Source organism: Actinomadura alba, assembly GCF_014323705.1.
Classification (GTDB): domain Bacteria; phylum Actinomycetota; class Actinomycetes; order Streptosporangiales; family Streptosporangiaceae; genus Actinomadura_C; species Actinomadura_C alba.
In genome coordinates this window covers 1-224,532 of the sequence record NZ_JABVEC010000001.1, presented here as the reverse complement: position 1 = coordinate 224,532, position 224,532 = coordinate 1, and the positions used below count along the sequence as shown (strand labels likewise).

Below are 224,532 nucleotides of genomic sequence, written 5' to 3'. Positions count from 1 at the left end.
GCAGCAGGCCGAGGCCTGCCACGAGGGCGATGGCGGCGACAAAGAGCATCGTGGCCCGCCAGCCCAGTTCTCCGCCGATCCATGTGCCGGCCGGCACCCCGGCCACCAGCGAGGTGGTCAGCCCAGCCCCCACGATCGCGAGGAACCGTCCTTGACGGCCTTCGGGGGCGGCCGTGGCCGCGATGGCGAAGGCGGCGGGGGAGGCGGTCGCGGCGGCCAGCCCCGAGATGATCCGGGCCACCAGCAGCGAGCCGTACGTCGGGGCCAGGGCGGCCCCGAGGTTGGCGAGGACGAAGACGGCAGCCGCCCCGATGAGCACCTGCCGCCGGGGCAGCCGGGCGGTCAGGAAGGCGGCGACCGGCGCCCCCAGCGCGAACGTCAGCGCGAACACGGTCACGAGCTGGCCGCCCATCGCGACCGAGACATCCAGGTCCTGGGAGATGTCCGGGAGGATGCCTGCGATGATCAGGTCGTCAGTGCCGAAGGAGAATGCCAGGAGGAAGAGCGCCGGCAGCCACAGCGGCAGGGGCGAGCGCGAACTGTTCGTCGCCCCCGTGCCCGTCGGAGCCGGTCGGGTCCCGTGCGTAGTCATGCCGCGACGCTAGGAGCTTGACGTTAGCGTCAAGGTCAAGCCCATTGAGTGCGAAGGCGTCACCGCGACGGCTGGGGGGCCACCGCAATGAGGGCGCGGTCGCGTGAGACGACCCCGGCCAGGGCCGGTCGCAGGCTGATCCGCGGGCCCGGTCGTACGGCCCGGTCGGCCCGGTCCGAGGCGCGCAGCGCGACGAGCGCGAGCCAGCCGACTGCGACGACGGCCCACAGCGACACCAGGCGGTACACGGTCACGGCCGCGCCGGCGGGTGCCGCGGTCGCCCCGAACCCGACGAGGGTGGCGATGAGACCGGCCTCCATCGCGCCGAACCCGCCCGGCAGCATGGGCATCAGGCTGCCCGCCGCCTGCGCGGCGAAGTAGGCGAACATGATGTGGTGCGGCGCCAGTTCGAGGCCCAGCGCCCGGGTGGCGGCGACGAGCGCGAGGATCTCGAATGCCCAGTTGAGGACGGCGAGGGTACCCACCACGCACCAGTCCCGGCGGCTCAGCCGCATGAGGTCGCGCGCCTGGCGCAGCGAGTGGAAGACCGGCGCGACCCGCCCGTGGGCGAAGACGGTGTGGAGCCGGCGCCGGGCGAGATCGTGAAGCGCGCGCCGGACCCTGGTGCTGCGCCATGGCAGGATCGCGAGGAAGGCCGCGACGGCCAGCGCGATCAAGGTCGGTACGCGTGCTCGGGGCTCGCCGAGCAGGGCGGTGAGGCCGACGAGGGTGTACGCGCTCGTGGTGATCACGCCGCCGAGCAAGATCACTGCGGTCGCGACCGGCGCGGACGCTCCGCCCCGGCGGAACTGCCGGAACGCGTAGAGCACGCTCACCGCGGTGCCCGCGGGCAGTGTCGTCGAGAGGGCGTTCCCCGCGTACGTCACCGCGAACGCCCGTCGCAGCGAGATCCGTACGCCTCCCGTGCGCAGCAACCTGCGCTGGAGCCGGGCGAAGGCGCCCATCGACAGCAGCTCCGCGATGATCACAAGGGTGAGCCAGCGGGGATCGGCCCCCGCCGCCAGGGCCCAGATGGCGCCGGGGTCGGGCAGGGCGTCGCGGAGCAGCACGAGCGTGCCGGCGACGGCGGCCAACAGGGCGAGCAGGACCGGCCAGGTCCGCACGCGCGACCGCCGCGCGCCGCCGACCGGGCCCGGCGCGGATTCCGCCGCCGAGGGAAGCCGTGCGCCGGCGGACCCGAACGCCACCGTCTCGACCACCGCATCTCCTTCCGGTCTCCCGTACGTGCTTGCCGGTTCAACAAGGCTGTCAACCTGACAATTCCGGCAAAAGGTAATAAAAGTATAAGCTTGCGACTGGCCACGAGAAAGTAAAATCTGCGGCGCGCCGACGCGATGAGCTGCGGATTCTCGCTGATGGCCACGCCCACGCGGTGGTGGGCGGCCGTAGGGCGACCGGCGCGGGCGCGGAGGACGCCGGATCGCGTCCCGGGCCGCGGATCAGGTCGGGCGGATCAGGTCGCGGGCGAGACCGCCGACTTGGACAGGCCGGGAAACGCCGTGGCGGGCGCGGACCCGCGCCAGCGCACGGACCGGTTGATCGCTTCCTGCATCCCCTGCGCGGCGAACCGCCGTACCTTCGGATCGGCGACACCGGCGAGCCCCAGATAGGCGGCGAGGACATGGTCCTCGAGCGCCGCGGCGAGCTGTGCGGCGCCGGCGGCGGCGGTCGGCCGGATCGGCAGGCGGTAGGCCGGCGCGGCGGCCACCGGCGCGGCCTTCTGTGCGGTGATGAAGGCGCTCAGCCGGTCGCGTCTGGCCCGGTGGGCGTCCCAGATGTCACGCGCGGTCTGCTGCTGGGCGCCTCGCAGCCGCGCGCCGAGCACCCCGTAGCCGTAGACCGCGGCGTGTTCGGCGGCAAGCGCCGCCTGCAGGGCGGCGACGGTGTCGGCTGCGGTGGCCGTGCCGCCGGTGCCGGGCTCGTTCGCGCCGCTCACTGCGCCCTCGACAGCGCCATGGCGTGGCCCGCCTCGCACGCGCCGATACTGGCCAGCAGCTGGGCGAACCCGGGCTGGACGTGCTCGACGTCACGTACCCGGGCTGCGGCGGCCTGCCGCTCGGCGAACCTCAGCGTGGCGAGCGCCTGCGTCGGCTCGCCCGGCGGGGCCGACCGGGCCGCCGGCGGGGCCACGGACGGCGGGCCGCCCGGGCTCTTCGACGCCGTGCCGCCCCGGTAGTGCCGGCGCAGCGCCGACAGGTGATCGCGATGGTGGGCGAGGGGCGGATCGAGCCGCCGCCCCAGTTGGGCGTGGGTGGCCTTGACCGCCTCATAGAGGGCGATCAGATGCTCCTCGGCGGCGATCGCCGTGGCGAGGACGGCCACGTCGGGATGGGGCTTCAGCTCCCGGAGCCGTTCCTTCGAACAGCCGCCGAGAATGAGCGGCAGGCTGAGGGCGCCGGCTCCGTGCAGCAACGCGCGCCTGTCCATCCCCGTTCGAGACAAGCGTGTCTCCTCACACGTCGTGCGGTGGCTCGATCCCCGCGCGGCTGCGGGCGGGCGTCCCGCGCGCCAGGGACGGCACAAGCATCCCACAAGCGCCCCGGCCTGATCGCCGCCGACGCGCGCCCGCGAGCCTACAGATCGTCAACGCGCCGGTGACCCGACCGAAAGAGCGCTGCTGAGTCCAGCTGTCGATAGTCTTGAGGAGCCGACGGGCGCAGCAAAGCGGCCGGACAGTGAAAAATCTGAACCCATCGCCCCATCCAGGGCTTCACAAGAGGAGGTCCCATGAGCGTCGGATCCCAGCGTGGGCGCGCTCGAAGGGACCGTGATGCCACAGGAGCGTCCTCGCGCGACGAGGCCGGTCAGCGGCTGGCGCGGCTGCTCGCCCCCATCATCGGCACGGTCGGCGTCGACCTGGAGGAACTCAGGGTCGAGCCGGCGGGCCGCCGGCGGCTTGTGCGCCTGGTGATCGACGCGGACAGGGGTGTGAGCCTCGACGATGTGGCGGCGGTCAGCCAAGCGGTGTCGGCGGCATTGGACGAAAGCGACGCGATGGGCTCGGCACCGTACGTGCTCGAGGTCACCTCGCCCGGAGTCGATCGGCCGCTCCTTGAGCCGCGACACTGGCGGCGGGCCGCAGGGCGGTTGGTCCGCGCACCGCTCGTCGCGGGCGGCGAGATCGAGGGCAGGGTGGTGACCGCGGACGACGAGGCGGTCGTCATCGACGTCGCGGGCGACCAGCGCAGGCTGGGCCTCGACGAATTGGGCCGTGGCCGGGTGCAGGTGGAGTTCCGCCGCGACGGCGCGGCTGACGAGGACTAAGGGGGAAAGCCTCGTGGACATCGATATGACTGCGCTGCGCAGCCTCGAGAGTGAAAAGGACATCTCGCTCGAGCTGGTTGTCAAGGCGATCGAAGACGCACTGCTCATCGCCTATCACCGCACCGAGGGTGCGGCGACCAGGGCGCGGGTCGAGCTCGACCGCAAGAGCGGCCATGTGACGGTCTGGGCGGCGGAGACCGACGAAGAGGGCAACCCGCTGCGGGAATACGACGACACCCCGAGCGGTTTCGGGCGAATCGCGGCGACGACCGCCAAGCAGGTGATCCTGCAGCGGTTGCGCGACGCCGAGGACGAACTCACGTTCGGCGAGTACGCCGGCCGTGAGGGTGACATCGTCGCGGGCGTCATTCAGCAGGGCAAGGATCCGCGGAACGTGCTCGTCGACCTCGGCAAGATCGAAGCGATCCTGCCGCCGCAGGAGCAGGTGCCCGGCGAATCCTACGAGCACGGTGAGCGGCTCCGCGCCTATGTGGTGCAGGTGCGCAAGGGACATCGCGGACCGTCCGTGACCCTGTCGCGCACCCATCCGAACCTGGTCCGCAAGCTGTTCGCGCTCGAAGTGCCCGAGATCGCGGACGGCACCGTGGAGATCGCGGCGATCGCCCGCGAGGCGGGTCACCGCACCAAGATCGCCGTACGGTCGCGCAAGCCCGGCGTCAACGCCAAGGGCGCGTGCATCGGTCCGCTCGGCAGTCGAGTGCGCAACGTGATGCACGAGTTGCACGGTGAGAAGATCGACATCGTCGACTGGTCCGAGGAGCCCGCGGACTTCGTCGGGAACGCGCTGTCGCCGGCCCGGGTGAACAGCGTCGCGGTCATCGACGCCGAGGCGCGCGTGGCCCGGGTGATCGTGCCCGACTACCAGCTCTCGCTGGCGATCGGCAAAGAGGGGCAGAACGCCCGCCTCGCGGCGCGGCTGACCGGCTGGCGGATCGACATCCGGCCCGACACCGAGGCCGCCGGAGGCAGGCCCGAGCAGGAGGCCCGGCCAGCGGCGCCGGGGGACCGTCGGGCCGGTGACCAGGAACTCGGGAACCGAGATCAACATCAAGATCAACAAGGCGTGGGTACCGCTGCGCCTGGGGAGCACGCGACCGGACCCGCGGACGCTTCGGCGCGGTAGACTCGTGCACGGTGGTCATGCGGTCCCACTGCGTACTTGCGTGGGCTGCCGGGTCCGCACGGCCAAGTCCGACCTGCTGCGCCTGGTGGCGGTCGGGGGCGACATCGTCCCCGATCCTCAGGGGCGACTCCCGGGGCGGGGTGCTTCGCTGCATCCTGACCTGGGCTGTCTCGATCTCGCAGAGCGTCGTCGGGCGTTCCCGCGGGCGTTTCGCCTGCCGGGGCCGCTCGACGCGAAAGCGCTGCGGGAACACCTCGAGGCGCCGCCCGCCGGGTGCGTGGGCAGGAAGGCTGGAAATGGAAGCGACGTCTAGTCGGAAGCAGGTCGAGATTGCTATGAGCGCTCGATGAGCACGCCGCGATGAGTACGGCAAGGTAGCGACGGTCCGGAGGACGCCCCCCCGGACCGAGTAGGGAGTGCAGTGGCGAAGGTCCGGGTATACGAACTCGCCAAAGAGTTCGGTGTTGAGAGCAAGGTCGTCATGGCCAAGCTCCGAGAAATGGGCGAGTTCGTTCGTTCGGCGTCCTCGACGATAGAGGCGCCGGTCGTTCGTAAGCTCACAGAAGCGTTCTCCAATAATTCTTCCTCCTCCGCCAAGTCGGCGGAGAGGTCCGGCGCGGGCGCCGGTCCGCGCCCGCCGGGCGGCGGCAAGCCTGCCGCTCCGAAGAGGCCCGCGGCTCCGAGGCCTCCCGGGCCCAAGCCCGCGGCGCCCAAGCCTCCGGCTCCGGTGAGCGGTGACGGCGGTGCCCCCGAGTCACAGGCCGCGGCAACCCGTCCGGCGGCGCCGAAGGCGCCGGCGCCGAGGCCGGGTCCCGCGGCTCCGAAGCCGGCGGTTCCTCGCCCCGGCCCGGCCGCACCTGCCGCACCTGCCGCACCTGCCGCACCTGCCGCACCTGCCGGTCCGGCTCAGGGCGCGGGCGGTCCCGCGTCCGGTGCACCCGGTTCCGGTGCGCCGGCCTCCGGTGCGCCGGCACCCGGCTCCGCCAGGCCGAACCAGCGTGGCCCCAAGCCGGGCCCGCGTCCGGGCCCCAAGCAAGGGGGAGGCGGGGACCGGCGGCCGACCGGCCCACGGCCGGGCAACAATCCTTTCAGCTCCACCAACACCGGTATGGGTTCGGCCAAGCCGGCCGCGCCGCGTCCGTCCGGACCGCCGCGGACCGACCGACCGTCCGGTGACCGGCCGCCTCGTGGCGACCGGCCGTCCGGTGCGCGGCCGAGCGGCCCGGGCGCGGGTGGCCCACGGCCGAATCCGGGTGCGATGCCACCCCGGCCAGGTGGGCCGCGTCCCAGCCCGATGAACATGCCCTCCTCGCGCCCCGGCCCGGGCGGCGGTGGTCCCGGCGGTGGCGGTGGCCGTGGCGGCCCCGGTGGCGGTCGTGGCGGCCCCGGTGGCGGTGGCGGTGGCGGTCGTCCCGGTGGCGGCGGTGGCGGTGGCGGTCGTCCCGGTGGCGGTGGTGGCGGTGGCGGTCGTCCCGGTGGCGGCGGCGGCTTCGGCGGTCCGCGCACCGGTGCCGGTGGTGGCGGTGGCGGTCGTCCCGGCGGTGGCGGCGGCTTCGGCGGCCCGCGCCCCGGTGGCGGCGGTCGTGGTCGTGGCGGCACGCAGGGCGCCTTCGGGCGTCCCGGCGGACGTCCGGCACGTGGCCGCAAGTCGAAGAAGCAGCGGCGTCAAGAATTCGACAACATGCAGGCGCCCGCGATCGGCGGCGTCCAGGCTCCGCGCGGGAACGGCAGGGTCGTTCGGTTGCCCCAGGGCGCCTCGCTGACCGACTTCGCCGAGAAGATCGGCGCCAACCCGGCGTCGCTCGTGCAGATCATGCTGCACCTCGGCGAGATGGTCACCGCGACGCAGTCGGTCAACGAGGAGACCCTGCAGCTGCTCGGTGAGGAACTGGACTTCAACGTCCAGGTCGTCAGTCCCGAGGACGAGGACCGCGAGCTGCTCGAGTCCTTCGACATCGAGTACGGCGAGGACGAGGGCGGCGAGGAACGCCTCCAGTCGCGTCCTCCGGTGGTCACCATCATGGGTCACGTCGACCATGGAAAGACCAAGCTGCTCGACGCCATCCGCAACGCCAACGTGGTGGCCGGCGAGGCCGGCGGCATCACCCAGCACATCGGCGCCTACCAGGTCGGGACCCAGGTCGACGGCCAGGAGCGCAAGATCACCTTCATCGACACCCCGGGTCACGAGGCGTTCACCGCCATGCGTGCCCGTGGTGCCGAGACGACCGACCTGGTCGTGCTGGTGGTCGCCGCCGACGATGGGGTGAAGCCGCAGACCACCGAGGCGATCGACCACGCCACGGCGGCGGGAGTGCCGATCGTGGTCGCGGTCAACAAGGTCGACAAGGAGGGCGCGGACCCGCAGCGGGTGCGGGCCCAGCTCACCGAGTACGGCCTGGTCGCCGAGGAGTTCGGCGGGCAGACCCTGTTCGTCGACGTGTCGGCCAAGCAGGGGCTGAACCTCGACGGGCTGCTCGAGGCGGTCGTCCTTACCGCCGACGCCGAGCTCGACCTGCGGGCCAACCCCGACCAGGACGCCCAGGGCGTCGCGATCGAGGCGCACCTCGACCGGGGCCGCGGCTCCGTGGCGACCGTGCTGGTCCAGCGCGGCACGCTGCAGGTCGGCGACTCCATCGTCTGTGGTGGGGCCTTCGGCCGCGTGCGGGCCATGCTCGACGAGAACGGCAACAACGTCGAAGTGGCGCTGCCGTCCCGTCCGGTGCAGGTGCTCGGGCTCACGGCGGTGCCCGGCGCGGGTGACAACTTCCTGGTCGTCGACGACGACCGGGTGGCTCGTCAGATCGCCGACCGGCGCGCGTCGCGCAAGCGCAACGCGGAGCTGCTCAAGAGCCGGCCCAAGCTGACGCTCGAGGAGATGCTGGAGGACCTCAAGAAGGGGGAGCTCCAGGAACTGCTGCTCATCATCAAGGGCGACGTGTCCGGTTCCGTCGAGGCCCTCGAGGACTCGCTGCTCAAGATCGACGTTGGCGACGAGGTCAACCTGAGGGTCATCCGCCGAGGTGTCGGCGCGATCACCCAGGACGACGTCAACCTCGCGCTGACCTCGAAGGGCACGGTCATCATCGGGTTCAACGTGCGGCCTGAGCGCAACGCGTCCGAGCTCGCCGACCGCGAGGGCGTCGACATCCGGTACTACTCGGTCATCTACCAGGCGATCGAAGAGGTCGAGCTGGCCCTCAAGGGCATGCTGAAGCCGGAGTACGAGGAGGCCCAGCTCGGCACCGCCGAGGTCCGCGAGATCTTCAAGGTGCCGCGGATCGGCAACGTCGCCGGTTCGATGGTCCTGTCCGGCACGATCAAGCGCAACAGCAAGGCGCGCCTGGTCCGGGACGGGATCGTCGTGGCCCAGGAGCTCACGGTGTCGTCGCTGCGCCGGTTCAAGGAGGACGCCACCGAGGTCCGCGAGGGCTTCGAGTGCGGTATCGGTGTCGGTTACAACGACATCAAGCTCGGTGACGTCATCGAGACGTACGAGATGCGGGAGAAGCCTCGCGACTGAGGTGTTCCGCGCCGAGTTCGAGCGCACGACCGCAGGGCCCCCCGGCCTTGTGGTCGTGCGCTCATCCGGGGCCATGGCCGCGGGGAAGGGCCGCCAGGAGGCCGTCCTGGCGGGATCGCTAGTACCGAGGTGATCACTTAGGTGTTCGTGGGTGCGTTGACACTCGACCTGTTGCTCGGGGACGTACGGTCGTTGAAACAGAAGCGCTCGGTGATCCGGCCCATCGTGGCCGAGGTTCAGCGCAGATTCCCCGGTGTGGCCGTCGCCGAGACGGGCAACCAAGATCTACACCGCCGGGCCGAGATCGGAGTGGCGGTGGTGTCCGCGGAGGCCGCCAACTGCGACGAGGTGCTGCATGCCTGTGAACGCCTCGTCGCCGGGCGTCCCGAGATAGATCTGCTCTCCGCGCGGCACCGGCTTTTCAACGACGAGGATTGAGCCGCCGCCGCCCCGATGGCCGGGACGGCGGCGCGGACGATACAGAGCACCGCTGACGCGGCGCTCACAGCAAAGGAGCGTGCCATGGACCCCGCTCGGGCCCGCAAACTCGCCGATCGTATTCAGCAGATCGTCGCGGAGATGCTGGAGCGGCGGATCAAGGACCCGCGGCTCGGATTCGTCACCGTGACCGACGCGCGCATCACGGGCGACCTGCGGGACGCGACCGTGTTCTACACGGTCTACGGCTCCACCGGTGAGCGCGCCGACACCGCCGCCGCCCTGGAGAGCGCGAAAGGCGTGATCCGCTCCGAGGTGGGCAGGCAGACCGGGCTGCGGCACACGCCGACGCTCGAGTTCGTCGCCGACGATCTGCTGGAGAACGCCAAGCACATCGACGACCTGCTGGCCAAGGCGCGGGCGAGCGATGAGAGGGTCGCCCGGGCCGCCGAGGGCGCCCGGCCGGCGGGAGAGGCCAATCCCTACCGCGTCGCCGCCGACGAGGACCACGACGACCATCACGATGAGGAGCCGGCCCGGGAACCCGCCCAGGACGATCGCGACAGGTGACGAGTGATCGATAACGAGTGACGAGGGACGACGTGAACTCCGGACTCGTGGTCGTGGACAAGCCGGCCGGCTGGACCTCGCATGATGTGGTCGCCAAGCTCCGGCGGCTGGCCGGCACCCGCCGGGTCGGGCATGCCGGGACGCTCGACCCGATGGCCACCGGTGTCCTGGTCATCGGGGTGGACAAGGCCACCCGGCTGCTGGGCCACCTGGCACTGACCGAGAAGGTCTACGACGCGACGATCAGGCTGGGACAGTCGACCGACACCGACGACGCCGAGGGCGAGATCGTCGCCTCCGGCTCCGCCGGTGCGGTCGGCGACGACGCGCTGCGCGAGGGCATCGCCGCGCTCACCGGGGAGATCCAGCAGGTGCCTCCCCAGGTGAGCGCGATCAAGGTCGACGGCAAGCGGGCGTACAAGATGGCCCGGGCCGGCGAAGAGGTCGCCCTTCGGGCCCGTCCGGTGACGGTGCGAGAGTTCGCGGTGAGCGATGTGCGGCGCCACGGCGACCTCGTCGACGTCGACGCGTCCATCACCTGCTCCAGCGGCACCTACATCCGGTCGCTCGCCCGTGACCTCGGCCGGTCCCTCGGCACGGGTGGTCACCTGACCGCACTGCGCCGCACCCGGGTGGGGCCGTACGGCCTGGGCATGGCCCGCACGGTCGAGCGGCTCACCGAGGAGTTCGAGGTGCTGCCGATGGGCGAGGCGGTCTCGGTCGCGTTCCCCCGGCGGGACGTGTCCCCGGACGACGCCCGGCGGATCGCGCACGGCGGCAGGCTGCCCGCCGCGGGTCTCGGGCCGGGTCCGATCGGCGTCTTCGCACCCGACGGCACGCTGCTGGCGCTGGTCGAGGAGACCGGGTCGGTGGCCAAGCCGCTGGCCGTCTTCGTCTAGCGAGCGCCGCCCTCTCTCGTCGAGGCCGGTGCCGGGGAGCACCGTGCGCGCCGCGAGGTGAGCCGGGTCACGGTCGATTTAAACCTACGGTTGCGTAACCTACGCTATCGTAGGTTGTGTTGATCAAGGAGGTGCCGCGCATGACCACAGGAGCACTGGAGCGCCGGCAAGCGAAGCCGCGACTGCGCGGATGGCTGCACATGGGCGCCTTCCCTGCGGTCGTGGTCGCGGGATTCGCGCTCGTCGCGCTGGGCCCCACCCTGCAGTCACGGCTCTCGGCCGTCGTCTACGCCCTGACCTCGGCACTGCTCTTCGGCGTCTCGGGCATCTACCACCGCGGCCGCTCCTCCGGCCCCGTGGTCGAGGTGCTCCGCCGCCTCGACCACGCCAATATCTATCTGATCATCGCCGGGACCTACACGCCGTTCGCCGTGCTCGCGCTCGACGGAGCCACCCGGGCGGTGGTGCTGTCGGCGGTCTGGTCCGGCGCGCTCGCCGGCGTGGTGTTCCGGGTGATCTGGCTCGGCGCGCCCCGCTGGCTCTACACCTCGTTCTACATCGGCCTCGGCTGGGTGGCGGTCTTCGTGATGCCGCAGTTCGTCTCCGGTGCCGGCGTGGCGGCGACCGTGCTCGTCATCGTGGGCGGCGCCCTCTACAGCGCCGGGGGCGTCGTCTACGCGCTGCGCCGCCCGGACCCCTCACCGCGATGGTTCGGCTTCCACGAGGTCTTCCACGCGTGCACGCTGGCCGCCTACGTGGCGCAGTACGTGGCCGTGTCGCTGGTCGTCCATCAGGCGGGATGACGTTATCGGGCCCGATGTCATGAGCACCCGTTCCACATGGCAGGCTTGGGGCGGCGGCTCATGAGAGGAGCGAGCAGTTGCGGCGCTGGTACGGCCTCCATGAGGTCCCTCCCGGCTGGGGCAGGTCGGTGGTCACGATCGGGGTATTCGATGGTGTGCACCGAGGTCACCAGCACATCGTCGGCGGCGCCGTCGAACTGGCGAAGGGTCGTGGGCTGCCGTCCGTGGTGATCACATTCGATCCCCATCCCGACGAGGTCGTGCGGCCGGGCACGCATCCGCCGCTGCTCTGCTCGCCCAGGCGGCGCGCGGAACTGCTCGCGGGCCTCGGCACCGACGCGGTGATGGTGCTGCCGTTCACGCTCGAGTTGTCGCGGATCGGGCCCGACGAGTTCGTTCAGTCGGTCCTCGTCGACAGGCTCCACGCGGCCCACGTGATCGTGGGGGAGAACTTCCGGTTCGGGCACAAGGCCAAGGGCGACGTGGCCCTGCTCCGGGAACTCGGGGAGAAGTACGAATTCACCGCTCAGGGCGTTCCGCTAGTGACCAACGGAGAGACCATCTCCTCCTCGTACATCAGGGAGCGGCTGTCCGCCGGCGACGTAGCGGGGGCCGCCGAGGCGCTCGGCCGGCCGCACCGTGTCGAGGGCGTGGTGGTCCGGGGCCACCAACGGGGCCGGGCGCTCGGCTTTCCCACCGCCAACCTCGAGACCCTCACGCACACGGCCATCCCGAGCGACGGCGTCTACGCGGGGTGGCTGGTCTGCGACTCGGACCGGTACCCCGGCGCCCGGTGGCCCGCGGCGATCTCGATCGGCACCAACCCCACCTTCGAGGGGCAGGAGCGCACCGTCGAGGCCCACGCGCTGGACAGGGACGACCTCGATCTCTACGGTGAGCGCGTCGCGGTGGACTTCGTCGCCAGGATCCGCGACACCCTGAAGTTCGACTCGATCGAGGCGTTGATCGAGGAGATGCACCGTGACGTCGGGCGGTCTCGTGAAATCACACGTTACTGACCCAGCGTGGTACGGTGGGTAGTCGCCGGGAGCAAGACCCGGCCGGTTTGCTGCACCCTCATGCGGCGACCAATCGACAACGCATCATGCGGACCCGTGCGCTGCACACGAAGCCGGGATCTGCGGGTGACGACCTATGAAGGAGCCCCGTGTCGCTCGACACCGCCGTTAAGAACCAGATCATCGCCGAATACGCGACCAGTGAGGGTGACACCGGATCACCGGAGGTCCAGGTCGCGCTGCTGACCCGTCGGATCAACGACCTGACGGAGCACCTCAAGACCCACAAGCACGACCACCACAGCCGCCGCGGGCTGCTGCTGCTGGTCGGCCGTCGGCGCCGGCTGCTCAAGTATCTGCAGGACAAGGAGATCAGCCGCTACCGGCAGCTGATCGAGCGACTCGGCCTGCGCCGCTAGCGATCGACGGGGGAGTGACTCAGGGAGTCACTCCCTCGCCTCGTATCGCCCGGTGCGCACCCTCTCGCGGTGCGTACCACAACTGAACATGACAGCCCGCGGGCGCCGACCCGGCGCGTCGAGGGCCGGTCCTCGGTAGTGGCTTCCGGGTCATGCCCCGCATGAGCCGAGAGCTTCGATCGAAGACCGGCACTTCTCGAGAAGCAAACGCCGCAGACGGGGAAACGACCGCGGGGACCCACGAAACCAGAGGAGGTTTCCCCGTGGATGCTGTGCGCGTAGATGGAGCGCAGAGCTCAGAAGCCGTGATCGACAACGGCTCGTTCGGGACTCGCACGATCCGCTTCGAGACGGGCCGGCTGGCCCGCCAGGCGGCCGGCTCGGCCGTCGCCTATCTCGATGACGACACCATGGTCCTCTCGGCCACGACCGCGTCGAAGAAGCCCAAGGACAATCTGGACTTCTTCCCGCTGACGGTCGACGTCGAGGAGCGCATGTACGCCGCCGGGCGGATTCCCGGTTCCTTCTTCCGCCGTGAGGGCAGGCCGTCCGAGGACGCGATCCTCACCTGCCGCCTCATCGACCGGCCGCTGCGCCCCTCGTTCGCCAAGGGACTGCGCAACGAGATCCAGGTCGTCGAGACGATCATGGCGCTCAACCCCGACCACCTGTACGACGTGGTCGCGATCAACGCGGCGTCGATGTCGACGCAGCTCGCCGGGCTGCCGTTCTCCGGCCCGATCGGCGGCGTTCGCGTCGCGCTGATCGACGGCCAGTGGGTGGGCTTCCCGACCCACTCCGAGCTCGAGCGCGCCACCTTCGACATGGTGGTCGCCGGCCGGGTGATCGAGGACGGCGACGTCGCGATCATGATGGTCGAGGCCGAGTCCACCAGGGACACCCTCAAGCTCGTCGCCGAAGGCGCCGTCGCGCCGACCGAGGAGACGATCGCCGAGGGCCTCGACGCGGCCAAGCCGTTCATCAAGACCCTGTGCCAGGCGCAGAGCGATCTCGCCGCCCGCGCCGCCAAGGAGACCGCCGAGTACCCCGTCTTCCTGGACTACCAGGACGACATCCTCGAGGCGGTCACGGCGGCGGTGAACGACGAGCTCGCGCAGGCTCTCGCGATCGCCGGAAAGCAGGAGCGCGAAGCGCGGCTGGACGCCATCAAGGCGAGCGCGGTGGACAAGGTCGGGGCCGAGTTCGAGGGCCGCGAGAAGGAGATCTCCGCGGCGTTCCGCGCGTTGACCAAGAAGCTGGTCCGCGAGCGGGTCATTCGAGACGGCGTCCGCATCGACAGCCGCGGCCCGAAGGACATCCGCCAGCTGGCCGCCGAGGCGCACGTGGTGCCCCGGGTGCACGGCTCGGCGCTGTTCGAGCGCGGTGAGACCCAGATCCTGGGCGTGACGACCCTCAACATGCTCCGCATGGAGCAGATGATCGACACGCTCAACCCCGAGCGCACCAAGCGCTACATGCACAACTACAACTTCCCGCCGTACTCCACCGGCGAGACCGGCCGCGTCGGTTCACCGAAGCGGCGCGAGATCGGCCACGGGGCGCTCGCCGAGCGGGCGCTGATCCCGGTGCTGCCGACCCGCGAGGAGTTCCCGTACGCCATCCGGCAGGTGTCGGAGGCGCTCAGCTCCAACGGCTCCACGTCGATGGGCTCGGTCTGCGCGTCGACCATGTCGCTCCTCGACGCGGGCGTCCCGCTCAAGGAGATGGTCGCCGGCATCGCGATGGGCCTGATCCACGAGGGCGGCGAGTACGTCACCCTCACCGACATCCTCGGTGCCGAGGACGCTTTCGGCGACATGGACTTCAAGGTCGCCGGCACCAAGGACGTCATCACCGCCCTGCAGCTCGACACCAAGCTCGACGGCATTCCCGCGTCGGTGCTCAGTGCCGCGCTCAAGCAGGCCAAGGGCGCGCGGCTGGCCATCCTCGACGTGATGCAGGAGGCCATCGAGGCACCGGGCGAGATGAGCCCGAACGCGCCGCGGATCATCACCATCAAGGTCCCGGTCGACAAGATCGGCGAGGTCATCGGCCCCAAGGGCAAGATGATCAACTCGATCCAGGACGACACCGGCGCCGAGATCACCATCGAGGACGACGGCACGATCTACGTCGGTGCCACCGACGGCCCGTCGGCCGAGGCCGCGCGGCAGGCGATCAACTCGATCGCCAACCCGCACATGCCCGAGCCCGGCGAGCGCTTCCTCGGCACGGTGGTCAAGACCACCACGTTCGGCGCCTTCGTGTCGCTGCTGCCCGGCAAGGACGGCCTGCTGCACGTCTCGCAGCTGCGCAAGCTGCACGGCGGGGTGCGGATCGAGAACGTCGACGACTTCATCAAGGTCGGCGAGAAGATCCAGGTCGAGGTCACCGAGATCGACCAGCGCGGCAAGCTGTCGCTCGTGCCGGTTGAGGTGATCGAGCGCGAGGCCGCCGAGGGCGGCGCCCCGGCCGGTGCCGAGAGCGCCTCCGGCGACGGCGGCCCGGCCGAGCGCGACTCGTCCGACCAAGATTCCGCCGACCGCGCCTCCTCCGACCGTGGTGAGCGTGGCGGCGGCGAACGCCGCCGGCGCACTCGGGGTGGTCGCGACGGCTCGCGTGACGGGGGCCAGCGCAACTCGTGAGCCTGCTCACCGCTCGGGCCCAGCGGCCCGACACGACACACACGATCCACCCCGGCGCGGACGGCGCCGGGGTGGTTCGGCGCACGGTGCTGCCCGGCGGGCTGCGCATTGTGACCGAGACCATGCCGACCGTGCGGTCCGCCGCCTTCGGTATCTGGGTGGGCGTGGGCTCCCGCGATGAGGCGCTCGCCGACGCCGGCTCCAGCCACTACCTCGAGCACCTGCTGTTCAAGGGCACACCGCGCCGGTCCGCCCTGCAGATCTCGGCCGAACTCGACGCGGTCGGAGGGGACCTCAACGCCTTCACGGCCAAGGAGTACACCTGCTACTACGCGCGGGTGCTCGACAGCGATCTGCCACTGGCGGTCGACGTCGTCTCCGACATGGTGACGTCCTCCCTGATCAAGGCCGAGGACGTCGAGGCCGAGCGCGGCGTGATCCTCGAAGAGATCGCCATGCGCGACGACGATCCCAGCGACCTCGTCCACGACGAGTTCGCCATCGCGCTGTACGGCGACGCGCCACTCGGCCGGCCGATTCTCGGCACCATCGAGTCGATCAACTCGCTGGGCCGGGACCGCATCGCCCGCTACTACGAGGAGCGCTATCTGGCGCCGAACCTCGTCGTCGCGGCCGCCGGCAATCTCGACCACGACGAGCTGGTCGGGCTCGTCGCCGACGCCTTCTCCCGAGCGGGCAGGCTCGCCGGTGACGGCCTGCCCAGCCTGCCGAGGATCGGCGGCGAGGGTGCCTCCACCAGCCCGGGTGTACGGGTCGTCCCCCGCGACACCGAGCAGGCGCATCTCGTGCTCGGCGGTGCCGGCCTCGCCCGTACCGACGAACGCCGCTTCGCGCTCGGCGTGCTCAACGCCGCGCTCGGCGGTGGGATGTCGTCCCGGCTGTTCCAGGAGGTCCGGGAGAAGCGCGGCCTGGCCTACTCGGTCTACAGCTACACCTCGCAGTACGCCGACACCGGCACGTTCGGCGTCTACGCGGGCTGCCAGCCGGGCAAGGTCGAGGACGTCCTCGCGATCTGCCGCGACCAGGTGGTCGAGGCGGCCGAGCACGGCATCACCGAGGAAGAGCTCGCCCGGGGCAAGGGTCAGGCGCGCGGTTCGATGGTGCTGAGCCTCGAGGACACCGGTTCGCGGATGAGCCGGATCGGCAAGAGCGAGCTGGTCTACGACCAGTTGCTGTCCGTCGACGACGTGCTCGGCAAGATCGACGCGGTCACGCTCGACGACATCCGCGCGGTGGCCGCCGATGTGCTCGCCAAACCGATGACCCTCACCGTCATCGGCCCCTTCGAGGACCGCGAGTTCACTCTCTGACCGCCGCTCTCGTACAACCGCTCGCTGACAGCCGCCGGACGAGCTGATCGAGAACTCGGTCAGCTCGTCCGGCGGCTCGTTCAGCGCTTCAGCCGTTCGGTGCTTCAGCGGTTCAGCGGTTCGGTGCTTCAGTGTTCGGTGTGCGGTGCCACGCGGCCGACCGGCCGGTGCCCTCCGCGGCGACCGCGCCGTCCTCCCGCAGCCTGGCCAGCACCATCCTGATGGTCGGGTCGCTGATGCCCGGCAGAGCCGCACGGATGTCCGAGACCCGGAACACGGCGGGAGCATGCTGCAGCACGTACTCCCGCACCCGGTCCTGCTTGGTGCCATCGCTGCGCCCGGCCGCCGCCCGCCGGGCGAAGGTGGCGTACGCCGCCGCCAGCCTCTCGACAAAGTAGCCCAGCCACGGCCACGGGTCCGACCGGCCGGTATGCCATCCGTGCGTGGAGTCCAACAGCGCCTGGTAGTAGGCGTCGACCGATTCGGCGATCGCCTGCTCGAGGCTGACATAGCGCACCACGTCGTAGCCCGCGTCGCTGAGGAGCGCGTTGGTCACGGCGCGGGCGACCCTCCCGTTGCCGTCCTCGAAGGGGTGGATCACCAGGAGGTCCAGGACGAAGAGCCCGATCAGCAGGACGGGATGATGTTCCCGCCTTTCGATCGCGTCACGGTAGTGCTCGATCAGCTCCTGGACGTGGAAGCCGGTGTCGGCGGCTGAGACGGGCTTGAACCTGATGGTCGAGGTTCCGTCGGGCGCGCGGTCGACCACCAGGTTGTCGTGGGTCTTGAAGCTCCCCCCGCCGGAGGCGGTATGAGCGAACAGGAGCCGGTGAAGGTGCAGCAGGAGACCGGTGTTGAGCGGCCCCCAGTCCTCGCGCAGCAGATAGTCGAGCGCGTCCCGGTATCCGGCGAGCTCCTTCTCGTTCCTGTTCCGCAGGATTTGGACGCGGCCCCCGATGATCCCCTCGGCGCGGGTGGCGTCGGACACGATCACGCCTTCGATGGCCGACGAGGTCATGACGCTCGCGACCCGGGCGTACTGCGCCAGCGACTCGAGCAGCCCCGGCATCTGGTCGCGATACAGGGCTTCGCTGCCACGGCCCACATCGACCGCGCTCAGCATCGTCACGACCCGGGAGGGCACCCGGCCGATCGTGCGGTCGAGATCGATGAAGCTCCGCACGGAATCCTCCAAGGAGCCGCTAAACTAAATAATCTGTAGCCGACTTATGTAGTTTAGCGCTTGGGTTACGGGATTGGCCTCTGCCGCATCGCGATCCGCGGCATGTGACACCGCAGACCGCTCGCCGGAGCCGGCGCGCCCGTCGCGATAGGCTCATCCGCGCCAGAGGGAACGGGAGATAAAAGTGATCAAGGTCGGGGTGCTGGGCGCGAAGGGACGGATGGGTGCGGAGGTGTGCCGGGCCGTGCGCGCCGCCGACGACACCGAGCTCGTCGCGGAGATCGACGAGGGCGACGATCGCGCACCGCTGACCTCGGCCGACGTGGTGGTCGACTTCACCCACCCCGACGTCGTCATGGACAACCTGCGCTGGTGCGTCGAGCATGGGCTGCACGCCGTCGTGGGCACCTCCGGCTTCGGACCGGATCGGCTCGACACCGTACGCGGGTGGCTCGCCGCACACGACGGCGGCAACGTGCTCATCGGTGCCAACTTCGGGATCGGCGCCGTGCTGATGATGCACTTCGCGCAGAAGGCCGCCCCCTTCTTCGACTCGGTTGAGATCGTCGAGCTGCACCACCCGAACAAGGCCGACGCGCCGAGCGGTACCGCCTTCCGTACCGCCGAGCTGGTCGCCGAGGCGCGCGGCAAGGCGGGCGCGGGTCGCTCGCCCGACGCGACGACGTCCGAGCTGGCCGGCGCCCGGGGCGCCGACGTCAATGGTGTGCGGGTGCACGCCGTGCGGCTGGCTGGGCTGATCGCCCATCAGGAGGTCCTGCTCGGCGGGCACGGTGAGACGCTCACGATCCGGCACGACTCGATGACGCGGGAGTCGTTCATGCCCGGTGTGCTGCTCGGCGTGCGCAATGTGGCCGGTCTGCCGGATCGGCTGACCGTCGGCATCGAGCCGCTGCTCGGCCTGGACTAGGCGGGGCGGGCAGGCCGACCGGCCCGCCAGGGTTCCCGGCCGTCGGTCTCGATCGTCACGCCGAACGGCTCCGGCAGGCGAACCGTCTCGCCGAACTCCCACGACTGCACATGTGCGTAAACGCCGGCGGTGCGGTCGGGCTTGGCGAAGAGGATGATCTGGGCGCGGATGGGATCGCGGTCGACCAGCAGGTAGTACGGGATCTCGACCTGCGCGTAACCGTTCCACTTGGTCGCCGTGGTGCGCCTGAGTGATGGCTGCCGGTCGTCCCCCGCGTTCCACCGCGAGGTGACCTCCATGACGAGTCCCACCTGGTGGGGGAGCAAATGAGGAGCCTCTTCCCGGCGGGCGTCCGCCAGGACCTTCACGTCCGCGACGATGAGGTCGGGCACGTAGCCGTCACGGATATCGCTGAGGTTCAGGTCGGTCGTCTGCACGCATCTCCACGGGAAGGTCGGATCATTGATTCGGCATGCGACCACACTGTCGGCCACGTCCTGCACGATGCCGTTGTGACCGACGGTCGGCCCTGGCGACACGACGATCTCCCCTCCGATGACCTCGACCCTGGAGCCGTCGTCGGGGAGGTGGAGATGGCGAGCCAGTTCACCGCGAACCCACAGGTTGTGCGGCGTGTCCGGCAGCGCGTGGTGGTGATGGGCCACTGCGGCGATGCTCACAGGCTGTGACTCCTCCCTCACGATCAGCTCCGGTCATCGTAGGGCTGGTATGCGCCCAGCGTACCGAGAACGGCTCATCCTCCCGTGGACTCGAGCCGTGCGCCGCCGGAAAATCCGGGCGTCGAGGCAGGCCGTGTGCCGGCGGCCTTGCCCGCGCCTCGGGTCGCGTTCTAGCGTTCCCGGATGTCCCCCCGAGACCCCGAGACGCATCCTGATGGCGATTTCTCCGGCCAGGAGTTCACCGACGTCGACTTCCGGGGGACGGTGTTCCCGGACCGTACCGACTTCGGCGGCGCAGTCTTCCACGGCAAGGCCGACTTCTCGGGTGCGGTGTTCACCGGCCGGGTCTTCTTCACCGGCGCGGTGTTCGAGGGCGAGGCCGACTTCTACCAGGCCGTCTTCGAGGGCTTCGCCAACTTCCGCGGCGTGCGGATCGTGGGGGCGGCCACCTTCAACGGCGCGGTCTTCGCCGACGGGCCGCTGATCGAGGACGCCGTCGTCGACGGGCCGCTCGGGTTCCGCCGCGCGGTCTTCGAGAACACCAGCATGCTGGGCCCGCTCTCCGCGCGATCCGTCGACTTCACCCACGCGACCTGCCATCGGCGGGTGCGCATCGACGTGCGGACCGAAGAGGTCGGCTGTGAGCGCGCCCGGTTCCCGTCCGGTGTCCGCCTCCTCGCGCACGGCGCCCGGGTCTTCTTCACCGACACCGAGCTGGGTGGCGCCTCGTTCATCGGGACCCAGGACCCCGACGACCGGGACGACTGGCCACAGGTCATGTCGCTCACCGGCACCGACACCGGTGAGCTCACGCTGTCGTACACGAGGCTCTGGCGGTGCAGGCTGGCGGGCGTGCACAACCTCGACCGGATGCGGATCGAGGGGTACAGCACCTTCGACGTCGCGCCACCGCGTCTCTTCACCGCGCGCCGCTCCATCATCTGGGACGAGCATCTCCTGCGGGGGACCTGGCCGCAGGCCCCGCGGCTCGGCCGACGTCGCTGGGCACCGCCCGCCGATCTTCCGCCGGCGGCGGCGCCCGAGAGCGCGAGCGAGGTCGAGCAGGCCTACCGTGCCCTGCGCAAGGGGTGCGTCGACGCCGGGGACGAGGTCGGAGCCGGCGACTTCTACTACGGCGAGATGGAGATGCGCAGGCTCGGGCAGTTCCTGCTCGCGCGCACCCGGCGCAGGGACCGGTGGTGGCCGGGGTGGGTCGCCGCGCGGGGCGAGCACCTGCTGCTGTGGCTGTACTGGGCGGTCTCCGGCTACGGGTTGCGCGCCTCGCGGGCGTTCGCCGCGCTGGCCGTGGTGATCGCCGTGGCGGCCGCGGCGTTCGGCGCCTGGGGCTACCCGCCGGCCGCGGACATGACCTACTTCGACTCGCTGCGCTTCAGCCTGCGCGCCGCGACGTCACTTCTGCGCGGTCCCGAGCAGGGTCTGACTCCCGCGGGCGAGTGGATCGAACTGGTCCTGCGCTTCACCGGGCCGCTGCTCTTCGGCCTTGCCCTGCTGGCCGTACGCGGCCGCGTCAGGCGCTGACCGCGTACGGCGATCGGAGCGAGGGCCGTACGGCCCGGTCACCGGCGTAGGTGACCGGGCCGTATCCGGTCAGAGGCCGGGGGTGTAGAGCAGCTTGTTGGGGGACCCGCTGCCGGGGCTCTTGACGACGCCGGTGGTGGCGTTGTTCACGAGGGCGTCGCGGACCTGCTGCGGCGTCGCGTTCGGGTGCCCGGCGAGATACAGGGCGGCGGCTCCGGCGACGTGCGGAGTGGACATCGACGTGCCGCTGATCGTGTTGGTCGCGGTGTCATTGGTGTTCCACGCCGAGGTGATGTCGATTCCGGGGGCGAAGATGTCGACGCAGGTGCCGTAGTTGCCCCATGACGCCTTGGTGTCGGTGTTGTCGGTGACCGAGACGGTGATGGCGGCAGGAACGCGCGCGGGGGAGGTGCTGCAGGCGTTCTGGGGGAACAGTCCGAACAGCCCGTTGCCTGCGGCGATGGCGTACGAGACGCCGGAGCCGATGGATCGCACAACGGCATTGTCGAGCGCGGTGTCGGCCCCACCGCCGAGGCTCATGTTCGCAACGGCCGGCTTCTGCGCGTTGGCGGTGACCCAGTCGATGCCGGCGGCGACCTGGGCCGTTGTGCCGGAGCCCTCGCAGTTGAGCACTCGTACCCCGACCAGGCCGACGCCCTTCGCGACGCCGAAGGCGCCGCCGCCGACGGTGCCGGCCACGTGCGTGCCGTGGCCGTTGCAGTCCTGCCCGTTCTGGCCGTCGCCCACGGCGTCGAAGCCGATGGAGGCCCGGCCGCCGAAGTCGGAGTGCGTGGTACGGATGCCCGTGTCGATCACGTAGGCGCGTACGCCCGCGGCGGTGGTCGAGTACTCGTAGGACTGGTTCAGCGGCAGGTTCCGCTGGTCGACGCGGTCCAGGCCCCACGACGGCGGGTTCGGCTGTACGGCATTGGCGCGGTGGATGAGGTTGCGTTGCACGAACGCCACCCGGGAGTCGCCCGCGAGCCGGCGGGCCTGCGCCTCCGTGGACTTGACAGCGAAGCCGCGCAGCGCCGCGCCAAACGTCCGTTCAAGGGCGCCGCCGTGGCGGGCGGTGAGCGACCGCGCGTCCGAGCCGACCACGGCCCGGGAGGCGGAGGCGTCCTTGAGGACGACGATGAAGCTTCCCGGCACGTACTCGGCGTCGCCCGGGGAACGGATGCTTCCGTCCGCGGCTTGGGCGGGTCCCGCCCAGGTGAGAGCCAGTGCCGCGGCGGCGCCGATGGCGACGCCTCGGCGCACCCACGTCGAGAGTCTGGACAGCGGGGGGTGGGTCATGAGTCCTCCGGACCACTTGTGTGACTGCACCTTTGGTGGTGAGTCAGCCATGATCGATCACAGGGCAAATAGGCTTGATTACCAAGGGAGAGGACTTATTGCTTACCGGTCACATCTTTGGCATGGTTCGCCGGTGACGCGCCGCCGTGAAATGAGCCAGGATGTGGCGGTCTCACCGCCGCGGCCGCCTGACCACCGCGCGGCCGAGAGGGTCGTACGCGCGGGCGGTCGCACCGGTTGCACGCCGGGTTCAGGGAGTGGTGAACCCGTGCTCGTTGAGCACGGACTTGGCTGCGGCCGAGCCGAGCCAGGTAACGAAGGCGGCCGAGGCGTCCTCGTGGTCGGTGTCGTCGACGACCGACACCGGGTAGGCGGCCGTGACGTTATGCGCGGCCGGAATGGGTACGCTGCTGGCGGCCCGGCCGGCCGATCTCAGGTCGGTGAGGTAGACGACCCCGGCGTCCGCCTCGCCGGTCCGCACCCGGGTGAGCACGGAGCGCACGTCGATCTCCGCGGACACGGGACGGACGGTGACGCCGGCCTTGGCGAGGGCCTGCCGGGAGTACCGTCCCGCAGGCACGCCCTGCGCGGCCAGCACGACACGTAGACCGGGCCGGGCCAGGTCGGCCAGCTCGCGGATCCGGCGCGGGTTCCCGGGGGCGACGGCGATGGTGAGCGACGTGTAGGCGATGACCCGTCGGCTCGACCGGTCGACGTACTCCGCGAGCTCGTCCATGGTCGTGGTGTCCGCGGTGGCGAGGACGTCGGCCGGCGTGTTCTCCTTCACCTGCTCGGCGAGTTCCTGGGAGCCGCTGAAGGTGAAGTGCAGCTCCACGTTCTCGTGTGAGGACTGGTAGGCCCGGGCGAGCTCCGGAAAGACATCGGTCAGTGACGAGGCGGCCAGCACGGTGAGGGTCGTGGGACCGGACGCGCCGCCACAGCCGGTCGCGACGAGCAGCACGACCGCCAGGCTCGCCGTGAGGCGTCTCACGGCAGCTCCACGGTGACGCTGGTGCTCTTGACGCGCGCGACGGCCTCGACTCCCTCGCTGAGCCCGAGCTCGTCCACCGCCTCGGAGGTGAGCAGGGACACCACCCGGTGCGGTCCCGCCTGGATCTCGACCTGTGCGATGATCCCGTCCTTGACCACCCGGGTGACGATGCCCGGAAAGGTGTTGCGTGCCGAGGTGAGGTGCGTCGTCTCGGGTCCGGCGGTGTCCTGGCCGAGGCGCACGGTGAAGGCGGCGAGGTCACGACCTTCGACGACGCGGTGACCGTGCTCGTCGCGGTGAGTGGGGAGCCGCCCCGCGTCCGCCCATCGCCGCACGGTGTCGGGACTGACGCCGAGCAACTGTGCGACCCTACCGACGGAATATGTAGGCATATGCAAGATCTTATGGCCACTAATCCTGGCATTCGGCAGTGTCATCGCATACCGCCGGGCGTTGACAGGTCCACAGTGGCGATGCGCCGTCCGCGCGCGTGATCTCGCGGTTGTCCGCACGGTCTGTCGGAGCCGGGCACTAAGGTGCGTGCTGTTCAGTGCGTACGCGTACGAACCACCTGAACCAACCCCCCGAACCGAACACCACCGAACCTTGCCGCGGAGGCCGTGAGATGTCCCTCGATCTGCTGGAGTTGCTGCCCGACGACTGGCGAGCACGGCTCGACCCGCTGCTCGACCCACTCGCGACCGCGACGCTCGGCACCTTCGTCGCGGGGGAGTACGACACGCGGACCGTGTTCCCGCCCCGCGAGGACCTGTTCAACGCGTTCCGGCACTGCTCCTACGACGCCGCCCGGGTGCTGATCCTCGGTCAGGACCCCTATCACGGGGCGGGTCAGGCGCACGGGCTCAGCTTCAGTGTCCGCGAGGGCGTGCGCAAGCCGCCGTCGCTGCGCAACATCTTCAAGGAGCTCGAGGCCGACCTTGGCGTGCCGGCGTCCTCCAGCGGCGACCTGACCCCGTGGGCCGACCAGGGCGTGCTGCTGCTCAACGCGGTGCTGACCGTACGCGAGGGAGAGGCGGGCGCGCACGCCGGAAAGGGCTGGGAGGAGTTCACCGACGCCGCGATCGAGGCGCTCAACGCCAAGGACAGCCGGGTGGTGTTCGTGCTGTGGGGCGCCTACGCCCGCAAGAAGGCACGGCTCATCACCGCACCGCACCACCTGGTGATCGAGTCCGCCCACCCGAGCCCGCTGAGCGCCAAGAAGTTCTTCGGCACCCGCCCGTTCAGCGCCGTCAACAAGGCTCTCACCGACGTCGGTCTGGCCGAGATCGACTGGTCGCTGCCGACGTAGCCGGCGTGGTGCCGTGACGGACGGGACCGTCGCGTCCGCGTCACGCCTTCCGGCCGGTGGCGCGGGATCCGGGGGAAGGTGAGGCGTAAGCCCGAAAGGCTGGGGAATGTCCTGGTCAGAGTGATCGGGGGAGCCTCATGGCCGCAACGGGCAACATCGTTTCCAGTGTCACAGCCGAATACGCGTTCGATGGACCGACGGTGGATTTCGGTGCCCTCGTCGTGGACGGCGAACCTGTGGCGGCCGCCCAGGTCCGCGTTCCGCTCGGCATGCTCAACCGGCATGGGCTTGTAGCGGGCGCCACCGGCACCGGGAAGACCAAGACCCTCCAGAGCATGGCCGAGCAGGTGTCGGCGCAGGGAGTGCCGGTTTTCCTGGCCGACGTCAAGGGCGACCTCTCCGGTCTCGCCACGGCGGGGGAGCCGGCAGACAGGATCGCCGGCCGCACGTCGGCGATCGGCCAGACGTGGCGGCCGACCGCCTACCCGGTCGAGTTCTACGCCCTCGGCGGAGAGGGAACGGGAATCCCGGTGCGCGCGACCATCACCTCGTTCGGCCCCACACTGCTCGCCAAGGTGCTCGAGCTGAACGCCACCCAGGAATCCTCGCTCGGCCTGGTCTTCATGTTCGCCGACAGGAACGGTCTGCCGCTGCTCGACCTGAAGGACCTTCGCGCGGTCATCGAGCACCTGACCGGCGACCAGGGCAAGGAGGCGCTCGCCGCGCTGGGCGGGTTGTCGAAGCAGACGGCGGGAGTCCTGCTGCGCGGTCTGCTGACCCTCGAAGGGCAGGGTGCCGACAGGTTCTTCGGTGAGCCCGCGTTCGACCCCGCCGACCTGCTGCGCACGGCTCCGGACGGCCGCGGGGTCATCTCGTGCCTGGAACTGCCCTCGCTGCAGGACCGCCCGCACATGTTCTCGACGTTTCTCATGTGGTTGCTGGCCGAGCTGTTCGAGGACCTGCCCGAGGTCGGTGATCCGGACAAGCCCAGGCTCGTGTTCTTCTTCGACGAGGCCCATCTGCTCTTCACCGGCGCGTCGAAGACGTTCCTGCAGTCGATCACGCAGACCGTGCGGCTCATCCGGTCGAAGGGAGTGGGCGTCTTCTTCGTCACTCAGACGCCGAAGGACGTGCCCGCGGACGTGCTCGCCCAGCTCGGCAGCCGGGTGCAGCACGCACTGCGGGCGTTCACGCCGGACGACGCCAAGGCGTTGAAGGCCACGGTCTCGACGTTCCCGAAGTCGTGTTACCACCTGGAAGAGGTGCTCACCGGGCTCGGCATCGGCGAGGCGGTGGTGACCGTCCTATCCGACAAGGGCGTGCCGACGCCGGTCGCGTGGACACGGTTACAGTGCCCGCAGAGCCTGATGGCCCCCTCTGACCCGGCGTTGGTGCGGCGGACGGTCGAGTCGTCGCCGCTGCACGCGAAATACGCCCAGCCGGTCGACCGGGAGTCGGCGTACGAGATGCTCACCGTCAGGGTGGGCCAGGCCGCCGCCGAGGCCGCTCCCGAGCGGGCCCCCGCCGAGCCGCGCCGGGGTCCGCGCACCGCGCCCCGTCCTGAGCCGGATGTCATCGGGCAGGTGCTCGGCTCGCAGGCGGTCAGGTCGTTCGCCCGCTCGATGGCGAGCACCCTCGGCAGGGAGATCACCCGCGGCGTCTTCGGCACCGCGAGACGCCGTCGCCGATCGTCCCACTGACCCTGGGGCGACGGTGACCGCACGTAGCCGATTCCGCACAGCCGGGTCGGTGACGCGCTGAGGCACTGAGGACGATCGAAATGATCAAGGATCGCGGTGGCGCGAGGTGCCGCGATCCTTGATCATCTCGGCTAGACGTGAGAGAAGCAGTTCGTCGGGATGGCGTTCGCCGGATCGAGGGTGTTGAGCACCTCGTGCAGCGCTATGCGGTCGAACGCGATGAGGGCGTGCTCGGAGAGGTCGAAAGCGCAGAGATCCTGCAGGGTCACGTTGCGCACGTTCGGTCCGCTGAGGAACTGCGAGCGGTACGGCGTGACGATCCCGTCGTACCTGGTGGCGATGACCGTGTAGTCGACGCCCGCCACCGTGTCGCCGCCCGCGTTGAGCCTGGTGAGCAGCGGCGACCCGACGACCTGGTCGGCGCAGGCCGGGCAGGCGCCGGCGACGATGTCCAGCGCGCCGGGCCACGCCGCCGCGAGCGTCGCGAGACCGCTGAGCGTGGTGCCGTGGTTGGACGGGGCGAGGCCGACGAGCGTGTGCACCTTGGCGGCGCCGCCGAGGAACTTCACGTAGTAGCGGGGCATCATGCCGCCCTGTGAATGCCCCACGATGTTCACCTCGGAGGCCCCGGTGGCGGCCAGGACGCCGTTGACGAACGTGGCCAGTTGCGCGGCCGAGTCGGCCACCGGAGCGATGGCACGCAGGACCGGTACGCCGGGAACCGCGCCGTAGGTCAGGGCGAAGACACAGTGGCCACGCGAGGCGAGGGCGGGCGCGGCAACCGGCCAGTTCACCGAGCCGTTGGCGAACGTGCCGTGCACGAGCACCACCGGGCGCGGGTGGGCGGCGCGGGGCCGGCAGGACCAGTCGTTGGCACCCGGTACGCCGGGAGCGGCCAGTGCCTTGGCGTCGGCGATCGCGTCGGCGCGGGCGGGCGGGGCGAGCAGGAGGCTGAAGATCAGGATGGCGGCGAGGGCGAGGGGAAGGGAGCGGAGGCTTCGGACGCGGGGCAAGGTCCCTCCTGGGGGGAGAAGGGTGGGCAGCGCGCGCCTGTGTGCTCTGGGTCACACCGCTGAATTACCTGCGAGTAAGTTACTTTCAGGTAGGGTCGTCGACCAGAGCGCTGAGATCACAGTTGTGCAACGCCTCGTCACCGCCCGGTCCTTAGCGCGGCCCCGAGCCCACTGCCCGATGCGGCCCGGAGCCCACTGCCCGATGCGGCCCGCGCGGGCGCATGCGTCGCGTCGCGATCGCTCGCGTGGTCGTGGTCGTGGTCGCGCGCCGAACGCGCTGCCGCGCAAGCTCCGTCGCGAACCGTCCGAGGCCGCGGAAGACGCGGCTCCTCGAAGCAAGGCAAGGTGTGATTCCTGACGCATAAGTGCATGATCACGCCAGAGGGTCCTCTGTCGTGTGCGGGTGCCGCCGGGCGTGGTGGGTGATCGGGGCGGGGAGCGCTGTCGCCTGGTGTCGCGAAGGGACGTCAGATGGCCAGGCCGATGGCGAGTAGCGCGCCGAAGGCGATCTGCAGGCGACCGGTCTCGCCGAGGACGGCGATCAGCTCGGGTCCCTTGGCGCCGCCCAGCACGCGCTGCGTGGGCGGAACCGACAGCGGCGCCGCCAGCAGCGCGATGAGGGCCCACGGGTGCGGCGCGGCCAGGGCCAGCACGACGGTGAAGGGCAGTGCGGTGCAGGCGGCGTAGAGCAGCCGGGTCCGGTGGTCGCCCAGCACGACGGCGAGGGTGCGCTTACCCGAGACCTCGTCGGTGGGGATGTCCCGCAGGTTGTTGGCCACCAGCAGCCCGCAGGCGAGCAGCCCGACGGGCACGGCGGCCGCCCAGGCCTGCCACGGCACGCCCTCGATCTGTACGTACGCGGTGCCGACGACCGCGACCAGGCCGAAGAACACGAACACCGAGACCTCGCCGAGGGCGCGGTAGCCGTACGGCCGGGAGCCGCCGGTGTAGAACCAGGCCGCCAGGATCGCGGCGGCGCCGACGAGCAGAAGCCACCAGGTGGTGACGGCGGCGAGCGCCAGCCCGGCCACGGCGGCGGCGGCGAAGCAGCCGAGGGCGGCGGCCAGCACGTGCCCCGGCGCGGCGACGCGGGAGCCGACCAGCCGGAGCGGGCCGACCCGGTCCTCGTCGGTGCCGCGCACCCCGTCGCTGTAGTCGTTGGCGTAGTTGACGCCGATCTGCAGAGCGAGCGCGACGAATGCGGCAACCGCCGCGCGCCACCACACGGCATCGCCCTGCCCGAACGCGACGCCGGTGCCGACGACCACCGGCACGAGGGAGGCGGGCAGAGTGCGGGGCCGGGAGCCGGCGATCCACTGTGCGAGGCTGGCCACCGGTTACCTTCCGTTCCGAGACAGGGTCATAGCGAGGATTCTCGCGGATGCCGGACCGGTGCCCGTACACCGGACCGGCCGAGCCGCAGCGTCATCAGCAACCCCACGCCGAGAACCGCCGCCGTGGCGAGGGCGCCGCGCCGGGTGGCGTCGGCCAGGCTGTCCGCCGCCGCGCGTGCGGCGACCTCCTCACCGGGCCGGCGGCGCAGGTCGCGGGCGGAGGTCCCCGCGCTGCTGCGCAACTGCTGGGCGAGCGCCGCGTGTCGTGCCTCGGGTACGGAGGTGTCGTGCAGCCGATCGAGCATCGCGTGGCTCAGGCTGGTGGCGAACACCGTCCCGATGATCGCGATGCCCAGCGCGGAGCCGATCTGCCGGGCGGCGGACTGCGTGCCCGACGCCTGCCCGGAGTGGGCGCGTGGCACGTCGGCCAGCGAGACGTTGGTGAGCTGCGCGGAGGTGAGGCCGAGCCCGACGCCGTACATCAGCATCCAGGGCGCCAGCCGCAGTCCGCTCGTGTCGGCGTGGAGGGTGACGGCGATCGCGAGCACGGCGGCGACCTCCAGCGCCACGCCGAGCCGTACGACCCACGGCGCGCCGTGGCGGTTCGCCAGCCGCCCCGCGAAGGGCCCGGCGAACAGCGCCCCCACGGCGAGCGGGACGATCGCCACGCTGATCTGCAGCGGAGAGTCGTCGTGCACGTTCTGCAGGAACAGGGGCAGTACGAACAGCAGCCCGAGCTCGCCACAGCTGATGAGTGCCGAGACGGCGTTGCCTCGGCGGAAGCCGGCGATGCGGAACAGCTCCAGGTCGAGCATGACCGGGCGCCCGGAACGGGCGCGCATCCGCTCGAGGGTGATCAGTGCCGCGATCAGGACGACGCCCAGGGCCAGGACCACGGGAATCGGGGACAGGCCGGTCAGCGGCCACTCCACCGGTCCCATGGTGAAGGAACGGGTCGGGAGCCACCAGCCGTACGACTGCCCCTCGATCAGCCCGCATACCAGCGCGCCGAGGCCGAGGGCCGCGAGCACCCCGCCGGTCCAGTCGATGCCGCGCCGGGCCGAGGCGACCCGGGTCTCCGGCACGAACCTGAGCGCGCCGATCACGAGCAGCAGGCCGATCGGCAGGTTGACGGCGAAGGCCCAGCGCCAGCCGAACGAACTCGCGAGCCATCCGCCGAGCAACGGGCCGAGCGCGGCCATTCCGCCGATCAGCGAACCCCAGATGCCGAAGGCGACGGCGCGGTCCCGGCCGGTGAACATCGAGTTCACGGTCGACAGCGTGGCCGGCATGATCATGGCGCCGCCGACGCCCTGGAGCGCTCGGGCGCCGACGATCGCCGACCCCGAGCCGGCGGTGGCCACGAGCAGGCTCGCGAGCACGAAGACCACCGTGCCCGCGATGAACATCCGCCGCCGCCCGAACAGATCCCCGGCCCGGCCGAACGGGATGAGGAGCGCGGCGAACGTCAGCGAGTAGATCGAGGTGATCCACTCGGCGTCGGTGGTCTCGAGGCGCAGTTCCGCCACGATTCGCGGCATCAGGACGTTGACGATCGTCGCGTCGATGACGATCAGGGACACACCGAGGCTGATGATCACTGTGCCGAGCCAGCGTCCGCGTCGGTCGCCGGAGTCGGCCGCGCCGAGCGGGAAGGCGGTGGAAGGGGGTGACATGGACATCCTGGCGGCAGCGATCGGGGCTCTCGGTGAGTAGGGCTCAAACATAACGGTGGGTCACGAACACCCCTCACCGGCCCGCCCCGTCACTCCTCGCTGATGTCCGTGTGCATGCGGATCATGGGCACGGGAGCCCCCATGTCGAGGATGCGCATCGCGCCGTCAGGGGCCCAGCCGGCCGAGACGAAGAACCCGCGCAGCGACTCGTTGGCCTCGAAGACCCAGGTCACGAGAGTGGTGAAGCCGTCTTCGCGCAACATGTCGACCGTGGCGGCGAGCAGCCGGCTGCCGTGGCCGGACCGGCCGCGTTCCGGATCGACGAGCAGGGTGAGCACCTCGGCGGTCGTCGCGGGGTCGTGGTCGGGGTCCTCGGCGGGGGCGTGTGCGGCGAAGCCCGTCACCTCGCCCTTCTCGACGGAGACGAGCAGCCGGTGGCGTGGGCTGGGCGGCGCGGTGGCGGCCTCTGCCCAACGTTCCCGCCACATCTCCAGCGCCTCGGGGCCGGTCACCTCCGCCAGCGTTGCCGTCGGCAGGATCTCCTGATAGCCCGCCAGCCACGCCCGTACCTGGACGAGCGCGATATCGGCGGCGTCTTCGCGACGGGCAGGGCGTACGCCCACGTCGGCCATGTCGTGCGGGATCCTCTCGTCGGGGTCAGCCCCAGGTTAGAGGTCGCCGGCCGGGTCGGAGCGCCTGCGGGCCCGGTAGGCGCGGGTTTTGGTGCGGTTGCCGCACACCCGCATCGAGCACCATGCCCGCGACCGGTTCTTCGAGGTGTCCAGGAACGCCCACCGGCACGTGTCCTCCTGGCAGGCCTTCAGCCGTTGCCAGGTGCCCTCTGCCGCGCTGTCGACGATGGCGGCGGCGATCCGGCCCAGACCGGCCGCCACGCCGTCCAAGGCGGGGACCAGGGCGGGCCGGGAGCCGGTCAGCGACACATGGAGGGGCAGGCGGGCCAGTGAACCCGGCAGCTCGGGCGGGAGGGCCGGGGCGTCGCCGCCGTGGTGTGCGAGCATCGCCGCGCGCAGGCCCTTGCGCAGGGCGATCGCGACGGCGAGATCGTCCGCGTCGGCCACGGCCTCGGCGGTGGCGGGCCGCGGGTCGGCGCTGGTGCCCTGCGGGGCGGCGTCGGCCAGCAACCCGCGCTCCGCCAGCCAGCCGGTGAGCCCGGCGGGGGTGGCGAACTCGTCCACCTCGCGCTCGAGATCGACGGTGTTGACGAAGTCCCGCAGCAGCAGAGCGGCGTCGGTCATCATCCCTCCGAAATCAACACCAGCATAGAGTCTTGACCGGTTGCATGACCAACGACACCGGCATAGTCTCTAAGCCGGTGTTGCTGGGTGTGCGTGTGAAGCATGGACGCGGGAAACAGGTGTGATCATGACAGCGAGCCTCATGCGGATCTGGCGCGGCCGGACCCGGCGGTCGGACGCCGACGCCTACGAGACGTACCTGCGCGCGACCGGGCTGGTCGGCTACCTCGCCGTCGAGGGCAACCGCGGAGTGCGCCTGACCCGCCGCGACCTGGGGGACGACACCGAGTTCTGTCTGGTGTCGTTCTGGGACTCCTGGGACGCCGTCCGGGAGTTCGCGGGCGAGGACCCGCAGAGAGCGGTGTTCTATCCCGAGGACGACCGGTTCCTGGTGGACCGCGAGCTCGTGGTGAGCCACTACACGATCTTCGCCAACGCCTGAGCGAGCCTACGTACGCCCTCGGCGAGCTCGTCCTCGCCGGCGGCCGCGCTGTAGGTGATCCGCAGGCGCGGACCCGGCGGCTCGGCGGGATAGAACGGCCGGCCCGCGCTCACCAGCACGCCGGCGCGCAGGGCCGCCTCGGTCAGTGCGACGTCGTCGACTCCGGCCGGCAACCCGGCCCACAGGTGCGCTCCGCCGGCCGGCCGGTTGACCGGTGTGTCCGGCAGTTCGCGGGCGAGCGCGGCGAGCAGCGCGTCGCGCCTGCGGCGCAGCGCGTCGCGTACGAGCTTGAGGTGGCGTGGCCAGCCCGGTGAGGTCAGCAGTTCCAGCGCCGTCTCCTGGAGCGGCCGGGCCGGGAAGAAGGCGTCGACCATCTGCGTGCCGCGGATCCGCTCGGCCACCGGGCCACGTGCGACCACCGCCGCGATCCGCAGGCTCGGCGCGGTGCCCTTGGTGAGCGAGGCGACGTGCACGACTCGGCCGTCCTGGTCCCGCGCGATCAGCGGGGCGGGCGCCGGATCGATCGCCAGGTGGCGGGCGAAGTCGTCCTCGATCACGAAAGCGCCGGCGGCGCGGGCCACGGCGAGCACCTGCTCGCGGCGCTCGGCCGGCAACACCGCGCCGGTCGGGTTGTGGAACGTCGGCTGGCAGTAGAACACCCGCGACCCGGTCATGGCGAAGGTCTCGGCGAGCAGGCCGGGCCGGACGCCGTCGCCGTCCATCGGGACCGGTACCGGATGCAGCCCGGCGGCGCGCGCCGCGGCGAGCGCGCCCAGATAGGTGGGCGACTCGACGAGCAGCGGCGCGCCCGGCGGCAGCAGGGCCCGCAGAACGGTCGTCAGGGCGTCCTGGCCGCCGCCGCTGATCAGCACGTCGGACGGCGAGATGCCGCCGCCGATGCTCCGGGCGAACCACGCCCGCAGTCCGGGCACCCCGCCGAGCGGGGGGCGTCCCCAGGCGTCCGGGCGCCGTGCCGCGCGCGCCGCCGCCGTGGCGAGGGCCCGCAGCGGTTGCAGCGACGGGTGCAGGTAACCGCCGCTCAGCGGCACGGTGCCCTCAGGAGCCGGGGTCAACAGGGCCCGGACGCCGCTCACGTCGACCGCGCGGTCGCCGAGGGCCACCGACTGCCAGTCGAAGTCCGGTGCCGGACCGGCCGCCGCCGGCGCGCGGTCGGCGACGTAGGTGCCACTGCCCGGACGAGTGACGACCAGGCCTTCGGCGGCGAGCAGGCCGAGCGCACGCGACACAGTGACCGGGCTGACCCGGTGCCGCTCCATCAACTCGCGGCTGGACGGCAGCCGCTCGCCCGGCCGCAGGCCCGTGATCTGGCTGCGCAGCCGACCGGCAAGAGAGGCGATACTGCTATCCTCCTGCATGAGGATTGATAGTAGCGCTACTGCCGGTCGATCGATAGCGCTCCCACGCCGGGGCGCGGGGCTTGGCCTCGCCGGGCTCGGCGTGCTCGCCTTCTCGTTCAGCTTTCCCGGTACGGTCCTGGCCCTCGACGGGCTCGACCCGTACCTCATCGGCGTCGGGCGGGCGGCGGTCGCGACGCTGTTCGCCGCCGTCGCGCTCGGGATCGCGCGTGCTGCGCGTCCCCGCCGGGACCAGTGGCCGGCGCTGGCGGCCGTCGGTCTCGGTGTCGTCTTCGGCTTCCCGCTGCTGTCCACGCTGGCCCTCGATCACGGCGCGTCCTCCTCGCACGCCGCAGTGATCATCGGTCTGCTGCCGGCGGCCACCGCGGTGCTCGCGACGATTCGCGCGGGTGAACGCCCGTCACCGGCCTTCTGGGCGGCGACGGCGGCCGGTGCGCTCTGCGTCAGCCTGTTCGGGCTGAGTCACGGCGCCGGCGGCTTCTCCCCGGCCGACCTCCTGTTGTTCGGCGCCCTGCTGGCCGGGGCCATGGGCTATGCCGAGGGGGGCCGCCTGGCCCGGGACATGCCGGGCTGGCGGGTCATCTGCTGGGCGCTCGTGCTCACCGGGCCCGTGACCCTTCCGGCCACCGGATGGCTGCTGCTCGCCGGCTCTCCGCAGTGGACCGGCAGGGCGCTGGTCGGCTTCGGCTACGTCTCGCTCGTCTCGATGTTCCTCGGTTTCTTCGCGTGGTACGCGGGGCTGGCGCGGGCCGGCATCGCCCGGGCCAGCCAGGTCCAGCTTGCGCAGCCGGTGCTCACCCTCGCGTGGTCGGCGATGCTGCTCGGCGAGCACGTCGACGCCGGCACCTGGCTCGCCGCGATCGCGGTGCTCGTCTGCGTGGCCTGGACCCAGCGAGCGAGATCCGCGCCGCCCTTGCGGGATGTGACGCCAGAGCGCACGATAGGTGCTGAGGTGTCACATCGTCGTGCCGGGCCAGGAGCCGTACGCGGAGGAGAACGGACAGGAGCAGCACGTGGACGACAGGCTGACCGTCCCTGAGGGTGGGTTCTGGCCCGCTCCCGAGATCCCGCGGCCGAACATCTATCCGATGGAGTGGCGGGTCGAGACGGAGAAGCTCGCCGCGATCTACGAGAAGTCCAAGCGGATGGTGTGGAACCCCTCCGACCTGCCCTGGGACGGCATAGACCCGGACGACTTCACGGTCGAACAGCGGCTCGGGATCATGTACTGGTTCTCGGTGCTCGCCAACTTCGACGCGTCGGGCCCGGCGGTCTTCGCCCGGGCCACGATCCACGCGTTCGAGCAGCACGAAGAGGATCCGGTCCGCAAGTGCTTCTTCTCGATCACCCGCGACGAGATGAACCACGAGGAGTGCTGCCAGCGCACCATCGCGAAACTGTGGCCCGGCGGTCCGCTCGACTGGGAACCCGTCACGACGCTCGAGAAGGCGGCCCACAACAACATCGGCTGGCTCTATCACAATGGCGGGCGCTACTGGAACGGGTACTCCAACTCGCTCGGGAAGTACTCCCTCGCTGTGCTCTTCACGAGTTTCATGATGGGCGAGATGGCCGCCTCGACGCTGTTCCGCGGCATGGCCTCGGGCGCGCGGCACCCCGTGTTCCAGGAGATGTTCCAGCGGATCGGGCGGGACGAGTCGCGGCACCTGCAGATCTGCATGACCATCCTGGAGAACGAGTGGCCCGGGCTCACCGAGGACGTCAAGTCCCAGATCACCAGGCAGCTCAGGGCGGGCTTCGTCTTCCTGTCGATGATCCTCTGGGAGCCCCCTGAGGGCTTCTGGGATCTGCCGCCCTACTTCATGGCCAACCACCGCGTGCTGATGAGCCACGCCCGCGAGGCCGGCCTCGGCGTGCTGTCGTTCGACGAGCAGGCGGAGAACTGGCAGGTCGCCATGGCGCGAGTCCGGACGATCGTCGAGCGGTGGGGCATCGAGTTCCCGGCCATTCCCGAACTCGACATCGACGGCGTCAAGGTCGACGTCATCGACCCCGAGGACATCATCCCGGTGTTCTGAGGCCCCGGGTCAGGGAGTGGGAGTGCCGGCTGACATGCCGTTGTTCTGGTCCGTCCTGACGCCGTAGGCGCCGACGGCCTGCCCGCGCTCTCACTTCACCCCATCGGCACCACCGACGACCTGCACGTCCTGCTCGCCGGCGGCAGCCTTCGCCCGCGCGACCGCGGACTCGACGCCGTGGGGCGTACGGTATGTGCGCATATGGGAATCGACAGCGGGGGCCACGTGCGGGACGGCGAGGACGACGCCGCTAAGGGGAACGCACGGGGACGGGACACGGCGCGCCGGCGGCGCGGGTGGCCGCTGCGCCTGCTGGGCGTGACGGCCTGGGCGTGCGCGTACGTCGTGGGCCTGGTGGCGATCTTTCTCGCGCACACGTGGGTGTGGTGGCAGCATGAGCCCGTCTCCGGCGGCACCGAGGCGAACGCGCTGTGGGCCCGCCACCAGTGGGTCGGTGAAACGCACACCGAGGCGGAGTACCGTGCCCTCGCCGACATCGTGCGCCGGAACCGGATCACGGATGTGTACTTCCACGCCGGCCCGTTCGAGCCCGACGGCACCGTACCGCCCGCCAAGTACGCCAACGCGCGCGACCTCATCGAGGCGATGCGCAGGCTCGCTCCCGGCGTGCGCTCCCAGGCCTACCTCGGGCAGATCAGGGTGATGGACGATTACGGACTCCTCGACATCGACCGGCCGGAGGTCCGGCGGAACATCCTCGATACCGACCGGGCCATGCTCGACCTCGGCTTCGACGGCATCCACTACGACATCGAGCCGATCTATCCCGACGACGAGGCGTTCGTCCGGCTGCTCGATGACACCCGGGCGCTCACCCGTGAACGCGGGCGGGTGCTGTCGGTCGCGCTGGAGCAGCTCACCCTCGTCGACGCGGTCGAGCCCGTTTACCGGGCGCTGATCCCGCGCAACGGCGCCGTCCACTACCCGCCCCGTCCCACCGAGGCGTTCCTGCGCAGGGTCGCCGACCGGGTCGACCAAGTGGCGATCATGACCTATGACGTGTCGCTGCCCACCAGGTCGCTGGTGGGCCGGCACTTCGCCTGGCACACCGAGCGCACACTGCGGCTGATCGGCGACCGGGTCACCGTCTTCATGGGCGTGCCGACCTACCGTCCGCTCATGGACTGGGCCGAGGACCTCGACGGCGCGCTCAGAGGAGTGCGGCGCGGGGTCGACGCCCTGGACCGCCCGCCGGCCAAACCGTACGGCGTCGGCGTCTACGCGGAGTGGACGACCAGCACCGCCGATTGGGCCCGTTACCAGGCGGATTGGCTGAATGAATAGCCGTGTGTGACCGACCATGCGAGAACAGTTCGCATAGGTAAGGACAATTTGGCTGCTTCGCCACCCCCGTTGTAACGTTCCGATTCCCTTGTTCCCCCAGGTCAGATGCCTTGTTGCATCAGGGTGGCAGACGGGTAAACATCGGGTCGTGACGCGGTAGTCGCAGCCCTTCCAAGGGCCTGTGGGGAGCGAGGTCGATGAGTATGGAGCACACTGCGCAGCAGGTGACTCACCGGCTCACGGAGCTGACGACCGAATTCGCCGGCTGGCGGATCGGGCGTGGCGGTTCCGGGAACTGGTGGGCGGTTCGCGGCAACGAGCTCGTACGGACCGTGAACGTCGAGGAACTGCGCGCCAGGCTCAGGGAACTCGCCGCCGCACAGCACCGCCGGGAGGATCTCGGCTAGCCCAGTAGGGGACCGCGGGGGAGACCCCCGGGAAAAGTCCCCGCAATTATGCCCGTAACGCGGGATTTGCCTGTGACGATAACGGAGTAGACGCCGCCGGTGGTGCGTACCCCCGAGCGTGATCGCCGGCGGCGTCTTTCCCTGTCCGCGAAGATCAGGTGGGGCGGACGAGACCCGGTGCCCGAGGTCCCCGTCAAGCGGCGGGACCGGTACCGTTCGGTTCATGGGACCCAGCACAACGAGCGACGCGCCGTTCGGCCGGATGCTGACCGCGATGGTCACTCCGATGACCGTGGACGGCGCCGTCGACTATGACGGGGCCGAGCGCCTCGCGGCCCATCTGGTCGACGAGCAGCGCCACGACGGCCTCGTCCTCAGCGGCACCACGGGAGAGTCGCCGACGACGAGCGACGCCGAGAAACGACAGCTGATCGAGACCGTCGTCTCGGCGGTGGGCGACCGCGCCACGGTGATCGCCGGGGCGGGCACCAACGACACCGCGCACAGCGTCGAGCTGGCCCGGCAGGCCGAACGCGCCGGCGCACACGGCCTGCTGGTCGTGGCGCCCTACTACAACAAGCCGCCGCAGGAGGGGCTGCTGCGGCACTTCACCGCGGTCGCCGACGCCACCGGGCTGCCGAACGTGCTCTACGACATTCCCGGCCGTACCGGGGTCCCCATCGAGACCGAGACCCTGGTCCGGCTGGCCGAACACCCCCGGATCGTCGCCGTCAAGGACGCCAAGGGCGATCTGTTCGGCGGCTCCCAGGTCATGGCCCGCACCGACCTGGTCTTCTACTCGGGTGACGACGCCCTCAACCTGGCCTGGCTGTCGATGGGCGCCGCAGGGATGATCAGTGTGGTCGGGCATGTCGTCGGTGCCGACCTTCATGAGATGATCGACGCATATCGTGCCGGTGATGTGGGCCGCGCCATCGCCATTCATCGACGGCTGCTGCCCGTCGTCACCGCCATCATGACCCGTACGCAGGGCGCCATCGCTGTCAAGGCGGCGCTGAACCTGCTTGGCCGGCCCGGCGGGCCGCTGCGCCCGCCGCTCGTGGAGGCCACGCCTGAGTTCGCGGCGCGACTGCGTGAAGATCTAGTGATTGGGGGAGTCAAAGTGCCGGAGGACAGTTCGTGAGCGCGCCGAACAAGGAAGCCAGCGACCGTGCGGCCGGCCCGCGCGGAGTCGAGCTGCGGAGTGAGGTGAGCGCGTGAGTCATCCTCACCCAGAGCTCGGCAGCCCACCGCCCCTTTCGCCGAACGGTCTGCGGATCGTAGGGCTCGGCGGTCTCGGGGAGATCGGCCGGAACATGACGGTCTTCGAGTTCGGCGGACGGCTGCTGATCGTCGACTGCGGTGTGCTCTTCCCCGAGGAGGAACAGCCGGGCGTGGACCTGATCCTGCCCGACTTCGAGTACATCAGGGACCGGCTCGACGACATCGAGGCGGTCGTCCTGACCCACGCGCACGAGGACCACATCGGCGCGGTGCCGTACCTCCTGCGTGAGCGGCCCGACATTCCGCTCGTCGGTTCGCGGCTCACCCTCGCCCTGATCGAGGCCAAGCTGACCGAGCACCGGATCAGGCCGGTCCTGCGGCAGGTCGTCGAGGGTGAGCGCCACACCGTCGGGCCCTTCGACTGCGAGTTCCTCGCCGTCAACCACTCGATCCCGGACGCCCTGGCGGTCGCCATCCGCACGCCCGCGGGCCTGGTCCTCGGCACCGGCGACTTCAAGATGGACCAGCTCCCGCTGGACGGCCGGCTCACCGACCTCGGCGGGTTCGCCCGGCTCGGGGCCGAGGGCATCGACCTGCTGATGTCGGACTCGACCAACGCCGAGGTCCCCGGCTTCGTCACGAGCGAGCGCGACATCGGCACGGTGATCGACGACGTGGTGCGGACGGCGGAGAAGAGGGTGATCCTCGCCTGCTTCGCCTCGCACGTCCACCGTGTCCAGCAGGTCCTGGACGCCGCGCACGCCAACGGCCGCAAGGTCTGCATGGTCGGCCGCTCGATGGTGCGCAACATGGGGGTCGCCCGCGACCTCGGCTATCTGCGCGTTCCCGCCGGGCTCATGGTCGAGCAGAAGCAGATCGACGACCTGCCCCCCGAGAAGATCGTGCTGATCTGCACGGGCTCGCAGGGCGAGCCGATGTCGGCGCTGTCGCGGATGGCCAACCGCGACCACCAGATCCGCATCACCGAGGGCGACACCGTCGTCCTGGCGTCGTCGCTGATCCCCGGCAACGAGCACGCCGTCAACCGGGTGATCAACGGACTCACCCGGTGGGGCGCCCGGGTCGTGCACAAGGGCAACGCCCTCGTGCACGTGTCGGGGCACGCGCCCGCCGGAGAGCTCCTCTACGTGCTCAACCTCACCAAGCCGGGCAACTTCATCCCCATCCACGGCGAATGGCGGCATCTGCGGGCTCACGCTCGGCTGGCCGAACTGACCGGGGTGCCCACCGAGAACATCGTGATCGCCGAGGACGGCGTCGTGGTCGACCTCCTCGACGGGCAGGCCAAGATCGTCGGCGCCGTCCCGGCGGGCTACGTCTACGTCGACGGCTCCTCGGTCGGTGAGATCACCGAGACGTCGCTGAAGGACCGCCGGATCCTCGGCGAGGAGGGCTTCGTCTCGATCGTCGTCGCGCTCGACTCGACGACGGGCAAGGTCGTGGCCGGGCCGGAGATCCACGCTCGCGGCTCGGGCATCGATGAGGAGGGCTTCGACGAGGTGATCGCCCGGATCGAGGGCGTCCTGCAGGAGGCCGCCGCCAACGGGGTGAGCGACGTGCACCAGCTCGGCCAGATGGTCCGGCGCGCGGTCGGCAAGTGGGTCAGTGACTCCTACCGCCGCCGCCCCATGATCATCCCGGTCGTCGTCGAGGTCTGACCTGCGCACCGGTCCCGATCTGCCGTCGTACCGGCGCCGGCGACCGCGTGATCATCCTGGTCGAAAGGGTGGTCACGCGGTCGTCAGCGCGACGGGACGGTGATCGCGAACGGTGGTGCTGCGCGGTGGCGCTGAGCGGCGGCTGTGATTCGCGGGGATTGGGTGATCGCGGGGGATAAGCGGCGACACGCCGTGCGGCCACCGCGGAACCCGTGGTGCTCCTGGCTAGTCTCACCATCATGGCCACACGTGCGTCGGGCGGAGCGAAGGACTCTTCCGGCGCGCGCGGAGGCGCGTCCCGCAAGCCGACGGGCAGCAGATCCACGGGCACGCCGGCGCGCAAGCCCGCGACGGCCCGGGCCAAGGCCGGCGGTGGCGCCGCCAAGGCCGCCAAGGCCCGCAAGCCGCAGAAGCCCGACCCGATCGCCCAGGTCATCTTCGGTCTGTTCCGGCTCATCGCCAGGCTCTGGCTGCTCATCGCGCACACCGTCGGCTCGGTCTTCCGGGCGTACGGGCAGGGTGCGCGCGACCTGAAGCCGGAGCACCGGCGCGACGGGGCCGGCCTCACGCTGCTCGGCGCCTCCATCGTGCTCGCGTCGGTCACGTGGTGGCGGCCCGAGGGCACCGTCACCATCGCCCTCGAGCGCGTCGTGCGTGGCGGCTTCGGCGCGTTCGCCATGCTGCTCCCCGTGCTCGTCGCGCTGCTCGCGTGGCGGTTGCTGCGCCACCCCGAGCGCAACGAGGACACCGGCCGCATGGCGATCGGCGGCAGCGCCCTGCTCCTCGGCGTCCTCGGCCTCACCCACCTCGGCGCGGGCACGCCGTACCCCGACCGGGGCATGGGGCCGGTGCGCCGCGCCGGCGGCGTGGTCGGATGGCTGGTCTCGGCACCGCCCGAGAGCCTGCTCGGCGGCTGGGTGGCGGTGCCGCTGCTGGTGCTGGTCGCGGCGTTCGGGCTCCTCGTCGTCACCGCCACGCCCGTGCACCGCATCCCCGAGCGGCTCGGCCGGCTGGTGGACATGATCATGCTCCGGGACCGGCCCGGCGCCGCCGACGAGGCCGGCGAAACCGGCAAGGGCGGCCGGTCCGGGTCCAGGCAGCGCAAGCCCGGCGACGTCGAGATCGGCGAGCACAAGAAGCCCTACGACAGCCCCGTCGTCGCGGACAAGCGCCCCCCCGCGCCGCCCGGCAAGCCCGTCCTCGTCCCCGATCTCGGGCCCGACCAGGGCGCGGACCACGAGCCCGGTCCCGTCCCGGATCTGATGGACGAGCTCATGGACCCCGAGCCGGCGCCCGCGCCGCCCGACCCCTCACCGGCGCCCCGGCGCACCGAGCAGCTGCCGTTGTCGTCCTCGGGCGAGATCTACGAGCTGCCGGCTCCGGGGGTACTGCGTCCCGGCTCGGTGGTCAAGCCGCGCACCAAGGCCAATGACGTCGTGGTCAGCGCGCTCACCGGCGTGCTCGACCAGTTCGACGTCGACGCCCAGGTCACCGGGTTCACCCGTGGCCCGACGATCACGCGTTACGAGATCGAGCTGGGCCCGGCCGTGAAGGTCGAGAAGGTCACCGCGCTCACCAGGAACATCGCCCTCTCGGTGAAGAGCGCCGACGTACGGATCATCTCCCCGATCCCCGGCAAGTCCGCGATCGGCGTGGAGATCCCGAACGTCGACAAGGACATCGTGAGCCTCGGCGACGTCCTGCGCTCGCCCGCCGCCACCAACGAGCACCATCCGATGCTGGTCGGCCTGGGCAAGGACGTCGAGGGCCGCACCGTCGTGGCCAACCTCGCCAAGATGCCGCACATGCTCATCGCGGGCGCCACCGGCGCCGGCAAGTCGACCTGCATCAACGGGCTGATCACCTCGGTCCTCATGCGCTCGACGCCGGACGAGGTGCGCATGGTCCTGGTGGACCCCAAGCGGGTCGAGCTCACGTCCTACGCGGGGATCCCGCATCTCATCACCCCGATCATCACCAACCCCAAGAAGGCCGCCGAGGCCCTGCAGTGGGTGGTCGGCGAGATGGACCGGCGCTACGACGATCTGGCCGCCTCGGGTTTCCGGCACATCGACGACTTCAACAAGGCCGTGCGGGCGGGCCGGCTCACGGCCCCGCCCGGCAGCGAGCGCGTCTACCAGCCCTATCCCTACCTGCTGGTAATCGTCGACGAGCTCGCGGACCTGATGATGGTCGCCCCCCGCGACGTCGAGGACTCGGTCGTCCGGATCACCCAGCTGGCGCGGGCCGCCGGCATCCACCTCGTTCTCGCCACCCAGCGGCCCAGCGTCGACGTCGTGACAGGCCTCATCAAGGCCAACGTGCCGTCCCGCCTGGCGTTCGCCACGTCGTCGCTGGCCGACAGCCGGGTCATCCTTGACCAGCCCGGCGCCGAGAAGCTGGTCGGGCAGGGTGACGCGCTCTTCCTGCCCATGGGGGCCAGCAAGCCGATGCGGCTGCAGAACGCCTTCGTGTCCGAGAAGGAGATCGAGGCCATCGTCGGCCACTGCCGCAAGCAGATGGAGCCGGCCTACCGCGAGGACGTCGCCGAGGTCGCGGCGCAGAAGAAGGACATCGACGAGGACATCGGCGATGACCTCGATCTGCTGACCCAGGCCGTCGAACTCGTCGTGACCACGCAGTTCGGGTCGACGTCGATGCTCCAGCGCAAGCTGCGCGTGGGATTCGCCAAGGCGGGCCGGCTGATGGACCTCATGGAGAGCCGGGGAATCGTGGGGCCGAGCGAAGGCTCCAAGGCCAGAGATGTCATGGCGAAGCCGGACGATCTACCCGAAGTGATCGCCCAGCTCAGGGGCGGAGAGTGAGACCGTGGTTACCGGGCGGTCGAAAACTAGGGAGTTTCGTGCCGCGTTGCGTATCGCTTAACGGGTGCCCGCGTTCCTAGACTGGGCCGCGGGAGTGGGGATCGCAAGGACGCACGGCGCAGGGGGAGTGCCGGCCCAATTTTTCCCGGGAGGCTCAGCGTGAGGATCGGCGAGACCTTGGCGGAGCAGCGCAGGGAGGCCGGTCTCACCGTCACTCAGGTGAGCAGTCAGACCCGGATCCGGGAAACCGTGATCAAGGGCATCGAGCGCAACGACTTCACGATGTGCGGCGGGAACTTCTACGCGCGCGGCCACATCCGCAGCATCTCGCAGGTCATCGGCATCGACCCTGAGCCGCTCGTGCGCGAGTTCGACGCCGCGCACGGCTCACCCGAGGCGCTCTCGGCCGTCACGGCCTTCGAGCCCGAGATCCCGGTGCAGATCCGGGAGCGGCGGGCACCGAACTGGACCGCCGCGATGGCCGTCGCCCTCGTCTTCGTACTGATCTACGGGCTCGTCCGCGTGTTCAGCGGCGACGGTGGCCAGACTCGCACGGCCCGTCCGCCCGCCGGCCCGGCGGCCCGGCCGTCCCCCTCGCCGGGGCCCGGTGGCCGTGCGCTGCCGGCTGCCCCGCGCAAGCAGGTCGAGCTCAAGGTGAAGGCCAGGCGCGCCAGCTGGCTCAACGTCCGCGACGCCGGCGGAAAAGAGATCTACACCGGCATCATGCGGCGCGGCGACGTCATGGAGTGGAGCACCTCGAAGCGGATTCGCATCCTCATCGGCAACGGCGGCGGGGTGAAACTCACCGTCAACGGCAGGGACATCGGGGCGCCGGGGGCCTCCGGAGAGGTGCTCAGGCTGAGTTTCGGCCCGGGAGATCCGCGGCAGGCGTAGGAACCGTTGTCCGGCGAGGGTGGCCGGGCCCGTTACCGTAAGGGGCATGTCCACATCTCCCGCGGTGCCCACGGCCTCGCTCGCATCGTCTCCGGTCGCGTGGCCGGTGCGGAAGGGGTGCCGCGCATGAGTGCCGCCGACCGTTCCGTCTCGCTGGTCACTCTGGGCTGCGCCCGCAACGAGGTGGACTCCGAGGAACTCGCGGCCAGGCTCGAGGGTGCCGGCTGGAGTCTCGTCGACGACGCCGATGACGCCGGCGTGGTCGTCGTGAACACCTGCGGCTTCATCGACGCGGCCAAGAAGGACTCCATCGACACGTTGCTCGCCGCTCGGGACTCGGGCGCCAAGGTCGTCGCCGCGGGCTGCCTCGCCGAGCGGTACGGGGCGGAGCTGGCCCAGGCGCTGCCCGAGGCCGACGCCGTCCTGAGCTTCGACGACTACGGCCGGATCGGGGAGCGGCTCGACGACGTACTCGCGGGCCGGCGCCATGAGGCGCACCAGCCGCGCGACCGCCGTACCCTCCTGCCGCTGACACCCGTGGAGCGCGCGTCCGCGAAGACGCACATTCCCGGCCACGGTACGGCGCCGGATCTGCCGGACCTGCCCGACGGGGTCGCGCCGGCCTCCGGGCCCAGGGTGCTGCGGCGACGGCTCGGCGGCGGCCCGGTCGCACCGCTCAAGCTGGCCTCCGGCTGCGACCGGCGGTGCACGTTCTGTGCGATCCCGGCGTTCCGCGGAGCCTACGTCTCCCGCCCGCCGGCGGAGATCCTCGAAGAGGCCCGCTGGCTGGCCGGTCACGGCGTGTGCGAGCTCGTCCTGGTGAGCGAGAACTCCACGTCGTACGGCAAGGACCTGGGGGATCTGAGGGCCCTCGAGGCCTTGCTGCCGGAGCTCGCCGCCGTGGAGGGGATTTCCCGGGTGCGGCTCAGTTACCTCCAGCCCGCGGAGCTGAGGCCCGGCCTCATCGAGGTGCTGTGCTCAACGCCGGGTGTGGTGCCGTACTTCGATCTGTCCTTCCAGCACGCGAGCGGCCCGGTGCTGCGCCGGATGCGCCGGTTCGGCGATCGGGTGCGGTTCTTGCAGCTGCTCGACCAGATCAGAGGGCTCGCCCCCGAGGCGGGCGTGCGGTCCAACTTCATCGTCGGCTTCCCGGGTGAGACCGAGGATGATCTCGCCGAGCTCACCGAGTTCCTGTCCGCGGCGCGGCTCGACGCGATCGGCGTCTTCGGCTACTCCGACGAGGACGGCACCGAGGCGGCCGGCCACGACGGCAAGCTCGGGGACGACGAGGTCGCCCGGCGGCTGGCCGAAGTGGCCGAACTCGCCGAGCAGCTGACCGCCCAGCGCGCCGAGGACCGGATCGACTCGATCGTGGCGGTCCTCGTGGAGGAACGCCTGGACGAGGGCCCGGAGCAAGGGGACGGCCGGGTCCGGTACGAGGGTCGGGCGGCGCACCAGGCTCCCGAGGTCGACGGCACGGTGATCCTCATGGGCGGCGATCCGGCCGTCGGCGACATCGTCCCCGCGCGCGTAACGGCTGCCGAGGGCGTTGACCTCGCCGCCGACGCCTTGGAGACCGCGAGTCGGAGATGACCGGGCCGGAAGACGTCGCCCTGCCTCCGGAGCAGCAGGGCGAGATCGCGCGGCCGGGTGAGGTCGCCGGGCGGGACGAGGTCCCTCGGCAGGCTCACCGGGTGAGCGTCTACAACGTCGCGAACCTGCTCACGATGGTGCGGCTGGCGCTCGTCCCGGTGTTCACCTGGCTCCTGTTCGCGGGCGGTACCTCCGCCCGGCTCGCGGCGCTGGTGGTGTTCTGCGTCGCCTCGGCCACCGACTGGGTGGACGGGGAACTGGCTCGTAGGCGCAACCTCGTCACCGACTTCGGCAAGATCGCCGATCCGATCGCCGACAAGGCGCTGACCGGCTCGGCCCTGATCGGCCTGTCGGTCCTCGGGGAACTGTGGTGGTGGGTGACGGTGGTCATCCTGGTCCGCGAGGTCGGCATCACGCTGCTGCGGTTCGTCGTGATCAGGTACGGAGTGATCCCCGCGAGCAAGGGCGGAAAGCTCAAGACGATGCTGCAGGTGATCGCGATCACGCTGTTCATCGTGCCGGGGCCGATCGAGCCGCTTCGATGGACCTTGATGGCGGCGGCCCTCCTCGTCACGGTCGTGACCGGTCTGGACTACCTCGTCCGAGCCTGGCGTCTGCGCGGTGAGGCGACCCGGTGAACCTGACTTACGACGAGGTCGAGGCCACCCGGTCCGGCCCGCTCCCGGAGGGCTACCGGCATCTGCGGCACCGCACGCTCGTCGGCACCGGGCCGACGGCGATGGCGGCCGCGTCGGACGCCGTGCTCGAGTGGTGGATGCACCGCGCGGCCGGGGTGAAGATCGTCGCGTCCGCTCCACGGGCGAAACCCGGTGTGCACGTCGACTGCGCGATCGGCCAGGGCCCGCTGCGGTTCGGCGCTCCCGCCCAGGTGGTCTGGGCCGAGGAGGGCGACCGGCGTGCCGGGCTCGGTTACGGCACCTTGCCCGGGCATTTCGCCCACGGCGAGGAGGGCTTCATCGTCGAGCGCGACGACATGGACGACGTGTGGCTCACCGTGCTGTCGTTCAGCCGGCCGGCCCGCCGGCCCATGCGCGTCGGCGGTTCGCTGGTGCCCGTCCTCCAGCGCGTCTACGCCAGGCGGTGCGGCACCGCCCTGCGCCGCCTTGTAGGTTCCTGAGCCATGCGGGTCGAACTGCTCACGGTCGGGGACGAACTGCTGCTCGGTGACACGGTCAACGGCAACGCCGCATGGCTCGGACAGCGGCTCGCCGCGATCGGCGTCGAGGTCACGCGCAGTGTCGTCGTCGGCGATGGCTTCGACCCCGTCATCGAAGCCACGCAGGACGCGCTGAGCCGCGCCGACGCCGTCATCATCACCGGCGGGCTGGGCCCGACCTACGACGATCTGACGCGGGACGCTCTGGCCAAGGCGGCCGGCGTGCGGCTGCTCAGCGATCCCGCACTGGAGCAGCGGCTGCGCGAGCGCGCGGTCGCCTCCGGCCGGCCGCTCAGGCCTATGGCCCTGCGCATGGCCGAGGTTCCCGAGGGGGCGACGCTGCTCGCCAATCCGGTCGGCAGCGCGCCGGGTCTGCGGATGGAACTGCCCGGCGGCGTGGCGTACGCGCTGCCCGGTGTTCCCCACGAGATGCATGCGATCATGACCGACCTGGTCCTGCCGGAACTGCGGGGCCGGGTGACCGGGGACGTGCCCGTGCGGCGGACGCTGCGTACCGCCGGCGTGTGGGAATCGGTGCTCGCGACCAGGCTCGCGCCGGTCGAGGCGCTCGACGGCGTACGGCTCGCCTACCTGCCCGACCCGGCCGAAGTCAAGATCCGGATCACCGCGAGCGGCCCGGACGCGCAGGTGCTGCTCGGCGAGGCCGAGGAGCTCATCCGCGATCTGCTGGGCACCGCGGTCTACGGCGCGGAGGACGACACGCTCGACCGGGTGGTGCACAGGCTACTGGCCGAACGTTCCGCCAACGTGGCCGTCGCGGAGTCGTTGACCGGTGGCCTGCTCGGCGCCGAGCTCACTCTCATGGCAGGGTCGTCCGCGACGTTCGCGGGCGGGATCGTCGCCTACGCCACCGAGCTGAAGGAATCGCTGCTGGGCGTGCCCCGTGAGCTGCTCGACCGTCAGGGCGCCGTGGATCCCGAGGTGGCCCTGGCCATGGCGTCCGGCGTGCGCGAGCGCCTGGGCGCCTCGTACGGCCTCGCGGTGACCGGCGTGGCCGGCCCCACCCCTCAGGACGGGCGGCCCGTGGGAACGATTCACGTGGCCGTGGCCGGACCCGGCGGCACGTCAACGGTGGAGTCACCGGTCCTGCCCGTGCGCGGGAGCGACGGGCGAGAGCGGCCCCTGATCCGCCGAATGACCGTTGTTCATGCCCTTGACCTGCTGCGACGGCAGATCCTCGGAGCCGCTGCGACGCACGAATGGAGCGGCCGCCGGGGAGATCGGGAAGAAACGACCTGATTACAGCGTTACGTTCGGAGCGAACATGAAATCTTCGGTCTGCCATGCCTGCCAAGAAGGCGGGTACGGTGGAACCGTTAGAGGGTCCGGATTATGGGGAGGGAGCGAGACGATGGTCCTGCTTCGCCAGCTGCTTGGTGACGTACTGCGGCAGCTGCGGCTGCGCCAGGGTCGCACCCTCCGAGAGGTTTCGGCGGCCGCCAGGGTCTCCCTTGGCTATCTTTCCGAGGTCGAGCGGGGGCAGAAAGAGGCGTCTTCGGAACTGCTCGCGTCGATCTGCAAGGCACTCGGCGTGCCGCTGTCACACGTGCTCCGAGAGGTGTCGGACCTGCTGTCGCTCGCCGAGCTGCAGCACGAGCCGGTCATGGCGGGCGCGCCTATGACCCACGAGCGGCTGGACGAGGCCGCCATCGATGCCGAGAGGATCTCTGCGGAGAGCATCCCGGCCACACCGGAAGAGATCGCGGGCGACGCTTTCCGCGGCGACATGGTGGCTGCCTGATCGTTGCCGCGGTGGAATTCCGGTTGGGCTCTCTCGGTTGAATGGGATGTACCTTCAACGTGCGGAAGGAGCCTCCGATGTCCACGGTCAAGAGTCCTCTGAGAGAGGAAGCTCGGACGGCGGTCGGCAAGGCCCTCCAGGCGTCCCTCGTCGACCTTCTCGACATGGCGCTGACCGCCAAGCAGGCGCACTGGAACATCACCGGACGGAACTTCAGATCACTGCACCTGCAGTTGGACGAGATCGTGGAGTTCGCCCGCGAGCACGCGGATTCGGTGGCCGAGCGCGCGGTCGCGATCGGCGTGAACCCGGACGGCCGGGCGAGCACGATCGCCCAGTCCACGCGGATCCCTCAGCTCGAAGCCGGCTATCTGCAGGACGACAAGGTGATCGCGGCCTTCACCGACCTCCTCGGCCAGGTGATCCATCGGTTCCGTGAGCGCATCGCCGCCACGGAGGAGGCCGATCTTGTGACCCAGGATCTCTTCATCGAGATCACTGCCGGGCTCGAGAAGCAGTACTGGATGCTCTCCGTGCAGAACTGACACGACGCCGAAGCCCCGGCCGCCCTCGGGTGGCCGGGGCTTCAGTGTCGCCCGCACGTGGTGCTGCCCGCGCGGCCGGTCAGCCGGGCTCGGGCTGGCACGAGGGGCACCAGTACGTGAGCCGCCCGCCCTGATCCACCTTGCGGATCGGGTTGCCGCATCGCCGGCAGGGCGCGCCCCGCCGACCATGGACATGGCTCGTCTCGCCGCGGCTCAGCGATCCGGTGCTGCTCTGGGCCCAGCGGGCCCGGTTGGTCTCGAGCAGCCGCTGGGCCAGTGTGGTGAGGCCTTCCAGATCAGGCACGTCCCGCACGGGAGTCCACGGCCACACACCGCGCAGGAAGAGCACCTCGCACTTGTAGAGGTTGCCGATCCCGGCCAGGCAGCGCTGGTCGAGCAGCGCCTCGCCGATCGCGCGTTCCGGCTCTTCGCGCAGACGTCGTACCGCCTCGGCGGGGTCCCAGTCCGGACCGAGCAGATCGGGGCCGAGATGGCCCACGGCCCGCTCCTCGTCGGCGGTGCGCAGCAGCTCGACGACTCCGAGGGAGTACCCGAGCGCGAGCCACTCGGCGTTGGCGAGCGCCAGCCGGATGCGGTGATCGCGAGGCGGGCGGGTGGAGGGCCGCCGGATCCGCCATGACCCCTCCATCCGCAGATGGGTGTGGACGGTGAGCCCGCCATCGACCCTGATCAGCAGATGCTTGCCCCGCGGGACCGCCTCGTGCACGTTCCGGCCCCGGAGGTCGGTCGTCGCGAGCCCCGGGACCCGGAAGTCGCTGTACGTGAGCGGCCGGCCGGCGAGTGCCAGGTGCAGGCGCCGCGCCGTCAGCCAGACCGTGTCTCCCTCGGGCATCTCTACCTCGGCGGCACTTCGACCTCGCGCTCGCGGGCCCTCAGCTGAAGGCCGGGGATTCCCATGCCTCGGGGTTGGCGGTCAGCGTGCGCACCACGTCCGGAAGGTCGCCGGTGCCGATGTGAGCGAGGCTGACCTGTTCCAGGATGGAGCGCTCGCTGGCGCGCAGGGCGATCCAGACTTCCTGCAGCGAGCGCGCGGCACCGGAGTAGCCGAGATCTTCCGGGCGTTCGCCGCGGACCCCCAGCAAGGGCCCGTCGATGGCTCGGATGATGTCGGCCAGGGAGATCTGCTCGGCCGGCCTGGCCAGCCAGTATCCGCCGTCCGGACCGCGCTGGCTGCGGATCAGGCCGGACCGGCGGAGCTGGCCGAGGATGTTCTCGAGGAATTTGGGCGGGATCTGCTGTGCCTCGGCGAGCTGAACCGCCGTTACCGGGTGCGATCCCGCGACGGTGAGCTCGGCGGCCGCGCGTAGCGCGTAATCGACTCGGGCGGACAGTCTCATGAGGTGATTATCTCTTACCGATAGGAGTAGTCGGGCTTCCCGCCTACTCCCCGGCGAGACCGAGCAACTCGGCCGCCGCCCGCCCGTTGGCGTACGCCGCTCCGTAGGTCGCGATGAACCCCGCGGACTCGGGGCGCCAGACCGGCAGTCCCATCTCCACGACCACCGCGTCGGAGCGGCCGGCCAGCAGGGTGGACACGAGCTCGCGCTGGCCGGCGTCGCGATGGGCGTCCCGGACCACCAGGACCAGCGGCCGCCCGTTGGCGCGTTCCAGCAGATCGGCGGGGTCGACCGGGTCGCCGTCGACCCGTACGAGGTCCGCGGCCGGGAGCCAGGGGCCGAGTCCCCAGGGAACCGGCCCGACCGCGATGTTGCCAGGCGCGTGCAACTCGATCACCAGGGGGGACCCGGCCTCCGGCAGCTCGCCGGACAGCCGGACCGCCCGGCGCGCGGCCTCCATGCCGACGGCCGCGTCGACGGTGCCCGCCCCGCCGGGCGCCAGCCAGGCCTTGAGGCGCTCGGTGCGCTCGGCCGCCTCTGCCAGCCGCTCCTCGGCCAGCCGGCCCGACCGGACTGCCGCCACGATGGCGTCGAGGATGGCCCGCACGCTGTCCTCGTACTCCTGCGAGCCGAGGCAGAGCAGGTCGGCGCCGGCGTTGAGCGCCCGCACCGCCGCCTCGGGAATACCGATCTCTCCGCTCGCGCCGCGCATGTCGAGCGCGTCGGTGACGACCACGCCGTCATGGCCGAGCCGACCGCGCAGCAGGCCCGTGATGGCCGCGTGCGAAAGCGTCGCCGGCTGGCCGTCGGTGATCGCGGGCACGTTGAGATGGGCCGTCATCACCGCCTTGACGCCGGCCTCGATGGCGGCGCGGAACGGGACGAGCTCGCGGCGGTCGAGCAGTTCGAGATCGGCGTCCACGATCGGTACGGACAGGTGAGAATCCTCCCGGGTGGCCCCGTGCCCCGGGAAGTGCTTGGCGCAGGCGGCCACGCCGGCCTCCTGCAGGCCCGCGGTCGCCGCGGCGGCGTGCCGTGCGACGAGTACCGGGTCGGATCCGAACGCCCGGGTGCCGATGACCGGATTGTCGTCGGCGGTGTTGACGTCGACGGAAGGCGCGAAGTTGAGGTTCACCCCGACACCGGCGAGTTCCGCTCCGAGCGACCGGTGGACCCGGCGGGTGAGCTCGGGGTCGTCGACCGCGCCGAGCGCGGCGTTGCCCGGATACGGGCTGCCGGTCGTGTGCGCCAGGCGGGTGACGTCACCGCCCTCCTCGTCGATCGTGATGACCGGGTCGCCCGCCTTGCGGAGCTCGGCGGTCAGTGCGGCGAGGGCGGTGTTGCCGGGCACGTTGCCGTTGATGGCGAACAGCGTGACGCCGCCGAGGCCGCGCTCGAGGTGGTCCAGCACCCAGCGGGGCGCGGTCGGGCCGGGGAACGGCACGAGCAGAGCGGCGCGGGCCAGCCTGCCGAGGTCGGACGCGGTCATGACTCGCTGTCCACACCGTGGTGACGGGCGGCCACGACGGTGGCCGTGCCGGCCGTCATCCTCACCAAAATCACTGAAATCTCCCTGTCCTGCGTCGCCTCGCGCCTTGTGGGGCGGTCCGGACCGGCTGGAAACCCGTAAGGTCCTTGCCATGTCCGGCTTCGTGTTCGCACTGGTCGCGGGGCGCCCTCCTACCGGTCGGCGCTGCGCGCACGCCCCCAGGGCCTGAGTCGGTAGGACGCTACGTAAAATAACAAGAAACTTTCCTAAATAATACCCGCTGTTAGCACATTGAAATAGAAGGAGCGAGCATGGCCCAGGGCCCCGGCACGCCGAGGTTGTTGCGTGCGCTGAACGACCGGGCCGCACTCGAGCTTCTGCTGGCCGAGGGGCCGCTGACGCGCACCCAGATCGGAAGCCGTACCGGGCTGTCCAAGGTGACGGCCTCGCAGTTGCTGTCCAGGCTGGAAGAGCGCGGGCTCGTCCACGTCGTTGGGCAGCAGGCCAGTGGGCGCGGCCCGAACGCCGCCCTGTACGCCGTCGTGCCGTCGAGCGCCTACGTCGCCGGCGTCGAGGTCGGGCCGTCCGGGGTGACCGCCGGGATCGCCGACATCACCGGCCACATCATCAGCCAGGTGACCGTCGACCCGAACGGCGCGGCCGACCCCGTCGCGGTCGTGCACAACGCCGTCGCGAAGGCCTGCCGGTCCGCGAAGGTGGCGGTATCGCGCCTCAACGCCTTTGTGATCGGCTCTCCGGGCGTCGTCGACCCCCGTACGGGCGACGTCCAGTTCGCCTTCGACCTTCCCGCCTGGCACGAGGGCGTGCTGGAGGGGTTGCGGACGGACTTGCGGCGTCCGGTGGTGATCGAGAACGACGTGAATCTCGTCGCCGTGGCCGAGCGGGCGTACGGTGCCGCGGCCGGCGCCGACGACTTCGCCCTCATCTGGGTCGACCGCGGGATCGGGCTGGCGGTCATGCTCGGTGGGCGGCTGCACCGGGGCATGTCCGGTGGAGCCGGTGAGATCGGCTATCTGCCGGTCCCGGGTGTACCGCTGCCCGAGGGGGTCACCGAGTCGATGACGTGGGGAGGCCCCGCCCTGGCGGGCGGGTTCGGCTCGCTCGTCGGAGCGGACGCCGTGCGGGAACTGGCGCGTGAGCACGGATTCACCGAGCCGACCGCGATCGAGTGCGTGCGGACCGCCGCAGCGGACGAGCCGCGCGGCGGCGCGTTCCTCGACGAACTCGCGACCCGCATCTCGTACGGGGTCGCCGCGGTGAACATCGTGCTCGATCCCGGCCTGATGGTGATCGCCGGTGATCTCGGGCGGGCGGGCGGAGTTCCGCTCGCCGGGCGGATCGAGGCGGCGGTCGCGCGCATCTGCCCGACCCGGCCCCAGGTCACCGTGACCGAGGTCGACGGGAATCCGGTGCTCCGCGGTGCCCTGCACGCGGCTCTCGTACGGGCTCGCGAAGAGGTGTTCTCCAGCACCACCGAGAGCTGACGCCCCCGCGCGGGGCCGGCCCCCTCAAGGCCTCCGGACGGCGATCGCGTGGACGGGCTCAGGCCCGGCCGGTCACGACTTCGCGTCGGTGGCGGTGCCGAGCGGGGCCGGGGCCCGCCTCGGATCGTGCTGAATGCGGTCGCGCAGCGTTTGGTTGATCACTAGCCTCCTGCGCCGCTGAGCGATGACCCACCGTGCCGTCGATGTCATAGCCGTTCCCCGTTCTCATCGCGGGCAGCGCCCGCCAAACCCCGTATGTCTCAGAATCCCCGAACACGCGGTTGGTTCACATCAGCCACGCGGACGATTCTCGGTCAGACCCTGGGCTGAGGACCCTGGGCTGGGAACCCTGAGACGGGACAGAGCCGGTCCGGCTGGAGTCTCCCTCCGGACCAGGACGGGCGGTGTCCCCGCGGACTCGAATCCCCGCGGACTCGCACGTCCACGAGTGTCAACATAGGGCCGCCCACCGACAGTCCTGCGTCGATCTGTGACCTGCGCCGCAGCGGAGACGAAGCGGTCGGTGCCCGGCCGGCCTGTTCAGGCGCGAAGGCGCAGGCCGCGTGGTGTCGGGTGGAATCCCGCCGATTCGAGCGCGTCGGCGAGCGGTGAGTTGATGATCGACTCCCCGTCGACACGCTCGACGGTCAGCTTGCCGAGGGCGCCCTCCCGTACGGCCAGGGCCAGGGCGTCGACCGCGGGCCGCAGCTCAGCGGGATCGTCGGCCCACGACAGCAGCGTGCGCCCGCCGCGCTCGACATAGAGCACCGGCCGGCCCCCCACGAGCACGACCAGGGCTCCCGCCTTACGGCCCGGCTTGTGCCCTCCGGCGCCGCTCTCGGCCCGCTCAGGCCAGGGCAGCGCGGCACCGTAGGGGTTCGCGGGGTCGGCCGCGGCGAGCACGACCGCGCGAAGCGCGCCGTGGACGTCGTCGGAACGCATGGCGCGCAGCCGGTCGACCGCTCCCGGCAGAGCGAACTGCGCCGCGCCCAGGCCTTCGACGAAGTAGCCCCGCCGGCATCGGCCGCTCTCTTCGAAGGCGCGCAGGATCGGATAGACGGCCGCGAACCCGCCGGGCGTGCGATCGGCCGTGACGGCTCCGCGGATCACGATGCCGGAGCGGTCGAGCAGCGTTTCGGCCAGGGCGTGCGAGCGCCGCGTCGGGTCGCCCTCGCGGGCGGGCAGCAGCCACCAGCGGCCGGCCACCGTCGGCGGGCCGGTACGGGAGGGCAGCACCGGACGGCCTCGCCGGGTGGCCCGCGGACGGTGCGCCGGGCGCCCGGACCCGAGCGTGGCGCGGAGCGCCGCCAGGGTGTCATTGGTCAGATGTCCGGCCCACACGAGGTCCCACAGCACCGCGATGAGGTCTTGGTCGCCCGGCGGGACGGCGTTCTCGTCACGCCCGCGCAGAATGCCGCCGACGCGGTCGGCGAGGGTGCGGAAGAACATCGCGCCGCCGTCGGCGAGCGCTTCCAAGACCGCCTCGTGCGGGGGCGTCAGCGTGATCTCGGCGGGTTCGGCCATGAGGAGCGGTGCGGTGTCGGCGAGGTAGAGCGACAGCCAGCCGTCGCCGCCGGGCAGTGCGCCCTGACCCGCCCAGATCACCTCGCCGGCCGAGGTGAGCTCGTCGAGGAGCGCCGGTGAGTAACCCGGTACGCGCGCGGGCAGCACCAGCGATTCCAGCGCCGAGGCGGGGATGGCCGCGCCCTGCAGTTGCTCGATCGCCTGAACGAGGGCGTCGATGCCGTGGAGCCGGCCGGTGCCGATGCCGTGCCAGGCGGGCAGAAAGCGCGCGAGCGCCTCGGGCGGCGACGGCTCGACCTCGGCGCGCAGCCGGGCCAGCGATCGCCGGCGCAGCATCCGCAGGACCCCCGCGTCACACCACTCGGTGCCGGCCGGCCCGCGGGTCGTCTCGGCGGTGCGCGAGGTGAGCACCGCCACCGGGAGGAACTCGCCTTCGACGACGCGGCCGGTGGCCGCGAGCCTGCGGAGGGTCTCGGTGACGACCGCGCCGCCGACGCCGAAGCGCGCGGCGGCCTCGGTGGCGGAGAAGGGCCCGTGGGTGCGGGCATAGCGGCTGAGCAGGTCGCCCATCGGATCGTCGACCGGCTCGAGGAACGCCTCGGGGACGCCCACCGGCAGCGGGACGCCCAGCGCGTCGCGCAGCCGGCCGGCGTCCTCGATGGCCGTCCATCGCTCGATCCCGCCGATGCGCACCCGGATCGCCCGGCGGGTCTCCTCCAGTTCGGCCAGCCACCGGCCGGCCCGCAGCAGGGCGGTGTCGGCCGGCGGCCCGTCCTCCGGCGGCCCGTCCTCCGGCCGGCCGGGCTCGAGCCCGGCCGGCCCGGCCTCGGGTTCGCCGCCGGGTGCGGTGCCGGTGGGCCGGGAGCGCTCGGCGACCTCGGCGGTGGTGAGGGGGCCGAGACCGCTCAGCAGATCGGCGACGCCCTCGAGATCGCGGGCCCGCCGGTCTTCGGTCAGCCGCTGAAGTTCCATGGCCGCCTCGACGACGACGTCGGGGTCGAGCAGCTCGCGCAGGTCGGCCTGGCCGAGCAACTCGGCCAGCAGCGTCGAGTCGAGGGCGAGAGCCTGGGCCCGCCGTTCGGCCAGCGGCGAGTCGCCCTCGTACATGAACGCGCTGACGTAGCGGAACAGCAACGACCTGGCGAAGGGCGACGGTACCGGTGTCTCGACCTCGACCAGGCGGGCCTTGCGACCGGCGAGGTCACGCATCAGCGAGACGAGGCCGGGCACGTCGAAGACGTCCTGGAGGCACTCGCGGACCGTCTCGAGCACGATCGGGAACGAGGCGTACCTGCTCGCGACGGCCAGCAGCTGCGCGGCACGCTGCCGCTGCTGCCACAGTGGCATCCGCTTGCCGGGCCGGTGGCGGGGCAGCAGGAGCGAGCGGGCCGCGCACTCGCGGAACCGGGCCGCGAACAGCGCCGAGGCCCCCAGCTCGTCGACGACCATGCGCTCGAGCTCATCGGGGTCGAACAGGGCCAGATCGGCGGGCGGCGGCTCCTCGGTGTCGGGCACGCGCAGCACGATGCCGTCGTCGGCGTGCATGGCCTGTGCGTCCATTCCGTAGCGCTCGCGCAGCCGCGCCGTGATGGCGAGTGCCCAGGGCGCGTGGACGCGGGCGCCGAAGGGCGAGTGCACGACGAGCCGCCAGTCGCCGAGCTCGTCGCGGAACCGCTCGACCACCAGGGTGCGGTCGTCGGGGACGTATCCGGTCGCCTCACGCTGCTCGACCAGGTAGGAGAGCAGGTTGCCGGCCGCCCAGTCGTCGAGGCCGGCGGCGCGCACCCGCGCTCGCGCCTCGTCGGGCGCCATCCCGGCGAGCTCGCGGCTGAACACCCCGAGGGCCCGGCCGAGCTCGGCCGGGCGGCCCGCGGCGTCGCCGTGCCAGAAGGGCAGCTTGCCCGGCTGCCCGGGGGCGGGGGAGACCAGCACGCGGTCGGCGGTGATGTCCTCGATCCGCCATGAGCTGGCGCCGAGCACGAACACGTCGCCGACGCGGGACTCGTACACCATCTCCTCGTCGAGCTCGCCGACGCGCGAGCTCTTCTCGCCCACCAGGAAGACGCCGAACAGTCCGCGGTCGGGGATGGTGCCGCCGCTGGTCACCGCCAGCCGCTGTGCTCCCGGACGGTCCCGCAGCACGCCGGTGACCCGGTCCCACACGAGGCGCGGGCGCAGCTCACCGAACTCGTCGCTCGGGTAGCGCCCGGCGAGCATGTCGAGGGTCGCCTCGAGCACCGATCTCGGCAGGGTGGCGAACGGGGCCGCTCGCCGCACCAGCCCATCGAGCTCGTCGACGGTCCACTCGTCCATCGCCACCATCGCGACGATCTGCTGGGCGAGCACGTCGAGCGGGTTGCGGGGGTAGCGCAGCTCCTCGATGGCGCCCGTCTTCATCCGCTCGGCCACGACCGCCGTCTGCACCAGGTCGCCCCGGTACTTCGGGAAGATCACGCCCTTGGACACGGCCCCGACCTGGTGCCCGGCCCGGCCGACCCGCTGCAGGCCGCCGGCCACCGACGGCGGCGACTCGACCTGCACGACGAGGTCGACGGCACCCATGTCGATGCCCAGTTCGAGGCTCGAGGTGGCCACGACCGCGGGCAGCCGCCCCTGCTTGAGGGCCTCTTCGATGCCGGCGCGCTCCTCTTTGGACACCGAGCCGTGGTGCGCTCTGGCGATCTCGGCCGGCGCCCCACCGGCCCCGCCGGCCTGGGCCATCACCTCGGCCGGGCCACGCCGCGCCGCGGACGGCCCCTCCGTCTCCGACAGGGCGGTGACGTCGGACGGGTCCGTGCCCAGCGCGCGTTCGTAGGCCAGCTCGTTGAGGCGCCCGCACAGGCGCTCGGCCAGCCGCCGCGAGTTGGCGAAGACGATGGTGGACCGATGGGCCTCGATCAGGTCGAGCACCTTGTCCTCGACGTGCGGCCAGATCGACCGGTTGCGCGGATCGGCGACACCGGAGTCGTCGACGAACCGGCCCACCTCGGCCATGTCCTCCAGGGGCACCACGACGTCGAGCTGGAACCGCTTCTCGTACGGGGGCTGGACGACGGTCGCCGGTCTGCCGCCGCCGAGGAAGGCCGCCACCTCGTTCACCGGGCGCACGGTCGCCGACAGGCCGATCCGCTGCGCGGGCCGGTCGAGGAGGGCGTCGAGCCGTTCCAACGACAGCGCCAGGTGCGAGCCTCGCTTGGTGCCGGCCACCGCGTGCACCTCATCGATGATCACGGTCTCGACGCCGCGCAACGCCTCGCGGGCCTGCGAGGTCAGCAGCAGGAACAGCGACTCAGGGGTCGTGATCATGATGTCGGGAGGCTTGGTCGCGAGCCGCCTGCGCTCGTCGGCGGGGGTGTCGCCGGACCGGATGCCGACGCGCACGTCGGGTTCGGGCAGCCCCAGCCGGCGGGCCGCCTGCCGGATGCCGGTCAGCGGCGCGCGCAGGTTGCGCTCCACGTCGACGGCGAGCGCCTTCAGCGGCGACACGTAGAGCACCCGGCAGCGCCGCCGTGGATCCACGTCGCCCGCGCGCCCACCCTGAGCGCCGTTCGTTCCAGGCCCGTCCCGGCGCCCGTCCCCGCGCGCGTCGGCGGGCCCGCCGCCGCCGTCTCCCGGGCCGCCCGGGCCGGGTGCGGCCGGGTGGCCGGACGCCAGCCGGTCGAGTGACCACAGGAAGGCGGCGAGGGTCTTGCCCGAGCCGGTCGGCGCGACGACCAGCGTGTTGTCGCCGCGCGCGATCGACTCCCAGGCCCCGGCCTGAGCCGTCGTGGGCTCGGCGAAGGCCCCGCTGAACCACGCACGAGTGGCCGGGGAGAAGAGTTCGAGCACGTCGACGCTCACGGCTCCCATCCTGCCTCGCCCCACCGACAGATCGAGACGGAGCGGTGGGCATCGCTCCCCCTCCACGGCCCACGCCCCGGCCGGGCGGCCCTCAGCCGGCGCGGCCGCGGCGGATCCTGGCGATCTCGCGCTGGTGCGTCCGGCGGCTCCTGATCAAACGGACGTGGTCGATCCGCTGCCGCCTGGCGCCCGGTCCTCCGCGCAGCAGGATCCACAGCACCACCACGGGGGCGGCCACGGGCACCAGGGCCAGCAGCTGTGCCTTGCCCGGCCGCAGCCACGGCTTGCCCTGGAGCGTCCACGCCTCGCCGGCTCCGGCGTCCGACATCACCGCGGGGACGAGTACGGGCGCGGCGGAGCGGGGGCCGCGCCCGGTCTCCTCGAGCAGCTCCGCCGCTCCGTTGACGCGGATCTCGGATCTCTTCACCCGGCCGTCCGCCGACGTGAAGTCGCCGACGCAGTACGTGCTGATCAGATGTGATCCGCAGTCGGTCACGGTGGCGGTCCCCTGGACGCCCTGGCCGTAGACGGCGCGGTAGCCGGTCATGCGGTGCCGTACATCGATGATCAGGAACAGTGCGCACACCAGGATGACGACGGCGCAGAAGTTGAGCAGGCCGCTCAGTGAGATCGCTCCATTGTCCGGGCGGGTACGTGCCATGGAAACCTCCTGAACGCACAGTCGCACGTCGGAACGGGACGATCAGTGCCGGATGACACAGGTCCCGCCAGGAGCGCGGCCGTCCGCGGGGGAGCGAGTGCCGGTAGCGTTGAAACGTGCGGTTGACGGTTTTCTGGGATCGGATGAAGCAGCAGTTCGGCGACACCTACGCCGCGAGCGTCGCGAAGGACTACGTCCTGGCCGAGCTGGGCGGGCGCACGGTCGATCAGGCGCTGGCCGAAGGCGAGCCGGCCAAGAGGGTCTGGGGCGCCGTCTGCGCCACCTTCGAGGTGCCCGACCGGCTGCGCTGAACCGCGAGGACCGCGAGCCCCTCGGCTCGGGGCCGGCGCGTGACCCCGCCCGGACGTCGCCGGGAACGCCTGCCCGGACGCCGGGTCAGGTCGGATCGGGCAGGTGCACGTACAGGTCGGCGGGGTCGGCGCTCGCCGGAAGATCGCTCACCTGACCGTCGCCGACCTCCACGACCCGCCACCGGCCGTCGGCGGCGCGGGCCAGGTCGGTGGTGATGAACCTGCACCCGAACGTGCGCACGGCCGGCCGCACCACGTCCAGGAGCGGCTCCGGATAGGTCTCCGGCGTGTCAGGGTGCGGGCCGACCAGCGCGGGCTCGCCGTCGACCCACCAGATCCGTGCCTCGTCGCCCTCGTAGTCCTCGTACTCGCGCACCACGACCCCGCCGGCGAGGAAGTCGTCCTGGAGCTCGACCATCCTGGTGACCACCCGGTGGAGGCCGGCGGTGTCGCGGACGTCGGGGACGAAGCAGGCCTCGTGCCACTCGCGCTTGCGCGACTTCACGTAGTCCTTGACGACGGCGGGGCCGTCCGCCAGCGGCCGTACGAGCTCGTCGAGGCGCTCCTCGGAGAGAGACCCGCCGGGGGAGAGCGGCAGCCAGACGCTGTGCGGGGTGAGGCCGGCGAAGGTGTCGTGCCAGCCCGGCAGCTCATGGGCGCGCCGGTAGTCCTCGGGCAGGGTGAGAAGGGTCGTGCCGCGGTCCTTGAGGGCTTTGGCGAGAGCGGTGTACTCCGCGGAGGTCACCATCCAGCCGCGGTACCACGCGGGGCCGAGGTCCTTCGGAACGCGCCGCACGGCCCCGGCGGCGTCGCCCCGCTGGAGCGCGTCGTGGTCGATGAGGGCCACCGTGCCGCCGCCGGCGTTCACGGTCGCCGCCTCGCGGCCGAAGTGCGGATCGGCGCGCCTGGGGGTCAGGGGGTCTGCGCAGAAGAGGATTGTCAGCGTCATGATGTGCCCCGGTCGATCGCCTGAGGCGCCAGAGTACGGCGCGGCGGTGCGGTGGCGCACTGGGATTCTCGGACAAATCGGCGTGGCGACCGCTGATCGAACTTGTGTTCGGTAAGCTGAGGCCCAACGTGCGACGTTTTCCACAGGTGCAGCAGGGGCTCGAAACTGTCGGCGGGTCCCCGTAACGTCGCCTTCGACCAATGACGGGCAACGACCCCGACCGGGGATAAGGGCAGGGACAACTCATGGCAGCAAACGACCGGGAGAAGGCTCTCGAGACCGCGCTCGCCCAGATCGAGCGTCAGTTCGGCAAGGGCTCAGTGATGCGGCTCGGCGACGAGGGGCGGGTCCCGGTCGAGGTGATCCCGACCGGCTCGATCTCCCTTGACGTCGCTCTGGGCATCGGCGGCCTCCCGCGCGGCCGTGTGATCGAGATCTACGGGCCTGAAGGTTCCGGAAAGACCTCGATCGCGTTGCACGCGGTCGCCAACGCGCAGAAGAAGGGCGGCATCGCCGCGTTCGTCGACGCCGAGCACGCGCTCGACCCGGAGTACGCGAAGAGGCTCGGCGTCGACACCGACGCCCTCCTCGTCTCCCAGCCCGACACCGGTGAGCAGGCGCTCGAGATCACCGACATGCTGATCCGCTCGGGCGCGGTCGACATCGTCGTCATCGACTCGGTGGCGGCCCTCGTGCCGCGCGCCGAGATCGAGGGCGAGATGGGCGACTCCCACGTCGGCCTCCAGGCCCGGCTGATGTCCCAGGCGCTGCGCAAGCTCACCGGCGCCATCAGCTCGACCAAGACGACCTGCATCTTCATCAACCAGCTCCGCGAGAAGATCGGCGTGATGTTCGGCTCACCCGAGACGACCACCGGTGGGCGGGCGCTGAAGTTCTACGCGTCGGTGCGACTGGACGTCCGGCGGATCGAGACGCTCAAGGACGGTACGGAGGCGGTGGGCAACCGGGTGCGGGTCAAGGTCGTGAAGAACAAGATGGCACCCCCGTTCCGGGTGGCCGACATGGACCTCATCTACGGCCATGGCTTCAGCAGGGAGGGCGGCCTCATCGACCTGGGCGTCGAGCAGGGCTTCGTCCGCAAGTCGGGTGCCTGGTACACCTACGAGGGCGACCAGCTCGGCCAGGGCAAGGAGAACGCCCGGAACTTCCTGAAGGCCAACCCCGACATGGCCGACGAGATCGAGAAGAAGATCAAGGAAAAGCTGGGAGTCGGGCCGCGAGTGGACAAGCCCGCCGAGGCGCCCGGTGACGCATCGGCGGCGAGCACTCCTCCCGCTCCGGCGGCGACGTCCACCCGGCGCGGTGGGGCCAAGGGCGCGAAGCCGGGTGATTCCTGACGAGAATTCATCCGACCGGGGTGACTATTGACCAAGTGTGAGCGATGATCAGTTCTGATGGGCGGCGGCGGCGCCGTACCTCGCGATGGAGATTCGCCGGCTCGGCCCACGGTGGCGGGCCCGGTGCGACTGTGACGCGAGAGTCCTTCCCCGGCGGTGCCGCCGCCTCTGCCCGGAGCCCGCGATGACAGCGGACCGGCCTCGTACGCGGGGGCGTCGCCTGATCGGTGGCCGGGGTGCCGAGAGCTCTGCGGCGGGCACCGACGAGGCACCGGCGGCGCCTGAATCGGTCGCCCGCGAGGTCTGCCTCCGGCTGCTCACCGTGGCTCCGCGCACCCGGGCGCAGCTCGCCGACGCGCTCCAGCGCCGCGGCGTCCCCGACGAAGTCGCCGAAGACGTTCTCGGCCGGTTCACCGAGGTCGGGCTGATCGACGACAGGGCGTTCGCCGAGGCATGGGTCCAGTCCAGGCACGCCGGCCGCGGCCTCGCCCGGCGTGCCCTCGCCGCCGAGCTCCGGCATCGGGGGGTCGCCGACGAGACCGTCGCCGACGCCGTGTCGGCCCTCGACCCCCGTGCGGAGGAGAACGCGGCCCGGGAGCTCATCGCCAGGCGGCTCGCCGCGACCCGCGGGCACGATCCGGCCAAACGGATGCGCCGCCTGGTCGGGCTGCTGGCCCGCAAGGGCTACCCGCCGGGGCTGTCCTACCGCGTCGTCAAGGAGGCCCTCGAGACGGAGGGCCTCGAGACGGAGGGCCTCGACCTCGAAGACCTCCCACCCGTCATGGACGAGTAGTACCGACACGCCCGGACATCCGAGCGATCTCGGCCTGCTTCCGGTGCCGCTCTGCCGCCGGTCGGCTTCGTAACGTGGCCGGTAGGGCCCTTGACGGGAGCTTTGGCGGCCCTGACGATCACTTGACGTGATCGTGTGGTTAGTCCGTATTGCCAGTGCTTTGCTTGCTCATTACTTGCTCGCCGCTTACCGTTACGGCAGTGAGGAGTTACTCCGCGCACTGCGGATTGCCATACGACCGAGCATGTTCGAGCGGCTGAAAGGCTTACGAGACACGACTTCGGCCCATGCGGCCGATGGGCAGGTTCCTGCGGATTCCGCTGTGCGGCCGGATTCCGGGCGATGGCGCTTGCCCGGCGCTCCTGTGCCGGCGCGGTGGTGAGCTGTCAGGCGCGCGTGTGACCCCTCGCGTTGCAAGGCTCCCCGAGCCCCCCGTGGAGCCGGCGCCGAGGAAAGGGGTCTGCCGCCATGGAGAGCGTCCTGCTGGGTGCGGCGCTACTGATCACCCTCGTCGCTCTTCTGATCGTTCTGTTGCGTCGCCCTCATTCGGACAAGGGGCCGTCGGAAGAGGAACTGACCGCCTTCCAGCGCGAGGCCGACGAGACCCGCGCCAAGGCCCGGGCGGACGCCGAGGAGATCCTGCGCAACGCCGAGACGCAGGCTCAGGAGGTCGCCAGCTCGACCCGCACCAAGCTCGAAGACGAGGGCAAGGTCCTCAAGGACGACCTGAGGTCGCTCCGGGACGACCTGGAGCGCCGGGAGACCCGGCTGGCCGAGCGGGAGCAGCGGCTGGACGACGAGGTTCGCCGGCTGGAGGAACGGGCCCGGCGGCTCTCCGAGATCAAGAGCTCTCTCGAGGTGCGCGGCGCGGAGCTGGACCGGCTCGACGAGGAGCGGCGCCAGGTCCTTGAGCAGGCCGCGGGGCTCACCGCAGAGCAGGCCAAGGCCGAGCTGGTCGCCGCCATCGGCAACCAGGCCAAGCGGGAGGCCGCGCTCATCACCCGCGAGATCGAGAGCGGTGCCCGCGAGGAGGGCGACAAGCGGGCTCGCAAGATCATCACACTGGCGATCCAGCGGGTGGCGAGCGAGCAGACCGCCGAGTCGGTCGTGTCGGTCCTGCATCTGCCGAGCGATGAGATGAAGGGCCGGATCATCGGCCGCGAGGGCCGGAACATCCGCGCGTTCGAAACGACGACCGGTGTCAATCTGATCATCGACGACACGCCTGAGGCGGTGCTGCTCAGCTGCTTCGACCCGGTGCGTCGTGAGGTCGGCCGGCTGACGCTGGAAAAACTGGTGCTCGACGGCCGCATTCACCCGCTGCGGATCGAGGAGATCTACGAGCGCAGCAAGTCGGACGTGGAGCAACTGTGCGTCCGCGCCGGCGAGGACGCCCTCGTCGAGCTGGGCATCACGGACATGCATCCGGAGCTGACCGCCCTGCTGGGCCAGTTGCGCTACCGGACCTCCTACGGCCAGAACGTACTGAAGCATCTGATCGAGTCAGCGCACATCGCCGGGATCATGGCGGCGGAGCTGCGGCTGCCGGCCCAGCTGCTCAAGAGGTGCACGCTGCTGCACGACATCGGCAAGGCGCTCACCCATGAGGTCGAGGGCAGCCACGCCCTGATCGGCGCCGAGATCGCCCGCCGGTACGGCGAGGACGAGGATGTCGTCCACGCCATCGAGGCGCACCACAACGAGGTCGAGGTCCGCACGGTCGAGGCGGTGCTGACGCAGGCGGCCGACGCGATCAGCGGGGGCCGCCCCGGTGCCCGGCGGGAGTCGCTGGAGGCCTACGTCAAGAGGCTCGAGCGGCTGGAGGAGATCGCCAAGAGCAACCACGAAGGAGTCGAGAAGGTCTACGCCATGCAGGCGGGCCGCGAGATCCGTGTCATGGTGAAGCCCGATTCCGTGGACGACATCCAGGCCCAGGTCATTGCCAGGGACATCGCCAAGCAGGTCGAGGACGAGCTGACCTATCCGGGACAGATCCGCGTCACCGTCGTACGCGAGTCACGCGCCACCGAGTTCGCCCGCTGACCGCCCGGTGGCCCGCGCGAGGGCGGCCGCCGGCCCACCGGCGGTTGGGTGGCCGCGTGGGGCCGGGTGGATCAGACGGGCGGCTGGATCGGCCCCGCGTCGCGCCCCGGGCCGCTCTCGTGCCCGGCACCGGGCTGGTGCCCAGGGGCCGTGCCCTGACCGTGGCCGGTGCCGTGCGCGGCGCCCGGGTTCTGCGGGGGGCCGGGGTTCTGAACCTGGTCCGGCGTCTGCAGGGGGCCGGTCGGCTGGGCCGGTCCGGTCCGGCCGAAGGTGGTGGGCGGCGTGCCGACCCGCAGCTCGATCGGGTCGACCTCGCGCGGTTCGAAGCCCAGCGTCTGGCCGTAGAAGGCCAGCTCCGACTCCAGGCAAGTGATCGTCGTCTTGGCCCGGCGGAAGCCGTGCGACTCGCCCTCGAAGGCGAGGTAGGCGTAGGGCACCTTCTTGTCGGCGAGGGCGGCGGCGAACTTCTCCGACTGCGCGGGCAGCACGATGGGGTCGTCGAGGCCCTGGAGCAGCAGCACCGGGCATGCGGTGTGGTCCGCCCGGTTGAGGGGGGAACGCTCCTCATAGGCCCGCTCGAAGCCGGGCATCGGCCCGATCAGGCCGAAGAGGTACCTCGATTCGAAGTCGTGCGTCTCGGTCAGGAACGACGTGAGGTCGCTGATCCCGTAGTACGACGTCGCGGCCTTGAACACGCTGCTCTTGGTCACCGCCGCGAGGGTCGTCCAGCCGCCCGCGCTGCCGCCGCGGATGGCGAGCCGGTCGGGGTCGGCGATGCCGTTCTTGACGAGGGCCTCGGCGGCCGCGATTGCGTCCTCGACGTCGACCACGCCCCACTGCCGGCGCAGCCGTTCACGGTAGGCGCGGCCGTAGCCGGTGGAGCCGCCGTAGTTGACCTCGACGACCCCGATGCCACGGCTGGTGAAGTAGGGCCGCTCGAGGTTGAGCATGCTCGACGCGCGCCCGGTCGGCCCGCCGTGCACGAAGATCACGTACGGCGGAAGCTCGCCGTCGAGGGCCTGGAACCGCGGATTGGCCGGCGGGTAGACGTAGGCGTGCACGGGACGCCCGAAGGGTCCTTCGAGCTGCACCTCGCGCGGTGCCGGCAGATAGGCCGGGTCGGGCGGCTCACGCAGCTCGTGGCTCAGGCTCTCGACGCGGCCGGTGGCGACATCGACCCGGACGACCGAGGTGGGCACCGAGGGGCCGCCCGCGATCCCCACGATGGTGGAGCCGTCCGCGGACAGCGCGACCCGCCAGTCGCTGTAGGGAGTGGCGAGGTCGGTCAGTTCGAGGGTCTCGGGGTCGTACACGGCCAGGCGCTGGTCGCCATGGCCGTGCAGCACCGCGAGCCGCCCGTCGCCGAGCAGCGCGTAGGGCATCCCGCCGAGTTGCCACAGCGGCCCGGTGAACTCCTCCTCGGCCGGATAGAGCGCCTGCGGGGACTCTCCGAACAGGCCGACCTGGTAGATGTTCCACCAACCGGACCAGTCGGAGATCACGTAGAGGCTGTGATCGTCGCGCCACATCGGGGCCAGTGCCGACTCGGTGAGCCCGCCCTTGACCGTACGGGGGGAGACGAGCCCGCCGTCCTCGATGGCGGCGGCGCGCAACTCGGTGCCGTCCCACGGCATGCGCGGGTGGCTCCACTGCACCCAGGCCAGGTGGCCGCCTGACGGCGAAGGGGTGGGGGAGGCGTAGAAATCGGCACCCGCCACCAGCTCGCGCACCGCGGCCGGATCGTCGGCGGCACTGCCGTCGAGCGGCACCGCGACGATCGCCCGGCGCACTCCCTCGGGCGTGTGGCCCTCGCAGACGCACCAGACCTCGGTGCCGTCGGGGGACGACACGAAATCGGCATAGCGCAACCCGGCGGGGACGGCGGGCTCAGGCGTCAGCGGACGCGGCTCGGCGTCGCCCGGGTCGAGCCGGTGCAGCCGCTGGTCCTCATACTCGGCGAAGACGATCACGTGATCGCCGCCCGAGGGGATCGCCAAGTAGGACCGGCCGCCGTACTCATGCACACGGGTGCGCGCGTTCCACGGCGCCGGCAGCACCTCGGCCACCCGCCCACCGCGCAAACGCATGACCGTGGTTCGCCCGCCCTCTTCCGGCCGGGTCTCCTGCCACCACACGTCGTTGCCCTGCACGCTGGGGAAACCGAGGCGGAGCTGCCCTCGGGCGACGTCGGCGGCGGAGATCGGGGAGGGCCAGGAACCAAAGGGAGAGGTAACGCGATCGGTCATAAGGGAATCGTCCCGCAAACGGGTGGTCATTGGGGCAATGACAGGACAGTTGGCGTCGTAAAGATACGAGGTCGTCGCTCTGCGGATGATCCACGGTCAGAGCGCCGCACGGGCCGGCGGGACGGGCTGTCCCACCGGCCCTGGAGCATCGTTCTGGCGTCCGGGTTCGGGTCGGTCACACCTAAGCGACGCCGCCGCCGAGGCCGGACTCCGGCAGCTTGTTCGGATCGGCGCTGAGGGTCGTGGCCGCGGACTTTCGGCTGCGGCGGCTGCGGCCCTCGAGCCACTGCGCGAGATAGCCGAGCGCCATGTTGAGCAGGATGTAGATCAGCGTGATGACGATGGCGGCCGGGATGAGGTTGCCGTAGTTGGCGCCGACCACGCGGAAGCCCGCGTTGAGCAGGTCCTCGTAGGCGACGATCCAGCCCAGCGCCGAGTCCTTGAGGAGCACGACCATCTGGCTGACGATCGCCGGCAGCATCGCCGTCGTGGCCTGCGGCAGCAGGACCAGGCGCATGACGCCGCCCTTGCGCAGGCCGACCGCGTAGGCCGCCTCGGACTGTCCCCTCGGCACCGCGTTGATCCCGGCCCGGACGATCTCGGCGAGCACGGAGCCGTTGTAGAGCGTGAGCCCGATCACCACGGCGGTGAAGGCGGTGACCTCCGGGAACTCGCGGTTCAGCCCGTTGGCGATGGTGGGCGGTCCGGAGAAGATGAAGAAGATCAGCAACAGCAGCGGAATGGCGCGGAAGCCCTCGACGATCGCGGCGGAGGGCCACCTCACCCACCAGTGGTCGGAGAGCCGGCCGAGCCCGAACACGATGCCGAAGAGCATGGCGAGCACGGCCGCGACCACGGTGACCTTCAACGTGCCGACCAGGCCGGGGAGGATGAACTCGGTCCAGACCTTGCCGTCGAGGAACGGCTCCCAGAGCTTGCCCTGGAACTGGTCCGCCTCGTTGAGCCTGGCCACGATCGCGTAGACGATCCCGAGCAGGATCACCGCGGCGACGAGCGTGATCACGTTGTTGCGCAGCCTGGCGCGGGGACCCGGGGCGTCGAAGAGCACCGAGACCTGCTGCTTGCTCTTCCGGGCCGGCCGGGCCTTCGGCGTGGGCGCCTCGGTCGTGACTGTCATCGTGCCACCGCCCATCGCTTGGCCGCCCAGCCGAACAGAAAGCCGGTCGGCAGGGTCAAGATCATGAAGCCGGCCGCGAAGCCGAGGAAGATCGGCAGCGTCGCGCCGTACTCTTCGAACATGTCCTTCATCAGCGCGGCCGCCTCGAGGTAGCTCGCGACCAGCACCACCGTGGTGTTCTTCATCATGGCGATGGTGATGCTGCCGAGCGGGGCGATGACGGCCCGGAACGCCTGCGGCAGGACGACCATGCGCAGCGACTGGGTGAACGTCAGGCCGATCGCGCGGGCGGCCTCGGCCTGCCCGACGGGCACCGTGTTGATGCCGGATCTGAGCGCCTCGCAGACGAACGCCGCGGTGTAGGCCGACAGGCCGAAGACCGCGAGCCAGTAGAAGTTCACGGTCGACACGTTGGACAGCTTGAGTCCGAGGGTGTCGCTGAGCGCCAGGCTGCAGAACAGCAGCACGAGCGTCAGAGGCGTGTTGCGCAGGGTGTTCACGTAGAACGTGCCCGCCGCGCGCAGCACCGGTGTCGGGGAGACCCGCATGCCGGCGAGAATCGTCCCGAGGATCAACGCCAGGACGCCGGTCATCAGTGACAGCCGGATCGTCGACCAGAAGGCCCCGAGGATCTTGTCGAATTCATCGACGAGCGGGCTGAAGTCGAAGAGGACGTTCCAGTTCATGGTGCTCCTAGGACCGGCGCCGGTGAGCCCGGGCAGGGCTCACCGGCGCGTTGGTCGGCGTTCAGCGGATCAGGCGCAGCCCTCGGCCGGCGGCTGCGCGGTCTCGAAGGGAAGGTTGGCCTTTCCGAACCACTTCGTCCAGAGCTGCTGGGCGGTGCCGTCCTTGTACATGTCGGCAATGGCCTTGTTGATCGCTTCGCAGCCCTTGGTGTCGCCCTTCTTCAGGCCGACGCCGTACTTCTCGTCGGTGAACGCGGCGTTGGCCACCTTGAACGAGGAGCCCTCGCGGTTGACGAACCCGGCGAGGATGGTGGCGTCGGTCGAGATCGCGTCGATCGACTTGCCCTTGAGCTTGGTCATGCACTCGTCGTAGCCCTGCGCGGGGACCGTCTCGGTGGCCACCTTGAGGTTCAGCTTGTTGGGACCCTCGGTGATGTTCTTCCAGGAGTTGGAGCCCGACACCGCGCACAGCTTCTTGCCCTTGAGGGACGCGAGGTCCTTGATGGAGGTGTCGTCGGAGCGGATCATGATGTCCTGGTGGGTGATGACCCAGGGGCCGGCGAACGTCACCTTGGGCTTGCGCGCCTCGGTGATCGAGTAGGTCGCGATGATCATGTCGACCGTACCGTTCTGCAGGAACGTCTCGCGGTTCGCCGAGCGCGCCTCCTTGAACTCGATGTCCTTCTCCGCGACACCGAGCTTCTTGGCGATGTACTTCGCGACATCGACGTCGATGCCCTCGACGCCGCTGGTGGTCTTCAGGCCAAGCGACGGCTGGTCGTACTTGACCCCGATGATCAGCTTGTCCTTGTCGGCGACCGATGACGCCTTCTTCTCACTACAGCCCGTCAGCGCCATTCCTACCGCGGCGACTCCGGCCAGTGCCACACCGATTCGACGTACTCGCATGCTCTCTTACCTCTGCTTTTTCTGCGGGAACCGCGTCCCCTGCGGCTCAGTGGGTGAGAATCTTGGAAAGGAAGTCCTTGGCGCGGTCGGTGCGCGGGTTCGTGAAGAACTCGTCCGGGGTGTTCTCCTCGACGATCTGACCGTCCGCCATGAAGATCACCTTGTTGGCGGCCCTCCGGGCGAAGCCCATCTCGTGGGTGACCACGATCATGGTCATGCCTTCGCCGGCCAGACTCGTCATCACGTCCAGCACTTCCTTGACCATCTCGGGGTCGAGTGCCGACGTCGGTTCGTCGAACAGCATCACCTTGGGCCGCATCGCCAAGGCGCGGGCGATCGCCGCCCGCTGCTGCTGCCCGCCTGAGAGCTGAGCGGGATACTTCTCCGCCTGGTTGGCGATCCCGACCCGCTCGAGCAGCTCGAGGGCCTCCTTGTCCGCTGTGGACTTCGCCACCTTCCGGACCTTGATCGGCCCGAGGGTGACGTTCTGGAGGATCGTCTTGTGGGCGAAGAGGTTGAACGACTGGAACACCATGCCGACGTCGGCGCGGTGCCGGGCGAGCTGCTTGCCCTCGGCGGGCAGCGCCTCGCCGTCCACCAGGATCTTTCCGTCGTCGATCGGTTCCAGCCGGTTGATCGACCGGCAGAGGGTGGATTTGCCGCCGCCCGATGGCCCGATGACGACGACGACCTCACCGCGATGAACGGTCAGGTCGATGTCCTGGAGGACATGCAGGTCGCCGAAGTACTTGTTAACCTTCTCGAGCACGACGAGGGGGCCGCCGCCTGAGGGCGTGTCGCTGGCCACTTTGCCGCTGTCCGTCATGAGCTGGAACTTTACGTCATGCTGACCGCCGGGCAATCCTTGGACGGGTACCGATCCGATCACGGATCTGTTGTCCCCGGGGCGGTCCGGGGCGCCGCCGCATGATCGGCCCGCGCGGCCGGGGCGGCTCCAAGAGAGTTCGCGACCCGCTCCGCCCGGCGCGTACCCTAGGACGTTGTCATGACCAACTCAGCGACTCCTCTCGCCGCCACGCGCGCGGCCTCCGCACCCGGCTCGGCACCGGTGGCGGACGGCGTGAACGCGCACTCCCGCACTTACGAGATCCGCACGTACGGCTGCCAGATGAACGTCCACGACTCGGAACGGCTGGCCGGGCTGCTCGAGGCCGCCGGGTACGTGAAGAACGACGCCGGCGACGCCGACGTGGTGGTCTTCAACACCTGTGCCGTCCGTGAGAACGCCGACAACCGGCTCTACGGCAACCTCGGCCACCTGCGACCGGTCAAGGCCGGCCACCCCGGCATGCAGATCGCCGTCGGCGGCTGCCTGGCCCAGAAGGATCGCGACACCATCGTGTCGCGCGCGCCCTGGGTCGACGTGGTCTTCGGCACCCACAACATCGGCTCCCTGCCGGTGCTGCTCGAGCGCGCGCGGATCCGCGAGGAGGCACAGGTCGAGATCGAGGAGTCCCTGTCGGTCTTCCCCTCGACGCTGCCGACCCGCCGGGAGTCGCCGTACGCCGCCTGGGTGTCGGTCTCGGTGGGATGCAACAACACCTGCACCTTCTGCATCGTGCCGGCGCTGCGCGGCAAGGAGAAGGACCGCCGTCCCGGCGAGATCCTGCGGGAGATCGAGGCACTGGTCGCCGAGGGCGTACTGGAGATCACGCTGCTCGGCCAGAACGTCAACGCCTACGGCAGTGAGTTCGGTGACCGCGCGGCCTTCGCCAAGCTGCTGCGCGCCTGCGGGGAGGTCTCCGGTCTGGAGCGGGTGCGCTTCACCTCGCCGCATCCGCGGGACTTCACCGACGACGTGATCGCCGCGATGGCCGAGACCGGCAACGTCATGCCGTCGCTGCACATGCCGCTGCAGTCCGGTTCCGACGCGGTGCTCAAGGCCATGCGGCGCTCCTACCGGCAGGAGCGCTATCTCGGCATCATCTCGCGGGTGCGCGAGGCCATCCCGGACGCCGCCATCACCACCGACATCATCGTCGGCTTCCCCGGCGAGACCGACGCCGACTTCGAGCAGACCCTGCACGTCGTGCGCGAGGCGCGGTTCTCCGGCGCGTTCACCTTCCAGTACTCCAAGCGGCCGGGCACGCCGGCGGCGACGATGGACGGGCAGGTGCCCAAGCAGGTCGTGCAGGAGCGCTACGAGCGCCTCGTGGCCCTGCAGGAGGAGATCTCCTGGGCCGAGAACCGCAGGCAGCTCGGCCGCACGCTCGACGTGCTGGTCGCCGAGGGAGAGGGCCGTAAGGACGAGGCTCGGCAGCGGATGTCCGGCCGCGCCCCCGACAACCGGCTCGTGCATTTCGGGCTGGGCACCGAGGCCGAGGTCCCGCGCCCGGGTGACGTGGTCACCGTGGACGTGACCTACGCGGCGCCGCATCACCTGGTGGCAGACGGCCCGGTACGGGCGCTGCGCCGTACGCGCGCCGGTGACGCCTGGGCGGCCCGCCAGGGCCGGCCGGCGGGCGGGTCGGGGGTCTCGCTCGGGATGCCGACCGTCGGACGGCCGGCGCCCGTTGCGGTGACCTCCGGCTGCTCCACCCGGTCCTGACCTCCCCGCCGCCCGCCGTGCCCTCGACCGCGCGCTCGTGCCCCGTGCCGTCCCTGCCGTCCCTGCCGCGCGGGACGGGCGCGAAATGCTGATCGGGGCGGCGGTGTGCGCCCATCCGCCGGTGCTCGTGCCCGAGGTGGCGAGCGGGGCCGCCGCCGAACTCGGTGAGCTGCGCGCCGCCTGTGACGAGGCCGTGCGCCGGCTCGTCGCCCCCGGGGGGCTCGATCTGCTCGTCGTGGTCGGCGGAGACGCCGAGACGCGGACGTACGGTGCCGACGCCGCCGGGAGCCTGCGGCGTTACGGGCTGGATCTGATGTTCGGCGCGGGGCTTCCGCGGCTGCCGCTGTCGCTGACGATCGGCCGCTGGCTGCTCACCAGGGCGGGGATTCTTCATGCCGATGCCGATGCCGGTGCCGATGCCGACGCCGCGACCCGCCGGGTCGGCGGCCTGGGCGGGGCGGCCGTGGGAACGGTGCGGTTCCAGTCGGTGGACTGGGACGCCGCGCCCGCCGAATGCCTGCGCCTGGGGCGGGAGCTGGCGGAGTCGGCGCAACGGGTGGGCCTGCTGGTGATGGGCGACGGGTCGGCGTGCCGCACCGAGAAGGCGCCCGGTTATCTGGACGAGCGGGCCGAGGACTACGACGACGGCGTGGCGCGCGCTCTCGGCGGTGCCGAGATCACCGCGCTCGCCCGCCTCGATCCGGAGATCTCGCGTGAGCTCCGGGTGGCGGGACGGGCGGCGTGGCAGGTCCTGGCCGGCGCGGCCGGTGATGGCCGCTTCGCCGCCGAGCTGCTGGCCGCGGAGGCGCCGTACGGCGTCGGATACTTCGCGGCGAGCTGGCGCAGGGATCAGGCGGACCGGCCGCCGGGCTGATCGCCCCGATCGTCGGTCATGTTCTTGATCTTCCGCTCGGCCTTGTCGATCTTGTCGGAGTACTTGCCGCCGGTCTTCTCATCGAGCTTGCCGCCGAGTTCGTCGACGCCCCGATGCACCTTGTCGCTGTGCTGGCCGAGCGCCTTCTTCACCCTGTCGACGATCGACATCTCCGCTCCCCCGAAATGGTGCCGCGACGGTGGCGAAGCCGGCCGCCCCATCACTGATGTAGGGATCTATACCCGTTTTCGGTCATCACTCATCAGGAACCGCCCCATGCCCGGCAGTGCGCGCCGAGGGGCCACAATGAGGTTCGTGACGCGTACGAACGTGATCGCGGTGGTCGGGCCGACCGCCGCGGGCAAGTCCGATCTCGCGGTGGAGCTGGCACTGCGCATCCATGGTGAGGCGGTCAACGCCGACTCCATGCAGCTCTATCGCGGCATGGACATCGGCACCGCGAAGCTCACCCGGCGGGAGCGGCGCGAGGTGCCGCACCACCTGCTCGACATCTGGGACGTCACCGAGTCCGCGAGCGTGGCGGAGTACCAGCGGCTCAGCCGGAAGGTGATCGGCGACGTCCACGGTCGTGGTCATGTGCCTGTGCTCGTCGGGGGGTCCGGGCTGTACGTCCGGGCGGCCCTCGACGACCTGGAGTTCCCCGGCACCGATCCGGCCGTGCGCGGACGGCTGGAGGAAGAGCTCGCCGAGCGCGGGCCCGAGATCCTGCACGAGCGGTTGCGCGGGCTCGACCCGCCGGCCGCCGCGGCGATCCTGCCGAGCAACGGGCGCCGCGTCGTCCGGGCCCTCGAGGTGATCGAGATCTCGGGTCGCCCTTTCACCGCCACCCTGCCCGACTATCGCTACCTGTACGACGCCGTGCAGATCGGGCTGACCGTGCCCCGTCCCGAGCTCGACGAGCGCATCGCCGTACGGGTGGAGCACATGTGGTCGGCGGGCTTCGTGGCGGAGGTCGAGACGCTGGAGAGGGCGGGCCTGCGCGACGGGCTGACCGCGGGTCGTGCCCTCGGCTACGCGCAGGTGCTGCGCTTCCTCGCCGGAGAGTGGACCGAGGAGCGGGCCAAGGAGGAGACGATCCGCGCCACGCGGCGGTTCGCCCGCAAGCAGGAGTCATGGTTTCGCCGCGATCCCCGGGTGCACTGGCGGCCCTATGACGCCACTGACCTCGCCGAGCGGGCGCTGGAGCTGGTCACGGCGGCCTCGGACGCCGGCGCGGGGCGGTGACCGTACGATTTGAGCATGCGGTTCGTCAAGGGGCACGGCACCCAGAACGACTTCGTCATCCTGCCCGACCATGAGGGGGACCTCGACCCGTCCCCGTCGCTGGTCGCGGCGTTGTGCGACCGCCGGGCCGGGATCGGTGCCGACGGGGTGCTGCGGGTCGTCCGCACCAAGGCGGCGGGCGAGCCGGCGCTCGGCGACGCCGAGTGGTTCATGGACTACCGCAACGCCGACGGCGGCGTGGCCGAGATGTGCGGCAACGGCGTGCGAGTGTTCGCGCGGTATCTGGTCGACGCGGGTCTGGCCGCACCGGGGGAGTGGGACATCGCGACCCGGGCCGGGCTCAAGCGGGTCACACTGGGCGCCTCGGGCGACGTGAGCGTGGACATGGGCCCGCCGGAAGTGCTGGGGGACGGGTCGGCCGTCGTCGCCGGGCGGGCCTATGACGGCCTGCGGGTGTCGATGGGCAACCCGCACCTGGCCTGCCTGGTGACCGACCGGCCGGTGACCGCCCTCGATCTGACCGGGGCACCGCGGTTCGACCGCGAGGTGTTCCCCGACGGCGTCAACGTGGAGCTCTACCAGGCGCTCGGTGAGCGGCACGTCGGCATGCGGGTCTACGAGCGCGGCTCCGGCGAGACCCGATCCTGTGGCACCGGTGCGGTGGCGACTGCGGTCGCCGCGGCGAGCCTGTCGGCGGCGGAAGATGGGCCGCTGATGGGGGAGTGGACCGTCGACGTGCTCGGCGGCCGGCTCACCGTGACCCTCGACGAGCGGACCAGCCACCTGCGTGGTCCCGCCGTCCTCGTCGCCGAGGGCGAGATCCGGCCCGGCTGGCCGGGCGCCCGCGCGTGAGCGCGGGGGCGCGGCCTGACCGGTCCGCACCCGATGCTCGTCACCGGGGAGGTGCGACCAGGCCCATCTCGTAGGCGATGATGACCAGATGGACCCGGTCCCGGGCGTCGAGTTTGGCGAGCAGCCGCGTCACGTACGCCTTGACGGTGGCCACACTGATCATGAGCCGGCCGGCGATCTCGGTGTTGGTCAGGCCGCCGCCGACCAGCGTCAGCACTTCGCGTTCCCGCTCGGTGATGCCGTCGACCGGCCGGTGCGGTGGGGCGGGGACCGGCTCGGGCCGTCCGGCGAACTCCTCGATCAGGCGACGCGTGACGCTCGGCGCGATCAGGCCGTCCCCGTTGGCGACCACCCGGATCGCAGCGAGGATCTCCACGAGCGCCATGTCCTTGACCAGGAACCCGGAGGCGCCGGCGCGCAGCGCACCGTAGACATGGTCGTCGTCGTCGAAAGTGGTCAAGACGACCACGCGCGCGGTCTCGGGACCGGTCGTGATGATCCGGGTGGCTTCGATGCCGTCCATGCCGGGCATGCGAATGTCCATCACCACCACGTCGGGCTGGAGTTCCCGCACCAGCCGGACCGCCTCGGCACCGTTTCCGGCCTCGCCGACGATGCGCAGGTCGGGAGTATCGGCGATGACCATGTTCAGGCCGGCGCGTACCAATGGCTGGTCGTCGGCGAGCACGACGCGGACCGTCATCGGGCTCCTACGGGAAGCGGCAGGCAGGCGGCCACGCGGTATCCGCCTTCGGGACGCGGCCCGGCGGTGAAGTCGCCGTGCAGCAGCCCGACCCGCTCGCGCATCCCGACGATGCCGTACCCGGCACCGGCAGTGCTGTGGCTGTGTTTGCCACGCCCGGAGTCGACGACCTCGATGGACAGCTCCTCATCCCGATGCTCGATGGACACCCGGCACTGGCGGGTGCCGGCATGGCGCACCACATTGGTCACCGCCTCCTGGATGATGCGGAAAGCCGACAGGTCGATCTCGGCGGGAAGTGGACACCGCTGCCCTCGCCACTGCACGTCGACGCGGACGCCGGCGGCCGTGGTCGTCGCGGCCAGCCGTTCGACGTCCGCCAGACCTGGTGCCGGGGCGGTCGCCACCGGGGCCGATTCCGCTTGGCGGAGCGCGCCGAGCATCCGGCGCAGCCCCGACAGGGTCTCTCGGCTGGCGCTCTCGATGGCGCTCAGTGCGTCGCGCGCGCCTGCCGGCTGGGTGTCGATGACCAGCCTCGCCGCGCCGGCCTGGATGGCGATGATGCCGATGCTGTGCGCGACCATGTCGTGCAGCTCGCGGGCGATCCGGAGCCGTTGGGCGGTGACCGCCTGGGCGTGCAGCGTCTGGGCATGGTCGCGGCTCTGCCGCATCGAATTGCCGACCAGCCAGGCGATGACGGCGGTCAAGGCGACGACCAGCTCTGTCGAGGTGCCGATGAAGAACCCGAGCAGCAGCCGTGTGGTCGCGTAGCCGACCAGCACGCCGAGCGCCATGACTGCGGCGGCGATCGAGCTCCGGTGCGGCCGGGTGGCCGCGATGTAGAAGAGGGCGACGTCGACCGCCAGGAACTCCGGGAATCCGATCTCCGTCGAGTTCAGCGCCATCGCCATGAAGACCGAGCCGGTGAGCAGCAGGGCCAGGGCCGGCAGTGGTCTGCGGCGCAGCAGGACGCTGCCCGCGAGCGCCATGACGGCGGCGATCGCCAGGAACGCCCAGTGCCCGGACTCCAGGTCGAAGACGTGCCTGCCGGGGCGGATGTACTGCGCCTCACCCGGCAACCTGACACCCATGACGGACGAGTAGGCCATGGCGGCACACCAGGCCAGGGCCGTCCATGTCCCGGGCGGCAGGCGCTTGAGCAGCGGGGGAGGCGGCGTGGCGGACATGTCCTGATCGTAGACACCGGATCGCCGCCGGGGCATTGGACCGTGGGTGTACACCCACGGTCGATAGGCGCTCGCGCGAATGTGGACGGCGGTCCGATGCCGAGCAGGGGCCGGCTCCGGCACCGTTGGCCGGGTGATCGAAGCCAATGAACTGACCAAACGCTACGGCCGGGTGACCGCCGTGAACGCCCTGAGCTTCACGGTGCGTCCCGGTCTCGTCACCGGGTTCCTCGGCCCCAACGGCGCCGGTAAGACCACCACGCTGCGGATGATCCTCGGCCTGAACGATCCCACCAGCGGAACCGTCACCGTCGACGGATATCCGTTCCGGGACCGGTCGCGCGGGCTGCGCCACGTCGGCGCGTTGCTCGACGCCCATGACGTCCACGGCGGGCGCAGCGCGGTGGCGCACCTGTCCGCCCTGGCCCGCAGTAACGCCATCCCGCGCCGCCGGGTCGACGAGGTCCTGGAGGAGGTCGGGCTGGCGAACGCGGCGCGGCGCCGCATCGGCGGGTTCTCCCTGGGGATGAAGCAGCGGCTCGGGATCGCCACCGCGCTGCTCGGCGATCCGCCGGTGCTGCTGTTCGACGAGCCGCTCAACGGCCTGGACCCCGAGGGCGTGCTGTGGTTGCGCGGCATGTTCCACCGGCTGGCCGCCGAGGGCCGCACCGTGTTCGTCTCCAGCCACCTGATGACCGAGATGGAGCACACCGCCGACCGGCTCATCGTCATCGGCCGGGGCGAGCTGATCGCCTCTGAGTCCCTGACGGAGTTCGCGGCCCGCGGCACCCGCCAGAGCGTGACCGTCCGCACGCCCGACCCCGCCGCGCTCACGGCCGTCGTGACCGCCGAAGGCGCCTCGGTGGAGCCCGAAGACGACGGATCGTGCACGGTGACCGGGCTCAGCGCGGCCCGCATCAGCGAGCTCGCCTTCGACCACCGCATCATGCTGCACGAAATCACCACCCGGAGCTCCTCCCTGGAAGAGGCGTTCATGGAACTCACCGCAGACAGCGTCGAGTACCCCGCAGGAGAACCCCGATGAGCATCTCGACCGTTTCGGGACGGACGGCATCCGTGTCCCGTACAGAGCCCCGCGCCCGGTTCCGCCACCTGCTCGCCGCCGAGTGGATCAAACTGTGGTCGCTCCGCTCGACCTACGGGGTCCTGGTGACCGGCGCACTGGTCTCCATCGGAATCTGCGTGAACTCCGCCCGTTCCAACGTCCACCTCATCGCGAACAGCTCGCATCCGGAGCAACGCACCGCGATCGATCCGATGCATGCCGCCTTCGTCCCGGAGGCCTTCCAGATCCTCATGCTCGTCGCCGGCAGCGTCGGCGCCATCACGGTCTTCGGCGAGTACGCGAGCGGGCTGATCCGCACGACGTTCGCGGCCGTTCCCGCGCGCCGCCCGGTGATCGCGGCCAAGATGGTCGTGGTGGCGGCGGTCGTGCTCGTCTTCGGCGCGGTCGTCTCGGCGGCCTCGTTCGGTGTGACCCAGGCGATCTACGACGGGCAGCGCATCGGCCTGTCGATCAGCGCCCCCGGCGCACTGCGGGCCGTCACGGCATCCGCGTTGCTCGCCCCGGTGTGCGCCCTGGTCGGCATGGCCCTCGGCGCCCTCATCCGGAACGCCGCCGGCACCATCATCGCGACCGTCGGAGTGCTTCTCCTCCTGCCGAGCCTCTTCCAGGGCGAGACGTACCGGTGGGTCAAGGAAATCGGCAACGCGATGCCGATCTCCGCATGGGATGCCCTGACCGACAATCCCGCCAAACCACCCTTCATTCCGATCAAATACCCCGTATCGATCACCGAGGCGTGGATCGTGTTCGGTGCCTGGTCGCTCGTCGCGGCGGTCATCGCCGTGACCGTCGTACGCCGCCGGGACCTGTGAGCCCGACGAGCCGATGGCCGGTGCCATGACCCGGGGAAGGTGCCGGCCGGCCCCCGCTCGGCCGTCAGCCGCGCAGGAAGGCGAGCACCGCGAGGACCCGGCGGTTGTCGTCCCCGGTGGCGGCACCTAAGATTCCTAGAATCAGATTCTAGTTCTTTGGGGCGGTGTGCATGACTGACACGCGAGCGCTCGCTGCGGCGGTGAAGGACCACCTCGGGGCTCTCGGCGGAGCCTTCATGATCTCCAGGGAGGCGAAGGCGTACGGCGAGGCGGCCGGGTTGACGCTCTGGACCCCGTACATGCGCGGGCGGTGCGGCGTGCTCGGCGAGGTCGACGCCGACGTCGTCGCCTCGGCGGTCGGGTTCTTCCCGCCCGGCGTGGTGCGCGCCTCGTGGGAGGCGGGCGCGAGTCTGCCCGCCGAAGAGGCGGCACGTCGCTACGCCGGAGTCTGCGACGCGTTCGGGCGGCGCAAGTTCGCCGGGTTGCCGGCCGCCGACGCCGACCGGCTCGCCGGGCTGCTCGAGGCGGTGGCGGCCGAGGCCGACGTCATCGGGGCGCCGTTGTTCGCCGGCTGGCGGGCGATGCCGCCCCCCGAGGATCCCCTGGCCAGGGTGTCCCGGTTCGCGCACGTGCTGCGCGAACTGCGCGGCGGCCTGCACCTGGTCGCGGTGCTGTCCTGCGGGCTGACGCCGCTGGAGTCCGTCCTCACCGGTGCCTCCATCCTGATCCCGAGCGGCGACGGCAATGCCCGGTACTTCGGCTGGCCGGAGCCGTACGCCGAGCCGGACGATGACACGCGCAAGCGCCGGGCCGACGCCGAGGAGCTCACGGACACCCTCGTCGCCCCGGCGTTCGGCGGGCTGAGCGAGGCCGACGCCGACGAATTCGTGGCGCTGCTCGGCAAGGCCGCCAAGGTCGCCTTCGGCTGACCGCTGTGAGCGGGCGGGTCACCGGGTGTCGGCGACCGGCAGTGGAGCGTGTTCCATCAGGGCGCGGATGCCCCGGCGCATGGTGTCGGCGTCGGTCTCGCCGAGAATGGCGCGCTGGATGATGAAGCCGGGAAGCAGGCCCACGAGCAGCTTGCCCACGGCGTCGGTGTCGGCGTCGGAGGGCAACCGGCCGGCGTCGCGCAGCCGCTCCGCGTAGACGATCCACAGATCGCGCATGCCGCCCATGGTGTCGCGCACCCGCCCGGCGAACTGCGGGTCGTACGTCGCCAGGGCCCAGGCCTGCGGGGCGAGGCGGGTGACACCGCCCTCGCCCGACCACGAGACGATCACCTCGGCGAACCGGTACACGACGTCGTCGAGCGGGGGCAGGGGGTCTTCGTGGAGGACCTCCTCCATGAAGTCCCGCAGGCGCAGCCCGGTGGCGCCCATGATGGCGACGATGATGTCGTTCTTGCTCTTGAAGTAGCGGTAGACCGCCCCGGCGGACAGCCCGGACTCGGCGAAGACGTCCTGCATGGACGTCTCGTGGACGCCCTTGCGGATGAAGCAGATCCGGGCGGCTTCGAGGATCTGCTGACGTCGGCGTTCGAGATGTTCCGCACTCACCTTCGGCATGCGGTCCAAACTAAAACGAACATCCGTTCTTGACAAGCCATGGATCCGGTGCGACGCTCCTCGCGTAAAACAGAACGGACATCCGATTTCCAGGAGCTCACCATGAAACCGCCCGACTCCACCCGCGCGGTGGCGATCGGCATCGGCGTCGTCGTTCTCCAGGCGCTGATGGTCATCGCCTTCGCCTGGCCGGCCGTCCGCACCGACCCCCGTGACGTACCGCTCGTCGTCGCGGGCCCCGAGGCGGCCGCCGTGGCCGTCTCCGACCGGCTCACCCGGGAGCGGCCCGGCGCCTTCGACATCGAGCGGGTCGCCGACGAGCCCGCCGCACGCGAAGCGCTCACCGACCGGGACGCCTACGGAGCCATCGTCGTCGGCCCCTCGGGACCGCGCGTCCTGGTCGCCTCGGCCGCGAGCCCCGTGCTCGCGCAACAGCTGGGCCAACTGGCCCAGCAACTCTCTGGAGCGCCCGTCGCGGCGGCGCACGACGTGGTGCCCGCCGACTCCGACGATCCGCGCGGCGCGGGATTCGCCGCCATGGTGCTCCCGCTGGTCATGTCCGGTCTCGCGGCGGCGGGGCTGCTGACTCTGCTCGTCTCGTCGGTCGCGTGGCGGGCGGTGGGCGTCCTGGTGTTCGCGGTGCTCGGCGGGTTCGCCGGCGTCGCTCTGGCGCAGGGCTGGCTGTCGCTCCTGCCCGGCTCCTACCTCGCCGTCTCGGCCGCCGTGGCGCTGGGGATCTTCGCCGTCACCGCCACGGTCGCGGGCCTGTCCGTGGTCATCGGGCGTGCGGGTCTCGGGCTCGGCGCGCTCACCATGCTGCTGCTCGGCAACCCGCTGTCGGCCGCCGCGTCGGCGCCCGAGCTGCTGCCCGAGCCGTGGGGAGCCATCGGGCAGGCGCTGCCGCCCGGCGCGACGGTCTCGCTGCTCCGCTCGGTGGCGTTCTTCGACGGAGCGGCCGCGGGAGGGCCGTTGACCGTCCTGCTGGTCTGGTCGGCCGCGGCGATCGCCCTCTTCGCGGCCGGGGCCCTGAAGGGCGGCCGGGCCCGGACGCCCGCACCCACCACCCCCGACCTCGACCTCGTGCCCAGTCACTGAGGCGCCGGGGGAGCGGTACGCCGCCGCACCGGTCCCACCCCAATCCCCGGCAAACGGGTTCTCACGGCAGGGTCCTTTCCCCCTAGGCGCGCTCGTCTCGCGACGGCCGCATGCACGTCGTGTGATACATCGGTCGCGACAGGTGACCCGGCGGGGGCCGGGCGGGGCGGGCCGGCGCGCTCGGCGGAGCTTTCGGGGAAGCTTGGGGGATCGGGTGAGAGCGCTCGTGCGCAGGGCCGGTGCGGTCGCCGTGGCGGTGCTGCTCACCGGCGGCTGCGGCGAGCGCCCGGTGCCGGGGCAGACCGAGTGGGAGCCGGCACCCGGGCTGCCCGCCTTCGACATCAACCCGGTGCCTCGCGAGCAGCTCCGGACGGGCGGCACGCTGAGGTGGGCTCTCGCGGAGTTTCCCCGGCAGTGGAACCTCTCACGCGGGGGCGGCGGGCCGGGCCCGGCCGCCGACGTTCTCTCCGGCCTGCTTCCGTACGTGATGCGGTGCGACGAGAAGGCGGTGCCGCATCCGGACCCCGACTACGTCAAGGACGTGACGGTCAGCGGCCGATCGGACCGCCAGGTCGTCACCTATGCCCTCAACCCCCGCGCCGCGTGGTCCGACGGCAGACCGATCACCTACCGGGACTACGCGGCGCAGGCCAGGGCGCTGTCCGGCAGGGACGAGCGGTTCCGCCCGGCGACCGTGCCGGGCTATGACCGGATCGAGAAGGTCGCCCGGGGCACCACCGACCATGAGGTCGTCGTGACGTTCTCCCGGCCGTTCGCCGGCTGGCCGAGCCTGTTCAGCCCGCTCTATCCGGCGGCGACCAACTCCGACCCGCGGGTGTTCGACCGGGGATGGGCCGGGCGGATCGGTCCCACCGCTGGGCCCTTCCGGGTGGAGCATCTGGACACCGCCGCCGGGACGCTCACCGTCGGGCGCGATCCCCGCTGGTGGGGCCGGCCGCCCAAGCTCGACCGGATCGTCTACCAGGCCATGGATGTCGCCGCGCTTCCCGCGGCGCTCGCGTCCGGGCGGATCGACCTCATGGACATCGGCTCGGACGTCAGCGCGTACACGCGCGCCGCCCGGGCCCAGGGTGCCGTCGTACGGGCGGCCGGCGGCCCCGGCTCGCGCAACCTGGCCTTCAACGTCACCAGGCCGCCGCTCTCCGACCTCAGGGTGCGGCAGGCGCTCATGCTCGCCGTCGACCGCAAGGCCGTCAGCGCGGACCTCGACCGGCTCGCCCAGCCCCTGAACAACCATTTCTTCCTGAACACCCAGGCCGGATATCAGGACAACTCCACCGGGCTGAGCGCCTACGACCCCGGCCGGGCCATGCGGCTGCTCGACGAGGCGGGCTGGACGAGATACGGCGATCGGAGGATGAGGAACGGCAAGGTCCTGAGGCTGCGGTTCGCCGTCGCCGCCGGGGATTCCGTCAGCGGGCGAGAGGCGCTGTTCGTCCAGGAGATGCTGAAGCGGATCGGCGTCACGCTGGACGTCGAGACGGTTCCCGCGCGCCGCCTCGACCCCGGTCACGTGAGGCGCGGCGCGGTCGACATCGCCGCGTTCTCCTGGCCGGGCGGGCCGTTCCCGGTCAGTTCACTGCGCTCGAACTTCGCCACGCCCAAGGGCGATCGTGTCCCCGGCGGCGACCCTCGGGCGGACGCGGCGGCCATCGACGAGGCGATGGACCGCGCCCTGCGCGAGCTCGATCCGGTGAAGGCCCGGACGCTCACCAACGATGCCGACGCCCTGATCTGGCGGGCTGCGAGCGTCCTGCCGCTGTGCCAGCGGCCGCAGTTCGTCGCCGTACGGTCCACGCTCGCCAACATCGGAGCGCGCGGCTTCTACGACCTCGCCTACGAGGACATCGGCTTCCAGGCCGGCGGCGAGCGCTGACCTCTCAGGATGGGCCGCCGCCCGGCGCGGGTGTGGGATTGGTCGTGTCGAAGTAGACGTGGTCCGAGTCGGGGTCGAGATAGAACGCGCCGTCATACGCGTCACGCGTGATCTCGCTGTCGAAAGCCTCGCTCCTGACCCACGTGGCGCCAGGAGGCATGAAGCCGCTCAGCGGATGCGGCACGAGGTTCGGCACTCGCGCACGGAACGCAGGCCGCCGTGCCTTGACGATGGCGGCTACTTTTCCCGCTCGAAGCCGGGCGATCCCCACAACGCGGACATCGGTGGGGCCGGGAACCGAGAAGCGGGAATCGACTCCCAGCGGATAGTCCAGCCAATGGGCGGCCGAGAGGCGGCCGAGCAGGGTGAAACGCCGTTCCAGCGGCGCGGTGTCCCGGCGCACGTCGCCGGCGCCCGGGCTCGCCTTGGGAGTCGGAGCCCTCCCCGTCGACTCGGCGGGCCTGCAGGCTCCCAAGGCCGCCACCACGCCGAGCCCGAGCAATCCCCGGCGCCCCAAGTCCGTCAACTCGGCCCTCCGTAACCCGGCTCGTTCGTGCGCGAAGGGAGTGTATGCCAGACCGGTCGACGACCCTGCCGATGGCGCGTACTCACGTTTTCCGGCCGCCGGTCGTCTTCAGGGTGGGAGAGGGCCGCACCGGCGGTCCCAGGGCCTTGGGAAGGCGAAGCGACATGGCCAGGACTCACACCGTCATCGCGTCACCGCTCGGTGGTCTGACCGCGGTCGCCGAGGACGGCGTGCTGAGCGGGCTGTACTTCGAACGGCATCTGCGCGGCCCCGGGCCGGAGGAACTGGGCGTCTACAGCGAGTCGGGCTTCGATGAGGTACGGCGTCAGCTGGGGGAGTACTTCGCCGGCGAGCGGAGCCGCTTCGATCTTCCGCTGGCGCCTCGCGGGGATGAGTTCCAGCAGCGGGTGTGGCGGCTGCTGATGGAGATCCCCTTCGGCGAGACGCGTTCGTACGGGGACCTCGCGCGGCTGCTGGGGAACGTGTCACTGGCGCAGGCGGTCGGCGCGGCCAACGCCCGTAATCCGGTGTCGGTGATCGTGCCCTGTCACCGGGTGGTGGGTGCGGACGGCGCACTGACCGGCTATGCAGGAGGCCTGGAACGCAAGCGGTTCCTGCTGGATCTGGAGGAGCCGGCCGCGCGGAAGGCGGCGAGGCTGTTCTGAGCGGCGGCCTCACGTTTTCCCTGCCCCGGGCGTCTACAAGGTGTGACCATGCAACCGTTCGAGCAGATCGTCACGGACCACGGTCCCATGGTGCTGCGCGTGTGCCGTGCCGTCCTCGGGCCGCAGGACGCCGAGGACGCCTGGTCCGAGACCTTCGTGTCGGCGATGAAGGCGTACCCGGATCTGCCGTCCGACGCGAACGTCGAGGCGTGGCTGGTGACGATCGCCCACCGCAAGGCCATCGACGTCGCCCGCGCCGCCGCCCGCCGGCCCGCTCCGGTGGAGGAGCTGCCGGAGCGTCCGAGCCGTACCGGCCGGCCGGAGGACTGGGACGGCGACCTGTGGCGGGCGCTCAAGGCGCTGCCCGCCCGGCAGCGCCAGGCGGTCGCCTATCACTATCTGGCCGGCCTGCCGTACAAGGAGATCGCCGCGCTGTACGGCGGGAGTACGGACGCGGCGCGCAGAGCGGCGGCCGACGGGATCAAGACCCTGCGCACCACCTATCCGGGACCCACCGACCATCCAGCGCCCACCGAACAGAGGGGAGTGGCCCGATGACCGCATCCGTCCCACAGACCGGGCGCCTGTTCGCGGCGCTTCCCGACCAGGACGCGCCCGCGATGGCCCGGCTGCACGAGAGGCTCGTCGACCGGGCCCAGCGCGAGGGGATCCTCGATGTCGCCTACCGCACGCTCGATACGCCGGTCGGCAGCCTCCTGCTGGCAGGCACGGGACAGGGCCTGGTGAAGGTCGCCTACGCCGTCCAGGACCACGACGCCGTGCTGCGGCAGCTCGCCGACAGCGTCAGCCCGCGCATCCTGCACGCCCCGGCACGTCTGGACGAGGCGAGCCGGCAGATCGAGGAGTACTTCGCCGGGCGGCGGACCCGTTTCGACCTTCCGCTCGACTGGCGGTTGTCGAAGGGATTCCGGCGCGAGGTGCTGAGGCACCTGCGTGACATCGGCTACGGCCGTACCGAGAGCTACGCCCAGGTCGCCGCCGCCGCGGGCAGCCCACGGGCGGTGCGCGCGGTGGGGACCGCCTGCGCCACCAACCCGCTTCCCGTGGTCGTGCCCTGCCACCGGGTGGTGCGCTCCGACGGCAGCGCCGGCGGCTACGCGGGCGGCGCGGACGCCAAGCACATCCTGTTGACCCTGGAGGGAGCGGCATGAGCGCCGCCAGTACGACCGTGAACACCATCGCCGAGCCCGGCGAGGACCAGTTCGCCCGCCGGGTCGCCTCGGCCGACTGGGCGTCGGTGACCGAGGAGGTCGACGAGTACGGGTGCGCCCTGCTGCCGCGGCTGCTGACGCCGGAGCAGTGCCGGTGGCTGGCCGACCGCTACGACGAGAGCGATCGCTTCCGCTCCACCGTCGACATGCGGCGTCACCGGTTCGGCAGTGGCGAGTATCGGTACTTCGACCGTCCCTTCCCCGAGCCCGTCCAGCGGCTGCGGGAGGAGCTGTATCCGCGGCTCCTGCCCATCGCCCGCGACTGGTACGCCCGGCTCGGCCGCGAGGCGGAGTGGCCCGACACCCTCGAGGAGTGGCTGGCGATCTGTCACGAGGCCGGGCAGAGGCGGCCCGCACCGATCCTGCTGCGTTACGGCACCGGGGACTGGAACGCCCTGCACCGGGACCTCTTCGGCGAGAAGGTGTTCCCCCTGCAGGTGGTGATCAACCTGAACGCTCCGGGCGAGGACCACACGGGCGGTGAGTTCCTGCTGGTCGAACAGCGCCCCAGGGCCCAGTCCCGGGGGACCTCCGTCCTCATCCCGCAGGGGCACGGCCTGATCTTCACCACCCGCGACCGGCCCGTCCGGTCCAAGCGCGGCTGGTCCGCGTCGCCCGTACGGCATGGTGTGTCCGCGATCCGCTCCGGCAGCAGGTACACGCTCGGGCTCGTGTTCCACGACGCCACCTGAGGACGACGAACGGCTGCGGTCGTCGCCGATCCGAGCATCTGAGCACCTGGGATCCCGCTGGGCGGGCGTGCTAGACCGGTGGCCGGGTGCGAGTGGCGATGATCAGTGGCAGGAGCTCCTCCAGGTTGAGCGCCTCGACGAGCCGGGGCCGGCCGTGCCACGACACCATCGCCCACCAGCGGCAGGTGTACGGTCCCCACCAGCAGGGGACCTCGGGGAAGCGCCGCCGGAGTTCCGCCAGGATCTCGGCCCGTACGACCTCCGGCGGCCGCCCGACGGTTCTCACGATTCCGTATGCCACGGCGAGGTCCCGCTGAACCAGGGGTACGCGGGCCATCGGGCATCGATCAGCGCCGGTCCTGGCCGGACGAGAGCGAGTGCTCCCTCCGTATGGGTGCCAGCCGCGCGGGCGGTGTGCCCGAGGGGTCGCTCACCGCCCGCGCGAGTCTCCGTCCTTCCCGTACGCCGTAGCACCAGCAACGTGACGCGGCGGCGCTGGACGCTGCCTCGCCGCGCCGTCACCGGCTCCGCTCCCGCCGGGCCGCTCGCACCCGCTCCGCGTCGAGTTCCGTGCGCAGTTCCCCGGCGGAGTCACTGATCACGGTGGCATCGACACCGGCGGCCGGGTCGTGCAGCGTGGCGACCCAGTCGCCGAGCAGACCGTCATGGCGCACAGAACGCCAGATCCGGTGGCCGGGATAGTCGGACCGGAGCCGGGCGAGCAGCTCATCGTCGGTCGGAGTGGGGGTGTGCATCACGGGCTGCCTAACGTCGTGGTTTCTCTCCGTTACGACACGCAAGCCTGCTGTGACCGGGCTAATGTCGGGAAGCGCCAGAAGCCCACGCGGGCAAACCCCGCACGCGCCGAAAGAAAGTGCGCCGCTTTCCAATGCCGGAGGTGCCCGGATGCCTCGCCGTCCCCGAGAACTCGGAACCCCGCAGTCACCCGCCGACTACTTCGGTGCCGAGCTGCGCGCCTTCCGCGAGGCGGCGGGACTGTCGCGCCCTCAGTTGGCCGACCAGCTCGGTTACACCGCCCAGTGGATCGGCCAGATCGAACAGCGCAAGAGCACGCCGTCCGAGGAGTTCGCGAGAGACTGCGACACCTTCTTCACCACGAACGGCACCTTCCACCGCCTGTGGGAGTGGCTCAAGCATCTCGGCCAACTCCAGCTCCTGCCCCCAGGATTCCCCGACTTCGTGGATCGAGAAGCCGAGGCCATCGTGATGTACATGTTCGAAGCGATGGCGGTGACCGGCCTCTTCCAGACGCGTGAATATGCCTACGAGGTGCTCAAGGCCGGAAGAACACCGGAGGCGATCGAGCAGCTCGTCGTGACGAGGATGTCGCGCCAAGGAATCCTCACGAGCGAGGATCCACCACGCGTCGTCGTCGTTTTCGACGAGGGAGCCATCCGGCGCCCGATAGGCGGCGCGGAGCTCATGCGGCACCAGGTCGGGCATCTGATCGCGCTTGCCGAACGGCCGGCCATCACCATGCAGATCGTCCCGCAGAGTAGAGGTGCGTACGCTGGCCTTCCGGGAGCCTTTACTCTCCTGGGCTTTCGAAGTAGCCCCGATGTCGCGTACATCGAAGGCCACGTGGGTGGTCAGCTCATTGACCACTCGGAAACCGTGCGCGAGTATGCGTTACGGTTCGACCTGATCAGAGGAGCGGCGATGTCCGCCGACGAATCTCTGAAGACGCTCCACGGGATCCTGGAGAGCCTATGAACACGCTGGACTCTGCACAGTGGCGCAAGAGTAGCCGCAGTACTGACACGGGTGGCCAGTGTGTCGAGGTTGCTGGCCTGTGGCGTAAGAGCAGCCGCAGCACTGACACCGGCGGGGATTGTGTTGAGGTCGTCGGCCTTGACCGCGCGGTCGCTGTACGGGACTCGAAGAACCCGGATGGGGCCAAGCTCCTCTTCTCCGCCGCTGAGTGGCGGGCGTTCACTTGCCATGTCAAGGCAGGTGAACACACTCTGCGCTAAGGCGGGGAGAGGGTTCGGTGGCGAAGCCGGGACAGAAGCGACCGCGTCTTATCGATCAAGGATCGAGGTACCTCTGGCTACCCTGATCCTTGATCAATCTGCGCAGCGCCGAGGCGTCCCTTCCGGTGGACCCGCGTGATGCGCGGTCGGAGCCGATCGTGCCTTTCTCCGGTGCCGGACGCCCATGATGACCACTCTCCGTCCCATGAAGAGCACAATCTGGAAGTCTCTTCCCTTTGAGGAAATGGGGCCTCAAGCGGCTGACGCTGCTCGGTAGCGGCAAGAGCGCTGACCTGGAACTCAGCCTCACTGACGACAGCCGCTTCAGAATGGGAGCCGGTGACCTTCGGGTGACCGCATGCCCGGGAACGACCATTCGGACATCGAGCCGGGACGACGTCTCGCTCAAGAAGAGTTCTCCGGCCCGAACCTGGTGATCCGCTGCGTGAGAGTGGCATGGCCCGGCTTCGGACAACAGGAAGAGTTCGAACGGCAAGTCGACGTGTTCCTGGCATCCGAAGGGCGCAAGGAACTCGCCTGGGCGGTCGATATGGAGATCGAGTTGGCGGCGGCTCCGGGCTAACTGACAAGGGCGTCGATCGAGACCTGCCACAGCCGGGCGGCGGCCTCGGGGTCAAGCGCGTACGCGGCGACACCGCGAGGGCGCGGCGGCCGCTCGCCGCGGACCCGAGCGCCGCCGGGTCGGCCGCGTCTCAGCGACCGGCGAGGAAGGCGTCCCGCCCGACGCCGCGGAGGGAGGCGTCGAGCACCTCGGCCGTGTGGGCGATCGCGATGCGTTCGCCGCGTGCGCCCATCGCCGTCGCGATCTGCAGCGTGCAGCCGGGGTTGGCGGCCACCAGCAGTTCCGCCTCGGTGGCGGTGACGTTGGCCGCCTTGCGGTCGCCGAGATCCCGCGCCGCCTCCGGTTGCATGAGGTTGTAGGTGCCCGCCGAGCCGCAGCACACGTCGGCCTCCATGATCTCCTTGACGGTCAGCTCGGGGATGCCCTTCAGCAGGGCGCGCGGCTGGGCGCGGATCCCCTGGGCGTGCGCCAGGTGGCAGGCGTCGTGGTAGGCCACTGTGACGGGCAGCGGATGCCGTACGCTCCGCGGGCCGAGCTCTTCGAGGTACTCGGCGAGATCACGCGTCTTGGCGCTGACGGCGGCGGCGCGATCCGCCCATTCCGGGTCGCCGGCCAGTAGCTTTTCGTACTCCTTCATCGCGGAGCCGCATCCGGCCGCGTTGACCACGATGGCGTCGACGTGCTCGAACTCCTCGATCGCGCGGCGCGCGAACGCCTGCGCCTCCTCCTCGCGCCCCGAGTGCAGGGAGAGGGCGCCGCAGCATCCCTGGCCCTTCGGGATCAGGACCTCGCAGCCCTCCAGCGCCAGGACCCGGGCGGTGGCCGCGTTGACGCCCGGGAAGAACTCACGCTGCACGCAACCGGTGAGCATGCCCACGGTCGCCCTGCGCTCACCGTGCGCCGGGATCAGCTCGGGCAGCCGCTTCGCCCGGCCGAGCGGCGGCGCGAGGCGTTCCATCGCGGCGAGCGTCGGCGAGATGCGCTCGAGCAGCCCGCTGCGCCGGATGAGCCGGTCGAACCCGGTGCGCTGGTAGGCGCGCAGAGGTGCGCGCAGCATCCTGAGCCGCCGCGGGTAAGGGAAGACCGCGAAGATGGCCTCGCGCAACGCCCGGTCGCGCCGGGTCCGGGGATGGTCGCGTTGTACCTCGGCCCGGGTGGCCTCGATCAGCCGGTCGTACTGAACACCGGACGGGCACGAGGTCACGCAGGCCATGCAGCCGAGGCAGCGGTCGAAGTGCTCGACCATCGGCGCGCTGAGCGGCTCGCCCTCGGCGTGCTGCTTCATCAGGTGGATGCGCCCGCGCGGCGAGTCCATCTCCTCGCCCCACAGCACGTACGTCGGGCAGCTCGGCAGGCAGAAGCCGCAGTGCACGCAGTCGTTAATGAGCCCGAGCATGTCCGTGCCCGCGGGCGCGTCGCGGTCCGTACGGCCCTGCCCGGCCTCGAGCGGGTCGTCCGACCGGTTCGGCGTGTTCATCGGATGTGCGGCGTGGAGACCTCGGCCTTCAGGCCGGGGAGGAAACGCCGCTCCCTCCTCGAGGTGTCGGTGGTGGTCGATAGCGTGTTCGCATGCGGTTCCGGCTTCAGCCGACATCCGCCCAGGAGGCGGCGCTGCTGGAACACTGTGCGCAGGCGCGTTTTGTGTGGAATATGGCGGTGGAGCAGCATCGGCATTGGCGGCCGGGGCGGGCGGGCGCGCCGGGTTACCTGGAGCAGTGCCGTCAGCTGACCGAGGCCAGAAGGGAGTTCGGGTGGCTGGCCGCTGGGTCGCAGACGGTGCAGCAACAGGCGTTGCGGGACTTCGCCCAGGCCATGAGCAACTTCTTCGCCGGGACGCATCGCCGGCCGACGTGGCGTAAAGCGGGCAGGCACGAGGGGTTCCGGATCGTGGGGCAGCGCGGCCGGCACTGGGATGTACGGCGGGTGTCCCGCAAGTCTGGTCAGGTGAGGATCCCGAAGGTCGGCTGGGTGGCCTTCCGCTGGTCCCGCGCAGTCCCCGGCGAGGTCAGATCGTTTCGGGTCACTCGTGATCGGGCGGGCCGCTGGCATGTCGCCTTCGCCGCCGTACCCGAACCGGTGCCCGGACCCGGCACGGGTGCGGTGGTCGGTGTGGACCGGGGGGTGGCCGTCTCGGCTGCCCTGTCCACCGGGGAACTGCTGTCGGTACCCGGCCTGCGCCACAGCGAGGCCAAGCGGCTGCTGCGACTGCAACGCAGGCTGGCAAGGGCCAAGCCCGGGTCGAACCGGAGGCGGCGCGTCAAGACCGCGATCGCCCGGATCAAGGCCCGCGAGGTGGATCGCCGCATGGACTGGGTGGAGAAGACCTCCACTGATCTGGCCCGTCGTTTCGACGTGATCTGTGTCGAGGACCTGAGGATCGGCAACATGGTGCGCTCGGCGCGCGGCACCGTTGCCGCGCCCGGGAAGAATGTGCGGGCCAAGGCCGGTCTCAACCGGTCCATCCACGCCAATGGCTGGGGCCGGTTGGTGACCCGGCTGGAGCACAAGGCTCCCGGCCGGGTGGAGAAGATCAATCCCGCGTTCACCTCCCAGACCTGTAACGCCTGCGGGCATCGCGCAGCGGGCAACCGTGAGAGCCAAGCGGTTTTTCGCTGTCGCGCCTGCGGGCACACAGATCACGCGGACGTGAACGCGGCCAAGAACATCGCCGTCGGGCGGACGGTGACTGCGCGGGGAGGCCAGGCGTTGGCCCGGCCGGTGAACCGCGAACCTCACCTCGTTCTCTCCTTTGCATAGGGGACGGGGGGTGGAATCCCCCGCCTTCGGGCGGGGGAGGGCGTCAACAGATGCCTCCGGCGAAACGGCCAGGGGACAGACGGTGTTCGGGATCGAACTGGTCCTTCACCCGGCGCATGAGGCCGAGTGCGGGGACCGGCCCCCACATGTCGAGCCCTTCGCGAAGCTCGGGGGGAGCGGTGAGGACGACGGCGTGCCCAAGGTCGCGGGCGGCTTCGAGGACCTCGGCGACTCGCCGGGCGCCGGCGTCCGCCGGCAGGGCGATCTGCCAGGCGCCGCTGCCCGCCGATCCCCGTGCCTCCGCGCCGGCGGCGATGTCGAGGACGCGGGGCAGATCGGTGGGCTTGACCCGGAGCTCGATGAGGATCTCTCCGGCGAGGCCCCGGCCCCACCACGAGGGGACGGCCTCGCCGACCTCGGCGCCCGGCCCGAGCAGGGCGGCCGCCGCGTCGGCGCGGGCGGTGACGCCCGAGGGGGACCCCTCCACGAGCACCCCGACCGTGACCGGGCCGTCCGCGGGCGCGTCCACCTCGATTGCGCTGGGCACGATCGCCGAGTGCAGCACGCCGCGTACGACCTCGCCGGCGGCGGTCGCACCGGCCGTACGGGCGGTGACGAACGCCCGCCCCCGCGGCAGCGGATGCAGCCGGAAGGCCGCCTCCACGATCAGGCCGAGCGTGCCGTACGAGCCGGTGACGAGCTTGCCCAGGTCGTATCCCGCGACGTTCTTGACGACCTTGCCGCCCGCCCTGGCGACGGCTCCGTCGGCCCGGATGACGGTGACGCCGATCAGCAGGTCGCGCGGGGTGCCGTAGCGCAGGCGCAGCGGCCCGGCGGCCGCGGTGGCGAGCGTGCCGCCGACCGTCGAACCCTCGAGGGGGAGGTCGAGCGCGAGCCGCTGGCCGCTCGCCTCGAGCGTCTCGCTCAGCCGGTGCAGGGGCAGGCCGGCCTCGACCTTGACGACGAGGTCACCGGCGGCGTGCTCGATGACGCGGTCCAGGCCGCGCGTGTCGACGAGCAGGTCGCACCGCCGGGGCGGTGCCCCCCAGTCCATTCGGGTGCCGGCTCCGCGCGCGACCACGGCGAGGCCGTGCTCGGCGGCGACCCGCATGAGCTCGCTCGCCTCCTCCACGGTCGCCGGTGCCGCGACGTGTTCGGGCGCGACGCCCTGTACGGCGTCGTCGGCGTCACCGGGCCGTACGTCGGCGCACACCTCACCGAGCGCCTTCGAGGACGTGGTCATCCCCACCTCTTCCTGCCGGATCTCGCTGCGAGCCGTGAACGGGCCATCAGAACTGCTCCGCCTGGCCGGAGGCGACGAGCGGATGGACGCCCTTACGCACGCCGGGCACCTCCCCGCACAGCCGCGGGGTCGGGAAGATCTTGCCGGGGTTGCAGAGCCCTGCGGGATCGAAGGCGCACCGCACCATCTGCATGGTGTCGAGATCGGTGTCGGTGAACATCCGGGGCATGTAGCGGGACTTGTCGACCCCGACGCCGTGCTCGCCGGTGATGGAACCGCCGTGTTCGATGCACAGGTCGAGGATCTGCCCGGAGACCTCCTCGGCCCGCTCGCCCGCCCCGGGTTCGCCGTCGTCGAAGAGCACCAGGGGGTGCAGGTTCCCGTCGCCGGCGTGGAAGACGTTGGCCACCCGTACGCCGCTGCCACGGGAGAGCTCGTCGATCCGCGCCAGCACCTGCGCGAGCGCGGTGCGGGGGATCACGCCGTCCTGCACGATGTAGGCCGGGCTGATCCGGCCGACCGCGGCGAAGGCCGACTTGCGGCCGGTCCAGATGAGGGCTCGCGCTGTGTCGTCGGCGGCGATCCGGATCTCGAACGACCCGGCCTCGCGGCACAGCCGCTCAACCTCGGCGAACTGCTCCTCGACCTCGGCGGCGGGGCCGTCGAGCTCCACGATGAGCACCGCGCCGGCACCCGGCGGGTAACCGCACTGCACCGCGGCCTCGGCCGCCTCGATGGACAGGGCGTCCATCATCTCGATCGCCGCGGGCACCACCCCGGCGCCGATGATGGCCGACACGGCCGCGCCGCCCGCCTCCATCGACTCGAAGGCGGCGAGGAGCGTCTGCACCGTCTCGGGCAGCCGGGTCAGCCGTACCGTGATCTTGGTGGTGATGCCCAGCGTGCCCTCGGCGCCGATGAAGGTGCCGAGCAGGTCGTATCCCGGCCAGTCGTGGAGGGTCACGATCTCGCCTTCGGGGGTGACGATCTCGCAGGCGAGCACGTGGTGCGCGGTGAAGCCGTACTTCAGGCAGTGGGCCCCACCCGAGTTCTCGGCCACGTTCCCGCCGATGGAGCAGATCTGCTGGCTCGACGGATCGGGCGCGTAGTAGTAGCCGTGCGGGCGCACCGCCCTGCTGACGTCGAGGTTGATCACTCCTGGTTCGACGACGGCCCGCTCGTTGTCGATGTCGATCTCGAGGATCCGGCGCATCCGGGAGGTCACGATGAGCACCCCGTCGGTGCGGGGGAGGGCGCCACCGGACAGCCCGGTGCCCGAGCCTCTCGCGACGTAGGGCACTCCGGCGGCCACGCACTCCCGTACGATCGCGGCGACCTGCTCGGCGTCGTCCGGCAGCACCACGATGCCCGGCGTCGCCCGATGGTAGGTCAGCCCGTCGCAATCGTAGGTACGGAGCCGCACGGGGTCGGTGATGACCCCGTCCGCCCCGAGCAGCTCGGTGAACCGTGCCGCCATCGCCGCAACGTCCATCGCCATCACTCCTTCAGCACACGCCTTGTGCCGCGATCACGCAATGGTCACGTACCTGGAAAGTCGCCGATTCCGTACAAGATGGCATAACTGCGGCAGAGGCGGCAGGACCACGCCGGCCCGGGCGCGGCCGCGTCGGACGACGTGGTCCTGCGATGGCCGCCTCCGCTCGCCGGGTCGGCCTGATCGGGAATCTGCGGCGCTACGGCATGCGCTCGTAGGCCGGGACGGTCAGGAACTCGGCGTAGTCGTCGGCCAGCGCGACCTCCTTGAACAGCGACACGGCCTGGGCGAACCGCTGCTCGTCGAACCGATCGCCCAGGGACTCGCGGATCTTGCCGAGCTCCTCGTCGATGATCTGCTCGACCAGTTTCTCGGTGACGCGCGTGCCGTCGGCCAGGGTGACGTCGTTGTGGATCCACTGCCAGATCTGCGAGCGTGAGATCTCCGCCGTGGCGGCGTCCTCCATGAGGTTGTGGATCCCGACCGCGCCGTTGCCGCCCAGCCACGAGGCGATGTACTGCAGCCCCACGTCGACGTTGTTGCGCAGCCCGGTCTCGGTGATCTCGCCCGGCGTCTGGTCGACGGCGAGCAGGTCGGCGGCCGAGACCTTGACCTCCTCGCGCAGCCGGTCGCGCTGATTCGGCCTGTCGCCGAGCACGCCGTCGAAGATCTCGCGGCAGATCGGCACCAGGTCGGGGTGGGCGACCCACGACCCGTCGAAGCCGTCACCGGACTCGCGGGCCTTGTCGCCGCGCACCTTCTCGAAGGCGACCCGGTTGACCTCCTCGTCGCGGCGCGACGGAATGAACGCGGCCATGCCGCCGATCGCGTGCGCCCCGCGCTTGTGGCACGTGCGGACGAGCAGCTCCGTGTAGGCGCGCATGAACGGGGCGGTCATGGTGATCGCGTTGCGCTCCGGCAGCAGGAAGTCCGCTCCGCGCGAGCGGAACTTCTTGATCACCGAGAAGAGGTAGTCCCAGCGGCCGGCGTTGAGCCCCGCGGAGTGATCGCGCAGTTCGTACAGGATCTCGTCCATCTCGAACGCCGCCGGGATGGTCTCGATGAGCACCGTCGCGCGGATGGTGCCGCGGGGGATCTCCAGCGCGTCCTGGGCCAGGTTGAAGACGTCGTTCCACAGCCGCGCCTCGAGATGGCTCTCGATCTTCGGCAGGTAGTAGTACGGACCCTTGCCCTTGTCCAGCTGGCGGCGGGCGCAGTGGAAGAGGTAGAGGCCGAAGTCGAACAGCGAGCCCGACATGCGCTCGCCGTCGACGAGGACGTGCTTCTCGTCCAGGTGCCAGCCGCGCGGGCGCACCACGATCGTGGCCAGCTCGTCGTCGGGCTTCAGCGCGTAGCCCTTGCCCTCCGGAGAGGTGAAGTCGATCGTGCGGTCGAGGGCGTCGCGCAGGCTGAGCTGCCCCTCGACCATGTTCTCCCAGAGCGGGGTGTTGGCGTCCTCGAAGTCGGCCAGCCACACCTTCGCGCCCGAGTTCAGCGCGTTGATGGTCATCTTGCGGTCGGTCGGCCCGGTGATCTCGACCCGCCGGTCCTCCAGTCCCGGCGCGGGTTCCGCGACCCTCCAGGCGGTGTCATTGCGGACGTCCGCCGTCTCGGAAAGGAAGTCGAGGGTGCCACCGGCGGTGAGCCGGCTCTCCCGCACGCCGCGCTGGGCCAGGAGTTCCTTGCGGCGAGCGCCGAACTCGCGCTGCAGGGAGGCGAGGAAACTCAGCGCCCCGGGAGTGAGGACCTCGTCGTAACGATCGTGGAGGGGGCCGGTTACCTCCACGCCTTCGGCTCCGGCCATCTGCCTTCCCTTTCGTCTGGTGAAAAAAAACTTCTGTTGAGCGGAACATTAGTCCGGCATGCGGAGGAGGGTCAAAGGGGTCACCGCGGTCTCACGCGCCGGCTGCGTTCTGCCCGGTCATACCCACGGTGGGCGTCGTGCGGGGTTGCCCCGGGCACAAAAGCAGGTGAACGCGCAGGCCACGCGTGAGACGATCGAAGGGAAGACCTCGCCGCGCCGCGGCGTTCCACCTCTGAGGACATATGACTGCTGCTTTCTCCGAAGACCACGAAGACCAGCCCATCAACGGTGACCTGGATCTCGCCGAGCGACAGGCGCTTCGCCGGGTCGCCGGGCTGTCTACAGAGCTGCACGACGTCACCGAGGTCGAATACCGGGCGCTGCGGCTTGAGCGCGTCGTGCTCATCGGCGTGTGGACCGAGGGAACCGTCCGCCAGGCCGAGAACTCGCTGCGCGAGCTCGCGCTCCTGGCCGAGACGGCCGGGTCGCAGGTGCTCGAGGGCCTGATGCAGCGCCGTTCGACGCCCGATCCCGCGACGTACGTCGGTTCGGGCAAGGCGGCCGAGCTGAGCGACATCGTGATCGCGACCGGCGCCGACACCGTCATCTGCGACGGAGAGCTCACGCCCGGCCAGCTGCGCCAGCTGGAAGAGATCGTCAAGGTCAAGGTCATCGACCGCACCGCGCTGATCCTCGACATCTTCGCCCAGCATGCCCGCAGCCGAGAGGGCAAGGCGCAGGTCGAGCTCGCCCAGCTCAGCTACCTGCTGCCCCGTCTGCGCGGCTGGGGTGGCAACCTGTCCCGGCAGGTGGGCGGACGCGCCGCGGGCGGTGTGGGCATCGGCGGCCGAGGCCCCGGTGAGACCAAGATCGAGCTGGACCGGCGGCGGATCCGCACCCGGATGGCCAAGCTGCGCAGGCAGCTCGCCGGGATGACCACGGCGCGCGACACCAAGCGGGCCGAGCGGCGCCGGCGCAAGGTGCCCTCGGTGGCGATCGCCGGCTACACCAACGCGGGCAAGTCCTCGTTGCTCAACCGGCTGACCGGCGCGGGAGTACTCGTCGAGGACGCGCTGTTCGCCACCCTCGATCCGACCGTACGGCGGGCGATCACGCCGAGCGGCCGGGGCTTCACGCTGACCGACACGGTCGGCTTCGTACGGCACCTGCCGCACCAGCTCGTCGAGGCGTTCAGATCCACCCTCGAGGAGGTCTCGGACGCCGATCTCATCCTGCACGTCGTCGACGGTTCCGAGGCCGACCCCGAGGCACAGATCGACGCCGTCCGGGAGGTGCTCCGCGAGATCGGCGCCGACACGGTGCCCGAGCTCGTGGTCATCAACAAGGCGGACGCCGCCGACCCGCTCGCCGTCGCCGGCCTGCGGCGCAGGGAACCGCGCAGCGTCGTGGTCTCGGCGCGCACCGGCGCCGGGGTCGAGGAGCTCCTCACGGTCATCGAGCAGGACCTGCCCGGCCTCGAGCACACGGTTCAGGTGCTGGTGCCCTACGATCGCGGCGACGTGGTCGCCCGCGTGCACGAGCAGGGTGAGGTGGTCACCCAGGAGCACACCGCCGAGGGGACGGCCATGCACGCCCGGGTGCCGGTGAGCCTGGTGGCGGAGCTCGAGGAGTACATCACGACGACCGCCTGACGCGGCCATTTCCGGAATGCTGAGTGGCCCGTCACCGAATGTCTGAATCAGTGGGAATAGCAGGTCGCCAAACGGTTACACCTTGCGAATTCTCCTTGACGCGCCCATGTAACTCCGTACGGTCTGATGTCCTAGAGCAGGGTGATGGCGGCGGTGGCCAGGGACTGGGTTTTCTCTATGGGTTTGCCAGCTTTGAGATTTTTGTCCGGTTGCTTTGGAGGAACTTTCCCCGGTGAGGCGGCGTTTGGTGACAAGAGGTTGTACGTCGGGCCTCTCGTGCACTACCGTGACGAAACCGATATCTCCGGGCTCGTTGCTCCCGGTGGTCAGTCGACCACCAACAACCCCCCGACGGTTCGCCGGCACCCAGTCGGCGATTTCGATCGAGAGCAGGTGACCCTCTGCATGACGTCCGGAATCCCGCTCCTTGCGCCGAGTGTCCCGATCGGCCGGTGACGCGACCATGACCGTACGGCTGTTGACGAACATCGGCAGGCTCTGGACGGGCACCGATGTCTGCAGCAACGCCGCGATCCTCATCCACGACGACCGCATCGTCTGGGCCGGGCCGGCATCCGATCTGCCGCAGAGCGTTCCCGGGGTCATCGACGACATCGTCGATGTGGATCATGTGGAGAACCTCGGCGGTGGCCTGGTCACCCCGGGCCTGATCGACGCGCACTCCCATCCCGTCTACGCGGGCAACCGCTGGGCCGAGCTGGCCATGCGCACGAGCGGATCGTCGCACTCGGAGATCACGGCGGCCGGCGGTGGCGTCAACTCCACCGTCACGGTCACCCGCGGGACCGACCCGTGGACACTGTGCAACAACGTCAGGGAACGCCTGCGCCAGTGGATCGTCGGCGGCACGACGACGGTCGAGGCCAAGACCGGCTATCACCTCACCCGCGACGGCGAACTCGCCGACATCCGGCTGCTGCGCTCCCTCGAGAGCGAGCCCGCGATGCCGCGGATCCACGCGACCTTCCTCGCCGCGCATGTGCTGCCGCCCGAGTTCTTCGGCCGCCGCCGCGACTACGTCGAGGCCGTCCGGCTTTGGGCCGGCGACGCCGCGGCCGCCGGCGCCGACAGCATGGACGTCTACTGCGACGAGGGCCATTTCACCGCCGACGAGGCCCGGGCGCTGCTGCTGACCGGCAAGCAGGCCGGGCTCAAGGCGCGCATCCATGCCTGCGCCCAGGACCGGGTGGGCGCCGCGCAGGTGGCCGCCGAGGTCGGCTGCTGCTCCGCCGACCTGCTCACCGAGGCCAGCGAAGAGGACATCAAGGCCCTCGCGCACGCCGGGGTCACTGCGACCGTCTGCCCGGGCAGCGCCCTCCGTACCCGGCGCACCCCGCCCGTCCGCGCCATGCTCGACCGCGGTGTGACCCTCGCCCTCGGCACCGACCACAACCCCGGCCAGTGCGGCATCACCTCGATGCCGCTCGTCGTCGGGCTGTCGGTCGCGATGTTCGGCCTGAGCGTCACCGAGGCCCTCCGCGCCGCCACGCTCGGCGGGGCGGCGGCGCTGCGGGTCGGTGACCGCGGCGCGCTCGCGCCCGGGATGCTCGCTGACATCGTGCTCTGGGACGCCGACCACGAGGGTGCCTTCGCGTGGTCCTTCGGCCTGCGCGCGCTGCGTGTCTGGCGCGGCGGCGTTGCGATCTGACCGGCGGCCCGAGCGCGTGGGGCCGCTCGCGCGGCACCGAAGCGGTCTCATGAGTGCCGGTTGATCGTCATGGGTTCGAGCGAGCGTCATCCGCAGCGGGAGCGATCGCGGGCCACGAGCGCCGGGTCGCGATCGTCATCGGAATCGGCATCGTCACGGACGGACCCGAGCGCGCGGCATCGCCACAGGAGTGATCTCCGGCCATGAGTGCCGCGGTCGCGATCGTCACGGACTCGACCGCCTATCTGCCGGCGGAGGTCGCCGACCGGCACGGCGTGACCGTGGTGCCCTTGCAGATCTCCATCGGGGGGTCGGTCTCCGAGGAGGGCGTGGACATCACGGCCGCAGAGGCCGCCAGGGCGCTGCGGGAATGGCATCCGGTCACGACCTCCCGGCCATCGCCCGTGCGCTTCGCCGACGCCTACGAGGCCGCGGCGCGGGCGGGCGCGACCGGAGTGGTGTCCGTGCACCTGTCGGCGGCCATGTCGGGGACGGTCGAGGCGGCCCGGCTCGCGGCCCGCGACGCCCCCGTGGCGGTCGAGGTCGTCGACACCGGCACGATCGGCATGGGCGTGGGCTTCGCGGCGCTGTCGGCCGCGGTGGCGGCCCGGCTGGGCGCCTCGATCGAGGACGTCGCCGCCGCCGCGAGGCACCGGGCGCAGCGGTCACGCTCGCTGATCTACGTGGACACCCTCGAGCACTTGCGCCGTGGCGGCCGGATCGGCGCCGCCGCCACGCTGCTCGGCTCGGCGCTGATGGTGAAGCCCCTGCTGGGCATCGCCGGCGGCCGGATCGAGCCGCTGGAGAAGGTACGGACACCGTCGCGGGCGTTGGCCCGGCTGGCGGACCTCGCCGCGGAGTTCGCAGGCGACCGCGAAGTCGACCTCGCCGTCCACCACCTGGCCGCGCAGGGCCGCGCGGACGCGCTCGCGGCACGGCTGCGGGAGCGCATCCCGAGGTATGGCGAGCTGCATGTCGGCCAGGTCGGCCCGGTGATCGGAGCGCACGCGGGCCCCGGAATGGTCGGCGTGGTCGTCGCCCCTCGCTGAAGAGTGAAGTGGATCAAGGATCGGGGCACCCCAGGGTGCCCCGATCCTTGATCAAGACGCGGCTGGCCGGTGCTCAGGGTTATCCACATTTCGCTGAGCCTCTTCCTGCGGCTTCACGTGCCTGCCTAGCGTCGGGCGGCATGAGACCTCTCCATGCGCGAGGCGGCTCGCGAACACGTGGTGGCGGGGCCGCGGCGGAACGGCTGCGCTCGCTGCTCGGCCGGGTCCCACCGGACGGGTCGCACCCGCCCGCCTCCTTCGGCGCGCTTCCGCCGGGAACCGACGACGCGGCGACGCCTTCGCCATCTCACCAGGCTCCGCCCGCGGCGTCCTTACGGTCGTCACCGCGGGCGCCCGGCGAGCCCCCGACGGCGGTGCCGGACACGGCCGGGTCCGAGGGCGAGGCGGACCGGCCGCTGATCGGCCGGTTCGATCCGGGGCTGCCGGGGGCGCGGGCGCTCGCGGTGGTCGGGCTGGTCGCCGCCCTCGTGGCGGGAGGCTTCCTGTGGAGTTCGCGCCCGGCCCCGCGTGCGGCTCCCGAGCCCGCCGCCTCCCTGGCCGTCTCGTCCGGATCGCCCGCGGTGCCCGGGCCGCAGGGTTCCCCGGCGGCGGGCGTCTCCGGGGCGGGCGCGACCGTCGTCGTCCATGTGGCCGGAAAGGTACGCCGACCGGGCGTCGTCACGCTTCCCTCCGGGGCGCGCGTCAGCGACGCCATCAGGGCCGCCGGGGGGCTGCGGCCGGGTGCCGGCACCGGGTCGCTCAACCTGGCCCGCCGGCTGGTCGACGGTGAGCAGATCCCGGTCGGGGTCCCGGCCGCGGCCGCACCGGCCGCGGTTCCGTCGCCCGGCGCGGCCGGGGGAGCCCCCGGTGCTCCGCTGGACCTGAACACCGCCACCGCCGAGCAGTTCCAGCAGCTACCCGGCGTGGGACCCGTGCTCGCCGAGCGGATCGTGGCCTACCGCACTCAGCACGGCGGGTTCCGCGGTGTCGACCAGTTGCGCGAGGTGACCGGCATCGGCGAACGGCGGTTCGCCGAGCTCAAGGGTCACGTACGGGTATGAGCGCCGCCCGCCCGGCAGCGGGCCGGGGGACGGCGCACGATCTGAGGCTCGTGCCACCGGCGTTGGCGGTGTGGCTCGTGTCGTTCGCGCTGATCGTCACCGGCCCCACCGTCTCCTACGGTGTCGCCGCCGGCTGCGGTGCACTCGCCGCGGGGGCGTTGTTGTGGCCGGGACACGCGTGGCCGGGGCCGCACCGGCGGGCCGTCGCGGTGGCCGTGCTCGCCTGTGCCGCGGCGGGAGCCGCCGGGGTGGGGCTCCGGCTCACCGCGGTCGGCTCGGGGCCCGTACGGGCGCTGGCGAACGCGGACGCCCGCGCATCGATGGAGGTGGTGATCACCGCGGATCCGCAGTCGCGTCCTGTGCGCGGCCGTGAGTTGCTCACGGTGCGGGCCCGCGCCGAGACCGTCTGGACGGGCCCGCACCGGCCGGTCGACGTGCGGGTTCCCGTCCTGTTGATCGTCCGCGGGCCGGTGGCGGCGGCCTGGCGGGATCTTGTGCCGAGCCAGCGGGTCCGGCTCGAGGCCAGGCTGGCCCGGCCGGATCGGGCCGAGCTGCTCGCCGCCATCGCTCTCGTACGCGGGCCGCCGAGCGTGATCGATCGCCCCTCCACGGCACAGCGGGCGGCGGCCACCGTACGCGCGAAACTGCGCGAGGCGAGCGACGACCTGCCCGCCACGCAGCGGGCGGTCCTTCCCGGAATGGTCGTCGGAGACACATCGCGGCTCGATCCGGACCTCGCCGAGGACTTCGAGGACGCCGGCCTCACCCACATCATGGTCGTCAGCGGCGCCAACCTCGCCTTGATCATCAGTGGTGTGCTCGCCCTCGCCGGTCTGGTGCGGCTCGGCCGCCGGCGCGGGGCGCTGCTCGCCGCCCTGGCGGTGTCGGCCTTCGTCGTCGTCGCCCGGCCCGAGCCCAGCGTGCTGCGCGCCACAGTGATGGGTTTCATCGGGCTGCTGGCCCTGGTGAGCGGGCGGGAGCGGCGCGGCGTGCCGGCCCTGGCCGCCGCCGTCCTCGTCCTCGTGCTGGCCGACCCGGAACTCGCCCGGTCGTACGGCTTCGCGCTGTCGGTCCTGGCCACGGCCGGTCTGCTGGTCCTGGCGCCGCCGTGGCGGGAGCGGCTGAGCGGCCGGATGCCGCGTCCGGTCGCCGAGGTGGTGGCCGTCGCCGCCGCCGCGCAGCTCGCCTGTGCCCCGGTCCTTGTCATGCTGACCGGTGAGCTGAGCCTGGTGGCGATCGGCGCGAACCTGCTCGCCGCCCCGGCCATCGCGCCCGCGACGCTGCTCGGGGCCCTCGCCGCGACCGTCGCGCCGGTCGCGATGCCGGTCGCCAGGCTCTTGGTGCGACCTGCGGGGCTGGCCGTCGGCTGGATCGTGACCGTCGCCCGGCTGGCCGCCGGCGTGCCGTACGGCACCGTGCGGTGGCGGGACGGCGCCCTCGGGGCGGCTTCGTTGATCGCCGTCGCCGCGCTGGCCGCCTTCGTGCTCCGGCATCCTCCGGCGCGGCGGATCGCCGCGGCCGCCTGCGCGGGGCTGCTCGTCGTGGCGGTCGCCGTGCGGATCGTCGCACCAGGCTGGCCGCCCCGCGGCTGGCTGTTCGTGGCGTGCGACGTCGGGCAGGGCGACGCCCTGGTGCTCACCGCAGGCCCGGGCCGCGCGGTGGTCGTCGACGCGGGCCCCGCCTCCGCGGCGGTCGACCGCTGCCTGCGCGATCTTGGTGTACGTGAGGTGCCCCTGCTCGTCCTGACGCATCCCCACGCCGATCACGTCGATGGGGTGCCCGGAGCCATGCGCGGCAGGGCGGGCGGCACCGTGCTGCCGAGCCCGCTCAGCGAGGGGGAGGAGCGAGGTCTGGTCGGCGGTCGCGCCGTCCGCGAGGCGCGGCCCGGGCAGGTGTGGACCATCGGCGCACTGAGCCTGTCGGTGCTCGGTCCGGTCTCGGCCGGGCCGAGGATCTCGACGCACGATCCGGGCACCGAGGTGAACAACGCCAGCGTGGTGCTCGTGGCGAGGGTGGGAGGTCTCGGCGTGCTCCTGACCGGCGACGTCGAGACCGAGGCGCAGCGGACCCTCGCGCCGGGGGTGCCTCCCGTGCACGTGCTCAAAGTGCCTCACCATGGCAGCGCGAGGCAGGCCCGGGAGTTCTTGGCGGCCTCGCGGGCGCGCATCGCGGTGATCTCGGTAGGGGCGGGTAACACGTACGGGCACCCGGCGCCCGCGACGCTGGCGATGCTGCGCGGCCTCGGCATGCACGATTACCGTACGGACCTGCACGGCGACATCGCCGTCCTGAATCACGAGGGCCGCCCCGCCGTAGTCGCCCGCCGGTCCTGAGCCGTAAGCAGACCGCCGGTCCTGAGCCATACGCCAGGCCGCCGGGCAGCCGGCGACCCGGCCCCAGCGGTGCTACCCGATGGACGCCCACCCGATCAGCATCCGGCCCGCCTTCATCATGGCCAGGAACTCCTCCACCGTGAACCGCGCGGGATTCAGGGCGTGCGTGACGACGAAGTACACGCCTTGGAGATCATCCGCTCGTTCCAGCACGTCGAGATGTGCCTCGATCTGGTACTCGTCCACGAAGTCCGCCTGCACCCTGACGGTGATCGAGTCGTGGGAGAGGACCGCCTTCACACCGGGCAACGGTATGTGGCGGCTGAATCGCCCACCGGGTGGCGCCATGCCGGCGGTGAAGAATCGGGTGTCGAATCGTGGATGCCACGTCCGGCGCTCGTCATCACGCTTCAGCGCGATGGCCTCCAGGCTGGGATTGAGCAGGAACATTGGCCACTGCTCGATCTTGTCTCCATATCGAAACGGCATGACGGATGTGAACGCGGTCCACGTGGAGAACGCGTGCCAGTTGAACCAGATCACATCGCGGTTGTTCCACCGGGCCTGTTTGCACGTCGGATGGTGCAACGCCGCGAACGCGAATCGCCCAATGTCGTTGACCAGCAGCGCGGGTGGGACGTCGCCCAGCGGCTTGCCGCAGGTCTGGCAATGATGCGCCCACAGCGACCCCGCCACCTCGGCGAGTTGTTCGCCGAGGTTGTCGCGGGTCGCCTGGTCGATGAGGACCTCTGTGAGCGCCATGGGGTGGTTCGTGCCCGCGCGTGGATCTATGGACGCGAACCTTGCCGCTTGCGGCCGCGGGCTTGACGGCCATGGACGGTCCGTGGCCGGTGCGGCGGGGCCGGGTCGACATCTCTGCCGTCACCGGCCCCGGCCGCCGGCGGCTCAGCAGCTGGCCGATCTCCATTCGGCGTACGTCCACACCAGGTCGGTGATGATCGCGTCCACCCGCCAGGACTTCAGCTTCGGCCAGGCGGCCTGGTCGTTGACGGTCCACGGTGTGATCTTGATGCCCTCGGCCTGGAGCCGATCCGTGGCGGCCCTGGTCATCGCGGTCGCCTTGGGCGCCGCATAGGGATGGGCCGAGGACGTGGGATGGTCATAGGTGAGCAGTGCCAGGCCTCCGGCCAGCCTGGGCTCGACGGCCTTGAGCTGCTTCAGGTCGGCGGCGTTGAAGCTCTGCATCCTGACCCTGTCGAGCATCCCGGCGCTGATGACGCGCCTGGTGATCTCGCGGGCCTGTGCGGCGTTGATGCGCGTCTTGGTCTCGAGCAGCATGTACTTGTTCGCGCTCTTCGCGGCCTGCAGGGCCTCGGCCAGCGTCGGTGGGTTGATGCTCGTCACCGCTCCGGTGCGGCTCTTCATCCGCAGCGCGACGAACTGCGAGGAGTAGAGCGAGGAGACGTTCCCCCTGCCGTTGGTCGTCCGGTTCAGTGTGGCGTCGTGCATCAGGACCGGTACGCCGTTGGGGTTCGACGAGGATGCCCGCGAGAAGCGGATGTCGGTCTCGGCCCACGTCATGTACTTCCAGGCGTCCTTGAAGGCCGGCAGGGAGTTCTCGGGCTGGGTGTCGGTGACCCGTCCGCGGTGTGCGACGCCGATCGGGCAGGTCGCCTCGGCCGTTGTGGTGGTCGTCGTGGCCGTCATCGCGGCCTTCGTGTCGGTCGCGGTGAGAGGATTGAGCGGGAGGGCGAGGACCCCGAGAGCCAGGGCGGGGAGTGTCCTCTTTGTCAGGTCTGCTCGCATACCTCCTGCGATAACGAGACGAGATGTCGCTGACAGGCACGGCAGGCCTCCGCTGAGTGAACGCCGAGCGAGGGAGCCGTGCGTTTGTCGGGGTGTCGCACGGCGCTCATGATCTGTTCTTGCGGTCCGGCCCGAACGTGGGGTATCTGTGGGTTTCGGTCGATGATCGTCAATGTCGGCCGCCCCCCGATGTTCGCGAGAGGGTCCCCGTGGTCGCACCCGATGGTGTCGCCCTGGTCACCGGCGCTTCGCGTGGGCTGGGGGCCTTCATCGCACGGCGGCTGGCCGCCGACGGCTGGGCGGTGGCCGTCAACGATCTGCCCGGCGTCGAGCAGGCTCACCGCGTACGGGATGAGATCCGCGCTCAGGGCGGGGTGGTCGAGGTGTTCGCCGCCGACGTCACAGACGAGGCGTCCGTGACCGACCTCGTCGCCAGGGTCGTCGACCGCCTCGGGCCGGTGGACGTGCTGGTGCCGAACGCCACCGGCCCGCAGCCGTTCGTCGAAGTCGAGGACCTCACCTGGCAGACGCACCTGGACCAGCTGATCTTCTTCGTCAAGAGCCCCACGCTGCTGCTCCAGGCCGTGTTGCCCGGCATGAAGGCGAAGAAGGGCGGCCGGATCATCCAGATCGGCTCCGACATGTTCGAACGGGCCGTGCCCGGGACGTCCGCCTACACCGCAGCCAAGGGGGCCCAGCTCGGCCTGACCAGGACATGGGCCCGCGAGCTCGGCCCGCTCGGCATCACCGTGAACCTGGTCGCCCCCGGGTGGATCCCGGTCGAGCGCCATGCCGGGGTCGCGACCGAGCACCTGCGGGACTACCTCGCGGAGGTCCCCCTGGGCCGCATGGGCGTTCCCGAGGACGTCGCCGCCACGGTGTCGTTCCTCGCCTCCGACGCCGCCGGTTTCCTCAACGGCGAGCGCATCACCGTCAACGGCGGCCACACCATCGACTGAGGCGGTGGCGCCGCGCGCGGTGACGTAGGGCGGTCTCCGGCGCATGCACTCCGTGGGAGTGGCATCCTGCTGGAATGCCGGCAGATGCGATGACCATGATCGTCGGGGACGAGGAACTGCTCGTCGACCGCGCGATCGCCGATATCGTGGCCACCGTCCGGGCCGCCGAGCCCGAAGCCGATGTCGTCGAGCTGACGCCGGCCACACTCGAACCCGGCCGGCTGATCGAGCTGACCTCTCCCTCGCTGTTCGGCGGGGGAAAGGTGCTGGTGCTGCGCTCGGCCCAAGACCTCGGCAAGGACCTGGTCGCCGAGGTGACCGCCTACGCCGCCCATCCGGCCGACGACATCACCCTCGTCGTGGTGCACCACGGCGGCGCGAAGGGCAAGGCGCTCCTCGACAAGCTCGGCAAGCTCGGTGCCCGCAGGGTCTCCTGTCCCAAGATCACCAAGCCCAGTGAGCGGGTCGGCTTCGTACGGGCCGAGATCCGCCATGCCGGGGGAGCCATCACCGAGGACGCCGCCCGGTCGCTGCTCGACGCCGTGGGCAACGACCTCCGCGAGCTCGCCAGCGCGTGCTCCCAGCTGGTCGCCGACACCGACGGAAAGATCGACGAGGCGGCCGTGGCCCGGTATCACCGCGGCCGGGCCGAGGTCAGCGGCTTCACGGTCGCCGACCGGGCCGTCGAGGGCCGTCTCGGCGAGGCCCTCGAGCAACTGCGGTGGGCGCTTGCCACGGGCGTGGCCCCGGTGCTGATCACCAGTGCGCTGGCCCAGGGCGTGCGCTCGCTGGCGAAGGTCGGGGGAGCGCCGCGCGGGTTGCGCGGCCCGGGCCTGGCCAAGGAGCTGGGCATGCCGCCGTGGAAGGTCGACCGGGTACGGGCCCAGCTACGCGGCTGGTCGCCCGAAGGGGTCTCGCGGGCGCTCGGCGTCGTGGCCGAGACCGACGCCCAGGTGAAGGGCGGCGCGGCCGATGCGGCGTACGCGCTGGAGAAGGCGATCGGCCAGATCGTCGCGGCACGCGCCATCCGCTGACCGCGACTGCGACGGCGACGGGTCAGGATTCGCACCGCCGCTTGAGGCCGTGTGCCTCCATGTCGACATAGCGGCGGCTCCGCCGGGACAGCAGCAACCCGATGACCGGGGCCAGCGGCCCGGTCTGGCGCAGGGTGAGCCGTACGCTCGTGGTGCCGTTCGGGCCGGCGAGGATGTGGTGCCCGCCGACCGTCGTGATCCCGGCCGCCTTCGACGTCCAGCTGAAGCTTCTGCCGGGCTCGTGCTCGGTCACCGTCCACACCGAGGCGGGCAGGCCCGGCTGCTCGACCCGTGCCGTGCTGCCGAGGCCCAGTTCGCCGTCTTCGAGCCGACTCACCCTGGTCATCGACTCTGTCCAGGAGGGCCAGCGCTCGACATCCGTGAGCACGGCCCAGACGGCTTCGGGTGCCGCCTCGATGTCGACCTCGATCTCGTACTGCATCGCGCCTCCCGGTGACCGGCGGTGGATCTCCCCGCCCGTCATACCAGGTCGGCCGTCAGCCGGGTGCGGATCGCGGTGAGCAGTCCGGCGACCCGCGGGTCGGCGTCCCGGCCGGGGAGGTGGACGGCCTGGTACGGCACCCGCGGCAGATCCGTGATCTCGCGGCCGACCAGCCCCGGCGGCAGTCGTACGCAGCCGTTGACCACCGCCGTCCCGACGCCGAGCGCCACGAAATGCAGCATCAGCGGCCATCCCTCCGCCTCGACCGCGACCGACCACTCGACCTCCGCCGCGCGAAGGGCCCGCTCCAGGGCCACACGGAGCGGCCGATGCGGCGGCGGCACGATGAGCCGGACGGCGGCGAGGTCGGCCAGCGTGAGGCGAGACGAGGTCGCCAGCGGATGATCGGCCGGCATCACCAGCAACTGCGGGAAGGACGCCAGCGCCACCACGGTGAGATCACCCGGCCGCACGTCCAGGACGGCGACGCCGAGGTCGGCGCGGCCGGTCCGCACCGCGGCCAGCGTCCGGGCGTGGTCACCGTTGATCAGGCGGAGACCCGGGCCGGGGCGGGCGAGGGTGTCGCGCACAACGTCGCCGAGAAGGTAGAGGAAGGCGCCCTCACCAGCCGCCAGCACCAGCGGGCGCGCGGGAGCGGTGCCGCGCACCTCGGCGAGGAAGGCCGACACCCGGGTGTCGAGCTCGCGCGCGAACCGCGCGACGGCCTCGCCCTCGGCGGTGAGCTCGAGCCGCCGTCCCTGCCGCCGGTAGAGGGGGCGGCCGAGGGAGTCGGCCAGCTTGCGGATCTTCACGTGCAGCGCCGGCTGGGAGATCCGCAGCTCCTCGGCCGCCCTGGTGAAGTTCAGATGGTCGGCGAAGACGGCGAACGAGGCCAGGGCATCGGTGGACACCGTGTGGAGATCCATAGGCGGTGACTATAGATGGCAGTACGATCGATAGTTCTCTTCTAGTCACCCGGTCGCCACAGTGCTCCCATGAACACGAACACCGATCATCGGCTCGGCGTCGACTTCGGCCGGGTGATCCACGGCGCCTCGGCGCCCTCCGGCGTCGAGGACACCGTCTTCCTGCAGGGCGGGGACGAGCAGGCCCTGCGCTCGCCGCCCACGGAAGGGGCGTTCGACGTGCTGCCCCGGCTCGTCGAACTCTTCGGCGGGCGAGTGTGGATCATCTCCAAGTGCGGCGAGCGCATCCAGCGGCGCACTCTTCGGTGGCTCGCCCACCAGGACTTCTACGAGCGCACCGGCATGCCGCCCGGGAACGTGCGCTTCTGCCGCAAGCGGGCCGACAAGGCCCTCCACTGCGCCGAACTCGGCATCACGCACATGATCGATGACCGGCTGGACGTGCACCGGGCGCTGCGCGGTCTCGTCCCGTACCGCTACCTGTTCGGCCACCAGTCGCAACCGGCCCCGGCCTGGGTCCGCGCCGTCCTCACCTGGGCGGAGGCGGAGACGGCCGTCACCGCAGATATCGCGGCGGCACTGAGCGGGCCAGCCAGACCCCGTTCGCGCTGAGCCGGAACTCGTGGCCCGCCGCGGCCATCGCGGCGGCGTCGACGGTCAGCACGACCGGAGGCCCCCGGCGCGCGCCGACGCGCCGGGCGGTCTCTTCGTCGGGGGACAGGTGCACGTCGTGGCGGGCCATCGGGCGCAGGCCCTCGCGCCGGATGGCCGGCAGCACCCGCTCGACGGTGCCGTGGTAGAGCAGATCCGGCGGCGGCGTGACGGGCAGATCGAGATCGACGGCGACCGAGTGCCCCTGACTGGCCCGGATCCGCCGCCCGGTCTCGTCAAAGGCGTAGCGTCGCTTGCCGCCCCCCGAGACGACCTGATGGAGCTCGTCGCGGCTGATCGGGCGCCCATGACGCGCGCAGGCCGCCAGCAGTTCCTCGACATCGGTCCAGCCGGCCTCGTCGAGTGTGATCCCGATCAGCTCCGGCCGGTGCCGCAGGTGCTTGGCGAGATACTTGGACAATCGCGTCCGCCGGCGCTCATCCATGGTCCATCCCGTAGAGCATGGTCCATCCAGTAGAGCACTCGGGTGAAACACGAATACGCCGTGCCCCGCGGGGGGCACGGCGTCGTGAGACACCCTCGACCTTGGTTACAGGGCGGCGGCGCGCTTGGCGATCGCCGACTTGCGGTTGGCGGCCTGGTTCTTGTGGATGACGCCCTTGCTGACCGCCTTGTCGAGCTTGCGGCTCGCGTGCCGCATGGCGGTGGTCGCCTCCTCGGCGTTGCCCGCGTCCGCGGCCTCGCGGAACTTGCGGATCGCCGTCTTGAGCTCGGACTTGACGGCCTTGTTGCGCAGACGGGCCTTCTCGTTCTGCCGGTTGCGCTTGATCTGGGACTTGATGTTCGCCACGAAGAAGCCTCGGATTAGGGAAGTCGATCGGATGGGCGCGTGGTCCGCCTGACCGGCGGCCTTCGGGCACGACACACGCGCCACACGCAGTTGGACAGCCTACCAATTCCATGAGCCAACCCTCAAACCCAACGGAAAATACGGGCTCACGGGGATATCGGCATGCCGACGGCACCGCGCAGAGCATGGCATGCGGCATGGGACCATGGGTAGTGCAAGATCTCCACTCTACGCTCCCGTACAAGGATCCGCGTGCCCGCGATTCCCGCACCTGATGAGACCGATCCCGCGGTGATCCGCAACTTCAGCATCATCGCGCACATCGACCACGGCAAGTCCACCCTTGCCGACCGCATGCTGCAGCTCACCGGTGTGGTCGAGGAGCGCCAGATGCGCGCCCAGTACCTCGACCGGATGGACATCGAGCGAGAGCGCGGGATCACGATCAAGAGCCAGGCCGTGCGGCTGCCCTGGGAGGGCCCGGACGGCACGTCCTTCGTGCTCAACCTCATCGACACCCCGGGCCACGTCGACTTCTCCTACGAGGTGTCCCGGTCGCTGGCCGCCTGCGAGGGCGCGGTGCTGCTGGTCGACGCCGCGCAGGGCATCGAGGCGCAGACGCTCGCCAACCTCTACCTGGCGCTCGAGGCGGATCTGCACATCATCCCGGTGCTCAACAAGATCGATCTGCCGGCCGCGCAGCCGGACAAGTACGCCGCGGAGCTGGCCGGCATCATCGGCTGCGAGCCCTCCGAGGTGCTCCGGGTGTCCGGCAAGACCGGTGAGGGCGTCCGCGAACTGCTCGACAAGATCGTCGAGACGGTGCCGGCCCCGACCGGTGACCCGGACGGCCCAGCGCGTGCGCTCATCTTCGACTCGGTGTACGACACCTATCGTGGCGTCGTCACCTATATCCGAGTGATCGACGGGCACCTCTCCAGGCGCGACAAGAGCCTCATGATGTCCACCGGCGCCGCCCACGACACGCTCGAGGTGGGCGTCATCTCCCCGGAGCCCAAGCCCGCGAACGGGCTCGGGGTCGGCGAGGTCGGCTATCTCATCACCGGTGTCAAGGACGTGCGGCAGGCTCGCGTGGGCGACACCGTGACCAGCGCGTCGCGCCCGGCCCCGGAGTCACTCGGGGGCTACGAGCACCCCAAGCCGATGGTGTTCTCGGGCCTCTACCCGCTGGACGGCGACGACTACCCGGAGCTGCGCGACGCCCTCGACAAGCTGCGGCTCAACGACGCCGCGCTGGTGTACGAGCCCGAGACCTCGCTCGCCCTCGGCTTCGGGTTCCGCTGCGGCTTCCTCGGGCTGCTGCACATGGAGATCGTCCGCGAACGGCTGGAGCGCGAGTTCGGTCTCTCGCTGATCTCCACGGCGCCCAACGTGGTCTACCGGGTCGAGATGGAGTCCGGTGACGCGCACGTCGTCACCAATCCCAGTGAGTTCCCCGAGGGCAAGGTCGGCACGATCTACGAGCCGATCGTGAAGGCCACGGTGCTGAGCCCGAGCGACCACATCGGCGCCATCATGGAGCTCTGTCAGGGTCGCCGGGGCGTGCTGCTCGGCATGGACTACCTGTCCGAGGACCGGATCGAGATCCGCTACACCCTCCCGCTGGCCGAGATCATCTTCGACTTCTTCGACCAGCTGAAGTCGCGCACCCGCGGCTACGCCTCGCTGGACTACGAACCGAGCGGCGAGCAGGAGGCCGACCTGGTCAAGGTCGACATCCTGCTGCAGGGCGAGTCGGTCGACGCCTTCAGCCAGATCGTGCACAAGGACAAGTCCCGCGAGTACGGCCTGATGATGACGTCCAAGCTCAAGGAACTGATCCCGCGGCAGCAGTACGAGGTGCCGATCCAGGCGGCGGTCGGTGCGCGGATCATCGCCCGCGAGAACATCCGCGCCATCCGCAAGGACGTGCTCGCCAAGTGCTACGGCGGAGACATCTCCCGTAAGCGCAAGCTGCTGGAGAAGCAGAAGGAGGGCAAGAAGCGGATGAAGACGATCGGCCGGGTCGACGTCCCGCAGGAGGCCTTCGTGGCGGCGCTGTCCACCGGAACCGCCAAGAAGTGACCGCGTGAGGGCCCACGGCGCCGCGATGTCATGCGGGCCGCGGGACGGTGTCCCGCGAACGCCACCAGGCGAGGGTCTCCTCGAGCGCCGCGTCGAGTGGCGTGGGCGCCACGCCGAACGTCGTCTCGAACGCCGATGAGTCGAGGACGTACGGCCGGTCGAACTGGTAACGGGTCTCCCTCAGCTCGCGCATCATCGGGGACACCAGCCCCATCGCGTTGAAGGCCCACCTCGGCACCTGGGCGAAGCGGGGCCCCGGGGCGTCCGCGATGGCGCACAAGCGCTCGGCGAAGGCCCGCGCCGACACCGCCGGTCCCGTCGGGATGTGCCATGCCCGGCCCCAGGCCCGTTCGTCGACGGCGGCGATCGCCAGCGCCCGCGCGACATCGGGCAGGTAGGTCCAGGCGTGCGGGACGTCCGGATCGCTGAGGAACGACACCCGCCGGCCGGCGAGCAGCGCCGGTACGAGGCGGTCACCCAGGTAGGACTGGTCACCTGCGCCTGGCCCGAAATAGTCGGAGCCGCGTAGTTCGGTGGCGCGGACCCGCCCCGCCCGTTGGGCGGCGAGCGCGTCAGCCCACATCGTCGTCCGGACCCTGCCCTTGACCCCGGTCGCCGCGAGCGGCAGGTCCTCGGTCATCGGCCCGTCGACGGGTCCGTAGCCGTACAGGCAGCCCAACGTCACCAGCACGGCGCCGGTGGTCTCGGCGGTGGCCAGCAGCGCGGCGGCGACCGGCGGCCAGTCCAGCGCCCAGCGGTGGTAGCGCGGATTCATGCAGTTGTACAGGGTGTCGGCACCCTTGGTGATCTCGGTCAGCCGGTCCCGGTCGGCGGCGCTCGCGGCCACCTTCGTCACGCCTTCGGGTCCGGAACCGGACCGGGTGACGACGACCACCTCGTGCTCCTGAGCGCTGAGGAGCTCTGCCAGCCGGTGTCCCACCTGGCCGGCGCCCACGATGACGTGCTTTCCCATGTTCCCGTCCTTCTTGTGTGCAGTTCGATGCTCTGTTTCGAGAGCAATGCTCTCTCTATGGCATCACCGTGTCAAGAGCAGTGCTCTCGTTCGTTGTCGGCGCTCTGCTAACGTCGGGGCATGAACGCGAGCCGTACGGCCCGGGAACGGGTGAGGGTGGAGCTGACCCGGGAGATCACCGAGATAGCCCGCAGGCAACTGGCGACCGAGGGGGCGGCGGGGCTGTCGCTGCGTGCCGTGGCGCGGGAGATGGGGATGGTCTCCTCGGCGATCTATCGGTACTTCCCCAGCCGGGACGACCTGCTCACCGCACTGATCGTCGACGGCTACAACGCGATCGGCGAGGCCGTCGAGCGAGCCGACGCCGCGTGCGCCCGCGACGACCACAACGGAAGGTGGCTGGCGGTCTGCCGGGCGGTGCGGGGGTGGGCGCTCGCTCATCCGCACGAGTACGCGCTGCTCTACGGCTCGCCCGTGCCCGGCTACCAGGCACCGCAGGACACGGTCGGGCCCGCCATCCGCGACACGGTCGTGTACGGAAAGATCATCAGTGACGCTCGCGACGCGGGCGTGCTGAACCCACCGGACATCTGCCCGCCGCCACCGCCGTCGTTCACCGCGGACGCCGACCGGCTGCGCGCGGTGATGATGCCGGAGGTGTCCGACGACGTCGTCAGCCGGGCGATCATCGCCTGGACGGGTGTGTTCGGGATCGTCAACTTCGAGTTGTTCGGCCAGTTCAACAATGTCGTGGAGAACCGCGCCGACCTTTTCGACCACAACGTGACCGTCCTCGGCCGGCTCATCGGCCTGCCCGGCTGACGGTCGCAGACGAGGTGGGCTCGCCGGTGCTGACCAGCTTCCAGCCTGCCGCTACTTGATGAGCGCCGAAAGGTGAAGCCGAGGAACGAGCAAGTCCGGATGAATGGCGTTATCTCCCGCAAGATGCCTGTTAAAGGTAATTGTTGGGGAAAAATAACTGAAGTGGAGAAATCTGCCGTGATAGGCGTTCGGCGTCGATAAGATCGGCCGATGCCTGAGCATCTGCGTGAAGCGCCCATGAGCATCGCCGACTTTCCGATGCCGCCGAAGATCGACCCCGCGAGGCTACGCCCAGGCCGCTGGTGGTACGTCGTCGCGGGTGTCATCGCAGGACTCAGCATCCTGGTGCCCGGTACGATCTCGCAGGTGCTCATCCAACCGATGTTGGAGGGCCCGCCTCTGCATTCCCGATTTTCACCGGGACAGACCGTGACCGTCACCCTTGATCCCCGCGACCGGCCCGCGATCTACGCGGCCGAGCCGTCCCATGCCGACGCGATCCCGCAGACGAGATGTTCGGTCACCTCGAACCGAGGAGAGCGGATCAGAGTCACCGGACCGACGGAGGAGTGGAGCGAGGACGTGGATGGCACCACGTGGGCCTGGGTCCGTACGATCGAGGCGCCGGCGGCCGGAGACTACCGGGTGTACTGCCAGGGCACCGGATCCGCGCAGCCTTCTTCCTATGCGATCGGCCCCGCCGACCGGCCACGTGAGGTCATCGGGCGAATCGTGCCCATCGTCATCAGCGTGGCCGGATGTTTCGTGGGGATCGGCATCGCCGCCGCGATCGCCACGGTGACCGCACATCGCCGTCACCGTCACCGTCGGCGTCTCGTCGCGGAGGCCACCGCACCGACGATGCGATGAGCTGACACCTGACAAGGCCGTCCGCATGTTCCGCTGAGGCGGAATCGTCAGGGCCGGCCGTTCATCCTCCCGCCGCCGAAGAAGAGTTCTGCGTGATCACGAAGGAGGGCACCCTCCACCGTGATCACGCAGAGACATCTCTTCGGCCGCGCTCGGTGCGCGGCTGGACCACCGCCTACGGGCGCCAGAGGACGGCGCTCGACTGCGCCGCCGTCAGGGCCACCGAGCCGGCCCAGCTCACGGCGGACTGCTGCGGGAGGTAGGCGCGGTCCAGGAAGAACGCGCGGTTGATGGAGGTCACTGTGACCGGGGCGCCGTTGTCGCCCGCGCCCATGGGCTGCCGGATCGCCTCGATGCTCGCGATGTCCGCGGCGGTCGTGCCCTCGGGCAGTTCCACCGTGGTCGCCGCCGGCAGGTCGCGCTCGATCGCCGAGCCCGGGACCGAGTGGTCGGACCGGTAGAGCGTGGCGGGATCGGACTTCAGCCGGACGCCGACCGCGATGCCGGGCTTCGAGCCCGTGCCGGTCGGGGTGCCGGTCTGCTTCTTCACCTCGATGAACAGGTAACTGCGCTGGTCGCCGACCTCCGGGGTGGCCGGGTCGGACGGGCTCTCGATCTTGCCCTCGCGGATCATCTCCTCGGCCATGACGGGATAGGTCCAGGCGTTGCGGTCCATGAGGATTTCGCGGGCGCGATCCTGCGGCATGGTCTGCGTCGTGTCGAGGAGGAAGCGCAGCGGCGCCGGTTCGGTCACGACGTCGCACATGTTGTTGTTCACCGTGCAGGTCTGCAGCAGCGGGTGGTCGCCCTCGTAGGCGCCCTTGAACTGCAGGGTCTGGTGATTGGCGGCCTGGTAGACGCCGGTGCCGCCGACCCGCTCGCCCTTGGCGTCCACCTCGACGCGGTAGACCCACTCGATGTCGGTCGTACGGCCCCAGCGCGCCATGAGCGCGGGCGAGTTCGTGCCGCCGTCCTCGTTGCTCCAGATCACCGAGTACTCGAAGACGCGGTGACCGGGAGCCGTGGCGGGCCGTTCCTCGTGCCAGCCGATGAGCGGGGTGTCGGTGCGCGCGTTCTGGAAGGCGTCGCCGAGCAGCGGCAGCGTGCGGCCGACCACGATGGGGGCGTGCCGCAGTGCGACCTGGTCGGCCCTGGGCGTCCTGATCTGAGTACCGCCAAGGACGACCTTGCGGGCGGCGGGCGAGCTGCCCTGCGGCGAGAAGGCGAGGGTCAGCTTGTGGCGGCCGCGCTGCACGGAGCCGAGCGCAAGGTCGCGCGTGGTCGGCTGGTCGGACGGCACCACCAGGTCGGTGACGTGCCGCCCGTCGACGCCGACGGAGACCACGGCCGACTCGGCCCCGGTGCGCACCCAGGACACTCCGGGCGCCGAGACGCTGAAGCGGACCAGCGCCTCACCGCCGTCGCGGACCTCGAACGGGACGGTCTTGACCGGCCCGCCCCGCTGGAGGACGACCGTACGGTCGGAATCGTCTGCGGCGAACGCTGGGGAGGCTGTGATGGCGCCGAGCGTGCCGGCCACTGCCAGCACGGCGGCGCTCTTTCTGATGCTCATGATCGCCGACCGTAGAGGCCGAACGTGGCTGCCGTGTGAAGACGACGAGACTTGTCGGTGAGCGCCCCACCGGCACGGAAACGTCGGTCAGCGCCCACGTTCGGAGCGGAGGATCCCGCAGCGGCGGATGTGTGGACGGATGAGTCGGCGGGGGGCGGCAGACTTGAGGGGTGCCCTCGATCCTGCCTGACGGCGACCCCGTGCCCAGCGACGGCGCTCTCCCCGAGAGCGCAATCGACGGGCTGGGGACCCGGCCGTTCGGGTTCTACGTCCACGTGCCGTTCTGCGTGACCCGCTGTGGTTACTGCGACTTCAACACCTACACGGCCGCCGAGCTCGGGCCCGGCGCGTCCCGGGACTCGTACGCCGAGACCGTGATCGCCGAGATCAGGATGGCCAGGCGGGTGCTGGGCGACGTGGACCTGCCCGCCGAGACGGTGTTCTTCGGCGGCGGCACGCCCACCCTGCTGCCACCGGGCGACCTCGGGCGCATTCTCGGGGCGATCGAAGCCGAGTTCGGGCTCGCCGGCGGCGTCGAGGTGACCACCGAGGCCAACCCGGAATCCGTCGACGAGGCCTACCTCGGGCGGCTGCGGGAGGCCGGGTTCAACCGCATGTCCTATGGGATGCAGAGCGCCCGCGAGCACGTGCTCGCGACGCTCGACCGCACGCACACGCCGGGCCGCGTGCCGCAGGTGGCGGAGTGGACCCGCGCGGCCGGATTCGAGCACGTGAACCTCGATCTCATCTACGGAACGCCGGGGGAGCGTGACGAGGACTGGCTGGCCTCTCTCGACGCCGCGCTCGCGGTACGGCCCGACCACGTCTCCGCCTACGCGCTCATCGTCGAGGAGGGCACCCGGCTGGCCGCCCGAGTGCGGCGCGGTGAGCTGGCCGCCCCCGACGACGACGCGATGGCCGACCGTTACGCGATGGCCGACGAGAGGCTGAGCGCTCACGGCCTGAGCTGGTACGAGATCTCGAACTGGGCGGCCGGCCCGGCCGCCCGCTGCCGGCACAACCTGCTCTACTGGACCGGCGCGGACTGGTGGGGCGCGGGACCCGGTGCGCACAGCCACGTCGGCGGCACTCGCTGGTGGAACGTCAAGCATCCCGCCGCGTACGCGGCGCGGCTGGACGAGCGGGTTACCCCGGCGCACGCCCGTGAGGTGCTCGGCGCCGAGGACCGGCGGATCGAGCGGATCATGCTGGAGGTCCGGCTCGCCGACGGCTGCCCCGCGGACCTGCTCGACGACGCCGCGGTCGAGCGCCTGATCGCCGATGGCCTGCTGGATCGGCAGGCCTACGACATCGGCCGCGCGTGCTTGACCCCGCGCGGCCGGCTGCTCGCCGACGCGGTCGTCAGGGATCTCACCTGACGGCCGCGAGAACGTCTCCCGGCCGACTTACTTGATCATGGGCCAGGCCATGAAGGCCGGATACCGGTAGTACTCGCCGCGGTTCGCCGCCACCCCGGCCATGATCATGAAGACGATCGCGGCGATCGCCTGGATGGGCCACGTGATGAGACCGATGATCAAGAAGACGAGAATGAAGTTGATGATCGAGTAGACCGACTGCGTGATGGCGAAGTTGAGACCCTGGACACCGTGGTGCCGGCAGAACGCCGACTGGTCCTTCTTCGCGAGGTAGACGACGAGCGGCGCGACGAAGCCCACGAGGACCTGGCCGATATGGGCCAGCATCCCCCACTGCCGATCGTCGGGCGTCGTGGGACCGCCGTAGCCCTGGGGGCCCTGGGGGTAGCCGCCGGGCTGGCCGTAGGCGGGCTGCTGCTGTCCGTACCCGGGTGGCGTGCCGTAGCCCTGCTGCTGACCGTACTGCCCGTAGTCGGGCTGCTGTCCGTACCCGGGCTGCTGTCCGTACCCGGGTTGCTGTCCGTATCCGGGTTGCTGCCCGTATCCGGGTTGCTGCCCGTATCCGGGTTGCGTGCCGTACCCGGGCTGTTGCCCGTAGCCCGGTTGCCCGCCGTGCCCGGGCTGCTGCTCATGGCCAGGCTGCTCGGGCGTCTTGTCCGTCATGCCGTGCTCCTTTCGGGGGCGCCTCAGTTGTGCGGCTCGGGGGCGGTGACGAAGTCGATGAGTTGCTCGACGCGGCCGAGAAGCGCCGGTTCCAGATCGGTGAAAGTGCGGACTGATCCGAGGATTCGCTTCCATGCTGCGCCCACATCGTCACCCCAGCCAAGAGCGGAGAGCACTCCCTCTTTCCAGGGGATGCCCTTGGGAACCTCCGGCCATGCCTCGATGCGCAGCACGCCGGGCCGTACCGCCTGCCAGATGTCGACGAAGGGGTGGCCGGTGACGAGGACGCTCGGCGAGGTGACCTGGGCGGCGATCCGGCTCTCCTTGGAGCCGGCGACCAGATGGTCGACCAGGACGCCGAGCCGGCGGCCGGGCTCCGGGGCGAACTCGTCCACGATGGCCGGCAGATCGTCGACGCCCTCGAGGTACTCGACCACCACGCCCTCGACCCGCAGGTCGTGTCCCCAGATCTTCTCGACCAGCTCGGCGTCGTGCACGCCCTCGACGTAGATGCGGCTCTCCCTGGCCACCTGGGCGCGCAGGCCCTGCACGGCGATCGACCCCGACGCCGACCGGAGTGCCCGCTTCGGCCCCGGTCCCGGCCGCACGAGCGTGACGGGCTTGCCGTCGAGCAGGAAGCCCGCCTTGGCGAGCGGGAAGATCCGGCGCCGGCCGAAGCGGTCCTCCAGCGTCACCGCCTCTTTGTCGCAGGCCACGACGGCACCGCAGAATCCGCTCGAGGGGTCTTCGACGACGAGGTCGCGCTCGGCGGGAAGTTCGGGGATCTGACCGCGTCGCGGTCGGCGCCAGTCACCCGCGAGGACGTCGGCGTCATAATCCTTGGCACGCATGGGCACGGCTCCCGTCTCCCCGGGGATGGACGACGGACGGCACCGTACCGGGCGAAAACGGCTCGATGATGACCGACACGCGGACGCGCCGGGTGCTACCGGCGTCCGTAGCGCTCGGCGAGCAGCCGTTTGCGGTGGCCGCCGCGCTTGACCCCGGTGACGATGGCGATGATCGTGCCGGTGACCACGCCGATGAGCGGCAACAGGATCAGGGAGGCGACGCCGCCGATGAGCCCGCCGAAGGCCGCGACGTCCGGATGCCGGCCCGTCGCGTACTCCCCGTTCTCGCCCTGGCATGTCAACCGGTGGGCGCCGGCCTCGGTGGCCTCGACAACGTGGATCTCCTCCCAGGTGCGGCCGCCGGTGGTCACCGTGAAGGTCCCGCTGGGCGAGGTGACGGGAACGTCCTGGCCCGACGGGGAGGTGACGGTGCATTGGGCGTTCACCGGGACGCCGACAGCGCTGAGGGCCACGTAGATGCCGACCGGGGACTCCGGGGTCATCTGGACGGTCACGGTCTCGTCCGGCTGGAACGGCCGGTCGATGTCGAGGTTGCTGATCGAGGTGATGAGACCCCACACGAAACCGCCGACGCCCAGAGCGATGAGCACGAAGGCGATGAGTCCGGCCACGACGAACCAACGGCGGCCGGGCCGGAGCTCGCGCGGGTCGATTCGCGGTGGTGGAGGGTACATGTCCACAAGCGTGGCACACGAAGGATCTCCATGGTCAAAGCTGACATGTTCCGGCCAGGGCGGGTCTCGCCGGCACGACCTCCCGGGCGGCCGCGACGGTCGATGCCTCCAGCGCCTCTCAGATCGCCGTACACTTGGCACTCGGAAACAGGGAGTGCCAGGAGGGCCGGGCCCGGATCGGGCACGGTTCCCAGTCGAGCGGGCAGGGAGGTGAGGTCTGGTGCTCGATGATCGCAAGCTGGCGGTGCTGCGCGCCATCGTTGAGGACTACGTGTCCACCAACGAGCCGGTGGGCTCGAAATCCCTCGCCGAGCGCCATAATCTCGGCGTCTCCCCGGCGACGATCCGCAACGACATGGCGGTGCTCGAGGAGGAGGGCTACATCGCCCAGCCGCACACGAGCGCCGGGCGGATCCCGACCGACAAGGGTTACCGGCTCTTCGTCGACCGGCTGTCCACGATCAAGCCGCTCTCACCGGCCGAGCGCCGGGCCATCGAGACCTTCCTGGCGGGCGCGTACGATCTCGACGACGTGGTCGGCCGCACCGTCCGGCTCCTGGCACAGCTCACGCGCCAGGTCGCCGTGGTGCAGTATCCCTCGCTCACCCGCTCGTCGGTGCGGCACGTCGAGCTCGTCCAGGTCGCCTCTCACCGGCTGCTGATGGTGCTGATCACCAACACCGGCCGGGTGGAGCAGCGGGTCGTCGAGACGCACTCCGCCGTCTCGGAGGAGACGATCGCGCATCTGCGCGCGCTGCTCAACACCTGCCTGGACGGGTGCGGGCTCGTCGACGCCCCGAACGCGGTGGTCGATCTTCCCGAGAAGGTGTCCTCCGACGACCGCTGGGTGGCGGCCGCGGTGGTCTCCGTACTGCTCGAGACGCTCGTCGAGAAGCACGATGAAAAGATCGTTTTCGCCGGCGCGGCCAACCTGGCCGCCGTCGACTTCTCCCAGAGCCTGCGGAACGTCCTCGAGGCTCTGGAGGAGCAGGTCGTGTTGATGCGGCTGCTCGGTGAGACCGGCGATTCCTCTACTCTGACCGTGCGGATCGGTACCGAGAATCCGCACGAGGGCCTGCGGTCGACCTCGGTGGTCGCCGTCGGCTATGGCGTCGGTGACCAGGCCCTGGCCAAGCTGGGCGTTCTCGGCCCGACACGGATGGATTACCCCGGCACGATGGGAGCAGTACGGGCAGTGGCACGCTACGTCGGTCAGATCCTCGCGGGGTCGTAAGTGGCAAACGACTACTACGCGACCCTCGGGGTGCGCCGCGACGCGAGCGCGGACGAGATCAAGAAGGCCTACCGCCGACTCGCGCGGGAGCTTCACCCGGACGTCAACCCCGATCCGGAGACACAGGAGCGCTTCAAGGAGATCACCCAGGCCTACGAGGTGCTCTCCGACCCCCGCAAGCGCGAGATGTTCGACCTGGGGGCGGACCCGTTCGCCTCCGCCGGTGCCGGAGGCGGCGCCGGCTTCGGGGCGGGCTTCCCCTTCAGCGACATCATGGACGCCTTCTTCGGCGGCGGGGGCACTCGCGGGCCGCGCAGCCGGGCACGGCGGGGGCGCAACGCCACGCTGCGGGTCGAGCTCGATCTGTCCGAGACCGCCTTCGGGACCACCCGAGAGCTGACGGTCGACACCGCGATCGTCTGCGCCAGCTGCACCGGCACCGGCACCGCGCCCGGTACCTCACCGGACACGTGCGACATGTGCCATGGCCGTGGCGAGGTGCAGCAGGTCACCCGGTCGTTCCTCGGCCAGGTCATGACCTCGCGCCCCTGCCCGCAGTGCGGAGGCTTCGGCAGCGTCATCCGCAACCCGTGCCCCGAGTGCTCCGGAGACGGGCGGGTCCGCACCCGGCGCACGATCAAGGTACGGATCCCCGCGGGCGTCGAGAACGGCACCCACATCCAGCTCGCCGGCGAGGGCGAGGTCGGCGCGGGCGGCGGGCCGCCCGGAGACCTGTTCCTCGAGATCGTCGAGCGGCCGCACGAGATCTTCGAGCGTGAGGGCGACGACCTGCACTGCACCGTGCAGATCCCGATGACCGCGGCCGCGCTGGGCACCAAGGTCGTCATCGAGACCCTCGACGGTCCCGAGGACGTCGACATCAAGCCGGGCACCCAGTCGGGTCAGGTGATCCCGATGTACGGACGGGGTGTCAAGCACCTCAACGAGAACGGCCGCGGCGATCTGATGATCCATGTCAACGTGGAGACGCCGATCCGGCTCGACGAGGAACAGGAGGAGCTGCTGCGCCGCCTGTCCAAGCTGCGCGGCGAGGAGCGGCCGCCGGGCAAGTTCGCCCCCGGGCAGTCCGGCTTCTTCTCCCGGCTCCGTGACGTCTTCAACAGCCATGACCGGTGAGCCCGCCGGTATTTCTCGCCGAGACCGCGCAGCTGGCGGGTGAGCGGGTCGTTCTCGGCGGGGCCGAGGGGCGGCACGCCGCGACCGTCCGCCGGCTTCGCGCGGGTGAGCGGGTCGACCTGACCGACGGTGCGGGCCTGCTCGCCGAATGCGTGGTGGGTGAGGTCGTCCGTGGCGGGCTCGAACTGGAGGTCCTCGCCCGCCGACGCGAGCCCGCGCCCGTACCCCGGCTGGTGGTGGTCCAGGCCCTGCCGAAGGGGGACCGGGGCGAGCTCGCCGTCGAGACGATGACCGAGGTGGGCGTCGACGCGATCGTGCCGTGGGCGGCCAGTCGGTGCATCACGCAGTGGCGCCCCGACCGGCGGGCGAAGTCCGTCGGCCGGTGGCGGGGCACCGCACGCGAGGCGGCCAAGCAGGCCCGGCGGTGCTGGCTGCCCGAAGTGCCGGATCTGGCCACGACCGCCCAGGTCGCCGACCGCGTCGCAGGGGCGGCGCTCGCGCTGGTCCTGCACGAGGGCGCTCAGACGCCGCTCAGTGCCGTGACACCGCCCGCCACCGGTGACATCGTGCTGATCGTCGGCCCCGAGGGCGGCATCACCGACGAGGAACTGCGCCTGTTCACCGACGCGGGAGGCGTGCCCACTGTGCTCGGGCCGACGGTGCTGCGCACCTCTACCGCCGGGGTGGCGGCCGCGGCGGTGCTGCTCAGTGCCTGCGGTCGCTGGTAGGCGCCTCGATCAGGGGTTCTCCATCTGCAGTGGCTGCTCGCCCCCGGTGGGCGGCGTCGTCGTCGGCGGCGTCACCGGCGGGGGCGGGTCGACGGGCGGCGGCTCGCCACCGCCCTCCGGGGGAGGAGTCGGCGACGTCTCCTCGGTCGGCGCCGTGCAGGTCGGCGGCTGCTCTCCGGCCGGCGAGGTGTCGGCGGTGCTCGACACCGCGGGGCCCCCAGGGGTGGCCGGGCGTCCGCACACCGGTGCGCCGGCGACGGGCGTGCGCAGCGGCTGCGTCGGGGGGACGGTCCCTTGGGTCTTCGCATGCCCGGGCATGGGCTCGGCGGGCTCCTCGTCGTCCGAGGTGCTGGTGGCGCCCGTCGTGCTGTTCGATCCATGCTCGCCCTGCTCGGGCGCGCCGTGTCCGCCCACGGTGAAGCTGCTGATCGCGGGTTGGGCGGTGACGACGACGGCGGCCATGACGAGGGAGGCGGCACCGGCCAGCGCCGGGCGCGCCCAGCTCGCCGTGAACCAGGACCAGCTGGACGACCAGCCGAATCTCGGCGCCGGCCGTTCGCCGATGCGCGCACGGATCCGATCCAGCCCGTCTGCCGCTGGCACGACCGTGTCCGCCTCCGCGTGCAGGGTACGGCGCAGGATCTCGCCGTACTCGTCGTGGGGATCGGTCATGACAATTGCTCCAGAACGCCTCGGAGCGCGGTCATCCCGCGCGCTGTATGGCTCTTGACGGCTCCGCGGCTGATGCCCATCGCGTGGGCGATCTCCGCTTCTGACAGATCGGCGTAATACCGCAAAACGAGTGCTTCCCGTTGCCTTCTCGGCAATGCGCTGAGTGCTTTGACCACCGCGGCCCGCTCGAACTCCACGATGGCGCCGTTCTCGGCGCTCGGAGCGTCCGGCAGGCCCTTGGGGGCATATTTTTCCACGACCGCGCGATGGCGCAGCACGGACCGTGACTTGTTGACCACCGACTGCCTGAGATAGGCGAGGGCCTTGTCGGGGTCGCGCAACCGCTGCCACCCGCCGTGCATGGCGATGAACGCGTCCTGCACGACCTCTTCGGCCGTACCGACGTCGCGCACGAGAAGCGCGGCGAGACGCACGAGCGAACGGTAGTTGGCGCTGTAGAGCGCGGTCACCGCCTGATCGGCGTCCCAGACGACGGCGATGGAGGGAGCCGTGCCGCCGGCCACAAGCGTCTCGGTCACGTCAGTGGGACGCCTACCCTCGCCGTCCGGTTTACGAAAGGGCATTCCAGCTCTCGCCTCGGTCAACCTATCCGTCACCTCTGCCGTCCCCCTGGCCACCCAGCTGGGTGGCCGACCCCGTCACGGCGTGAACGGCGAACCCAACGGATCCTGTAGGCGGCAGGACACATCACCGAAAATGCCGGCGAGCCGGGGGGTTCGCACTGACTTGCAACCTTAACTAGTAAACGGCCTGTCTCGGACCCGAGTAGGGATGGGAATCGGCCGATCTCGATAGCATTCGAGGACACCGGCCGAGGAGGACATCCGTGGACTGCCTGTTCTGCAAGATCGTCACAGGTGACGTGCCGGCCATGATCGTACGCGAGAGTGACCGCGTGGTGGCGTTCAGGGACATCAATCCACAGGCTCCGACGCACGTGCTCGTGATCCCCAAGGAACACCACGTCAACGTGGCCGAGCTCGCCGCCGCGGACCCCGAGCTGCTCGCCGAGATGATGCGCGAGGCGCATGAGGTGGCCGTGGACGAGGGAATCGCCGAGACCGGTTATCGGGTGGTGTTCAACACCGGGCCGCAGGCGGGGCAGACTGTCTTCCACACGCACGCGCATCTGCTCGGGGGGCGTGGCCTGAACTGGCCTCCGGGGTGATCGTCACGGTACCCGGCAACAGGCGGGGCGCCGCGGCGACCAGTACCATGGGAGCATCGCGCCAGATCACGCACAGGCAACAGGAAGCAGGGCGAAGAGGCCGCAAGGCCGGCTGATGGTCGAATCAACACGTTCCGCGCGGAAGAGCCAGACACCGCCGCGCTCGCAGATCAAGATCGTCGTGCCGGACGACCACTCGATGGTGGGCTTGCTCGGGTCCAGCGATGAGCTTCTCCACGTCGTCGAGCAAGCTTTCAACAGCGACATCCACGTCCGGGGCAACGAGATCACCGTGACCGGCCCAGAGGAGGAGACCGAGCTCGCGACCAAGCTGTTCGCCGAGCTCGTCGACCTGCTCAAGAGCGGGACCCAGCTGACGCCCGACGCGGTCGAGCGCAGCCTCGCGATGCTCCGCACCGACGGGATCGAGCGGCCGGCCGATGTGCTCACGTTCGACATCCTGTCCTCGCGCGGCCGGACGATCCGGCCGAAGACGCTCAACCAGAAGCGGTACGTCGACGCGATCGACAAGCACACGGTCGTGTTCGGCATCGGCCCGGCGGGCACCGGCAAGACCTACCTCGCGATGGCCAAGGCCGTGAAGGCGCTGCAGGACAAGCAGGTCAACCGGATCATCCTGACCCGGCCCGCGGTCGAGGCGGGCGAGCGGCTCGGATTCCTGCCCGGCACGCTGTACGAGAAGATCGATCCCTACCTGCGGCCGCTCTACGACGCGCTGCACGACATGGTCGACCCGGACTCGATCCCACGCCTGATGGCCGCAGGGACGATCGAGGTGGCGCCGCTGGCGTACATGCGCGGCCGCACGCTGAACGATTCGTTCATCATCCTGGACGAGGCCCAGAACACCTCGCCCGAGCAGATGAAGATGTTCCTGACGCGCCTCGGCTTCGGCTCGAAGGTCGTGGTCACCGGTGACGTCACCCAGGTCGACCTGCCGGGCGGCCAGCAGAGCGGCCTGCGAGTCGTCCAGGGCATCCTCGACGGTATCGGCGGCATCCACTTCTGCCACTTGAACAGCAAGGACGTCGTGCGCCACAAGCTGGTCACCGATATCGTCGACGCCTACAGCCGGCACGATCAAACGCTTCAGGGGCAGGGGGGCGTGGCCGACGGCGCGGACCGGGGGGCCCGTAAGCGGGGGCGGAAATGAGCATCGAGGTTCTCAACGAGTCGGGCGCTCAGGTCGATGAGAAAAGCCTCGTTGCACTCGCCCGTCACGTGCTCGACGCGATGAAGGTCCATCCGCTGGCCGAGCTGTCGCTGCTGCTCGTCGACGAGCCGGCGATGGCCGAGCTGCACGAGAAGTGGATGGGCGAGCCGGGGGCGACCGACGTGCTCGCCTTCCCCATGGACGAGTTGCGCCCCGGGCACCTTTCCGGTGGCCCCGACGACGGAGGCGCCCCCGACCCGGGGCTGCTCGGTGACGTGGTGCTGTGCCCGGCGGTCGCCAAGGCCCAGGCCCGCCAGGCCGGCCACAGCACCGAGGACGAGCTGCAGTTGCTGTGCACACATGGGATCCTGCATCTGCTGGGCTACGACCATGCCGAGCCGGCCGAGCACAAGGAGATGTTCGGCCTGCAGGATCGGCTGATCGCCTCCTGGCGGGAGAAACGCGACGCGTCGTGAGCACTTCTCACGGATGGTTGCTGGCCGGAGCCGCTGCGCTGGTGGCGGTGGCCGGGTTGCTCGCGAGCGTCGAGACCGCCCTGGCCCGGGTGTCGCGGGTGCGCGTCGAGGAACTGGTGCGCGAGGGCCGTCGCGGTGCCCAGCGGCTCGCCGAGGTCGTCGCCGACCCCGCGCGCTACCTGAACCTGGTGCTGCTGCTGCGGGTGAGCGGAGAGCTCGCCGCCACGGTGATCGTGGCGGACCTGTGCGTGGCCTGGCTGGACGAGACCTGGGGCGCGTACGTCACCGCCGCCGTCATCATGATCGTGGTCAGCTACGTCGTGGTGGGCGTGGGGCCGCGTACCCTCGGCCGCCAGCACGCCGACCACATCGCCCTGGCCGGCGCGGGTCTCATGCACCCGATCACCCGCGTGTTCGGCCCGCTGCCGAAACTGCTGATCCTGCTCGGCAACGCCCTCACGCCCGGTAAGGGCTTTCGCGAGGGGCCGTTCGCCTCGGAGGCGGAGCTGCGCGACCTGGTCGATCTAGCCGAACAGCGCAGCCTGATCGAGCCCGACGAGCGCGAGATGATCCACTCGGTGTTCGAGCTCGGCGACACCCTCGTACGCGAGGTCATGGTGCCGCGCACCGACATCGTGTTCATCGAGCGGGACAAGACCCTGCGCCAGGCGCTGTCGCTGGCCCTGCGCAGCGGCTTCTCCCGGATCCCGGTGGTCGGTGAGAACGAGGACGACGTCGTGGGCATCGCCTACCTCAAGGACGTCGTCCGCCGCAGTCACGAGTACCGCGAAGGCGAGTCGGTCGAGCAGGTCGAGTCGGTGATGCGGCCCGCGACGTACGTTCCGGACAGCAAGCCCATCGACGAGCTGCTCCGCGACATGCAGGCGCAGCAGACCCACGTGGCGATCGTGATCGACGAATACGGCGGCACCGCGGGCCTCGTCACCATCGAGGACATCCTCGAAGAGATCGTCGGCGAGATCGCCGACGAGTACGACGTCGAGGCGCCCCGCGTGGAACAGCTCCCGGAAGGGGGTTACCGCGTGACCGCCCGGCTGCCCGTGGACGAGCTGTCGGAGTTGTTCGACGTCGACATCGAGGTCGAGGACGTCGAGACCGTGGGCGGCCTCCTCGCCCACGCCCTGGGCCGGGTGCCGATCGAGGGATCCACCGCGACCGTCGCCGGGCTCAGCCTCAAGGCGGAGAGCATCGCCGGGCGGCGCAACCGGATCGGCACGGTGCTCGTCGAGCGGGCCCGGGCCGAGGAGCACGCCGAGCCCGAGGGCTCCGAGCACATCGAGGCCTAGCGCGCGACACACCGTAAGAGATTCTTGACATGGGATTAGCCGCCCTTCCGCGCGGGAATGATCAACACGTTTGGAGATCATTTGGGGGGATCTCATAGGGGTCGCGGAGCCGCGCCGGCGGCAGGACCGATGTCGTCGTCGCGAACCGCGTGGAGAACCCGGATCGTACGGACACCGCACGGACGCCGGACGGGGCGAGGCCCGCGTCACGTAAGACCGCTGCGGTCCTGTCCCAACAGGACATCTCGCGGGCTCACCGTCCCGCCGGCGTCACCGAGGGCCGTGCGTCCCAGGGGGGCGGAGATCCGGGTTCTCGTGCCGGCTCGCGCTCGTGGATGTGCGCGTCTCCGTGACCCACCTCGCGTGGTACCCGAGCCGGGGGCTCGGCGACCCGCCGCGCGCCCCTACCCTTGGAGGCGTGAGTGAGATCGGTGCGGAGGACGCGAAGATAATCACGCTGGCGCGAGCGGCGCGGGCCCGTACGGGCGCGGCCGAGGGGGCCGCGGTCCGGGACGAGACGGGGCGGACGTATTCCGCGGCGACCGTGGATCTGCCCTCGCTCAAGCTGTCAGCGCTGCGGGTCGCGGTGGCGATGGCCGTCTCCAGCGGGGCCGAGGAGCTCGAGGCCGCGGCCCTCGTCACGCGAGGCGGATCCGCCGAGGAGACCGACCTCCAGGCCGTGCGCGACCTCGGCCGCAAGGCCCCGGTGTTCGTCGCGGGCCTCGACGGCGCGCTCCTGGCCACGCTGACCCCCTGAGGCAGGGGACCATTGCGTTCCCGCCGTACGGGAGAATCAACACCGTGACGTCACCAACCACCGCGAAGTTCCGGTCCGGGTTCGCCTGCTTCGTCGGCCGCCCCAACGTGGGCAAGTCAACGCTGATGAACGCGCTCGTCGGCACGAAGGTGGCGATCACGAGCAGCCGCCCGCAGACCACCCGGCGCGCCATCCGCGGCATCGTGCACCGGCCCGACGCCCAGTTGATCATCGTGGACACTCCGGGGCTGCACAAGCCGCGGACACTGCTGGGGGAGCGCCTGGACAGCCTCGTGCGCTCCACGCTGACCGAGGTCGACGCCATCGGCTTCTGCATGCCCGCCGACCAGGCGCTCGGTCCAGGGGACAGGTTCATCGCCCGTTCGCTCGCCCAGGTGAGCAAGACGCCCGTCGTCGCGATCGTCACCAAGGCCGACCTGGTGTCGAAGAAGGACCTGGCGGACCGGCTGCTCGAGGTGGGCGAGCTCGGTGAGTGGGCCGACATCGTGCCGGTCTCCGCGCGCGACGGTTACCAACTCGACGTGGTCGGCGACCTGCTCGTCGGCCACCTGCCGGAGGGCATGCCGCTCTATCCGGACGGGGACCTGACCGACGAGCCCGAGCAACTGCTCGCCGCCGAGCTCATCCGGGAGGCGGCGCTCGAGGGGGTACGGGACGAGCTGCCGCACTCGATCGCGGTCGTCGTCGACGAGATGGAGCCACGTGAGGGACGGGACGATCTCGTCGACGTCTACGCGCACCTGTTCGTGGAGCGGCCGAGCCAGAAGGCGATCGTCATCGGCACGAAGGGCGCCCGGCTGAGAGAGGTCGGCACCAACGCCCGCAAGCAGATCGAGGCGCTGCTCGGCACGAAGGTCTTCCTCGACCTGCGGGTCAAGGTCGCCAAGGACTGGCAGCGCGATCCCAAACAGCTGCGCAGGCTCGGCTTCTACGACTGATCGACCCGGCCGTGATCATGCAGTGGTTCGCGAGTGCCGGCGTGGAACGCCCTGCATGACCACGCGGCCGGGCGGTCAGTAGGAGGAACCGGTGGACTTCTTTCCGGTGAGCAGGCCGATCACGCTGAGGCCGATCACCGCGATCGACAGCAGCAACGCGAGGTACCAGCCGAAGCCGAGTGAGACGTCCGCGCTGATGCCGCTGCCGAGACTGCCGGTGCTGCCGAGGATCTTGTCCTTGGTGCTCTGCAGGCGCAGCAGGAAGATCATGATGAGGAGCAGTGCGAGGCCGGCCGGTGCCGCCGCCATCGTGGCGAGCTTCGCGTTCTTGCTGACGATGGCCCCCACGAGCACGCCGACCGCGGCGAGAGCGGCCAGGGCCACCAGCTTGCCGCTCCAGTCCTCGAAACCGGCCCCGCTGTCGCTCTGGTTGATGCTGCGGCCGAGGAAGTTGCCGCTCACCGTGGCCTTCGCCCAGGGGAGGAAGGTCGAGATGAGCAGGAGCGCCGCCGCGGCGATGGCGGCGAAGGTGAGCGGGTTCGGCGCGCCGGTGGAAGTGCTCGTGCCGTAGCCGGATTGTGATGGGTATCCCTGGCCCGGGTACTGCTGCTGGGCGGGGTAACCCTGCTGCTGGGCCGGGTAACCCGGCTGCTGCGGCTGCTGCGGGTAACCAGGCTGCTGGCCCGGATAGCCCTGCTGCTGCCCTGGATAGCCCTGCTGCTGGCCGGGGTAGCCTTGCTGCTGCGGCGGGTAACCGGGCTGCTGGCCCGGATAGCCCTGCTGCTGCCCTGGATAGCCCTGCTGCTGGCCGGGGTGACCTTGCTGTTGCTGGCCCGGGTAGGGCGGCTGTTGTCCGGGATGTCCGGACTGCTGGCCGGGGTAGCCTTGCTGCTGGGGCTGGCCGCCCCCGCCGTAGCCCCCTTGACCGTAGTCGTCTGGCTGGCTCATGGGTGCAAGCGTAGAAGGTCGTGCGGGTTTGTGCCTACCGCTCTGGATCCGGGGTTGTGCGCGGGCCGTCCCGATGGGGCTTCCGTGTCGGTACGTTGGGCGTGGGGTCCGTCATGTGAGGAGAGCCCGGTGTTGCTGATTTTCGGGTTGTCGGTGTTCTTCCGTACGGTCGGTGAGGGGACGTTCCACTGCCCGAACTGCGGCGGCGACCGCAGGTACCGGCGGCGTTCCGCCCGGCGCTGGTTCACGTTCTTCTTCCTTCCGGTCATCCCGCTCCGGCGGCTCGGAGAGGTCGTCGAATGCGGTGCCTGCCGCACCAGGTTCGGCGTCTCCGTTCTCAGGCTGCCGACGGTCCGCCAGATGACGGAGGCACTGCCGGCGGGAATGCGCGCCGCCGTGGCGTCGGTGCTCATCGCCGGCGGCTCCGCCGACGACGCGTCGCGCCGCCGCGCGGTCGAGGCGGTGCGCGGCTACGGCGACGAGGAGTACGGCGACGAGGCGCTGGAACTCGCGCTGTTGTCGTCCGGCGCCCGTCTCGAGGACGAGATGGCCCGGGCCGGGGCGCAACTGACGGTCGAGGCCAAGGAGTGGTTCCTCGCCCAGGTCGTACGGGTCGCCTTGGCCGACGGGCCGCTCAGCGACGACGAGCGGCAGGCGCTGCACCGCGTCGCCGACCGGCTGGGCATGACGTCGGCGCACGCCTTCGGTGTGATCGTGATGACCGAGGAGGCGGCCAGCCCATGAGAAGAACCGCGCTGGTACGGCGCCCGGGCCCCGGCTCGCCGAGGGCATGGTGACCTATATCGGATCATCGCGCTGCGGCGTGCGGCGTGCGGCGTGTGGCGGTGTGCGGGGGCCGGTGGGCGGCCGGGCCGCCGGCCGCGGCCTCGATTGCGACGTGGCGCCACGGGTCTGTTACCTTATGAGACGTGCTCTTTGAGCTGCTCCTCCTTAGCGGCCGCGACGGGGACCTGTAAACGGTCGGCCCCCTCGTCGCGGGGCTTTGACGTGATCGTCGGCCGCAGGACCTGAGCGCAAACGGAGTCGAGTACCCAATGTTCCACCAGCGATCCAGTGGCATGCCCTTCCGGCGTTACCAGCCCTTCCGACCGGTCGATCTGCCCGACCGCACCTGGCCCGCCAAGACCATCACCAAGGCACCGCGCTGGCTGTCCACCGACCTGCGTGACGGCAACCAGGCACTGATCGACCCCATGAGCCCGGCGCGCAAGCTGGCGATGTTCGAGCTGCTCGTCGGCATGGGCTACAAGGAGATAGAGGTCGGGTTCCCGGCCGCCAGCCAGACCGACTTCGACTTCGTCCGCAAGCTGATCGAAGAGGACCGCATCCCCGCCGACGTGCGCATCTCGGTGCTGACGCAGTCCCGCGAAGAGCTCATCGAGCGCACCGTCCAGTCGCTGGCCGGAGCCGCGCAGGCCACCGTGCACCTCTACAACGCGACCGCGCCGCTGTTCCGGCGCGTGGTATTCGGCATCGATCGCGAGGAGTGCAAGCAGCTCGCGGTCACCGGCACCCAGCACGTCATGAAGTTCGCCGAGCGCTACCTGGGCGACTGCGACTTCGGTTACGAATACTCGCCCGAGATCTTCATCGACACCGAGCTGGACTTCGCCCTCGAGGTCTGCGAGGCGGTCATGGACGTGTGGGAGCCCGGGCCGGGCCGCGAGATCATCCTCAACCTGCCGTCCACGATCGAGCGGTCGACCCCGAACGTCTACGCCGACCAGATCGAGTGGATGAGCCGCAACCTGTCCCGCCGTGAGCATGTCTGCCTGTCGGTGCACCCGCACAACGACCGGGGGACGGCCGTCGCGTCCGCGGAGCTGGCCGTCATGGCGGGCGCCGACCGCGTCGAGGGCTGCCTGTTCGGGAACGGAGAGCGCACCGGCAACGTCTGCCTGGTCACGCTAGGCATGAACCTGTTCTCCCAGGGAGTCGACCCGCAGATCGACTTCTCCGACATCGACGAGATCCGCCGTACTGTCGAGTACAGCAACCAGATCCCGGTGCACGAGCGGCACCCCTACGCCGGTGACCTGGTCTACACGTCCTTCTCCGGGTCGCACCAGGACGCGATCAAGAAGGGCTTCGCGGCACTGGAGAGCGACGCGGCGGCCGCGGGCGTGCCGGTGGAGGAGTTCCGCTGGGCGCTGCCCTACCTGCCGATCGACCCGAAGGACGTGGGCCGCTCCTATGAGGCGGTCATCCGGGTCAACAGCCAGAGCGGCAAGGGCGGCGTGTCGTACATCATGCAGTCCGAGCACTCGATGGACCTGCCGCGCCGGCTGCAGATCGAGTTCTCCCGCGTCGTCCAGGAGCACACCGACAGCGAGGGCGGTGAGGTCACCGCCGAGCGGATGTGGGAGATCTTCGAGGCGGAATACCTCGCCGTGGGGCCCCGCATCGGCCTGCTCGCGCACCGTACGTCCTCGCGAGTCGACGAAAAGGACCTGCTGAACTGCGACGTGCGGCTCGACGGTGAGATCCGCGAGATCGAAGGGATCGGCAACGGCCCCATCTCGGCCTTCGTGGACGCGCTCACCCCGATCGGCGTCAACGTACGAGTGCTGGACTACCACGAGCACGCGCTGAGCGCCGGTGGCGACGCCAAGGCAGCGGCCTATGTCGAGAGCCAGATCGGCGACACCGTCTACTGGGGGGTCGGCGTCGACGCCAACATCGTCACCGCGTCCCTCAAGGCCGTGCTGTCCACGGTCAACCGCGCCGCCCGAGCCGGCCAGGCCTGACCCGATCGCCCTCCCGGCGACGGAACCCGATCGGCGCCGGGAGCACTCGACGCCCCGGACCTCGATCAGGCCCGGGGCGTCGATGTACCGGCGCCCGAGCGGAGCGTGGCCGGCGGGCCGCGGACAGGCGGAGCGGTCAGGCAGCGGACAGGACGCGGTCGACGAGCTGGCGCAGAGGCCCGCTGAGCTGGGCCTCGTCGACCACCGCCGTGCGCCCGCCGACGTCGATCTCGTACATGAACCGGTCCGCGCCGGGAGCGGGCGGTCGCAAGGCGCCGAGGTCGACCCGGTCGACGAGTTCCCCCAGCACCGGGTCCGTCGCGGTATCGGCCTCGCCGCGTCGTTCGATGCCGGCGAAGCCGCCACTGCGGACCACGGTCACCTTCACGTGCTGACGCCTACCCCGTTCCACGCGGTTCTCACCGCGCCGGTCTCGGCGGCGGTCGCTCCGTAGAGGCGCGAAGCCGTCTCGACCGTGGCCGCCGCGAATGCCGCGAAATCGATGGTCTCGGACAACCCGCCGCCGGTGAGCGTGTCGTACCAGATCTGTCCGGCCCGCTCCCACGCGCGCCCGCCGATCGCGGTCGCGGCCAGGTGGAAGGCACGGTTGGGGATGCCCGAGTTGATGTGCACGCCGCCGTTGTCGCGGTAGGTCTCCACGTAGTCGTTCATGTGGCCCGGTTGGGGGTCCTTGCCGAGGTTCGGGTCGTCGTAGGCGGTGCCGGGCTCCTTCATCGAGCGCAGGGCGACGCCGTTGACGCCGGGTGCGAGCAGCCCGGCCCCGATGAGCCAGTCGGCCTGATCGGCGGTGTGCCCGAGGTGGTACTGCTTGATCAGCGCGCCGAACACGTCCGACATGGACTCGTTGAGCGCGCCCGACTGGCCGTAGTAGTCGAGGTTCGCCGTGTGCTGGGTCAGCCCGTGCGTGAGTTCGTGCCCGGTGACGTCGAGCGGGCCGGTGAAGGCGGTGAACAGCGTGCCGTCGCCGTCGCCGTACACCATCTGCGCGCCGTTCCAGAAGGCGTTGTCGTAGTCGCGGCCGTAGTGCACGGTGGAGATCATCGGTAAGCCGGCGCCGTCGATGGAGTTGCGCCGGTAGGCGGCCTCGAAGAAGTCGAAGGCAACCCCCAGCCAGTCGTAGGCCTGGTCGGCCATGGTGTCACCCGTCTCGGCGCCGCCCTCCTTGCGCACGGTGTCGCCGGGCAGCTGCTCGAGGTTGTGCGCGTCCTTGACCGTGCGGTCGGGGACGAAGTCCTCGAGGGGACCGGCCGGCTCGGCCGGTGTGATGCGACGTTCGGTGCGCTGTGCGGTGCTCAGCACGGCGGTGCGGCGCGCGATGTCCCGGAGCGCCGGGTCGTCGGTGCGCGCCGCCACCTCGTCGAGGATGTGCGGAGGCACGATCGTGCAGATAGTCATGACTGCCACGCTGCCACCGGCCGTGCCGCCCGGCCACCGCCCATGACGTTCTCGCGGGTCCGAATGCGGTCATCCCCGGTAAGTGATCTGTCACCGGACCGCAGCCGGGTCAACCTATGTCGTGAAGTGCGAAACAATGGGCCTGTGACGCTCTACCGCGACGAGGGCATCGTCCTCCGTACCCAGAAGCTGGGCGAGGCCGATCGCATCGTCACCGTCCTCACCCGGCGCACCGGCCGGGTGCGGGCGGCGGCCAAGGGGGTCCGCAAGACCAGATCGCGGTTCGGGGCGCGGCTGGAGCCGTTCACCCACGTCGACGTGCAGTTCTACGAGCGGCGCTCGCTCGACTTGATCACCCAGGCCGAGACGCTCCGCCCGTACGGCGAGCAGCTCGTCGCCGACTATCCGCGTTACACGGCGGGGACGGCCATGCTCGAGACGGCCGAGAGGCTCACCACCGAGGAGAAGGAGCCGGCGCTCCGGCAGTTCCTGCTGCTCGTCGGCGGCCTGCGCACCCTGGTCGAGCGCGGTCACGATCCACGGCTCGTACTGGACGCCTACCTGCTGCGTTCGCTGTCGGTGGCGGGATGGGCGCCCGCGCTGGACGAGTGCGCGCGCTGCGGGGAACGGAGCACGTTGCGCTCCTTCGCCATCGCGGCCGGGGGCGGGGTCTGTGGCCGCTGCCGGATGCCGGGTTCGGCCACACCGGCCCCCCAGACGTTCGTCCTGATGGCGGCGCTGCTGCGCGGGGACTGGGAACACGCCGACGGGAGTGAACCCCGGCACCGGGTGGAGTGCAGCGGTCTGGTCGCGGCCTACCTCCAGTGGCACCTGGAGCATCACATCAGATCGTTGAAGCACGTCGAGCGCGAAGCGCCGAAGCATCCGGGGTCGCCGGATGGCGGCGTCGCGTTCCTGGATCAGGAGCGAGTTTGAGCCACCAGGTACGCCCCCCGGAACCACATGCGAGTGGTGCCCGGCCACCGGAGATCCCGAAGGATCTCGTGCCCCGGCATGTCGCCATCATCATGGACGGGAACGGCCGCTGGGCCAAGGATCGCGGGCTGCCGCGCATCGACGGCCACAAGATGGGCGAGCACTCGCTGTTCGACGTGCTCATGGGCGCCATCGAGCTCGGGATCAAGAACGTCTCGACGTTCGCCTTCTCCACCGAGAACTGGCGGCGTTCCCCGGACGAGGTGCGCTTTCTCATGGGCTTCAACCGCGAGGTCATCCGGCGCCGGCGCGACCAGCTGAACGAGATGGGCGTACGGGTCCGCTGGGCCGGTCGGCGGCCGAAGCTGTGGCGCAGTGTGATCAAGGAGCTCGAGGACGCCGAGCGGATGACCCGCGACAACGACGTGCTGACGCTGCAGTTCTGCGTGAACTACGGGGGACGGGCCGAGATCGCGGACGCCGCGGCGGCGATCGCGCGCGACGTCGCGGCCGGAAAGCTGAACCCCGACAAGATCAGTGAAAAGGTCTTCGCGCGTTACCTGGACGAGCCGGACATCCCCGATGTGGATCTGTTCGTCCGGTCATCGGGGGAGCAGCGGGTGTCCAACTTCCTGCTCTGGCAGTCGGCCTACGCCGAAATGGTGTTCCTGGACACGCTATGGCCGGACTTCGACCGGCGGCACCTGTGGCACGCGTGCGAGATCTTCGCCGGCCGCGACCGCCGTTACGGCGGCGCGCTGCCCAACCCGGTCGAACCGCCGCCGTTCCCGGCACCGGCCGGACGCTCCGCCGGATAGCGCATCCGGGGCGTCCGAACCTGCCTCATCGACTGGACGGTCCCGGAGGACTTCTACGGCCGGCTGGGCCATCGGCCGTGGCGGCGCCACCTCATGTACCGCCACTCGATCGAGCGATGATCCCCAAACGATCGCGAGGGGTCACGCGCTTCCGGCGCAGGCGGGGCAGGTGCCGAAGACCTCCACCGTGTGGGTGACCTCGGTGAAACCGTGCTCCTTGCCGATCGACTCGGCCCAGCGTTCGACCGTGGGGCCCTCGACCTCGACGGTGCGGCCGCAGGACCGGCACACGAGGTGGTGGTGGTGCTGCTCGGTTGCGCACGCGCGGTAGACGGCCTCACCGTCGTTGGTGCGCAGGACGTCGACCTCGCCGGAGTCGCTCAGGGCCTGCAGGGCCCGGTAGACGGTGGTAAGGCCGATCTTGGACCCGTCCGCGCGCAGGTCGGCGAAGATGTCCTGCGCGCTGCGGAACCCCTCGTTGGCGGCGAGTACCCGGCGTACGGCCTCGCGGCGTGTAGTCGTCATCCCGTCACCTCCGCCTTCTGGTCATCGGGCCTGCCACGCCGCCGCATGAGTATTCCGCCGAGTACCGCGGCGACGAACACGGTCATCGCGAACATGACGATCGAGGGGCCCGGTGGCACACTGTATTCGAATGATCCCACGAGCCCGGCCACCGCAGACAGTACACCGATCGCCATCGCGACGAGCATGGTGCTCTTGAAGCCCCGTGTCAGCTGCTGCGCGGCGGCGACCGGCACCACCATGAGGGCGCTCACGAGCAGCAATCCTATGGCCCGCATGGCGATCACGACGGTCACGGCGGCCGTCACGGCGATGAGCAGGCTGAGGAAGCGCACCGGCAGCCCGGACGCGCGGGCCACCTCCTCGTCCTGGCACAGCAGGAACAGCTCGCGCCCGAACACGACCACGATGGCCAGCACCGCGATGGCCAGCCCCATGACCACATAGAGGTCGCCGCGCGACACGCTGGCGATCGACCCGAAGAGATAGGCCTGTAGCCCGGACCCGTTGCCGCTGGACAGGCTGGTGAGGATGACCCCGCCGGACAGCCCGCCGTAGAACAGCAGCGCCAGGGCCACGTCGCCGCCCGTCCGGCTCCGCGCGCGCAGCACCTCGATCGCCACCGCGCCGAGGGCCGAGACCACCACGGCGCCGAGGATCGGGGAGGTGCTGGTCAGCAGACCGAACCCGACACCGGTGAGCGCCACGTGCCCGATGCCGTCCCCGAGCAGGGCCAGCCGGCGCTGCACGATGAACGTGCCGATCGCCGGCGCGGTGAGCCCCATGAGCACCGCCAGGACGAGGGCGACGCGCATGAAGTCGAACTGCAGGATCTCGATCACGGTCGGTCTCTCCTGGTCACGTGGGATCCCAGGACGCGATGGCGGCGGTCTCAGGGTCTCTTGCATGCGGGTGGACGTGCTGATGCCCGGGCAGGGCACAGGCGCCCTCGGGCTGTGGCGGAGCGCCGTCGTGCACGACCCGCCCCGTCTCGAGGACGACGGCACGGGTGATCAGGGGCTCCAGTGGGCCGAGCTCGTGTGCGACCAGCACGACCGTACGGCCCTCGGCGGTGAGCCGGCTCAGCGTGGCGGCGAGGGCGGCCTGGCTCGCGGAGTCGACGCCGGCGGTGGGCTCGTCCATGACGAACGCGTCGGGCTCACCGGCCAGCGCCCGGGCGATGAGCACCCGCTGCTGCTGGCCGCCGGACAGGCGGTGCGCCGGATCGCGCGCGCGGTCGGCGAGGTCGACGGCGGCCAGGGCTCGGTCGACCGCTGCCCGGTCGGCCTTCGAGGACGGGCGGAACCGCGACTGGCGCGCGATCCGGCCCGACGCGACGACCTCGCGCACCGTGGCGGGCACCCCGCCGCCCACGGTCAGGCGCTGCGGGACGTAGCCGACGCGCTTCCAGTCGCGGAAGCGGGCCGGTGTCGAGCCGTAGATCTCGGTCCGGCCGGCCGCCATGGGCACCAGGCCGAGCAGGGCCCGGATCAGCGTGGACTTGCCCGACCCGTTCGGGCCGAGCACCGCGAGCACGTCGCCGGGCGCGACCCGCAGGTCGATGTCCTTGAGCACGTCCTTGCCGTCCAGCCGCACGCGGCCGCCGGTCATCGTGAACACGGCACCGCTCATGTGCAGCTCGACGCGGTGCGGAGCGCCTGCAGATTGCGACGCATGACGGAAAGGTAGTCGTCCTTGGAACCCTCGGCCACTCCCTCGAGCGGGTCGAGCGAGGCGGTCCGGACTCCGGCCTCCTTGGCCAGCGTCTGCGCCACCTTCGGGCTCACCAGCGTCTCCGTGAAGATCGTCGAGACCTTGTTGTCGCGCACGACCCGGGTGAGCTCGGCCAGTCGCTTCGGTGACGGCTCGTTCTGTGGGTCGACGCCGGCGATGGGCACCTGCTTCATGCCGTAGCGGTCGGCGAGGTAACCGAAGGCCGCGTGCGCGGTCACGAAGGTCTTCTGGGAGCACTGCCGCAGGCCGGCGGCGAACTCCTTGTCCAGCGCCCCGAGCTCTCCGGCGACCGACGCGGCGTTGGCGCGGTAGCCGGCCGCGTGCGCGGGATCGGCGGCCGCGAGCCGCTCGCCGAGCGTGGTCGCGATGGTCGCCAGGCGGCTCGGGTCCAGCCAGATGTGCGGGTCGTACGAGGTCTCGTGGCCGTGTCCCTCCTCGCTGTGCTCCTCCCCGGCGTGCTCGGCCTCCGACTCCTCGGCCGTCAGCGGAAGCGTCTTCACCACGCTCGCCGCGTCGAGTGAACGGTCCTTGGCGTGCTGGGCCACCGCTTCGTCGACGGCGGGCTGCACGCCCTTGACGTACACGACGAACTTCGCCTTGCCGACGTCGGCGATCTGGCGCGGGGTGAGCTCGAGATCATGGGGCTCGGCGCCGGGCTTGGTGAGCCCACGGACCGAGACGTCGGCTCCGCCGACCCGCTCGGCGATCCAGACCATCGGGTAGAAGGCGCCGATCACTTCGGTTCTGCCGGCGCTCGCCGTCGCGGAGCCTGGATTGCCGCTGCAGGCGGCCGTCAGGGTCAGCGCGGTGACCGCGAGTGCGGTACTTGAGACCATACGTCGGACATTACGAGAGCTAATCACCGTATTAGTGTGAATGAAGATGAAAACGATTGTCAAAACACGCCGAGCGCGTGATCTACCGCGAAGGCCAGCAGAACGCCCACACCGGCGATCCTGAGCAGCTTCCCGGAGGCGTCCAGCGTCGGCCAGTTCAGGAACGCGAACCAGGCCAGGAACGAGGCGAGCACGAGCAGCGCCGACGCCCCGAGCCAGCCCGTGCCGAGCATGCCGACGGCCAGGACCGCGAAGATCGCGACCAGGAGGGTCCAGCGCGGCAGGCGGTGCAGGAAGACCACGAGGGTCGCGCTGCGCCGTTCGACCTCGGCTCGGAACCCGCCCGCGCCGTCCGCCCGAGGATCACGCCCACCCGCGCCCGACTCTCTGGTACCCATCGCCCACCGTTCGTTTTCGCCGCTCGTCCAATCGAGGGCCCGCCGTGCTCGAAGGCGGCCCCGGGTCAAAGGTACGCGGCCACGCTGCCAGGATGAGGACGTGATCGCCATAACCCGCTGCCACGTGCCCATCGAGGACTCCGCGACCTTCACCGACCAGGCGAGCGCGGTGCTGCAGGCGCTGTCGGCCTGTCCCGGCCACCGGTACGGCCGGCTCGGTCGCACCCTCGACGATCCGACGCTGTGGGCCCTCGTCACCGAGTGGGACGGCGCCGGGTTCTACCGCAGGGCACTCGGGACCGACGACGTGCGGATGGCCTTCATCCCGCTCTCGACGCTCGCCATCGACGAGCCGGGCGCCTACGAGATCGTGGCGGCCGAGCCGCACTGAGCGGGGGCCGGTTCGGCCGGCCGTGGTCCCGTCCCCGGCCAGTCGCGGGTCAACCGGGCGCATCCCGCAGGGAAAGATCTGCGCGAGTCGCCGGCCTGTTCGTTTGAGTTCCCGCCGACCTGGCGATCAAGGCTGAGATCACGGGTCCCGGGGGGTGATGATGCGCCGTGCCGTCGCACTGACCGTGACCCTCTGGATCGCGGCGGCCGCGCTGGTGGCGTCGGACCGCTCACCGCCCGCTTCGCAGCCCGGCCGCGGCCCGGCCACGAAGACGATCCAGTACGGCGGCCTGCGGCTGCCCGTACCGGCCGGATGGCCCGTGTACCGGCTCGACCGGGAGCCGGGCCGCTGCGTGCGGTTCGACCGGCACGCGGTCTATCTCGGTCGGCCCGGCGCGGAGCAGCAGTGCCCCGCCCGCGTCGTCGGCCGCACCGAGGCACTGCACATCGAGCCGATCCCGCCGGCCTTCGGCCCGGGCACCGAGGCGCGCGCAGAGATCGAGAGGGTGCTCGGCCGGACCTCCGGAGGACGGCGCGGGGCGGCCCCGCAGAGCATGTCGGCGGCCGGGTCCGCCCTGCCCGGCGGCATCGAGCGCGAGATCCGGCTGCCGCTCCACGACGCTGGGGTGATGGTCACGGCGACCTACGGCTCGGACCGCGGCACGGTCGAACGGGCGTTACGCGGAAGCGAGCGGGCACCCTGGTGGCCGGGTCCGGCGTTCTTCTCCGGCGGACCCGCCACTACCGCCACTACCGCCGCCACCACCGCCCGCACCTCTACCGCCCCCGCCGCCACCCGTACCGCCGCAACCGCCGGGCGCCCGGTGAGGCGCCGGCCGTGGACGACCGGACGGGGCTTCGACACCTGTACGGCCCCCTCGCTGCGGGCGATGCGGGCCTGGCGCCGCACCTACCGGATCGCCAACATCTACATCGGCGGCGCCGCCCGTGGCTGCTCGCAGAACCACCTCACCAGGAGCTGGGTGCGGTCGGTACGGCGGATGGGCTACCGGCTGATCCCGACCTACGTCGGCCTTCAGGCACCGTGCAACAAGCGCTACCAGGACGGCTACACGATGGAGCGGCCGGCCACCGAGGGACGGCTGTCGGCCTACGACGCCGTACGGCGGGCGAAGGCCCTCGGCATCGGCCGCCGCGCCCCGATCTACTTCGACATGGAGGCATACGACAGCCGCAAGACGAGGTGCCGCGAGGACGTGCTGCGGTTCCTGCACGAGTGGAGCCGCGGGCTCCACCGGCGCCATTACCGCTCGGGCGTCTACAGCAGCGTGGCCTCCGGGATCATGGACCTCGGCCTGGCCAAGGGCGTCACCAAGCCGAAGGCGATCTGGTTCGCCCACTGGAACCGCAAGGCCGACGTGTACGGCGATCCCTACATCCCGGACACGTGGTGGCACCCCCACCGCCGGATCAAGCAGTACCGGGGCGGGCACAAGGAGCGACACGGCGGCGTCACGATCAATATCGACAGCAACATCATCGACGGGCTCGTCCACTGACCCCGCGTTGACAGGTCACCTCCCGCATGAGCGCGAATGTGCCCTAAGCTGGGACCCCATTGGCGCAGGATCCGGCCGGGCGGCCGGGCCGAGCGCCCACCGGGGATCACTGAAGCCGCGCGGTTCAGATGCGTGCGACCAATCCCACCGACCGCCAGCCGGATGGAGAACTGCCATGGCCCGTCGTTCCGACGTGTTGGACACGATCGTCAGCCTCGCCAAGCGGCGAGGTCTGGTGTACCCGTCGAGTGAGATCTACGGCGGGCTGCGTGCGTCCTGGGACTACGGGCCGCTCGGCGTCGAGCTGAAGAACAACGTCAAGCGGCAGTGGTGGAAGTCCATGGTGCAGGGCCGCGACGACGTGGTCGGCCTCGACTCCTGCGTCGTGCTCGCCCGTGAGGTCTGGCAGACCAGCGGTCACGTCGACGCCTTCGTCGACCCTCTCACCGAGTGCCAGTCCTGCCACAAGCGCTACCGGGCCGACCACCTCGAAGAGGCCTACGTCGAACGGCATGGCCGGCCGCCCGCGAACGGCCTCGCCGACCTGGGCTGCCCGAACTGCGGTACCAAGGGCGCCTTCACCGAGCCGAAGATGTTCAACGGGCTGCTCAAGACCTACCTCGGCCCGGTCGAGGACGAGTCCGGCCTCGCCTACCTGCGGCCCGAGACCGCACAGGGCATCTTCGTCAACTACCTCAACGTCCAGCAGTCCGCGCGCCGCAAGATCCCGTTCGGCATCGGGCAGATCGGCAAGTCGTTCCGCAACGAGATCACCCCGGGCAACTTCATCTTCCGCACCCGCGAGTTCGAGCAGATGGAGATGGAATTCTTCGTCGAGCCGGGCGGCGACGAGGAATGGCACCAGTACTGGATCGACCAGCGCATGCAGTGGTATGTCGACCTCGGCATCCGCAAGGAGAACCTGCGGCTGTACGAGCACCCGCAGGAGAAGCTGTCGCACTACTCCAAGCGCACGGTCGACGTGGAGTACCGCTTCGACTTCACCGGCACGCAGTGGGGCGAGCTGGAGGGCATCGCCAACCGCACCGACTACGACCTGACGGTGCACGGCAAGGCCTCGGGCACCGACCTGTCGTTCTTCGACCAGGAGCGCAACCTACGGTTCGTGCCGTACGTCATCGAGCCGGCCGCCGGCGTCGACCGCTGCGTCCTCACCTTCATGATCGACTCTTATGCCGAGGACGAGGCGCCGAACGCGAAAGGCAAACTGGAGAAGCGCACCGTCATGCGGCTCGACCACCGGCTCGCCCCGGTCAAGGCGGCCGTGCTGCCGCTGTCGCGCAACGCGGACCTCTCGCCGAAGGCGCGCGATCTCGCGGCGCAGTTGCGCCGCAACTGGAACGTCGACTTCGACGACGCGGGTGCGATCGGCCGCCGTTACCGCCGCCAGGACGAGATCGGCACCCCCTACTGCATCACCGTTGACTTCGACACCCTGGAAGACGACGCGGTGACGGTCCGGGAGCGCGACTCGATGAACCAGGAACGGATCGCCATCGGCCAGGTCGAGTCCTTCCTCGCCGCCCAGCTGGTGGGTTGCTGAATTCCGCGTTCTCGCTGTCTGAGGCGGTGCCGCGCTCCCGGTCGCTGTGGCGCGGCACCGCCCACAACTGCACGATCACGCCCGCGCAGCGGAGGCGGACGGGAATCGAACCCGCCTGACCGAGCTGCTCGGTCACCTCGGTTTTGAAGACCGGGGGGGCCACCAGGCACCCATTCGCCTCCTTGAGACGGGTGCCTCCCAGGGGAAAGTGGCGCCCGACCGCGCGGGTGATCTTATCCTCCGGTCGGCGGTCGGTGTTCACGTAGCCGCCGGTGGAGGTCATCGATCCGGACCGTACGGCCACGGCGGTCCAGGTACTCCAGCAGTGGCAGTGCCACTCGGCGGGTGGTGTCGAGGGCCTGCCGCGCCTGTGTAACGGTGAACGGCTGGGGAAGCTTGCCGAGGATGCGTACGGCCTGCTCCTCAGCGTCGGGGAGCAGCACGATGCCGTCGGTGATGCGCAGCAGCAGCTGTGCGGCGTGCGCGGTGGCCAGCGCGCGGGTATGCAGGCCGAGGACGGTCAGGCGGTCCGCTTGAGGGGCACGGAATGGCGAGTCGGCCAGTTCGGCCCGGACGGTGTCGACGGCGTGCCTGAGGTCCGGAGGCAGAGTCGGGACCTCCTGCTGCGCGAAGAGCTTGCCGCGGCGTAGCCGCAGCGGGGTGCCTGTGACCAGTGCCTCGACCAGCGAGCGGTCGGGTAGGTCGAGCTGCCGCCGGGCGGCTTCGACGGAAAGGCCCGGGTCGTGTGGTTGCCGGACCGCGTGATCTTGGATGGTTCGGGTGAGGCGTTCGCCAAGGGCGATCCAGTGCTCGGGGTCGGCCACCCAGTCGCTCGTCACCGGTTCCGCAGGCGGCTTCACTCCCATCGCGATCAGGTCGGCTCGCCGGATCAGTCCGTGCAGACGTACCAAGGCCGCTCCATCGGGTGTCCCAGTGACCTGTCCCAGTTGCGCGGTGCGGTGGGCGGCCGCGCCGCGCCGCTGAAGCCGCGGTGGCCGTACGTCCATGACCGTGGCGTCCCAGATCCGGCGGCTACCGGGATCGCGCAGCAGCGTCCGGTCGCCGACCCGCAGCGGCAGCGGCCGACGGAGGGTGATCCGGCAGAAGTCCGCGCCGAGTGGCCGGACGGTGGCGGGGATTGCGGCGGCGCCCGTATGGAAGGTCACCTGCCGGGGCGGAGGCGTCCGGTCGGCCGAGCTGGACCGCACGTCGAAGATCTCGGTGTCGAGCCAGCGGCCGGGGGTGAGTAGCGCATCTCCGCGGCGCAACCCGTCGGCGGCGCGGCCGCGCACATTGATCGCGATCCTGGCCGGGGGATCGACCTGCTCGACCGGATGCTCAAGGGTGTGCAACCCTCGAACGTGCAGCTCCTCATCGCTGCCCGCCATGCGGAGCCGATCACCGACTCGTACCGTGCCCGCACCGAGGGTGCCGGTGACGACGGTGCCTCGCCCGGTGATGGTGAACACCCGATCGATCCACAGCCGAACACCGGAGTCAGGGTCGGAACCCGGTAGCAGGGCGGCCATCCGGGCGAGTTCGTCACGCAGTTCCGGGAGGCCTGCTCCGGTCGTGGCGCTCACCGCGACGGCGGGCACCCCGGCCAGGCCGGTCCCGGACAGCTTCTGGGCGGCCTGCCCGAGGGCCGCGGAGGGATCGGCCAGATCGGCCCGGGTCACCACGAGCACACCATGCCGGATTCCGAGGGCGTCGAGGACCTCGAGGTGTTCCCGCGACTGGGCCTGCCATCCGGCGTCCGCGGCGACCACGAACATCACGGCGGGCACCGGGCCCACGCCGGCGAGCATGTTGGTGAGGAACCGCTCGTGCCCTGGGACGTCCACGAACGCCAGGTCGGGTGCGGTCGTCCAGACGAAACCGAGGTCGATGGTGAGACCGCGGCGGCGCTCTTCCTCCCAGCGGTCGGGCTCCATTCCGGTCAGCGCCCGTAGCAGGGTGGACTTGCCGTGGTCGACGTGGCCGGCCGTGGCGATCACCCGCATGCGGCCGCTCCCCGTACGGCGTCTATCAGCGTTTCGTCGTCTTCGGCGGGCAGCGTCCGTAGGTCGAGCAGGCAGCGGCCGTCCGTCACCCGGCCGAGCACGGGGGGTGTGCCGTGCCGCAGCGCCACAGACAAGCCCGCTTCGAGTGCGACGGCCACGCTGGGCAGGGTGACCTCCGGAGCGCCGCCACCACCGACGACCGCCTCCGATGTGACGACGCCGGCGCCCACCCCGGCCTCTCGCAGCCGCCCGGCGATGTGCTCGGCACGCTGGCGGAGCTGTGCGGCGCCGACGCCAAGCGCGCGGCTGACCGGCGTGTCGGTGTCGTTGAGCGTGGCCTCCAGGGCGGCCATGGTGAGCTTGTCCACACGCAGCGCGCGGGCGAGCGGGTGACGGCGAAGCCGCTCGACCAGATCGGCACGCCCCAGCAGCAACCCGCACTGCGGCCCTCCGAGCAGTTTGTCGCCGCTGGCGGTGACGAGATCGGCGCCCAGACCGAGCCAGCTCGCGGCGTCGGGCTCGTCGGGCAGCATCGGCTCGGGGCGCAGCAGTCCCGACCCGATATCGCCCACGAGAGGGACCTTGCGTTCCATGCACAGCGCGGCGAGGGCGGCGACGCTCGCGCCCGACGTGAACCCCTCGATCCGATAGTTCGACGGATGCACCTTCAGCACGAACCCGGTTTCCGGTCCGATGACGCGCCTGTAGTCGTCGGGTGTCGTCCGGTTGGTCGTGCCGACCTCGCGTAGCCGGGCCCCCGTGGAGACCAGGAGTTCGGGAAGGCGGAAACCGTCGCCGATCTCGATGAGCTCGCCCCGGCTGATCACGATCTCCCGTCCGGCGGCCAGCGCGGTGGCGGCCAGCACCAGTGCGGCGGCATTGTTGTTGACCACATGCACCGACTCCGCCACGGGCACGGCGCCTGCCAGCGCCGCCAGCGCCAACCGACCGCGCCTGCCCCGGGCGCCAGTGGCGAGGTCGAGTTCGACGTCGGTCGCCCCGGCCGCAAGCTGGAGGGCCTCCCGCGCCGCCGCCGACAGGGGAGCGCGCCCCAGGTTGGTGTGCAGGATGACGCCGGTCGCGTTGAGGACCGGTCGCAGTCCCGTCGTGCCTCGTGGCAGCGCGGCCAGCGCCGTCTGCGCAACCTCCTGCGGGGCGATCTCTCCGGCACGGGCACGCCGCTGGGCCGCCGTGACCACCGCTTTGACCCGGTCGTGGCCGAGCCGTTCCCGAGCCACGGCGAACCGCGGATCGGCGAGCAGGGCGTCCGTACGAGGAATCAGCCGACGAGGATCTTCCACTCTTCCTCTCCACAAGGCCCTGCGCGCTGGAGATCTGAATCGTACGCCAAGCCCGTGACGATCAGCTCGAAGCGGCTGACCCGGCTTGCCCACGGTGGTGGCTGAGCTTGCAAGATTCCCCCGGGCGAATTGGAATCCTTGCCGGCCGGGCTCAGGTGAGCCGACACGAAAATAGTGGTGGAGGTAACTCCACCACTATTTTCCGCTGATTCTACTGGTACCGGTTGTAGCCGTACTTGTCCTGGCAGTCCTTCCAGGTTCCGTCCGGTAGCAGCTTGCACACTCGGAAGCGGACGTACGCGCCATAGGCGGGACCGGTGGGCGGAGGTTTGATCTGCGTGGTGTTCGTCTGCCCGCAGCCTCGCTGGCTGACAAGGTTGGTCCGCTGCCAGCTTCCCGAGACCTGCTTGTAGAGCGCCCCGATGATCCCGTTGTCGCCATCGCAATAGGCGTCGTAGGCTGATATATATCCGTTTTCATTGGCCCCGGATGTAGCCGAGACCCACTTGCCGGAACCCAGATAAGCGCCGGAGTCGCCGTATACAAGTGTGGAGATCTCATCCGCCAGCGCAGGCGTCGCGGTCAGCGCGAGCGCCGTTCCGGCGACGGTGCACAGGATCGCTGACCGGCCCAGCCGGGTGCGAACTCGCTTCATAGCCACTCCCTTACGTAGATCATTGTGTGTTTCAACTGGGGACGTCGGATGTCCCACGCCCGACGTCTCATTGGCGTGGAATCTACCGGTTCCCAGGGGGCGCGCCACAGTTGTCGCGTCTCCCCATTTCGGTGCGAGCATCATCAATTCGTGGCACCGGAACAGGGGATCGATTGAGTAAGCCAGAGGCGTGCGTTGAGTAGGGCTCGACCGAGCTAGGTCTCGGGGAGGTCGAGTTTGCCCAGCTCGGCCCGGGATTTGACGCCGAGCTTGGGATAGGCCCGATAGAGATGGTTGCCGACGGTCCGGGGGCTCAGGAAGAGCCGGGCACCGATTGCGCCGTTGCTGGCACCCGTCGCCGCCAGTCGCACGACCTGGCGCTCCTGTGGAGTGAGTTGGCCGAGGAGGCCGGACATCGGCTCCGGGGCGGTGGCGGAGCTCATCACCTTCAGTTCGGCCCGGGCTCGAGCCGCCCAAGGTTTGGCGCCAAGCCGTTCGAAGGTGTCCGCGGCCGCGCTCAGCGGGTTGTGGGCGGCGGACTTTCGACGGATGCGACGCAGCCATTCGCCATAGGCCAGCTGGGTGCGAGCCCGCTCGTAAGGTTGGTCGATCTTTTCGTGCATCTGCATGGCGGCCTCGTAGTACCGCTCGGCCTGCTTCCCGTGACTCGTCAGTGCCTTGCAGCGAAGAGCCACCGCGGCGGCCACGGGATTCCTGCTCCCGTCAACCCGTTTCTCGAGAAGAGCGAGTGGGCGACTCGCCTGGTCCGGCCGCCCACACCGGACCGCCGCCTCGATGTGGTCGGAAGCAAGGCGGACGGGCCCGATGAGCGACTCGCCGGACCAGAGGCTCTCCAACCGGATGAGGGCCTCCTCATCGCGGGTGTATCCCAGGTCGAGCAGCGCCAGCGCCCAGGTCCCCAGCGCGATACCGGGGATCATGCCCTGAGCGGTGGCGTACTCCATGCCGTCCATCGCCAGAGCGGTGCAGCGATCCTCGTCGCCCTCGACGGCGGCGAGCCAGGCGAGAACGTTCTTCAGCTGACTCGCGCGATGGAACTGCCCGCTCTTCGATGCGAGATTCAGGCCCTCGGTGGCGGCAGCGGACGCCTGACCGTGGCGGCCCCGATACATGTGCGCCTGGGCGAGCACTTGGAGCGCATGGGGCAACAAGCGCGTCGTGCCGCCCTCCCGGCACTCCGCCACCAGAGTCTCGGCCACCAAGGCGTCGGCCGTCGCGCACTCGCCATGACCGATGACTGTGAGGTCAAGCGACACCACCATGATTCCCTCGGCCACCTCTGCGGGCACAGAGGCCCTCGCCGCCTTGGCCAGCTCGAGCACGGCATGCGGATCATCGGCTTCGGTGCGGCCCGGGGGGGTCATCACAGCGGACAGTGCAGAAGAGAGCGACACCAGGGGGGAAGACGCGGGCAGCGAGAGGGCGCCAAGCCGAGACCGCGCCACCCGGACAAGGTCGGTGTCAGCCGCGTGGAGGCCGCATCGGATCGCCTCCACCAGCATGAGCATCGCCTTTGCCGGCTCATGGGCGTGGATGAGTTCCGCTCCCTCCAGCAGGGTGCGGCCGGCCGGCAGTGGTGCTCCCTGCTCGAACCCCGCGGCGGCCTGGACGCGGGCGGCGGTGGCTCGCATCGACGGATCGTCGGTCAGCGTGACCACCTGCTCGGCGAGTTCGAGCGCTCCGCGCAACAAGCCCGCCCGACCCGCCGCCGCGGCCGCCGCGGCCAGCATCCGGGTGCCTCTCTCCCGATCCGCCGTGAGCCGTGCAGCGCGTTCATAGGCCGCGTACGCATACTGATCGCCGCTGTGTTCGGCCACGCGTTCCAGTTCGGCCGCCACCTCCTCATCCGGCCCGGCCGTGGCCGCGGCCAACTGCCAGGCGCGCAGGTTCACGTCGTCACCGGCGGCCTCCGCGAGGTCGCGATGGGCGGCTTGCCGTTCAGCGGCCGTCACGTCGTGATACGCGACGGCCCGGATCAGCGGGTGAGAGAAGGCCACGGTGGAACCTGTGACGTGCACGAGGCGGGCCTGTTCGGCGGCGCCCAGGTCCGCGAGGGTTGCACCGGACCGCCGCGCCGCCCGCAGCACGAGGCCGAGTTCGGGGGTGTCGACGGCGGCCGCCAGCAAGAGCAGGGCCCGGGTGGGGACGGGAAGCCGCCCGAGCGCCTTTTTGAAGAACCCCTGAGCCGGCCCGGTGACCGCGACCGCGCCATGGTGAAACGCGTACGGGTTCAGCCGACCGGCTCTCTGTGCCGGTGTCAGCGCGGTGAGGAGTTCCGAGAGCGCCAGCGGATTACCACGGGCCTCCGCAATGATCCGGTCCCTGGCCGGTGGCACCAGTCCTGGGTCCCTCTGCGCGACGACGGCCGCCGCGGACGTATGGTCCAGGGGTCCTAGCCGGAGCTCCGGGAGTCCGGCCCCGGCGAGCACCTGGTCGTCGTCACGAGCCGCGATGACCAGCGCGATTCCTTCGGAACCGAGTCGGCGGGCGGTGAACAGCAGCGCCTCGGCGGAGGCATGGTCCACCCATTGCGCGTCATCGACGAGACAGAGCAGAGGCCGTTCGGCGGCCAGCGCGGACAACACGGAGAGTAATGCCGGTCTGATGACGTGATGATCGGTGTTCCGTTCGGCACCGAACTCCAATGCGGCGTTGAGCGCGGTGGCCTGCGCCCCGCCCAGCGCCTTGATGTGAGAGTGGACGGGACGCAGCAGCATGTGCAGAGCGGCGAACGGCAGCTCGGCCTCCGATTCGAAACCGGCACCGCGCAGTACCCGCACCCCCTCGGCGGTCCGGCCGACGTCGTCGAGCAGCGCCGTCTTGCCGCTGCCGACCTGACCCTTGATCACGACAACCCCGCCCGCTCCGGAACGAGCACGGCTGATCAACCGGTCGATTTCAGACCGTTCCTCGGCTCTTCCCTTGAGCATGAGCGGTCCCTCTGCCAGTCGGTGATCCACGTACCACCCCAAACGAAGTCAAGATCAACTCCAGACCCTGTCCACCAGTGGCCAGGACCAGATGAATACGAAGCGTCCGGAACACGTCGTGCGGGATACGGAACGGTAACGGTGCTCGGGGGGCGTCCCACCGGCGTGGGGGCACCGCTCACGCACCAGTCCTTGAGCGCCCCGTCTCTATCGGGCCTATCCCACGCTCGACGTCAGATTCCGGGCCGAGCTGGGCAAACTCGATCTCTCTGCGACATGGCTCGGTCGAGGCCTACTCAACGCAGGCCTCTGGCGTACTCAATCGATCCCCTGTTCCAGTGCCAGGAATTGATGATGCTCGCGCCGAAATGGGGGAGACGTGACAGCTGTGGCGCGCCCCCGGGAATCGGTAGATTCCACCGCAATGTCGGCGATCGCTGACATAGGACGTCCAACGTCCATGGTGGGAGATGCTGAAGAGAGAAGGGCCCATGGTCACAGCTCTGTCTGAAGTCGTCCGCGTCGCCGCGGACGGCGCTCGCGTCTCGGTATCGCTGCCCGCGGAGGCGGGCACCCTGAAGTGGCACGGGGCCACCAGACTTAGCGGTCCCAAGTTCATCCGGCACTTCGACCTCGCGCAGGCCGGTGAGCACAAGGTGATTCCAGAGAAGATCCTGCCGGGTGCGCGTACGGAGATCTTTCGCAGGCGTGGCTTCGATCTGGTGCTGTACGAGGCGGCGGACCGCTCGGACGGCTGCCTTGTCTTCGTGGGGCCGCACAACGAGGCCAGCACGTGGTTCGGCGGTCCTCCTCCGCGTCCCGCGGTCCTGAACCGCATCGTCTCGATGCTGACGTTCGCCGACTCGCCCGCCGGCGCGCGGCTGACCGCAAAGCCCGCCGCGAACCTCCAGCAGCACGGGACCATGCTGGTCGGATCGGACGCGCGCATGACAGTCATCATCAGGGACGCCCGGAACGTGCGGGACGACCTGCCCACCTGGCGGGGTCAGGCGCAGGGAGACGCCGAGGTCTGGCGGAGCCGACTGGACCTGCGCGAGGAGCAGGCGGCCAAGCTGAAGGGGACGCCCTTCGAGTGGCGCTACACGTTCGCGAACGCGACCTCGGTGTTCGATGTCACCTTCCGGAGCGAACCGCCCCCCGGCGTCAGGCTCAAGAGCGCGGTGGAGGAGAACCACGTGAACACCGTGCTGTCCGGTCTGAAGGTCGCCTGGGCGGCGTGACGAGTCCATGATGAGTCTGCCGACCGCCCTCGCCCTTGTCTCCCTGCTCCTGTCCACCTTCGCCGTGCTGGCCGTCGGCGCCGTCTACTCCAGGCTCCGCCTGCTGGAGCGGACCGCGCTGAACCCGCGGAGCGCCCTGCTCGCGGATGAGGTACTGCTGGCGCCGGAGGCGCTGCGGCCCACGGGAGACGAGAGGAACATCCTGGTGCTGCTGCTCAACGACGGCTGCGCCGCCTGCAAGCTCGTGTGGCACGCCGTCTCCGAGTACGCCCCGGCCCGAGATCTCACTGACGTACGAATCGTGGCGCTGTTCGCCTCAGCGGACGCGGCCGGTTCGTTCGACGACGTCCCTGGAGTGGCGAGCACCGTGGACCCCGATCTGTGGGCCGCCCTGTCCGAGGGCTACACCCCCTGTGTCTTTCTGATCGACGATGCGGGCCGCGTGACCGATCGCCGGTTCGTCTACGGCGACACCGACGTTCCCGCCCTCCTCGCCGACCTTGTCTCAGCACCCGAACCCGCCGGGAGTAGCCGTGCGCTTTGACCTGATCCCATCCATGGACACCGCTCCGGCCGACGCCGCCCCGAGTCGGATCCGTGAGCTCATCCCCAACCCTCCGGCGTCACGGCGGACCATGGTCAAGGGCTTGGGGGCCGCGGCGATCGCAGCCACCTTGGTGCCTTTCGACTGGGCCCTCTCCCGTCGCGCGGCCACGGCGCGGGTCGCTCCCTCATCGGAGTGGACCGACCCGCACTGCGGAGGGGTGGGTGGGTACGACGGGCAGTCGAGCAACTGGTGGGAAGGCCCCGCGGTCTGCTACGGCGGCTGGCGCAGGGGAGGCCGCCCCTGCAACGCGGAGAACCGCCACTGGGACGGTCACTTTATCTACTCCAGCCCGTGGTACGAGGACATCTGGTCCCAGCGCAGCACGAACTACTGCAACACCAGGAACGCCTGGCGGTGGTCCACCCCCAGCGGTAACACCTTCCGATGCTCGGACGCCTGGACTCACATCTACTGGGACGACGGGACCAACAAGGCCGGCCTGACCATCGCCGTGTGCTTCGTGGGCGTCTACGGGTAGCCGGCGGATCGCGTGATGAGGAACTTTCGTGACCACTGATTCAGCCACGGCTGCGGATGCGGCAGACGGCCGGCTCCGCCGGGCCCTGCTGCATCCGCTCAGTGTGGCCCTGCCGATCGTGCTCGGAGCCGCCGTTCCAGCGGCGCTGGCCACGGCCGGCCCGGGTGCTCAGGGATCGGTCGGGACCGTGCTGGCGCTCCTGGCGTTCTCGTGGGCGGGCCTCAACGCGGGATACGCCAACTCGGGCTCCACTTGAAGCAACAACTCGGCGTTTCTGCTGAGCGCGCCGGTCTGGCGCGGTTCTGGTCCGCTGATGAGCTTCGGGCTCGGTCTGCAGTTCGGTGCGTTGCTGGTCGCCCTCGTCGGCGCCGTGTTGGGCGGCCTGGTGCAGGTGCTGCTGCCCTTGCCCGTACGGCTCGGGCTGCTCGGCCTGGTGGCGGTGGCCGTGCTGTTGCGCGAGGGCGGGCTGGTGACACTGCCGGTGCCCGAGAACCAACGCCTCGTTCCCGAACACGTGCAGCATCGTGGCCGCCTCGTGGGGACGATCCAGTTCGGGTTCGAGATGGGCACCGGAATGCGCACGTACTCGCCGTCGGCCCTGCCTCATCTGGTGCTGCTGGCCATCCTGCTGGCGCTGCCGTTCCATGGGGCCCTGGCCGCCGGGGCGGGGTTCGCGGCGGCACGCTGGATCATGCCCGCGGTGAGCATCGGTCATGGCGGCGACGGAGCGTGGGAGGAACTGTGGCGGGCTCACCGCAGGCTGCTCGCCGTGGGGACGGCGCTGGCCACGGCGACGGCGCTCGCCACCGGGATCGCGCTGACCGCGTGGTGACGACGCCCGTGGTGACGACGCTCGTGGTGATCTACGATGCGGCCTGCGGCAGTTGTTCCGCCATCGCGGCGCGGTTGTCCGACGTGCTGGTCCCGGCCGTGCTGACCCGATCGTGCCGGGACCCGCACCTTGCCGCCGAATTCCCGGTCCTCGCCGGTCGTCTCGGTGAGCGGCCCTGCCGGCGCCCACTGCTGATCGTGGTCCGTTCCGACGGCCGTGCCGAGGTCGCGAGCGGCCTGCCGATGATGTGGCGCGGCGCGCGGATGGTCGCGCGGGGCCGCCGGCTCGCCGCGATACAACTGGCGCTGTGGATCATGTGGCGGCGGATTCGGGGGCGGCGAGCCGCGCATGGATGATCGCCAGTCGTCCGACGTCATTGCCGGCCGGTGAGGCGGGCCACGATGACGCACCAGAGGTGGCCGCCGGTCTCCCGGACGATGTCGCGCGATGATCGTGGGTAGGCTGCAGGTTGCGTAGTGCCGGGTGAGGGGTGGGTGTGAACAGGCATGGCATCGGCCGGTCGCCGGCCGCGCCGAGTGCTCTCTCGCGGGCGCTGCTGATCCTGCTGGGCTTCGCGGGTCTCTTCGGCTGTTGAGTCTTTCCTTCCCCTGCTCCGCGCCGCCCGGTGCGTGATCGCGTGATCGCGTGTTCGCGCTGATGATGGTGGGTAAGGTGTGCACTGCGTATCGGAGCCGTCGCCGGGGGAGGGGTGGCCTGTGAATGAGTGCGGCGCCGGCCGTCCCGCCGGCTGTGGCGAGCCGGGTACGGCCTCGCGGGTGCTGCTGCTCCTGCTGGGCCTGCTGGGCTTCGTGCTCTCGCCGGCGGTCGCGGCACCAACCGCCGCCGCGGCGGGCCACGCACCGGGTGTCGCGCAGCAGACCGTGTCGCTGAAGAAGTCGCCCTCCCAGGGCGCCCCGCGCGCCTCCAGGGGCGGGCGCGGTTCCGCGAGCACCGAGCGTTCCGGTCATCACACCCACCACACGGCCGCCACGGCGCTCTTGCAGTCCGCGCAGCCCGCACAGCCCGCTCAGCCGACGCAGTCCCCGTACGAGCACGGTGCGGTGCCGGCCGTGCTCGCCTCGGGCACGGGGCTCTCCGCACCGGCGTCCGGCCTCGTCCGGGCCGGCGCCGGCCGCGCCGACCCGGTCCCGGGCGCGCACGTGGGCACCCCCCGCGGCCGGGCACCGCCGTTCTCCACGGATTTCTGACGTCCCTGTCGGCCGGGCGGCCGTGGCCGCCCCGTCACCCGTGGTGTGCCGTGACAGCGGCGGCCGCCGTTCCCGTGGAGGTTCTTCCTTGTCTCGCGCCACCATGGTGCGGGCGCTGCTCGCGCTCGCCGTAATCGCCGGATCACTTTTCTTCGCGTTCACCACGCCCGCCCGCCTCGGACTCGACCTGCGCGGCGGCACGCAGATCGTGCTCGAGACCAAGGATTCGCCGACCGCCAAGGCGAACCAGGAGTCGACCGACCGGGCACTGGAGGTGCTGCGCCGGCGAGTGGACGCCCTCGGCGTGGCCGAGTCCTCGCTGACCAGGTCGGGGGAGCGGCGCATCATCGTCGAGCTCCCCGACGTACAAGATCCCAGAAAGGCGGCCGACGTGATCGGCCGCACCGCCCAGCTCACCGTCCACCCCGTGCTCGGGGTCGAGCAGAACGCCAACGCCAAGCCGGCGGCGGGCGAACGCATCCTGCCGGACGAACAGGGACAGCCCCTCAAGCTGGCCCAGCCGGTGCTGACCGGCCAGGGCATCAAGGGGGCCCAGGCGGGTCTCGACCAAGAGAACATGAGCGGTTGGTTCGTCACCGTCGACTTCCGCGGTAACGGCGGAAAGGCGTGGAAGGACGCGACGGCCAAGGCCGCCTGCTCGCCGATCGGCGACCCGACCCGGCGCATCGCCATCGTGCTCGACGACAAGGTGATCTCCTCGCCGCAGGTCAACGAGACCGTGGCCTGCAACGTGGGCATCGCCGGCGGCTCCACCCAGATCACCGGAAGCTTCACCCCGACAGAGGCCAAGGACCTGGCGGCGCTGATCCAGGGCGGCGCCCTGCCGGTGCCGGTCAGCATCATCGAGCAGCGGGTGGTCGGACCCACGCTCGGTGACGCGGCGATCGACGCCAGCGCCAAGGCGGCAGTCATCGGCGTCATCCTCACCGCGCTGTTCATCATCGTCGTCTACCGCCTGGTCGGAGCGCTCGCGGCGATCGCGCTGGCCTGCTACTCGCTGATCTCGTACGCCACCCTGGTGGCGCTGGGGGCGACGCTCACGCTCCCCGGATTGGCGGGCTTCGTCCTCGCGATCGGAATGGCGATCGACGCGAACGTGCTGGTGTTCGAACGGGCCAGGGAGGAGTACGCCGCCGCCCCGGCGAAGGGGACGCGCCGGGCGCTGTCCACGGGCTTCGACAAGGCGTTCTCGGCGATCGCCGACTCCAACATCACCACCCTGCTCGCCGCCGGTCTGCTGTTCTTCCTCGCCTCCGGCCCGGTGCGCGGCTTCGGCGTGACGCTGTCGATCGGTGTCCTCGCCTCGCTGGTGTCGGCGCTGCTGGTGACCCGGGTGCTCGCGGACCTCGCGATGAGCCGCGGGTTCGTCGCCAAGCGGCCCAAGCTGACCGGCCTCGGCTCGACCGGCCGGGTGCGGGACTGGCTCGACCGCCACAACCCGGACCTGATGGGCCGGCGCCGGATCTGGCTGGGTATCTCCGCCCTGGCCGTCGTGATCGCGGTGACCGGCATCGCGACCCGCGGACTGAACTTCGGCGTCGAGTTCACCGGCGGGCGCCTCGTGGAGTACTCCACCAGCCGGTCCGTGAACGTCGACACGGCCCGCGAAGCGGTCGCCGACGCCGGATTCCCGCGCGCCGTCGTCCAGACCTCGGGCGAGGACGACATCTCCGTACGCACCGAGCAGCTCAACAACGACGAGGAGCGGCGCATCCACGACGCCCTCGCGGAGAAGGGCGGGCAGGTCACCAAACTGCGCGACGAGTTGATCGGGCCCAGCCTCGGCGACGAGCTCCGGCAGAAGGCACTGATCGCGCTGGGCGTGGCGCTGCTGGCCCAGCTCGCCTATCTGGCGGTCCGGTTCCGCTGGACCTTCGGCGCCGGGGCGGTGATCGCGATGCTCCACGACGTGCTGATCGTGACCGGCGTGTTCGCCTGGTTCGGCAAACCCATCGACGGGGTCTTCCTCGCCGCGCTCCTCACGGTCATCGGATACTCGGTGAACGACTCGGTCGTTGTGTTCGACCGCATCCGGGAACTCTGGGGAGCCGACCGGGACGGGAAGTTCGCCGCGATCGCCAACCGGGCATCGCTGCAGACCGTGCCCCGGACCGTGAACACCGGCATCGGCGCGGTGTTCATCCTCGCCGCCCTGGCATTGCTCGGCGGCGACTCGCTCACCGACTTCGCCATCGCCCTGCTCGTCGGCATCGCGGTCGGCACCTGGTCGAGCGTGTTCACCGCCACGCCGCTGGCGATCATCTTCCAGTCGCGCAGCAAGTCGGCGCCGCCACGGCCCAAGAAGAAGCTGGCCGCCAAGCCCCGCCGCGATCCCGCCGACTCGGGAGCCGTCGTGTGACCCGGCCCGCGCGGGCCGCCCGGGATCAGGCCGGCCGGGCGGCCCGCGCCTCGAGGTAGCGCCGCTCGGGCAGGCTCGTCGCCAGCCGGGCGGCGTTCCGGTAGCAGTCGCGCGCCGACGCCCGGTCGCCCGCCATCTCGAGCAGGTGGGCGCGTACCGCGCTCAGCCGGTGGTGCCCGGCGAGGCGGCCGTCGGCGTCGAGGCCGGTCAGCGCCTCGAGCCCGGCCCTCGGTCCCCGCACCATCGCCAGGGCGACGGCGCGGTTGAGCGCCACCACAGGGCTCGGCGCGACCCGCTCCAGCAGGTCGTACAGCGCGAGGATCTGCGGCCAGTCGGTGTCCTCGGCCCGCGCGGCCTCGGCGTGGACGGCGGCGATGGCCGCCTGCAACTGGTAAGGCCCGATCAGTGAACGGGGCAGCGTACCGGTGATGAGGGCGACGCCCTCCTGAATCTGCCGGGCCCGCCATCGCCCGCGATCCTGCTCGGCCAGCGGCACCAGGGAGCCGTCCGGAGCCGTTCGCGCCGGGCTTCGCGCGTCGGTGAGCAGCATGAGCGCGAGAAGTCCGGCCACCTCTCCGTCGTCGGGGAGCAGGTCGTGCACCTGGCGGGCGAGCCGGATCGCCTCGTCGGTCAGTTCCGCGCGGCGAAGCGACGTACCCGTGGTGGCCGTGTAGCCCTCATTGAAGATCAGGTACAGCACGCGCAGGACCGTGGGGAACCGGTCGCCTCGCTCCCGCTCCGACAACGGCCCGAACGTCGCGCCGGCCGCCGCGATGTGCCGCTTGGCCCGGCTGATCCGCCGGGCCATCGTCGTCTCGGGGACGAGGAAGGCAGCGGCGATCTGTGCGGTGGTCAGGCCGCCCACCGCACGGAGGGTCAGCGCGACCTGCGACTCCGGGGTCAGGGCCGGATGGCAGCACAGGAACAGCAGGGTCAGGGTGTCGTCCCGGGCGTAGGACGGCCGGTCGGCGGGCGGTGCGACCAGCTCGTCCGGCGGCACGGCGGCCATGGCGGTGGTCTCCCTGCGCCGCCGTGCGGCGTCGCGGCGCCTCTGGTCGGTCAGCCGCCGGGACGCGACGGTGACCAGCCAGCCGCGCGGATTGCGGGGCGGTCCCTCGGCCGGCCACTGGACGGCGGCGCTGATCAGGGCCTCCTGGAGCGCGTCCTCGGTGGCGTCGAAGTCGTCCCACCGCCGCACCAGCGCGCCGAGGACCTGCGGCGCCAGCCCACGGAGCAGCTCGTCGATCGGAACGTCGCCATGATCGCCCGGCATCACATCTCCAGACCGCCCGGATCCATGATCGGGCGTACCTCCACGCCGCACACGCTCGCGTCGGGGATGCGCGCCGCGATCTCGAGCGCCCGTTCCATGCTGTCGCACTCCACGAGGTCGTAGCCGGCGAGATGCTCCTTGGCCTCGAGGTAGGGCCCGTCTACGACCATCCTTTCGCCGCCCCGGATCCGGACGGACTTCGTCCGCGACCTGTCGGCCAGGATGTTGCCGCCCACCCACTCTCCGGACTCGACGAGTTCCTCGTACAACGCGGAGTGCTCGCGCACCATCCGGTCCCGGTCCTCCTGCGACAGGGCATCCCACGTCTGCGGCGAGCTGTAGATCAACAGCATGTACTTCATGGTCACTCCTCGGGTCGGGCGGCTCCCTCGAGCGGGTGCCCTCTCACGGATGGGTCGAACCTGCGCGGCCGGATGCGACACCGGCGGGTCACCGGCCCGCGAATGTCCATCGGCGACCTCCGGCTTCGACTTCTCTGCGACGGCACCCACCCGGGAGTGCCGGACGGCCCCAAGGAGGACGAACCCGATGAGCTCTTCCCGCAGCCCCCGTCGCGGGCAGATGCTGGGCCTGCTCGCCACGGCCTTTTTCATGACCATTCTGGACGGGACGATTCTGCTCACCGCCCTGCCGAGTATCAAGGCGGACCTCGGTCTGGACGACGCGGATCTGCAGTGGACCGTCACCGCGTACGCGCTGGCCTTCAGCGGGCTGCTGCTGTTCTGCGGCCGCGCCGCGGACCTGCTCGGCAGGCGGCGCGTGTTCATGGCCGGGCTCGTGCTGCGGGTGGCGTCCTCGCTGCTCTGCGGGCTGGCCTGGAGCGGCGAGGTCCTGATCGCCGCCCGTGCGCTGCAGGGCGTCTCGGCGGCGATCATCGCTCCGGCCGCGCTGTCCATGGTGATGGCGGGCTTTCCCGAGGGGCCCGAGCGGAACAGGGCGCTCGGCGTCTGGGGCGGCGTCGGGGGTGTCGGCGCGACGGCCGGCCTGCTGCTGGGCGGTGTGATCACCGACGGACTCGGCTGGCCATGGGTCTTCCTGCTCAACGTTCCCGTCGGGATCGCGGTGTTCGCCCTGGCCCCGATACTGCTGCGGGAGAGCCGCGACCCCGGGCCCGCCCGGGCGTTCGACACCACGGGCGCCCTCACAGTGACCGCGGCGCTCGCTCTGCTCGCGTACATGATCATCACGGTGCCCGAGGCCGGCTGGGCGAGCGGGCGGACCGCCGGCCTGCTCTTGGCGGTCGCCGTGCTGGTGGGCCTGTTCGTCCTGGTGGAGAGCCGCTCGGCGGCCCCGCTCGTGCCGTTGCGGATCCTGCGCTCGCCCGGCCTGGTCGGGGGCAACCTGGTGATCCTCGCGGCCGGCATGACCGTCGACGGCATGCTCGTCACCCTTACCGCGTACGTCCAGCAGCTGCGCGGCTGGTCGGCTCTGCAGTTCGGCCTGGCGGCCGCTGTGATGACGGTGACGTCGGTCGGCGGTGCCCTGTTCTGCCAGCGACTCGTGACCAGGTCGGGGGTACGGTCGGTCGCCGCGGCCGGGACCGTTTTGCTGAGTGCGGCGTGTGTGCTGATGGCCACGGCGGTGGCCGGCGCCGGCTCGACGGGCGTCCTGCTCGTCGGCCTGTTGATCTTCGGTGCCGGAATGGGCGGGGCCTTCGTGTGCGCGCAGATCGCGGCTCTCACCGGTGTCGCCGAAGAGGAGTCGGGGCTGGCCGCGGGCCTGGTCGACACCTCCTTCGCCATGGGGACCGCGCTCGGCGTCGCCATCTGCTCGAGCGTCGCCCTCGCCCGCACCCAGGCCCTCGGCGGCTCGGCACCGCACGCCCTCATCGATGGGTACCAGGCCGCCTTCGGCGCCGCGGCCGTACTCGCCGTGCTCGGGTCGGCCGCCGTGCTGACGCTGCCCGGCCGGAGCGCCACCCGCCCTCCGGCCCGTACAGAGGACGTCCTCAGGTGAACGGCGTGGGGCGCTCGCGCTGCTCGGCCCGGATCACCTGGATCACGGCGTTGATGAGGGACAGGTGGGTGAACGCCTGGGGGAAGTTGCCGAGATGCCGCCCGGTGTGCGGGTCGATCTCCTCGGCGTAGAGCTGCAGCGGGCTCGCGAACGACAGCAGCTTCTCGCAGAGCGACTTCGCCCGCTCCAGCTCGCCGATCATGACGAACGCGGACACGAGCCAGAACGAGCAGATCGTGAACGCGCCCTCGTCCGAGGCGAAACCGTCGTCGATCTCCGACGGGCGGTAGCGCAGCACGAGATCGTCCTCGCTGAGCTCATCGGCGATGGCCAGCACGGTCTCGCGCACCCGCTTGTCCTCCGGTGGCAGGAAGCCGAGGAGCGGCATGAGCAGGGCCGAGGCGTCGAGCGCCGTGGTGTCGTAGTGGGCGGTGAACACCCCGCGCTCGTCCACCGCGTTGGCCAGCACGTCCGCGTGGATCTCGTCGGCCGCCTCCTGCCAGCGCTCGGCCCGCCCGGCGTCGCCCCGGATGCGGGCGAGTTCGGCGCCCCTGCTGGCCGCGACCCAGCAGAAGACCTTGGAGGAGGTGAAGTGCCGGGGTTCGCCGCGCACCTCCCACATGCCGTGGTCGGGCTTGCGCCAGTTGGCCAGGGCCTCTTCGACCTGCTTGATCACGATCGTCCAGAGCCGGTCGTCGAGCCGGTCCCGCTTGCGGACGAACAGGTAGATCGACCCGATGATGGCGCCCCACACGTCGTGCTGAGCCTGCATGTAGGCCGCGTTGCCGATCCGTACCGGCCGTGCGCCGTCGTAGCCGGACAGATGGTCGAGAGTGATCTCGGGGAGCTCGGCCCGCCCGTCGACGCCGTACATGATCTGCAGACGTCCGTCGGCGGCCTCGGCCACGTCGGTGATGAAGTAGAAGAAGTCGTTGGCCTCCCAGTCGTACCCGAGGGTGTAGAAGGCCCACAGCGCCATCGTCGAGTCGCGGATCCAGGTGTAGCGGTAGTCCCAGTTGCGGTCGCCGCCCGGAGTCTCGGGCAGCGAGGTGGTCGCCGCCGCCACCACCGCGCCGGTGGGCGCGTAGGTGAGGCCCTTCAGGGTGAGCGCGCTGCGCTGGAGGTGGCTGCGCCAGGGGTGGTCGGGGAAGTCGCCCCGGTCCAGCCAGTGCTGCCAATGGTGGATCGTCCAGATCATTCGCTCGAGTGCCTCGTCGTAGGCGCGCGGTGGCGCGTGCTCGCTCCACGACAGCGCCACGAAGCGCGACTCGCCCTGCTTGAGCAGGGTGCGGGCGGTCGCGAGCGGGCCTTCGAAGCCGATGTTCATGTCGCTGGTCAGCCGCAGGTTGACGTCGTTTCCGCGGGCGGTCGCCTCGTGGTAGCCGTCGCCGGTGTGCTCCCAGTCGGCCGGCACGAGGCCGTAGTCGAAGACCGGCATGCAGTCCAGCCGGACCTGGACCTGGCCGTTCACGCAGCGCACCATCCGCAGCAGCACATGGTCGGCGTCGTAGTCGGTGGGGGCCCGGCGGTGGGTGTGCGACCGCTCGTCCTCGTGGTGCCAGGGGCCCATCAGGAGCGCGTCGGTGACGACCAGCCAGCCGCCGTGCGTCCACCACGTGGTCTCCATGACCATCGTGCCGGGGATGTAACGCTGTGCTGCGGGTACCTCGACCCCGGCGGGGCCGACCCGGAAGAAGCCGGCGTCCCGGTCCAGAAGGGAGCCGAACACGCTGGGCGAGTCGATGCGCGGCAGGCACATCCATTCCACGCTCCCGCTCGGAGCGACGAGCGCGGTCGCCTCGCAGTCCGACAGGAATCCGAAATCGGCGATCGGCGCGAACGGTCCCGCCGGCCCGCCGACGGAGATCGTGGGCTTCAACAGGTCGCCCGGCTTGTCCATCATCCCCCCAGTATCCCAGCCACGAGGGTGCGGAACGTCCGCGCGATGCAGGAGGTCTGTCGCGTTTGTCCGGATTGGAGTAGACCAGTACTCATAGGCTGACCTGGGCGGACATGCCGCGGAAAGGCGGGCGCCAAGTGAACGGCGATATGCCGGGTACAGTCCCGCCATGGGGAGGCGCAAACAAACCACCCCTGGCCATCATGTACAGCGACGTGCGCGCGGCCGAGGTCGTTTCGCCTCCCACACTAGTGGAACCGGAGCGTGGAGGAGCGCCTGTGCCGAAGTTCGCCTACGACTTCACTGAGGGAAACAAGGACCTGAGGGACCTGCTGGGCGGAAAGGGCGCGAACCTGGCCGAGATGACCAACCTCGGCCTGCCCGTCCCGCCGGGGTTCACGATCACCTCGGAGGCATGCCGCCACTACCTCGACCACGGAAGCGTGCCGGAGGGCCTCGAGGCGGAGATCGACGAGCATCTCACCGTGCTGGAACGGCAGATGGGCAAGCGGCTGGGGCAGCCCGACGACCCGCTGCTGGTGAGCGTGCGCTCGGGCGCGAAGTTCAGCATGCCCGGGATGATGGAGACCGTTCTCAACATCGGCCTGAACGACGAGTCGGTGCACGGGCTGGCCAGGCAGGCCGGCAACGAACGGTTCGCCTGGGACTCCTACCGCAGACTGATCCAGATGTTCGGCAAGACCGTCCTCGGCATCGAGGGCGAGGTGTTCGAGGACGCCCTCGACGCCGCCAAGGAGGCCAAGGGGACCACCGACGACCTCGACCTCGATGCTGAGGACCTCAAGCGGCTGGTCAAGACCTACAAGGACATCGTGGGCGAGCACGCGGGGCGGGCGTTCCCGACCGATCCGCGAGAGCAGATGGATCTCGCCGTCAAGGCGGTCTTCGAGTCGTGGAACGCGCCCCGGGCGATCCTCTACCGTCGCCAGGAGCGCATCCCGGCCGACCTCGGCACGGCCGTGAACATCGTGGCCATGGTCTTCGGGAACATGGGCATGGACTCCGGAACGGGCGTCGCGTTCACCCGCGACCCGGCCTCGGGGCAGAGCGGCGTCTACGGTGACTACCTGCAGAACGCGCAGGGCGAGGACGTCGTCGCGGGCGTCCGCAACACGGTGCCGCTGGCCGAGCTGGAGCAGATCGACAAGAAGTCCTACGACGAGCTGCTCCAGATCATGGAAACGCTGGAGAACCACTACCGCGACCTGTGCGACATCGAGTTCACCATCGAGCGGGGCAGGCTGTGGATGCTCCAGACCCGGGTGGGCAAGCGCACGGCGGCCGCCGCATTCCGCATCGCCACCCAGCTGGTCGACCAGGGGCTCATCGACCTGGACGAGGCCGTCCACAGGGTCAACGGCGAGCAGCTCGCGCAGCTGATGTTCCCTCGGTTCGACGAGTCCCGCACCGACGGGCTCGAGCGGCTCACCCAGGGCATGAACGCCTCGCCGGGAGCGGCCGTCGGAAAGGCGGTGTTCACCTCCGAGCGCGCCGTCGAGCTGGCTCACGACGGCGAGGACGTCATCCTGGTCCGCCGGGAGACCACGCCCGACGACCTGACCGGCATGATCGCCGCTCAGGGGGTCCTCACCTCGCGCGGGGGCAAGACCTCGCACGCCGCCGTGGTGGCCCGCGGCATGGGCAAGACCTGTGTCTGCGGTGCCGAGGAGCTCGAGATCGACCTCAAGGAGCGCCGCTTCGAGGCGCCCGGTGGCGTGGTCGTCGAAGAGGGCGACGTCATCTCGATAGACGGCGGCTCAGGCGCGGTCTACCTCGGTGCCGTACCGGTCGTGAACTCACCCGTGGTGGAGTACTTCGAGGGTGAGCTCGCGGCCGCCGACGGGGACGAGCTCGTGCAGGCGGTGCACCGCCTCATGGGGCATGCCGACGAGCAGCGGCGCCTGCTGGTGCGGGCCAACGCCGACAACGCCGAGGACGCCGCGCGGGCCCGCCGGTTCGGCGCCCAGGGCATCGGCCTGTGCCGCACCGAGCACATGTTCCTCGGCGACCGGCGGCAGCTCGTCGAGCGGCTCATCCTCGCGGACTCCGCAGAGGAGCGCCAGGGGGCCCTCGACCAGCTCGCCCCGCTGCAGAAGCAGGACTTCGTCGAGATCTTCGAGGCGATGGACGGCCTGCCGGTGACGGTCCGGCTGATCGACCCGCCCCTGCACGAGTTCCTGCCCGACCTCACCGACCTGTCGGTCAAGGTGGCCCTCGCTGGCGACGACGCCGATCCCAAGGACCGCACACTGCTCGACGCCGTCCGCCGCCTGCACGAGCAGAACCCCATGCTCGGCCTGCGGGGAGTGCGGCTCGGCCTGGTCATTCCCGGGCTGTTCGCCATGCAGGTCAAGGCCATCGCCGAGGCTGCGGCCGAGCGGAAGCGGGCCGGCGGCGACCCGCGGCCCGAGATCATGATTCCGCTCGTTGGGGCCGTCCAGGAGCTCGAGGCCATCCGCGAGGAGGCCCTCGAGATCCTCACCGCGGTCAAGGAGGAGACCGGCGTCGACGTCCCGGCGCTGATCGGCACCATGATCGAACTGCCGCGCGCGGCGCTCACCGCCGGTCAGATCGCCGAGGCCGCGGAGTTCTTCTCCTTCGGCACCAACGACCTGACCCAGACCACGTGGGGCTTCTCCCGCGACGACGTCGAGGCGTCGTTCTTCGGCCGCTATCTCAAACTGGGCGTCTTCGGTGTCTCACCGTTCGAGACGCTGGACCAGGAGGGCGTCGGCCGGCTCATGCGGGTCGCGGTGGAGGAGGGCCGCCGTACCCGGCCGGACATCAAGCTGGGCATCTGCGGCGAGCACGGCGGTGATCCTGACTCGGTGCACTTCTGCCACGACATCGGGCTCGACTACGTCTCCTGCTCGCCGTTCCGGATCCCGGTGGCGCGGCTCGAGGCCGGGAGGGCGACGATCGAGTCGGGCGGCAGCGACAGCCGCTGACTCACGCGGAAGGTTCGGCTCTCTCCCCGGTCAAACTTCAGGTATGAACCGCCCGGAGGGAGCTGAACCTTCTACGGTCCGGCCCGCGTCTAACGTAGCGTGGCAAGCACGATGACGTTGGAAGTGGAACTCGCCGAGTCCCCGGAGCCGCAAGAGCGGGCCGAGGACGAATCACCGGAGCACCGCCCCAGGCGGCGGCGTTTCCGGCCACTGGTCTGGATCCTGCGGATCTTCGCGGTGCTCCTCGCCGCCGCGATCCTGACACCGGTCGCCGTCGGATGGCGGGTCTGGTACCAGGCGCGGCAGGACGAGCGGCCCAAGTCCGATGCGATCATCGTGCTGGGCGCCGCCCAGTACAACGGACGGCCGTCGCCGACGCTGGAGTGGCGGCTCAGGCACGCCCTCTCGCTCTACCGCAAGGGAGTCGCGCCAGCCATCGTCACGGTGGGCGGCAAGCGCGAAGGCGACAGGTTCACCGAGGCGGAGGCCGGGCGGAACTGGCTGCTGCAGCGAGGCGTGCCGCAGAGAAGCGTCGTGGCGGTGCCCGAGGGTTCCGACACCCTGCAGAGCATGAAGGCGATCGGGACGGCGTTCCAGCGGCTCAAGTGGGACTCGGCGGTCATCGTCACCGACCCCTGGCACGGCCTGCGCTCCAAGCGAATGGCCGAGGGCCACGGGATCGACGCGGCCGCCTCGCCGACCCGCAGTGGGCCGAGCGTCCAGACCCGCGACACCCAGTTCCATTACATCGTCCGGGAGACCGGCGGCTATCTCTGGTACGTCACCGTGGCGCGTGTCACGGGCCGCCAGTAGCCGGACCGGCGGGGCCACGGTCACCGGCTCCTATGCTGAGGAGCGATGAGCGTTTACACGCGTGCCGACCGGGAGCGCTGGGCGCCGGAGCCGGCCAAGCGGCGGGGGCGCACCGCGTTCGAGCGCGACCGCGCCCGTGTGCTGCACAGCGCGGCACTTCGCCGCCTGGCGGCCAAGACCCAGGTGGCCGATCCCACCGACGACTTCCTGCGCACCCGGCTGACCCACTCACTGGAATGCGCCCAGGTCGGCCGTGAGCTCGGCAGGTCGCTCGGCTGCGCGCCCGACCTCGTCGAGACCGCGTGCCTCGCGCACGACATCGGCCACCCGCCGTTCGGTCACAACGGCGAGCTGGCACTCGACGCCGTCGCACAGGGCTGTGGCGGCTTCGAGGGAAACGCCCAGAGCCTGCGCATCCTCACCCGGCTCGAGCCGAAGTCGTTCGCGCCGGACGGCAGGAGCGTGGGGCTCAACCTGACCAGGGCGACACTCGACGCGTCGATGAAGTACCCGTGGACCAAGTCCGAGAACCCGAAGTACGGCGTCTACCTCGACGACGTCGAGGTCGCCCGCTGGGTACGGCAGGGAGCGCCCGACGGGCGGCTGTGCTTCGAAGCGCAGGTCATGGACTGGTCCGACGACGTGGCCTATTCGGTGCACGACCTCGAGGACGCGCTCGTGGCCGGGCACGTACGGCTCGACCAGCTCGCCGACTCCGCCGAGCGCCGCGCGGTGTGCGTGGCGGCGGCGAAGCTCTACAGCGACGCCGAGATCGCGGAGCTTGAGGAGCGGTTCGCCGCGCTGCTGAGGGAGCCGTACTGGCCGAAGACCTATGACGGCACCTCGGCCACCCTCGCCGGGCTGAAGAACCTCACGAGCACGCTGATCGGGCGTTTCTGCCTCGCCGCCGAGGAGGCGACGCGCGCGGTGTACGGCGACGGCGCCCTGTCCCGCTACAACGCCGATCTCATCGTGCCGCGCGCGCAGCGGCTGGAGTGCGACCTGCTCAAGGGGATCACCGCGCACTACGTGTGGAGCCGCCACGAGGTCAACCGGATCCGGCAGCGTGAGCTGATCACCGAGTTGGCCGCGCTGCTGGCCGAGGACGCGCCGCACAGCCTCGACCGGGTCTTCCACGCCGCCTATCTCGACGCGGTCGACGACGCCGACCGGCTCCGGGTCGTGATCGACCAGGTCGCCTCGCTCACGGACACGTCGGCTCTCGCATGGTACCGGCGCCTCACGGCGTGACGCCGCCCGTCGAGTGACGCGCCGGGCCGTCAGCGCCGGACGCGGTCGATCCGGGCGCCGTTGGCATCGAAGACGAGAACGCGATCGAGGTCGACGGTGAGATGAACGACGCTGCCCGTCGTCAGACCCCGGCTCGAGCCGATCCGGAACACCAGGTCGGACCGCCGGTGATGCCCCGAGCGGCCGGCGCTGCTCTTGGCGGCGTCCTCGGCGACGACCGATTCCGGCGTGCCGAACAGACGGCCGAAGGAGGACTTCAGACGTCCGCCGCTGGTCGGCGTGGGCACCTTGGCCGTCGCTTGCTGGGGCGCGGTCACCTCCTCGGGATCGACCGCCGGGATGCCGGCCTCGGCGTAGGCCATCCATTCGTGCCCGTGGAACTCCAGCGCGCGCAGCCTGCCGGACAACGTCGGCCCGGCGCCCGGTTCGGGTACCAGGGTCAGCGCGTCGGGCCGGATGCCGACCACCACGGGTGATCCGTGGCAGGCCATGAAGGCGGACGACCGGGGGTCGCTCCACGGCACGACGAGCCGCTGGCCGCCGAAGTCCAGGATGACCCCGTCGTCCTGCACGGCCCACGCGTTGGCCTGGAGCAGGTTGATGTACGGGGAGCTGAGGAACGCGGCGACGAAGACCGTGGCCGGATCGTCGTAGAGCTGCTGCGGCGTGCCGACGTCCTGCAGCACGCCCTGACGCATGATCGCGATTCGGTCGGCCAGTGTCAGGGCCTCGACCTGGTCGTGCGTGACGTACAGCGTCGTGACGCCGAGCGAGCGGACCAGCGCGGCGATCTCCATGCGCAGCTCGGTGCGGAGGGTCGCGTCGAGGTTGGAGAGCGGCTCGTCCATCAGGAACACCGAGGGCTCACGGATGATGGCGCGGCCCATCGCGACCCGCTGGCGCTGGCCGCCCGACAGCGTGCTCGGCCGGCGTTCGAGCATCGGGTCGAGCCCGAGCGCCTTGGCGAGTTCGACCACCTTCTCCCGCGTTGCGGTGGCGTCGTCCTGCGCGATCTCGAGGGGGAAGGCGAGGTTTCCGCGAACGCTCAGGTGCGGATACAGCGCGCCGTTCTGAAAGACCATCGCCACGTTGCGTTCTCTCGGGTCGAGGTCGTTGGCCAGCGTGCCGTTCAGCATCAGGTCGCCGGAACTTATCTCCTCTAGGCCCGCGATCATCCGGAGAACCGTGGACTTGCCGCATCCCGAGGGCCCGAGCAGCACGAACAGTTCACCATCGCGAACATGCAAACGCAGGTCGTCCACCGCAAGATGCCCGCCAGGGTAGACCTTGCTCACCGCGTTCAGGACCACTTCGGTCACTAAGAGCCACCCGTGTCTCACAGTTGTCATCCCCGAGGTGGAGCGATTACACCGCACGTCGACACCCATGTCCATACCTGCCGGATTTCGAAATCGCTCATCAAAGCAGTAGGCAAAGCCAGCAATCCCTGGAAATCAGGCATTGGAACGATCTCATCCGCGGCCGTCGCGACGTACGCCGTGTCATTCGGCGAACTCGCCGCGCGATGCGGCCGGCCGGGGTTCGCGCGGACCCGTCCGGGAGAAGACCACCTGGTCGACGCCCTGAACGGCGAGCGGCCCGGGGCGCCGACGGAACACAACCCATGAGGAGGTCTTATGCTCATGCAACGCGCACGGCTGATCGCCGTGACCGCCGGTGCGGTCGGCGTGCTGGTGGCGGTGCCGGCGGCGGCGGTCGACAGCGGCTTGGGCGCACCGGGCATCGGCGACGTCTACTACCCCGACTACGGCAACGGCGGGTACGACGTCTCGCATTACGATCTGCGCCTGAAGTACCAGCCGGTCAGCGACCAGCTGGAGGGCACGGCGACGATCCTCGCCACGGCCAAGCAGGATCTGACCCGGTTCCACCTGGACTTCGCGCTCGACGTCAGCGCCGTGCAGGTGAACGGGCAGGACGCGAAGTACGTCGCGTCTGGGGGCCACGAGCTGGTGGTCACGCCGCCGTCGACCCTGCGTGCGGGACGGCCGATGAACGTGGTCGTGCGATATTCGGGCACGCCGTCGAAGGTGAAGATCGACAATCTCACGCCGTGGCAGCGGACAGTGGACGGCGCGGTGGCCGCCAACGAGCCCGAGATGGCGTGGTGGTGGTTCCCGAGCAACGACCACCCGCTGGACAAGGCCACCTATGACGTCTCGGTCGCGGTGCCCGACGGGACCAAGGCGATCAGCAATGGCGTGTTGACCCGCAGGACGAGCCAGTTCGGCTGGACGCGTTTCGACTGGCGGGTGTCGCAGCCCCAGGCCACCTATCTGGCGACGCTCGCGATCGGCAAGTTCGACATGCGCTTCGCCACCACGAAGAGCGGCCTGCCCATGGTGACGGCGTACAGCGACAATCTCGGCAGCGCCGCGGGCGCGGCCAAGGCCAGCGTCGAGCGCACGGGCGAAGTGATCGAGTGGGAGAGCGGCATCTTCGGTCCCTATCCCTTCGACGCGGCCGGCGGCTACGTACCGCAGACCAACGTCCGGTTCGCGCTGGAGACGCAGACCCGCAGCTTCTACAGCCCGGCTTTCTTCGCGCGCGGTTCGAACCTTTATGTCGTGGTGCATGAGAACGCCCATCAATGGTTCGGTGACAGCGTCTCCGTAGCCTCCTGGCGTGATATCTGGCTTAATGAGGGTTTCGCGACCTACGCCGAGTGGCTGTGGTCGGAGAAGCAGGGCGAGGGAACGGCGCAGCAACTGGCCGACTTCACCTATGCCTTCTATCCGGCGAGCAGCTCGTTCTGGAAGGTGAAGCCGGGCGACCCCGGCAAGGGCAAGGAGTTCCACGAGTCGGTGTACGACCGCGGTGCCCTCGCGCTTCAGGCCCTGCGCAACACCGTCGGCGACGCGGCGTTCTTCCGAACCCTGCGCGAGTGGGTCGCGGCGAAGAAGTACGGCAACGCGACGATCACCGAGTTCGTGGCACTCGCCGAGAAGGTCTCAGGGAAACAGCTCGACGAGCTGTTCAAGACCTGGCTGTTCACCTCCGGCCGGCCGGCCGCGCGACCCGCCGCGCACGCGGCCAGGCTGACCGCGAGCGCACCGGAGCGACCGCGGTCGTGGGAGCGGATCCACCGCACGCACGAGCACCTGCACGGGCGGCCTTAGCCCGGCGGGCATGCGTACGGGCATGGGCGTACGGGTGTGAGCCCGGCGAATGCCGGGACGCCCGCCGGATGAGTGGTGTGTTCGGTGGCCGCGCTGTGGGCCATCGAACACACCGGCTCCTTCCGTCGCGGTCGCCCGTCGCTCAGCCGGCCTCGTCCATGCGCTGCCGGAGCTCGTCGTCGAGCTTCAGTTCCATGGCGCCGAGCAGCTCGTCCAGCTGCTCCACCGAGCTCACCCCGGCGACCGGGATGATCGGCGGCTCGCCGTCCATCAGCCAGGCGAGTACGACCTGGATCGGCGTGGCCCCCAGCTCGTCCGCCACTTCCCGCAGCACCGCGAGCCGCCTCGGTGTGCCGGGATGGTCGTACCTGTCGGACAGGGGCTTGTCCGCGCGCGTGTAGGCGCCGGTGAGCAGAGGGCTGTACGCCCACAGGCTCATGTCCGGTTCGGTGCGCACGTAGTCCAGCACCTCCGCGGTGACGTCGCCGTGCCCGTGGTCGTCGAGGTGGATGTCGAACCGCGGGCGGAGATAGGAGTGGCGGAGCTGCAAACAGGTGTATCCGGCCCGCCCCTGCGCACGGGCCAGGGCGCGGGCGCGCTCGACCTGCCAGATGGCATGGTTGCTCGCCCCGAGGACCCCGACCTTGCCCTCCTCGGTCAGCGCCGCGAACGCGTCGACGGTGTCCTCGAGCGGTACGGAGCGGTCCTCGATGTGCGCCCAGTAGACCTCCAGGCGGTCGGTGCCCAGCCGCCGCAGACTGCCCTCGATCGCCGCTCGGATCGCCTGGGGGGACAGCCCCTCGCCACTCTCCACCCAGGAGGTTCCGGGGATCGTCGGCTGGGCCCCGACCTTGCTGCTGAGCTTGACCTGGTCACGGGTGTTCCGGCTCGCCAGCCACCGGCCGAGCACGGCCTCGCTCTCCCCGCCCGCGCCGCCCTCGATCCAGAAGGCGTAGTTGTCGGCGGTGTCGATCAGTGTGCCGCCCGCCTCCACGAACCGGTCCAGGATGGCGAAGGACGTCGCCTCGTCGGTCCTGGTACCGAAGAACATGGCGCCGAGGCAGAGGGCGCTGACGGCGGTGCCGTCGGCGAGCACGCGTTGCCGCATTGTCATCGTCGGTCCTCTCGTTGCCTGTCATCGGGTCTGCGGAACCGACTCTGCATTCTGGAGCGCACTCCAGGTCAACTCGCTTGACCGCGGGGCGGCCCGACGTGACGCTTGGACCCGTGAGCTTCTACTCCCCGGGACAGACCGCAGAGAAGACCGGTTTCAGCCTCGACACGCTGCGCTACTACGAGAAGATCGGACTGCTTGGCGAGATCGACCGCACCGCGGCCGGGCGGCGCCGCTTCAGCGAGGACGACATCGGCTGGCTCGGCATGCTCCGCTGCCTGCGCGAGACCGGCATGCCGATCGCGGACATGCTCCGGTTCTCCGAACTGGCCCGCGACGGAGACGACGAGACCATCCCCGACCGCATCGCGCTGCTGGAGGCGCACGACCGGTACGTCGAAGAGCGGATGGTCACGCTGCGCGCCCAGCAGCGGCACATCCAGGACAAGATCCGGTACTACCGTGATCTGGTCGCCGGAACATGACACGAGCAGGCCATGCACGGCGTTTTCCCGACGCCGAACCCCCGCTCCATCCCGAGCTTTTCGGTAGAAAAACCCGGCAATCTCTTGATCTAGGTCCGGGGACGCTACAAGATCGGGTCATCGCGCTTTGGACGTGCCACCGAAGGGACGCCAGTAATGAGACGTCGGTCCGCCGCCCTGCTGTTGGCCTTGACCATCACCTTCGTCACACCGGGCACGGTGCCGGCGGCCGCGGCCGCCGCGGAGCCGCCCACCCTCCTGCCCGGGTCATCGCAGGCGGAGATCTTCGCCACCAACAACACCGATGTCATCACCGACCCGAACGACCCGCGGCTCGACACGCGGCTGACGGAGTTCGCGCTCCAGGTCCGGACGATCATCCAGGCGAACGGCGGGGTGTACAGCGGATCCACGCTGGTCGACGGGGTCTTCTGGTCCTCGTCCGGGCAGTACGTCACCTACGAGCGGTCACGTGACTTCGACGTGAACGACGTCGACGAACTTGAACTGCGGCACATCGCGGAACTCGTAGGCAAGGAGTTCGACCAGGAGTCGGTCCTGACCTTCCGGCACCTGCCGAGTTCCTCGCCGGCGGTCGACGCCGTCCGCGTCGAGGTTCCCGGTGTCGACGTGCAACGCCTTTACGAGGGCCTCATGGCGGATCCGGTGGTGCGTGACCGGCTGGGCGGAGGGTCGGTCACCCTCGACGGACGGCTCATCCTCGTCGCCGGGGTCGCCGACCTCTCCCTGGTTCGTTCTTTTGTCACCGCGCTGGGCGGTGACTGGCTGGCCGCGACGGTCGAGTACGGCGACTGGGAGTTCGTCGGCTGACCGGCACGGGCGGCTCCGGCTCGCTCATGCGGGGGCATCACGCGCAGGTGCTCAGGCCAGGCGCGCAGAGCCTGGTCGTCCTGGGCGAGGTGGAGGTCCACGTCTCCGGGCGATGCGCCCGCGCCGCCGAAAATCTTCATCGCGGAAACGCAGCATCGCGGGACCCGGCGACCTGAACCGGCCGGGTGGCGACGTCAGTGGTGCGGCGTGGCGGCACGAGCGTCCTGGAGAGCGGAGGGAAGGTCACCCGCCGGGGTCGCCGCGCTCTCGCCCTGGCACAGCCTGCGGCGGAGCGCGGCCGAGTCGCCGGCCGTCGCCGAGATGAGCACACCGGGGCCGGCGAGCGGCATGACGGCCAGCCCTTCGCCGGTGACCGGCTCGCCGACGAGCCCGGTGCCGACCAGCAGCAGGGTGCCGGCGGCGCGCGCCGTGCCGAGCACGGCCACGCCTCCGTAGACGCCCGGGTCGTCCAGCCGCAGTTCGTGGCGGAGCAGCGGCAGACCGGCCAGGGTCACGTCGATCCTGCTGGTGTGCCGGCCGGGGCGTTCCCGGTACCGCCCGAGGATCAGCTCGTCGCGCCAGCGCAGGGTGGCGCCCTCGGCCAGGGTGATCTCGGTGACGGCGCGGTGGTGGCAGCCGGCCACGGCCACCACCGGTTCGGGCGCGAAGTCCAGGTGCCCGCCCGCGCCGACCCGGGCACGCACGGTGAACCGGGACTCGCCGTCGCCCGGCAGCGTGAGCGTGGTGGCGGCGGACCGGACGGCGAGCCGGGCACCGGGCCCGACCTCCAGATCGAGCCCGAGGTCGTCGCCGCCGAGCGGGCCGGCCGCCGCGCCGACCAGGTAGACCGCGCCCTCCGCCTCCCGTACCGCCAGCGGGCCGTCGGAGCGCAGTCTCGTCAGCCGGGTGCGGCCGTGCCGGTCGCGCTCGGCGGTCACGGCGGCCCGCGCGCGGTAGCGCGCCGCGGTCTTCGCGGTCACGGCTCGTTCACGGATGCCGCCGCGTGCGGGTGCGGCGCGTGGTGGGGGTGCGGGTGTTCGCGCAGGACGCCGCGGACCCACTCGGCCACGGCGGCGGCCGCGGGATCCTCCCGCAGCGAGGTGAAGAGCACGGGACGCTCGCCGCGGACCGCGCCGGCGTCCCGGGCCATCACGGCGAGATCCGCGCCGATCAGCTCGGCCAGGTCGGTCTTGTTGACGACCAGCAGGTCGGAGGCCGTGACCCCGGGCCCGCCCTTGCGCGGCACTTTGTCGCCGCCCGAGACGTCGAGCACGAAGATCTGCCGGTCCACCAGGCCCCGGCTGAAGGTGGCGGTGAGGTTGTCCCCGCCGCTCTCCACGATGACCAGGTCCAGGGGCCGGTGCAGCTCCTCCAGTGACTCGACCGCGTCCAGGTTGGCGGCGATGTCGTCGCGGATCGCGGTGTGCGGGCAGCACCCGGTGCGCACCGCGGTGATCCGGTCGTCCGACAGGACTCCGTTGCGGCGCAGGAAGTCGGCGTCCTCGGTGGTGTAGATGTCGTTGGTCACCACCGCCAGGGCCAGTTCGTCGCGGAGCGACCGGCACAGCGCCGCCGTGAGGGCCGTCTTGCCGCTGCCCACCGGTCCGCCGATGCCGAGCCGCAGAGCCCGGCTCACGGGTGGGGCGGCCGGATGCGGATCGTGGTCATGCATGCCTCCCACGGGGCACCTCCTGTCAGGTTCGGGATCGGGCTGTCGAGCTCAGGCGGTCGAGCTCGGGACCGGGCGACGGAGCGGTCCGCCCCGGTCAGGATCGAAGCGGTCAGGATTCGAAGAGCCGCACCTCCGAACGCAGGTGGAGCTCGGCGAGCAGATCGAGCCCCGGTGCCGAGACCGCCGGCAGGGCGGCCCAGTCGTCCGGCTCGGCGGCCGCACGGGCGGCCACCGCGTCGACGTCGTCGGCGAGGACGGCCAGGGCTTGTTGCACCGCGAGCGGATCCAGCCCGAGCAGCCGGACGGCCGCCGACGCGGCCCCGGTCACCGAGCCGTACGCCGCGATCGCCGCCGCCTGCCGGGGGGTGCCCCCGGCGGCGGCCGCCGCCGCGCCCAGGACGACCGGATGATGCGGCCCGCCCCCCCATCTACCGTGATCATGCAGTTGTTCGCGCGGGCCGCCGCGAACAACTGCATGATCACGGGGGGAGTGGGCGGCGAGGGCGTCGAGGGCGGGGTGTGGCCAGGTCGTACGGGCGACGCGGAGCAGGGCCCGGCCCTGGGCCCGCGATGCCGTGCGCTGGGCCGGTGAGGGCGTCCGTGCGTCGACCTCCGCGTCGAGCACGCGCCACAGGCCCTCCCCGTCCCGGCCCCCCTCTCCGCCGTGATCATGCAGTTGTCCGCCCAGTCCGGCGCGAACGACTGCATGATCACGCGAGGAGTGGGCGAAGGAGCAGGAGGCGGCGGCGAGCGCGGCCGTCACGAGACCGGCCGTCGAGAGCCGGGCGGCGAGGAAGTCCGAGAGACTCGCCAGATCCGTGACGGCGCCGGCCGTCGCGGCGGGCTCGACGCCTCCCGAGTGCGCGTGCCCGCCCGCGGGCAACCGCGAGTCGGCGAGCAGTAGCAGCCGGGTGTCCATTCAGAACAGGAAATATCGCTGGGCCATCGGAAGCTCGGTGGCCGGGGCGGGCGTTATCTCGTCGCCGTCGATCGCCACCGTGAAGGTGTCCGGGTCGACGTCGATCGTCGGCAGCGCGTCGTTGAGCGGCATGGCGTCCTTGCCGAGCCCCCGGGTGTCCCGTACGGGCACGAGCGCGCGCCGCACGGCCAGCCGGTCCGCGAGACCGTCCTCGAGTGCGGCGGGGGAGACGAAGTGCACCGAGGTACCGGCGGCCACGGCGGGGACCGCGCCGAACATCGGCCGGGGCAGCACCGGCTGCGGGGTCGGGATGGAGGCGTTCGCGTCGCCCATCGCGGCCCAGGCGATCATGCCGCCCTTCACGACCACGTGCGGCCGCACCCCGAAGAACGCCGGGTCCCACAGCACGAGGTCGGCGAGCTTGCCGGCCTCGACCGAGCCGATCTCACCGTCCAGGCCGTGCGCGATCGCCGGGCAGATCGTGTACTTGGCGACGTAGCGCCGGGCGCGCAGGTTGTCGGCCGGTCCTTCGAGCGAGCCTCTGCGGCCCTTCATGACGTGCGCCGTCTGCCAGGTACGGATGATCGTCTCGCCGATGCGGCCCATCGCCTGCGAGTCGGAGCCGATGATCGAGATGGCGCCGAGGTCGTGCAGGACGTCCTCGGCCGCCATCGTCGTCGGCCGGATCCGCGACTCGGCGAACGCCAGGTCCTCGGGTACCGACGGGTTCAGGTGATGGCACACCATGAGCATGTCGAGATGCTCGTCGAGCGTGTTCACCGTGTGCGGCCGGGTCGGGTTCGTCGACGATGGCAGCACGTTCGGGTGCGAGACCACCGTGATGATGTCCGGAGCGTGCCCGCCGCCCGCGCCCTCGGTGTGGTAGGCGTGGATGGATCGGCCGCCGATCGCCTCCAGCGTCGACTCGACGTAGCCCGCCTCGTTGAGGGTGTCGGAGTGCAGCGCCACCTGGACGCCCGAGGCATCGGCCACCCGCAGGCAGGCGTCGATGGCGGCGGGCGTCGAGCCCCAGTCCTCGTGCAGCTTGAAGCCCGACGCGCCCGCGCGGAGCTGCTCCCAGAGCGCCTCCTCGCCGACCGTGTTGCCCTTGCCGAGCAGCGCCACGTTGACCGGCCAGGAGTCGAGCGCCTCGAGCATGCGGCCGAGATACCACGTGCCCGTGACCGTCGTGGCCTTGGTGCCCTCGGCCGGCCCGGTGCCGCCGCCGATGAGCGTGGTCACGCCCGCGCCTAGCGCCTCCTCCAGCAACTGCGGGCAGATGAGGTGGACGTGGGAGTCGACCCCGCCGGCGGTGAGGATCTTGCCGTTCCCCGCGAGCACCTCGGTGGACGGTCCGATGATCAGGGCGGGGTGGACGCCGTCCATCGTGTCGGGGTTGCCCGCCTTGCCGAGCGCGACGATGCGGCCGTCCCGTACGCCCACGTCGGCCTTCACGACACCCCAGTGGTCCAGTACGACGACGCCAGTGATCACCAGGTCGGCGGCGCCGTCGGCGCGGGTGGTGCGCGCCTGGCCCATCGACTCGCGGATCACCTTGCCCCCGCCGAAGACCGCCTCGTCGCCGGCGCCCGCGCCGCGGCTCAGGTCGTCGGTGACCTCGATGAACAGGTCGGTGTCGGCCAGCCGTACCCGGTCGCCCGTGGTCGGTCCGTACAGCTCCGCGTAGCGCGCCCGCGAGATCTCAGCCATCCAGCTCTCCCGCGTGTTCGGTGCGCAGGCCGGGTACGACGCGCTTGCCGGCCAGCGGCACCAGGTCGACGTCCCGGGTGATGCCGGGCTCGAAGCGCACCGCCGTGCCCGCGGGCACGTCCAGCCGGTGTCCCCACGCCCTGGCCCGGTCGAACTCCAGCGCGGGATTGGCCGCGGCGAAGTGATAGTGCGAGCCCACCTGAACCGGCCGGTCGCCGGTGTTGACCACCGTGACGGTCGCCCGGGCCCGCCCCGGGTTGAGCTCGACCGGCTCCTCGCCGGGGATCACCTGGCCCGGCACGAGACCGGTGGCGTCCCCGGGCGCGTCGCCGCTCACGGGATCGGCCTGTGCACGGTCACGAGCTTGGTGCCGTCCGGGAAGGTCGCCTCGATCTGCACCGAGTCCAGCATCTCCGGGATCCCCTCCATGACGTCGTCGCGGGTCAGCACGGTGCGCCCGGTCTCCATCAGCTCGGCGACGGTGCGCCCGTCGCGGGCGCCTTCGAGGATGAAGACGGCGATGATCGCGGTGGCCTCGGGGTGGTTGAGCCGCAGACCGCGGGCACGGCGGTCCCGGGCCACCTGCGCGGCCACGTGGATGAGCAGGCGCTCTTGCTCGTGTGGACTGATCAGCACAGTTCACGACGGTAGTCCGCGCGGTGGACCCCCGGGAACGGCCGCTTTGCCGATTTAACTGCGATTTAACTGGCGATCGCGAACATGTTCCAGCGCAGCTCGCTGCCGTACGTCTCCTGCGGCGTCGCTCCCGGCGCGTGGGGCAGGCCGACGCGTTCCAGCCTGACCTTGGTTCCGCCCGGGTGGTCGAACAGCCGGACGCCGTCGCCGAGCAGGACGGGCGCGATGCCCACCAGGATCTCGTCGAGCACGCCCGCGGCGAGGCACTGCCGGGCGACGTCGGCGCCGATGATGTTGACGTACTTGTCGCCCGCCGCGGCCTTGGCCGCGGCGACGCCGCCGTCGAGGTCGCCGACGAAGGTGACTCCCGGCACCGGAGTGTCCGGGGCGTGGTGTGTCAGCACGAACTGTGGTCCGCTCCACCCGCCGCCGAACGCCTCACCCTCACCGGCCCTTCCCTTGTACGGATCGTCGCCGCGGAAACTGCGATTGCCGACGAGAAGAGCCCCGATCCGGCCGATGATCCCGTCCACCAACGGGTCGGGCCCGAGGTGCTCGACCAGCCAGGACATGTCACCGCCTGGACCGGCGATGAAGCCGTCCAGCGACATGGTGACCGAGTACAGCATCTTGCCCATGAACTACCTCCGTGGAGATCGATGTGATCGACCCCCGTTGAGACGGCGTACCGGGCGAGAACTCATCGGTGCTCCGGTGCCAACACCGTGGGCAGGGCGAACGCCGGGAACAGGCTGAGATCGTGGAAGGCGGTGGCCTCCGCGATGCGGTCGTCCTCGATCCTCAGCACAGAGATCGCGAAGGCGCGGTGGTCGCGGTCGCCGTGGCCCCGCACGTAGGCGGCCACCGCTGGCCGCAGGTTGGCCCGGGTGGGCACCATCCGGAACCGGCCCACGTAGCCGGGTGAGTCGGCGTTCCAGCTCGCCGCCAGCGCCGCCACGACCGCGTCGCGCCCCTGAAACCACATCGGCCAGGGCGGCATCGTCGTCCGTACGTCCTCGGCGAGCAGGTCGGCGACCGCGGCGAGGTCGGCGCGTTCCATCGCGTCCATGTACCGCCGTAGCACCGCCCGCTCCCGCTCGGTCGGCTCCGCCGACGGCGCCCAGTCCAGGCGGCGTTCGGGCAGGTGCTCCTTAAGAGTCGTCCGGGCCCGCTGCAACGCGCTGTTCACCGACGCCACGCTGCTCTCCAGCAGCGCCGCGGTCTCCTTGGCCGGCCAGCCGAGCACGTCGCGCAGGATCAGCACCGCCCGCTGCCGGGGCGGCAGATGCTGGATCGCGGCCAGGAACGCCAGCTCGATCGTCTCTTTGGCGACGACCGCGGAATCCGGCTGTGCCTCGCTCGGCTCGACCGGCTCCCACAGCCGATCCGGGAACGGCTGCAGCCACGGGATGTCGGTACGGGGCGGCAGCCCGACACTGGGATCCGACGGCGGCGTGAGGTGGTGCGGGAGCACCCGGCGTGCCCGGCCGTCCAGGACGTCGAGGCACGCGTTCGTCGCGATCCGGTACAGCCAGGCGCGCAACGTCGAGCGCCCCTCGAAGCCACGGAGGTTCTTCCAGGCGCGCAGGAACGTCTCCTGCACCAGATCCTCGGCCTCGTCGAACGAGCCCAGCATCCGGTAGCAGTGCACCCGCAGTTCCCCCCGGTGACGCTCGACGAGTGCCGCGAACGCGGACTCGTCGCCCGTCCGCGCGGCCGCCACGACGACGGCGTCGTCACCCGTGTCCGGCAACCGTCCTCCGTCCTCCGTAGGTCGTCTCGGCCCTGCTGACCTCGGCCACCCTCGGTGAGAACGCTACGCCCCCGTGCTCTCGCCCGGCCCGAGAGCCCGGGCGACGCCCGGGCCCGGACGGCTCGGCCGGTCAGGACCCGGCCCGTCCGGCGCCGGCCGGAGGAAGCGTACGCGGCCTGCCGCCGAGGGCGTCAACGCAGAGCTGGACGAACCACCCGACGCCGGGCAGCAACAGCAGCCAGCCGGCCGGCGCCCAGCCGAGGTGCACGTGGGTGAGCGCGTGCGCGAAGGCCGCCACCCCTTCCGCCCGGACGCCGTCGTCGCGCTCGTACGTCATCCGCCGCAGTGGCTGCGGTTCCAGGAGAACTCGGCCTGCCGCAGATCGAGCCAGCGCGCCAGAGTCGTGTCCCGGACCACGTCGAACACCACGCGGGTGGGTGTCCGCGCCACCACGCGCAGCGTCATCGAGCGCGGCTCGGCGGAGGCCCCGATGCCCAATGACCGGCGAGGAGTGAACGTGATCTCGCGCGTGGCGCCGACCTCCAGCCCCTCGCCCCGTGCCGTCAGCGGCCGGGGAAAGCCCAAGCGCAGGAACGCCGACTCGAACCCCCCGAACACGGGCGGCGCGGCGAGTGCCGCGCCGCCGCGCTTGACCCGCGAGGTGCCGAGAGATCGGTGCTCTACTGGGAGTAAAGCGGGCCTTTGGGATCCGGTAACCGCTGTGTTCGATCGTCTCCGGAGTGTCAAACCTTGGGGGAGAGACCCCACCACCGTCCCCGTTCGTGTCGATTCACGTTCGTGGCACGTACGGTCGAGAACTCGTCGGCGGCACCATCCGCGAGAGGACGGTGCCGTGTTCGACCGGACGTCCCGTTCCCGCCGATGGCGGGCGCGGAGCGGGTAGCGGCGTCCGGGGTCCTGTCCCCGATCAAAGGATTTCTCCGTGGGTGGCTCTGGCAAGCGCAGTCTGAAGAACCCGCTCCGGACGACCCTGGTGGTCTCGGGCCTCGCCGTCGCGGCGGCCACCGCGTGGGCGTTCATCTGCACCGCGTCCGCGAAGGCGCGGCCCACGGCACATTCGGACAGCGTGCCGGCCGACCTGGCCGCCCGCAGGCCGGACAGGGCCTCTCGTGGAGACGCCGGTACGCCGCTCCCCACACCGTCCCCCACGGCTTCGCCCACGCCGGGAGCGCCTGGAGCCGAGGCCACCGAACCCGAGCCGAAGACGGAGCGTAAGAAGGCGCCCGCCCGCAAGGTTCTCGGCACGGGCGCATGTGCGGCGTCGTACTACGGTCATGGGCGGCGGACGGCGAGCGGTGAGGCCTTCGACCCCGATGCGCTGACGGCCGCGCACCGGACCCTGCCGTTCGGCTCCAAGGTCCGGGTGATCAACAAGGTCAACGGCGAGTCCGCGACCGTGCGCATCAACGACCGAGGTCCCTACGTCCGGGGGCGCTGCCTGGATCTGTCCAGGGCGGCGATGGCGGCGATCCGCGCCATCGGCTCGGGAGTCGTCCCGATCAAATACCAGATCCTCGACATGCCGTAAACGGCCGGGCCCCTCGTACTCCGGCACAGCGCGGGGTGTGACGCGATGCGCCGGCGAGCGGAGGCGATGAGCCCGGGTCACGCCTCGACGCGGGTGTCCGCCATCAAGCGGCGCCGGGACGCCCGCCACACCTCGGCGAGGTCGGACCGCTCGGCCGGCCACGTCATCGCGCGGATCGAGCCGCGCCGCCGGTACTTCCGCATGATGTCCACGTGGAGCGGCGATTTCACGAAGCCGCGCAGTGCCTTCTCGTCGGTCCATACCGACACCGAGCCCGTCCGCCGTTCGAGCGGGCTGGTCCACAGCCACATGCCGACCGCGCCCTCCAGCTCCGGCCAGTCCCTGCGCAACCGGTAGCCGGCGCGGGCGATCCCCGGCAGATCGAGAAGTCTCCTCGCGGTGAAGTCGGTGACGCTGACCAGCACTGGTCCGTCGGCCTGCGCCGCCGGCCCGGCCCTCCAAGGGGAACGCAACATGTCCATGGAGCAAGACCGTACGGAGCGTGAGCGGCCCATCGGAAGTGCCAATGACGCCGAACTCCATGGAGCCGATCCGGTCACGCGAAGGCGACGGCGGCGCGGAGACGGTGGAGGGCCTCGTCGATCCGCTGCAGGGGGATGGCGCCGTAGCCGAAGACGAGGCCATCGGGCCCGTCGGCCGTTCGGAACCGCGACAGCGGATACAGGCCCACGCCGGCGGCGCGGGCCGTCCGTACGGTCTCGCGCACGTCGACCCCGGCCGCCGCCCAGGCGCTCAGGTGCAGCCCGGCCTCCGCAGGCACTGACGTGAGGACCCCGGCGAAATCGCGGGTCAGCAGTCCGGCGATGCGCTGGTGCCTGGCCTGGTACTCGCGCCGCATCCTCCTGATGTGCCTGGCCAGCAGCCCCTCGTCGATGAAGGCGGCCAGAGCCGCCTGCGTCGGGGTGCTGGAGTGCCAGTCGCTGACGTACTTGGCCGCCCGCAGGGCCGCGTGCAGTGAGGCGGGTGCCACCACGAAGCCGAGCCGCAGTGCCGGGAACATGACCTTGGAGAAGGTACCGACGTAGAGAACCCGTCCCGTGTCATCGAGGCTCTGCAGTGGCTCGATCGGCCGCCCGCCGTACCGGAACTCGGTGTCGTAGTCGTCCTCGATGACCACGGCGTCGCGGTGGCGCACCCAGTCGAGCAGCGCGAGCCGCCGCTCCAGCGTCATGGGCATGCCCAGCGGGAACTGGTGCGACGGCGTGACGTACAGGACCTTCGCGTCGTCGGGCAGGGCGTCCACCCGCAGCCCGTCCCCGTCGACCGGCACGCCCACGACGTCGGCTCCCATGGACCGGAAGAGTTCGCGGGCCGGGGGATACCCGGGCTCCTCGACCGCCACCCGGTCCCCGGGCTCCACCAGCACCCGGCCGATCAGGTCGAGCGCCTGCTGCACCCCCTGGCAGACGAACACGTCGTCGGCGTCGGTCCGTACGGCTCGGGACAGGCCGACATGCCTGGCGATCGCGGCGCGCAGGCCCGCGTGCCCCGCGGGATCGCCGTGCATCCCCGTGCCCATCGCCGCCGCCCGCAGCTCGCGGGTGGTCAACCTCCGCCATGCCTCGTACGGGAAGAGCCGTACGTCGGGCAGCCCGGCTCGCAGATCGTACTCGGGGGCGTCGTCGAGGAACCGCACGGTGGGCACCGTCGCCCCCGCCCAGAGCGCTCTCGGCCGCACGGCCCCTCCCACGGGCGCGCCTCGCCGACCGCCGCGACCCGGATCGCCCAGCCGCGCGAAGGTGCCCGCGCCGATCCGGCTGTCGGCGAACCCCTCGGCCACCAGGCGGTCGTACGCCCCGGTCACCGTGTTGCGGGAGACCTCGAGACGGCGGGCCAGTTCCCTGGTCGGCGGCAGCGCCTCGCCCGGCCGCAGCCGCCCGTCCAGCACGGCGGCTCTGAGCTGGCGATAGATCTGCCCGCCCAGGTCGCCCCGGCCGCTGAGCGTCACATGAAAGTCCACGCCCCGACCCTAGATCGGACCAGTGCGATTCGCTGATTTCGGTCCTTCTCCGGAGCCTCTGCCCCTCCTAGCGTCGACCACATGGACATCAGAGAACTCGACCGCCGGGCCGTCGACACGCTGGGCGAGGTCATCGCCCAAGTAGAGGCCGACCGGCTCCATCTGCCCACCCCGTGCGCGGACTGGACGCTGTACGGGCTGATCCGGCATCAGGTGAGCGAGAACCTCGGCTTCGCCGCCGCGGCGTCCGGAGTGACCGGCGACCTCGGCGCCTGGAACAGGGGCGAGCCAGGCGATGACCCGTACGCCGCCTACCTGGATTCGGCGGAGCACATGGCCAAGGCCTTCGCCGACGACGCGGTACTCGACCGCGAGCTGGAGATCAGGGAGTTCGGGCGCTTCTCCGGCAAGAGCGCGCTCAGCATGCACATGCTGGACTGCGTTGTGCACGGCTGGGACATCGCCCAATCGATCGGCGTCTCGTACACCCCCGGCGCGGATCTCGTCGAGCATGCGCTGGTGGTGGCCGCCTTCATCCCCGATGGGCGCGACGCCGACCGGCCGAGGCGGGCCTTCGGCCCAGTGGTCGAGATCCCCGGGGACTCTCCTGCTCTCGACCGCCTGCTCGGGCTGGTCGGCCGCCGCCCCGCCGCGATCTGACATTTTCAGTCGGGATTGTCGGGAAATCGCCCAGAAACTCGTTGTGTCCCAATGAAACGCAAACCGTACGGAATAGGAACAAGTCGGAAATGAGGTGATCAAAGACTCTGCCCGAGATCTTGGAGGTGTGCCTTGCCGAGAACGGCAGAGTCTGAGGGCTACAGCCGGCGCGGTTTCCTGACGCGGGTCGGGGCGACCGGTGGCGCCGGGGCCATGTTCGCGACGATGGGGGCGCTCGGGCTCGCGCCCAGCGCCGAGGCGGCGACCCGCGTGCCGTTTCAACCGCTTCAACCGTCCGACTTCCGGCTGAGGGGGCGCGCCGCCGCGAAGGTCGTGATCCTCGGTGCGGGCGTCGCGGGACTGGCCGCGGCCTATGAGCTGGGCAAGGCCGGTTACGACTGCACCGTGCTCGAGGCGCAGGATCGGGTGGGCGGCCGGAACCGCACGCTGCGCGGTGGTGATCGGCTGACCGAGATGAACGGGACCACCCAGTCGGTTCGTTTCAGCGACGACGTGTACTTCAACGCGGGCCCGGCGCGCATCGCGCAGTGGATGACCACCATGGACTACTGCCGTGAGCTCGGTGTTCCGCTGGAGGTCTTCACCAACTCCAACGCCCAGGCCTACATCTACAACGAGTCGGCGGGCATGAAGGCGCCGGTCCGCTGGCGGACGGCGAAGGCGGACGTCCACGGGTACATCTCCGAGCTGCTCGCGAAGGCGACCGACGCGGGCGCTCTCGACCAGCGGCTCACCGCCACGGACAAGGAACGGCTGCTGTCCTTCCTGTCCGGCTTCGGGGCGATCGGCGGCAGGGCCGACGGGTTCGCCTACAAGGGGACGGACCGGCGCGGCTTCACCGTCGACCCGGGCGCCGGCGATGTCGCGGGCACCCAGCTGGGCCCCGTGCCGTCGCTGTCGGAGGTGTTCGCCAGCGGTGTGGGCCGGAGCTTCTCCTTCGAGTTCGGCTACAGCCAGGCGATGCTGATGTTCCAGCCGGTGGGCGGTATGGACGCGATCCCGCGGGCGCTGGCGAAGGCGATCGGCCATGGCACCATCCGCACGGGTGCGATGGTCACCAGGATCACCGCCCTCCAGGACGGCGTGGAGGTCGAGTACACCCGCGACGGCCGTACCACGGTGGTCAAGGCCGACTACTGCATCGCCTCGCTGCCGCCGCACATCCTCGCCAGGATTCCGCACAACCTCGGCGCCGACGTGCAGGCGGCGCTCCGCACGCCCGTGCCCGCCTCCTCCGGGAAGATCGGCCTGGAGTACGGCAACCGGTGGTGGGAGAACGAGGAGCAGATCTACGGCGGCATCACCAACACCGATCTGGACCTGGCCACGATCTGGTATCCGTCACACGGTTACCACGGCCGGCGCGGGCTGGTCGTCGGCTACTACAACTTCGGCGCGAACGCCGACGCCTACGCCGGGCTGTCGCACGCGGACCGGCTGAGGCGCGCGCTCGACCAGGGAGCGAAGATCCACGGCGACCGGTACCGCAGGGACGTCGTCGCGTCCGCCTCCATCGCGTGGACCCGGCAGCGGCACATCGAGGGCGCGTGGATCAGCTGGCCCTCCCGAGGCGCCGCGTACAAGTTGCTCAACGAACCGCAGGGCCGGGTCCACTTCAGCGGCGACTGGCTCAGCTACGAGATCGCCTGGCAGCACGGCGCGTTCGAATCGGCCCGCAAGGTCGTCACCGACCTGCACCAGCGTGTCCTGAAGGGATGACAGATGCGTAAGACCACCATCATCGCGGCGGTGTGCGGCGCAGCGCTCGTGGGCGCCGTCGGGACGGCCGCGGCCGGTCCGGGCTTCCAGCCGCCCCGGCACGACCAGGTCAAGGCGGTCCTGCCGACCGGGCAGAGCAACCCGGCCATCGCCAACGGCGTCGCGGTCGGTTCCAAGGTGACCACCTACACCGCGAGCGGTCTCGGCCCCGCGGCGGTGAACGTCGCCGCTCCCGCCGGGTCGCCGGAACGCTACATCGACTTCCCCGGCGGCACGTTGCCTCCCGGCGTGACGATCACCGAGGCTCAAGCGATCAACGTACTCAAGCAGATCAAGGAGAATCTGTCCGCGGTCGGGCTCGGACCGAGTGACGTCATCTCCATGCGCGCGTACCTGAGCGAACCCCCTGGGGCGGCGACCGCCGACTTCGTCGGCTGGAACCGGGCGTACCGGCAGTTCTTCGCCAACACCGACCTCACCACCGGCCGGCCGGTCGACGTCCCGCTCGGCAGCGCGGCCCCGGCGCGGCCGATGTACGTGAACCCGTCCCGCCCCTCTCGGGTGACCTTGGAGATCGAGAATCTCCCCGTGGCGGGCTGGCTGGTCGAAGTGGAGGTGGTCGCGGCTTGGCCCAGCTGAGAACGCCGAACGACGACCGGGCGTTCCGGCGGGCCATCGAGCCGTTACCGCCTCTTCGGCCGGTTCCGCGCCCGCTGATCCCTCGATTCCCCGGGGTCAGGCCCGGCGGCCGATCTCCGGGTAGTCGAGGATGAAGCCGTCCCGGTCGAAGACGATGTCGGCGGTGAAGTCGCCGTCGGAGAAGTTGACCACCGGGTGCGGATCCCGTCGTACGTGCCGGTAGGTCTGCGGCGACGGTGTCACGACGAGGTCCGGCACGGACACCCAGGCCATCAGGAAGTCGACGCCGCCTGTGTCCGGGCCGGGCCCGTCCAGCAGCCGGTGCCGCAGGACCGGCATCGTGTTGGTGAGGGGGGACAGGCCGAGGTCGCAGTCCAGCGCGCCCTCGAGCACGTCGGCGTCCCCGCCCGGCGGCGGCAGCGCGACATGGCCCTCGGCCTTGGCATGCACGGTCCACACGCCGCGCGGGGCCTGGGTCAGCTCGAGCGTCCGCCGCCACGGACCCGTCGCCGGGTCGACGCCGCCGGCCTGAACGAGCAGCCGGGACGTGACGTAGTCCTCGCCGGTCGTCAACTCGTAGTCCAGCCGGTACGGCAGCGGGTCGGTGCCGATCGCCGTCCCGGCGGCCGACAGCACGGTGCCGGACAGCTCGATCTCGGCGATCTCGGCGCCCTCCGGCTTCATCCACACCAGTGAAGTCTGCATGGTGGTTACGGTAGCGTTCCGGGCCGATCGACACCAGCAAAGCTGAAATGAAGGTTACGGTGGTGCCGGCGGGTCTCCGGGCTCGTACGGGTTCGGCCCGGGATGCGATCCGCCGTGGCGCCCGCCACTAGACTCGGTCGACATGGCAGGCCGGATCCGCGATGAGGACATCGCACTTGTACGGGAGCGGTCGCCGATCGACGCTGTCGTGGGGGAGTACCTCCAGCTTCGCAACGCCGGCGGCGGCAACCTGAAGGGCCTGTGCCCGTTCCACGACGAGAAGTCGCCGTCGTTCAACGTCACCCCCTCGAAGAACCTCTACTACTGCTTCGGCTGCGGCGAGGGCGGTGACGCCGTCTCCTTCCTGCAGAAGATCGAGCACCTGTCGTTCGCCGAGGCGATCGAGCGGCTGGCCGCCAAGGCCGGCGTGCAGTTGCAGTACGAGGAGGGCGGCTACACCCCGCGCAAGGAGCAGGGGCAGCGCGCCCGGCTGGTCGAGGCACACAAGGCGGCGGCGGAGTTCTACGCCGACCAGCTGTACGGCCAGGACGGCGGCATCGGCCGCCGGTTCCTCGCCGAGCGCGGTTTCGAGCGCGCCGACGCCGAGCGCTTCGGCGTCGGCTACGCGCCGAGGGAGTGGGAGGCGCTCGTCCGGCATCTGCGCGGCCGGGGGTTCTCCGACCGGGAGATGATCGCTGGAGGCCTGGCCAAAGAGGGTCGCAGAGGCCCCATGGACCGCTTCCGCGGCCGGCTGACCTGGCCGATCCGCGACCTGAGCGGCGACGTGATCGGATTCGGCGCCCGCAGGCTGCACGAGGACGACGACGGACCGAAGTACCTCAACACCCCAGAGTCGCCGATCTACCACAAGAGCTCGGTGCTGTACGGCGTCGACCTCGCCAAGAAAGAGATCGCGCGCAGCGGGCAGGCCGTGGTGGTCGAGGGCTACACCGACGTGATGGCCTGCCACCTCTCCGGGGTCGGCACGGCGATCGCCACCTGCGGCACCTCCTTCGGTGACGAGCACATCAAGATCCTGCGTCGGCTGCTGATGGACCGCGACACCTTCGAAGGCGGTGTGATCTTCACGTTCGACGGCGACTCGGCCGGCCAGAAGGCCGCGCTCCGGGCCTTCGAGAACGACCAGAAGTTCGCCACCCGCACGTTCGTCGCCGTCCAGCCGGACGGGCTCGACCCCTGCGACCTGCGGGTCAAGCACGGCGACGCGGCGGTTCGCGATCTCATAGCGTCGTGCACTCCGCTGTTCGAGTTCTTCATCCGCACCGAGATCGGGCGGCACAACGTCGAGACCGCCGAGGGACGGCTGGCCGCTCTCGACGCGGCGGCGCCCGTCGTCGCGGGCATCAAGGACCGTGCGCTGCGGCAGATGTACGCGGTCAACCTCGACCGCTGGCTCGGCATCATGAACGAGGAGTTCGTGCTCGGCCGGGTCCGTGAGCTCGCTGCCCGCCGCGCCGGTGCCCCCCGCGACGGCCGCGGCGGGCCCACCGTACGCGGTGGCGCGCCCGAGGCCCCCGCTCCGCAGCGACCCGCCTACGACCCGCGCGACCCCGACGTACAACGCGAGCGCGAGACCCTCAAGCTCGCGGTGCAGCGGCCGGCCATGCTGGGCCCGGCGTTCGACGCGCTGCCGGCCGAGGCGTTCGTGGCACCGGCGCACGCCGCCGTACGGGACGTCATCGCCGCCGCCGGAGGGGTCGGGTCCGCGGCGGGCGGTGCCGAGTGGGCGGCCCGGCTGCGCGAGGCGGCCCCCGATGACGAGGTCAGAGGCCTGATCACCCAGCTCGCCGTCGAGCAGTCACGCTCGTCCGCGGATTCAGATGACCGATATGCGGCTGAATTGCTGGCCCGAATTCAAGAACGCCAGCTCAGCAGGGAGATAGGGCAGCTGAAGTCTAAACTGGGACGGCTGAATCCGGTCGAGAACCAGGAAGACTACAACCGCCTCTTTGGTGATCTTGTTGCACTTGAGCAGCAGAGACGTGGCCTCGGAGAGCGCGCGATCGGTTCCCTGTAAAGCGGAACGGCGAAATTGGGACTGTGATCCAGGCCCACCTTGACGCACACTGTCACTGTGGGCCCTACGGTGCTGCCCAGCGAGGCGCCATCGGTTGAGCAGGTGGCAGATCTCGTCGCACGCGGCAGAGAACGTGGCGGTGTGACCGTCGAAGACGTTGCTGCTGCTATTGATCGCTCGGACTTGCCGGCCGACACGCTTGAGCGCGTCGTCCGGATGCTCGCAGAGCAGGGGGTAGAGGTCCTCGAATCTCAGCAAGAGACCGAGGAACTCACGCGAGTTGACGAGGGTGACCTCGGCAGGCGGGCGTCGACAAGCGACTTGGTCCGTATCTACCTGCGAGAGATCGGTCGCGTTCCGCTACTGACGGCAGAAGACGAAGTCGAACTCGCGAAATCGATTGAGGCGGGATTGTTCGCCGAGGAGAAGATGGCCAGGTCGGCCATCCTTTCCCGGATCGAACAGCTCGACCTCGAACTGCTCGCCCGCGACGGTGTCCGGGCGAAGCAACGCCTGATCGAGGCCAACCTGCGTCTGGTGGTGTCCATCGCCAAGCGTTATGTGGGCCGCGGAATGCTGTTCCTCGACCTGATCCAGGAGGGCAATCTCGGACTCATTCGCGCCGTCGAGAAATTCGATTACACGAAGGGGTACAAGTTCTCCACCTACGCGACCTGGTGGATCCGTCAGGCCATTACCCGGGCGATCGCCGACCAGGCCAGGACCATCCGCATCCCGGTGCACATGGTGGAGACCATCAACAAGCTCGTACGGGTCCAGCGCCAGCTGCACCAGGATCTCGGCCGGGAACCGATCCCGGAGGAGATCGGGCTGGAGATGGGTCTGTCGCCCGAGCGGGTCGTCGAGATCCAGCGGATCGCGCAGGAGCCGGTGTCCTTGCAGTCGCCCATCGGAGAGGAGGATTCCGACCTGGGCGACTTCATCGAGGACGCCGACGCGGTCGTACCGATGGAGGCGGCGGCGTTCATCCTGCTGCAGGATCAGCTCGAGGACATCCTCTGCACCCTCTCCGACCGCGAACAGCGCATCATCCAGTTGCGCTTCGGGCTGGCCGACGGCCATCCGCGCACCCTCGAAGAGGTCGGCAGGGAGTTCGGCGTCACCCGCGAGCGCATCCGCCAGATCGAGTCCAAGACCCTCGCGAAGCTGCGCCACCCGTCGCGCGCGCAGATGCTGCGGGAGTACCTCGAGTAGCCCGTGTTCGCCGTGATCCCGTGGACGCCTGTCGGCGCGCGGGATCACGGCGGGCGCCGCCCTCCGGTTCGTAACCTGGGCGACGGGTGTGCCGCGTCGTCTACCGTATGGCCATGTTGATCGTGACGACTGACGGGCTGCCCGGATGCGAGATCCGGTCGGTCTACGGCGAGGTTTTCGGGGTCTCGGTCCAGGCCGACCAGGGTCGTTCCTCGGGGCAGAGCAGCGGCACGTTCCGGGTGACCGGCGAGCAGCCGGTCGGGCTGGCGATGGCCCGCCGCGAGGCCATGGACCGGCTCGGCGAGGAGGCGCGCCGCCGCGGCGCCAACGCCGTGGTCGGCATGCGGTTCGACAACACCCCTCTCGGCTCCGGCGGCCATGAGGTGTGCGCGTACGGCACGGCCGTGCTGGCCGAGGCCGCCACGGACGCCGCCCGGCGGCAGCACGAGGCGGCGGCGCAGCAGGCGCCCCCACCCGCCTATCCGGCGGAGGCCACCGCCGGCCGGCCGCCGATGGTCGCCCGGAACCTGACGATAGGGCTGCACGACGAGCGTGGCGACCGCCACAGGTAGCCCTACGGCCCCCGCTTGACGCATTGAGGTCGGCTGTGGCTAGGTTAGCCTGGCCTTACTTCATCAAGCTTGGAGTCCTCATGCGCGCTGCGCCCGTCGTCGCCCTGGTGGGCGCCGCAACGGTGTCGATGTCACTGCTCACCGGATGCGGTGACGACGGCGGGAACGATGGCGCCACGGGTGCCAAGGGCTCCGCCGCCGCGATCACGGTCGACGCGACCGACACGACGTGCGACGTGGCGAAGAAGGAGCTCCCGGCCGGCACCACGACGTTCAAGGTGACCAACAAGGGCAGCAAGGTCACCGAGGTCTACATCTACGCACCCGGCGACAAGATCGTCACCGAGCGGGAGAACATCGGCCCGGGCACCGGCGTCGAGCTGACGACCCAGCTCAACGCGGGCAAGTACCAGCTCGCATGCAAGCCGGGAATGGTCGGCGACGGGATCCGGCAGGACCTCACCGTCACCGGCCAGGCCGACCACGCGGCCGATCCCCGGCTCACGGCGGCGCTCACCGCCTACAAGGCCTATGTCAACGCGCAGGTCGACGACACCATCGCCACGACGGGCAAGTTCGTCGCGGCGGTGAAGAAGGGCGACGTCGCCGAGGCCAAGAAGCTCTACGCCCCGTCGCGGGTCGGCTGGGAGCGGATCGAGCCGGTCGCGGAGTCGTTCGGCGACCTCGACCCGCGCGTCGACCTGCGCGAGGCCGACCTCGAGAAGGGGCAGAAGTGGACCGGCTGGCACCGGCTCGAGAAGGCGCTCTGGAAGACCAAGTCGGTCAAGGGCGAAGCGCAGTACGCCGACCAGCTCGTCAAGGACCTCGCCGAGCTCAAGGCCAAGGTGAGCGCCGAGACCCTTGACCCGCCGATCACCCCGGCCTCCATGGCCAACGGTGCCAAGGAGCTCCTCGACGAGGTGGCCACCGGGAAGATCACCGGTGAGGAGGAGATCTTCAGCCACACCGACCTGGTGGACTTCGCCGCGAACCTCGACGGAGCACGCAAGGTCCACGAGCTGCTTCTGCCGGTGGTACGGGAGAAGGACGCGGCGCTGGCCGGCACCCTGGACAAGGAGTTCCAGAACGTCACAGACCTGCTCGCCGAGTACAAGAAGGGCGATGGGTACGTCTCCTACGACACCGTCGGAAAGGCCGACCGCAAGAAGCTGTCCACCGCCGTGGACGCCCTCGCCGAGCCGCTGTCCAGGCTCGCGGGAGTGGTCAGCAGATGACGGAGCGCCGCACGGAGGATCTGCGCGTCAGCCGGCGCAGGCTGCTCGGCGTCTCCGGAGTGGGAGTGCTGGCGGGTGCCGCGGCCGGCGCCGGTCTCGTCTCCGCTGCCCGGGCTGACGAGGACAAGGCGCCCGCGGCCGGCGGTGCGATCCCCTTCCACGGTGCTCACCAGTCCGGCATCGCCACGCCGGTCCAGGACCGCCTGCACTTCGCGGCCTTCGACGTGGTCACCGATGACCGCGCCAAGCTGGCCGGGCTCCTGAAGGATTGGACCGCCGCGGCGGCGGCGATGACCGCCGGCCGCCCACACGGGGCCGGCGCCGTCGGCGGGATCCCCGAGGCGCCCCCCGACGACACGGGCGAGGCGCTCGGGCTCCCCGCCTCGCGGCTGACCCTGACCATCGGGTTCGGCGCCGGCCTGTTCGAGAGCGGCGGCAAGGACCGGTTCGGCCTCAGGGCACGCCGCCCGGCCGCCCTCGTCGACCTGCCGCACTTCGCCGGCGACCGGCTCGATCCCGAGCGCAGCGGCGGCGACCTCGCCGTGCAGGCCTGTGCCGATGACCCGCAGGTCGCCGTGCACGCGATCCGCAACCTGGCCCGCATCGGCTTCGGCGTGGTGTCGGTGCGCTGGTCGCAGCTCGGCTTCGGGAAGACGTCCTCGACCACGCCGGAAGAGCACACGCCGCGCAACATGATGGGCTTCAAGGACGGCACCAGCAACATCCCCGGCACCGACGCCGAACTCCTCGACCGGCACGTGTGGGCCGCCCCGGCGGACGGATCGGACTGGATGGCCGGCGGCTCCTACCTTGTGGCACGCCGGATCCGCATGCACATCGAGACCTGGGACCGCACCTCGCTCAAGGAGCAGGAGCAGCTGATCGGCCGGGACAAGGCCGAGGGCGCGGCCTTCGGCCGCACGAAGGAACGCGACCCGGTCATCCTCGACCGGATGGAACCGAACGCGCACGTTCGCCTAGTGCATCCGGACACCAACGGAGGCATCCGCATCCTGCGGCGCGGCTACTCGTTCACCGACGGCTCGGACGGTCTCGGCCGCCTCGACGCCGGCCTGTTCTTCATCGCCTACCAGCGCGACCCGCGCAAGGGCTTCATCCCACTCCAGCGCAGCCTGGCCGCCGACGGGCTGAACGAATACCTCCAGCACGTCGGCTCCGGCATCTGGGCCTGCCCGCCCGGCGTGCGCCAGGGCGGTTTCTGGGGAGAGGGGCTGTTCTGAGCGGTCCGGGGTGGGGTCAGTGACCGTGGGCGCGGGCGTCGCGGATCTGGGCGATGACGTCCTGAGCGGCGATCTTGATGGCGTCGAGCTCGCGCAGGTACCCCCAGTAGTCCGGGTGCGGCCCGGCCAGCAGGGTGGGCCCGGTCTCGAGCCGGGCGACGAGGGCGTCGAGCGTGCGGACATGCTCGGGGGCCGGGCCGCCGGGACTCGTGACGGCCATCTTCTGGGCGTCCCGCACCGCGAATCGCGCCTTCTCGGCCGCCTTGGCCGGGTCGGCCGCGGTCGCGTCGAGATCGGCGAGGCGCCCGGTCACCGCCCCCGCCCTGCGGTCGGCGGACGTCAGCTCGGTACGGGCCGCCGTGACGGCCTGCCGGGCCGCCTTCCACTCCTGCCGCGCGGCGTGGGCGTCGGCCTCCGCGATGCGTTCGCGCGCCCGCTCCAGCGCGCCCTCGATGACGTTCGACGCCCCTTTCAGGTCCTCCCAGCAGTCGCGGGAGTAGCGGCGTACGAGCTGCCTCATCGCGGACGTCACGGATTCGACCCGGCCGGCCACGACCTGCACCCGGGTACGGACCGCGACGAGCGACTTGCGGACCTCCTCGGCCGTACGCGGCAGTTCCAGGGCGCTCTCCCTGGCCTTCTCGGCGAGCCGGCGCACCTCGTCGGCCTGCGAGAGAGCCCCGGCCAGGCCGAGCCCGCCGAGGCCCTGCGAGGTGAGCACCTCGAGAGCGGACCGGGCCTTCGCCACATCGTCGGCGGCGTCCACCGGCCGCATGCCCATGGCCTCGGCGTCGGCTATGGCGCGGTCGGCGGCGGCGATGAGGTCGCGCGCGGCCATGAGCTTCGCGGGCAGCTCGTCCAGTGCCGCCTCGAGCGAGGCCAACTGCGGCGACAGGCGGCCGGCGAAGGCGTTGAGATCCGCGGTGAGGGCGGTCAGCCGTTCGGTCACGGCGACGAACGCCCGCCGCGCGGCGTCGTACTCGGCGGCCGACCGGTCCGGCTCGTCGAGGTCGTGCGCGTCCACGATGCCGATATAGGCGGCGGCGGCCGCGTCGGCGGACTCCGTGAGCGTGGCGAACTCGGTCTTGGACCGCTCGGCCGCCCGGGCGTCGAGGTCGGCGAAGACGGTCAGCCGCCCGCTCACGTAGCGCTGAGCCTGATCCATCTCGTAGAAGGCGGTCGCCGCGGCGTCCTTCGCCGCCGTGGCACTCCCCGCCGCATCGGCCCCCCGGCCACGTCTGCGCTGATCGCCTGGTCTCTGCACGGCGCCCCTCTCCGTCACTACGGTAGTTTCGCGCAGAACGCGTCTGCGCTCATCCTCCTATCGTCCCGTTCGTGTTCGTAATACCGAAGGGTGCGAATGGAACCGATAGCATCGCTTGCGACGTCCCAGTCTGGCGTGGACCAACGTAAAGCCGATCATCACCTGGAGGCACAGTGGGGGTCAGTCTCACAAAGGGTGGAAACGTCTCACTCACCAAGCAGGCTCCAGGGCTCACAGCAGTAACAGTCGGACTGGGCTGGGACGTGCGGGTCACGACCGGTGTGGACTTCGATCTCGACTCCGCCGCCGTGGTGCTCGACGAATCCGGCAAGGCGCTCTCCGATCGGCACTTTGTGTTCTTCAACAACCTCCGTACACCGGACGGCTCGGTCGAGCATTCCGGCGACAATCTGACGGGCGTGGGCGAGGGCGACGACGAGCAGATCAAGATCGACCTCGCCGGGGTGCCGCTCGAGGCCCACCGCATCGCGTTCGCGGTGTCGATCTACGAGGGCGACGCCCGCCGCCAGAACTTCGGTCAGGTGCGCAACGCCTTCATCCGCGTGTGGAATCAGGCCGACAGCTCCGAGCTCGCCCGCTACGACCTCACTGAGGACGCCGCAACGGAAACTGCGATGGTCTTCGGCGAGTTGTATCGGTATCAGACCGAGTGGAAGTTCCGCGCTGTCGGCCAGGGCTACGCGTCCGGGCTGGCGGGCATCGCGCTGGACTTCGGCGTGAACATCTGACAGACGGCAGACGAGAGAGAAGGAAGTAGACCATGGGTGTTTCGCTCGCTAAGGGCGGCAACGTCTCACTGACGAAGCAGGCGCCGAACCTTACGGCCGTCCTGGTCGGGCTGGGCTGGGACGCCCGCGCCACGACCGGAGCGGATTTCGACCTCGACGCCTCCGCGCTGCTGCTCAACTCCGGCGGCAAGGTCATGTCCGACCAGCACTTCGTGTTCTTCAACAACCTCAAGAGCCCGGACGGCTCGGTCGAGCACACCGGTGACAACCTCACCGGTGAGGGCGAGGGCGACGACGAAGCGATCAAGGTCAATCTCGCGTCGGTCCCGGCAGAGTGCGAGCGGGTCGTCTTCCCGGTGTCGATCTACGACGCGGACAGTCGCGGCCAGAGCTTCGGCCAGGTGCGCAACGCCTACATCCGCATCGTGAACCAGGCCGACAACTCCGAGCTGGCGCGCTACGACCTGACCGAGGACGCGTCGACCGAGACCGCGATGGTCTTCGGAGAGCTCTACCGGCACGGCGGTGAGTGGAAGTTCCGCGCCGTCGGCCAGGGTTACGCCTCGGGGCTCGCCGGCATCGCCATGGACTTCGGCGTCAATGTCGGGTGACGAACGCACAGTGCACATCTCTGAACAAGACCGGAACGTGAACGCATGATTCTCCGTACCTTCGGCTGGTCGTTCGCGATCACCGCCGTCGGGCTCCTCGCAGCCCTCCTCTATGACGGTCCGTCCGGGTTGGCGCTGGTCGCCATTCTCTGCATTCTGGAGATCTCCCTGTCGTTCGACAACGCCGTTGTCAACGCCAAGGTGCTCGAACGCATGAGCCCGTTCTGGCAGAAGATCTTCCTCACCGTCGGCATCGCCATCGCCGTCTTCGGCATGCGCCTGGTCTTCCCGTTGCTCATCGTGGGCATCACCGCCCAGATGGGGCCCATCGAGGCGATCGACCTCGCGCTCAACGACGGCGCCACGTACGCTGACAAGCTGCACGAGGCCTACCCGATGATCGCCGCGTTCGGGTCGATGTTCCTCCTGATGCTCTTCCTGGACTTCGTCTTCGAGTCGCGCGCGGAGAAGTGGCTGCCCTGGCTGGAGCGTCCCCTCGCCAAGATCGGACAGCTCGACGGGCTCGCCGTGGTCGTGGCCGCGGGCACGCTGACCGTGGTGGCGGGCTACTTCGCCGACCACCCGGGCGAGGTGATGATCTCCGGCGTCCTCGGCATGATCACCTACATCCTGGTCAACGGCCTCGGCGAGCTGTTCGCCGACGCCAGCCTCGAGGCGGCCGAAGGGGAGGAAGAGGGCGGCGAGGCCAAGGTCGAACGCACCGGGCCGAACGCTGTGATCAAGGCCACCGGCAAGGCCGCGTTCTTCCTCTTCCTCTACCTCGAGGTGCTCGACGCCTCCTTCTCCTTCGACGGGGTCATCGGGGCGTTCGCGGTCAGCCAGGACCCGATCGTCATCGCCCTCGGCCTCGGCGTCGGCGCCATGTACATCCGGTCGCTCACGGTGTATCTGGTGCGCAAGGGAACCCTGCACGAGTACGTCTATCTCGAGCATGGTGCGCACTGGGCGATCGGCGCACTGGCCGCCTGCATGCTGATCAGCATCGGCACGCACGTCTCCGAGTTGATCACAGGTGGCCTGGGCGCGGGTCTCATCATCGCCGCCTTCGTCAGCTCGATCGTCCGCAACCGCCGTGAGGACACCGGCGAGGGCACATCGGGCGAGGACAAGGAGCTTCAGTCCAGCGGCGTGTGATGGCGAGCGACCGTGTGATGTCAACGGCGACAGAAAGGAACAGCGTGTCGGTATCGCTGCAAAAGGGACAGAAGGTCTCGCTGACCAAACCCGGTGGGGGAACGCTGACCCGCGTGAAGATGGGTTTGGGCTGGGACGCCGCGATGAAGAAGGGGCTCTTCGGCAAGGCCAAGGCGCAGTCGATCGACCTCGACGCCTCGTGCCTGCTGTTCGACGCGAACGGCGGCCTCGTCGACTCGGTGTGGTTCCGTCAGCTGCGCAGCAAGGACGGCTCCGTGCTGCACACCGGCGACAACCGTACGGGTGCGGGCGACGGCGACGACGAGTCCATCAACGTGGACCTGCCGGGTGTGCCGGGTAATGTCACCCAGCTGGTGTTCACGGTCAACTCGTTCACCGGGCAGGACTTCACGCAGATCGAGAACGCCTTCTGCCGGCTGGTGGACGAGACCACCGGCCAGGAGCTGGCGCGCTACGACCTGAGCGGTGGCGGCCCGCACACGGCGCAGATCATGGCGAAGGTGGCGCGGGACGGTCAGGGCTGGTCGATGACCGCCATCGGCGTCCCGGCGACCGGCCGTACGTTCCAGCAGCTGCTGCCCACAGTCGCTGCTCACCTGTAGCGGTTCACAGATTGGCGAGACGCGGACTGGGGGACCCCGGGGAGGGCCCTGCGCGGATGCGGCATTTCGCTCACATCCCGCATGCACGTCGGGCTCAGCTGTTCCACCGGGGTCCGCAGTCCTTTCACCGGGCCGACGAGCCGGCGACCCTGGCCGTCGCTCTTGGTGCGACGCTGTACAGCCCCGCGACGCGGCCATCTCTTGCGGCCGACATCCACAAGAGCGCGGCGCGGGGCGTCACCAGCATGGTCGCCTGCCTCGAGGATTCGATCCCGGACGAGGACGTCGCGGCGGCCGAGAAGAACCTGGTCGATCAGCTGGGCCGGGCGCACGAGGCCGGGACCGGGGCGCCGCTGCTGTTCATCCGGGTCCGCGTCCCGGAGCAGATTCCCGATCTCGCGAGGCGCCTGGGCGAGGCGATCGAGCTGGTCTCCGGCTTCGTACTGCCGAAGTTCACCGCCACGTCCGGAAGTGCCTTCCTCGACGCGCTGAGCGACACCGCGACGGCGAGCGGCCGGCGGCTGCTCGCGATGCCGGTCATCGAGAGCCGCGAGGCGATCTACAAGGAGACGCGCGCGGGGATGCTGCACGACGTCGCCGCGCTGCTGGCCAAGCACCGTGAACGCGTGCTCGCCGTACGGCTGGGCGCGACGGACCTGAGCAGCGCGTACGGGCTGAGGCGTCCGCCGGACCTGACCATCTACGACATCCACCCGGTCGCCAGCGTGATCGCCGATGTGGTCAACGTGCTTGGCCGGGCCGACGGGACCGGTTTCGTCGTCACCGGGCCGGTGTGGGAGTACTTCTCCGCGGGCGACCGGATCTTCAAGCCGCAGTTGCGGCAGTCGCCGTTCGAACGGCGGTCGGCGGCCACGCTCCGGAAGAAGCTGATCACCGCAGATCTCGACGGGCTGATCCGCGAGGTGCACCTCGACAAGGCGAACGGGCTCACCGGCAAGACCGTGATCCATCCCAGCCACGCCGCCGCCGTGCACGCCATGTCGGTGGTGACGCACGAGGAGTTCTGCGACGCCAGCGACATCGTCGGCGAGGCCGGGGTCGGGGGAGCCATGGCCAGCAGCTACGCGAACAAGATGAACGAGGCCAAGCCCCATCGCGCGTGGGCCGAGCGGCTGCTGCTGCGTGCCCGGCTCTTCGGCGTCGCCGCTGAGAAGGTCACGTTCGCGGAACTGCTCGACGCGGCGGTGGCCGCGTGATCGGGCAGTGAGCGTGAACGACGCCTGGGACGACGCGCGGAACGACTGGGCGGGTACGTGGGTCGCGCGGCGGCTCGACGTCGCCCTGAGGGATCTGGACCGTCCCGTGGGGGCCGGGCTCGCCGAGCTTCTCGGTCTGGCGGTGCGCCGCAATCCGCGGCGTGCCCATCTGCTGGTGTCGACGGTGCTCGGCAAGCACGTGCCGACCGATCCGCGGCTGGTGCGGGGTGCCGGGCTGCTGCTCGGTGAGCTCGTACGGGTGGCGCTGTCCGGCGCGGAGCGGGTGCACGGGCGTCCGGAGACCGATCACGCCGAGCTCTTCGGCGGTCCGCTCACCGAGGCGCTGAAAGGCCGCACGGACGCGGCGGCGGCGCTGCGCGATCGGCTGGAGGCCACCGGCCCTCCGCTTCCCGCCGTGGTGATCGGGTACGCCGAGACCGCGACCGCGCTGGGGCACTGCGTCGCTGACGCCCTCGGCGGGGCGTACTACCTGCACTCGACCCGCCGGCCGGTTCCGGGCATGCCGCCCTATGGCGCGTTCGAGGAGGAGCACAGCCACGCGACCAGCCATCTGCTGCTGCCGGCGGACCTCGACCTGATGGACGCCGACCTGCCCGTGGTGCTCGTCGACGACGAGATCTCCACCGGCACGACCGTGCTCAACACCATCCGCGCGCTGCACGCCGTGCGGCCGCGGCGCCACTATGTCGTGGCGTCGCTGGTGGACATGCGCCGTCCGGCCGACCGGGCCGCGACCGATGCCCTCGCGGCCGCTCTCGGCGCCCGCATCGAGACGGTCGCGCTCGCGATCGGCGAGGTCGTGCTGCCGGACGACGTTCTCGGTGCCGCCGCCCGCCTGGTCGCGGCCGCCCATGACGCGGGCGCGGGCGACCCGTCCGCCGCCACGCCGTCCGCGGCCACGCCGTCCGAGCCGTCCGGATCCCCGGGCGGGCGGGTCCGCAGAGTCGAGCTCGGCTGGCCCACCGGGCTGCCCGACGGCGGGCGGCACGGCTTCACGCCGCACGACCGGGCCCGCCTGGACGCGGCGCTCCCCGCGATGGCCGAGCGGCTCTCCGCCGCCCTCACCGGCGGGGCCGCCCCGATGCCCACGCGAGTGCTGGTGCTCGGGTTCGAGGAGCTGATGTACGCGCCGTTGCGGCTGGCCGAGGCGCTGGCCGACCGGCTGGAGGCAACCGAGGTCCGCTACTCGACGACGACCCGGTCTCCCGTGCTGGCCGTCGACGACCCCGGCTACGCGATCCGGACGCGGCTGGCGTTCCCCGCGCACGACGATCCGGCCGACGGGCCGGGCGAGCGCTACGCCTACAACGTCGCGGCCGGCACCGACCCCGGCCGGCGGTTCGACGCGATCCTGCTCGTCGTCGACGACCGGGCCGACACGGCGGAACTGGCGGACGGCCTGCTCGCCCGGCTGACCGGGCTCGGCGCGGCGGTGCTGCTCGCCGTCGTGCCCGCCGGCCGCCCGGTGCCCGCCGGGGCCCGGCGGGTGGGAGATCCCGTACGCGTGGAAGAGGGCGAGGAGCGGTGAGCGGAGAGGCGAGCGCCGTGGTGAGCACGCGGGCCCTGCCGGAGCCCCTGCGCGGGCCCGGCTTCGGCAGCTACCCGGCCCGGGACGTGGCGTGGCTGCTCACCGATCTGTCCGGCGTCCGCTTGGAGGCGCCGACGGAGGAACGGGAAGAGGCCATCCAGGCGGGCCGGGCGCACTATGCCGAGTCGCTCCCGGTGGAGTACCAGCCCGGCGAGGAGTACCAGCGGCTCTTCCAGGACGCCCTGGACGCCTCCGCCGCCCGGCTCGCGTACGACGTCGGCCTGATCACCGAGATGATCCTGGCCGAACGCGGGCGCGACGCGGTGCTGGTGTCGCTGGCCAGGGCGGGCACCCCGGTCGGCATCCTGATGCGCCGCTGGGCCGAGTTCGCCCACGGCCTCGACCTGCCGCACTACGCGGTCAGCATCGTCCGGGCCAGGGGGATCGACACGGTCGCGCTCCGGTACCTGGCCGCCCACCACGACCCGGCCCGGGTGATGTTCGTGGACGGCTGGACCGGCAAGGGCGCGATCACCCGGGAGCTCGCCGACGCGCTCACCGGCCACGCCGCCGCGACAGGGGATCGCTTCCCGGCGGACATGGCCGTGCTCGCCGACCCGGGCCGATGCGTGAGCGTCTTCGGTACCAGGGACGACTACCTCATCCCGTCCGCCTGCCTGAACTCCACCGTCTCGGGCCTGGTCAGCCGTACGGTGCTGAACGACCGGCTGATCGGGCCGGACGATTTCCACGGGGCGAAGTTCTACGCCGAACTCGGCGGCGCGGACGTCTCCATGCGGTTCGTCGACGCGGTGTGCGCGCGTTTCGGCGAGGTCGCGGGGCGGGTCGCCGCGGACTGGCCCGCCCTCGCCGCCGCCGACCGTACACCGGACTGGTCCGGGTGGGCGGCGGTACGGCGGATCGGTGAGGAGCACGGCATCGACAACCTGAACCTCATCAAGCCGGGAGTGGGCGAGACCACCCGCGTCCTGCTGCGCAGGGTCCCGTGGAAGGTGCTCGCCCGCGCCGACGCCGGCGACGAGCTCGCCCACATCCGGTTGCTGGCGAAGGAACGCGGTGTGCCCGTGGTCCCTGTCGACCCCGATTCCCTGCCGTACTCGTGCGCAGGCCTGATCCACCCCGGATACTCGCGCGGAGGACCCTCCTGATGCCCGGCACGCCCCCCGCTGAGAACTCGGTCGTCTGCGTCGACCTCGATCGCACGCTCATCTACTCGTCGGCCGCGCTGGGCCTGTCCGGCGCGGACGCGGATCTGCCGCGGCTGCTGTGCGTGGAGCTCTACGAGGGCCGTCCGCTGTCGTACGTCACGGAGTCCGCGGCGGCCGGCATCGAGCTGCTCGCCGCCGCCGCGACGCTGGTGCCGACGACGACCCGTACCCCCGAGCAGTACGCCCGGGTGCATCTGCTCGGCGAGGCCCCGGCGTACGCCATCTGCGCGAACGGCGGTCATCTGCTCGTCGACGGCCGCAGCGACCCGGAGTGGGCGGCGGGCGTCCGGGTGCGCGTGTCCGCGTGCGCCGAACCGGCCGAGGTGTACGCCCACCTGTCGCGGATCAGCGGCGACTTCGTCAGGAAGCTGCGGATGGCCGCCGACCTGTTCTGCTACGCCGTCGTCGAACGCGGGGAACTGCCCGAGGGCTGGGTGGCCGAGCTGGCCGGGTGGTGTGCCGAGCGCGGCTGGACGACCTCGCTGCAGGGCCGCAAGGTCTACTGCCTGCCGAAGCCGCTCACCAAGGCGGCCGCCGCGGCCGAGGTGGCCCGGCGCACCGGTGCCGACGTCCTGCTCGCGGCCGGCGACTCGCTGCTCGACACCGAGCTGCTGGAGGCGGCCGACGCGGCCATCCGGCCGCCGCACGGGGAGCTGGCCGAGACCGGCTGGATCGGCGAGGGCACCAGCGTGAGCGTGAGCGGCGGAGTGTACGCGGGGGAGGAGATCGTCGGCTGGCTGCTCGAACGGGCCCTCAACCCGGGCGGCGTTCCGCGGCGAGGCGCCTGGCGGGAGAAACCGCTGGCGAGCCGGTAGGTACGGTGGGCCCATGTCGTTGCCGCAGCGGGGACCGTTGAAGGTGTCGCTCAAGGGGGCGCTCCGGCGTGGACGCCTGCCCGAGCCCGTACGTGAGGCGCTCCGGATGGAGCGGGGAGAGCGTGTGCTCGCGCACGCCCCCACCCGGGGCGGATCGCGCGTCGTGGCGACCTCCACGGCCCTGTACCTGCCCGTGGCGCGCACCGAGGGCGACACCGCGCCGAGGTTCCTGCGGCTGCCCTGGGATCGCATCGAGCACGCGTCCTGGAAGGACGGCTGGCTGCACGTTCACGAGCCGAACGGGACGGCGGATCACCACGTACGGCTGACCGAGCCGGGATCGGTGCCCGAGGCCGTGCGAGAGCGGATCACCGCCACCGTCGCGGTGGATCAGCAGAGCCGGCTGCCGACCGGCGAGCGGGTGCGCATCGTCGGGCGGCGACCGGCCGAGGGTGGCGAGCCGCGCTGGTCCTTCGTGTTCGAGGCGGGGCTGAACCCGGATGATCCTGGGCTGCGCGCCCAGGCGGAACAACTGCTCGAAGATCTCCGCCGCCAGACCGGGCTCTGAAGCACGCCGCGTCCGCGCGATCACGTCCGGCACGTGCCGCGGGACGTTCGCGTGCTCCGGCTCAGCGGTAGGGCAGTTTCGTCTCGGTCGGGGGAGCGGCCGGCACGTCACCCTCGTGGGTGTGGCGAGTGCCGGGGAGGCGATCGCCGAGAGTGGACTGGATCCTGGTGCGCACATTCTCTTTCGCGGAGTTGCCGAGTGTGCCCACCTGGGCCCGGAGCACCCCTGCCGTCTCCTGCACGGTCGGATTCTCGGCGATGCGGCGATAGACCCGTTTGATCTGCTCGTAGCGCTCGCGGCCGGCCCGGGTGCCGAGAAGGTAACCGACCGCCCCGCCCGCGATGAAGGTCGCCTTGTACTTCATAGCCCTCCCCTTGTGCTCGCGATCTGGCCTAGCCATACCCAAAGGCGCCCGGGTAAGTCCGCTGGAAGAGGTTCGTCACCCGCCGCCTGCCGGCCCGTCTCGCCTGCCGACCGGGCGAGACCCAAGGCCGGGAGGGCGGTCAGCGCGCCGTCGGCGGTGCGCGAAGACCTCCCCGGATGCGCTAATCTAGAGCGCGCCGGTGGGGACGCATCCGTCACCACGGCCGCGATCCCGCGTAGCTCAATTGGCAGAGCAGCCGGCTGTTAACCGGCAGGTTATTGGTTCGAGTCCAATCGCGGGAGCAAGATCGCACCTCCCATAGCCGCAGATCAGACCCGCTCTCGTGTCCATGAGAGCGGGTCTGATGCTTTGGTGGGTATCAGAGTGAGTACCTGGGCACTCAAGAAGATCCGGTCCATTGCCTTCGCGCCGTCCTGGATCACGGGGCGGATCTGCTGTGGCGCCTGCCGACATCAGCCGAGGAGGTCCGCGATCGTGGCGATGCCGCGGTCGATGGCACTCTCTGTGAGGTGGCCGAAGCCCATCACGAGCTGTGCAGAACCGACAAGTGAGTGACCTCGTGCTGCGATGTAGGTCACTCACGCCAGGGTCACAAACGAGCCGCCTGCCGCGTCATGTGTATAAACCCATCCCGATGCAGGAGGTGGACATGAAGGTTGTCGTGGTAGGCGCCGGGTACGCCGGAACTCTCGCGGCGAACCGGCTGGCGAAGAAAGTACCGGAGGCGGAGATCACGGTGATCAATCCGCGACCCGACTTCGTCGAGCGGGTGCGGCTGCACGAGCAGATCGCCGGGACTGGAAAGGCCGCGACCCCTCTGTCGGAGATGCTGCGCGACGGCATCCGTTCGCGACTGGCGGCCGTGGACAAGATCGGCGACGGTAGCGTGACGCTCGACATGGGGGAGACCCTGGACTTCGACTACCTGTTCCTGGCCGTCGGGAGCACGGTCTCGCCTCTGCCGGGCACGGTCCCGGTGGGAACGTGGGAGGGTGCGGAGAATGCCCGCACGGCACTGGCGAGTCTCCCCGCGGGCAGCACGGTGTCCGTCATCGGTGCCGGGCCGACCGGCATCGAGACCGCCGCCGAGGTTGCCTACGGGCGTCCCGACCTGCGCGTGCGGCTCGTGGGACCGAGTTTCGCGGCCAGCTTCTCGGAAGGGGCTCGTAGACGAGTGCGCGCCGGCCTGGAGCGTTTGAAGGTGTCGGTGCTGGAGGGTGCCGTGGCAGAAGTGCTGCGCGGCGAGGGCGAGCGGGGTGCCGACAAGGTGCGGCTGCAGTCGAACGAACAGTTCAGTTCGGACCTCGCCCTCTGGGCCATCGTCGGCAGCATTCCCGATCTGGCCGCGCGAAGCGGCCTGAAGGTCGATGACCGTGGCCGCGCCATCGTCGACAGGTATCTGCGCAGTGTGAGCGACCCGCGGATCTTCGTCGCCGGCGATTGCGCTGCCGTCCCTGGCTCCCGCCCGGCTTGCCAGACAGCAGGCCCACAGGGAGCGCACGCGGCTGACGCGCTGGCCCGGATGATCAGAGGCCGCAAGCTCAAGCCGTACTCCATGGGATACATCGGAACGGGGCTCAGCCTCGGCCGACGCGATGGCGTGATCCAGGTGGCCCGGCGAGATGACAGCGCGCGGCGGCTGTACATCGCCGGCCGCCCCGCGGCTGTGAGCAAGGAAGGCGTGACCCGGGGCGCCAAGTACGGCTCTCGCAGCGCCAACGTCGCTTGGCTGTCCGGGCCGAAGTGACCGAGCAGTGGTTCCGAATTCAGAGGGCCGAGTGCCAACGGCCAAGAGAACCTGCTGGTGGTGAAACAGCCGCAGCTCGTATGGTCGCCTACATGACGACAGTGCTCTGCGTACCACAGTGGCAAGGATCGGGTGCAGAGGATGCGCCGCGGCTCGTGGCGGGCGCGCGACGTACCGCAGAGCTGATTCCGGCCGACGCCCGGGTCACGGTACCGGTGCTCGAGGCGGGCGGGGAAATCGATGCCGGGGTGCGCGCGCTCGATGTGCTCGTGGAGAACCTACGGCTGACTCAGAAGGCCCTGACCGGCACGGCAATGCCGACGAGGCCGAGGTGATTCGCCGGTTGGCCGCCGCGCTTCGCCTCTGACCGGCCGGCGATCCGCTGCGGCGTGTCAGCCGGTCCCGTTGTCGTTGATGCGCCAGGGTTCGTCCGCGCCGGCGCGAACCAGGACGTAGCCCCAAGTCGTGTCACCGTCCGGCATCGACACGACCTCGCGTTGCTTGAGCGTGAACTTCACTGGGACATATACGGCGCTGTGGTACCGCTTGCCGTCCGGAGACTCGTTCCCATTAGGAATGGGAGCCTCGACCCGCAGCTTCGAGATCTCGATGACGTTCTTGAACGGATTGTCCTGCATACCGTCCAGTTGGTCAGCGAAATGCGAAGTCGACAGCGCGCGCCCCGCCGCGCTGTCGTGCGCGTTGATGGCCTCCACGTACGCCGAGACGACGTCCTGAGGCGATGCGTTGTCCGGCGGAATGCTCACCCGCGACTTCGGGTCATTCCCGCATGCGGATACAAGCGTCGCTCCGGCAAGCAGGGCGAGCAGCGGCGTACGAATTCCGCGTCCGGCAGGCTTCACACAGACTCCCCACACGATTAAGCCGTAGTCTATATAGGCTGCCCCGACTCGAACCAATATGTTCGGATGCCAATACCCCGAGGTGGTCGTGACCGGTCGCCTCTCGATCCATCGCCGCGCCCCCGTGAACTCACTGTGGACCGTGATCTGACGCTCTGGATGACGCGATGCCAGCCCCTTATCAGGGGACGTGATGCGACCGGCGGCGTTGTTCTGCGCGGCTTGGCAGGGTGTGGCCATCGGCTTGCCGGTCGGGCGGAGCACGGGGCAGGCTGTTCGGATCGGTCGGTCCCGCAGGCGGCGTGCCGCCGCCGCCACTCCCGGTAACGGTGGCCGGTCGTGGCCGGGTGGCCCCCTTGCGGTGGCCCTCGTGGTCGATTATTCATATTTTATGAGTAACGCGGATCCGGTGTCGGGCCGGTTCACGGGCCGTGTGGCGTTGGTGACCGGAGGGGCGTCCGGGATCGGTGCCGCCACGACGCGCAGGCTGTCCGCCGAAGGCGCGGCGGTCGTGATCATCGATGTGTCGGCGGAGGGTGAGACTGTCGCCGAGCGGGTGCGCTCGGCCGGCGGCCGGGCACTGTTCCTGCCGGGCGACGTGAGAGACGAGCGGACGTGGGACCGTGCGGCCGAGGCCGCCGAGGAGGCCTTCGGCGGTACCGACATCGTCGTCAACAACGCCTACGCCCTCGATGTGGCGCCCGCGCACGAGACCTCGCCGGCCTCCTGGGACCGGCAGATCGGGGTGTCCCTGACCGGCGTGTTCCTCGGTGCCAGACGCCTTCTGCCCGGCCTGGCCGCGCGAGGTGGCGCGATGGTCATCACCTCTTCGGTGCACGCGATGTTCGGGCTGCCCGGCCGTCCCGCCTATGCGGCCGCCAAGGGCGGCCTGGTCTCGCTCAGCCGCCAGCTCGCCGTGGAGTACGGGCCCGGCGCGCGGGTCAACTGCGTACTGCCGGGCCCGATTCTGACTCCGGCATGGGACCGGGTGGACGAGGCCGACCGGGCACGGAGCGTCCGCGCCACGGTGCTGGACCGGCTCGGCTCGCCCGACGAGGTCGCGGCGGCGATCGCCTTCCTCGCCTCGCCCGACGCGTCCTACATCACCGGGGCCGCGCTGACCGTGGACGGCGGCTGGAGTGTCGCGAAGGACTCGGCGTGAGCGGCGGGCTCGGCGGGCGCGGACCATGTCACGGGAACGGGTGAGGGCATGGCGCTCTACAGCGGCCGGGGTGTGCACGGCCAGATCGTCGAGACCATCGCGCGCCTGATCTTCACCGGCGCCTTCCCGCCAGGTGCCAACATCGACGTCGTCGAGCTGCAGGCCCGGCTCGGGGTCAGCGCGACGGCGCTGCGCGAGGCGATGAAGGTGCTCGCCGCCAAGGGGCTCATCGCCGCGCGGCCCAAGCTCGGCACCTTCGTGCGGCCACAGGCGGACTGGAACCTGCTCGACGGAGACGTCATCCGGTGGAAGTTCGCGGCCGGCCCCGATCGTGGCTTTCTCGGCGAGCTCCACGAGATCAGATCCATCGTCGAGCCCGCCGTGGCCGGGCTCGCGGCACGGCGACGCGGCGATCAGGACCTCGCCGCGCTCGAACAGGCGCTGGACCGGATGGTCCGGGCCCGTGGCACCGCCGCCGCGTCCACCGCCGCGGACCTGGAATTCCACCGGGCCCTGCTCGTTGCGAGCGGTAACGATCTGCTCGCCCGGATGGACGTCGTCATGGGCGCGGGCATGGCGAGCCGGGCCGAGCTGGTGCACGGCGCCCCCGGTAGCACGGATCCGGTCCCGAGCCACCAGGCGGTCCTCGACGCGATAGCGGCGCGGGACGCCGGCGTCGCCGAGGCCGCCATGCGCGACCTGCTCGCGCTGGCCTGGCGGGATCTGGAGCGGGTACGGGAGGAACGCGGGGAGGGCCGGCCATGAAGATCGCCAGGATCGAGACGTTCCTCGTGCCGCCGCGCTGGCTGTTCTGCCGGGTCGAGACCGACGACGGCGTGATCGGGTGGGGCGAGCCGACGGCGCGCTGGCGGAGTGGTGACGCCGTCGAAGCGTCTTTGGTGTCGGCGAATGCACCACCTGGGCGGCTTTCGGTGGTGCATATGCCGACACTGAACGCTGCTCAGCACGTTCAGCGTGCGGTGGGAGCCTTCAGCGGCGTTTTCGTGTGGCCTTGCCGCCCATCTGCCGCCCCATCTGGAGGGCGAGCTCCCACTTGGTCGGCTTGCGGGCTGCGCGGCGCTGCCGCACCCACCACGCCACGGCTCCAGTCCCGGCGCCGGCCACCGCCACCGCGGCACCGCGACGCACCACCGGCGTCGACGCGTGAGAGGCGGCCTTGCGGGCCCGGCCGGCGACGTTGCCCTTCAGCTGTGCCGCCTTGTCCTTGGCGCGCCCTTTGACGTCGGCCTTCTGGGCCAGCGCCGCGACGGTGGCGCCCAGTTCGTCGCGCGTGTGGGCGATGTTCTCACGCAGTTCCTCGGTCTCGGCCGCCGGCTTCCGGCTCCGCACGGGCCGGTTCGGCCTGCCCGTGTCGCGGGCATCGTAGACGGTCATCGGTGTGCTCTTTCCCTGATCTCCCGGACGTCGTGCTTGGCGCTGTCGATCGCCCGCTCGGGCACCGGTGGTATGGCCTGGGTGACCTGCCGCCGGCCCAGCAGCGCCAGCGCAGCGGCGATCAGGAGCAGCGCCGCCCCGACGATCAGCGCCGACGCCCACAACGGAAGCACGCGCGCCAGTGCCACGATCGCGGCCGTCACGAAGGCCCCGATGCCGTACAGGGCGAATAGCCCGGCCCCACCGAACATCCCGGCCCCGACTCTCGCGTGGCGGCCCTTGTCCTTCACCTCGGCGACCGCCAGCCGCAGTTCCGAACGGACCAGCTCGGACAGCTGCTCCGTGGCCTGCTGCACCAGCGCACCGACCGACTTGTCCCGCTCGACGGTACGGGTCGCTCCGTCGCCCGAGGGCGAATGCACAGCTGTCATCGCGCCTCACCCCTCTCCTAGCGGCTTTAAGAGGCCCATTCCCCCTCTTATCGTCCTCAACAGTTGTTGACCTGCGTTTTCCTCGGCGCGCACGTGGTCCCCCGACCAGGTGACGGTGCGTGGACAGCCGCCCCGCCCGGCCGCCCGGGCCGCGGAGAGCGGGGATCGAGCCCCGCATCACCCGCATCTCGGGGAGCAGTCGTCTTGTCAGTGGTGGGCAGTAGGCTCACCTCAGATTGGAGACCGGTCAGAGCACCCGTACGGGTCCGCGGCTCAAGGAGGGTGGGTATGGAACCGCTCCCGGATACGTCTCGGAGCGGCAGAATCCCGTGACCCCACCCTCCTTTTGGTCGCACTGCCTGCTCATGGCCTCCTGGGAGCCTTCAGTGGCCTTTGCGCCCCTGCACCTCGGCGGCCTTCCCGGCGAGCTCGTCGAACTCCGTGCGGATCCCCTTGGCCAGGACCTCGATGTCGGGCATCGCGTCGAAGTCGCCGGTGATCCCGAAGTTGAGCCGGCCGAGGTAGGAGAAGATGGCGGTGGCCACGCGCATGCCGCCGGTGATGGGGACGTACGGGTGCAGTTCCAGTGCCTTGCGGCCCAGCACGTACAGCGGGAACTGCGGGCCGGGCACGTTGGTGGTGATCGTCTGTACGACCGGGTTGTGCAGTCGAAGGGGCGTACGGGTGGCCAGGGTGAGCAGGGCGGGCGCCACCGCGGTGTCGGTGAGCCTGGTCAGCGTGGTGCTGCCGACCTCCTGGTGGCTGCGCTTGAGGTCGTCCATCTGCACGCGGATGCGGTGCAGCCTGCGCAGCGGGTCGTCCTCGCCGCAGGGCAGGTTGACGAAAACGGGGGCGACCCGGTTGGTCAGCTGGCCCTGCTCGTCGCTCGTACGAAGTGAGACCGGCACCGCCGTGCGCACCATCGCTCCGGGGGTCAGCTCACCGCGTCCTTCGAGCAGATCGCGGAACCCCCGGGTCACGGCGGCCAGCACGATGTCGTTGACGGTGCCGCCGAGCGCGCGGCGGATACTCTTGATCTCGGCCAGGTCGCCCTGCACCCAGTGCCAGCGCCGGTGCGGGCCGATGGGGCCGTTCAGCGTGCTCGCCGACGGGCGAACGAACCGGGCCACGCTGCGGGTGAGGCCGCCGGCGAAGTCCCTGACCTGACGGCCGTTGCGCAGCGACCCCACCAGGCCGGGCAGCGCGGTGAGCCCGCGTACCGGCCCGGAGAGGTTCTGCCGCACGCCGTCGAGTACGAGCGCGAGCTCGGACGGCTCGGGCTCGGGTTCCCACGGCCCGGGTTCGACCTGCGTGCTGTCGGGGCTGAGGTCGAACAGCACCGTCATCAGGTCCATCCCGGCGACGCCGTCGACCATGCAGTGGTGCACCTTGCCGATGAGCGCCCAGCGGCCGTTCTCGAGTCCCTCGACCAGCCAGATCTCCCAGAGCGGCTTGCTGCGGTCGAGGCGCTGGGCGAGCACGCGGCCGGCGAGGTTGCGCAGCTGCTCCTCGGTGCCCGGGGCGGGCACGGCCGTGTGCCGTACGTGGTAGAGGATCTGGAAGTGCGGATCATCGGTCCACACCGGGCGGCCCAGGTGCATGGGGAGCGCGCGGACCCGCTGCCGATATCTGGGCACTTGCGGCAGCTTTGAAACGATTTTGCGGACCAGGTCCCCGTACGACGGGGGAGGGCCCTCGAACACGATGACCGACGCCACGTGGAGTGGCGTGTTGTCGTCCTCGACGAGGAAGAAACCGGCGTCCAGTCCGCTCATCCGCTGCACGGCACACTGTCTTTCCGCCGCCGCTCGGCGAGCGCACGGATGTGCTTCCGGCGGCCCTCCCCACCCTATGTACGCCGGCGCACTGATGCCGCTCAGTCGCGGGTGCGAGTCAGCGCCTCCTCGTCGGTGGCGATGCCACGCGCCGTGCCGGAGCCCCTGCCGAGGGCGAGCCCGAGCAGCGCTCCCGCGAGGCACAGCCCGGCGGTGATCAGGAAGATCTCCCGGTACTCGATGTGCAGGGCGTCGGTGAGCGCCGTCCGGTAGGCGGCCACCTGTCGGGCGTACTCTTCCGGTGGTACCCCGAAGGGCAGCGGTGTGGCCAGGTTCGCGGTCAGCGACTGGAACCGGTGGAACCCCCAGGCCGACAGCGCGGCGACGCCGATCAGCATGCCCATCATCCGGGCGACCACGAGCGCGGCCGAAGCGGCGCCGTGCCGGGACGCGGGCATGAGGCGGAGCACCGCCGAGGACACGGGGGCGATGACGAGCCCCAGCCCGGCCCCGGCCACCGCGAGGTCGACGTCGAGCCTCGGGAGCGGGCCATGGCGGGCGGCCGCCACGTCGACCGGCCAGCCCGCCACGAGCAGATAACCCGCCGCGGCGATCGTCATCCCGGCGACGACGGTCCATCGCTCGCCGATCCACCGGGCGAGCAGACCGCCCGCGAGCGCGGCCAGCGACAGCGCGACGAGGAACCTGCTGAGCAGCAGGGCCCCGCCGGTGGAGTCCTTTCCGAGCATCGTCTGCGCGATCAGTTGCACGTCGACGAGGGTCACCATCAAGGCCGCGCCCGACACGAAGCTGACGCCCAGCGTGGCGAGCAGCGGGCCGCGGCGTACTCCGGTGAGGTCGAGCAGCCGGGTACGGGCCCGCGCCTCCCAGCAGGCGAACACGACGGCGAGCAGCAGTCCCGCGAGGACGGTCGGCACGCCCCAGGTGGGCAGCGCTCCCCGGTCCGGCTCGGGGTTGTAGAGGCCCACGACGAGCAGTCCGAGCGCCGCCGCCAGCAAGAGACCGCCGACCACGTCGATCCGGGGTGACGCGAGTTCACGCCGCCCGGCCGGCACGAAGACCTGTACGGCCGCCATCGCCAGCAGGGCCAGCGGAATATTGATCCAGAAGATGCCGCGCCAGCCCACGGTGGCGGCGATCGCGGCGCCGTACAGCGGCCCGAGCACGCTGCCGAGCTCCTGGGCCGCGCCGACCGCCCCGAGCACGACGGGACGCTTGTGCTCCTCCCAGAGATCCGCCGCCAGCGCCATGGTGATCGGGAGCAGCGCGCCGCCGGCCACGCCCTGTACGACGCGCCCGGCGATGAGCATCGGCAGCTGGTCGGCGGCGGCGGTCACGGCCGAGCCGATCGCGAAGCCGGCCAGGCAGGCGTGCAAGAGCGGGCGGCGGCCGTACCGGTCGCAGAGCTGCCCGAGCAACGGCATCGCGGTGATGTAGCCGAGCAGGAATCCGGTGACGATGGGCGTCGAGCGCTCCAGCCGGTTGACCGCGACGCCGAGGTCGCGGGACACGTCGACCAGGACCGTCACGATGACATAGGCGTCGAGCGCGGCCAGCAGGACGACCCCGCCGCCCACGCCGATCGCGACTCGACGAGGCCGTGCGGTCACTTGGGCGGAGTGATCTTGTAGTTGGCGTCGAACTCGTTCAGTGACACGGTGACGTGGCTCTTCCCGGCTCCGCCCGTGCCCGCCATCTCCATCCTGAGCTTGACCGGGCGGTGGTCCGCGGCGGCGACCCAGACCTGTCCGGGCAGGTCGGCGGTGACCCCGGGCACCAGCGTCGCGGCGACGTCCTTGGGCAGGGTGGCCCTGACCCGGTAGGCGTCCTTGCCGTCGACCTTCTCGCGCGCCTCGGTCTTGGGCCCGGTGGCCGCGGTCAGCAGCCTGGCGACGCCACGCTCGGGGTCGAGGAGGGCCGACGGGTCGTAGAGCTGCGCCACCATCGCCCGAGGCAACCGCTGGTAGCCGCCGGTGACGCCCTTGTAGTGGACCGTCTGCCCGACCAGCACGAAGCTGATCTCGATCGGCTGGCCACCCTGCGTGATCTGCAGCGTTCCCTGCGCGTCGCCGCTCTTCAGCAGCTTGATGTCGCCCCGCTTGACCGCCACCGGCGGATCGCCCTCGGTGTCGAGGGTGAAGCCGAGGCTCTTCACCGGGCGCATGGCCGCCGACGCCTGGGTCAGCACCTGCCGGCCCTCGGGCAACGACGTCCCGGAGTCGGTTCCGCCGCCGGTGCAGCCGGTGGCGACGAGGGCGGGCGGCAGCGAGAGGGCCGCGATGACGCGGACCCGGAAGGTGGCCATGCCGGGAGACTAGTGCGGAGAACCGGAGGTGCGCGTCGTCCTCCGGCACGAACCGCCGAGGCGATTCATCGGCATGAATCACTACGCTGCTAGGCAGCATGGGTGATTAGCATGCTGAGAAAGCGCTTTCTATCCTTGCTTTCTGATCTTGAAGGGAGGTCCGTGTGGTCACGCTCGAGGATGTCGCGCGGCACGCGGGCGTCTCGCTCGCCACCGCCTCACGGGTGCTCAACGGCAGTAGCCGCCGGGTGGGCGCCAATCTGCGGGAACGGGTCGAGCTGGCCGCCGCCGAACTCGGCTACCAGCCCAACGCGACCGCGCAGACGCTGGCCCGCGGTTCCAGCAACGTCATCGGACTGGTGGTCCACGACCTCACTGACCCCTACTTCGCCGCCCTCGCCGGCGGCGCCATGCGGGCGGCCGACCGACGAGGTCTGGTGGTGATGGTGGGCACCACCTACCGCGACCCCGAACGCGAGATCGGCTACGTGTCCACGCTGCGAGCCCAGCGGGTACGGGCGATCCTGCTGGCCGGTTCGCGGGTCGCCGACGAGCGCATCACCGGGCGGCTGCGCACCGAGCTCGCCCGCTACCGCGACTCGGGCGGCCGGGTCGCCTGCGTCGGCCAGGACCTGCTCGGCGTCGACACCGTCGCTCCGGCCAACCGGGGCGGCGCGGCCAAGCTCGCACGCGCGCTCGCCGAGCTCGGCCACACCCGGTTCGCCGTGCTGGCCGGCCCGCCGGCGCTCGTCACCGCCGCCGACCGTACCGCCGGTTTCGCGGCAGCGCTGGAGGAACTCGGCCTGCCCGCGCCGAGGATCGTGCACGGCGGCTTCGACCGGGACGGCGGGTACAACGCGGTCCGCGGCGTCATCGACACCGATGCCACCTGCGTGTTCGCGGTCAACGACGTCATGGCGGTCGGCGCTCTCGCGGCGCTCAGGGAGCGCGGCCTGACCGTGCCCGACAACCTGTCGGTCGCCGGCTTCGACGACATCGCGACGCTGCGCGACCTGGTGCCCGCGCTGACGACGGTACGGCTGCCGCTCGACGAGATGGGGGAGCTGGCGCTCGAGCTGGCGCTCGGGGATTCGGTGCGACCGGCCGTGGAGCACATCGAGGGCCAGGTCATCCTCCGGACCAGCACGCGGGCCCTCGCGCCGTGAGGGAGGTGTTCGGTGGCCGTTCCGGGGGGCCACCGAACACGCCGCCGGTCAGGCGATCAGATCCAGATAGCGCTGTTTCATCGTCGTGACGACCTGGTCCGGGTCGGCGGCCCAGACATCGGCGTTGAAGATCTCGACTTCGATGTCGCCGGTGTAGCCCGCCGCCGCCACGGCCGCCGTCAGGGGGGCGAAGTCGATGACGCCGTCGCCCATCATGCCCCGGCCGAGCAGTACGTCGGCCGGGAGCGGGGCGAGGAAATCGCACACCTGGTAGCTCGCGATCCGCCCGCCGTCCGGCCCGCCGGCCCGGGCGATCTGCCGGAACACCTCCGGGTCCCACCAGACGTGGAAGGTGTCGACGACGACGCCGACCTGTTCGGTCGGGTGCGGATCGGCCAGATCGAGGGCCTGGGCCAGGGTCGAGAGCACGGCCCGGTCGGCGCAGTACATCGGGTGCAGCGGCTCCAACGCCAGCCGCACCCCACGCTCACCGGCGTAGGGCGCGAGGACCGCGAGTGCCTCGGCCACCCGCTCCCGTGCTTCCGCGAGGTCGCGGGAGAACCCGGCGCGCGGGCCCTCGCCCGGCACGACACCCGGGAGCCCGCCCACCACCAGGACCAGTGCGGCGGCGGACAGCTCCGCCGTCTCGTCGATGGCGCGGCGGTTGTCGTCGAGCGCCGCCTGGTCGCCGGCGGTGAGGAACCCGCCCCGGCAGAGCGACGACACCCGCAGCCCGGCGTCGCGCACCAGCTTGGCGGTCGCAGCGAGCCCGTGCTCGGCCACCGGCTCGCGCCACAGCCCGATCGCCTCAAGGCCGTGGCGGGCGCAGCCGTCGACCGCCTCGGGCACCGACCACCGGCGGGTCGTCCACTGGTTGAGCGACAGCCTGGCCGGCGCTCCGGCCGCGTTCGCCACCGCGGTCACCGCTCGAGCCCGTGCACGGCGAGCAGGGAGCGCATGCGGCGCACCGCGAGGTCGGGGTCGGGCAGCAGGCCGGCGGCGTCGGCGAGCCGGAACACCTCGGCGAGATGGACGATCGAGCGGGCGCTCTGGGCACCGTTCACCATCGTGAAGGCGTCCTGGTGCCCGGCCAGCCAGGCCAGGAAGACGATGCCGGTCTTGTAGTGGTAGGTCGGCGCCTCAAAGATCTTCCGGGCCAGCGGCACGGTCGGGGCGAGGATCGCGTCGTACCCCGCCAGGTCGCCCGCGTCGAGGGCCTGCAGCGCCGCCGCTGCGGCCGGGGCGATCGGATCGAAGACACCGAGCAGCGCGTCGCTGCCCGAGGCGATCAGCTCGGGATAGTTGAAGTCGTCGCCGGTGTAGAGCCGGACGCCGTCCGGCAGCGCGGCGCGCAACCGTACCTCGTGGTCGGCGTCGAGCAGCGACACCTTGACCCCGTCGACGGCACGAGCGTGATCGTGGATCAGCGTCAGGAAGTGCTTCGTGGCCTCGCCGACGTCAGGAGAGCCCCAGTAGCCCGCGAGAGCCGGGTCGAACATCTCGCCCAGCCAGTGCAGGATCACCGGCCGGTCGGCCTGCGACAGCAGCTCGTCGTAGACGGCGTGATAGTCGTCCGGCCCCTGCGCCGCGCGGGCGAGCTGGCGGCTCGCCATGACGATCACGCCGGCACCCGCGTCCCGTACGGTCTCGATCTGCTCGGAATAGGCGGCGACGATCTCGGGGAGGGTCCGCGCGCCGGGCGCGTGGTCGGTGCCCGCGCCGCACGCGATCAGCTCGGCCGGGTCGCCGTACGCCGTCGTCTCGGCGGTGCTGCGCCGGATCAGCTCGCGGGTGGCCGGCCAGTCCAGGCCCATGTTGCGCTGGGCGGTGTCCATCGCGTCGGCCACGCGCAGGCCGTACGACCACAGGTGCCGGCGGAAGCGGAGCGTCGCGTCCCAGTCGAGCCGGGCGGCCTCGCCTGGTCCGTTGCCCGCACGCGGGTCGGCGACCACGTGCGCGGCGGCGTAGGCGATGCGCGACACCGGGGGGCCGGAGGCGGCGCGGTTGTCGGGACCGCCGACCTTGTACGGCTCCAACGAGCCGCCGGCGGTCGGCAGATTGATCGACAGACCCGCGGCGGGCGAGCGGAAGGCCTCACCGCGCGGTGCCCGGCTCTCCCCGGTGGTCACGGAGTCCCCTCCTCGGTGCCGGCGGCGGGCAGTTCGATCCGCCGGCCCTCCGCAGAGGACAGGAGCCCGGCCTCGGCGATGCGCACCCCGCGGGCGCCCGCCGCCAGGTCGTACGGGAACGGCGCGTCCTCCAGCACGTGCCTGATGAACAGCTCCCACTGGATCTTGAAGCCGTTGTCGAACTCGCCGTTGTCCGGTACCTCCTGCCACTGGTCGCGGAACCGCTCGGTGGCCGGCAGGTCGGGATTCCACACGGGCTTCGGGGTCGTGCTGCGGTGCTGGATGCGGCAGTTCCGCAGGCCGGCGACCGCGCTGCCCTCGGTGCCGTCGACCTGGAACTCCACGAGCTCGTCCCGGTTGACCCGAACGCACCACGAGGAGTTGATCTGGGCGATGGCGCCGCCGGCCAGCTCGAACAACCCGTACGCCGCGTCGTCGGCGGTCGCCGCGTAGGCCTGGCCGCTCTCGTCGATCCGTTCGGGGATGTGCGTGACGGCCTTCGCGGTCACGGCCTCGATCCGGCCGAACAGGGTCTCCAGGACGTACGCCCAATGGGGGAACATGTCCAGGATGATCCCGCCGCCGTCCTCGGCCCGGTAGTTCCACGAGGGGCGCTGCGCCTGCTGCCAGCCGCCCTCGAACACCCAGTAGCCGAACTCGCCTCGAACCGACAGGATCCGGCCGAAGAAGCCGCCGTCGACGAGCCGTTTCAGCTTCAACAGGCCCGGCAGGAACAGCTTGTCCTGCACGACGCCGTTCTTGACGCCCGCAGCCTTCGCGGCCTTGGCCAGCGACAGGGCGTCCTCGAGGGTCTCGGCGGTCGGCTTCTCGGCGTAGATGTGCTTGCCGGCCTCGATCGCCTTGGTCACCGAGGCCACCCGGGCATGGGTCACCTGCGCGTCGAAGTAGATGAGATTGCCCGGGTCGGCGAGCGCCTCGGACAGGTCGGTCGTCCAGTCGGAGATGTCGTGCCGCTCCGCGAGGTCGCGCAGCTTGGGCTCGCTGCGCCCGACGAGGACGGGTTCGAGCAGGATCCGGCGGCCGTCGGAGAGCGGCACGCCGCCTTCGGCGTTGATCGCCAGCACCGAACGGAGGAGGTGCTGCCGGTAGCCCATCCGGCCGGTGACGCCGTTCATCACAACGCCGATAGTGCGCGCGCTCATCTGATCTCCTGACCGCGGAACCCCGCCGAGGGTAAGCGCTTTCCGATGACGATACGGCTGGTGGGGGAAGTCCGTCAATTCGGCTGGTCGGGAGGCCCGCGACCGCGACGGCGAAGGAACGCCGCGGTCGCTCTGGACGGGATGCATGGGATCATGGGCGGCGACCTCAGAACCCCCTGTGTGAAGGGAGCCGCCGCGTGAGCTGGTGGCGAGACGCCGTGATCTACCAGGTCTACCCCCGGAGCTTCGCGGACGCCGACGGCGACGGAATGGGCGACTTCGCCGGAGTGCGCGCCCGCCTGCCCTACCTCGCCGACCTCGGCGTCGACGCGATCTGGTTCTCACCGTTCTACCCGTCGCCGATGGCGGACGGCGGTTACGACGTCGCCGACTACCGCGGCATCGACCCGCGTTTCGGCACCCTCGGCGACTTCGACGCCATGCTCGCCGAGGCGGCCCAGCACGACATGCGGGTCATCGTCGATCTCGTGCCCAACCACTGCTCGTCGGCGCACCCGGCCTTCCAAGCGGCCCTCGCGGCGGCACCGGGCAGCCCAGAGCGGGAGATGTTCCTGTTCCGCGACGGCCGCGCCGACGGGCCACCGAACAACTGGCAGTCGATCTTCGGTGGTTCCGCGTGGACCCAGGTACCTGACGGCCAGTGGTACCTGCACCTGTTCGACTCCAGCCAGCCCGACTGGAACTGGCACAATCCCGCCGTTGGCGCGATGTTCGAGGACGTGATCCGCTTCTGGCTGGACCGCGGTGTCGCCGGTCTGCGCGTGGACGTGGCGCACGGTCTCTACAAGGACCCGCTGCTGCCCGACGCCGCCGACCCGACACCGTCCGATCGCCCGTCGGCGTGGTACCACCGGCCCGAGCTGCACGATCTCTACCGCGGGTGGCGGACCGTCCTGGACTCCTACCCGGCCGACGTCTTCCCCGGGGAGCGCACGGCCGTCGGCGAGTTCTGGTTCGACGAGCCCGAGGGCATGCTGACCTATTTCGTCGACGGTGAGATGCACCAGATCTTCAACTTCCTGCCGATCGCCACGCCCTGGGACGCCGGCGCGTGGCGCAAGACGATCGACTTTTCCATCTCCGCCGCCGGCGAGACCTCGGTGGTGGCCCCATGGGTGATCGGCAACCACGACGTCCCCCGCCTGGTCACCCGGTACGGCAAGCCGGAGTTCGACGTCTGGGGCCACCCGGCGCCCGAGGACGTCGACGTCGAGCTCGGAGGTCGGCGCGCCCGCGCGCTGGCGCTCCTGCAGCTCGCGCTGCCCGGCTCGGCGTACGTCTACCAGGGCGAGGAGCTGGGGCTGCCCGAGGTGCTCGATCTGCCGGACGAGGTCCGCGACGACCCGATCTTCCACCGTTCGAAGGGCGAGCGGCTCGGCCGGGACGGGTGCCGCGTCCCGCTGCCCTGGTCGGGCGACGCTCCGCCGTTCGGGTTCTCGCCCGACGGAGCGGCCACGTGGCTCCCGCAGCCCGAGGACTGGAAGCGCCGGACCGTCGAGGTACAGCTCAGCGATCCCACCTCGACGCTGCGGCTCTACCGGGAGGCGATCCGGCTGCGGCCGTCCGGCCCGATGCGCTGGCTCGACGCCGAGCCGGGCGTGCTGGCCTTCGCCCGCGGTGACGGGTTCGCCTGCCTGGTGAACATGGGTGACGCGCCGGTGCCGTTGCCCGCCGGACACGAGGTGATGCTGGCGTCTGGACCGGTGACCGACGGACTGCTTCCCGCCGACACGGCGGCCTGGCTCACAGCTTGATCGAGTTCGGCCCGGCGCGAAGAGGCGCGCCGGGCCGTCAGCCGCTATCGTGAACGCTGCGGTGGGCACGCCTGGGGGCGGTAGCTCAGCCGGTTAGAGCAGGGGACTCATAATCCCTTGGTCGTGGGTTCGAGTCCCACCCGCCCCACTCGCTGATCCCCGGTGTCTCCATGCAGTGCCGGCTCGCCGAAGCTCGCGTCCGCAAACCGGCCACTGCGGCCGACTGCTGATCTTCATCTGGGCCGCTGGTCCTCGCCCTAGCAGTCCGCGTGCCGGAGCGCCGCCGCGGCGTTCTTCGCCTCGGCCAGGACATCGGCGACGAACCGAAGGCGGGGCACCCCGAGTGCGCGCAGCGCCTTTCCGTGATCCGCGGCGACGACGATCGCCGTACCGGTCAGCAGGATCCGCCAGAGGAACAGCAGCGCCGCCCGGGCCGGACTCGGCAGTCCCGCCAGGGATTGCCGCAGCCGATCGCAGTGGAAGGGGACGTGGCGTCGTTCGTCCGCCAGGATGCGCCCGGCCACCTCGGTGGTCAGCGGATCCTCGGTGCCGTCCCGGAGCGCGCGGTAGTAGCGCAGCGCGACCACCTCGGCGATCAGCAGCACCAGCAGCTCGACGCGGAGCCCGAGGGCCCGGCGCAGCCGTACGAAGACCGTGTCGCTCCAGTGGCCGGCCACGGTCGGACGGTCGGCGGCGCACAGAAGGTGCTCCAGCAGGCGGGCATGGTTCTGCTCCTCGGCGACGAAGAGCCGCGCCGCCGCAGAGTAGTCGTCGTCCCCCGCATGTTCGGCCTTGTCGATGAGATTCGCGCCGTCCCCGGCCTCTCCGACCTGGAAGCGCTGGACGCTCCGTGCCACCGCCGCGCTCATGCGGGAGCCCCGCTCCCAGGCGGGATCCTCCATCGCGTATCGCGACCTCGCCTCGGCCTCGAAACGGTGCCGCCAGCCGGTGAAGCGGCCGTCGATCGACTCGGCGGTCACGGCGCCGGCTTGCGCAGGACGTAGCCGACGCCGCGCACGGTATGGATGAGCACGCGGCCGGGGCGGCGGAGCGCCCGTACCGGTGCCGCCCGCCGCAGTCGTATCTCCACGAACCCATGTCTACCGTCCGGGGCCCGCACGGTCATGTGGTGATGGGCTAAAGACCGAGTGCACGGGGACCGGCCCTTGTGCAAGCCACGATCGTGAAATGGCCGGGAACGGCTCACGTCTTGCCGCGATGGTCCTCGTGCGGAAGCGTGATCGGCGTGGGACCCGCGGGTTGGAAGCGCGTCGAGGACACGGGCAGCCTGTGCTGTCCGAGGACGAGCTCCCCGAATGGATCGATGTGGTCCGGGCCCAGCTGGACGCCGGCGTCGGGCTGACGCCCGTCATGCGCGAGCAGGTGGAACCGGAGCACGCGCAGTACCTCTCGCGGGACTGTTTCGTCATCACGGACCGAAGCGGGGTGCATGGAGCACTGCTGCACAGCCCGGAGGCGGACGCCCACATGTTCACCAACGACGGCGGCCAGGTACGCGACGCCGAAAAGATCATCGGAATCTTCGAGATCTATGAGCGCAGCCCCGAGGCCCTGTACACCCACCTGTGACAGGCCCGCTCGGACGACCGGTGAGTCTTGCGCTCACACGTGCGCTCCAGCGGCTCCGGCGATCGGTACCCCGCCGGCAGGGGCGGGGTTCCGTTCCGCTGGTCCGGGGGAACGTTCGGTGACAAGGTGGGTGATCTCGCCACCGAAACAGGGTCATGGAGGTCTCATGCACCGCCGTCGCAGCGGCCGTACCCCCCTCGCGCTCGCCCTGGTCGCCGGAATGTCGCTGGTCGGCGTCGGGCAGGCCGGCGCCGCCCCGGGCGCCCTGTCGGCTTCGTCCGCCGCTCCGGTGGCGATGTCCGGGCCGCAGGGGAAACAGCCGGTGGCGACCGGGTACGGCGGCGCGGTGTCGACGGTCGACCTCGACGCCAGCCGCACGGCCATCGAGGTGCTGAGGCGCGGCGGCAACGCGGTGGACGCGGCGGTGGCCGCCTCGGCCACCCTCGGCGTCACCGAGCCGTACGTCGCGGCGATCGGCGGCGGCGGCTTCTTCACCTACTACGACGCCAAGACGCGCCGCGTCCACACCATCGACGGGCGTGAGACCGCACCGCGCGCGATGGGCGAGAGGGCGTTCATCGATCCGGCCACGGGCGTACCGCTCCCCTTCAACGACGCCGTGACGAGCGGGCTCTCGGTCGGCGTGCCCGGAACGGTGGCGCAGTGGGAGCAGGTCCTGAGCCGGTACGGCACCCGCGGGCTGGGCACTCTGCTCCAGCCGGCGATCGACATCGCCGAGAGCGGCTTCACGGTGGACCAGGAGTTCTACGACCAGACCGCGCTGAACGCCGACCGGTTCAAGGACATCACCCCGAGCCGGCGGCTGTTCCTGCCCGGCGGGCAGCCGCCCGCGGTCGGCTCCACGTTCCGCAACCCGGATCTGGCCAGGACCTACCGCACGCTCGCCCAGAGCGGGCCCGACTGGTTCTACCGGGGCGGGCTGGGCAAGGAGATCGTGCGGACGGTCGAGCAGCCGCCGGTCGAGCCGGGCGCGACCCGCAAGGTCCGGCCCGGCCTCATGACGCCCGCCGACCTCGCCGCCTACCGCGCGCCGTACCGGAAGCCCACGCGTGTGACCTATCGCGGGCTCGACGTCTACGGCATGGCGCCGCCCTCGTCGGGCGGCTCGACGGTGAGTGAGGCGCTCAACATCCTGGAGAACTTCCGGCTCGCAGAGAGCGACCCGGTGCAGGCCCTGCACTACTACCTGGAGGCGTCGAAGCTCGCCTACGCCGACCGCGGCCGCTACGTCGGCGACTCCGACAAGGTCGACGTGCCGCTGCGGGAACTGCTGTCGAAGGGCTACGCCAAGGAGCGGTCCTGCCTGATCGACCCGGCGAAGGCCGCGGTCGCGCCGGTGCCGCCGGGCTCGCCCGACGGCAGCCGTCGGCCGTGCGCGCCCGCGTCCGGTACACCGCGGGCACTGGAGTACGAGGGGCCGCAGACCACCCATCTCGTCGTCGCCGACCGGTGGGGCAACATGGTCGCCTACAACGTCACGATCGAGCAGTTCGGCGGCAGCGGCCTCACCGTGCCGGGGCGCGGTTTCCTGCTCAACAACGAGCTGACCGACTTCAGCTTCGCCCCGCCGGCGAACGGCACCCCGGACCCGAACCTCCCGGCCCCGGGCAAGCGCCCCCGCAGCAGCATGGCCCCGACCCTCGTGCTGAAGAACGGCCGGCCGCTGCTCGCCGTCGGCTCGCCCGGCGGTTCCACCATCATCACCACTGTGCTGCAGATCCTGCTCAACCGGTTCGACCTCGGAATGGACCTGCCGACCGCGCTGGCCGCGCCGCGCGCCACCCAGCGAAACACCCCCCAGACCCTAGCCGAACAGGCGTTCATCGACCGCTACGGCGCGGCGTTGAGGGCCAAGGGGCATGACGTCGCGCTGTTCCCCGGCCCCCCGCCGGGCCAGATCGGCGCCGCCACCGGACTGGAGTTCCTGCGGCCCGGTCTCGTGCAGGCCGTCGCCGAGCCGGTCCGCCGCCACGGCGGCAGCGCCCTCGTCGTCCACCCCGTTCGCTGACCCACCGGGGGCCTCGCCCCCGGTGGCCGCGGGGTGGTCAGCGGCCGGTCCAGGTGGGGCGCTCCTTGCCGAGAAAGGCCTGGACGGCACCGTGGAAGTCGTCGCTGCCGAACACGGCCGCGACGATGTCGTCGCCGTCCGGCAGCGCGGCCCGGCGCAGCCGGCGCACGGCCTCCTTCGCCGCCCACATCGACAGCGGCGCGTGCCCCAGCAACCGGCTCACGACCTCCTCGGCGGTCTCGTCGAGCCGGTCGTCGTCGCACACCTCGGCGACGAACCCGGCCGCGTGGGCCTCGTCTCCGGAGTACATCCGGGCGCGCAGCAGCAGGTCGAGGACCCGGGCGGGGCCGAGGTGGTGGACCAGCAGCGAGTAGGTGTTCATCGACAGGCAGTTTCCGAGCGTCCGGGCGATGGGCACCCCGAACTTGGACCCGTGCGTCGCGATCCGCAGGTCACAGGCTGCGGCGATGGCCAGGCCGCCGCCCACGCAGTGGCCGCGGACGACCGCCACCGTGGGGACCCGCACCCGCTCGAGCCGGTCCACGATCCGCTCGATCCGCTCCTCGTAGGCGACGCCGTCGGCCCCCGAGCGGAACTCGGCGAACTGCCCGATGTCGGTACCCGCGACGAAGGCCCGGTCCCCGGCCCCGCGCAGGACGAGCACCTTGATCTCCGGGTCGGCGTCGGCCCGCTCGCAGGCCTCGTACAGCCCTTCGTACATCGCCCAGGTCATGGCGTTGTGGCGGTCCGGGCGATTGAAGACGACGCGCTGGACCGGGCCGTCCCGCTCGACGAGCAGCTCGTCCGTGGACATGGGTCTCCTCATCACTCACTGGCAGGTGGGCTCTCACATCGACTCGTGG

General features: G+C 70.7%; 215 protein-coding genes and 3 tRNA genes (1 of these 218 only partly in view). 124 read left to right on the top strand and 94 right to left on the bottom strand.

All coding sequences use genetic code 11. The features are described from left to right. The 4 genes from HKK74_RS01090 to HKK74_RS01075 form a co-directional block, all read right to left on the bottom strand. On the bottom strand, positions 1–592 hold the 5' portion of the coding sequence (locus HKK74_RS01090; RefSeq protein WP_187241017.1) for an MFS transporter. 461 nt of this gene lie to the left of the window's left edge; the window shows 592 of its 1,053 coding nt (coding positions 1–592); it begins with the start codon at positions 590–592; its stop codon lies off the left edge, out of view. A 59-nt stretch (positions 593–651) separates the two neighbouring features. Further along, positions 652–1,812 (bottom strand): lysylphosphatidylglycerol synthase transmembrane domain-containing protein, encoded by a 1,161-nt coding sequence (locus HKK74_RS01085; protein ID WP_187241016.1) that lies wholly within the window; start codon positions 1,810–1,812, stop codon positions 652–654. 254 nt (positions 1,813–2,066) lie between these two features. Then, complete coding sequence (locus HKK74_RS01080) at positions 2,067–2,549, bottom strand: ferritin-like domain-containing protein (RefSeq protein ID WP_187241015.1); 483 nt, start codon at positions 2,547–2,549, stop codon at positions 2,067–2,069. Beyond that, positions 2,546–3,055 carry a hypothetical protein gene (locus tag HKK74_RS01075; RefSeq protein WP_187241014.1) on the bottom strand — a complete coding sequence of 170 codons (510 nt, stop codon included), beginning with the start codon at positions 3,053–3,055 and terminating at the stop codon, positions 2,546–2,548. The genes HKK74_RS01080 and HKK74_RS01075 overlap by 4 nt, the downstream gene beginning before the upstream one ends. 285 nt (positions 3,056–3,340) lie before the next feature. Between HKK74_RS01075 and rimP the strand changes: the two genes are divergently transcribed. The 12 genes from rimP to HKK74_RS01015 all read left to right on the top strand — a co-directional run bounded on the left by rimP (position 3,341) and on the right by HKK74_RS01015 (position 16,668). Further along, positions 3,341–3,877, top strand: coding sequence for a ribosome maturation factor RimP (gene rimP, locus HKK74_RS01070; RefSeq protein ID WP_187241013.1), 537 nt, complete (start codon positions 3,341–3,343; stop codon positions 3,875–3,877). 25 nt (positions 3,878–3,902) lie between these two features. Beyond that, positions 3,903–5,021 carry a transcription termination factor NusA gene (nusA, locus tag HKK74_RS01065; RefSeq protein ID WP_246491137.1) on the top strand — a complete coding sequence of 373 codons (1,119 nt, stop codon included), beginning with the start codon at positions 3,903–3,905 and terminating at the stop codon, positions 5,019–5,021. Continuing rightward, positions 4,915–5,334, top strand: a complete 420-nt coding sequence (locus HKK74_RS01060) for a YlxR family protein (RefSeq protein ID WP_312881153.1) — start codon at positions 4,915–4,917, stop codon at positions 5,332–5,334. Before nusA ends, HKK74_RS01060 begins: the two co-directional genes overlap by 107 nt. 108 nt (positions 5,335–5,442) lie before the next feature. Beyond that, entirely contained in the window at positions 5,443–8,544 is a 3,102-nt protein-coding gene (gene infB, locus HKK74_RS01055; RefSeq protein ID WP_187241012.1) for a translation initiation factor IF-2, read from the top strand. A gap of 141 nt (positions 8,545–8,685) precedes the next feature. Next, complete coding sequence (locus HKK74_RS01050) at positions 8,686–8,982, top strand: DUF503 domain-containing protein (protein WP_187241011.1); 297 nt, start codon at positions 8,686–8,688, stop codon at positions 8,980–8,982. Between the two features lie 84 nt (positions 8,983–9,066). Beyond that, positions 9,067–9,552, top strand: a complete 486-nt coding sequence (gene rbfA, locus HKK74_RS01045; protein ID WP_187241010.1) for a 30S ribosome-binding factor RbfA — start codon at positions 9,067–9,069, stop codon at positions 9,550–9,552. A gap of 32 nt (positions 9,553–9,584) precedes the next feature. Next, positions 9,585–10,451, top strand: a complete 867-nt coding sequence (truB, locus tag HKK74_RS01040; RefSeq protein ID WP_187241009.1) for a tRNA pseudouridine(55) synthase TruB — start codon at positions 9,585–9,587, stop codon at positions 10,449–10,451. 140 nt (positions 10,452–10,591) lie between these two features. Further along, on the top strand, positions 10,592–11,254 hold the full coding sequence (gene trhA / locus HKK74_RS01035; RefSeq protein ID WP_187241008.1) for a PAQR family membrane homeostasis protein TrhA: 663 nt from the start codon (positions 10,592–10,594) through the stop codon (positions 11,252–11,254). 77 nt (positions 11,255–11,331) lie between these two features. Then, positions 11,332–12,273 (top strand): bifunctional riboflavin kinase/FAD synthetase, encoded by a 942-nt coding sequence (locus HKK74_RS01030; protein ID WP_187241007.1) that lies wholly within the window; start codon positions 11,332–11,334, stop codon positions 12,271–12,273. A gap of 149 nt (positions 12,274–12,422) precedes the next feature. Further along, positions 12,423–12,692, top strand: coding sequence for a 30S ribosomal protein S15 (gene rpsO, locus HKK74_RS01025; protein WP_187238931.1), 270 nt, complete (start codon positions 12,423–12,425; stop codon positions 12,690–12,692). 263 nt (positions 12,693–12,955) lie between these two features. After that, positions 12,956–15,337, top strand: a complete 2,382-nt coding sequence (locus HKK74_RS01020; protein WP_312881152.1) for a polyribonucleotide nucleotidyltransferase — start codon at positions 12,956–12,958, stop codon at positions 15,335–15,337. Continuing rightward, the gene (locus HKK74_RS01015; protein ID WP_187241005.1) at positions 15,334–16,668 is read left to right on the top strand and encodes a M16 family metallopeptidase; all 1,335 of its coding nucleotides are present in this window, start codon (positions 15,334–15,336) and stop codon (positions 16,666–16,668) included. Before HKK74_RS01020 ends, HKK74_RS01015 begins: the two co-directional genes overlap by 4 nt. 112 nt (positions 16,669–16,780) lie before the next feature. Here the strand turns inward: HKK74_RS01015 and HKK74_RS01010 are convergent, their stop codons facing one another. Beyond that, entirely contained in the window at positions 16,781–17,851 is a 1,071-nt protein-coding gene (locus tag HKK74_RS01010) for a Fic family protein (RefSeq protein WP_187241004.1), read from the bottom strand. 184 nt (positions 17,852–18,035) lie between these two features. Between HKK74_RS01010 and dapB the strand changes: the two genes are divergently transcribed. Next, positions 18,036–18,779: a 4-hydroxy-tetrahydrodipicolinate reductase gene (gene dapB / locus HKK74_RS01005; RefSeq protein WP_187241003.1), complete on the top strand. Its 744-nt coding sequence runs from the start codon at positions 18,036–18,038 to the stop codon at positions 18,777–18,779. On the opposite strand, the gene HKK74_RS01000 is transcribed toward dapB, so the two are convergent. Then, the gene (locus HKK74_RS01000; protein WP_187241002.1) at positions 18,776–19,459 is read right to left on the bottom strand and encodes a Uma2 family endonuclease; all 684 of its coding nucleotides are present in this window, start codon (positions 19,457–19,459) and stop codon (positions 18,776–18,778) included. The genes dapB and HKK74_RS01000 overlap by 4 nt on opposite strands. 183 nt (positions 19,460–19,642) lie before the next feature. Here HKK74_RS01000 and HKK74_RS00995 point away from each other — a divergent pair, with 183 nt between their 5' ends. Then, positions 19,643–20,998, top strand: coding sequence for a pentapeptide repeat-containing protein (locus tag HKK74_RS00995; RefSeq protein ID WP_187241001.1), 1,356 nt, complete (start codon positions 19,643–19,645; stop codon positions 20,996–20,998). A gap of 69 nt (positions 20,999–21,067) precedes the next feature. On the opposite strand, the gene HKK74_RS00990 is transcribed toward HKK74_RS00995, so the two are convergent. From HKK74_RS00990 to HKK74_RS00980, 3 genes are all read right to left on the bottom strand, one after another. After that, positions 21,068–22,294: a S8 family peptidase gene (locus tag HKK74_RS00990; protein WP_187241000.1), complete on the bottom strand. Its 1,227-nt coding sequence runs from the start codon at positions 22,292–22,294 to the stop codon at positions 21,068–21,070. Between the two features lie 250 nt (positions 22,295–22,544). After that, positions 22,545–23,285 (bottom strand): molybdate ABC transporter substrate-binding protein, encoded by a 741-nt coding sequence (gene modA / locus HKK74_RS00985; protein ID WP_187240999.1) that lies wholly within the window; start codon positions 23,283–23,285, stop codon positions 22,545–22,547. Beyond that, positions 23,282–23,677 carry a TOBE domain-containing protein gene (locus HKK74_RS00980; protein ID WP_187240998.1) on the bottom strand — a complete coding sequence of 132 codons (396 nt, stop codon included), beginning with the start codon at positions 23,675–23,677 and terminating at the stop codon, positions 23,282–23,284. Before HKK74_RS00980 ends, modA begins: the two co-directional genes overlap by 4 nt. Before the next feature lie 233 nt (positions 23,678–23,910). On the opposite strand from HKK74_RS00980, the gene HKK74_RS00975 reads away from it, so the two are divergent. Together HKK74_RS00975 and HKK74_RS00970 are read left to right on the top strand one after the other, a co-directional pair. Next, the gene (locus HKK74_RS00975; protein ID WP_187240997.1) at positions 23,911–24,594 is read left to right on the top strand and encodes a uracil-DNA glycosylase; all 684 of its coding nucleotides are present in this window, start codon (positions 23,911–23,913) and stop codon (positions 24,592–24,594) included. 137 nt (positions 24,595–24,731) lie between these two features. Beyond that, positions 24,732–26,294 carry a helicase HerA-like domain-containing protein gene (locus HKK74_RS00970; protein WP_187240996.1) on the top strand — a complete coding sequence of 521 codons (1,563 nt, stop codon included), beginning with the start codon at positions 24,732–24,734 and terminating at the stop codon, positions 26,292–26,294. Positions 26,295–26,425: 131 nt separating this feature from the next. Here HKK74_RS00970 and HKK74_RS00965 read toward each other — a convergent pair whose 3' ends face one another. The 5 genes from HKK74_RS00965 to HKK74_RS00945 form a co-directional block, all read right to left on the bottom strand. After that, positions 26,426–27,307, bottom strand: coding sequence for an esterase/lipase family protein (locus HKK74_RS00965; RefSeq protein ID WP_187240995.1), 882 nt, complete (start codon positions 27,305–27,307; stop codon positions 26,426–26,428). A gap of 467 nt (positions 27,308–27,774) precedes the next feature. After that, on the bottom strand, positions 27,775–28,641 hold the full coding sequence (locus HKK74_RS00960) for a 1,4-dihydroxy-2-naphthoate polyprenyltransferase (RefSeq protein ID WP_187240994.1): 867 nt from the start codon (positions 28,639–28,641) through the stop codon (positions 27,775–27,777). Positions 28,642–28,667: 26 nt separating this feature from the next. Then, a complete protein-coding gene (locus HKK74_RS00955; protein ID WP_187240993.1) occupies positions 28,668–30,317 on the bottom strand; it encodes an MFS transporter in 1,650 nt (549 codons plus the stop codon). A gap of 89 nt (positions 30,318–30,406) precedes the next feature. Continuing rightward, positions 30,407–30,949 (bottom strand): GNAT family N-acetyltransferase, encoded by a 543-nt coding sequence (locus HKK74_RS00950; protein ID WP_187240992.1) that lies wholly within the window; start codon positions 30,947–30,949, stop codon positions 30,407–30,409. Between the two features lie 36 nt (positions 30,950–30,985). After that, on the bottom strand, positions 30,986–31,573 hold the full coding sequence (locus HKK74_RS00945; protein ID WP_187240991.1) for a CGNR zinc finger domain-containing protein: 588 nt from the start codon (positions 31,571–31,573) through the stop codon (positions 30,986–30,988). Between the two features lie 127 nt (positions 31,574–31,700). Here HKK74_RS00945 and HKK74_RS00940 point away from each other — a divergent pair, with 127 nt between their 5' ends. Continuing rightward, entirely contained in the window at positions 31,701–32,015 is a 315-nt protein-coding gene (locus HKK74_RS00940; RefSeq protein ID WP_187240990.1) for an antibiotic biosynthesis monooxygenase, read from the top strand. Here HKK74_RS00940 and HKK74_RS00935 read toward each other — a convergent pair. Further along, on the bottom strand, positions 31,991–33,391 hold the full coding sequence (locus tag HKK74_RS00935) for an aminotransferase-like domain-containing protein (protein ID WP_187240989.1): 1,401 nt from the start codon (positions 33,389–33,391) through the stop codon (positions 31,991–31,993). The two genes, HKK74_RS00940 and HKK74_RS00935, sit on opposite strands and share 25 nt — an antisense overlap. Here HKK74_RS00935 and HKK74_RS00930 point away from each other — a divergent pair. The 14 genes from HKK74_RS00930 to HKK74_RS00865 all read left to right on the top strand — a co-directional run bounded on the left by HKK74_RS00930 (position 33,390) and on the right by HKK74_RS00865 (position 48,841). Continuing rightward, positions 33,390–34,430, top strand: coding sequence for a DMT family transporter (locus tag HKK74_RS00930; protein ID WP_187240988.1), 1,041 nt, complete (start codon positions 33,390–33,392; stop codon positions 34,428–34,430). The genes HKK74_RS00935 and HKK74_RS00930 overlap by 2 nt on opposite strands. Beyond that, positions 34,405–35,430 carry a hypothetical protein gene (locus HKK74_RS00925; RefSeq protein ID WP_187240987.1) on the top strand — a complete coding sequence of 342 codons (1,026 nt, stop codon included), beginning with the start codon at positions 34,405–34,407 and terminating at the stop codon, positions 35,428–35,430. The genes HKK74_RS00930 and HKK74_RS00925 overlap by 26 nt, the downstream gene beginning before the upstream one ends. A gap of 201 nt (positions 35,431–35,631) precedes the next feature. Beyond that, a complete protein-coding gene (locus HKK74_RS00920) occupies positions 35,632–36,735 on the top strand; it encodes a glycoside hydrolase family 18 protein (RefSeq protein WP_246491100.1) in 1,104 nt (367 codons plus the stop codon). 197 nt (positions 36,736–36,932) lie between these two features. After that, positions 36,933–37,142, top strand: a complete 210-nt coding sequence (locus HKK74_RS00915; RefSeq protein WP_187240986.1) for a hypothetical protein — start codon at positions 36,933–36,935, stop codon at positions 37,140–37,142. 223 nt (positions 37,143–37,365) lie between these two features. Then, on the top strand, positions 37,366–38,286 hold the full coding sequence (gene dapA / locus HKK74_RS00910; RefSeq protein ID WP_187240985.1) for a 4-hydroxy-tetrahydrodipicolinate synthase: 921 nt from the start codon (positions 37,366–37,368) through the stop codon (positions 38,284–38,286). 73 nt (positions 38,287–38,359) lie between these two features. Beyond that, complete coding sequence (locus HKK74_RS00905) at positions 38,360–40,045, top strand: ribonuclease J (protein WP_187240984.1); 1,686 nt, start codon at positions 38,360–38,362, stop codon at positions 40,043–40,045. A 239-nt stretch (positions 40,046–40,284) separates the two neighbouring features. Beyond that, positions 40,285–42,870 (top strand): FtsK/SpoIIIE family DNA translocase, encoded by a 2,586-nt coding sequence (locus tag HKK74_RS00900; RefSeq protein ID WP_187240983.1) that lies wholly within the window; start codon positions 40,285–40,287, stop codon positions 42,868–42,870. A gap of 159 nt (positions 42,871–43,029) precedes the next feature. Beyond that, positions 43,030–43,764: a helix-turn-helix domain-containing protein gene (locus HKK74_RS00895; RefSeq protein WP_187240982.1), complete on the top strand. Its 735-nt coding sequence runs from the start codon at positions 43,030–43,032 to the stop codon at positions 43,762–43,764. Between the two features lie 126 nt (positions 43,765–43,890). After that, positions 43,891–45,357 (top strand): 30S ribosomal protein S12 methylthiotransferase RimO, encoded by a 1,467-nt coding sequence (gene rimO / locus HKK74_RS00890; RefSeq protein WP_187240981.1) that lies wholly within the window; start codon positions 43,891–43,893, stop codon positions 45,355–45,357. Continuing rightward, positions 45,354–45,995 (top strand): CDP-diacylglycerol--glycerol-3-phosphate 3-phosphatidyltransferase, encoded by a 642-nt coding sequence (gene pgsA / locus HKK74_RS00885; RefSeq protein WP_187240980.1) that lies wholly within the window; start codon positions 45,354–45,356, stop codon positions 45,993–45,995. Before rimO ends, pgsA begins: the two co-directional genes overlap by 4 nt. Further along, positions 45,992–46,495, top strand: coding sequence for a DUF1990 domain-containing protein (locus HKK74_RS00880; RefSeq protein WP_187240979.1), 504 nt, complete (start codon positions 45,992–45,994; stop codon positions 46,493–46,495). The genes pgsA and HKK74_RS00880 overlap by 4 nt, the downstream gene beginning before the upstream one ends. 3 nt (positions 46,496–46,498) lie before the next feature. Further along, entirely contained in the window at positions 46,499–47,794 is a 1,296-nt protein-coding gene (locus HKK74_RS00875) for a CinA family nicotinamide mononucleotide deamidase-related protein (RefSeq protein ID WP_187240978.1), read from the top strand. A 112-nt stretch (positions 47,795–47,906) separates the two neighbouring features. Beyond that, on the top strand, positions 47,907–48,296 hold the full coding sequence (locus HKK74_RS00870; RefSeq protein ID WP_187240977.1) for a helix-turn-helix domain-containing protein: 390 nt from the start codon (positions 47,907–47,909) through the stop codon (positions 48,294–48,296). Positions 48,297–48,373: 77 nt separating this feature from the next. Beyond that, on the top strand, positions 48,374–48,841 hold the full coding sequence (locus HKK74_RS00865) for a Dps family protein (protein WP_187240976.1): 468 nt from the start codon (positions 48,374–48,376) through the stop codon (positions 48,839–48,841). 79 nt (positions 48,842–48,920) lie between these two features. Here HKK74_RS00865 and HKK74_RS00860 read toward each other — a convergent pair whose 3' ends face one another. The 3 genes from HKK74_RS00860 to HKK74_RS00850 are packed head-to-tail and all read right to left on the bottom strand — an operon-like array spanning position 48,921 to position 51,688. Further along, a complete protein-coding gene (locus HKK74_RS00860) occupies positions 48,921–49,694 on the bottom strand; it encodes a DNA-formamidopyrimidine glycosylase family protein (RefSeq protein ID WP_187240975.1) in 774 nt (257 codons plus the stop codon). 40 nt (positions 49,695–49,734) lie between these two features. Next, positions 49,735–50,199 (bottom strand): RrF2 family transcriptional regulator, encoded by a 465-nt coding sequence (locus HKK74_RS00855; RefSeq protein ID WP_187240974.1) that lies wholly within the window; start codon positions 50,197–50,199, stop codon positions 49,735–49,737. Positions 50,200–50,242: 43 nt separating this feature from the next. Beyond that, positions 50,243–51,688, bottom strand: coding sequence for a glycoside hydrolase family 3 protein (locus HKK74_RS00850; RefSeq protein ID WP_187240973.1), 1,446 nt, complete (start codon positions 51,686–51,688; stop codon positions 50,243–50,245). A 311-nt stretch (positions 51,689–51,999) separates the two neighbouring features. Here HKK74_RS00850 and HKK74_RS00845 point away from each other — a divergent pair, with 311 nt between their 5' ends. After that, complete coding sequence (locus HKK74_RS00845; protein WP_187240972.1) at positions 52,000–53,193, top strand: ROK family transcriptional regulator; 1,194 nt, start codon at positions 52,000–52,002, stop codon at positions 53,191–53,193. 540 nt (positions 53,194–53,733) lie between these two features. Here the strand turns inward: HKK74_RS00845 and HKK74_RS00840 are convergent. Together HKK74_RS00840 and HKK74_RS00835 are read right to left on the bottom strand one after the other, a co-directional pair. Beyond that, complete coding sequence (locus tag HKK74_RS00840; protein ID WP_187240971.1) at positions 53,734–58,566, bottom strand: Lhr family helicase; 4,833 nt, start codon at positions 58,564–58,566, stop codon at positions 53,734–53,736. Positions 58,567–58,648: 82 nt separating this feature from the next. Further along, a complete protein-coding gene (locus HKK74_RS00835; RefSeq protein WP_187240970.1) occupies positions 58,649–59,218 on the bottom strand; it encodes a hypothetical protein in 570 nt (189 codons plus the stop codon). 116 nt (positions 59,219–59,334) lie between these two features. Here HKK74_RS00835 and HKK74_RS00830 point away from each other — a divergent pair, with 116 nt between their 5' ends. Further along, a complete protein-coding gene (locus HKK74_RS00830; RefSeq protein WP_187240969.1) occupies positions 59,335–59,529 on the top strand; it encodes a DUF3046 domain-containing protein in 195 nt (64 codons plus the stop codon). 85 nt (positions 59,530–59,614) lie between these two features. Here the strand turns inward: HKK74_RS00830 and HKK74_RS00825 are convergent, their stop codons facing one another. After that, positions 59,615–60,478 carry an ATP-grasp domain-containing protein gene (locus tag HKK74_RS00825; protein ID WP_187240968.1) on the bottom strand — a complete coding sequence of 288 codons (864 nt, stop codon included), beginning with the start codon at positions 60,476–60,478 and terminating at the stop codon, positions 59,615–59,617. 245 nt (positions 60,479–60,723) lie between these two features. On the opposite strand from HKK74_RS00825, the gene recA reads away from it, so the two are divergent. The 3 genes from recA (at position 60,724) to rny (ending at position 64,672) form a co-directional block, all read left to right on the top strand. Further along, the gene (gene recA, locus HKK74_RS00820; protein ID WP_187240967.1) at positions 60,724–61,836 is read left to right on the top strand and encodes a recombinase RecA; all 1,113 of its coding nucleotides are present in this window, start codon (positions 60,724–60,726) and stop codon (positions 61,834–61,836) included. Positions 61,837–62,020: 184 nt separating this feature from the next. Beyond that, positions 62,021–62,629: a regulatory protein RecX gene (locus tag HKK74_RS00815; protein WP_222721730.1), complete on the top strand. Its 609-nt coding sequence runs from the start codon at positions 62,021–62,023 to the stop codon at positions 62,627–62,629. 468 nt (positions 62,630–63,097) lie between these two features. Continuing rightward, a complete protein-coding gene (gene rny, locus HKK74_RS00810; protein ID WP_187240965.1) occupies positions 63,098–64,672 on the top strand; it encodes a ribonuclease Y in 1,575 nt (524 codons plus the stop codon). Positions 64,673–64,743: 71 nt separating this feature from the next. Here the strand turns inward: rny and HKK74_RS00805 are convergent, their stop codons facing one another. The 5 genes from HKK74_RS00805 to HKK74_RS00785 form a co-directional block, all read right to left on the bottom strand. Next, positions 64,744–66,918: a prolyl oligopeptidase family serine peptidase gene (locus HKK74_RS00805; protein ID WP_187240964.1), complete on the bottom strand. Its 2,175-nt coding sequence runs from the start codon at positions 66,916–66,918 to the stop codon at positions 64,744–64,746. Between the two features lie 181 nt (positions 66,919–67,099). Beyond that, positions 67,100–68,056: an amino acid ABC transporter permease gene (locus tag HKK74_RS00800; protein WP_187240963.1), complete on the bottom strand. Its 957-nt coding sequence runs from the start codon at positions 68,054–68,056 to the stop codon at positions 67,100–67,102. Beyond that, a complete protein-coding gene (locus tag HKK74_RS00795; RefSeq protein WP_187240962.1) occupies positions 68,053–68,742 on the bottom strand; it encodes an amino acid ABC transporter permease in 690 nt (229 codons plus the stop codon). The genes HKK74_RS00800 and HKK74_RS00795 overlap by 4 nt, the downstream gene beginning before the upstream one ends. A gap of 69 nt (positions 68,743–68,811) precedes the next feature. Then, positions 68,812–69,651 (bottom strand): glutamate ABC transporter substrate-binding protein, encoded by an 840-nt coding sequence (locus HKK74_RS00790; protein ID WP_187240961.1) that lies wholly within the window; start codon positions 69,649–69,651, stop codon positions 68,812–68,814. Positions 69,652–69,697: 46 nt separating this feature from the next. Next, positions 69,698–70,477 (bottom strand): amino acid ABC transporter ATP-binding protein, encoded by a 780-nt coding sequence (locus HKK74_RS00785; protein ID WP_187240960.1) that lies wholly within the window; start codon positions 70,475–70,477, stop codon positions 69,698–69,700. A gap of 282 nt (positions 70,478–70,759) precedes the next feature. Here HKK74_RS00785 and miaB point away from each other — a divergent pair, with 282 nt between their 5' ends. Together miaB and HKK74_RS00775 are read left to right on the top strand one after the other, a co-directional pair. After that, positions 70,760–72,220, top strand: a complete 1,461-nt coding sequence (gene miaB / locus HKK74_RS00780) for a tRNA (N6-isopentenyl adenosine(37)-C2)-methylthiotransferase MiaB (RefSeq protein ID WP_425544359.1) — start codon at positions 70,760–70,762, stop codon at positions 72,218–72,220. Positions 72,221–72,305: 85 nt separating this feature from the next. Next, positions 72,306–73,094, top strand: a complete 789-nt coding sequence (locus HKK74_RS00775) for a class III extradiol ring-cleavage dioxygenase family protein (protein ID WP_187240958.1) — start codon at positions 72,306–72,308, stop codon at positions 73,092–73,094. On the opposite strand, the gene HKK74_RS00770 is transcribed toward HKK74_RS00775, so the two are convergent. Beyond that, a complete protein-coding gene (locus HKK74_RS00770) occupies positions 73,070–73,264 on the bottom strand; it encodes an antitoxin (protein WP_187240957.1) in 195 nt (64 codons plus the stop codon). The two genes, HKK74_RS00775 and HKK74_RS00770, sit on opposite strands and share 25 nt — an antisense overlap. Positions 73,265–73,409: 145 nt before the next feature. Between HKK74_RS00770 and miaA the strand changes: the two genes are divergently transcribed. Next, the gene (gene miaA, locus HKK74_RS00765; RefSeq protein WP_312881145.1) at positions 73,410–74,339 is read left to right on the top strand and encodes a tRNA (adenosine(37)-N6)-dimethylallyltransferase MiaA; all 930 of its coding nucleotides are present in this window, start codon (positions 73,410–73,412) and stop codon (positions 74,337–74,339) included. Positions 74,340–74,354: 15 nt separating this feature from the next. Continuing rightward, positions 74,355–75,191 carry a diaminopimelate epimerase gene (gene dapF / locus HKK74_RS00760; RefSeq protein WP_187240955.1) on the top strand — a complete coding sequence of 279 codons (837 nt, stop codon included), beginning with the start codon at positions 74,355–74,357 and terminating at the stop codon, positions 75,189–75,191. Positions 75,192–75,231: 40 nt separating this feature from the next. Here dapF and HKK74_RS00755 read toward each other — a convergent pair whose 3' ends face one another. Together HKK74_RS00755 and HKK74_RS00750 are read right to left on the bottom strand one after the other, a co-directional pair. Further along, the gene (locus HKK74_RS00755; RefSeq protein WP_187240954.1) at positions 75,232–75,894 is read right to left on the bottom strand and encodes a response regulator; all 663 of its coding nucleotides are present in this window, start codon (positions 75,892–75,894) and stop codon (positions 75,232–75,234) included. Next, positions 75,891–77,081, bottom strand: coding sequence for a sensor histidine kinase (locus tag HKK74_RS00750; RefSeq protein ID WP_187240953.1), 1,191 nt, complete (start codon positions 77,079–77,081; stop codon positions 75,891–75,893). Before HKK74_RS00750 ends, HKK74_RS00755 begins: the two co-directional genes overlap by 4 nt. Before the next feature lie 133 nt (positions 77,082–77,214). Here HKK74_RS00750 and HKK74_RS00745 point away from each other — a divergent pair, with 133 nt between their 5' ends. The 3 genes from HKK74_RS00745 to HKK74_RS00735 all read left to right on the top strand — a co-directional run bounded on the left by HKK74_RS00745 (position 77,215) and on the right by HKK74_RS00735 (position 79,909). After that, positions 77,215–78,126, top strand: coding sequence for an ABC transporter ATP-binding protein (locus tag HKK74_RS00745; RefSeq protein WP_187240952.1), 912 nt, complete (start codon positions 77,215–77,217; stop codon positions 78,124–78,126). Continuing rightward, positions 78,123–78,980, top strand: coding sequence for an ABC transporter permease (locus HKK74_RS00740; RefSeq protein ID WP_187240951.1), 858 nt, complete (start codon positions 78,123–78,125; stop codon positions 78,978–78,980). Before HKK74_RS00745 ends, HKK74_RS00740 begins: the two co-directional genes overlap by 4 nt. A 170-nt stretch (positions 78,981–79,150) precedes the next feature. Further along, complete coding sequence (locus HKK74_RS00735; RefSeq protein ID WP_246491099.1) at positions 79,151–79,909, top strand: SCO6745 family protein; 759 nt, start codon at positions 79,151–79,153, stop codon at positions 79,907–79,909. An 18-nt stretch (positions 79,910–79,927) separates the two neighbouring features. Here the strand turns inward: HKK74_RS00735 and HKK74_RS00730 are convergent, their stop codons facing one another. After that, positions 79,928–80,545: a TetR/AcrR family transcriptional regulator gene (locus tag HKK74_RS00730; RefSeq protein ID WP_187240950.1), complete on the bottom strand. Its 618-nt coding sequence runs from the start codon at positions 80,543–80,545 to the stop codon at positions 79,928–79,930. Between the two features lie 102 nt (positions 80,546–80,647). On the opposite strand from HKK74_RS00730, the gene HKK74_RS00725 reads away from it, so the two are divergent. Continuing rightward, entirely contained in the window at positions 80,648–81,640 is a 993-nt protein-coding gene (locus HKK74_RS00725; RefSeq protein WP_187240949.1) for a hypothetical protein, read from the top strand. 214 nt (positions 81,641–81,854) lie between these two features. After that, positions 81,855–83,537: an ABC transporter family substrate-binding protein gene (locus HKK74_RS00720; RefSeq protein ID WP_187240948.1), complete on the top strand. Its 1,683-nt coding sequence runs from the start codon at positions 81,855–81,857 to the stop codon at positions 83,535–83,537. A gap of 4 nt (positions 83,538–83,541) precedes the next feature. On the opposite strand, the gene HKK74_RS00715 is transcribed toward HKK74_RS00720, so the two are convergent. Further along, entirely contained in the window at positions 83,542–84,063 is a 522-nt protein-coding gene (locus tag HKK74_RS00715) for a hypothetical protein (RefSeq protein WP_187240947.1), read from the bottom strand. Positions 84,064–84,227: 164 nt separating this feature from the next. On the opposite strand from HKK74_RS00715, the gene HKK74_RS00710 reads away from it, so the two are divergent. The 4 genes from HKK74_RS00710 to HKK74_RS00695 are packed head-to-tail and all read left to right on the top strand — an operon-like array spanning position 84,228 to position 86,652. Then, the gene (locus HKK74_RS00710; RefSeq protein WP_187240946.1) at positions 84,228–84,728 is read left to right on the top strand and encodes a methylated-DNA--[protein]-cysteine S-methyltransferase; all 501 of its coding nucleotides are present in this window, start codon (positions 84,228–84,230) and stop codon (positions 84,726–84,728) included. A 48-nt stretch (positions 84,729–84,776) separates the two neighbouring features. Further along, entirely contained in the window at positions 84,777–85,286 is a 510-nt protein-coding gene (locus HKK74_RS00705) for an RNA polymerase sigma factor (RefSeq protein ID WP_187240945.1), read from the top strand. Further along, positions 85,283–85,900, top strand: a complete 618-nt coding sequence (locus HKK74_RS00700) for a methylated-DNA--[protein]-cysteine S-methyltransferase (protein WP_187240944.1) — start codon at positions 85,283–85,285, stop codon at positions 85,898–85,900. The genes HKK74_RS00705 and HKK74_RS00700 overlap by 4 nt, the downstream gene beginning before the upstream one ends. After that, the gene (locus HKK74_RS00695) at positions 85,897–86,652 is read left to right on the top strand and encodes a 2OG-Fe(II) oxygenase (protein ID WP_187240943.1); all 756 of its coding nucleotides are present in this window, start codon (positions 85,897–85,899) and stop codon (positions 86,650–86,652) included. Before HKK74_RS00700 ends, HKK74_RS00695 begins: the two co-directional genes overlap by 4 nt. A 70-nt stretch (positions 86,653–86,722) precedes the next feature. Here the strand turns inward: HKK74_RS00695 and HKK74_RS00690 are convergent, their stop codons facing one another. After that, positions 86,723–86,938: a hypothetical protein gene (locus HKK74_RS00690; protein WP_187240942.1), complete on the bottom strand. Its 216-nt coding sequence runs from the start codon at positions 86,936–86,938 to the stop codon at positions 86,723–86,725. A gap of 232 nt (positions 86,939–87,170) precedes the next feature. After that, positions 87,171–87,407, bottom strand: coding sequence for a hypothetical protein (locus tag HKK74_RS00685; RefSeq protein WP_187240941.1), 237 nt, complete (start codon positions 87,405–87,407; stop codon positions 87,171–87,173). Positions 87,408–87,471: 64 nt separating this feature from the next. Here HKK74_RS00685 and HKK74_RS00680 point away from each other — a divergent pair, with 64 nt between their 5' ends. The 3 genes from HKK74_RS00680 to HKK74_RS00670 all read left to right on the top strand — a co-directional run bounded on the left by HKK74_RS00680 (position 87,472) and on the right by HKK74_RS00670 (position 89,229). After that, entirely contained in the window at positions 87,472–88,386 is a 915-nt protein-coding gene (locus HKK74_RS00680) for a helix-turn-helix domain-containing protein (protein WP_246491098.1), read from the top strand. After that, positions 88,383–88,646 (top strand): DUF397 domain-containing protein, encoded by a 264-nt coding sequence (locus tag HKK74_RS00675; protein ID WP_187240940.1) that lies wholly within the window; start codon positions 88,383–88,385, stop codon positions 88,644–88,646. The genes HKK74_RS00680 and HKK74_RS00675 overlap by 4 nt, the downstream gene beginning before the upstream one ends. Before the next feature lie 358 nt (positions 88,647–89,004). Next, complete coding sequence (locus tag HKK74_RS00670; RefSeq protein ID WP_187240939.1) at positions 89,005–89,229, top strand: hypothetical protein; 225 nt, start codon at positions 89,005–89,007, stop codon at positions 89,227–89,229. A 130-nt stretch (positions 89,230–89,359) separates the two neighbouring features. Here the strand turns inward: HKK74_RS00670 and HKK74_RS00665 are convergent, their stop codons facing one another. After that, the gene (locus tag HKK74_RS00665; RefSeq protein ID WP_222721776.1) at positions 89,360–90,625 is read right to left on the bottom strand and encodes a (Fe-S)-binding protein; all 1,266 of its coding nucleotides are present in this window, start codon (positions 90,623–90,625) and stop codon (positions 89,360–89,362) included. Between the two features lie 173 nt (positions 90,626–90,798). Between HKK74_RS00665 and HKK74_RS00660 the strand changes: the two genes are divergently transcribed. Then, positions 90,799–91,986 carry an RNA-guided endonuclease InsQ/TnpB family protein gene (locus HKK74_RS00660; RefSeq protein ID WP_187240937.1) on the top strand — a complete coding sequence of 396 codons (1,188 nt, stop codon included), beginning with the start codon at positions 90,799–90,801 and terminating at the stop codon, positions 91,984–91,986. Between the two features lie 43 nt (positions 91,987–92,029). Here the strand turns inward: HKK74_RS00660 and HKK74_RS00655 are convergent, their stop codons facing one another. The 3 genes from HKK74_RS00655 to aceB form a co-directional block, all read right to left on the bottom strand. Continuing rightward, positions 92,030–93,229 (bottom strand): FAD-binding oxidoreductase, encoded by a 1,200-nt coding sequence (locus HKK74_RS00655; protein WP_187240936.1) that lies wholly within the window; start codon positions 93,227–93,229, stop codon positions 92,030–92,032. A gap of 46 nt (positions 93,230–93,275) precedes the next feature. Then, a complete protein-coding gene (locus HKK74_RS00650; protein WP_376771500.1) occupies positions 93,276–94,727 on the bottom strand; it encodes an FAD-linked oxidase C-terminal domain-containing protein in 1,452 nt (483 codons plus the stop codon). A 196-nt stretch (positions 94,728–94,923) separates the two neighbouring features. Continuing rightward, the gene (gene aceB / locus HKK74_RS00645; RefSeq protein ID WP_187240935.1) at positions 94,924–96,528 is read right to left on the bottom strand and encodes a malate synthase A; all 1,605 of its coding nucleotides are present in this window, start codon (positions 96,526–96,528) and stop codon (positions 94,924–94,926) included. Between the two features lie 242 nt (positions 96,529–96,770). On the opposite strand from aceB, the gene hflX reads away from it, so the two are divergent. From hflX to HKK74_RS00620, 5 genes are all read left to right on the top strand, one after another. After that, complete coding sequence (hflX, locus tag HKK74_RS00640) at positions 96,771–98,180, top strand: GTPase HflX (RefSeq protein ID WP_187240934.1); 1,410 nt, start codon at positions 96,771–96,773, stop codon at positions 98,178–98,180. Positions 98,181–98,643: 463 nt separating this feature from the next. Next, positions 98,644–99,849, top strand: a complete 1,206-nt coding sequence (gene hutI, locus HKK74_RS00635) for an imidazolonepropionase (RefSeq protein WP_187240933.1) — start codon at positions 98,644–98,646, stop codon at positions 99,847–99,849. Between the two features lie 203 nt (positions 99,850–100,052). Further along, entirely contained in the window at positions 100,053–100,898 is an 846-nt protein-coding gene (locus HKK74_RS00630; RefSeq protein WP_187240932.1) for a DegV family protein, read from the top strand. Positions 100,899–101,038: 140 nt separating this feature from the next. Continuing rightward, entirely contained in the window at positions 101,039–101,959 is a 921-nt protein-coding gene (locus HKK74_RS00625) for a ComEA family DNA-binding protein (protein ID WP_187240931.1), read from the top strand. Beyond that, the gene (locus HKK74_RS00620) at positions 101,956–104,292 is read left to right on the top strand and encodes a ComEC/Rec2 family competence protein (RefSeq protein WP_187240930.1); all 2,337 of its coding nucleotides are present in this window, start codon (positions 101,956–101,958) and stop codon (positions 104,290–104,292) included. Before HKK74_RS00625 ends, HKK74_RS00620 begins: the two co-directional genes overlap by 4 nt. Before the next feature lie 72 nt (positions 104,293–104,364). Here HKK74_RS00620 and HKK74_RS00615 read toward each other — a convergent pair whose 3' ends face one another. Together HKK74_RS00615 and HKK74_RS00610 are read right to left on the bottom strand one after the other, a co-directional pair. Then, positions 104,365–105,054, bottom strand: coding sequence for a hypothetical protein (locus tag HKK74_RS00615; protein ID WP_187240929.1), 690 nt, complete (start codon positions 105,052–105,054; stop codon positions 104,365–104,367). Positions 105,055–105,198: 144 nt separating this feature from the next. Then, a complete protein-coding gene (locus tag HKK74_RS00610) occupies positions 105,199–106,059 on the bottom strand; it encodes a glycerophosphodiester phosphodiesterase (RefSeq protein ID WP_187240928.1) in 861 nt (286 codons plus the stop codon). A gap of 209 nt (positions 106,060–106,268) precedes the next feature. On the opposite strand from HKK74_RS00610, the gene HKK74_RS00605 reads away from it, so the two are divergent. After that, a complete protein-coding gene (locus tag HKK74_RS00605) occupies positions 106,269–107,018 on the top strand; it encodes an SDR family NAD(P)-dependent oxidoreductase (RefSeq protein ID WP_187240927.1) in 750 nt (249 codons plus the stop codon). A gap of 74 nt (positions 107,019–107,092) precedes the next feature. Continuing rightward, entirely contained in the window at positions 107,093–108,052 is a 960-nt protein-coding gene (gene holA, locus HKK74_RS00600) for a DNA polymerase III subunit delta (RefSeq protein WP_187240926.1), read from the top strand. 22 nt (positions 108,053–108,074) lie between these two features. Here the strand turns inward: holA and HKK74_RS00595 are convergent, their stop codons facing one another. Both HKK74_RS00595 and HKK74_RS00590 read right to left on the bottom strand, forming a co-directional pair. Then, on the bottom strand, positions 108,075–108,494 hold the full coding sequence (locus tag HKK74_RS00595) for an SRPBCC family protein (RefSeq protein ID WP_187240925.1): 420 nt from the start codon (positions 108,492–108,494) through the stop codon (positions 108,075–108,077). Positions 108,495–108,532: 38 nt separating this feature from the next. Next, the gene (locus HKK74_RS00590) at positions 108,533–109,420 is read right to left on the bottom strand and encodes a LysR family transcriptional regulator (protein ID WP_187240924.1); all 888 of its coding nucleotides are present in this window, start codon (positions 109,418–109,420) and stop codon (positions 108,533–108,535) included. A gap of 69 nt (positions 109,421–109,489) precedes the next feature. On the opposite strand from HKK74_RS00590, the gene HKK74_RS00585 reads away from it, so the two are divergent. Then, positions 109,490–110,032, top strand: coding sequence for a hypothetical protein (locus tag HKK74_RS00585; protein WP_187240923.1), 543 nt, complete (start codon positions 109,490–109,492; stop codon positions 110,030–110,032). On the opposite strand, the gene HKK74_RS00580 is transcribed toward HKK74_RS00585, so the two are convergent. Then, positions 109,977–110,516 (bottom strand): RNA 2'-phosphotransferase, encoded by a 540-nt coding sequence (locus HKK74_RS00580; protein ID WP_187240922.1) that lies wholly within the window; start codon positions 110,514–110,516, stop codon positions 109,977–109,979. The genes HKK74_RS00585 and HKK74_RS00580 overlap by 56 nt on opposite strands. A 105-nt stretch (positions 110,517–110,621) precedes the next feature. After that, positions 110,622–110,882 (bottom strand): 30S ribosomal protein S20, encoded by a 261-nt coding sequence (rpsT, locus tag HKK74_RS39525; RefSeq protein WP_187240921.1) that lies wholly within the window; start codon positions 110,880–110,882, stop codon positions 110,622–110,624. Between the two features lie 261 nt (positions 110,883–111,143). Between rpsT and lepA the strand changes: the two genes are divergently transcribed. After that, complete coding sequence (gene lepA / locus HKK74_RS00570) at positions 111,144–112,967, top strand: translation elongation factor 4 (protein ID WP_187241392.1); 1,824 nt, start codon at positions 111,144–111,146, stop codon at positions 112,965–112,967. Between the two features lie 28 nt (positions 112,968–112,995). Here the strand turns inward: lepA and HKK74_RS00565 are convergent, their stop codons facing one another. Next, entirely contained in the window at positions 112,996–113,940 is a 945-nt protein-coding gene (locus tag HKK74_RS00565) for an NAD-dependent epimerase/dehydratase family protein (protein ID WP_187240920.1), read from the bottom strand. A gap of 120 nt (positions 113,941–114,060) precedes the next feature. Between HKK74_RS00565 and HKK74_RS00560 the strand changes: the two genes are divergently transcribed. Together HKK74_RS00560 and HKK74_RS00555 are read left to right on the top strand one after the other, a co-directional pair. Continuing rightward, complete coding sequence (locus HKK74_RS00560; RefSeq protein WP_187240919.1) at positions 114,061–114,762, top strand: TetR/AcrR family transcriptional regulator; 702 nt, start codon at positions 114,061–114,063, stop codon at positions 114,760–114,762. 210 nt (positions 114,763–114,972) lie between these two features. Beyond that, positions 114,973–115,632 (top strand): hypothetical protein, encoded by a 660-nt coding sequence (locus HKK74_RS00555; protein WP_187240918.1) that lies wholly within the window; start codon positions 114,973–114,975, stop codon positions 115,630–115,632. A 175-nt stretch (positions 115,633–115,807) separates the two neighbouring features. On the opposite strand, the gene HKK74_RS00550 is transcribed toward HKK74_RS00555, so the two are convergent. After that, the gene (locus HKK74_RS00550; RefSeq protein WP_187240917.1) at positions 115,808–117,205 is read right to left on the bottom strand and encodes a hypothetical protein; all 1,398 of its coding nucleotides are present in this window, start codon (positions 117,203–117,205) and stop codon (positions 115,808–115,810) included. Positions 117,206–117,375: 170 nt separating this feature from the next. On the opposite strand from HKK74_RS00550, the gene hemW reads away from it, so the two are divergent. Further along, complete coding sequence (gene hemW / locus HKK74_RS00545) at positions 117,376–118,584, top strand: radical SAM family heme chaperone HemW (RefSeq protein ID WP_187240916.1); 1,209 nt, start codon at positions 117,376–117,378, stop codon at positions 118,582–118,584. A 27-nt stretch (positions 118,585–118,611) separates the two neighbouring features. Here the strand turns inward: hemW and HKK74_RS00540 are convergent, their stop codons facing one another. The 3 genes from HKK74_RS00540 to HKK74_RS00530 all read right to left on the bottom strand — a co-directional run bounded on the left by HKK74_RS00540 (position 118,612) and on the right by HKK74_RS00530 (position 120,793). After that, the gene (locus tag HKK74_RS00540; RefSeq protein WP_187240915.1) at positions 118,612–119,247 is read right to left on the bottom strand and encodes a DUF4870 domain-containing protein; all 636 of its coding nucleotides are present in this window, start codon (positions 119,245–119,247) and stop codon (positions 118,612–118,614) included. Between the two features lie 23 nt (positions 119,248–119,270). After that, positions 119,271–120,098, bottom strand: a complete 828-nt coding sequence (locus HKK74_RS00535; protein ID WP_187240914.1) for a DUF3097 domain-containing protein — start codon at positions 120,096–120,098, stop codon at positions 119,271–119,273. 95 nt (positions 120,099–120,193) lie between these two features. Continuing rightward, positions 120,194–120,793 (bottom strand): hypothetical protein, encoded by a 600-nt coding sequence (locus HKK74_RS00530; protein WP_187240913.1) that lies wholly within the window; start codon positions 120,791–120,793, stop codon positions 120,194–120,196. A gap of 220 nt (positions 120,794–121,013) precedes the next feature. Here HKK74_RS00530 and hrcA point away from each other — a divergent pair, with 220 nt between their 5' ends. From hrcA to HKK74_RS00515, 3 genes are read left to right on the top strand one after another with little or no spacing between them, the layout of a single operon-like run. Beyond that, positions 121,014–122,027: a heat-inducible transcriptional repressor HrcA gene (gene hrcA, locus HKK74_RS00525; RefSeq protein WP_187240912.1), complete on the top strand. Its 1,014-nt coding sequence runs from the start codon at positions 121,014–121,016 to the stop codon at positions 122,025–122,027. Continuing rightward, positions 122,028–123,164, top strand: coding sequence for a molecular chaperone DnaJ (gene dnaJ, locus HKK74_RS00520; RefSeq protein WP_187240911.1), 1,137 nt, complete (start codon positions 122,028–122,030; stop codon positions 123,162–123,164). Further along, positions 123,161–123,892 carry a 16S rRNA (uracil(1498)-N(3))-methyltransferase gene (locus tag HKK74_RS00515; protein ID WP_187240910.1) on the top strand — a complete coding sequence of 244 codons (732 nt, stop codon included), beginning with the start codon at positions 123,161–123,163 and terminating at the stop codon, positions 123,890–123,892. Before dnaJ ends, HKK74_RS00515 begins: the two co-directional genes overlap by 4 nt. A gap of 9 nt (positions 123,893–123,901) precedes the next feature. Here the strand turns inward: HKK74_RS00515 and HKK74_RS00510 are convergent, their stop codons facing one another. Both HKK74_RS00510 and HKK74_RS00505 read right to left on the bottom strand, forming a co-directional pair. Further along, positions 123,902–124,564, bottom strand: a complete 663-nt coding sequence (locus tag HKK74_RS00510) for a hypothetical protein (RefSeq protein WP_187240909.1) — start codon at positions 124,562–124,564, stop codon at positions 123,902–123,904. Then, complete coding sequence (locus HKK74_RS00505) at positions 124,561–125,148, bottom strand: SigE family RNA polymerase sigma factor (RefSeq protein ID WP_187240908.1); 588 nt, start codon at positions 125,146–125,148, stop codon at positions 124,561–124,563. The genes HKK74_RS00510 and HKK74_RS00505 overlap by 4 nt, the downstream gene beginning before the upstream one ends. A 263-nt stretch (positions 125,149–125,411) precedes the next feature. Between HKK74_RS00505 and HKK74_RS00500 the strand changes: the two genes are divergently transcribed. From HKK74_RS00500 to era, 6 genes are all read left to right on the top strand, one after another. After that, positions 125,412–125,753, top strand: a complete 342-nt coding sequence (locus HKK74_RS00500) for a histidine triad nucleotide-binding protein (protein WP_312881142.1) — start codon at positions 125,412–125,414, stop codon at positions 125,751–125,753. 115 nt (positions 125,754–125,868) lie between these two features. Beyond that, positions 125,869–126,927 carry a PhoH family protein gene (locus HKK74_RS00495; RefSeq protein WP_187240907.1) on the top strand — a complete coding sequence of 353 codons (1,059 nt, stop codon included), beginning with the start codon at positions 125,869–125,871 and terminating at the stop codon, positions 126,925–126,927. Further along, a complete protein-coding gene (gene ybeY / locus HKK74_RS00490; RefSeq protein WP_187240906.1) occupies positions 126,924–127,403 on the top strand; it encodes an rRNA maturation RNase YbeY in 480 nt (159 codons plus the stop codon). The genes HKK74_RS00495 and ybeY overlap by 4 nt, the downstream gene beginning before the upstream one ends. Continuing rightward, the gene (locus tag HKK74_RS00485) at positions 127,400–128,710 is read left to right on the top strand and encodes a hemolysin family protein (protein ID WP_187240905.1); all 1,311 of its coding nucleotides are present in this window, start codon (positions 127,400–127,402) and stop codon (positions 128,708–128,710) included. The genes ybeY and HKK74_RS00485 overlap by 4 nt, the downstream gene beginning before the upstream one ends. 418 nt (positions 128,711–129,128) lie before the next feature. Beyond that, on the top strand, positions 129,129–129,467 hold the full coding sequence (locus HKK74_RS00480) for a cytidine deaminase-like protein (RefSeq protein WP_187240904.1): 339 nt from the start codon (positions 129,129–129,131) through the stop codon (positions 129,465–129,467). A gap of 44 nt (positions 129,468–129,511) precedes the next feature. Next, entirely contained in the window at positions 129,512–130,426 is a 915-nt protein-coding gene (gene era / locus HKK74_RS00475) for a GTPase Era (RefSeq protein ID WP_187240903.1), read from the top strand. Between the two features lie 75 nt (positions 130,427–130,501). Here era and HKK74_RS00470 read toward each other — a convergent pair whose 3' ends face one another. Then, entirely contained in the window at positions 130,502–131,374 is an 873-nt protein-coding gene (locus tag HKK74_RS00470) for a hypothetical protein (protein WP_187240902.1), read from the bottom strand. Positions 131,375–131,503: 129 nt separating this feature from the next. Here HKK74_RS00470 and HKK74_RS00465 point away from each other — a divergent pair, with 129 nt between their 5' ends. Next, entirely contained in the window at positions 131,504–132,118 is a 615-nt protein-coding gene (locus HKK74_RS00465) for a tellurite resistance TerB family protein (RefSeq protein WP_187240901.1), read from the top strand. A gap of 311 nt (positions 132,119–132,429) precedes the next feature. Then, positions 132,430–134,142, top strand: a complete 1,713-nt coding sequence (gene leuA / locus HKK74_RS00460; RefSeq protein ID WP_246491097.1) for a 2-isopropylmalate synthase — start codon at positions 132,430–132,432, stop codon at positions 134,140–134,142. Between the two features lie 136 nt (positions 134,143–134,278). Here the strand turns inward: leuA and HKK74_RS00455 are convergent, their stop codons facing one another. After that, positions 134,279–134,530, bottom strand: coding sequence for a protealysin inhibitor emfourin (locus HKK74_RS00455; RefSeq protein ID WP_222721728.1), 252 nt, complete (start codon positions 134,528–134,530; stop codon positions 134,279–134,281). Then, the gene (locus HKK74_RS00450) at positions 134,527–135,558 is read right to left on the bottom strand and encodes a M4 family metallopeptidase (protein ID WP_187240899.1); all 1,032 of its coding nucleotides are present in this window, start codon (positions 135,556–135,558) and stop codon (positions 134,527–134,529) included. Before HKK74_RS00450 ends, HKK74_RS00455 begins: the two co-directional genes overlap by 4 nt. Positions 135,559–135,702: 144 nt before the next feature. On the opposite strand from HKK74_RS00450, the gene recO reads away from it, so the two are divergent. Beyond that, a complete protein-coding gene (gene recO, locus HKK74_RS00445) occupies positions 135,703–136,494 on the top strand; it encodes a DNA repair protein RecO (protein ID WP_187240898.1) in 792 nt (263 codons plus the stop codon). Next, the gene (locus HKK74_RS00440) at positions 136,491–137,312 is read left to right on the top strand and encodes an isoprenyl transferase (RefSeq protein WP_187240897.1); all 822 of its coding nucleotides are present in this window, start codon (positions 136,491–136,493) and stop codon (positions 137,310–137,312) included. Before recO ends, HKK74_RS00440 begins: the two co-directional genes overlap by 4 nt. A gap of 141 nt (positions 137,313–137,453) precedes the next feature. Here the strand turns inward: HKK74_RS00440 and HKK74_RS00435 are convergent, their stop codons facing one another. The 5 genes from HKK74_RS00435 to HKK74_RS00415 are packed head-to-tail and all read right to left on the bottom strand — an operon-like array spanning position 137,454 to position 140,805. After that, positions 137,454–137,837 carry a Fur family transcriptional regulator gene (locus HKK74_RS00435; RefSeq protein ID WP_187240896.1) on the bottom strand — a complete coding sequence of 128 codons (384 nt, stop codon included), beginning with the start codon at positions 137,835–137,837 and terminating at the stop codon, positions 137,454–137,456. After that, on the bottom strand, positions 137,834–138,679 hold the full coding sequence (locus HKK74_RS00430) for a metal ABC transporter permease (RefSeq protein WP_187240895.1): 846 nt from the start codon (positions 138,677–138,679) through the stop codon (positions 137,834–137,836). Before HKK74_RS00430 ends, HKK74_RS00435 begins: the two co-directional genes overlap by 4 nt. Before the next feature lie 16 nt (positions 138,680–138,695). After that, positions 138,696–139,469: a metal ABC transporter ATP-binding protein gene (locus HKK74_RS00425; RefSeq protein WP_246491096.1), complete on the bottom strand. Its 774-nt coding sequence runs from the start codon at positions 139,467–139,469 to the stop codon at positions 138,696–138,698. Then, positions 139,466–140,407, bottom strand: a complete 942-nt coding sequence (locus HKK74_RS00420; RefSeq protein ID WP_187240894.1) for a metal ABC transporter substrate-binding protein — start codon at positions 140,405–140,407, stop codon at positions 139,466–139,468. The genes HKK74_RS00425 and HKK74_RS00420 overlap by 4 nt, the downstream gene beginning before the upstream one ends. A gap of 59 nt (positions 140,408–140,466) precedes the next feature. Then, positions 140,467–140,805, bottom strand: a complete 339-nt coding sequence (locus HKK74_RS00415) for a DUF6703 family protein (RefSeq protein WP_187240893.1) — start codon at positions 140,803–140,805, stop codon at positions 140,467–140,469. Positions 140,806–140,905: 100 nt separating this feature from the next. Between HKK74_RS00415 and HKK74_RS00410 the strand changes: the two genes are divergently transcribed. From HKK74_RS00410 to HKK74_RS00400, 3 genes are all read left to right on the top strand, one after another. Beyond that, positions 140,906–141,196, top strand: a complete 291-nt coding sequence (locus HKK74_RS00410) for an antibiotic biosynthesis monooxygenase family protein (RefSeq protein ID WP_187240892.1) — start codon at positions 140,906–140,908, stop codon at positions 141,194–141,196. A 160-nt stretch (positions 141,197–141,356) separates the two neighbouring features. Then, the gene (locus HKK74_RS00405) at positions 141,357–142,715 is read left to right on the top strand and encodes a DUF1906 domain-containing protein (RefSeq protein WP_222721725.1); all 1,359 of its coding nucleotides are present in this window, start codon (positions 141,357–141,359) and stop codon (positions 142,713–142,715) included. A 175-nt stretch (positions 142,716–142,890) separates the two neighbouring features. Continuing rightward, the gene (locus tag HKK74_RS00400) at positions 142,891–144,279 is read left to right on the top strand and encodes a glycine--tRNA ligase (protein ID WP_187240890.1); all 1,389 of its coding nucleotides are present in this window, start codon (positions 142,891–142,893) and stop codon (positions 144,277–144,279) included. Between the two features lie 88 nt (positions 144,280–144,367). On the opposite strand, the gene HKK74_RS00395 is transcribed toward HKK74_RS00400, so the two are convergent. From HKK74_RS00395 to HKK74_RS00375, 5 genes are all read right to left on the bottom strand, one after another. After that, a tRNA-Sec gene (locus HKK74_RS00395) sits at positions 144,368–144,461 on the bottom strand. Positions 144,462–144,512: 51 nt separating this feature from the next. Next, the gene (gene selB / locus HKK74_RS00390; RefSeq protein ID WP_187240889.1) at positions 144,513–146,282 is read right to left on the bottom strand and encodes a selenocysteine-specific translation elongation factor; all 1,770 of its coding nucleotides are present in this window, start codon (positions 146,280–146,282) and stop codon (positions 144,513–144,515) included. Next, positions 146,273–147,583 carry an L-seryl-tRNA(Sec) selenium transferase gene (gene selA, locus HKK74_RS00385; protein WP_187240888.1) on the bottom strand — a complete coding sequence of 437 codons (1,311 nt, stop codon included), beginning with the start codon at positions 147,581–147,583 and terminating at the stop codon, positions 146,273–146,275. The genes selB and selA overlap by 10 nt, the downstream gene beginning before the upstream one ends. A 211-nt stretch (positions 147,584–147,794) precedes the next feature. After that, complete coding sequence (locus HKK74_RS00380) at positions 147,795–148,238, bottom strand: hypothetical protein (protein WP_187240887.1); 444 nt, start codon at positions 148,236–148,238, stop codon at positions 147,795–147,797. A gap of 215 nt (positions 148,239–148,453) precedes the next feature. Beyond that, positions 148,454–151,189, bottom strand: coding sequence for a helix-turn-helix transcriptional regulator (locus HKK74_RS00375; RefSeq protein WP_187240886.1), 2,736 nt, complete (start codon positions 151,187–151,189; stop codon positions 148,454–148,456). 491 nt (positions 151,190–151,680) lie between these two features. On the opposite strand from HKK74_RS00375, the gene HKK74_RS00370 reads away from it, so the two are divergent. The 8 genes from HKK74_RS00370 to secD all read left to right on the top strand — a co-directional run bounded on the left by HKK74_RS00370 (position 151,681) and on the right by secD (position 157,935). Continuing rightward, positions 151,681–152,430 (top strand): hypothetical protein, encoded by a 750-nt coding sequence (locus HKK74_RS00370; RefSeq protein WP_187240885.1) that lies wholly within the window; start codon positions 151,681–151,683, stop codon positions 152,428–152,430. A 10-nt stretch (positions 152,431–152,440) separates the two neighbouring features. Then, entirely contained in the window at positions 152,441–152,974 is a 534-nt protein-coding gene (locus HKK74_RS00365; RefSeq protein ID WP_187240884.1) for a hypothetical protein, read from the top strand. Positions 152,975–152,987: 13 nt separating this feature from the next. Next, entirely contained in the window at positions 152,988–153,515 is a 528-nt protein-coding gene (locus HKK74_RS00360; protein WP_187240883.1) for a hypothetical protein, read from the top strand. Between the two features lie 28 nt (positions 153,516–153,543). Beyond that, positions 153,544–153,771: a hypothetical protein gene (locus HKK74_RS00355; protein WP_187240882.1), complete on the top strand. Its 228-nt coding sequence runs from the start codon at positions 153,544–153,546 to the stop codon at positions 153,769–153,771. Between the two features lie 57 nt (positions 153,772–153,828). Next, positions 153,829–154,347, top strand: a complete 519-nt coding sequence (locus HKK74_RS00350) for a hypothetical protein (protein ID WP_187240881.1) — start codon at positions 153,829–153,831, stop codon at positions 154,345–154,347. Next, positions 154,341–154,703: a hypothetical protein gene (locus HKK74_RS00345; protein WP_187240880.1), complete on the top strand. Its 363-nt coding sequence runs from the start codon at positions 154,341–154,343 to the stop codon at positions 154,701–154,703. Before HKK74_RS00350 ends, HKK74_RS00345 begins: the two co-directional genes overlap by 7 nt. Before the next feature lie 360 nt (positions 154,704–155,063). Next, positions 155,064–155,555: a hypothetical protein gene (locus HKK74_RS00340; RefSeq protein WP_187240879.1), complete on the top strand. Its 492-nt coding sequence runs from the start codon at positions 155,064–155,066 to the stop codon at positions 155,553–155,555. A gap of 88 nt (positions 155,556–155,643) precedes the next feature. After that, complete coding sequence (gene secD, locus HKK74_RS00335; protein WP_222721723.1) at positions 155,644–157,935, top strand: protein translocase subunit SecD; 2,292 nt, start codon at positions 155,644–155,646, stop codon at positions 157,933–157,935. 25 nt (positions 157,936–157,960) lie between these two features. Here secD and HKK74_RS00330 read toward each other — a convergent pair whose 3' ends face one another. Both HKK74_RS00330 and HKK74_RS00325 read right to left on the bottom strand, forming a co-directional pair. Beyond that, a complete protein-coding gene (locus tag HKK74_RS00330; RefSeq protein WP_187240878.1) occupies positions 157,961–159,208 on the bottom strand; it encodes an RNA polymerase sigma factor in 1,248 nt (415 codons plus the stop codon). Further along, positions 159,208–159,570, bottom strand: coding sequence for a YciI family protein (locus HKK74_RS00325; protein WP_187240877.1), 363 nt, complete (start codon positions 159,568–159,570; stop codon positions 159,208–159,210). Before HKK74_RS00325 ends, HKK74_RS00330 begins: the two co-directional genes overlap by 1 nt. Positions 159,571–159,757: 187 nt before the next feature. Here HKK74_RS00325 and HKK74_RS00320 point away from each other — a divergent pair, with 187 nt between their 5' ends. Beyond that, positions 159,758–161,185, top strand: a complete 1,428-nt coding sequence (locus tag HKK74_RS00320; protein WP_187240876.1) for an MFS transporter — start codon at positions 159,758–159,760, stop codon at positions 161,183–161,185. Here the strand turns inward: HKK74_RS00320 and HKK74_RS00315 are convergent. Further along, positions 161,178–163,088, bottom strand: a complete 1,911-nt coding sequence (locus HKK74_RS00315) for a glycoside hydrolase family 15 protein (RefSeq protein ID WP_187240875.1) — start codon at positions 163,086–163,088, stop codon at positions 161,178–161,180. The two genes, HKK74_RS00320 and HKK74_RS00315, sit on opposite strands and share 8 nt — an antisense overlap. A gap of 275 nt (positions 163,089–163,363) precedes the next feature. On the opposite strand from HKK74_RS00315, the gene ppdK reads away from it, so the two are divergent. The 3 genes from ppdK to HKK74_RS00300 all read left to right on the top strand — a co-directional run bounded on the left by ppdK (position 163,364) and on the right by HKK74_RS00300 (position 168,118). After that, complete coding sequence (gene ppdK / locus HKK74_RS00310; protein WP_312881140.1) at positions 163,364–166,054, top strand: pyruvate, phosphate dikinase; 2,691 nt, start codon at positions 163,364–163,366, stop codon at positions 166,052–166,054. A gap of 111 nt (positions 166,055–166,165) precedes the next feature. Beyond that, positions 166,166–166,867 carry a YdcF family protein gene (locus HKK74_RS00305; protein WP_187240873.1) on the top strand — a complete coding sequence of 234 codons (702 nt, stop codon included), beginning with the start codon at positions 166,166–166,168 and terminating at the stop codon, positions 166,865–166,867. Between the two features lie 45 nt (positions 166,868–166,912). Further along, positions 166,913–168,118, top strand: coding sequence for a deoxyguanosinetriphosphate triphosphohydrolase (locus HKK74_RS00300; protein ID WP_187240872.1), 1,206 nt, complete (start codon positions 166,913–166,915; stop codon positions 168,116–168,118). A gap of 29 nt (positions 168,119–168,147) precedes the next feature. Here the strand turns inward: HKK74_RS00300 and HKK74_RS00295 are convergent, their stop codons facing one another. Continuing rightward, complete coding sequence (locus HKK74_RS00295; RefSeq protein ID WP_187240871.1) at positions 168,148–169,437, bottom strand: ABC transporter ATP-binding protein; 1,290 nt, start codon at positions 169,435–169,437, stop codon at positions 168,148–168,150. A 318-nt stretch (positions 169,438–169,755) separates the two neighbouring features. Between HKK74_RS00295 and HKK74_RS00290 the strand changes: the two genes are divergently transcribed. Then, positions 169,756–171,258 (top strand): M1 family metallopeptidase, encoded by a 1,503-nt coding sequence (locus tag HKK74_RS00290; RefSeq protein WP_246491095.1) that lies wholly within the window; start codon positions 169,756–169,758, stop codon positions 171,256–171,258. Between the two features lie 142 nt (positions 171,259–171,400). Here the strand turns inward: HKK74_RS00290 and HKK74_RS00285 are convergent, their stop codons facing one another. Beyond that, entirely contained in the window at positions 171,401–172,366 is a 966-nt protein-coding gene (locus tag HKK74_RS00285) for an aldo/keto reductase (RefSeq protein WP_222721766.1), read from the bottom strand. Between the two features lie 119 nt (positions 172,367–172,485). Between HKK74_RS00285 and HKK74_RS00280 the strand changes: the two genes are divergently transcribed. Both HKK74_RS00280 and HKK74_RS00275 read left to right on the top strand, forming a co-directional pair. Then, positions 172,486–172,857, top strand: coding sequence for a MerR family transcriptional regulator (locus tag HKK74_RS00280; protein WP_187240869.1), 372 nt, complete (start codon positions 172,486–172,488; stop codon positions 172,855–172,857). 156 nt (positions 172,858–173,013) lie between these two features. After that, positions 173,014–173,688, top strand: coding sequence for a hypothetical protein (locus HKK74_RS00275; protein WP_222721720.1), 675 nt, complete (start codon positions 173,014–173,016; stop codon positions 173,686–173,688). A gap of 194 nt (positions 173,689–173,882) precedes the next feature. Here HKK74_RS00275 and HKK74_RS00270 read toward each other — a convergent pair whose 3' ends face one another. From HKK74_RS00270 to HKK74_RS00225, 10 genes are all read right to left on the bottom strand, one after another. Then, positions 173,883–174,668 (bottom strand): urease accessory protein UreD, encoded by a 786-nt coding sequence (locus tag HKK74_RS00270; RefSeq protein WP_187240868.1) that lies wholly within the window; start codon positions 174,666–174,668, stop codon positions 173,883–173,885. After that, positions 174,665–175,360 (bottom strand): urease accessory protein UreG, encoded by a 696-nt coding sequence (gene ureG / locus HKK74_RS00265; RefSeq protein ID WP_187241385.1) that lies wholly within the window; start codon positions 175,358–175,360, stop codon positions 174,665–174,667. Before ureG ends, HKK74_RS00270 begins: the two co-directional genes overlap by 4 nt. Positions 175,361–175,469: 109 nt before the next feature. Then, entirely contained in the window at positions 175,470–176,279 is an 810-nt protein-coding gene (locus HKK74_RS00260; RefSeq protein ID WP_187240867.1) for an urease accessory protein UreF, read from the bottom strand. Further along, entirely contained in the window at positions 176,280–177,989 is a 1,710-nt protein-coding gene (locus HKK74_RS00255; RefSeq protein ID WP_187240866.1) for an urease subunit alpha, read from the bottom strand. It abuts the gene before it with no gap. Then, positions 177,982–178,326 (bottom strand): urease subunit beta, encoded by a 345-nt coding sequence (locus tag HKK74_RS00250; RefSeq protein WP_187240865.1) that lies wholly within the window; start codon positions 178,324–178,326, stop codon positions 177,982–177,984. The genes HKK74_RS00255 and HKK74_RS00250 overlap by 8 nt, the downstream gene beginning before the upstream one ends. Continuing rightward, the gene (locus tag HKK74_RS00245; protein ID WP_187240864.1) at positions 178,323–178,625 is read right to left on the bottom strand and encodes an urease subunit gamma; all 303 of its coding nucleotides are present in this window, start codon (positions 178,623–178,625) and stop codon (positions 178,323–178,325) included. The genes HKK74_RS00250 and HKK74_RS00245 overlap by 4 nt, the downstream gene beginning before the upstream one ends. A 65-nt stretch (positions 178,626–178,690) precedes the next feature. Next, positions 178,691–179,263, bottom strand: a complete 573-nt coding sequence (locus HKK74_RS00240; protein WP_187240863.1) for a dihydrofolate reductase family protein — start codon at positions 179,261–179,263, stop codon at positions 178,691–178,693. A 62-nt stretch (positions 179,264–179,325) separates the two neighbouring features. Continuing rightward, positions 179,326–180,378, bottom strand: coding sequence for a sigma-70 family RNA polymerase sigma factor (locus HKK74_RS00235; RefSeq protein WP_222721719.1), 1,053 nt, complete (start codon positions 180,376–180,378; stop codon positions 179,326–179,328). 130 nt (positions 180,379–180,508) lie between these two features. Further along, entirely contained in the window at positions 180,509–180,715 is a 207-nt protein-coding gene (locus HKK74_RS00230) for a hypothetical protein (RefSeq protein ID WP_187240862.1), read from the bottom strand. Next, positions 180,712–180,996: a hypothetical protein gene (locus tag HKK74_RS00225; protein ID WP_187240861.1), complete on the bottom strand. Its 285-nt coding sequence runs from the start codon at positions 180,994–180,996 to the stop codon at positions 180,712–180,714. The genes HKK74_RS00230 and HKK74_RS00225 overlap by 4 nt, the downstream gene beginning before the upstream one ends. 325 nt (positions 180,997–181,321) lie before the next feature. Between HKK74_RS00225 and HKK74_RS00220 the strand changes: the two genes are divergently transcribed. Further along, positions 181,322–181,927, top strand: coding sequence for a septal ring lytic transglycosylase RlpA family protein (locus HKK74_RS00220; protein ID WP_312881137.1), 606 nt, complete (start codon positions 181,322–181,324; stop codon positions 181,925–181,927). A gap of 77 nt (positions 181,928–182,004) precedes the next feature. Here the strand turns inward: HKK74_RS00220 and HKK74_RS00215 are convergent, their stop codons facing one another. Together HKK74_RS00215 and pdxR are read right to left on the bottom strand one after the other, a co-directional pair. After that, positions 182,005–182,409, bottom strand: coding sequence for a hypothetical protein (locus HKK74_RS00215; protein ID WP_222721718.1), 405 nt, complete (start codon positions 182,407–182,409; stop codon positions 182,005–182,007). Positions 182,410–182,483: 74 nt separating this feature from the next. After that, positions 182,484–183,908, bottom strand: coding sequence for a MocR-like pyridoxine biosynthesis transcription factor PdxR (pdxR, locus tag HKK74_RS00210; protein WP_187240860.1), 1,425 nt, complete (start codon positions 183,906–183,908; stop codon positions 182,484–182,486). An 81-nt stretch (positions 183,909–183,989) separates the two neighbouring features. On the opposite strand from pdxR, the gene HKK74_RS00205 reads away from it, so the two are divergent. The 3 genes from HKK74_RS00205 to HKK74_RS00195 all read left to right on the top strand — a co-directional run bounded on the left by HKK74_RS00205 (position 183,990) and on the right by HKK74_RS00195 (position 186,947). Next, entirely contained in the window at positions 183,990–184,568 is a 579-nt protein-coding gene (locus tag HKK74_RS00205; RefSeq protein ID WP_187240859.1) for a TIGR03086 family metal-binding protein, read from the top strand. 132 nt (positions 184,569–184,700) lie between these two features. Beyond that, positions 184,701–186,308: a flavin monoamine oxidase family protein gene (locus HKK74_RS00200; RefSeq protein ID WP_246491094.1), complete on the top strand. Its 1,608-nt coding sequence runs from the start codon at positions 184,701–184,703 to the stop codon at positions 186,306–186,308. Positions 186,309–186,311: 3 nt separating this feature from the next. Beyond that, a complete protein-coding gene (locus tag HKK74_RS00195) occupies positions 186,312–186,947 on the top strand; it encodes a Rid family hydrolase (protein ID WP_187240858.1) in 636 nt (211 codons plus the stop codon). 96 nt (positions 186,948–187,043) lie between these two features. Here the strand turns inward: HKK74_RS00195 and HKK74_RS00190 are convergent, their stop codons facing one another. Further along, complete coding sequence (locus HKK74_RS00190) at positions 187,044–187,652, bottom strand: putative glycolipid-binding domain-containing protein (RefSeq protein WP_187240857.1); 609 nt, start codon at positions 187,650–187,652, stop codon at positions 187,044–187,046. 142 nt (positions 187,653–187,794) lie between these two features. Here HKK74_RS00190 and dnaG point away from each other — a divergent pair, with 142 nt between their 5' ends. The 5 genes from dnaG to efeB all read left to right on the top strand — a co-directional run bounded on the left by dnaG (position 187,795) and on the right by efeB (position 193,953). Continuing rightward, entirely contained in the window at positions 187,795–189,690 is a 1,896-nt protein-coding gene (gene dnaG / locus HKK74_RS00185; protein WP_187240856.1) for a DNA primase, read from the top strand. 69 nt (positions 189,691–189,759) lie between these two features. Then, positions 189,760–190,905 carry an RNA polymerase sigma factor RpoD gene (rpoD, locus tag HKK74_RS00180; protein WP_312881196.1) on the top strand — a complete coding sequence of 382 codons (1,146 nt, stop codon included), beginning with the start codon at positions 189,760–189,762 and terminating at the stop codon, positions 190,903–190,905. Positions 190,906–191,018: 113 nt separating this feature from the next. Next, complete coding sequence (locus HKK74_RS00175) at positions 191,019–191,477, top strand: YbjQ family protein (protein WP_187240854.1); 459 nt, start codon at positions 191,019–191,021, stop codon at positions 191,475–191,477. 80 nt (positions 191,478–191,557) lie between these two features. Further along, positions 191,558–192,712 (top strand): iron uptake system protein EfeO, encoded by a 1,155-nt coding sequence (gene efeO, locus HKK74_RS00170; protein WP_187240853.1) that lies wholly within the window; start codon positions 191,558–191,560, stop codon positions 192,710–192,712. Then, positions 192,709–193,953 (top strand): iron uptake transporter deferrochelatase/peroxidase subunit, encoded by a 1,245-nt coding sequence (gene efeB, locus HKK74_RS00165; RefSeq protein WP_187240852.1) that lies wholly within the window; start codon positions 192,709–192,711, stop codon positions 193,951–193,953. Before efeO ends, efeB begins: the two co-directional genes overlap by 4 nt. Positions 193,954–193,969: 16 nt before the next feature. Here efeB and HKK74_RS00160 read toward each other — a convergent pair whose 3' ends face one another. Next, positions 193,970–195,235: a molecular chaperone DnaJ gene (locus tag HKK74_RS00160; RefSeq protein ID WP_246491093.1), complete on the bottom strand. Its 1,266-nt coding sequence runs from the start codon at positions 195,233–195,235 to the stop codon at positions 193,970–193,972. A gap of 155 nt (positions 195,236–195,390) precedes the next feature. Between HKK74_RS00160 and HKK74_RS00155 the strand changes: the two genes are divergently transcribed. The 9 genes from HKK74_RS00155 to HKK74_RS00115 are packed head-to-tail and all read left to right on the top strand — an operon-like array spanning position 195,391 to position 203,733. After that, complete coding sequence (locus HKK74_RS00155) at positions 195,391–195,966, top strand: TerD family protein (RefSeq protein ID WP_187240851.1); 576 nt, start codon at positions 195,391–195,393, stop codon at positions 195,964–195,966. 32 nt (positions 195,967–195,998) lie between these two features. After that, positions 195,999–196,577 (top strand): TerD family protein, encoded by a 579-nt coding sequence (locus HKK74_RS00150; RefSeq protein ID WP_187240850.1) that lies wholly within the window; start codon positions 195,999–196,001, stop codon positions 196,575–196,577. Positions 196,578–196,622: 45 nt separating this feature from the next. After that, entirely contained in the window at positions 196,623–197,732 is a 1,110-nt protein-coding gene (locus tag HKK74_RS00145; protein ID WP_187240849.1) for a DUF475 domain-containing protein, read from the top strand. Between the two features lie 44 nt (positions 197,733–197,776). Beyond that, positions 197,777–198,355: a TerD family protein gene (locus HKK74_RS00140; protein WP_187240848.1), complete on the top strand. Its 579-nt coding sequence runs from the start codon at positions 197,777–197,779 to the stop codon at positions 198,353–198,355. 56 nt (positions 198,356–198,411) lie between these two features. Continuing rightward, a complete protein-coding gene (locus HKK74_RS00135; RefSeq protein ID WP_187240847.1) occupies positions 198,412–199,572 on the top strand; it encodes an HpcH/HpaI aldolase/citrate lyase family protein in 1,161 nt (386 codons plus the stop codon). Positions 199,573–199,579: 7 nt separating this feature from the next. Continuing rightward, positions 199,580–201,121: a phosphoribosyltransferase family protein gene (locus HKK74_RS00130; RefSeq protein ID WP_312881136.1), complete on the top strand. Its 1,542-nt coding sequence runs from the start codon at positions 199,580–199,582 to the stop codon at positions 201,119–201,121. Continuing rightward, entirely contained in the window at positions 201,118–202,290 is a 1,173-nt protein-coding gene (locus HKK74_RS00125; RefSeq protein WP_312881135.1) for a cysteine protease StiP family protein, read from the top strand. Before HKK74_RS00130 ends, HKK74_RS00125 begins: the two co-directional genes overlap by 4 nt. Continuing rightward, on the top strand, positions 202,290–203,165 hold the full coding sequence (locus tag HKK74_RS00120) for an HAD family hydrolase (protein WP_187240846.1): 876 nt from the start codon (positions 202,290–202,292) through the stop codon (positions 203,163–203,165). The genes HKK74_RS00125 and HKK74_RS00120 overlap by 1 nt, the downstream gene beginning before the upstream one ends. A 13-nt stretch (positions 203,166–203,178) precedes the next feature. Next, a complete protein-coding gene (locus tag HKK74_RS00115; RefSeq protein ID WP_187240845.1) occupies positions 203,179–203,733 on the top strand; it encodes a hypothetical protein in 555 nt (184 codons plus the stop codon). A 61-nt stretch (positions 203,734–203,794) separates the two neighbouring features. Here the strand turns inward: HKK74_RS00115 and HKK74_RS00110 are convergent, their stop codons facing one another. Then, positions 203,795–204,097: a YtxH domain-containing protein gene (locus tag HKK74_RS00110; protein WP_187240844.1), complete on the bottom strand. Its 303-nt coding sequence runs from the start codon at positions 204,095–204,097 to the stop codon at positions 203,795–203,797. Positions 204,098–204,326: 229 nt separating this feature from the next. On the opposite strand from HKK74_RS00110, the gene HKK74_RS00105 reads away from it, so the two are divergent. The 3 genes from HKK74_RS00105 (at position 204,327) to HKK74_RS00095 (ending at position 206,200) form a co-directional block, all read left to right on the top strand. Further along, positions 204,327–204,399, top strand: a tRNA-Asn gene (locus tag HKK74_RS00105). Between the two features lie 266 nt (positions 204,400–204,665). Then, positions 204,666–205,865, top strand: a complete 1,200-nt coding sequence (locus HKK74_RS00100) for an NAD(P)/FAD-dependent oxidoreductase (protein WP_222721716.1) — start codon at positions 204,666–204,668, stop codon at positions 205,863–205,865. A 92-nt stretch (positions 205,866–205,957) separates the two neighbouring features. Continuing rightward, positions 205,958–206,200: an arginase family protein gene (locus tag HKK74_RS00095; protein ID WP_187240843.1), complete on the top strand. Its 243-nt coding sequence runs from the start codon at positions 205,958–205,960 to the stop codon at positions 206,198–206,200. A gap of 57 nt (positions 206,201–206,257) precedes the next feature. On the opposite strand, the gene HKK74_RS00090 is transcribed toward HKK74_RS00095, so the two are convergent. Further along, positions 206,258–206,728 (bottom strand): DUF4829 domain-containing protein, encoded by a 471-nt coding sequence (locus tag HKK74_RS00090; RefSeq protein ID WP_187240842.1) that lies wholly within the window; start codon positions 206,726–206,728, stop codon positions 206,258–206,260. Positions 206,729–207,119: 391 nt separating this feature from the next. Here HKK74_RS00090 and HKK74_RS00085 point away from each other — a divergent pair, with 391 nt between their 5' ends. Together HKK74_RS00085 and HKK74_RS00080 are read left to right on the top strand one after the other, a co-directional pair. Then, positions 207,120–207,890, top strand: a complete 771-nt coding sequence (locus tag HKK74_RS00085) for an SDR family NAD(P)-dependent oxidoreductase (protein ID WP_187240841.1) — start codon at positions 207,120–207,122, stop codon at positions 207,888–207,890. A gap of 48 nt (positions 207,891–207,938) precedes the next feature. After that, positions 207,939–208,655, top strand: a complete 717-nt coding sequence (locus tag HKK74_RS00080) for a FadR/GntR family transcriptional regulator (RefSeq protein WP_187240840.1) — start codon at positions 207,939–207,941, stop codon at positions 208,653–208,655. A gap of 225 nt (positions 208,656–208,880) precedes the next feature. Here HKK74_RS00080 and HKK74_RS00075 read toward each other — a convergent pair whose 3' ends face one another. From HKK74_RS00075 to HKK74_RS39520, 5 genes are all read right to left on the bottom strand, one after another. Further along, positions 208,881–209,285: a DUF3618 domain-containing protein gene (locus HKK74_RS00075; RefSeq protein ID WP_187240839.1), complete on the bottom strand. Its 405-nt coding sequence runs from the start codon at positions 209,283–209,285 to the stop codon at positions 208,881–208,883. Further along, on the bottom strand, positions 209,282–209,716 hold the full coding sequence (locus HKK74_RS00070; protein ID WP_187240838.1) for a phage holin family protein: 435 nt from the start codon (positions 209,714–209,716) through the stop codon (positions 209,282–209,284). The genes HKK74_RS00075 and HKK74_RS00070 overlap by 4 nt, the downstream gene beginning before the upstream one ends. Before the next feature lie 383 nt (positions 209,717–210,099). Then, a complete protein-coding gene (locus HKK74_RS00065; RefSeq protein ID WP_187240837.1) occupies positions 210,100–211,491 on the bottom strand; it encodes a WS/DGAT/MGAT family O-acyltransferase in 1,392 nt (463 codons plus the stop codon). 101 nt (positions 211,492–211,592) lie between these two features. After that, a complete protein-coding gene (locus HKK74_RS00060) occupies positions 211,593–213,122 on the bottom strand; it encodes an MFS transporter (protein WP_187240836.1) in 1,530 nt (509 codons plus the stop codon). Further along, complete coding sequence (locus tag HKK74_RS39520; RefSeq protein ID WP_187240835.1) at positions 213,119–213,817, bottom strand: LppX_LprAFG lipoprotein; 699 nt, start codon at positions 213,815–213,817, stop codon at positions 213,119–213,121. Before HKK74_RS39520 ends, HKK74_RS00060 begins: the two co-directional genes overlap by 4 nt. A gap of 164 nt (positions 213,818–213,981) precedes the next feature. Here HKK74_RS39520 and HKK74_RS00050 point away from each other — a divergent pair, with 164 nt between their 5' ends. Further along, positions 213,982–214,983, top strand: coding sequence for a LacI family DNA-binding transcriptional regulator (locus HKK74_RS00050; RefSeq protein WP_187240834.1), 1,002 nt, complete (start codon positions 213,982–213,984; stop codon positions 214,981–214,983). A gap of 48 nt (positions 214,984–215,031) precedes the next feature. Here HKK74_RS00050 and HKK74_RS00045 read toward each other — a convergent pair whose 3' ends face one another. From HKK74_RS00045 to HKK74_RS00035, 3 genes are read right to left on the bottom strand one after another with little or no spacing between them, the layout of a single operon-like run. Further along, a complete protein-coding gene (locus HKK74_RS00045; protein WP_187240833.1) occupies positions 215,032–215,907 on the bottom strand; it encodes a sugar phosphate isomerase/epimerase family protein in 876 nt (291 codons plus the stop codon). After that, the gene (locus HKK74_RS00040; RefSeq protein WP_187241376.1) at positions 215,904–217,052 is read right to left on the bottom strand and encodes a dihydrodipicolinate synthase family protein; all 1,149 of its coding nucleotides are present in this window, start codon (positions 217,050–217,052) and stop codon (positions 215,904–215,906) included. Before HKK74_RS00040 ends, HKK74_RS00045 begins: the two co-directional genes overlap by 4 nt. A 56-nt stretch (positions 217,053–217,108) precedes the next feature. Further along, positions 217,109–218,275: a Gfo/Idh/MocA family protein gene (locus HKK74_RS00035; protein ID WP_187240832.1), complete on the bottom strand. Its 1,167-nt coding sequence runs from the start codon at positions 218,273–218,275 to the stop codon at positions 217,109–217,111. 197 nt (positions 218,276–218,472) lie between these two features. Between HKK74_RS00035 and HKK74_RS00030 the strand changes: the two genes are divergently transcribed. Then, positions 218,473–220,050 carry a glycoside hydrolase family 13 protein gene (locus HKK74_RS00030; RefSeq protein WP_312881133.1) on the top strand — a complete coding sequence of 526 codons (1,578 nt, stop codon included), beginning with the start codon at positions 218,473–218,475 and terminating at the stop codon, positions 220,048–220,050. 74 nt (positions 220,051–220,124) lie between these two features. Then, positions 220,125–220,198: transfer RNA gene (locus tag HKK74_RS00025), tRNA-Ile, on the top strand. A 109-nt stretch (positions 220,199–220,307) separates the two neighbouring features. Here the strand turns inward: HKK74_RS00025 and HKK74_RS00020 are convergent. Beyond that, positions 220,308–221,030, bottom strand: coding sequence for a ferritin-like domain-containing protein (locus HKK74_RS00020; protein ID WP_312881132.1), 723 nt, complete (start codon positions 221,028–221,030; stop codon positions 220,308–220,310). A gap of 310 nt (positions 221,031–221,340) precedes the next feature. Between HKK74_RS00020 and HKK74_RS00015 the strand changes: the two genes are divergently transcribed. After that, complete coding sequence (locus tag HKK74_RS00015) at positions 221,341–221,640, top strand: hypothetical protein (RefSeq protein WP_187240831.1); 300 nt, start codon at positions 221,341–221,343, stop codon at positions 221,638–221,640. 166 nt (positions 221,641–221,806) lie between these two features. Beyond that, positions 221,807–223,669, top strand: a complete 1,863-nt coding sequence (gene ggt, locus HKK74_RS00010) for a gamma-glutamyltransferase (protein WP_187240830.1) — start codon at positions 221,807–221,809, stop codon at positions 223,667–223,669. A 37-nt stretch (positions 223,670–223,706) separates the two neighbouring features. On the opposite strand, the gene HKK74_RS00005 is transcribed toward ggt, so the two are convergent. Next, on the bottom strand, positions 223,707–224,483 hold the full coding sequence (locus HKK74_RS00005) for an enoyl-CoA hydratase/isomerase family protein (RefSeq protein ID WP_222721715.1): 777 nt from the start codon (positions 224,481–224,483) through the stop codon (positions 223,707–223,709). Positions 224,484–224,532 lie beyond the last annotated feature (49 nt).

What these genes read in the sequence shown, in the direction of transcription:
- HKK74_RS00610 (WP_187240928.1), bottom strand. Translation starts at nt 106,059, where the DNA reads ATGCGAGCAGACCTGACAAAGAGGACACTCCCCGCCCTGGCTCTCGGG.
- HKK74_RS00405 (WP_222721725.1), top strand. Translation starts at nt 141,357, where the DNA reads ATGCGCCGTGCCGTCGCACTGACCGTGACCCTCTGGATCGCGGCGGCC.
- HKK74_RS00145 (WP_187240849.1), top strand. Translation starts at nt 196,623, where the DNA reads ATGATTCTCCGTACCTTCGGCTGGTCGTTCGCGATCACCGCCGTCGGG.
- HKK74_RS00845 (WP_187240972.1), top strand. Translation starts at nt 52,000, where the DNA reads ATGGCCCAGGGCCCCGGCACGCCGAGGTTGTTGCGTGCGCTGAACGAC.
- HKK74_RS00415 (WP_187240893.1), bottom strand. Translation starts at nt 140,805, where the DNA reads ATGGGTACCAGAGAGTCGGGCGCGGGTGGGCGTGATCCTCGGGCGGAC.
- HKK74_RS00550 (WP_187240917.1), bottom strand. Translation starts at nt 117,205, where the DNA reads ATGAGCATCAGAAAGAGCGCCGCCGTGCTGGCAGTGGCCGGCACGCTC.
- HKK74_RS00945 (WP_187240991.1), bottom strand. Translation starts at nt 31,573, where the DNA reads ATGACCGACGCCGCTCTGCTGCTGCGGGACTTCGTCAACACCGTCGAT.
- rny (WP_187240965.1), top strand. Translation starts at nt 63,098, where the DNA reads ATGGAGAGCGTCCTGCTGGGTGCGGCGCTACTGATCACCCTCGTCGCT.
- HKK74_RS00615 (WP_187240929.1), bottom strand. Translation starts at nt 105,054, where the DNA reads ATGGCGCTCACAGAGGTCCTCATCGACCAGGCGACCCGCGACAACCTC.
- HKK74_RS00080 (WP_187240840.1), top strand. Translation starts at nt 207,939, where the DNA reads ATGGCGCTCTACAGCGGCCGGGGTGTGCACGGCCAGATCGTCGAGACC.
- HKK74_RS00920 (WP_246491100.1), top strand. Translation starts at nt 35,632, where the DNA reads ATGGGAATCGACAGCGGGGGCCACGTGCGGGACGGCGAGGACGACGCC.
- HKK74_RS00595 (WP_187240925.1), bottom strand. Translation starts at nt 108,494, where the DNA reads ATGCAGTACGAGATCGAGGTCGACATCGAGGCGGCACCCGAAGCCGTC.
- HKK74_RS00215 (WP_222721718.1), bottom strand. Translation starts at nt 182,409, where the DNA reads ATGGACATGTTGCGTTCCCCTTGGAGGGCCGGGCCGGCGGCGCAGGCC.
- HKK74_RS00725 (WP_187240949.1), top strand. Translation starts at nt 80,648, where the DNA reads ATGAAACCGCCCGACTCCACCCGCGCGGTGGCGATCGGCATCGGCGTC.
- pgsA (WP_187240980.1), top strand. Translation starts at nt 45,354, where the DNA reads ATGACCGGGCCGGAAGACGTCGCCCTGCCTCCGGAGCAGCAGGGCGAG.
- HKK74_RS00095 (WP_187240843.1), top strand. Translation starts at nt 205,958, where the DNA reads ATGACGACAGTGCTCTGCGTACCACAGTGGCAAGGATCGGGTGCAGAG.
- HKK74_RS00035 (WP_187240832.1), bottom strand. Translation starts at nt 218,275, where the DNA reads ATGAGCGCGCGCACTATCGGCGTTGTGATGAACGGCGTCACCGGCCGG.
- HKK74_RS00195 (WP_187240858.1), top strand. Translation starts at nt 186,312, where the DNA reads ATGCGTAAGACCACCATCATCGCGGCGGTGTGCGGCGCAGCGCTCGTG.
- HKK74_RS00380 (WP_187240887.1), bottom strand. Translation starts at nt 148,238, where the DNA reads ATGAAGCGAGTTCGCACCCGGCTGGGCCGGTCAGCGATCCTGTGCACC.
- HKK74_RS00425 (WP_246491096.1), bottom strand. Translation starts at nt 139,469, where the DNA reads ATGAGCGGTGCCGTGTTCACGATGACCGGCGGCCGCGTGCGGCTGGAC.
- recA (WP_187240967.1), top strand. Translation starts at nt 60,724, where the DNA reads ATGGCAGCAAACGACCGGGAGAAGGCTCTCGAGACCGCGCTCGCCCAG.
- aceB (WP_187240935.1), bottom strand. Translation starts at nt 96,528, where the DNA reads ATGGCCGGAGCCGAAGGCGTGGAGGTAACCGGCCCCCTCCACGATCGT.
- HKK74_RS00930 (WP_187240988.1), top strand. Translation starts at nt 33,390, where the DNA reads ATGAGGATTGATAGTAGCGCTACTGCCGGTCGATCGATAGCGCTCCCA.
- HKK74_RS00580 (WP_187240922.1), bottom strand. Translation starts at nt 110,516, where the DNA reads ATGGATGAGCGCCGGCGGACGCGATTGTCCAAGTATCTCGCCAAGCAC.
- HKK74_RS00365 (WP_187240884.1), top strand. Translation starts at nt 152,441, where the DNA reads ATGAGTCTGCCGACCGCCCTCGCCCTTGTCTCCCTGCTCCTGTCCACC.
- HKK74_RS00255 (WP_187240866.1), bottom strand. Translation starts at nt 177,989, where the DNA reads ATGGCTGAGATCTCGCGGGCGCGCTACGCGGAGCTGTACGGACCGACC.
- HKK74_RS00315 (WP_187240875.1), bottom strand. Translation starts at nt 163,088, where the DNA reads ATGATGGACAAGCCGGGCGACCTGTTGAAGCCCACGATCTCCGTCGGC.
- HKK74_RS00120 (WP_187240846.1), top strand. Translation starts at nt 202,290, where the DNA reads ATGCCCGGCACGCCCCCCGCTGAGAACTCGGTCGTCTGCGTCGACCTC.
- HKK74_RS00305 (WP_187240873.1), top strand. Translation starts at nt 166,166, where the DNA reads ATGACGTTGGAAGTGGAACTCGCCGAGTCCCCGGAGCCGCAAGAGCGG.
- rimO (WP_187240981.1), top strand. Translation starts at nt 43,891, where the DNA reads ATGAGTGCCGCCGACCGTTCCGTCTCGCTGGTCACTCTGGGCTGCGCC.
- efeO (WP_187240853.1), top strand. Translation starts at nt 191,558, where the DNA reads ATGCGCGCTGCGCCCGTCGTCGCCCTGGTGGGCGCCGCAACGGTGTCG.
- HKK74_RS00495 (WP_187240907.1), top strand. Translation starts at nt 125,869, where the DNA reads ATGGTCGAATCAACACGTTCCGCGCGGAAGAGCCAGACACCGCCGCGC.
- HKK74_RS00850 (WP_187240973.1), bottom strand. Translation starts at nt 51,688, where the DNA reads ATGACCGCGTCCGACCTCGGCAGGCTGGCCCGCGCCGCTCTGCTCGTG.
- HKK74_RS00650 (WP_376771500.1), bottom strand. Translation starts at nt 94,727, where the DNA reads ATGGCGATGGACGTTGCGGCGATGGCGGCACGGTTCACCGAGCTGCTC.
- HKK74_RS00935 (WP_187240989.1), bottom strand. Translation starts at nt 33,391, where the DNA reads ATGCAGGAGGATAGCAGTATCGCCTCTCTTGCCGGTCGGCTGCGCAGC.
- HKK74_RS00740 (WP_187240951.1), top strand. Translation starts at nt 78,123, where the DNA reads ATGAGCATCTCGACCGTTTCGGGACGGACGGCATCCGTGTCCCGTACA.
- efeB (WP_187240852.1), top strand. Translation starts at nt 192,709, where the DNA reads ATGACGGAGCGCCGCACGGAGGATCTGCGCGTCAGCCGGCGCAGGCTG.
- selB (WP_187240889.1), bottom strand. Translation starts at nt 146,282, where the DNA reads ATGCGGGTGATCGCCACGGCCGGCCACGTCGACCACGGCAAGTCCACC.
- rimP (WP_187241013.1), top strand. Translation starts at nt 3,341, where the DNA reads ATGAGCGTCGGATCCCAGCGTGGGCGCGCTCGAAGGGACCGTGATGCC.
- HKK74_RS00755 (WP_187240954.1), bottom strand. Translation starts at nt 75,894, where the DNA reads ATGACGGTCCGCGTCGTGCTCGCCGACGACCAGCCATTGGTACGCGCC.
- HKK74_RS00860 (WP_187240975.1), bottom strand. Translation starts at nt 49,694, where the DNA reads ATGCCCGAGGGAGACACGGTCTGGCTGACGGCGCGGCGCCTGCACCTG.
- HKK74_RS00825 (WP_187240968.1), bottom strand. Translation starts at nt 60,478, where the DNA reads ATGACGCTGACAATCCTCTTCTGCGCAGACCCCCTGACCCCCAGGCGC.
- HKK74_RS00230 (WP_187240862.1), bottom strand. Translation starts at nt 180,715, where the DNA reads ATGACGTACGAGCGCGACGACGGCGTCCGGGCGGAAGGGGTGGCGGCC.
- HKK74_RS00915 (WP_187240986.1), top strand. Translation starts at nt 36,933, where the DNA reads ATGAGTATGGAGCACACTGCGCAGCAGGTGACTCACCGGCTCACGGAG.
- nusA (WP_246491137.1), top strand. Translation starts at nt 3,903, where the DNA reads ATGACTGCGCTGCGCAGCCTCGAGAGTGAAAAGGACATCTCGCTCGAG.
- HKK74_RS00530 (WP_187240913.1), bottom strand. Translation starts at nt 120,793, where the DNA reads ATGTACCCTCCACCACCGCGAATCGACCCGCGCGAGCTCCGGCCCGGC.
- HKK74_RS00875 (WP_187240978.1), top strand. Translation starts at nt 46,499, where the DNA reads ATGCGGGTCGAACTGCTCACGGTCGGGGACGAACTGCTGCTCGGTGAC.
- HKK74_RS00150 (WP_187240850.1), top strand. Translation starts at nt 195,999, where the DNA reads ATGGGTGTTTCGCTCGCTAAGGGCGGCAACGTCTCACTGACGAAGCAG.
- trhA (WP_187241008.1), top strand. Translation starts at nt 10,592, where the DNA reads ATGACCACAGGAGCACTGGAGCGCCGGCAAGCGAAGCCGCGACTGCGC.
- hflX (WP_187240934.1), top strand. Translation starts at nt 96,771, where the DNA reads ATGACTGCTGCTTTCTCCGAAGACCACGAAGACCAGCCCATCAACGGT.
- HKK74_RS00510 (WP_187240909.1), bottom strand. Translation starts at nt 124,564, where the DNA reads ATGACCGATCCCCACGACGAGTACGGCGAGATCCTGCGCCGTACCCTG.
- HKK74_RS00360 (WP_187240883.1), top strand. Translation starts at nt 152,988, where the DNA reads ATGGACACCGCTCCGGCCGACGCCGCCCCGAGTCGGATCCGTGAGCTC.
- ureG (WP_187241385.1), bottom strand. Translation starts at nt 175,360, where the DNA reads ATGCATGACCACGATCCGCATCCGGCCGCCCCACCCGTGAGCCGGGCT.
- HKK74_RS00680 (WP_246491098.1), top strand. Translation starts at nt 87,472, where the DNA reads ATGTCGGGAAGCGCCAGAAGCCCACGCGGGCAAACCCCGCACGCGCCG.
- HKK74_RS00970 (WP_187240996.1), top strand. Translation starts at nt 24,732, where the DNA reads ATGGCCGCAACGGGCAACATCGTTTCCAGTGTCACAGCCGAATACGCG.
- HKK74_RS00815 (WP_222721730.1), top strand. Translation starts at nt 62,021, where the DNA reads ATGACAGCGGACCGGCCTCGTACGCGGGGGCGTCGCCTGATCGGTGGC.
- HKK74_RS00835 (WP_187240970.1), bottom strand. Translation starts at nt 59,218, where the DNA reads ATGGCACGTACCCGCCCGGACAATGGAGCGATCTCACTGAGCGGCCTG.
- leuA (WP_246491097.1), top strand. Translation starts at nt 132,430, where the DNA reads ATGTTCCACCAGCGATCCAGTGGCATGCCCTTCCGGCGTTACCAGCCC.
- HKK74_RS00190 (WP_187240857.1), bottom strand. Translation starts at nt 187,652, where the DNA reads ATGCAGACTTCACTGGTGTGGATGAAGCCGGAGGGCGCCGAGATCGCC.
- HKK74_RS00630 (WP_187240932.1), top strand. Translation starts at nt 100,053, where the DNA reads ATGAGTGCCGCGGTCGCGATCGTCACGGACTCGACCGCCTATCTGCCG.
- HKK74_RS00075 (WP_187240839.1), bottom strand. Translation starts at nt 209,285, where the DNA reads ATGACCGTCTACGATGCCCGCGACACGGGCAGGCCGAACCGGCCCGTG.
- HKK74_RS00590 (WP_187240924.1), bottom strand. Translation starts at nt 109,420, where the DNA reads ATGGATCTCCACACGGTGTCCACCGATGCCCTGGCCTCGTTCGCCGTC.
- HKK74_RS00990 (WP_187241000.1), bottom strand. Translation starts at nt 22,294, where the DNA reads ATGACCCACCCCCCGCTGTCCAGACTCTCGACGTGGGTGCGCCGAGGC.
- HKK74_RS00735 (WP_246491099.1), top strand. Translation starts at nt 79,151, where the DNA reads ATGACTGACACGCGAGCGCTCGCTGCGGCGGTGAAGGACCACCTCGGG.
- HKK74_RS00685 (WP_187240941.1), bottom strand. Translation starts at nt 87,407, where the DNA reads ATGCACACCCCCACTCCGACCGACGATGAGCTGCTCGCCCGGCTCCGG.
- HKK74_RS00205 (WP_187240859.1), top strand. Translation starts at nt 183,990, where the DNA reads ATGGACATCAGAGAACTCGACCGCCGGGCCGTCGACACGCTGGGCGAG.
- HKK74_RS00005 (WP_222721715.1), bottom strand. Translation starts at nt 224,483, where the DNA reads ATGTCCACGGACGAGCTGCTCGTCGAGCGGGACGGCCCGGTCCAGCGC.
- HKK74_RS00110 (WP_187240844.1), bottom strand. Translation starts at nt 204,097, where the DNA reads ATGAAGTACAAGGCGACCTTCATCGCGGGCGGGGCGGTCGGTTACCTT.
- HKK74_RS00135 (WP_187240847.1), top strand. Translation starts at nt 198,412, where the DNA reads ATGCGGCATTTCGCTCACATCCCGCATGCACGTCGGGCTCAGCTGTTC.
- HKK74_RS00700 (WP_187240944.1), top strand. Translation starts at nt 85,283, where the DNA reads ATGACCGCATCCGTCCCACAGACCGGGCGCCTGTTCGCGGCGCTTCCC.
- HKK74_RS00290 (WP_246491095.1), top strand. Translation starts at nt 169,756, where the DNA reads ATGCTCATGCAACGCGCACGGCTGATCGCCGTGACCGCCGGTGCGGTC.
- HKK74_RS00535 (WP_187240914.1), bottom strand. Translation starts at nt 120,098, where the DNA reads ATGCGTGCCAAGGATTATGACGCCGACGTCCTCGCGGGTGACTGGCGC.
- HKK74_RS00750 (WP_187240953.1), bottom strand. Translation starts at nt 77,081, where the DNA reads ATGTCCGCCACGCCGCCTCCCCCGCTGCTCAAGCGCCTGCCGCCCGGG.
- HKK74_RS00560 (WP_187240919.1), top strand. Translation starts at nt 114,061, where the DNA reads ATGAACGCGAGCCGTACGGCCCGGGAACGGGTGAGGGTGGAGCTGACC.
- HKK74_RS00400 (WP_187240890.1), top strand. Translation starts at nt 142,891, where the DNA reads ATGGCCCGTCGTTCCGACGTGTTGGACACGATCGTCAGCCTCGCCAAG.
- HKK74_RS00300 (WP_187240872.1), top strand. Translation starts at nt 166,913, where the DNA reads ATGAGCGTTTACACGCGTGCCGACCGGGAGCGCTGGGCGCCGGAGCCG.
- HKK74_RS00115 (WP_187240845.1), top strand. Translation starts at nt 203,179, where the DNA reads ATGTCGTTGCCGCAGCGGGGACCGTTGAAGGTGTCGCTCAAGGGGGCG.
- HKK74_RS00705 (WP_187240945.1), top strand. Translation starts at nt 84,777, where the DNA reads ATGCAACCGTTCGAGCAGATCGTCACGGACCACGGTCCCATGGTGCTG.
- rbfA (WP_187241010.1), top strand. Translation starts at nt 9,067, where the DNA reads ATGGACCCCGCTCGGGCCCGCAAACTCGCCGATCGTATTCAGCAGATC.
- HKK74_RS00865 (WP_187240976.1), top strand. Translation starts at nt 48,374, where the DNA reads ATGTCCACGGTCAAGAGTCCTCTGAGAGAGGAAGCTCGGACGGCGGTC.
- HKK74_RS00370 (WP_187240885.1), top strand. Translation starts at nt 151,681, where the DNA reads ATGGTCACAGCTCTGTCTGAAGTCGTCCGCGTCGCCGCGGACGGCGCT.
- HKK74_RS00955 (WP_187240993.1), bottom strand. Translation starts at nt 30,317, where the DNA reads ATGTCACCCCCTTCCACCGCCTTCCCGCTCGGCGCGGCCGACTCCGGC.
- dapA (WP_187240985.1), top strand. Translation starts at nt 37,366, where the DNA reads ATGGGACCCAGCACAACGAGCGACGCGCCGTTCGGCCGGATGCTGACC.
- HKK74_RS00505 (WP_187240908.1), bottom strand. Translation starts at nt 125,148, where the DNA reads ATGCCCTTTCGTAAACCGGACGGCGAGGGTAGGCGTCCCACTGACGTG.
- HKK74_RS00540 (WP_187240915.1), bottom strand. Translation starts at nt 119,247, where the DNA reads ATGACGGACAAGACGCCCGAGCAGCCTGGCCATGAGCAGCAGCCCGGG.
- HKK74_RS00275 (WP_222721720.1), top strand. Translation starts at nt 173,014, where the DNA reads ATGAGACGTCGGTCCGCCGCCCTGCTGTTGGCCTTGACCATCACCTTC.
- HKK74_RS00675 (WP_187240940.1), top strand. Translation starts at nt 88,383, where the DNA reads ATGAACACGCTGGACTCTGCACAGTGGCGCAAGAGTAGCCGCAGTACT.
- dnaG (WP_187240856.1), top strand. Translation starts at nt 187,795, where the DNA reads ATGGCAGGCCGGATCCGCGATGAGGACATCGCACTTGTACGGGAGCGG.
- HKK74_RS00065 (WP_187240837.1), bottom strand. Translation starts at nt 211,491, where the DNA reads ATGAGCGGACTGGACGCCGGTTTCTTCCTCGTCGAGGACGACAACACG.
- HKK74_RS00980 (WP_187240998.1), bottom strand. Translation starts at nt 23,677, where the DNA reads ATGCCTACATATTCCGTCGGTAGGGTCGCACAGTTGCTCGGCGTCAGT.
- HKK74_RS00660 (WP_187240937.1), top strand. Translation starts at nt 90,799, where the DNA reads ATGCGGTTCCGGCTTCAGCCGACATCCGCCCAGGAGGCGGCGCTGCTG.
- HKK74_RS00950 (WP_187240992.1), bottom strand. Translation starts at nt 30,949, where the DNA reads ATGGCCGACGTGGGCGTACGCCCTGCCCGTCGCGAAGACGCCGCCGAT.
- HKK74_RS00070 (WP_187240838.1), bottom strand. Translation starts at nt 209,716, where the DNA reads ATGACAGCTGTGCATTCGCCCTCGGGCGACGGAGCGACCCGTACCGTC.
- HKK74_RS00450 (WP_187240899.1), bottom strand. Translation starts at nt 135,558, where the DNA reads ATGACTATCTGCACGATCGTGCCTCCGCACATCCTCGACGAGGTGGCG.
- HKK74_RS00900 (WP_187240983.1), top strand. Translation starts at nt 40,285, where the DNA reads ATGGCCACACGTGCGTCGGGCGGAGCGAAGGACTCTTCCGGCGCGCGC.
- holA (WP_187240926.1), top strand. Translation starts at nt 107,093, where the DNA reads ATGCCGGCAGATGCGATGACCATGATCGTCGGGGACGAGGAACTGCTC.
- HKK74_RS00940 (WP_187240990.1), top strand. Translation starts at nt 31,701, where the DNA reads ATGACAGCGAGCCTCATGCGGATCTGGCGCGGCCGGACCCGGCGGTCG.
- HKK74_RS00770 (WP_187240957.1), bottom strand. Translation starts at nt 73,264, where the DNA reads ATGTCGATCGTCGACAGGGTGAAGAAGGCGCTCGGCCAGCACAGCGAC.
- HKK74_RS00420 (WP_187240894.1), bottom strand. Translation starts at nt 140,407, where the DNA reads ATGGTCTCAAGTACCGCACTCGCGGTCACCGCGCTGACCCTGACGGCC.
- HKK74_RS00350 (WP_187240881.1), top strand. Translation starts at nt 153,829, where the DNA reads ATGAGCTTCGGGCTCGGTCTGCAGTTCGGTGCGTTGCTGGTCGCCCTC.
- HKK74_RS39520 (WP_187240835.1), bottom strand. Translation starts at nt 213,817, where the DNA reads ATGGCCACCTTCCGGGTCCGCGTCATCGCGGCCCTCTCGCTGCCGCCC.
- HKK74_RS00800 (WP_187240963.1), bottom strand. Translation starts at nt 68,056, where the DNA reads ATGACAGTCACGACCGAGGCGCCCACGCCGAAGGCCCGGCCGGCCCGG.
- HKK74_RS00790 (WP_187240961.1), bottom strand. Translation starts at nt 69,651, where the DNA reads ATGCGAGTACGTCGAATCGGTGTGGCACTGGCCGGAGTCGCCGCGGTA.
- hutI (WP_187240933.1), top strand. Translation starts at nt 98,644, where the DNA reads ATGACCGTACGGCTGTTGACGAACATCGGCAGGCTCTGGACGGGCACC.
- HKK74_RS00585 (WP_187240923.1), top strand. Translation starts at nt 109,490, where the DNA reads ATGAACACGAACACCGATCATCGGCTCGGCGTCGACTTCGGCCGGGTG.
- HKK74_RS00870 (WP_187240977.1), top strand. Translation starts at nt 47,907, where the DNA reads ATGGTCCTGCTTCGCCAGCTGCTTGGTGACGTACTGCGGCAGCTGCGG.
- HKK74_RS00655 (WP_187240936.1), bottom strand. Translation starts at nt 93,229, where the DNA reads ATGACCACGTCCTCGAAGGCGCTCGGTGAGGTGTGCGCCGACGTACGG.
- HKK74_RS00325 (WP_187240877.1), bottom strand. Translation starts at nt 159,570, where the DNA reads ATGAAGTACATGCTGTTGATCTACAGCTCGCCGCAGACGTGGGATGCC.
- HKK74_RS00565 (WP_187240920.1), bottom strand. Translation starts at nt 113,940, where the DNA reads ATGGGAAAGCACGTCATCGTGGGCGCCGGCCAGGTGGGACACCGGCTG.
- HKK74_RS00805 (WP_187240964.1), bottom strand. Translation starts at nt 66,918, where the DNA reads ATGACCGATCGCGTTACCTCTCCCTTTGGTTCCTGGCCCTCCCCGATC.
- HKK74_RS00785 (WP_187240960.1), bottom strand. Translation starts at nt 70,477, where the DNA reads ATGACGGACAGCGGCAAAGTGGCCAGCGACACGCCCTCAGGCGGCGGC.
- HKK74_RS00730 (WP_187240950.1), bottom strand. Translation starts at nt 80,545, where the DNA reads ATGCCGAAGGTGAGTGCGGAACATCTCGAACGCCGACGTCAGCAGATC.
- HKK74_RS00995 (WP_187241001.1), top strand. Translation starts at nt 19,643, where the DNA reads ATGTCCCCCCGAGACCCCGAGACGCATCCTGATGGCGATTTCTCCGGC.
- HKK74_RS00665 (WP_222721776.1), bottom strand. Translation starts at nt 90,625, where the DNA reads ATGCTCGGGCTCATTAACGACTGCGTGCACTGCGGCTTCTGCCTGCCG.
- HKK74_RS00775 (WP_187240958.1), top strand. Translation starts at nt 72,306, where the DNA reads ATGCTGATCGGGGCGGCGGTGTGCGCCCATCCGCCGGTGCTCGTGCCC.
- HKK74_RS00240 (WP_187240863.1), bottom strand. Translation starts at nt 179,263, where the DNA reads ATGGGCAAGATGCTGTACTCGGTCACCATGTCGCTGGACGGCTTCATC.
- HKK74_RS00975 (WP_187240997.1), top strand. Translation starts at nt 23,911, where the DNA reads ATGTCCCTCGATCTGCTGGAGTTGCTGCCCGACGACTGGCGAGCACGG.
- HKK74_RS00260 (WP_187240867.1), bottom strand. Translation starts at nt 176,279, where the DNA reads ATGGACACCCGGCTGCTACTGCTCGCCGACTCGCGGTTGCCCGCGGGC.
- HKK74_RS00435 (WP_187240896.1), bottom strand. Translation starts at nt 137,837, where the DNA reads ATGACGACTACACGCCGCGAGGCCGTACGCCGGGTACTCGCCGCCAAC.
- ybeY (WP_187240906.1), top strand. Translation starts at nt 126,924, where the DNA reads ATGAGCATCGAGGTTCTCAACGAGTCGGGCGCTCAGGTCGATGAGAAA.
- HKK74_RS00855 (WP_187240974.1), bottom strand. Translation starts at nt 50,199, where the DNA reads ATGAGACTGTCCGCCCGAGTCGATTACGCGCTACGCGCGGCCGCCGAG.
- HKK74_RS00175 (WP_187240854.1), top strand. Translation starts at nt 191,019, where the DNA reads ATGTTGATCGTGACGACTGACGGGCTGCCCGGATGCGAGATCCGGTCG.
- dapF (WP_187240955.1), top strand. Translation starts at nt 74,355, where the DNA reads ATGCGGTTCGTCAAGGGGCACGGCACCCAGAACGACTTCGTCATCCTG.
- HKK74_RS00625 (WP_187240931.1), top strand. Translation starts at nt 101,039, where the DNA reads ATGAGACCTCTCCATGCGCGAGGCGGCTCGCGAACACGTGGTGGCGGG.
- ggt (WP_187240830.1), top strand. Translation starts at nt 221,807, where the DNA reads ATGCACCGCCGTCGCAGCGGCCGTACCCCCCTCGCGCTCGCCCTGGTC.
- HKK74_RS00795 (WP_187240962.1), bottom strand. Translation starts at nt 68,742, where the DNA reads ATGAACTGGAACGTCCTCTTCGACTTCAGCCCGCTCGTCGATGAATTC.
- HKK74_RS00285 (WP_222721766.1), bottom strand. Translation starts at nt 172,366, where the DNA reads ATGCGGCAACGCGTGCTCGCCGACGGCACCGCCGTCAGCGCCCTCTGC.
- HKK74_RS00670 (WP_187240939.1), top strand. Translation starts at nt 89,005, where the DNA reads ATGCCCGGGAACGACCATTCGGACATCGAGCCGGGACGACGTCTCGCT.
- HKK74_RS00470 (WP_187240902.1), bottom strand. Translation starts at nt 131,374, where the DNA reads ATGAGCCAGCCAGACGACTACGGTCAAGGGGGCTACGGCGGGGGCGGC.
- HKK74_RS00710 (WP_187240946.1), top strand. Translation starts at nt 84,228, where the DNA reads ATGGCCAGGACTCACACCGTCATCGCGTCACCGCTCGGTGGTCTGACC.
- HKK74_RS00085 (WP_187240841.1), top strand. Translation starts at nt 207,120, where the DNA reads ATGAGTAACGCGGATCCGGTGTCGGGCCGGTTCACGGGCCGTGTGGCG.
- HKK74_RS00330 (WP_187240878.1), bottom strand. Translation starts at nt 159,208, where the DNA reads ATGCCGGGCGATCATGGCGACGTTCCGATCGACGAGCTGCTCCGTGGG.
- HKK74_RS00320 (WP_187240876.1), top strand. Translation starts at nt 159,758, where the DNA reads ATGAGCTCTTCCCGCAGCCCCCGTCGCGGGCAGATGCTGGGCCTGCTC.
- HKK74_RS00620 (WP_187240930.1), top strand. Translation starts at nt 101,956, where the DNA reads ATGAGCGCCGCCCGCCCGGCAGCGGGCCGGGGGACGGCGCACGATCTG.
- HKK74_RS00555 (WP_187240918.1), top strand. Translation starts at nt 114,973, where the DNA reads ATGCCTGAGCATCTGCGTGAAGCGCCCATGAGCATCGCCGACTTTCCG.
- HKK74_RS00695 (WP_187240943.1), top strand. Translation starts at nt 85,897, where the DNA reads ATGAGCGCCGCCAGTACGACCGTGAACACCATCGCCGAGCCCGGCGAG.
- HKK74_RS00375 (WP_187240886.1), bottom strand. Translation starts at nt 151,189, where the DNA reads ATGCTCAAGGGAAGAGCCGAGGAACGGTCTGAAATCGACCGGTTGATC.
- HKK74_RS00840 (WP_187240971.1), bottom strand. Translation starts at nt 58,566, where the DNA reads ATGGGAGCCGTGAGCGTCGACGTGCTCGAACTCTTCTCCCCGGCCACT.